Origin of the sequence: Brachybacterium sp. sponge (genome assembly GCF_001613775.1) — a bacterium.
Classification (GTDB): domain Bacteria; phylum Actinomycetota; class Actinomycetes; order Actinomycetales; family Dermabacteraceae; genus Brachybacterium; species Brachybacterium conglomeratum.
The window spans coordinates 1186188-1411829 of record NZ_LRMP01000001.1 but is presented as its reverse complement, the minus strand read 5'-3'; the positions used below and the strand labels follow the sequence as shown (position 1 = coordinate 1411829).

General features: G+C 73.3%; 195 protein-coding genes, 3 tRNA genes and 1 riboswitch (2 of these 199 running past the window's edge). Of the genes, 93 read left to right on the top strand and 105 right to left on the bottom strand.

Going from position 1 to position 225642, the window contains the following annotated elements; all coding sequences use genetic code 11:
• From A4A78_RS06150 to A4A78_RS06095, 12 genes are all read right to left on the bottom strand, one after another.
• Positions 1-79, bottom strand: partial view of a CrcB family protein gene (locus A4A78_RS06150; protein ID WP_231880858.1) — the 5' portion only. The gene continues 485 nt to the left of window position 1, outside the view; only the first 79 of its 564 coding nucleotides appear in the window; its start codon is at positions 77-79; its stop codon lies off the left edge, out of view.
• A gap of 34 nt (positions 80-113) precedes the next feature.
• On the bottom strand, positions 114-1607 hold the full coding sequence (locus A4A78_RS06145; protein ID WP_062947457.1) for a dihydrolipoamide acetyltransferase family protein: 1494 nt from the start codon (positions 1605-1607) through the stop codon (positions 114-116).
• A gap of 33 nt (positions 1608-1640) precedes the next feature.
• A complete protein-coding gene (locus tag A4A78_RS06140) occupies positions 1641-2642 on the bottom strand; it encodes an alpha-ketoacid dehydrogenase subunit beta (RefSeq protein ID WP_062947456.1) in 1002 nt (333 codons plus the stop codon).
• The gene (locus A4A78_RS06135) at positions 2639-3745 is read right to left on the bottom strand and encodes a thiamine pyrophosphate-dependent dehydrogenase E1 component subunit alpha (RefSeq protein WP_062948113.1); all 1107 of its coding nucleotides are present in this window, start codon (positions 3743-3745) and stop codon (positions 2639-2641) included. Before A4A78_RS06135 ends, A4A78_RS06140 begins: the two co-directional genes overlap by 4 nt.
• Before the next feature lie 106 nt (positions 3746-3851).
• Positions 3852-4712, bottom strand: a complete 861-nt coding sequence (locus tag A4A78_RS06130; protein WP_062947455.1) for a MurR/RpiR family transcriptional regulator — start codon at positions 4710-4712, stop codon at positions 3852-3854.
• Positions 4709-5899: an anhydro-N-acetylmuramic acid kinase gene (locus A4A78_RS06125; RefSeq protein WP_231880857.1), complete on the bottom strand. Its 1191-nt coding sequence runs from the start codon at positions 5897-5899 to the stop codon at positions 4709-4711. The genes A4A78_RS06130 and A4A78_RS06125 overlap by 4 nt, the downstream gene beginning before the upstream one ends.
• An 11-nt stretch (positions 5900-5910) precedes the next feature.
• Positions 5911-7500 (bottom strand): glycoside hydrolase family 3 N-terminal domain-containing protein, encoded by a 1590-nt coding sequence (locus tag A4A78_RS06120; protein ID WP_062947453.1) that lies wholly within the window; start codon positions 7498-7500, stop codon positions 5911-5913.
• 3 nt (positions 7501-7503) lie between these two features.
• On the bottom strand, positions 7504-8331 hold the full coding sequence (locus tag A4A78_RS06115; RefSeq protein WP_062947452.1) for a carbohydrate ABC transporter permease: 828 nt from the start codon (positions 8329-8331) through the stop codon (positions 7504-7506).
• Positions 8328-9302: a carbohydrate ABC transporter permease gene (locus A4A78_RS06110; RefSeq protein ID WP_062947451.1), complete on the bottom strand. Its 975-nt coding sequence runs from the start codon at positions 9300-9302 to the stop codon at positions 8328-8330. The genes A4A78_RS06115 and A4A78_RS06110 overlap by 4 nt, the downstream gene beginning before the upstream one ends.
• Complete coding sequence (locus A4A78_RS06105) at positions 9299-10591, bottom strand: sugar ABC transporter substrate-binding protein (protein WP_062947450.1); 1293 nt, start codon at positions 10589-10591, stop codon at positions 9299-9301. The genes A4A78_RS06110 and A4A78_RS06105 overlap by 4 nt, the downstream gene beginning before the upstream one ends.
• A 373-nt stretch (positions 10592-10964) precedes the next feature.
• Positions 10965-12260 (bottom strand): Gfo/Idh/MocA family protein, encoded by a 1296-nt coding sequence (locus A4A78_RS06100; RefSeq protein WP_062947449.1) that lies wholly within the window; start codon positions 12258-12260, stop codon positions 10965-10967.
• 149 nt (positions 12261-12409) lie between these two features.
• Positions 12410-13744, bottom strand: coding sequence for a nitrate/nitrite transporter (locus A4A78_RS06095; protein WP_062947448.1), 1335 nt, complete (start codon positions 13742-13744; stop codon positions 12410-12412).
• 371 nt (positions 13745-14115) lie between these two features.
• On the opposite strand from A4A78_RS06095, the gene trpB reads away from it, so the two are divergent.
• Both trpB and A4A78_RS06085 read left to right on the top strand, forming a co-directional pair.
• Positions 14116-15420: a tryptophan synthase subunit beta gene (gene trpB / locus A4A78_RS06090; RefSeq protein ID WP_062947447.1), complete on the top strand. Its 1305-nt coding sequence runs from the start codon at positions 14116-14118 to the stop codon at positions 15418-15420.
• A 136-nt stretch (positions 15421-15556) separates the two neighbouring features.
• The gene (locus tag A4A78_RS06085) at positions 15557-16003 is read left to right on the top strand and encodes an RDD family protein (RefSeq protein ID WP_062947446.1); all 447 of its coding nucleotides are present in this window, start codon (positions 15557-15559) and stop codon (positions 16001-16003) included.
• A gap of 64 nt (positions 16004-16067) precedes the next feature.
• Here the strand turns inward: A4A78_RS06085 and A4A78_RS06080 are convergent, their stop codons facing one another.
• Positions 16068-17177, bottom strand: a complete 1110-nt coding sequence (locus A4A78_RS06080) for a histidinol-phosphate transaminase (protein ID WP_062947445.1) — start codon at positions 17175-17177, stop codon at positions 16068-16070.
• A 147-nt stretch (positions 17178-17324) separates the two neighbouring features.
• Here A4A78_RS06080 and A4A78_RS06075 point away from each other — a divergent pair, with 147 nt between their 5' ends.
• Genes A4A78_RS06075 through A4A78_RS06065 form a run of 3 tightly spaced genes read left to right on the top strand, consistent with a single transcriptional unit; the run spans position 17325 to position 19483 of the window.
• Positions 17325-18695 (top strand): C2 family cysteine protease, encoded by a 1371-nt coding sequence (locus A4A78_RS06075; RefSeq protein ID WP_062947444.1) that lies wholly within the window; start codon positions 17325-17327, stop codon positions 18693-18695.
• A complete protein-coding gene (locus tag A4A78_RS06070) occupies positions 18688-18996 on the top strand; it encodes a hypothetical protein (protein WP_062947443.1) in 309 nt (102 codons plus the stop codon). The genes A4A78_RS06075 and A4A78_RS06070 overlap by 8 nt, the downstream gene beginning before the upstream one ends.
• On the top strand, positions 18989-19483 hold the full coding sequence (locus A4A78_RS06065) for a hypothetical protein (protein ID WP_156488564.1): 495 nt from the start codon (positions 18989-18991) through the stop codon (positions 19481-19483). Before A4A78_RS06070 ends, A4A78_RS06065 begins: the two co-directional genes overlap by 8 nt.
• Positions 19484-19507: 24 nt before the next feature.
• Here the strand turns inward: A4A78_RS06065 and A4A78_RS06060 are convergent, their stop codons facing one another.
• Positions 19508-20347: an alpha/beta fold hydrolase gene (locus A4A78_RS06060; RefSeq protein WP_197466632.1), complete on the bottom strand. Its 840-nt coding sequence runs from the start codon at positions 20345-20347 to the stop codon at positions 19508-19510.
• Positions 20348-20431: 84 nt separating this feature from the next.
• Between A4A78_RS06060 and A4A78_RS06055 the strand changes: the two genes are divergently transcribed.
• Both A4A78_RS06055 and purB read left to right on the top strand, forming a co-directional pair.
• Complete coding sequence (locus A4A78_RS06055) at positions 20432-20830, top strand: phage holin family protein (protein ID WP_062947440.1); 399 nt, start codon at positions 20432-20434, stop codon at positions 20828-20830.
• Between the two features lie 131 nt (positions 20831-20961).
• Positions 20962-22377 carry an adenylosuccinate lyase gene (purB, locus tag A4A78_RS06050; protein WP_156488563.1) on the top strand — a complete coding sequence of 472 codons (1416 nt, stop codon included), beginning with the start codon at positions 20962-20964 and terminating at the stop codon, positions 22375-22377.
• Positions 22378-22483: 106 nt separating this feature from the next.
• Here purB and A4A78_RS06045 read toward each other — a convergent pair whose 3' ends face one another.
• A complete protein-coding gene (locus tag A4A78_RS06045) occupies positions 22484-23209 on the bottom strand; it encodes an SDR family oxidoreductase (RefSeq protein WP_062947438.1) in 726 nt (241 codons plus the stop codon).
• Between the two features lie 36 nt (positions 23210-23245).
• Here A4A78_RS06045 and A4A78_RS06040 point away from each other — a divergent pair, with 36 nt between their 5' ends.
• A complete protein-coding gene (locus A4A78_RS06040) occupies positions 23246-24013 on the top strand; it encodes a CPBP family intramembrane glutamic endopeptidase (protein WP_062947437.1) in 768 nt (255 codons plus the stop codon).
• Positions 24014-24023: 10 nt separating this feature from the next.
• On the opposite strand, the gene A4A78_RS06035 is transcribed toward A4A78_RS06040, so the two are convergent.
• From A4A78_RS06035 to mshD, 10 genes are all read right to left on the bottom strand, one after another.
• Positions 24024-24350, bottom strand: a complete 327-nt coding sequence (locus A4A78_RS06035; protein ID WP_010549566.1) for a rhodanese-like domain-containing protein — start codon at positions 24348-24350, stop codon at positions 24024-24026.
• A gap of 65 nt (positions 24351-24415) precedes the next feature.
• Entirely contained in the window at positions 24416-25777 is a 1362-nt protein-coding gene (locus A4A78_RS06030; protein ID WP_062947436.1) for an FtsX-like permease family protein, read from the bottom strand.
• Positions 25774-26550, bottom strand: a complete 777-nt coding sequence (locus A4A78_RS06025; RefSeq protein ID WP_062947435.1) for an ABC transporter ATP-binding protein — start codon at positions 26548-26550, stop codon at positions 25774-25776. Before A4A78_RS06025 ends, A4A78_RS06030 begins: the two co-directional genes overlap by 4 nt.
• A 232-nt stretch (positions 26551-26782) precedes the next feature.
• Positions 26783-27568 carry a phosphate ABC transporter ATP-binding protein PstB gene (pstB, locus tag A4A78_RS06020; RefSeq protein WP_010549563.1) on the bottom strand — a complete coding sequence of 262 codons (786 nt, stop codon included), beginning with the start codon at positions 27566-27568 and terminating at the stop codon, positions 26783-26785.
• A gap of 29 nt (positions 27569-27597) precedes the next feature.
• Entirely contained in the window at positions 27598-28764 is a 1167-nt protein-coding gene (pstA, locus tag A4A78_RS06015) for a phosphate ABC transporter permease PstA (protein ID WP_062947434.1), read from the bottom strand.
• Between the two features lie 10 nt (positions 28765-28774).
• Positions 28775-29737, bottom strand: coding sequence for a phosphate ABC transporter permease subunit PstC (gene pstC / locus A4A78_RS06010; protein WP_062947433.1), 963 nt, complete (start codon positions 29735-29737; stop codon positions 28775-28777).
• 118 nt (positions 29738-29855) lie between these two features.
• Positions 29856-30995 carry a phosphate ABC transporter substrate-binding protein PstS gene (gene pstS, locus A4A78_RS06005; protein ID WP_062947432.1) on the bottom strand — a complete coding sequence of 380 codons (1140 nt, stop codon included), beginning with the start codon at positions 30993-30995 and terminating at the stop codon, positions 29856-29858.
• Positions 30996-31215: 220 nt separating this feature from the next.
• Entirely contained in the window at positions 31216-31815 is a 600-nt protein-coding gene (locus A4A78_RS06000) for a DUF4190 domain-containing protein (RefSeq protein ID WP_062947431.1), read from the bottom strand.
• Positions 31816-31837: 22 nt separating this feature from the next.
• Positions 31838-32788: an NUDIX hydrolase gene (locus tag A4A78_RS05995; protein WP_062947430.1), complete on the bottom strand. Its 951-nt coding sequence runs from the start codon at positions 32786-32788 to the stop codon at positions 31838-31840.
• Positions 32785-33672: a mycothiol synthase gene (gene mshD / locus A4A78_RS05990; RefSeq protein WP_062947429.1), complete on the bottom strand. Its 888-nt coding sequence runs from the start codon at positions 33670-33672 to the stop codon at positions 32785-32787. Before mshD ends, A4A78_RS05995 begins: the two co-directional genes overlap by 4 nt.
• A 148-nt stretch (positions 33673-33820) precedes the next feature.
• On the opposite strand from mshD, the gene A4A78_RS05985 reads away from it, so the two are divergent.
• The 6 genes from A4A78_RS05985 to A4A78_RS05960 all read left to right on the top strand — a co-directional run bounded on the left by A4A78_RS05985 (position 33821) and on the right by A4A78_RS05960 (position 38731).
• Positions 33821-34570, top strand: a complete 750-nt coding sequence (locus A4A78_RS05985) for a hypothetical protein (protein ID WP_062947428.1) — start codon at positions 33821-33823, stop codon at positions 34568-34570.
• A gap of 137 nt (positions 34571-34707) precedes the next feature.
• On the top strand, positions 34708-35349 hold the full coding sequence (locus A4A78_RS05980; RefSeq protein WP_062947427.1) for a heme-binding beta-barrel domain-containing protein: 642 nt from the start codon (positions 34708-34710) through the stop codon (positions 35347-35349).
• On the top strand, positions 35342-36475 hold the full coding sequence (locus tag A4A78_RS05975; protein WP_062947426.1) for a folate-binding protein YgfZ: 1134 nt from the start codon (positions 35342-35344) through the stop codon (positions 36473-36475). The genes A4A78_RS05980 and A4A78_RS05975 overlap by 8 nt, the downstream gene beginning before the upstream one ends.
• Positions 36476-36566: 91 nt before the next feature.
• A complete protein-coding gene (locus tag A4A78_RS05970) occupies positions 36567-37001 on the top strand; it encodes a hypothetical protein (RefSeq protein WP_062947425.1) in 435 nt (144 codons plus the stop codon).
• Complete coding sequence (locus A4A78_RS05965; protein WP_062947424.1) at positions 36998-38296, top strand: aromatic acid exporter family protein; 1299 nt, start codon at positions 36998-37000, stop codon at positions 38294-38296. Before A4A78_RS05970 ends, A4A78_RS05965 begins: the two co-directional genes overlap by 4 nt.
• Positions 38297-38413: 117 nt before the next feature.
• A complete protein-coding gene (locus tag A4A78_RS05960; RefSeq protein ID WP_062947423.1) occupies positions 38414-38731 on the top strand; it encodes a DUF2516 family protein in 318 nt (105 codons plus the stop codon).
• A 316-nt stretch (positions 38732-39047) separates the two neighbouring features.
• On the opposite strand, the gene fbaA is transcribed toward A4A78_RS05960, so the two are convergent.
• The 3 genes from fbaA to A4A78_RS05945 all read right to left on the bottom strand — a co-directional run bounded on the left by fbaA (position 39048) and on the right by A4A78_RS05945 (position 41587).
• A complete protein-coding gene (gene fbaA, locus A4A78_RS05955; protein ID WP_010549550.1) occupies positions 39048-40076 on the bottom strand; it encodes a class II fructose-bisphosphate aldolase in 1029 nt (342 codons plus the stop codon).
• A gap of 126 nt (positions 40077-40202) precedes the next feature.
• Entirely contained in the window at positions 40203-40871 is a 669-nt protein-coding gene (locus A4A78_RS05950; RefSeq protein ID WP_062947422.1) for a TrmH family RNA methyltransferase, read from the bottom strand.
• Complete coding sequence (locus A4A78_RS05945; RefSeq protein ID WP_062947421.1) at positions 40868-41587, bottom strand: DedA family protein; 720 nt, start codon at positions 41585-41587, stop codon at positions 40868-40870. The genes A4A78_RS05950 and A4A78_RS05945 overlap by 4 nt, the downstream gene beginning before the upstream one ends.
• Positions 41588-41754: 167 nt before the next feature.
• On the opposite strand from A4A78_RS05945, the gene A4A78_RS05940 reads away from it, so the two are divergent.
• Positions 41755-42684 (top strand): neutral zinc metallopeptidase, encoded by a 930-nt coding sequence (locus A4A78_RS05940; RefSeq protein WP_082835204.1) that lies wholly within the window; start codon positions 41755-41757, stop codon positions 42682-42684.
• A 42-nt stretch (positions 42685-42726) separates the two neighbouring features.
• Here the strand turns inward: A4A78_RS05940 and A4A78_RS05935 are convergent, their stop codons facing one another.
• Complete coding sequence (locus A4A78_RS05935) at positions 42727-43326, bottom strand: orotate phosphoribosyltransferase (RefSeq protein ID WP_062947420.1); 600 nt, start codon at positions 43324-43326, stop codon at positions 42727-42729.
• 28 nt (positions 43327-43354) lie between these two features.
• The gene (locus A4A78_RS05930; RefSeq protein ID WP_062947419.1) at positions 43355-44206 is read right to left on the bottom strand and encodes an SDR family oxidoreductase; all 852 of its coding nucleotides are present in this window, start codon (positions 44204-44206) and stop codon (positions 43355-43357) included.
• 80 nt (positions 44207-44286) lie between these two features.
• On the opposite strand from A4A78_RS05930, the gene A4A78_RS05925 reads away from it, so the two are divergent.
• The 7 genes from A4A78_RS05925 (at position 44287) to A4A78_RS05895 (ending at position 49934) form a co-directional block, all read left to right on the top strand.
• Positions 44287-45087: an exodeoxyribonuclease III gene (locus A4A78_RS05925; RefSeq protein WP_062947418.1), complete on the top strand. Its 801-nt coding sequence runs from the start codon at positions 44287-44289 to the stop codon at positions 45085-45087.
• A gap of 342 nt (positions 45088-45429) precedes the next feature.
• Positions 45430-46596: a hypothetical protein gene (locus tag A4A78_RS05920; protein ID WP_062947417.1), complete on the top strand. Its 1167-nt coding sequence runs from the start codon at positions 45430-45432 to the stop codon at positions 46594-46596.
• Positions 46593-47798: a TadA family conjugal transfer-associated ATPase gene (locus A4A78_RS05915; RefSeq protein ID WP_062947416.1), complete on the top strand. Its 1206-nt coding sequence runs from the start codon at positions 46593-46595 to the stop codon at positions 47796-47798. Before A4A78_RS05920 ends, A4A78_RS05915 begins: the two co-directional genes overlap by 4 nt.
• Positions 47795-48886 (top strand): type II secretion system F family protein, encoded by a 1092-nt coding sequence (locus A4A78_RS05910; protein ID WP_062947415.1) that lies wholly within the window; start codon positions 47795-47797, stop codon positions 48884-48886. The genes A4A78_RS05915 and A4A78_RS05910 overlap by 4 nt, the downstream gene beginning before the upstream one ends.
• A 117-nt stretch (positions 48887-49003) precedes the next feature.
• Entirely contained in the window at positions 49004-49204 is a 201-nt protein-coding gene (locus A4A78_RS05905; RefSeq protein ID WP_010549540.1) for a DUF4244 domain-containing protein, read from the top strand.
• Positions 49204-49599, top strand: a complete 396-nt coding sequence (locus A4A78_RS05900) for a TadE family type IV pilus minor pilin (protein ID WP_062948108.1) — start codon at positions 49204-49206, stop codon at positions 49597-49599. Before A4A78_RS05905 ends, A4A78_RS05900 begins: the two co-directional genes overlap by 1 nt.
• Positions 49596-49934, top strand: coding sequence for an Rv3654c family TadE-like protein (locus tag A4A78_RS05895; RefSeq protein ID WP_062947414.1), 339 nt, complete (start codon positions 49596-49598; stop codon positions 49932-49934). Before A4A78_RS05900 ends, A4A78_RS05895 begins: the two co-directional genes overlap by 4 nt.
• Before the next feature lie 61 nt (positions 49935-49995).
• Here the strand turns inward: A4A78_RS05895 and A4A78_RS05890 are convergent, their stop codons facing one another.
• Complete coding sequence (locus A4A78_RS05890; RefSeq protein ID WP_062947413.1) at positions 49996-51339, bottom strand: heparan-alpha-glucosaminide N-acetyltransferase domain-containing protein; 1344 nt, start codon at positions 51337-51339, stop codon at positions 49996-49998.
• A gap of 171 nt (positions 51340-51510) precedes the next feature.
• Complete coding sequence (locus A4A78_RS05885; protein WP_062947412.1) at positions 51511-53955, bottom strand: DEAD/DEAH box helicase; 2445 nt, start codon at positions 53953-53955, stop codon at positions 51511-51513.
• 93 nt (positions 53956-54048) lie between these two features.
• Between A4A78_RS05885 and A4A78_RS05880 the strand changes: the two genes are divergently transcribed.
• The 3 genes from A4A78_RS05880 (at position 54049) to topA (ending at position 59470) form a co-directional block, all read left to right on the top strand.
• On the top strand, positions 54049-55689 hold the full coding sequence (locus A4A78_RS05880; protein WP_062947411.1) for a methyltransferase: 1641 nt from the start codon (positions 54049-54051) through the stop codon (positions 55687-55689).
• The gene (locus tag A4A78_RS05875; RefSeq protein WP_062947410.1) at positions 55686-56666 is read left to right on the top strand and encodes a phosphatase PAP2 family protein; all 981 of its coding nucleotides are present in this window, start codon (positions 55686-55688) and stop codon (positions 56664-56666) included. Before A4A78_RS05880 ends, A4A78_RS05875 begins: the two co-directional genes overlap by 4 nt.
• Before the next feature lie 101 nt (positions 56667-56767).
• Entirely contained in the window at positions 56768-59470 is a 2703-nt protein-coding gene (topA, locus tag A4A78_RS05870) for a type I DNA topoisomerase (protein ID WP_062947409.1), read from the top strand.
• A 90-nt stretch (positions 59471-59560) separates the two neighbouring features.
• Here topA and A4A78_RS05865 read toward each other — a convergent pair whose 3' ends face one another.
• From A4A78_RS05865 to A4A78_RS05855, 3 genes are read right to left on the bottom strand one after another with little or no spacing between them, the layout of a single operon-like run.
• Complete coding sequence (locus A4A78_RS05865; protein WP_010549532.1) at positions 59561-60469, bottom strand: carbohydrate ABC transporter permease; 909 nt, start codon at positions 60467-60469, stop codon at positions 59561-59563.
• Positions 60466-61398, bottom strand: a complete 933-nt coding sequence (locus A4A78_RS05860; RefSeq protein ID WP_082835202.1) for a carbohydrate ABC transporter permease — start codon at positions 61396-61398, stop codon at positions 60466-60468. Before A4A78_RS05860 ends, A4A78_RS05865 begins: the two co-directional genes overlap by 4 nt.
• 47 nt (positions 61399-61445) lie before the next feature.
• Positions 61446-62771, bottom strand: coding sequence for an ABC transporter substrate-binding protein (locus tag A4A78_RS05855; protein ID WP_062947407.1), 1326 nt, complete (start codon positions 62769-62771; stop codon positions 61446-61448).
• A 220-nt stretch (positions 62772-62991) separates the two neighbouring features.
• On the opposite strand from A4A78_RS05855, the gene A4A78_RS05850 reads away from it, so the two are divergent.
• Genes A4A78_RS05850 through A4A78_RS05840 form a run of 3 tightly spaced genes read left to right on the top strand, consistent with a single transcriptional unit; the run spans position 62992 to position 66028 of the window.
• Entirely contained in the window at positions 62992-64065 is a 1074-nt protein-coding gene (locus A4A78_RS05850) for a Gfo/Idh/MocA family protein (protein WP_062947406.1), read from the top strand.
• The gene (gene tmk, locus A4A78_RS05845) at positions 64062-64853 is read left to right on the top strand and encodes a dTMP kinase (protein ID WP_082835201.1); all 792 of its coding nucleotides are present in this window, start codon (positions 64062-64064) and stop codon (positions 64851-64853) included. The genes A4A78_RS05850 and tmk overlap by 4 nt, the downstream gene beginning before the upstream one ends.
• Entirely contained in the window at positions 64850-66028 is a 1179-nt protein-coding gene (locus tag A4A78_RS05840) for a DNA polymerase III subunit delta' (RefSeq protein ID WP_062947405.1), read from the top strand. Before tmk ends, A4A78_RS05840 begins: the two co-directional genes overlap by 4 nt.
• A gap of 242 nt (positions 66029-66270) precedes the next feature.
• On the opposite strand, the gene A4A78_RS05835 is transcribed toward A4A78_RS05840, so the two are convergent.
• From A4A78_RS05835 to nth, 4 genes are all read right to left on the bottom strand, one after another.
• A complete protein-coding gene (locus tag A4A78_RS05835; protein WP_062947404.1) occupies positions 66271-67545 on the bottom strand; it encodes a DUF3027 domain-containing protein in 1275 nt (424 codons plus the stop codon).
• Position 67546: 1 nt separating this feature from the next.
• A complete protein-coding gene (locus A4A78_RS05830; RefSeq protein ID WP_053916106.1) occupies positions 67547-67933 on the bottom strand; it encodes a cold-shock protein in 387 nt (128 codons plus the stop codon).
• A 293-nt stretch (positions 67934-68226) separates the two neighbouring features.
• Positions 68227-68925, bottom strand: a complete 699-nt coding sequence (locus tag A4A78_RS05825) for a CoA pyrophosphatase (protein ID WP_062947403.1) — start codon at positions 68923-68925, stop codon at positions 68227-68229.
• Positions 68922-69617: an endonuclease III gene (gene nth, locus A4A78_RS05820; RefSeq protein ID WP_062947402.1), complete on the bottom strand. Its 696-nt coding sequence runs from the start codon at positions 69615-69617 to the stop codon at positions 68922-68924. The genes A4A78_RS05825 and nth overlap by 4 nt, the downstream gene beginning before the upstream one ends.
• A 156-nt stretch (positions 69618-69773) precedes the next feature.
• Here nth and A4A78_RS05815 point away from each other — a divergent pair, with 156 nt between their 5' ends.
• Complete coding sequence (locus tag A4A78_RS05815) at positions 69774-70451, top strand: Crp/Fnr family transcriptional regulator (RefSeq protein WP_010549522.1); 678 nt, start codon at positions 69774-69776, stop codon at positions 70449-70451.
• 211 nt (positions 70452-70662) lie between these two features.
• Here A4A78_RS05815 and A4A78_RS05810 read toward each other — a convergent pair whose 3' ends face one another.
• Genes A4A78_RS05810 through A4A78_RS05800 form a run of 4 tightly spaced genes read right to left on the bottom strand, consistent with a single transcriptional unit; the run spans position 70663 to position 72517 of the window.
• On the bottom strand, positions 70663-71484 hold the full coding sequence (locus A4A78_RS05810; protein ID WP_062947401.1) for an MBL fold metallo-hydrolase: 822 nt from the start codon (positions 71482-71484) through the stop codon (positions 70663-70665).
• An 11-nt stretch (positions 71485-71495) separates the two neighbouring features.
• Positions 71496-72002: a RidA family protein gene (locus A4A78_RS05805; protein ID WP_062947400.1), complete on the bottom strand. Its 507-nt coding sequence runs from the start codon at positions 72000-72002 to the stop codon at positions 71496-71498.
• Between the two features lie 4 nt (positions 72003-72006).
• Positions 72007-72177 (bottom strand): DUF4177 domain-containing protein, encoded by a 171-nt coding sequence (locus A4A78_RS17760; RefSeq protein ID WP_126987298.1) that lies wholly within the window; start codon positions 72175-72177, stop codon positions 72007-72009.
• A 37-nt stretch (positions 72178-72214) separates the two neighbouring features.
• Positions 72215-72517 (bottom strand): WhiB family transcriptional regulator, encoded by a 303-nt coding sequence (locus A4A78_RS05800; RefSeq protein WP_010549518.1) that lies wholly within the window; start codon positions 72515-72517, stop codon positions 72215-72217.
• A gap of 238 nt (positions 72518-72755) precedes the next feature.
• On the opposite strand from A4A78_RS05800, the gene A4A78_RS05795 reads away from it, so the two are divergent.
• From A4A78_RS05795 to A4A78_RS05770, 6 genes are all read left to right on the top strand, one after another.
• A complete protein-coding gene (locus A4A78_RS05795) occupies positions 72756-75155 on the top strand; it encodes a penicillin-binding protein (RefSeq protein ID WP_062947399.1) in 2400 nt (799 codons plus the stop codon).
• A gap of 1 nt (position 75156) precedes the next feature.
• Positions 75157-76086 (top strand): metallophosphoesterase, encoded by a 930-nt coding sequence (locus tag A4A78_RS05790; protein WP_062947398.1) that lies wholly within the window; start codon positions 75157-75159, stop codon positions 76084-76086.
• A 55-nt stretch (positions 76087-76141) separates the two neighbouring features.
• A tRNA-Pro gene (locus A4A78_RS05785) sits at positions 76142-76215 on the top strand.
• Between the two features lie 678 nt (positions 76216-76893).
• Entirely contained in the window at positions 76894-77949 is a 1056-nt protein-coding gene (locus A4A78_RS05780) for a peptidoglycan-binding protein (protein WP_231880855.1), read from the top strand.
• Positions 77950-78151: 202 nt separating this feature from the next.
• Positions 78152-79564, top strand: a complete 1413-nt coding sequence (locus A4A78_RS05775; protein WP_062947396.1) for a beta-N-acetylhexosaminidase — start codon at positions 78152-78154, stop codon at positions 79562-79564.
• A gap of 8 nt (positions 79565-79572) precedes the next feature.
• On the top strand, positions 79573-80190 hold the full coding sequence (locus tag A4A78_RS05770) for a LytR C-terminal domain-containing protein (protein ID WP_062947395.1): 618 nt from the start codon (positions 79573-79575) through the stop codon (positions 80188-80190).
• A gap of 33 nt (positions 80191-80223) precedes the next feature.
• Here A4A78_RS05770 and A4A78_RS05765 read toward each other — a convergent pair whose 3' ends face one another.
• Positions 80224-82185: an Ig-like domain-containing protein gene (locus tag A4A78_RS05765; RefSeq protein ID WP_062947394.1), complete on the bottom strand. Its 1962-nt coding sequence runs from the start codon at positions 82183-82185 to the stop codon at positions 80224-80226.
• Between the two features lie 88 nt (positions 82186-82273).
• Here A4A78_RS05765 and A4A78_RS05760 point away from each other — a divergent pair, with 88 nt between their 5' ends.
• Positions 82274-83872 (top strand): phosphotransferase, encoded by a 1599-nt coding sequence (locus tag A4A78_RS05760; protein WP_062947393.1) that lies wholly within the window; start codon positions 82274-82276, stop codon positions 83870-83872.
• On the opposite strand, the gene A4A78_RS05755 is transcribed toward A4A78_RS05760, so the two are convergent.
• The 3 genes from A4A78_RS05755 to A4A78_RS05745 all read right to left on the bottom strand — a co-directional run bounded on the left by A4A78_RS05755 (position 83835) and on the right by A4A78_RS05745 (position 89548).
• A complete protein-coding gene (locus A4A78_RS05755; RefSeq protein WP_062947392.1) occupies positions 83835-84344 on the bottom strand; it encodes a hypothetical protein in 510 nt (169 codons plus the stop codon). The two genes, A4A78_RS05760 and A4A78_RS05755, sit on opposite strands and share 38 nt — an antisense overlap.
• Before the next feature lie 139 nt (positions 84345-84483).
• Entirely contained in the window at positions 84484-87897 is a 3414-nt protein-coding gene (locus A4A78_RS05750; protein WP_231880854.1) for an ATP-binding protein, read from the bottom strand.
• Between the two features lie 4 nt (positions 87898-87901).
• The gene (locus tag A4A78_RS05745; protein ID WP_156488562.1) at positions 87902-89548 is read right to left on the bottom strand and encodes a stealth conserved region 3 domain-containing protein; all 1647 of its coding nucleotides are present in this window, start codon (positions 89546-89548) and stop codon (positions 87902-87904) included.
• A gap of 221 nt (positions 89549-89769) precedes the next feature.
• Between A4A78_RS05745 and A4A78_RS05740 the strand changes: the two genes are divergently transcribed.
• Genes A4A78_RS05740 through A4A78_RS17445 form a run of 6 tightly spaced genes read left to right on the top strand, consistent with a single transcriptional unit; the run spans position 89770 to position 95825 of the window.
• Complete coding sequence (locus A4A78_RS05740; RefSeq protein WP_062947389.1) at positions 89770-91545, top strand: glycosyltransferase; 1776 nt, start codon at positions 89770-89772, stop codon at positions 91543-91545.
• Entirely contained in the window at positions 91521-92792 is a 1272-nt protein-coding gene (locus A4A78_RS05735; RefSeq protein ID WP_156488561.1) for a CDP-glycerol glycerophosphotransferase family protein, read from the top strand. Before A4A78_RS05740 ends, A4A78_RS05735 begins: the two co-directional genes overlap by 25 nt.
• Positions 92789-93625, top strand: coding sequence for an ABC transporter permease (locus tag A4A78_RS05730; RefSeq protein ID WP_062947388.1), 837 nt, complete (start codon positions 92789-92791; stop codon positions 93623-93625). The genes A4A78_RS05735 and A4A78_RS05730 overlap by 4 nt, the downstream gene beginning before the upstream one ends.
• Entirely contained in the window at positions 93625-94392 is a 768-nt protein-coding gene (locus A4A78_RS05725; protein ID WP_062947387.1) for an ABC transporter ATP-binding protein, read from the top strand. Before A4A78_RS05730 ends, A4A78_RS05725 begins: the two co-directional genes overlap by 1 nt.
• A 4-nt stretch (positions 94393-94396) precedes the next feature.
• Positions 94397-95086, top strand: a complete 690-nt coding sequence (locus tag A4A78_RS05720; RefSeq protein ID WP_062947386.1) for a 2-C-methyl-D-erythritol 4-phosphate cytidylyltransferase — start codon at positions 94397-94399, stop codon at positions 95084-95086.
• Positions 95079-95825 (top strand): SDR family NAD(P)-dependent oxidoreductase, encoded by a 747-nt coding sequence (locus tag A4A78_RS17445; RefSeq protein WP_082835198.1) that lies wholly within the window; start codon positions 95079-95081, stop codon positions 95823-95825. Before A4A78_RS05720 ends, A4A78_RS17445 begins: the two co-directional genes overlap by 8 nt.
• 15 nt (positions 95826-95840) lie before the next feature.
• Here A4A78_RS17445 and A4A78_RS05710 read toward each other — a convergent pair whose 3' ends face one another.
• The 6 genes from A4A78_RS05710 to A4A78_RS05685 all read right to left on the bottom strand — a co-directional run bounded on the left by A4A78_RS05710 (position 95841) and on the right by A4A78_RS05685 (position 102859).
• Positions 95841-96875, bottom strand: coding sequence for an alcohol dehydrogenase catalytic domain-containing protein (locus A4A78_RS05710; protein ID WP_062947385.1), 1035 nt, complete (start codon positions 96873-96875; stop codon positions 95841-95843).
• Positions 96876-96916: 41 nt separating this feature from the next.
• Positions 96917-98878, bottom strand: coding sequence for an SIP domain-containing protein (locus A4A78_RS05705; protein WP_062947384.1), 1962 nt, complete (start codon positions 98876-98878; stop codon positions 96917-96919).
• A 4-nt stretch (positions 98879-98882) separates the two neighbouring features.
• On the bottom strand, positions 98883-99899 hold the full coding sequence (locus A4A78_RS05700; RefSeq protein ID WP_062947383.1) for an iron chelate uptake ABC transporter family permease subunit: 1017 nt from the start codon (positions 99897-99899) through the stop codon (positions 98883-98885).
• Positions 99896-100894: an iron ABC transporter permease gene (locus A4A78_RS05695; RefSeq protein ID WP_062947382.1), complete on the bottom strand. Its 999-nt coding sequence runs from the start codon at positions 100892-100894 to the stop codon at positions 99896-99898. The genes A4A78_RS05700 and A4A78_RS05695 overlap by 4 nt, the downstream gene beginning before the upstream one ends.
• A gap of 3 nt (positions 100895-100897) precedes the next feature.
• The gene (locus A4A78_RS05690) at positions 100898-101959 is read right to left on the bottom strand and encodes an ABC transporter substrate-binding protein (protein ID WP_062947381.1); all 1062 of its coding nucleotides are present in this window, start codon (positions 101957-101959) and stop codon (positions 100898-100900) included.
• Positions 101960-102163: 204 nt separating this feature from the next.
• The gene (locus A4A78_RS05685) at positions 102164-102859 is read right to left on the bottom strand and encodes a DUF4194 domain-containing protein (protein WP_062947380.1); all 696 of its coding nucleotides are present in this window, start codon (positions 102857-102859) and stop codon (positions 102164-102166) included.
• A 172-nt stretch (positions 102860-103031) separates the two neighbouring features.
• Between A4A78_RS05685 and A4A78_RS05680 the strand changes: the two genes are divergently transcribed.
• The 4 genes from A4A78_RS05680 (at position 103032) to A4A78_RS05665 (ending at position 106750) form a co-directional block, all read left to right on the top strand.
• Positions 103032-103304: a hypothetical protein gene (locus A4A78_RS05680; RefSeq protein WP_062947379.1), complete on the top strand. Its 273-nt coding sequence runs from the start codon at positions 103032-103034 to the stop codon at positions 103302-103304.
• A gap of 416 nt (positions 103305-103720) precedes the next feature.
• Positions 103721-105520 (top strand): hypothetical protein, encoded by a 1800-nt coding sequence (locus tag A4A78_RS05675; RefSeq protein WP_062947378.1) that lies wholly within the window; start codon positions 103721-103723, stop codon positions 105518-105520.
• 118 nt (positions 105521-105638) lie between these two features.
• Entirely contained in the window at positions 105639-106007 is a 369-nt protein-coding gene (locus A4A78_RS05670) for an MGMT family protein (RefSeq protein WP_082835197.1), read from the top strand.
• Positions 106004-106750, top strand: coding sequence for a hypothetical protein (locus A4A78_RS05665; RefSeq protein WP_062947377.1), 747 nt, complete (start codon positions 106004-106006; stop codon positions 106748-106750). The genes A4A78_RS05670 and A4A78_RS05665 overlap by 4 nt, the downstream gene beginning before the upstream one ends.
• A 27-nt stretch (positions 106751-106777) precedes the next feature.
• Here the strand turns inward: A4A78_RS05665 and A4A78_RS05660 are convergent, their stop codons facing one another.
• Positions 106778-108340 carry a DUF3375 domain-containing protein gene (locus A4A78_RS05660; protein WP_062948098.1) on the bottom strand — a complete coding sequence of 521 codons (1563 nt, stop codon included), beginning with the start codon at positions 108338-108340 and terminating at the stop codon, positions 106778-106780.
• A gap of 399 nt (positions 108341-108739) precedes the next feature.
• On the opposite strand from A4A78_RS05660, the gene A4A78_RS05655 reads away from it, so the two are divergent.
• From A4A78_RS05655 to A4A78_RS05645, 3 genes are all read left to right on the top strand, one after another.
• Positions 108740-111790, top strand: coding sequence for a glycoside hydrolase family 2 TIM barrel-domain containing protein (locus A4A78_RS05655; protein WP_062947376.1), 3051 nt, complete (start codon positions 108740-108742; stop codon positions 111788-111790).
• A 133-nt stretch (positions 111791-111923) separates the two neighbouring features.
• The gene (locus tag A4A78_RS05650) at positions 111924-112667 is read left to right on the top strand and encodes a hypothetical protein (protein ID WP_231880853.1); all 744 of its coding nucleotides are present in this window, start codon (positions 111924-111926) and stop codon (positions 112665-112667) included.
• A gap of 155 nt (positions 112668-112822) precedes the next feature.
• A complete protein-coding gene (locus A4A78_RS05645; RefSeq protein WP_062947374.1) occupies positions 112823-113650 on the top strand; it encodes a hypothetical protein in 828 nt (275 codons plus the stop codon).
• A 91-nt stretch (positions 113651-113741) separates the two neighbouring features.
• On the opposite strand, the gene A4A78_RS05640 is transcribed toward A4A78_RS05645, so the two are convergent.
• Positions 113742-115490, bottom strand: a complete 1749-nt coding sequence (locus A4A78_RS05640; protein ID WP_231880852.1) for a hypothetical protein — start codon at positions 115488-115490, stop codon at positions 113742-113744.
• Entirely contained in the window at positions 115487-116791 is a 1305-nt protein-coding gene (gene tgt / locus A4A78_RS05635; protein WP_062947373.1) for a tRNA guanosine(34) transglycosylase Tgt, read from the bottom strand. Before tgt ends, A4A78_RS05640 begins: the two co-directional genes overlap by 4 nt.
• Positions 116792-116957: 166 nt before the next feature.
• Between tgt and A4A78_RS05630 the strand changes: the two genes are divergently transcribed.
• The 5 genes from A4A78_RS05630 (at position 116958) to A4A78_RS05610 (ending at position 127225) form a co-directional block, all read left to right on the top strand.
• A complete protein-coding gene (locus A4A78_RS05630; RefSeq protein WP_231880851.1) occupies positions 116958-119453 on the top strand; it encodes an acyltransferase family protein in 2496 nt (831 codons plus the stop codon).
• Positions 119454-119538: 85 nt separating this feature from the next.
• Positions 119539-121635: a DUF6541 family protein gene (locus A4A78_RS05625; RefSeq protein WP_062947371.1), complete on the top strand. Its 2097-nt coding sequence runs from the start codon at positions 119539-119541 to the stop codon at positions 121633-121635.
• Positions 121632-122951: a M18 family aminopeptidase gene (locus A4A78_RS05620; protein WP_062947370.1), complete on the top strand. Its 1320-nt coding sequence runs from the start codon at positions 121632-121634 to the stop codon at positions 122949-122951. Before A4A78_RS05625 ends, A4A78_RS05620 begins: the two co-directional genes overlap by 4 nt.
• Before the next feature lie 75 nt (positions 122952-123026).
• Positions 123027-125156, top strand: coding sequence for an acyltransferase family protein (locus A4A78_RS05615; RefSeq protein WP_062947369.1), 2130 nt, complete (start codon positions 123027-123029; stop codon positions 125154-125156).
• Entirely contained in the window at positions 125153-127225 is a 2073-nt protein-coding gene (locus A4A78_RS05610; RefSeq protein WP_231880850.1) for an acyltransferase family protein, read from the top strand. Before A4A78_RS05615 ends, A4A78_RS05610 begins: the two co-directional genes overlap by 4 nt.
• A gap of 24 nt (positions 127226-127249) precedes the next feature.
• Here the strand turns inward: A4A78_RS05610 and A4A78_RS05605 are convergent, their stop codons facing one another.
• Positions 127250-127516, bottom strand: a complete 267-nt coding sequence (locus A4A78_RS05605) for a hypothetical protein (RefSeq protein WP_062947367.1) — start codon at positions 127514-127516, stop codon at positions 127250-127252.
• A 91-nt stretch (positions 127517-127607) separates the two neighbouring features.
• Between A4A78_RS05605 and A4A78_RS05600 the strand changes: the two genes are divergently transcribed.
• The gene (locus tag A4A78_RS05600) at positions 127608-128012 is read left to right on the top strand and encodes a hypothetical protein (RefSeq protein WP_062947366.1); all 405 of its coding nucleotides are present in this window, start codon (positions 127608-127610) and stop codon (positions 128010-128012) included.
• Positions 128013-128055: 43 nt separating this feature from the next.
• On the opposite strand, the gene A4A78_RS05595 is transcribed toward A4A78_RS05600, so the two are convergent.
• Positions 128056-129531, bottom strand: coding sequence for a glutamyl-tRNA reductase (locus tag A4A78_RS05595; protein WP_062947365.1), 1476 nt, complete (start codon positions 129529-129531; stop codon positions 128056-128058).
• Positions 129532-129831: 300 nt separating this feature from the next.
• On the opposite strand from A4A78_RS05595, the gene hemE reads away from it, so the two are divergent.
• The 14 genes from hemE (at position 129832) to A4A78_RS05525 (ending at position 145123) form a co-directional block, all read left to right on the top strand.
• Positions 129832-130890, top strand: coding sequence for a uroporphyrinogen decarboxylase (gene hemE, locus A4A78_RS05590; RefSeq protein ID WP_062947364.1), 1059 nt, complete (start codon positions 129832-129834; stop codon positions 130888-130890).
• Entirely contained in the window at positions 130887-132377 is a 1491-nt protein-coding gene (gene hemG, locus A4A78_RS05585; RefSeq protein WP_062947363.1) for a protoporphyrinogen oxidase, read from the top strand. The genes hemE and hemG overlap by 4 nt, the downstream gene beginning before the upstream one ends.
• A complete protein-coding gene (hemQ, locus tag A4A78_RS05580; protein WP_062947362.1) occupies positions 132374-133099 on the top strand; it encodes a hydrogen peroxide-dependent heme synthase in 726 nt (241 codons plus the stop codon). The genes hemG and hemQ overlap by 4 nt, the downstream gene beginning before the upstream one ends.
• A 46-nt stretch (positions 133100-133145) precedes the next feature.
• The gene (locus tag A4A78_RS05575) at positions 133146-134399 is read left to right on the top strand and encodes a ferrochelatase (RefSeq protein ID WP_062947361.1); all 1254 of its coding nucleotides are present in this window, start codon (positions 133146-133148) and stop codon (positions 134397-134399) included.
• Positions 134396-135391: a hydroxymethylbilane synthase gene (gene hemC / locus A4A78_RS05570; RefSeq protein WP_062947360.1), complete on the top strand. Its 996-nt coding sequence runs from the start codon at positions 134396-134398 to the stop codon at positions 135389-135391. Before A4A78_RS05575 ends, hemC begins: the two co-directional genes overlap by 4 nt.
• The gene (locus A4A78_RS05565; protein WP_062947359.1) at positions 135391-136185 is read left to right on the top strand and encodes a uroporphyrinogen-III synthase; all 795 of its coding nucleotides are present in this window, start codon (positions 135391-135393) and stop codon (positions 136183-136185) included. The genes hemC and A4A78_RS05565 overlap by 1 nt, the downstream gene beginning before the upstream one ends.
• Positions 136182-137204 carry a porphobilinogen synthase gene (gene hemB / locus A4A78_RS05560; RefSeq protein WP_062947358.1) on the top strand — a complete coding sequence of 341 codons (1023 nt, stop codon included), beginning with the start codon at positions 136182-136184 and terminating at the stop codon, positions 137202-137204. The genes A4A78_RS05565 and hemB overlap by 4 nt, the downstream gene beginning before the upstream one ends.
• 99 nt (positions 137205-137303) lie before the next feature.
• Complete coding sequence (gene hemL, locus A4A78_RS05555; protein ID WP_062947357.1) at positions 137304-138632, top strand: glutamate-1-semialdehyde 2,1-aminomutase; 1329 nt, start codon at positions 137304-137306, stop codon at positions 138630-138632.
• Positions 138633-138801: 169 nt separating this feature from the next.
• On the top strand, positions 138802-139689 hold the full coding sequence (locus A4A78_RS05550; protein WP_197466631.1) for a WXG100 family type VII secretion target: 888 nt from the start codon (positions 138802-138804) through the stop codon (positions 139687-139689).
• 58 nt (positions 139690-139747) lie between these two features.
• A complete protein-coding gene (locus A4A78_RS05545) occupies positions 139748-140923 on the top strand; it encodes a WD40 repeat domain-containing protein (RefSeq protein ID WP_062947355.1) in 1176 nt (391 codons plus the stop codon).
• 76 nt (positions 140924-140999) lie between these two features.
• The gene (locus A4A78_RS05540) at positions 141000-141545 is read left to right on the top strand and encodes a DUF4919 domain-containing protein (protein ID WP_062947354.1); all 546 of its coding nucleotides are present in this window, start codon (positions 141000-141002) and stop codon (positions 141543-141545) included.
• Between the two features lie 86 nt (positions 141546-141631).
• Positions 141632-142621, top strand: a complete 990-nt coding sequence (locus A4A78_RS05535) for a WXG100 family type VII secretion target (protein WP_062947353.1) — start codon at positions 141632-141634, stop codon at positions 142619-142621.
• 51 nt (positions 142622-142672) lie between these two features.
• On the top strand, positions 142673-143809 hold the full coding sequence (locus tag A4A78_RS05530; RefSeq protein WP_062947352.1) for a WD40 repeat domain-containing protein: 1137 nt from the start codon (positions 142673-142675) through the stop codon (positions 143807-143809).
• 168 nt (positions 143810-143977) lie between these two features.
• A complete protein-coding gene (locus A4A78_RS05525; protein ID WP_062947351.1) occupies positions 143978-145123 on the top strand; it encodes a WD40 repeat domain-containing protein in 1146 nt (381 codons plus the stop codon).
• Between the two features lie 16 nt (positions 145124-145139).
• On the opposite strand, the gene A4A78_RS05520 is transcribed toward A4A78_RS05525, so the two are convergent.
• A complete protein-coding gene (locus A4A78_RS05520) occupies positions 145140-146696 on the bottom strand; it encodes an HNH endonuclease signature motif containing protein (protein WP_062947350.1) in 1557 nt (518 codons plus the stop codon).
• A 429-nt stretch (positions 146697-147125) separates the two neighbouring features.
• Between A4A78_RS05520 and A4A78_RS05515 the strand changes: the two genes are divergently transcribed.
• Positions 147126-147199, top strand: a tRNA-Met gene (locus A4A78_RS05515).
• A gap of 54 nt (positions 147200-147253) precedes the next feature.
• On the top strand, positions 147254-147916 hold the full coding sequence (locus tag A4A78_RS05510) for a pentapeptide repeat-containing protein (protein ID WP_062947349.1): 663 nt from the start codon (positions 147254-147256) through the stop codon (positions 147914-147916).
• Between the two features lie 77 nt (positions 147917-147993).
• On the opposite strand, the gene A4A78_RS05505 is transcribed toward A4A78_RS05510, so the two are convergent.
• From A4A78_RS05505 to A4A78_RS05455, 11 genes are all read right to left on the bottom strand, one after another.
• Positions 147994-148506, bottom strand: a complete 513-nt coding sequence (locus A4A78_RS05505) for a CoA-binding protein (RefSeq protein ID WP_062947348.1) — start codon at positions 148504-148506, stop codon at positions 147994-147996.
• Positions 148503-149903 carry an O-acetylhomoserine aminocarboxypropyltransferase/cysteine synthase family protein gene (locus tag A4A78_RS05500; RefSeq protein WP_255360960.1) on the bottom strand — a complete coding sequence of 467 codons (1401 nt, stop codon included), beginning with the start codon at positions 149901-149903 and terminating at the stop codon, positions 148503-148505. The genes A4A78_RS05505 and A4A78_RS05500 overlap by 4 nt, the downstream gene beginning before the upstream one ends.
• On the bottom strand, positions 149900-151138 hold the full coding sequence (gene sfnG / locus A4A78_RS05495) for a dimethylsulfone monooxygenase SfnG (RefSeq protein WP_062947347.1): 1239 nt from the start codon (positions 151136-151138) through the stop codon (positions 149900-149902). The genes A4A78_RS05500 and sfnG overlap by 4 nt, the downstream gene beginning before the upstream one ends.
• 53 nt (positions 151139-151191) lie before the next feature.
• Positions 151192-153264, bottom strand: a complete 2073-nt coding sequence (gene acs / locus A4A78_RS05490) for an acetate--CoA ligase (protein ID WP_062947346.1) — start codon at positions 153262-153264, stop codon at positions 151192-151194.
• A complete protein-coding gene (locus A4A78_RS05485; RefSeq protein WP_156488559.1) occupies positions 153261-154112 on the bottom strand; it encodes an ABC transporter permease in 852 nt (283 codons plus the stop codon). Before A4A78_RS05485 ends, acs begins: the two co-directional genes overlap by 4 nt.
• On the bottom strand, positions 154109-155170 hold the full coding sequence (locus tag A4A78_RS05480; RefSeq protein ID WP_062947345.1) for an aliphatic sulfonate ABC transporter substrate-binding protein: 1062 nt from the start codon (positions 155168-155170) through the stop codon (positions 154109-154111). Before A4A78_RS05480 ends, A4A78_RS05485 begins: the two co-directional genes overlap by 4 nt.
• On the bottom strand, positions 155170-156066 hold the full coding sequence (locus tag A4A78_RS05475) for an ABC transporter ATP-binding protein (RefSeq protein WP_197466630.1): 897 nt from the start codon (positions 156064-156066) through the stop codon (positions 155170-155172). The genes A4A78_RS05480 and A4A78_RS05475 overlap by 1 nt, the downstream gene beginning before the upstream one ends.
• Positions 156067-156204: 138 nt before the next feature.
• Positions 156205-157179: a GNAT family N-acetyltransferase gene (locus A4A78_RS05470; protein WP_062947344.1), complete on the bottom strand. Its 975-nt coding sequence runs from the start codon at positions 157177-157179 to the stop codon at positions 156205-156207.
• 51 nt (positions 157180-157230) lie between these two features.
• Complete coding sequence (locus A4A78_RS05465) at positions 157231-157893, bottom strand: GNAT family N-acetyltransferase (RefSeq protein ID WP_062947343.1); 663 nt, start codon at positions 157891-157893, stop codon at positions 157231-157233.
• On the bottom strand, positions 157886-159016 hold the full coding sequence (locus tag A4A78_RS05460; RefSeq protein ID WP_062947342.1) for a glycosyltransferase family 1 protein: 1131 nt from the start codon (positions 159014-159016) through the stop codon (positions 157886-157888). The genes A4A78_RS05465 and A4A78_RS05460 overlap by 8 nt, the downstream gene beginning before the upstream one ends.
• Positions 159017-159026: 10 nt before the next feature.
• Complete coding sequence (locus A4A78_RS05455) at positions 159027-160175, bottom strand: NAD-dependent epimerase/dehydratase family protein (protein WP_062947341.1); 1149 nt, start codon at positions 160173-160175, stop codon at positions 159027-159029.
• A gap of 147 nt (positions 160176-160322) precedes the next feature.
• Here A4A78_RS05455 and folP point away from each other — a divergent pair, with 147 nt between their 5' ends.
• Positions 160323-161270: a dihydropteroate synthase gene (gene folP, locus A4A78_RS05450; RefSeq protein ID WP_062947340.1), complete on the top strand. Its 948-nt coding sequence runs from the start codon at positions 160323-160325 to the stop codon at positions 161268-161270.
• A gap of 21 nt (positions 161271-161291) precedes the next feature.
• Here the strand turns inward: folP and A4A78_RS05445 are convergent, their stop codons facing one another.
• The 4 genes from A4A78_RS05445 to A4A78_RS05430 form a co-directional block, all read right to left on the bottom strand.
• Complete coding sequence (locus A4A78_RS05445) at positions 161292-161672, bottom strand: DUF3817 domain-containing protein (RefSeq protein WP_156488558.1); 381 nt, start codon at positions 161670-161672, stop codon at positions 161292-161294.
• Positions 161673-161808: 136 nt separating this feature from the next.
• On the bottom strand, positions 161809-164940 hold the full coding sequence (locus A4A78_RS05440; RefSeq protein WP_062947339.1) for an alpha-mannosidase: 3132 nt from the start codon (positions 164938-164940) through the stop codon (positions 161809-161811).
• An 84-nt stretch (positions 164941-165024) separates the two neighbouring features.
• Positions 165025-165831, bottom strand: coding sequence for a serine hydrolase (locus A4A78_RS05435; protein WP_062947338.1), 807 nt, complete (start codon positions 165829-165831; stop codon positions 165025-165027).
• Positions 165828-166661, bottom strand: coding sequence for a serine hydrolase (locus A4A78_RS05430; protein ID WP_062948084.1), 834 nt, complete (start codon positions 166659-166661; stop codon positions 165828-165830). The genes A4A78_RS05435 and A4A78_RS05430 overlap by 4 nt, the downstream gene beginning before the upstream one ends.
• Before the next feature lie 317 nt (positions 166662-166978).
• On the opposite strand from A4A78_RS05430, the gene A4A78_RS05425 reads away from it, so the two are divergent.
• From A4A78_RS05425 to A4A78_RS05385, 9 genes are all read left to right on the top strand, one after another.
• Complete coding sequence (locus A4A78_RS05425; protein WP_062947337.1) at positions 166979-167740, top strand: L,D-transpeptidase family protein; 762 nt, start codon at positions 166979-166981, stop codon at positions 167738-167740.
• Between the two features lie 232 nt (positions 167741-167972).
• Positions 167973-168686 carry a DUF3662 and FHA domain-containing protein gene (locus A4A78_RS05420; RefSeq protein WP_062947336.1) on the top strand — a complete coding sequence of 238 codons (714 nt, stop codon included), beginning with the start codon at positions 167973-167975 and terminating at the stop codon, positions 168684-168686.
• 7 nt (positions 168687-168693) lie between these two features.
• Positions 168694-169221 carry an FHA domain-containing protein gene (locus tag A4A78_RS05415; RefSeq protein ID WP_062947335.1) on the top strand — a complete coding sequence of 176 codons (528 nt, stop codon included), beginning with the start codon at positions 168694-168696 and terminating at the stop codon, positions 169219-169221.
• On the top strand, positions 169218-170567 hold the full coding sequence (locus A4A78_RS05410) for a PP2C family serine/threonine-protein phosphatase (protein WP_062947334.1): 1350 nt from the start codon (positions 169218-169220) through the stop codon (positions 170565-170567). The genes A4A78_RS05415 and A4A78_RS05410 overlap by 4 nt, the downstream gene beginning before the upstream one ends.
• Positions 170567-171958 (top strand): FtsW/RodA/SpoVE family cell cycle protein, encoded by a 1392-nt coding sequence (locus tag A4A78_RS05405; protein WP_062947333.1) that lies wholly within the window; start codon positions 170567-170569, stop codon positions 171956-171958. Before A4A78_RS05410 ends, A4A78_RS05405 begins: the two co-directional genes overlap by 1 nt.
• Entirely contained in the window at positions 171955-173400 is a 1446-nt protein-coding gene (locus A4A78_RS05400) for a penicillin-binding protein 2 (RefSeq protein WP_062947332.1), read from the top strand. Before A4A78_RS05405 ends, A4A78_RS05400 begins: the two co-directional genes overlap by 4 nt.
• Positions 173397-174911: a serine/threonine-protein kinase gene (locus tag A4A78_RS05395; RefSeq protein ID WP_062947331.1), complete on the top strand. Its 1515-nt coding sequence runs from the start codon at positions 173397-173399 to the stop codon at positions 174909-174911. The genes A4A78_RS05400 and A4A78_RS05395 overlap by 4 nt, the downstream gene beginning before the upstream one ends.
• Positions 174908-177124: a Stk1 family PASTA domain-containing Ser/Thr kinase gene (gene pknB / locus A4A78_RS05390; protein ID WP_082835196.1), complete on the top strand. Its 2217-nt coding sequence runs from the start codon at positions 174908-174910 to the stop codon at positions 177122-177124. The genes A4A78_RS05395 and pknB overlap by 4 nt, the downstream gene beginning before the upstream one ends.
• A complete protein-coding gene (locus A4A78_RS05385) occupies positions 177117-177773 on the top strand; it encodes an aminodeoxychorismate/anthranilate synthase component II (protein WP_062947330.1) in 657 nt (218 codons plus the stop codon). The genes pknB and A4A78_RS05385 overlap by 8 nt, the downstream gene beginning before the upstream one ends.
• 22 nt (positions 177774-177795) lie before the next feature.
• On the opposite strand, the gene A4A78_RS17920 is transcribed toward A4A78_RS05385, so the two are convergent.
• The 3 genes from A4A78_RS17920 to A4A78_RS05375 all read right to left on the bottom strand — a co-directional run bounded on the left by A4A78_RS17920 (position 177796) and on the right by A4A78_RS05375 (position 179473).
• Positions 177796-177969: a hypothetical protein gene (locus tag A4A78_RS17920; RefSeq protein WP_197466629.1), complete on the bottom strand. Its 174-nt coding sequence runs from the start codon at positions 177967-177969 to the stop codon at positions 177796-177798.
• On the bottom strand, positions 177969-178667 hold the full coding sequence (locus A4A78_RS05380) for a class E sortase (RefSeq protein ID WP_062947329.1): 699 nt from the start codon (positions 178665-178667) through the stop codon (positions 177969-177971). The genes A4A78_RS17920 and A4A78_RS05380 overlap by 1 nt, the downstream gene beginning before the upstream one ends.
• Positions 178668-178735: 68 nt before the next feature.
• A complete protein-coding gene (locus tag A4A78_RS05375) occupies positions 178736-179473 on the bottom strand; it encodes a DUF881 domain-containing protein (RefSeq protein WP_062947328.1) in 738 nt (245 codons plus the stop codon).
• Positions 179474-179587: 114 nt separating this feature from the next.
• Between A4A78_RS05375 and A4A78_RS05365 the strand changes: the two genes are divergently transcribed.
• From A4A78_RS05365 to A4A78_RS05355, 3 genes are all read left to right on the top strand, one after another.
• Positions 179588-180217, top strand: a complete 630-nt coding sequence (locus A4A78_RS05365) for a cell division protein CrgA (protein ID WP_197466628.1) — start codon at positions 179588-179590, stop codon at positions 180215-180217.
• A 161-nt stretch (positions 180218-180378) separates the two neighbouring features.
• Positions 180379-181380 carry a hypothetical protein gene (locus tag A4A78_RS05360; protein WP_062947325.1) on the top strand — a complete coding sequence of 334 codons (1002 nt, stop codon included), beginning with the start codon at positions 180379-180381 and terminating at the stop codon, positions 181378-181380.
• Positions 181381-181484: 104 nt separating this feature from the next.
• Positions 181485-181557 (top strand) — tRNA-Arg (locus A4A78_RS05355).
• A gap of 115 nt (positions 181558-181672) precedes the next feature.
• Here the strand turns inward: A4A78_RS05355 and A4A78_RS05350 are convergent.
• The 7 genes from A4A78_RS05350 to A4A78_RS05320 all read right to left on the bottom strand — a co-directional run bounded on the left by A4A78_RS05350 (position 181673) and on the right by A4A78_RS05320 (position 188295).
• Positions 181673-182884 carry a Gfo/Idh/MocA family protein gene (locus A4A78_RS05350; RefSeq protein ID WP_062947324.1) on the bottom strand — a complete coding sequence of 404 codons (1212 nt, stop codon included), beginning with the start codon at positions 182882-182884 and terminating at the stop codon, positions 181673-181675.
• Complete coding sequence (locus tag A4A78_RS05345; protein ID WP_062947323.1) at positions 182874-183647, bottom strand: ThuA domain-containing protein; 774 nt, start codon at positions 183645-183647, stop codon at positions 182874-182876. The genes A4A78_RS05350 and A4A78_RS05345 overlap by 11 nt, the downstream gene beginning before the upstream one ends.
• A 249-nt stretch (positions 183648-183896) precedes the next feature.
• Complete coding sequence (locus A4A78_RS05340) at positions 183897-184292, bottom strand: hypothetical protein (protein ID WP_062947322.1); 396 nt, start codon at positions 184290-184292, stop codon at positions 183897-183899.
• Positions 184286-184894 carry a histidine phosphatase family protein gene (locus tag A4A78_RS05335; protein ID WP_062947321.1) on the bottom strand — a complete coding sequence of 203 codons (609 nt, stop codon included), beginning with the start codon at positions 184892-184894 and terminating at the stop codon, positions 184286-184288. Before A4A78_RS05335 ends, A4A78_RS05340 begins: the two co-directional genes overlap by 7 nt.
• A 14-nt stretch (positions 184895-184908) precedes the next feature.
• Positions 184909-186615 (bottom strand): FAD-binding oxidoreductase, encoded by a 1707-nt coding sequence (locus A4A78_RS05330; RefSeq protein ID WP_062947320.1) that lies wholly within the window; start codon positions 186613-186615, stop codon positions 184909-184911.
• Positions 186612-187514, bottom strand: coding sequence for a lysophospholipid acyltransferase family protein (locus A4A78_RS05325; protein WP_062947319.1), 903 nt, complete (start codon positions 187512-187514; stop codon positions 186612-186614). The genes A4A78_RS05330 and A4A78_RS05325 overlap by 4 nt, the downstream gene beginning before the upstream one ends.
• Before the next feature lie 4 nt (positions 187515-187518).
• Positions 187519-188295 carry an SDR family oxidoreductase gene (locus A4A78_RS05320; protein WP_062947318.1) on the bottom strand — a complete coding sequence of 259 codons (777 nt, stop codon included), beginning with the start codon at positions 188293-188295 and terminating at the stop codon, positions 187519-187521.
• A gap of 149 nt (positions 188296-188444) precedes the next feature.
• On the opposite strand from A4A78_RS05320, the gene A4A78_RS05315 reads away from it, so the two are divergent.
• Entirely contained in the window at positions 188445-190736 is a 2292-nt protein-coding gene (locus A4A78_RS05315) for an HAD-IB family hydrolase (RefSeq protein ID WP_062947317.1), read from the top strand.
• A gap of 290 nt (positions 190737-191026) precedes the next feature.
• Complete coding sequence (locus tag A4A78_RS05310) at positions 191027-191968, top strand: type IV toxin-antitoxin system AbiEi family antitoxin domain-containing protein (RefSeq protein WP_062947316.1); 942 nt, start codon at positions 191027-191029, stop codon at positions 191966-191968.
• A gap of 252 nt (positions 191969-192220) precedes the next feature.
• On the opposite strand, the gene A4A78_RS05305 is transcribed toward A4A78_RS05310, so the two are convergent.
• From A4A78_RS05305 to A4A78_RS05245, 13 genes are all read right to left on the bottom strand, one after another.
• Entirely contained in the window at positions 192221-193009 is a 789-nt protein-coding gene (locus A4A78_RS05305; protein WP_062947315.1) for an amino acid ABC transporter ATP-binding protein, read from the bottom strand.
• On the bottom strand, positions 193009-194007 hold the full coding sequence (locus A4A78_RS05300; protein ID WP_369816730.1) for an amino acid ABC transporter permease: 999 nt from the start codon (positions 194005-194007) through the stop codon (positions 193009-193011). The genes A4A78_RS05305 and A4A78_RS05300 overlap by 1 nt, the downstream gene beginning before the upstream one ends.
• Positions 193953-194885 carry an ABC transporter substrate-binding protein gene (locus tag A4A78_RS05295; protein WP_062947313.1) on the bottom strand — a complete coding sequence of 311 codons (933 nt, stop codon included), beginning with the start codon at positions 194883-194885 and terminating at the stop codon, positions 193953-193955. The genes A4A78_RS05300 and A4A78_RS05295 overlap by 55 nt, the downstream gene beginning before the upstream one ends.
• Positions 194886-194950: 65 nt before the next feature.
• Positions 194951-196984: an ABC transporter ATP-binding protein gene (locus A4A78_RS05290; RefSeq protein WP_062947312.1), complete on the bottom strand. Its 2034-nt coding sequence runs from the start codon at positions 196982-196984 to the stop codon at positions 194951-194953.
• Entirely contained in the window at positions 196984-198720 is a 1737-nt protein-coding gene (locus A4A78_RS05285; protein WP_062947311.1) for an ABC transporter ATP-binding protein, read from the bottom strand. Before A4A78_RS05285 ends, A4A78_RS05290 begins: the two co-directional genes overlap by 1 nt.
• A 133-nt stretch (positions 198721-198853) precedes the next feature.
• A complete protein-coding gene (locus A4A78_RS05280) occupies positions 198854-199516 on the bottom strand; it encodes a DUF6318 family protein (protein WP_062947310.1) in 663 nt (220 codons plus the stop codon).
• A gap of 36 nt (positions 199517-199552) precedes the next feature.
• Positions 199553-200428: a class I SAM-dependent methyltransferase gene (locus A4A78_RS05275; protein ID WP_062947309.1), complete on the bottom strand. Its 876-nt coding sequence runs from the start codon at positions 200426-200428 to the stop codon at positions 199553-199555.
• Between the two features lie 162 nt (positions 200429-200590).
• Positions 200591-202474, bottom strand: coding sequence for an ABC transporter ATP-binding protein (locus A4A78_RS05270; RefSeq protein WP_062947308.1), 1884 nt, complete (start codon positions 202472-202474; stop codon positions 200591-200593).
• Positions 202471-204501: an ABC transporter ATP-binding protein gene (locus A4A78_RS05265; protein ID WP_062947307.1), complete on the bottom strand. Its 2031-nt coding sequence runs from the start codon at positions 204499-204501 to the stop codon at positions 202471-202473. Before A4A78_RS05265 ends, A4A78_RS05270 begins: the two co-directional genes overlap by 4 nt.
• Positions 204498-205010 carry a DUF456 domain-containing protein gene (locus A4A78_RS05260; RefSeq protein ID WP_062947306.1) on the bottom strand — a complete coding sequence of 171 codons (513 nt, stop codon included), beginning with the start codon at positions 205008-205010 and terminating at the stop codon, positions 204498-204500. The genes A4A78_RS05265 and A4A78_RS05260 overlap by 4 nt, the downstream gene beginning before the upstream one ends.
• A gap of 56 nt (positions 205011-205066) precedes the next feature.
• Positions 205067-206047, bottom strand: coding sequence for a beta-ketoacyl-ACP synthase III (locus tag A4A78_RS05255; protein WP_062947305.1), 981 nt, complete (start codon positions 206045-206047; stop codon positions 205067-205069).
• 45 nt (positions 206048-206092) lie between these two features.
• Positions 206093-206419 carry a branched-chain amino acid transporter permease gene (locus A4A78_RS05250; RefSeq protein ID WP_062947304.1) on the bottom strand — a complete coding sequence of 109 codons (327 nt, stop codon included), beginning with the start codon at positions 206417-206419 and terminating at the stop codon, positions 206093-206095.
• Complete coding sequence (locus tag A4A78_RS05245; RefSeq protein WP_304438551.1) at positions 206412-207164, bottom strand: AzlC family ABC transporter permease; 753 nt, start codon at positions 207162-207164, stop codon at positions 206412-206414. Before A4A78_RS05245 ends, A4A78_RS05250 begins: the two co-directional genes overlap by 8 nt.
• Before the next feature lie 74 nt (positions 207165-207238).
• Between A4A78_RS05245 and A4A78_RS05240 the strand changes: the two genes are divergently transcribed.
• Positions 207239-207709: an Lrp/AsnC family transcriptional regulator gene (locus A4A78_RS05240; RefSeq protein ID WP_062947303.1), complete on the top strand. Its 471-nt coding sequence runs from the start codon at positions 207239-207241 to the stop codon at positions 207707-207709.
• Here the strand turns inward: A4A78_RS05240 and A4A78_RS05235 are convergent.
• From A4A78_RS05235 to A4A78_RS05215, 4 genes are all read right to left on the bottom strand, one after another.
• Positions 207699-210773, bottom strand: a complete 3075-nt coding sequence (locus A4A78_RS05235; protein WP_062947302.1) for an AAA family ATPase — start codon at positions 210771-210773, stop codon at positions 207699-207701. The two genes, A4A78_RS05240 and A4A78_RS05235, sit on opposite strands and share 11 nt — an antisense overlap.
• The gene (locus A4A78_RS05230; RefSeq protein WP_062947301.1) at positions 210770-211948 is read right to left on the bottom strand and encodes an exonuclease SbcCD subunit D; all 1179 of its coding nucleotides are present in this window, start codon (positions 211946-211948) and stop codon (positions 210770-210772) included. The genes A4A78_RS05235 and A4A78_RS05230 overlap by 4 nt, the downstream gene beginning before the upstream one ends.
• A gap of 51 nt (positions 211949-211999) precedes the next feature.
• Positions 212000-212272, bottom strand: coding sequence for a hypothetical protein (locus A4A78_RS18085; RefSeq protein WP_062947300.1), 273 nt, complete (start codon positions 212270-212272; stop codon positions 212000-212002).
• A gap of 300 nt (positions 212273-212572) precedes the next feature.
• On the bottom strand, positions 212573-213733 hold the full coding sequence (locus tag A4A78_RS05215; protein ID WP_062947298.1) for a hypothetical protein: 1161 nt from the start codon (positions 213731-213733) through the stop codon (positions 212573-212575).
• Positions 213734-214042: 309 nt separating this feature from the next.
• A riboswitch (TPP riboswitch) is annotated at positions 214043-214135 on the top strand.
• Between A4A78_RS05215 and A4A78_RS05210 the strand changes: the two genes are divergently transcribed.
• From A4A78_RS05210 to A4A78_RS05185, 6 genes are all read left to right on the top strand, one after another.
• Positions 214126-215841, top strand: coding sequence for a bifunctional hydroxymethylpyrimidine kinase/phosphomethylpyrimidine kinase (locus A4A78_RS05210; RefSeq protein ID WP_231880848.1), 1716 nt, complete (start codon positions 214126-214128; stop codon positions 215839-215841). Its footprint overlaps the riboswitch before it by 10 nt.
• The gene (locus A4A78_RS05205) at positions 215838-217181 is read left to right on the top strand and encodes an MFS transporter (RefSeq protein ID WP_082835194.1); all 1344 of its coding nucleotides are present in this window, start codon (positions 215838-215840) and stop codon (positions 217179-217181) included. Before A4A78_RS05210 ends, A4A78_RS05205 begins: the two co-directional genes overlap by 4 nt.
• Complete coding sequence (gene thiM, locus A4A78_RS05200; RefSeq protein WP_062947296.1) at positions 217178-217963, top strand: hydroxyethylthiazole kinase; 786 nt, start codon at positions 217178-217180, stop codon at positions 217961-217963. Before A4A78_RS05205 ends, thiM begins: the two co-directional genes overlap by 4 nt.
• Positions 217960-218628, top strand: a complete 669-nt coding sequence (locus A4A78_RS05195; RefSeq protein WP_062947295.1) for a thiamine phosphate synthase — start codon at positions 217960-217962, stop codon at positions 218626-218628. The genes thiM and A4A78_RS05195 overlap by 4 nt, the downstream gene beginning before the upstream one ends.
• Positions 218629-218670: 42 nt before the next feature.
• Positions 218671-220122 (top strand): NAD(P)/FAD-dependent oxidoreductase, encoded by a 1452-nt coding sequence (locus A4A78_RS05190; RefSeq protein ID WP_062947294.1) that lies wholly within the window; start codon positions 218671-218673, stop codon positions 220120-220122.
• A 132-nt stretch (positions 220123-220254) separates the two neighbouring features.
• Positions 220255-220950, top strand: coding sequence for a hypothetical protein (locus tag A4A78_RS05185; RefSeq protein ID WP_062947293.1), 696 nt, complete (start codon positions 220255-220257; stop codon positions 220948-220950).
• A gap of 77 nt (positions 220951-221027) precedes the next feature.
• Here A4A78_RS05185 and A4A78_RS05180 read toward each other — a convergent pair whose 3' ends face one another.
• The 4 genes from A4A78_RS05180 to A4A78_RS05165 all read right to left on the bottom strand — a co-directional run.
• On the bottom strand, positions 221028-221687 hold the full coding sequence (locus tag A4A78_RS05180) for an SRPBCC domain-containing protein (RefSeq protein WP_062947292.1): 660 nt from the start codon (positions 221685-221687) through the stop codon (positions 221028-221030).
• Position 221688: 1 nt separating this feature from the next.
• Positions 221689-222150 carry a helix-turn-helix transcriptional regulator gene (locus A4A78_RS05175; protein WP_062947291.1) on the bottom strand — a complete coding sequence of 154 codons (462 nt, stop codon included), beginning with the start codon at positions 222148-222150 and terminating at the stop codon, positions 221689-221691.
• A gap of 139 nt (positions 222151-222289) precedes the next feature.
• Complete coding sequence (locus A4A78_RS05170) at positions 222290-223675, bottom strand: APC family permease (RefSeq protein WP_062947290.1); 1386 nt, start codon at positions 223673-223675, stop codon at positions 222290-222292.
• Positions 223672-225642, bottom strand: partial view of an ExeM/NucH family extracellular endonuclease gene (locus A4A78_RS05165; RefSeq protein ID WP_062947289.1) — the end only. Its footprint extends 3027 nt past the window's final position; 1971 of the gene's 4998 nt are visible here — the last part of the coding sequence; its start codon lies off the right edge, out of view — the gene reads right to left on this strand; its stop codon occupies positions 223672-223674. The genes A4A78_RS05170 and A4A78_RS05165 overlap by 4 nt, the downstream gene beginning before the upstream one ends.

Below are 225642 nucleotides of genomic sequence, written 5' to 3'. Positions count from 1 at the left end.
GCAGGGCCGCCATCTCGACGGTGTGCATGCGGGGGTCGTCGCGCCGCGGCGGCGGGGAAGAGGGCGGGCTCGAGGTCACCGCACAAGGGTACTAAGGAGCGACGGTTCGCCTCTCAGCCCCAGACCAGGCCCAGGGAGGGGTCCTCGAGCACGGCGGAGACGTCGCGCAGCAGCTCTGCGCCGAGCGCCCCGTCGATCAGGCGGTGGTCGAAGCTCAGCGAGAGGGTCGCGACCCGGCGCGGCTCGATCCGCCCGTCCACCACCCACGGCTTCTCCTTGATCGCGCCGACGCCGAGGATCGCGGACTCCCCCGGGTTCAGGATCGGGGTGCCGGAGTCGATGTCGAAGACGCCGTAGTTGGTGATGGTGATGGTGCCGTCGCGGGTGTCGCGCAGGGAGGTGCGCCCGGCCCTCGCGGTGCGGGCGAGCTCTCCGATCCCCTCGGCGAGCTCCCGCAGCGTCATCAGGTGGGCGTCCTTGAGGTTCGGGACGATGAGGCCGCGCGGGGTCGCCGCGGCGATGCCGAGGTTGACGTAGTGCTTGTAGACGATCTCCTGGGCGTCCTCGTCCCAGGAGGCGTTGACCTCGGGATTGCGGCGGATCGCGACCAGCAGCGCCTTCGCGATCACGGCCAGGGGGCTGACCTTCACGTCGGCCCATTCGCGCGAGGCGCGCAGCTGGGAGACGATCCGCGTCACGCCGGTCATGTCGATCTCGTTGAACACCGTGACGTGCGGGGCGGTGAAGGCGGAGGCCACCATCGCCTCGGCGGTGCGCTTGCGGACCGAGCGGATCGGGACGCGGGTGGTGCGCTCGTCGCTCGTGACGCCGGAGAAGGGCTGGTCACGAGTGGTCTTCATGACGTCGCCGAGGTGCTCGGGCGCCTGCGGCGACTCCTCGGGGAAGTACGCACCAGCGCCGTCGTGAGCGGCGGCCTCCGCGCCGTAGGAGCGCTGCTGGGCGTTGAGCACGTCCTGCCGGGTGACGGTGCCCTCGGGGCCGGTGGCGAGCACGTCGTGCAGCGCGATCCCGAGGTCGCGGGCGAGCTTGCGCACCGGCGGCTTGGCGAGGATCCGGTCGATGGGGACCTGCTGCTCCGCGGCGGGCTGCGCGGGCTGGGCCCGGCGCCGGCGGCGGCGGGTTCCCGTGGCCCGCTCCCCGTAGCCGACGAGGTTCTTCGGCTCCTGCGCGGCCGGCGCGCCCTCGCCCTCGCTCGCGGAGTCGGCGGGCTGCTCCGCCTGCCCCTCGGCCTGCTCGGCGGCCTGCTCCGTCGCCTGGGCGGAGAGCTCGGCGGCCGACGGGTCCGCCTCCGCCGCCGCGGCGGAGGGAGCGGGTGCCGGGGACGGGACGGCGCCGCCGGTGGTGTCCACGCGCATCAGCGGGGCGCCGACGGGCACCTCCTCGCCGACGGCGACGAGGATCTCGACGACAGTGCCGGCGACGTGGCTGGGCAGCTCGACGGCGCTCTTGGCGGTCTCGACCTCGACGACGGGGTCGTTGATCTCCAGGCGGTCGCCGACGGCGACCTTGATCTCGAGGATCTCGGCCTCGGTGAGGCCCTCGCCGGGATCGGTGAGGGCGATCGTGACGATCGAGGAGGCGTTCATGGTCGTGATCCTTTCACGCGGCGGGCGCGCGGTTCAGTGCTCGAGCAGACGGTCCACGCCGTCCAGCACCCGGTCGAGGTCGGGGAGATAGGCGTGCTCCATGCGGGAGGGCGGATAGGGCAGGTGGTAGCCGCCCACGCGCAGCACCGGCGCCTCGAGGTGGTAGAAGCACTGCTCGGAGATGCGGGCGGCGATCTCGCCGCCGAGCCCGCCGAGCACGGGGGCCTCGTGGACGATCAGCAGGCGCCCGGTGCGCCGCACCGAGTCCGCGATCGTGGGGTAGTCGACGGGGGCGAGGGAGCGGGCGTCGATCACCTCGAGGTCGAGGCCGTCGGCCGCAGCGGCCTCGGCGCTCTCGAGGACCACGGGCATGCTCGGCCCCCAGGCGAGCACCGTCGCGTCGGTGCCGGGGCGCACCACCTGCGCCTGCCAGGGCGAGAGCTCGGGGCGGTGGTCGGGGTCGACGTCGCCCTTGACCCAGTAGCGGCGCTTGGGCTCGAGCATGATCACGGGATCCTCGGACTCGATCGCCTGGCGGGTCATCCAGTACGCGTCCTGCGCGGTGGAGGGGGCGAGGATCCGCAGGCCCGCGGTGTGGGCGAAGAGCGCCTCGGGGCTCTCGGAGTGGTGCTCGACCGCGCCGATGCCGCCGCCGTGCGGGATCCGGATCACCATCGGCATGTTCACCCGGCCCGAGGTGCGGTTGTGCATCTTCGCGACCTGGGTGGTGATCTGGTTGAAGGCGGGGAAGACGAATCCGTCGAACTGGATCTCGACCACGGGCCGGTAGCCGCGCAGGGCCAGGCCCACGGCGGTGCCGACGATCCCGGCCTCCGCGAGCGGGGTGTCGACCACGCGCTGGGAGCCGAACTCGGCGTGGAGCCCGTCGGTGACGCGGAAGACGCCGCCGAGCACGCCGATGTCCTCGCCCATCAGCAGGACCTTGTCGTCGGCGGTCATCGCGTCACGCAGCCCCGCGGTGATGGCCTTCGCGATCGGGAGGGTCGTGGTGGACGGGGTGGAGGGGGCGTTCATGCGTCCCCCTCCTCGTGCTCGAACTGGGCGACGTACGCGAGGTACTCCTCGCGCTCGGCGGCGACGATCGGGTGGGGCTCGGCGTAGGGGTGGTCGAACATGCGCACCGGGTCGGGGTCCTCCATGCCGTGGATGTGGTGGTGGAGCTGCATCGCGAGGTCGTGCGCCTCCTCGTCGCAGCGGGCGACGAAGGCCTCGTCGATCTCGCCGAGCTGCTCGAGGTGGCGGCGCAGGCGCAGGATCGGGTCCTTCTCCGCCCATTCCTGCTCCTCCGCGGCGGGACGGTAGCGGGAGGCGTCGTCGCTGGTGGTGTGCGCGGCCATGCGGTAGGTGAGGGCCTCGACGAAGACCGGCCCCTCCCCCGCGCGGGCCGAGTCCAGGGCGGTGCGCACGGCGCCGAGCACGCCCAGGACGTCGTTGCCGTCCACGCGCACCGAGGGGATGCCCCAGCCGCGGGAGCGCTGGGCGAGGGGGACGCGGGTCTGGACGGAGGTGGGCACGGAGATCGCCCATTGGTTGTTCTGCGTGTAGAAGACCACCGGGGCCTGGAAGGAGGCGGCGAAGGTGAAGGACTCCGAGACCTCCCCCTCGCTCGAGGCGCCATCGCCGAAGAGGGCGAGGACCGCGGTGTCGGTGGCGCTGTCTCCGGTGCCGACGACGCCGTCGCGCTGCAGGCCCATCGCATAGCCGACCGCGTGCGGGGCCTGGGAGCCGAGCACGATCATGTAGGGGTGGGTGCGCAGCTCGTTGGGGTCCCAGCCGCCGTGGCTGATGCCGCGGAACATCTCCAGCAGGCGCCACGGCTCGATCCCGCGGGCCCAGGCGACGCCGTGCTCGCGATAGGTGGGCACGAGATAGTCCTGCTCGCGGGAGGCGTGGCCGGCCCCGATCTGCGCGGCCTCCTGCCCGAGCGCGCTCGCCCACAGGCCGAGCTGGCCCTGGCGCTGCAGGCTCGTCGCCTCGAGGTCCGCGGCGCGGATCATCACCATGTCGCTGTAGTAGCCGCGCAGCCGCTCGGGGGTGGCGAGCCCCGCCTCCTCGAGCACGGCGTCGAGCTGCTCGTGCGGGGTGCGGGTGCCGTCGGGCCCCAGGAGCTGGACCATCGGCTCCTCGGCCGCGACGTCGGGGATCGTGGATCGGAAGACGCTCACGGGGGCGAGCGTAACCTACGGTGCCGTAAGTTCCAAGGAGGGGACGGCCCGCCCCGCCTCAGCGCCGCCGTGTGCCGAGGGCTGCGCGGGAGCGGCGCAGCGCCCCCTCCCCCGCGTCCGGCAGGGCCGCCGCGAGCGCGATGAGCAGGCAGTCCGCGATCGCGAGCTGGGCGATGCGGGAGGAGGTCGCGCCGGCGCGGAAGGACGGCTCGCGCGAGGCCGTGAGAAGCACCTCGTCCGCGCCGCGCGCGAGCGGGCTCGCCGGGGCGCCGGTGACGGCGAGGGTGGCGGCGCCGGCGGCGACGGCGAGCTCGAGCGCGTCGAGCACGTCGATGGTGCGCCCGGAGTCCGAGATCGCCACCAGCAGGTCCTCCTCGCCGAGCCCGACGACGGCGGGCAGGGCGTCGTGCGCGCTGGTCAGGGCGTGGGCCGAGAGGCCGAGGCGGGTGAGCTTGTACTGCAGGTCCAGCGCCGCGAGCCCGGAGGCGCCCACCCCGATCAGCAGGATCCGCCGCGCCGCGGCGAGGCGGGCGGCGATCCGTGCGAGCTGCTCCAGGTCGAGCAGCCGCACGGTGTCCCGCACGGCGCGGGCATCCGCCGCGGCGATCCGCTCGACCGAGACGGACAGCGGGTCGCCCGGGTCGATCTCCAGGGGGAAGGCCAGCTCGCCCTGGTCCCCGACCGCGCGGGCCGTCTCGGCGACGAGCGCGGCGCGCAGCTCCCGGTAGCCGGTCAGCCCGAGCTCGCGGGCGAGGTTCACCACGGAGGACTGCGCGCAGCCGGCCGCGCCCGCGAGCTGGTCGATGGTCATCGTCCCCGCGGCGAGGGGGTCGGCGAGGATCACCTCCGCGATGCGGCGCTGGACGGGGCGGAGGTCGTCGAGCCGGCCGCGGAGGTCCTGCAGCAGCGCGGCGCTCACCGCACCTCCCCCGGGACGAGGCGGAGACGGCGGACGGGCAGGCCATCGGCGGGCGCGGCGTGGGCGGTCGGGCTGCGGTGCGGCGGGGTGAGGGAGCCGAGCACGACGGGGGCGCGGGCGCCGGTGTGCGCGGTGCCGTCCGGGAGGGCGAGCGTGCCGGGCAGTCCGTGGGCGCCGTGATGGCCGAGCAGCGCGATCAGCAGGGCCTCCTTGCCGTCGGCGGGGATGCCGAGCTGGTCGGCGTCGAGCAGCGGGAGGGGGTCCAGGTGGTCCGCGAGCCGTGCGCGCAGCAGCGGATTGCGGATCCCGCCGCCGGAGGCGACGACGCGGCGGGCGCCGAGCGGGTCGATCGCGCGGGCGATCGTCACGGCGGTGAGCTCGACGAGGGTTGCCAGCAGGTCCGGCAGCGGCAGCGCGGCGAGCGCCTCGTCGCCCAGCACGCGTCGCACGTAGTCGGCGTCGAAGTGCTCCCGTCCGGTCGAGCGCGGGAGGGGGCGGGAGTAGAAGGGCTCGGCGTCCAGCAGCCGTGCGAGGGCTGCGGGGTCGACCGCGCCCTGGCCGGCGAGAGCGGCGTCGTGGTCGGCGGGGGCGCCGGTCGCGGCGTGGACGGCGGCGTCGAGCAGGGCGTTGCCGGGTCCGGTGTCGCCGGCGACGACCTCCTCGCCGCCGACCAGGGTGAGGTTCGCGATCCCGCCGATGTTCAGCGCCGCCGTCGGCTCCTCGTGGCCCAGCAGCAGCTGGTCCAGCAGCGGGGCGAGCGGTGCGCCCTGGCCGCCGGCGGCGACGTCGGCGGCGCGCAGGTCGTGCAGGACGGGCAGGCCCGTGGCGGCGGCGAGGCGGGAGGCGTCGCCGATCTGGAGGGTCGCATGGGCGCTGCCGTCCTCGCGCACGTCGTGGTGGAGGGTCTGGCCGTGGGTCGCGACCAGTTCGGCGCCGCCGTGGGCGGCGAGGACCCGTGCGGCGGCCGCGGCGAAGGCCTCGCCGACCGCGGCGTGCAGGCGGTTCCAGGTCGCGACGCCGGCGGGTGCCGGGGGCAGCGCGGCGCGCAGGGCGTCCCCCGTCCCCTCGGGCCAGGGCTCCTCGCCGAGGTGGACGAGCCGCGCCTCCAGCACGGAGGGATCCTCGCCGTCGCGGGAGAAGTCCACGAGCGCCACGTCGATCGCGTCCAGGCTGGTGCCGGACATCATCCCGAGCACCCTCATCGCGCTCCCCCGTCGGCGGCGTCGCCCTGCAGGAGCAGGTCGACGACGGCGCGCATCATCGTGCGTCCGCCACCGTGGGCGAGGACGAGGAGGCGGTGGTCGGGGGCGGCGGCCGGCACGCCGGTGTGCACCACGATCGTGTCGGGGCGCTGCGCGAGGAGCGCGGCGAGTCGTCGGCCCTCCTCGGCATCGCTGCGGGGCAGACGGGTCACCGCGAGCACCTGCGCGGCCCGGTCGCCCTGGGAGGACCGCGGCGGGAGATCCGATCCTCCGTGGGGCGAGGGCGGCTCGGGATACCGGTACTGCTCGGGCCCGACCTGCTCCGCGGGGTCGGACGCGTCGATCCCGCGCTCGCGCAGCGCCGCGACCAGCTGCTGGGTCCGGGCGCCGGAGGCGTGCTGGGCCCCGTGGCGCAGGTCGAGCACCACCACGGGCCGCCCCTCGAGGTGGGCGTGGCCGTGCCGGGAGCGGACGGCGCGCGCGGCCGCCTCCGCGCCGAGGCTCTCCCCGCGCGCGAGGGCGTCCTCGAGCTCGGGGGCCGGGACGAAGCGGCGCCGGGTGCGCAGGCTGCGCAGCCGCTCCCGGGTGCGCTCGGCGCGCTCGTGCAGCGCTCTGCGCGGGATTTGTCCCGACTCGACCGCGGCGAGGATCGCGTCGTGGGCCTCCCGGAGCATCTGCTCGTCGTCCCGGCGCAGCGAGGTCCCCAGGCACAGCAGGTCCGCGCCCGCCTCGAGGGCCCGGACCGCCGCCTCCCCGTACCCGGGATCCTCGGCGACGGCGGCCATGTCGAGCGCGTCGGTGATGACCAGTCCGTGGAAGGTGCCGCCGACGGCGCGGTCCAGGAGCGGCCGGGACCAGGGCGCGACCGAGGCGGGCCCCTCCCCGAGCGCGGGGACCAGCACGTGCGCGGTCATCACGGCGTCGAGCCAGGGCGCGATCCGCCAGGGTGCGAGGTGCTCGGTCTCGAACTGCGCCGTGCCGAGGTCGATCCGCGGCAGGGCGGTGTGGGAGTCGGTGGCGGTCGCGCCGTGACCGGGGAAGTGCTTCGCGCAGGTGCCGATCCCGGCGTCGATCAGCCCGGTCGCGAAGGCGCGGGCGTGCAGGGCGACCCGGTCGGGCTCGTCGCCGTAGGCGCGGGTGCCGATCACGGGGTTCGCGGGATCGGTGGAGACGTCGAGCACCGGGGCGAGGTCCAGGTCGATGTCGCAGGCGGCGAGGAGGTCGCCGAGGGCGCGCCCGGCGTCCCGGGTGAGCTCGGGGTCGTCGGCCTCGCCGAGCGCCCAGGCCGTGGGCAGGGACGAGCCCGTTCGCGCCTGGAGCCGGGTGACGTCCCCGCCCTCCTCGTCGATCGCGACGACGCAGTCCTCGGACCGGGCGTGGACGGCGCGGGAGAGCTCCCGCGCCGTCGCGGGATCGGGGGTGTTGTGCCCGAAGAGGATCACGGAGGCGAGCCCCGCCTCGAGTGCCCCGTCGAGCCAGGCGGGCACCTCGGTGCCGGTGAAGGGGGCCATCAGCACGCCGAGCACGTCGGCGTCGTGGCGGGTCCGGGGATCTGCGGCGCCCGGCCCGGAGGGGATGCTGGTCATGCCTCAGCCCTTCACGGCGCCGGCGGTGATGCCCTTGGCGAGGTTGCGCTGGACGAGCACGAAGAAGAGCACCACCGGCAGGGCGATGATCGTCGAGGCGGCCATCACCGAGCCCCAGTCGGCGGTGTTCTGGGTGAAGAAGGTCCGCAGCCCCACGCCCACGGTGTACTTCGAGCTGTCCTGCATGAAGGTGAGCGCGAAGATGAACTCGTTCCAGGCGGTGATGAAGGAGAACACCGAGGTCGCCACCAGGCCCGGGGCGACCAGCGGCAGCAGGATCGAGCGGAACATCCGCCACCAGCTCGCCCCGTCCACGTAGGCCGCCTCCTCGAGCTCGCGCGGCACCGCGGCGACGAAGCCGCGCAGGTTCCAGATCGCGAAGGCGAGGGAGAAGCCGAGGTAGACGATGGTCAGGCCCAGCAGCGAGTTGAGCATGCCGAGGGTCCGCGCCTGCAGGAACAGCGGGATCACGAGCGCCTCGAGCGGCACCATCTGCACCATCAGGACCATCACCAGCACCTGGGTGCGCAGCCGGAAGCGGAAGCGGGCGACCGCGACGGCGGCCAGCAGCGCCACCGCGCCCGAGAGCACGACGGTGCCCAGGGCGACGACCAGGGAGACCCGCACGTAGCGCAGGAACCCGGCGTCGACCAGCACGTGCTCGAAGTGCTCGAGGGTGAGGCCGCTGGGCAGCAGGCTCGCCCCGCGGGAGAGCGGGCTGGTGTCCACGGCGGTGGAGAGCATCCAGTAGAAGGGGAAGAGGGTCAGCGCCAGCAGCACGACGACGCCGATCGCCCGGGCCGCGGTGGTGGCGGGGGTCCGACGGTTCACAGCTCCTCCTCCTTCATCAGGGTGCGGATGTAGACCACGGAGATCACCATCAGCAGCGCGGTCAGCAGCACCGCGATGGTGGAGCCCATCCCGTACTCGCCCTGAGCGAAGGACTGGGTGTACGACCAGACGCCGAGGTTCATGACCTCGCGGGTGGAGCCGTCGCCGCCGGGCATCAGGAAGATCTGGACGAACACCTTGAAGTCCCAGATCGTCGAGAGGATGACGCACACCGCGATGATCGGGCGCAGGGTGGGCACCGTGACCTGCCAGAAGCGGGTCCAGGCGCTCGCCCCGTCCAGCGCCGCCGCCTCGTACAGCTCGTCCGGCACGGTGGTCAGCCCCGCGAGCATCGTCACGGCGATGAACGGGAAGCCGTGGTAGACGACGTTCAGCGTCGCGATCGCGTAGAAGCTCCACCGGTTCGTGAACCAGTTGACGCTGCCGGCCTCCATCAGCCCCAGCCCGTCGAGGGCCGAGATCACGAGCCCGGACTGGGGGTCGAAGAGCCAGACGAAGATGTAGGTGCCGGTCAGCGCCGGCACCGCCCAGGCGACCATGATCGCGGTGGTGCAGATCGACCGCCAGACGGTGCCCAGCGTGTTCAGGAACAGCGCCACCACGGTGCCGACGGCCATGGTCAGCACGACGCACACGATCGCGAAACCGACCGTGTTGGGCAGCACGATCTGCCACAGGAACGGGTCGGTGAGGACCTGGACGTAGTTGTCCAGCCCCACGTAGTTGCTGTCCCCGCGCAGGAGGTTCTTCAGCTCGTAGTCCTGCAGGGACAGGTTCAGCACGCGCACCATCGGCCACAGCAGCAGCACGCCGAGCACGATCAGGGCGGGGGCGAGCAGGAGCCAGGGGGCGAGGCCGCGGCGCAGGCGGCGGCCCGGCGGGACGGCGCGGCGCTCGAGCGGCGCTGCTCCGTCCTGCCGGTCGCGGAGGTCGGGGGCGGCGGTGCTCATTCGGAGAAGAAGCCGTCCATCTCCTCGGCGGCGGTGTCGGCCGCGTCCTGGGCCGAGGTGCCGTCCAGGACGGAGGAGATCATCGTGCCGAGCGTCTTGGCGCCCTCGATCTTGCCCCAGGCCGGGGTGACGGGCACGGATTTGCCGCCCTCGGTCATCTGGGTGGCGAAGACCTTGGTGAGCTCGTCGCCGCCGGCGACCACCTCGTCCAGCGCCGCGGTGGTGCCGGGGAAGTAGTTGGTCTCCTCGGCCCAGCGGGTGGCGAAGTCGCCGGTGGTGACGAGCTTGATGAGCTCGAAGGCGAGCTCGGGCTCCGCGGTCTCGGTGAAGCGGCACATCAGCGAGCCGCCGAGGAAGGACGGCGCGACCGCGGAGTCCTTCGCCGGGATCGTGAAGGCGACGAGCTTCTCGGCGAGCTCGGGGTTCTCGGCCTCGATGGTGGCGGGCACCCAGGAGCCGGTGATGAACATCGGCACCGTCTCCTGGAGGAAGGCGGCCAGCGAGTCGGTCTCCAGCCAGGTGGTGGCCGCGGAGGTCGAGGCGTCGTGCTTCAGCGCGAGATCGGTGTACCAGGTCAGGCCCTCGACGGCCTCGGGGCTGTTGATCGCCGCGGTCCAGGTCTCGCCCTCCTGCGTGGCGATCTCGCCGCCGGCTCCCCAGACGAAGGGCATGGCGGAGAAGATGCTGCCGCCGGCGACCGGGAAGGGGATCCAGTCCGGGTCGTGCTCCTTGAGCGCGGTGATCATGGTGAGCAGGTCGTCCCAGCTCTGGGGCTGCTCGGCGACCCCGGCCGCCTCGAGCATCTCGCGGTTGGCGAGGATCGAGCGGACGCCCGCGTACCAGGGCATGCCGTAGGTACCGCCGTCGAGGCTGCCCGCCTCGACGAGCCCCTCGACGAGGCCGTCGGCGAGGCCGGCGGCCTCGATGTCCTCGGAGAGGTCGTCGATGCCGCCCGCGTCGGCGAACTCGGGCACCCAGGTGGTGCCGACCTCGGCGACGTCGGGGCCGGTGCCGCCCGCCATGGCGGTGACGAACTTGTCGTGCGCGCCGTCCCAGGGCTGGACCTGGACGTCGAGGGTGGCGCCCGTGGCCTCGGTGAACGCGGTCTTGAGCTCCTCGATGTAGGCATCGGCGGAGGCATTGGTGCCCTCCATCAGCCAGAAGGTGAGGGTCTTGCCCTCCCCGTCGACCTCTCCGCCGGATCCTCCGGAGTCCCCGCCGCAGGCGGCGAGGGCGAGGGCTGCCGAGCCTGCGGCACCGGCGGCCAGGACGTGTCGTCGAGCGATCATGAGGGACTCCTTCGTCGGCTCCCACCCACCGGTGAGAAAACTTCACTGCGGGGCCATGTCTGAGTGAAGTTACCACGTCAGGAGTGAGGTGGAACACCCCGTCGCGGCGCGGCGCCGCCCGGCCCTCCGACAGGGGCACAGACGGCCGAACACGACGCCGCCCCGGTTGTTCGACATCCGGTACCACTTTTCTGGTACCTCCCGTCGAACAACCGGGGCGAGGGGAGCAGATCCGGGCCGGCCCCGCCGTCAGACGCCCGCAGCCGGCGACGCCGAGCAGGACCGGCCGCCCGGCGCCGTCGGGCGGGCGACGCCGGGCAGGACCGGGCGGTCAGGCGCCGTCGGGCGGGCGACGCCGGGCAGGACCGCGCGGTCAGGCGCCGGCGGCGACCGCGGATGCCTCCTCGATCGCGGCGGCGAGCGCCTGCGGATCCAGCGGCTCCTGTTCGGCGTCGAGGTCGACCACGGGCAGCGGGCAGTCGCCGAGGTCGTGGATCTCGAGCCGCTCGCCGCCGCGGTTCATCGACTGGTGGGCGATGACGCCGGGCAGCGTGTAGCGGGCGGCCTGCCAGGCGTTGACCACGGGCTGGTGCCCGCCGACGACGGCGCGGGCGAAGTCGTCGACGAGGAAGTGGTGGGCACCCTCGTGCCCGTTGGGCATGCCCTGGAACTCCGCGGGCAGGCGCTCCTGGTGGTGGGCGCGGGAGGCGCCGGCGACGAAGGCGTCGCGCAGGGTGGGCGAGACGTCCGCGAGCCGCGGGTCGTCCAGGCTCATGGTGCGGTCGGTGCGGATCAGGTCCGTCACCTCGAGCACGTCCTTCTTGTCGTGCCAGTAGGTGACGTCGATGGTCTCCTCGAAGGAGGAGGCCTCGCCGAAGAAGCGGAAGCGGCTCTCGCGCTTGTGGGAGGGGTAGCCCACGCGGCGCAGCTCGTTGGTGCGGAAGGCGCCGCCGTTGTCCATCCCGAACAGGGCGAAGGCGTTGGAGACGTCGTTGCCGAACATCGAGACGTCCTTGTCGAAGACCCCGTCGCCGCGGGTGTCGGGGCGCCCCAGCGCCGAGACGGAGACGGCGTGCCGCTCCCCCAGCACGCCGAGGATCCCGCCGATGGAGTGGGTGGGGTAGAGCAGCGGCGGGTAGGAGGCGGTGGACTTCCACTGCTCGCCGCCGGAGTACCTGTAGGCGTCGTAGAAGCCGAGGTCCATGTCGTGGACGTAGTCACCCTCGGCGTAGAACACCTCGCCGAACGCGCCGGAGCGGTGGATGCGGCGGGCGAGGACGACGGCGGCGTTGTACTGGCTGGTCTCGCCCATCATGTAGACGAGCCCGGTGCGCTGCACCTCCTCGGTGATCTGGCGGATCTCGTCCTCCTCGATGGCCATCGGCACCGCGGAGTAGACGTGCTTGCCGGCACGGAGGGCGGCCAGGGCGTGCTGTCCGTGGGTCCAGCGCTGGGTGAAGATCGCGACGGCGTCGACGTCGGAGGCGAGCAGCTCCTCGAGGGTCTCGAACCGGCCGGCGAAGGCGACCCCGCGCGCCTCGACGGCGTCGATCCGCTCGGGGACGGAGTCGACGGCGTAGAGCGCGTCGATGTCGGGATGGGCGGCGAAGAGCTCCGCGAAGTGGGATCCGAACTGACCGATCCCGACGATGCCCAGCGTGAACGACATATTTCCTCCTTGAAAGTAAGTGTTGGGAGGAACGCTACGGCACGGCGGGGGCGGCGGCAAGCCCGGCCCGGCCGACGACGGCCCCGATGGCGGCCGCGGAGCGGACCGTGCCCGACCGACGGGCTCCGGGACCGGCGGACAGGGGCTCCTCAGAGCTGGCGCCAGCGCCCCGAGCGCCACACCTCGCGCCACGGCGGGACCTCGCGGCCCTGCACGGCCATCCGTCGGCGCAGGTTCCGACGGGTCACCAGCATCCCGACCACCCCGATCGCGAGCAGCGGGAGCTGCACGGCGAAGGCGAGGCGGAAGGAGGCCAGGTCGTAGTCCCCGTCCGGGCGCAGCAGGTCCAGCACCACGCCGATCAGGAGGATCGCGACGAGGGCGCCGATGAAGCCGCCCATGATCACGGCGCCGGTCGCGGTGCCGAGGCGGTGCTTGGCCAGGTCCGTGCGCGGGAAGTCGAAGCCGACGGAGCTGGCGGGGCCGCCGATGGAGTACCCGGAGACCAGCACGATCAGCAGCCACATCGGGGCGTTGCCCGGCCACAGCACGAGCGCGAGCAGCGGCACCACGATCGTCGCGACGATCAGCAGCACCAGGGTGGAGCGGCGCAGCGGGTGGCGCTGGGTGAGCGCGCCGATCAGCGGGCCGCCGACGATCGCGACGACCACCAGCACGGTCATCACCGCGGAGGCAGCGGGGCGGCTGAGCCCCTCCCCCGCGGTGAGATACGGGTAGCCCCACATCATCGAGAACGCGATGCCGGGGAACCCGGCCGTGAAGTGGGTGAAGAAGCCCAGCTGCGTCGAGGGGTGGCGCACGATCCGCCCCAGCACCACGGGGATCCGTCGGAGGTCCTGCTTCACCGTCGGCCGCGGCATCCCCGGCGGCGTCGCGCGGACGACGAGCAGCACCAGCACGGCGGCGATCGCGCTGAGCGCCGCGGCGGAGGAGAAGGCGGGCGTCCAGCCGGCCACGCTCAGCACGGCCACGAAGGGGACGGCGGAGAGGATCTGCCCGACCTGGCCGAGGATGCCGGTGAGCTGGGTCAGCAGCGGCACGCGTCCGGGCGGGAACCAGGCCGGGACCAGCCGGATCGCGCTCGCGAAGGTCAGCGCATCGCCCGCGCCGAGCACGATGCGGGCGATCATCGCCACGCCCACGGTCTCGGTCTGGGACATGAGCACCTGGCCGAGCGCCATCAGCACGGCGCCGGCGGTGAGGGTGACGCGGGAGCCGTAGCGGTCCAGCAGCACGCCGGCGGGGATCTGGGCGAGTGCGTAGACGCCGAGCTGGAGCACCACGAAGGTCGACACGATGGTCGCCGAGGCCCCGAAGCGGTCCGCGGCCTCGAGCCCGGCGACGCCCATCGTGGTGCGCTGCAGCACGGCGATCGAATAGGCGGTGACCGCCGCGATCCAGACCGCGTAGGCGCGGGGGCCGCCGAGGGCGGCAGCGGGGACAGGGGCGGCGGGGGCGGCCATGGGGTCCTTCGTGCGAGGAGGTGCGGGGCGACGTGCAGTCGGACCGGACGCCTCGGGCGCCCGTCCCGCAGCGGCAGGGGCCCGACCGCTCTCAAGACTATCGGCGGCGACCGCGGGGCCGGTAGTGATGTCCACCCCTCCCTCGCATCACCGGGGGCGTCCGTCGGCCGGTCCCGGGTCGCCGGCCGGACGTGCCGTGCAGCACGGCCGGGGCTGGGCTATGGTGCCGCCATGCGCGCCGCGACGATCAGCTGGTGGGCCGCCTGAGGGCGGTCCCCTGTCGCATGCGCTGACACCGAAGCCGCCCGTCACCCGGGCGGCTTCTCGTGTCTGCGAGCCTCCCGGTCCGGGCCCGATCACGGGAGGTTCCCATGACCAGCACCACCGCACCCGCCGTCCCCGCCGTCGACGGCGCTCCCGCCCCGCGCACCCTCGCCGAGGCCGCGGCGCTCACCCGCTCCCCCGCCTTCGCCGGGAACACCGGCGGTCGCTTCGGCGACCACGGCGGCGCGATCCTGCCGCCGCCGCTCGTGGAGCCGATGGCGGAGGTCGCCGCCGCCTACGAGGAGGCCCGGCACGACGAGGAGTTCTTCGCGGAGTACTCGCGCCTGCTGCGCGAGGTCGTCGGCCGCCCCTCCCCGATCACGAGCGCCGACCGGCTCTCCGACCAGCTCGGCGGGGCCCGGATCCTGCTCAAGCGCGAGGACCTCAACCACACCGGCGCCCACAAGATCAACCACACGATCGGCGAGGCGCTGCTGGCGAAGCGGATGGGCAAGCGCACCCTGATCGCCGAGACCGGTGCCGGCCAGCACGGGGTCGCGCTCGCGACCGCCGCGGCGCTCGTCGGCCTGGAGTGCGAGATCCACATGGGCGCGGTCGACGTCGCCAAGCAGCGCCCGAACGTGGTGCGCATGCGCCTGCTGGGCGCGAAGGTTGTCGCGGTGGAGACGGGCCAGGCCACCCTGAAGGAGGCGGTCGACTCCGCCTTCGACGTCTACGCCGCGGATCCCGAGCGGTACCTCTTCGCGATCGGGTCTGTGGTGGGCCCGGCGCCCTTCCCGGACATGGTGCGCGACTTCCAGTCCGTCGTGGGCCGCGAGTCCCGTGCCCAGCACCTCGCCGCGCACGGCCGTCTGCCGGGCGCGGTCATCGCCTGCGTGGGCGGCGGCTCGAACGCGATCGGCGCTTTCGCCGCCTATCTCGAGGACGAGGAGGTGCGGCTGATCGGCGTCGAGCCCGGCGGGCGGGGCGACGAGCCGGGCCGCCACGCCGCGACGATGACCTTCGGCCGCCCCGGCATGCTGCACGGGATGGAGACCCTCGTCCTGCAGGATGAGGACGGCGAGCCCGGCGAGGTCCACTCGATCGCCTCGGGCCTGGACTACCCCGGCGTCGGACCGCAGCACGTGCATCTGCGGGAGCTGGGCCGGGTCGAGTACGTGCGCGAGGGAGACGAGGCGGTGCTCGATGCCTTCCGCCTGCTCAGCCGCACCGAGGGGATCATCCCCGCGCTCGAGTCCGCCCATGCCCTCGCTCATGCGATCCGGATCGCGCCGACGTTGGGCCGTGACGCGCACCTGCTGGTGAACCTCTCCGGGCGCGGCGACAAGGACATCGACTACGTCGCCGAGCAGATCGGGATGACCGGGGAGGCCGACGCCTTCGTGCGGTGACGCGCTGGTCACCTCGGATGTCCCCTTGCCGCCGGGCCGCGGCGGTGCTTGGCTCGTGGCCATGCACCCCCTCGCGAGATGCCGCTGCCTGGCCCATCTCTCCGACTGCGCCGGCTATCTCGGGATCGCCGTGTAGATGGTCCCGCTCGGCGCGGTGATCGTCCGGACCACGGACCTGGCGTCCAGGCCGTGGTTCGGGCAGGTGATCAGCGTGGTCCCGCCCGTGATCGCGACCGTGGTCGCCGCCCGGGCGGAGTCCGGGCCGTCGCGGGCGACCTGGGGCAAGCGCCGCCGGGGGCTCGAGGTCGTCGGCCGGGACGGCGGGGCGCCGACGCCGCGCGAGGCGCTGGTGCGCAACGCGGCGAAGATCCTGGTGCCCTGGCAGCTCGGTCACACCGCGACGATCAGCGCGGCCTGGGGCGGCTTCGAGAAGCGCAACCCGGTCACCTACGCCTCCAACATCGCGGTGTACGGGCTGATCGGCTGGTTCGCACGGACCGGGCTGCGCGGGGACGGGCGGGGTCCGCACGACCGGCTCGCGGGCACGCACGTCGTCCCGGCCGCGGAGCCCGTCGGCGTCTGAGGCGCCGCCCGCCCGGCAGACCTGCCGGGCGCCGTGCGGCCGGTCCCGCGCGCCCGGCGGAGGCTCAGCCCGCGATCCACTCCCCCGCGACGGCGAGCAGGCGGTCGTTCGCCTCCTCCTCCGCGATAGTGGCGCGCACCCCGTCGGTGCCGTAGGCACGCAGCACGAGGCCGCGGGCGTCGGCGAACTCGGCGAACTCCCCCGAGCGCTCCCCGAGCGGGAAGTAGACGAAGTTGCCCTGGCTCGCGGGCAGCTCCCAGCCCTGCTCGCGCAGTCCGGCCATCACCCGCGACCGCTCGGAGCGGATCTGCTCCGCGCGGTGCCCCAGCTCCTCGGCCGCCTCGGGCGCGAGCGAGGCGAGCGCCGCGGCCTGCGCGGGGGCTCCGGCGCCGAAGGGCACGGTCACCTGGCCGAGCGCCCGGGCGAGCCGCGGATGGGCGACGGCATAGCCGATGCGCAGACCGGCCAGGCCCTGGAGCTTCGAGAAGGTGCGCAGCAGCACCACGTTGCCGTGACGGCGGAAGATCCCGGCGGTGCCGAGCACGGTCGCGGGGTCGTGGAACTCGCGGTAGGCCTCGTCGATCGCGACGACGACGTCCTCGGGGACACGGGCGAGGAAGTCCTCGACCTGCTCGGTGGACAGCGAGGGGCCGGTGGGATTGTTCGGGGTGCACAGCAGCACCAGGCGGGTGCGCTGGGTGATCGCCGCGGCCATCGCCTCGAGGTCGTGCTCGCCCGCCGCGGTCAGCGGCACGGGCACGGGGGTGCCGCCGTGGGAGCCGACGAGGATCGGGTACGCCTCGAAGGAGCGCCAGGCGTGGACGACCTCGTCCCCCTCGCCGACCACCGCGCGCACGAGGTCGCCGGCGACCGCGACGGCGCCGGTGGACAGGGCGATCTGCGCCGGGTCCACGCCGTGCTTCTGCCCGAGCGCGGCGCGCAGCTGCTGCGCGGAGGCGTCGGGGTAGCGGTTCGAGGACTCCATCGCGGCGACCGCGGCATCGCGCACCGAGGGGATCGGCGGCAGGTGCGACTCGTTCGAGGAGACCTTGTAGCGGTGGACCCCGTCATCGGCCGCGGGCTTGCCCGCGACATAGGCGGGCAGGTTCTCGAGCGCGGGGCGAAGACGGATCGTCTCTGCGGGCTGGTCAGGTCGAGCGGCGGGGTCGGACATGCCCTCCAGGGTAGGCCGCAGGTCATCGTGGCCGGGGCGGCGTCCGGGGGCAGCGAGCTGGATGGGCACTTCTCCCCATGTGGCCCAGCTCGGTGATCGGTGCAGGATGGGCGCGGCACAGCGAGTGCCGCAGAGGGAGGACGGACGATGTTCTGGGGAGCAGACACCGCTCGGCTTGCGCAGCAGGCGGCGGCGACACAGCTCGATGCAACACGGCTGGAGACACTGCTGGGAGCGCTCGAGCGGGCGGCTCTCTCCGTGGCCTGGACAGGACCTGACGCCGAGGCGTTCAAGGTGCAGGTTCGGGCGGAGATCGCACTCGCCCTCAAGACGTCGCAGCGCATGCACGGCCTGGGCGCCGAGCTGACCGGACATGCCGATGAGCAGGACGATGCCTCCCAGGGCGACCAGGGGCAGGGTCATCTTCCCGTCGGCGCCCGGCTGGACCCTGCCGTGAAGGACGACCTGGACTCTCTGCTGGCCGAGGCGCTGCAGGACGGCAGGTTCGAGGACTGGCGAGGCAATTCTCGGGACCTCGATGCCTTGACCGAACGCCTCGCGGAGCTGTCTCCTGAGGAACGCGCCGAGTGGATCGCGGGCCTCGATGACGAGGAGCTCGAGGCGCTGCGGGATGCCATGACCGCCGACGGCGACGGGGTGCTCGGCATCGGGGGCAACTCGGACGGGTCCCGACGCGCCCTGCTCGACCAGCTCCTCCGCGACGCAGACCCCTCGGACGTCGAGCGGATCTCCGACCTCTTCCCCGAGCTCCATCCCGACGGGCGCGGCGGCGGCGACGCCGCGCAGGGAACCTTCGATGTGAACCCGGACGGGACTGTCACTCCTCCCGGCGAGGTGGTGCCGGAGGACGCCTCGTGGCGCGACGTGAGCCAGGGGGCTTATGGGGACTGCGTCTCCATGGCGACGATGGCGATGATGATGGAGCAGGACCCGGGCTGGGCGGCGGATCACGTGCAGGACAACGGGAACGGCACCGTCACCGTGACCCTCTACGACGAGAACGGGGACCCTGAGCCGATCACGATGCCGAAGGAGCTCCCGGCCGAGGACGGCCAGGTCGTCGGCGCGGGCAGAGGTCCTCTCGCCGCCGACCCGTCGGCGGCGACCTGGCCGAGCTACGTGGAACGCGCACTCGCGATCCAGATGGGAGGCGAGTACTCCGGCATCGAGGGGCACGGCAGTCCGGAGGTGGGCCCCCGCCTGACAGGGCTCCAGGTCGAGACCATTCCGCCGACGGATCCCGATGCCGCCTTCGATGCGGCCCGAGCGGGCGAGCCGATGATCGTCGGCACGTCGGTGGAGCTCGCGGAGGGTGACACCGGGCCGGGCGACTGGCGCAGTCAGCACGGGTACTGGGTTGACGGGGTGAGCACCAACGACTCTGGAGAAGAGGTGATCGTGCTGCGCAATCCGCACGGCCCAGACACCCCCACTGTCGAGCTGACCCGTGAAGAGTACGAGAAGTACACCTCGAGCGCGGAGGTCCACCATGACTGACTCCCCGAACGGCACGGTCCATCGAGTGCGTCACTCGATTCCCGGCGCATTCCCCCCACTCCCGGAGAGAGGCGGCGAGCACCTCGACATCTCCCTCGGCTACGTCGCCCCGGGCGGCTCCGGACTCCGCGCTCGCATCTACACCGGTACCGCGGGGGTCGAGAACTCCGTGACCGTCACACACGAGGATCTGTGCGCCGGAGACCTGTTCACCTGTCGTGCCTGGCGCTTCGAGGTCCTGCGCCTGAGCCTCGAGGACGGCGCCGAACTGCGCCTGCTGCCCGAGAGCCGCCATGACTGAACGCTCGATGGTCCGAGAAACGACGGAGAAGGAACCGAGGAACGGCAGTGCACGGCGCGGCGCGCTGCTGCTCCTCACCCTGGGGCTGCTCGCAGGCTGCGGCCCGCTCGGCCCGAACGCTCCCGCGGAGCCGTCCGACGAGGGGCCGGCTGCTCCGGCGACCCCGACGGGAATCGGTGGTCAGGGAGAGGACGACGAGGCCTACGGCGCCGCCTGCACCGGTGAGGGCGCCTATTCGGTCGACTCCTCTGTCGAGCAGGTTCTCGACGACATCCCCACGCCGGACGGCGCAAAGCTCGCCGTCTCCCTCGGCTACACCGCCGAGGACGGCCCCCGCGCGCGACTCTCCTTCTCGACCTTCGGGGAACCGGGAGCTCACGGGAACTTCGACGGCGAGGTCGGCACCAGCAGCAACTACGACGCCTGGACGATCACCATCCGGTCCATCTGCGACGGCGAGGTCGGGTTCGACGTCGACGAAGTGTGATCCGGGCCGGATCAGATCCGCCCTTCACGCCTCGAGCAGGCGAGCGATCTCACCGACGATCAGCTCCGGCTCGGTCGCGGCGATGACGTGTCCCGACTGCTCCGCGGCCACGAACCGCCCGCCCTCGACCTCGGCGCGGGCGCGGTGGGCGTCGGTGAGCTCGTCGCGCATCCGTCGGCCGAGTCCTTCGGACAGCCGTCCCGAGACCACGCTCACGGCGGTGCCGAGCGGGGCCGGCGGGTCCAGGCGCAGCCCGAGCAGCCCGGCGGTGACATGCCGCGACTCCGCGCGCACCGCCTGCGCAGCGGCGGGGGTCGAGACGGAGGCGGCGGCGACGCCCCGCCACGGGGCGGACAGCGACCTCGCGGCGGACCGCTGCAGTGGGCCGAGCAGCCCCAGCCGGGAGAGCAGCGGCATCACCGCGCCCTGCGCATCGATCATGATCCGGGCGATCCGCGTGAAGTAGAGATCCGCGAGCTCCTCGCCCGGATCCACGAGCACGACCCCGGCCGCGGGCCGGCCCACGTCCCGCAGCCGCGCGGTGGCGCCGCGCACGATCGGTCCGCCCCAGCTGTGCCCGACGAGGATCAGACGCTCGTGCTCGACCGCGTCGACCACGGCGAGCAGGTCCGTGACCAGGGCGCCCAGGTCGCGAGCACCGGGCGCCGGAGTGCTCTCGCCGTATCCCGCCCGGTCGTAGGCGAGGCCGTGCACCCCCTCGGGCAGGGCATCGAGCACAGGGCCCCAGCTCGCCCCTCCCGCGCCGAGCCCCGCCTCGAAGATCACCAGCGTGCCGCCCGTCCCGCGGGAGTGGGTACGGAGGGCGCGGCCCTCGGGCGTGCGCACGTCGGAGTCCTGTCGCATGCGGACAGCGTGGCAGTGCTTTTCGGGGAGGACCAGGGGGTTCTCCCCCATGCGCCGCCGAGGCGGGGCGAGGACAATGGCCCCATGCGATTCCTCGGACACCTCATCGTCACCGGCCTCGCGCTGTGGGTCACGGCCCTGATCCTGCCCGGCATGCATCTGGGCGACGACTCGGCGACACTGCTCGGCCAGGTCCTCACGATCGGCGCGATCGCGCTCATCCTCGCGCTGATCAACACCATCGTGAAGCCCCTGCTGTCGTTCCTGGCCTTCCCCATCACCTGTCTGACGCTGGGGCTGTTCCAGCTGGTGATCAACACGCTGATGCTGCTGCTGGCCGGCTGGGTGTCGGGACTGGTGGGCCTGACCCTCGAGTTCGACACCTTCTGGTGGGCGCTGCTGGCCGGCGTGATCATCGGGATCCTCTCGGGGATCGTCGAGGCCGTCACCGGGCTCGGCGAGGGAGACCGCGAGCGGGCATGACCCCGGAACGCACCCGACGCGCCGACGGCCGCCCGGTGCGCCCGCCGTCCGTCGGCCCCGAGCCGGGTGCCCCGCGCCCGCCCGTCGGCCCCGGCGGCGCGGGCGCGCGCGATTCTGGGAGAATGACCGCCATGGCTCACTCCTTCGCGGACATCACTCCCCCGATCGCCCTCACCCCGCTCGACGGCCGCTACCGCGGCCAGGTCGCGCCGCTGGTCGACCACCTCTCCGAGGCGGCGCTGAACCGCTCCCGCCTGGTGGTGGAGACCGAGTGGATGATCCACCTGCTGGACGGCGAGGTGATCCCCGGTCTGCGCACCCTGACCGACGAGGAGCGCGAGCTGCTGCGCGCGATCCCGGAGGACTTCGGCGCCGACGGCATCGCCGAGCACGCCGAGATCGAGCGGGAGACCGTCCACGACGTCAAGGCGATCGAGTACTACATCAAGCGCCGCCTGGCCGGCACCTCCCTCGAGCCGCTCGCCGAGGTCGTGCACATCTACTGCACCAGTGAGGACGTCAACAACCTCGCCTACGCGCTGATGATCCGCGGGGCCGTGCACGAGGTGTGGCTGCCCGCCTTCGAGGCGCTGATCGGCGACCTCGAGGCCCTCGCCCGGGAGACCGCCGCGGTGCCGATGCTCTCGCGCACCCACGGCCAGGCCGCGACGCCCACCACCCTCGGCAAGGAGATCGCGGTCTTCGCGCACCGCCTGGGACGGCAGGCCCGCCGCATCCCCGCGAACCAGACGCTCGGCAAGATCAACGGCGCGACCGGCACCTACGCCGCGCATGCCGTGTCCGTGCCGGGCGCTGACTGGGAGCGCGTCGCCCGCACCTTCGTGGAGCACCTGGGCCTGACCTGGAACCCCCTGACCACGCAGATCGAGTCCCACGACTGGCAGGCCGAGATCTACGCCGACATCGCCCGCGCCGGCCGGATCCTGCACAACCTCGCCACCGACGTGTGGACCTACATCTCGCTGGGCTACTTCCGCCAGCGTCTGTCCGCGCAGGGCGGCACCGGCTCCTCGACCATGCCCCACAAGGTCAACCCCATCCGCTTCGAGAACGCGGAGGCGAACCTCGAGGTCTCCGGCGCGCTGCTGGACGTGCTCTCCCAGACCCTGGTCACCTCGCGCCTGCAGCGCGACCTCACCGACTCGACCACGCAGCGCAACGTCGGCCCGGCGCTGGGCCACTCGCTGCTCGCGATCGCGAACATCCGCAAGGGCCTGGCGGGCCTGGACGTCGACGCCGACGCGATGGCCGCGGACCTCGAGGGCAACTGGGAGGTGCTCGGCGAGGCGGTGCAGTCCGTGATGCGCACCCTGGGCGTGCAGGGCCACGAGGGACTGGACAACCCCTACGAGCGGCTGAAGGACCTCACCCGCGGCCACCGCGTCGACGGGGAGGGGATGCGCGAGTTCATCTCCTCGCTCGGCCTTCCCGAGGCGGAGCAGGAGCGGCTGCTGGCCCTGACCCCGCAGACCTACGTGGGCCTCGCCGCCGAGCTCGTCGGCCACCTGGACGACCAGCGCGGCTGACGCGCCCCGCACGGCCGACGACCCCTCCTGCTCGGGCGAGCAGGAGGGGTCGTCCTGACTCCGGCGGACGGGGCCCGGGTCGGGCCGGCCCGTCGGCCGCGCCGGGTCAGCCGATCGCGCGGGGGCGCAGGTCCAGGCTCGTCACCACTGCGTCCTCCGGGGCGCGCAGCACGAAGCCGATCGCCGCGGCGACCGTGGCCGGACGAAGGTACTGCTCGGCCTCGTAGGCGCCCTGCTCGGCGGCGCGCAGCTCGTGCTGCATCTCGGTGTCGACCCGGCCGGGGTGGACCGAGCTGACCCGCACGCCCGCGGCGAGCTCCTCCTGGCGCAGCGCGTCGGCCCAGGCGCGCAGCGCGAACTTCGAGGCGGAGTAGGCGCCGCGGTCCCCCTTCGCGGCGTAGCCGGAGCCCGAGTTCACGGCGACGACGGTGCCGCGAGCCGCGCGCAGCGCGGGCAGCAGGCGCCGGGTCAGCTCCGAGACGGCAGTGACGTTGACCGCGAAGTTCCGCTCCCAGTCCGCGGGCGTCAGCTCCCCGACGGAGCCGTTGACCAGGATCCCGGCGGAGTGGACGAGGCCTGCGAGTCCTTCCTCGAGGGCGAGGCCGGTCAGCGCCCGGTCGAGATCGGCGGGGTCGGTGAGCTCGGCGACGAAGGGCTCGGCCGACGGGAGCTCGGCGGCGAGCGCGGCGAGCGCCTGCTCGTCCCGCCCGCCCAGCAGCAGGTGGTGGTCGGCGGCCAGCTCGTGCGCGACGGCGCGGCCGATCCCCCGGTTCGCGCCCGTGACCAGGACGACGGGGCGGGAGGTGCTTGCAGCGGGAAGCGAGGCAGTCATGGGATCGAGTCTGGCACGGAGCCGGGGTGAGAGCATGTGCGCGTGGAGACGTGGAGACCGAGCCCGGCCTGGCTGCGCGCCGAGGTGCTGATCGTGCTGGCGCTCTCGCTGGGGCGCAGCGCCGTGTACTCGCTGATCGCGCTGGCCCAGGCCCTCGCCGCCGGCCCCCTCTCCGGCCAGTCGACCTCGCTGAACTCCTCGCTGCGGGAGGATGCGTGGCTGGACCTGCTGTACCAGCTGCTCTCGATCGCCTTCGCCCTGGTGCCGGTCGTGCTGGTGGTGCTGCTGCTGGCCGCGACCGCGGGCTCGCTGCGCCAGGCGCTCGGCGACCTCGGGCTGGACCTCGCCAGGCCGCTGCGGGACCTGGGCCACGGGCTGCTGCTCACCGCCGCGATCGGGGTGCCGGGGCTGGCCGTCTACTACCTGGGCCGGGCTCTGGGCGCGACCGTGGAGGTGATCCCGGCGGCGCTCGCGACCCACTGGTGGACCACTCCGGTGCTGATCCTCCACGCGCTGAAGAACGCGCTGCTCGAGGAGGTGATCGTGGTCGGCTACCTCTACCAGCGCCTCGAACGGCTCGGCTGGTCGCCGGGTCGTATCCTGCTCGCCTCGGCCCTGCTGCGCGGCGCATACCACACCTATCAGGGGGTGGGTCCGGGGCTCGCGAACCTGGTGATGGGGCTGGTGTTCGGCGAGTGGTACCGACGCACCCGTCGGACGATGCCGCTGGTCGTGGCGCACACCCTCCTCGACGTGGCCGCGTTCGTGGGCTACGCGCTGCTGAAGGACGTGCTGCCGCTCTGAGGGAGGCGCCTCAGAGGATGAAGGCCTCGCCCTCGCCGTCGGACTCGATCGGCAGCCCGGACTCGAACCACTGGTCCATGCCGCCGCCGACGTTGATCGCGTCGAACCCGTTGGCGTTCAGCCACTGCGCGACCTGGAAGGAGCGTCCGCCGCTGCGGCAGACGATGTACAGGTCCTCGTCCGTCTCCGGGAGCTGCTCGAGGTTCTGCAGGAGCGTGCTCGCCGGGAGGTGCTGGGCGGTGGGGGCGTGCCCGGCATCCCATTCGGCCTGCTCGCGCACGTCGATGAGATGCGCACCCTCGGGCACGTCCTGCGGGGCGACGGTCTGCATGTCCATCGCCCCAGCCTAACGGCCGTGCCCCGCCCCGCGGGAAGGCGGGGCGGGGCACGCGGAGGTGCCGCTCATGCGGTGCGCATCGCGTACCGGCGCACGAGCGGGGAGGCGACGAGCACGGCGAGGATCACCAGGGCGTAGGCCCCGGCGACGCTGACCAGGTAGCGCACCGCCGCGCTCGGATCGGCGGCGCCGGACCCCAGCACCGACAGCACGACGAGCAGGGCGGTGAAGGTCGCCAGCACCGAGCTCAGCAGCACCGGCAGCGTGATCTCCGCGATGCGGGCCCGGTGCAGCTGGCCCACCTCGGCGCCGGCGATGTGCTGGGCGCGCAGCACCGGGGCCTGGTCGATCACCCGCGCGGTCTGCGTGACGCCGGTGCTGACCGCGGCGAGGACTGCCGCGATGCCGAGGGTGAGCAGCCCGCCGGTGGACATGGCGGTGGCCATCATCCGGTCCTCGACCGCACGGGCGCCGCCGTCCGGGGTGAGCGTCGCGATGGTGGTGAGGAAGCCCGCGATGACCAGGGCGAAGGTGATCCCGGAGACGGCCCTCCAGCCGGCCTTCGGGTCCGCGGCGAGGCGCCTCGCGCCGACCATCATCGCGGGGGTCGGGGCCATGCGCGCCGCGAGCAGCGCGGCGCCCCAGACGAGGAACGGGCCGACCACGTTCACGCCGGCGACGACCGCGCCGATGAACACGATCATGATCCCGAGGAACAGCATGCCGTCGGCGACCCCGCCGAAGATCATGCCGCCCACCTGCATGAACACGAGGAAGCCGAGGATCAGCACCGCCCAGATCACCAGACGGACCACGGACATCCGCACGGTGCGGGAGTCGCGGGCGACGCCGAGGGGGCTGAGCACCACCCCGGTGAGGGAGACGGCGGCGGAGCCCGCGGCGAGCAGGACCATGCCGATCACCAGCAGCGGATACGCCCACCACGGCATCAGCAGGTCCGCGGTGGTGAACGGGGCGATCCCGAAGTCGAGCGCGGTCAGAGGCGGGGTCACGACCAGGTGCAGCACCACGCCGAGCAGCCCGCCGAGCAGCGCCTGCGCGGCGACGTCGAGGACCGCCACGGCGCCGACCTGGCCGGCGGTGCCGCCGACGAGCCGGATCGAGGCGAGGTCCTGCTCGCGCCGGGCGAGCGAGAGCCGCGCCGCGGAGCCGCCGAGCCCCACGGCGCTCGGGATCAGCAGCACCGAGGCGACCATCGCGCAGGAGACCAGGAAGGGGATCAGCGAGGCCTCCCCCTCGAAGGCGACCTCGCCGTCGGCGGGGAGGCGGCCGACGAAGGCCGCGGCGCCGCCGAGCACGGTCCCGGTGATCGCGGTCGCCGCGGCGAAGGCGATCACGGGCAGGACGTCGGCGAGGGCGCCGCGACGGCGCAGCAGGAGCGGGGCGGAGGCGAGCAGGGCGTTCATCGGGCGTCCCCCGTGCCCTGCGTGCCCTCGGGGCGCACGTACTCGCGGGCGATCCGGCCGTCGCGCATCGCGACGGTGCGGCGGCAGGCCGCGGCGACCTTCGCGTCGTGGGTGACCATGACCAGGCTCGCGCCGGTCTCGGCGCATGCGTCGACGAGGGTCGCCAGGACCGACTGCCCGGTCTCCTGGTCCAGGGCGCCGGTGGGCTCGTCGGCGAAGACGACCGACGGGCGGCCGGCGAGGGCGCGGGCGACCGCGACGCGCTGGGCCTGGCCGCCGGAGAGCTGGGTCGGACGGCGGTGGTGCATCCCCGCGAGGCCGAGCCGGTCCAGCCAGGCGGTGGCCTCGGCGGTCGCGGCACGGCGCGAGGTGCCGCCGAGCATGCGCGGGAGGATCACGTTCTCGACCGCGGTCAGCTCGGGCAGCAGCTGGCCGTCCTGGAAGACGAAGCCGAACTCGCTGCGGCGCAGCAGGGTGCGCCGGCGGTCCCCGAGCTCGGCGAGGGCCTCGCCGTCCAGGCGCACCGTCCCGGAGGTCGGGGCGAGGATCCCGGCGAGCACGTGCAGCAGGGTGGTCTTGCCGCAGCCGGAGGGACCCATCACGGCGAGGGAGTCGGCGCGCGCGATGTCGAGGTCCACGCCGTCCAGGGCCCGGGTGGCGGTCTGGTCGCTGCCGTAGGTGCGTACGAGCCCTCGGGCGGAGAGGATCGGCGTGGGATGGGCGGGCGCCGACGGGGCGGCGGAGGGGTGGGAGGCAGGGGGTGCGAAGTTCATGTCCCCTACGATCCGTCGCGGGCCCCTGCCGGCGCGTCCCCCCGGGGAGCGGTTTCGCGGCGGCGGCGTCAGACCGTGGGATGACGTCCGGGTGCGACCGACGGTCCCGGGACGACGGAGCGCCGGGACCCGGGCACTCGGCCCAGGGTCCCGGCGCTCCTCGCCAGTACGTCGATCAGCCTCCGTCCACCTGGCTGATCTCCTACCGGCTCGTCCCTCGCCAGTACGTCGATCAGCCGAAGCGGCCGGAGATGTAGTCCTCGGTCTGCTTGTTGCTGGGGTTCGTGAAGATCGTGTCGGTGTCGTCGATCTCGATGAGGTGCCCGGGCTTGCCGGTGCCGGCGATGTTGAAGAAGCCGGTGCGGTCGGAGACACGGGACGCCTGCTGCATGTTGTGCGTGACGATGACGATCGTGTACTCCTCCTTCAGCTCGTGGATGAGGTCCTCGATCGCGAGGGTCGAGATCGGGTCGAGCGCCGAGCAGGGCTCGTCCATGAGGACGACCTCGGGCTTGACCGCGATGGTGCGGGCGATGCACAGACGCTGCTGCTGACCGCCGGACAGGCCCATGCCGGGCTTGTCGAGGCGGTCCTTGACCTCGTTCCAGAGGTTCGCGCCCTTCAGCGCGCGCTCGACCAGCTCGTCGGCCGCGGACTTCGAGATCCGACGGTTGTTGAGCTTCACGCCCGCGAGCACGTTGTCGCGGATCGACATGGTCGGGAAGGGGTTGGCCTTCTGGAACACCATGCCGACGCGGCGACGCACGTTGACCGGGTCGACCTTGGCGTCGTAGATGTCCTCGCCGTTGATCTCGACCTTGCCCTTCGCGTACGCGCCGGGGATGACCTCGTGCATGCGGTTCAGCGTGCGCAGGAAGGTCGACTTGCCGCAGCCGGAGGGGCCGATGAGGGCCGTGACCGAACGGGGCCGGATCTGCACGTCGACACCCTCGACGGCGAGGAAGTCGCCGTAGTAGATGTTCAGGTCCTCGACGTTGATGGGCTGGGGGGCTGCCATCAGATGTCCTTTCGCGTGGGTGGCCCGGCTCAGCGGCTGAGCTTCGGGGAGAAGTAGTGGCTGATCATGCGCGCGATGATGTTCAGGATCATCACGATCACGATCAGGGTGAAGGCGGCCGCCCAGGCGCGGTCGATGTTGGTGCTGACCGCACAGGCGTACACCTCCTGGTTGATCGGGTTGGTGACCGTGTCCGACATGCAGTTCGCGCTGCCGTTGCGGTACTGCTGGTTGATGAAGGTGGGCAGGGTCGCCATGCGGCCGTCGAACATGTTCCAGTTCACCGAGGTGACCATGCCGACCGTGAGCAGCAGCGGCGCGGTCTCGCCGATGACGCGGGCGATGGCGAGGGTGATGCCGGTGGTCAGGCCCGCGATCGCGGTGCGCAGCACGACCTTGACGATCGTGAGCCACTTCGGCACGCCGAGCGCGTAGGCGGCCTCGCGCAGGTCCATGGGCACCAGGCGGAGCATCTCCTCGCTGTTGCGGACCACGGTGGGGATCATCAGCAGCGAGAGCGCGACCGCGCCCATGATGCCCATGCGCACGGACTGGTCGGGCATGAAGGCGATGAACACCGCCAGGCCGAACAGGCCCGCCACGATCGAGGGGATGCCGGTCATGACGTCGACGAGGAAGGTGACGCCCTTGCCGAGGGTCCGCTTCCAGCCCTGGTTCGCGTACTCGACCAGGAAGATCGCGGTGAACAGGCCGACGGGGATCGAGATGATCGAGGCCCACAGGGTGATCAGCAGCGTGCCGATGATCGCGTGGAAGACGCCGCCGGCGTCCGCGCCGCCGATGATGCCGGACATGTCCTGGGTCCAGAACGCGAAGGTGGTCGGCTTCGCGGCGATCACGCGGGTGAGGCCGCGGGAGATCACGGACCACAGCAGCGACAGCAGCGGGAACATCGAGATCGCGAACGCGCCGATGACCAGCAGGGTCATGAGCCGGTCGGTCGCCCATCGGGGGCCCTCGCGCAGGAGCGAGTAGCCCCAGCCGAAGAGCAGGTGGAGGACGAATCCCAGCAGGATGGCGCTGGTGACCGAGAGGGCGCCGACGATCGCCAGCACGGCGATGGCGACCAGGAGACCGGCGAGGCCGGTGAAGACGAGGTGGTACCAGGGCAGGCGGCGCTCGTCACGGGGGCGGTGGACCGAGGGCTCGGTCCGCACGGTGGTGGGGGTGCTCATAGTGGACCTCTCAGCTCTTGGGGCCGCTGCGGGCGACGATCCACCGGGCGATGGCGTTGATGACGAAGGTCAGCACGAACAGCACCAGGCCGGTGAAGATGAGCAGGGACATGTCGACGCCGGAGGCCTCCGCCTGCTTCGAGGCGATGTTCGCGGCGATCGAGTTGTGGCGGCCGACCTCGAGGACGTGCAGGGAGAAGGTCGCGCCGGGCGCGAGGATCATCAGCACGGCCATGGTCTCGCCCAGCGCACGGCCGAGGCCCAGCATCGACGCGGCGACGACGCCGCCGCGTCCGAAGGGCAGCACGACGGTGCGGATGGTCTCCCAGCGGGTGGCGCCGAGCGCGAGCGCGGCCTCCTCCTGCAGGCGCGGGGTCTGCAGGAAGACCTCGCGGGAGACCGCGGTGATGATCGGCAGGACCATCACGGCCAGGACCACGGAGGCGGAGGCGAGGTTGCGCATCGGCGCCGTCGGCTCGCCGGCGAACAGCGGGATCCAGCCGAAGTAGGTGTTGAGGAAGACGTAGAGCGGCTCGAGCTTGGGGACCAGCCACACGCCGCCCCACAGGCCGTAGACGACCGAGGGGACGGCGGCGAGCAGGTCGATCATGTAGCCGAGCGCCGAGGCCAGGCGGCGCGGCGCGAAGTGCGAGATGAACAGGGCGATGCCGAGGGAGATCGGGATCGCGATCACCAGCGCGATCGCGGAGGCGAGCACGGTGCCGAACACGAGCGGCAGGGAGTACTCGATCAGCGAGAAGTCCGCGGAGCCGGAGAACTCCTGGCTCGCGACGATCGCGGGGAGGGACTCCAGGGTGAGGAAGATGGCCACCGCGGCGAGGGTGACGAAGATGAGGAGCCCGGAGCCGACGCTCAGGGCGTTGAAGAGCGCGTCGCCGAAACGGCGGCCACCGGACTTCATGGAGGTGGGCGGGGCCGATGCCGCGTCCGGTTCGATGTCAGCTGTGCTCATGGGGACCTTCCTCCGAGCTCACGGTTCGCGCGAGGCGCTGGCCGGGGTGATGACGGCGGGGACAGCGATGTCGCCGGGCCGGTGCGGCCCGGCGACACGCTGTCGTGAGGTGGCGGGATCAGCCGACGGTGATGCCGTCGATCGCGGCCTGGGCGTCGGTGCGCAGCTCCTCGGAGATCGGGGCGGAGCCGGCGGCCTCGGCAGCGGTGGCCTGGCCCTCCTCGGAGACCATGTAGGAGGCGTAGGCCTTGACGGCCTCGCCCTGCGCGGAGTCGGCGTAGGAGCCGCACAGCGCGAGGTAGGAGACGAGCACGATCGGGTAGACGCCGGCCTCCTCGGTGGTGCGGTCGAGCTCCACGACGATGTCGTTCTCCTCGCGGCCCTCCTCGCGCGGGGAGACGTCGACGGCCTTGGCGGCGGCGTCGGCGCTGTACTCGACGAACTCGTCGCCGACCTGGATCGCGGCGGTGCCGAGGCCGGAGGCCTGGGAGGCGTCGATGTAGCCGATGGTGCCGTCGCCGCCCTCGACCGTGGACTTCATGCCGGAGGTGCCGTCGCCGGACTGGCCGCCGTCGATGGGCCAGGTCTCGATCGGGCCGTGGGTCCAGGCGTCGGGCGCGTTCTCGGAGAGGTATTCGGTGAAGTTCTCGGTGGTGCCCGAGTCGTCGGAGCGGTGGACCGGCACGATGTCCTTGTCGGGCAGCTCGGCGTCGGGGTTCGACTCGGCGATCGCCGGGTCGTTCCACGTGGTGATGTCACCCGCGAAGATCCCGGCGATGGTCTCGGGGGTCAGGTTCAGGGAGTCGACGCCCTCGAGCTTGAAGACCACGGCGATCGGGGAGATGTAGACCGGCAGGTCGAAGGCCTGCGAGTCGTTGCACACCTCGGCGGACTTGGTGAGCTCCTCCTCGTCCAGGGCGGCGTCGGTGCCGGCGAACTGCACCTGGCCGGAGAGGAACTGCTCACGGCCGGTGCCGGAGCCGGTGGGGTCGTAGGTGACCGTGAGGTCGCCGCCCTCGGCCTGGGTGAGACCCATGAAGGACTCGGTCCACGCGGTCTGGGCGTTCTGCATCGAGGACGCGCCCGAGCCGGCGAGGTTGCCGGTCAGCTCCGCGTAGCCGCCGGCCGCGGCGCCGCCGCCGTCGGAGGCGCCGTCCGAGCCGCCGTTCTCCGAGCCGCCGCCGCACGCGGACAGCGCGAGGCCGCCGACGAGTCCGAGCGCTGCGAGCGAGACGAGCTTGTTCTTGCGAACGTTCACTGCGAGTCCTTTCGGGGCCTACGGCCCGGGTTCACACCTGCTGACGTCTGTCAGCGGCGAACCTAGGGAGGGCAGATGACGCGGGGCCCGTCGTTGTGTGAACACCAGGTGAACAGCCCTCCCGTCCCCATGAACTCGCAGGTCAGTGAAGGATTACGAACGCATCACACTGACGATCCGACGGTTCTGGAGTGCACTGGGACACGTCCTGGACGGCCTCTCAGGAACTCCCGCCGAGGGCCGTGCTGACGATCACCAGGGCGATGAAGAGCAGCAGGCTGACCGTGCCGATGATCGAGAGGACCAGCCCGGCGATCGTGAGCCCGCGGCCTCCCTTCGGCGAGGCCGCGGCGGGGGACGTCTCCCGCATGCCCAGGATCGACAGCACGAGACCGATGGGCGAGACGAGCATTCCGCACAGGGTGAGCCCGAGCAGGCCGACCACGAAGCCGGCGACGCCGAGCCCGGAGCTCGGCGGCGCCGGCGGCACCGCGAGGGTGTAGCCCGGGGCGGCGTAGGAGCCGCGGGACAGACCGCCGTGCAGGGAGGCGTAGGGATCATGCACCCCGGCGCCGGGCTGCGGCGCCCCGTACGGATCGGCCGTACGGTACTGGCCCGCGGTCCCGTCCGGATCCGCCGTGCCGTACGGATCCGTCGCGCCGTACGCATCGGCCGTGCCGTACGGATCCTCGGCGGCGTACGGATCCGCCGCGCCGTGGTGGTCCGCGGTGCCGTACGGATCCGCCGACGCCGACGACCCGTACGGGTCGTACCGCTCCGACGAGGCCCCGTACGGATCCTGCCCCCACTGCGTGCTCATCCGTGCTCTCTCCGGTCCGTCGTCAGCCGATGTTCGGCAGGTGTCGTTCGATCGCCACCACGACGCCCTCGGGCGTGACGTGCAGCAGCAGGGCCTCGCCGGCGGCGAGATAGGGGTCCTCGCGCGGCAGCTCGAGGGCCGCGCCGGGCCGGGAGACGCGGCGCACCGCCTCGATGACCGTGGGGAGCACGGGACGGTGCGTGCACACGACCGTCGGCCGCGCCTCGCTGAGGACTCGGTCGATGACCGCCTCGGTGCGGGAGGGGTGCTCCGCGTGGCCGGCCTCGGAGAGCTCGCCCTTGGTGCGCACCGTGAGGCCCTCGTTCTTCGCCAGCGGCTCGACGGTGCTCAGGCACCGCTCCCACGGGCTGCTCACCACGCTCCCCGGGTCGAAGGCGTCCAGCAGCGGCGGGAGGGCCTTGGCCTGCTTCTTCCCCTTCGAGTTCAGGGGGCGGGCCCCCTCCCCGCGGCGCCACTTCGACCGGGAGACCGCCGCTCCGTGGCGCTGGATCACGACGGGCGCCGTGCGCAGCTCCCCCGCCTCCGCGAAGCGTCGCAGCGACTGCAGCAGCACCTGGTCGCCCTGGCGCGCGACCATCCCCTCGGCCTCCGCCAGCGGGACCCAGCGGACCTTGTCGATCTCGGCGGCGTTCTCCGGACCGGGAGCGACCTTCGCCCGGACCGTGCCGAGCCAGTACTGGACGATCTTGGTGCGCCCGTCGGGCAGCAGGTACACGGAGGCCGGAAGCGGCCGGTGCAGGCGCACCCGGTAGCCGGTCTCCTCGGCGACCTCCCGCACCGCGGCCGCAGGGAAGGTCTCGCCCTTGTCGAGCTTGCCCTTGGGGACCGACCAGTCGTCGTAGCGGGGCCGGTGCACGAGCAGCACCTGGAGCTTCCCGCCCTTCTCGCGCCAGGCGAGGGCGCCGGCGGCGAGGACGGGAGGCGGTTTGCCCGGGCCGACGCTCACGCTCATGCCGAGGCCGCTGCGGGACGGCGCATCTGCACGTCGCGGCCCGAGACCTCGAAGCCCCAGCGCTCGTACAGGCGCAGCGCGGCGGTGTTGTCCGCCTCGACGTACAGCTCGACGCCGGGGACCCCGCCCTCGGCCAGGCGACGCAGCGCGGTCGCCAGCAGCACCGCCGCGATGCGGTGCCCCTGCACCGCCGGGTCGGTCGCCACGACGTAGATCTCGGCGTCGGCGTCCGTCGCGCCGGGCCGCTCCCGCTTGACCCAGACGAATCCGATCAGCTCCCCGTCGCGACGGGCGACGACCATGTCCTCGGCGTCGAACCAGGGCTGGGCGAGGCGCTGGTCCAGGTCCGCTCGGGTGAGCGCCCCCTGCTCGGGATGGGAGGCGAAGGCACGGGAGTTGACCCCGACCCAGGCGTCCGCGTCGCGCACCGGATCGAAGACGCCCAGGGTCAGCCCGGACAGGGAGGACTCGGGCACGGGCTCGAGCGCGGCGTCGGCCCCGAGCGCGCGGTGCAGGGTGAGCAGGCGGCGCGTCTCGACGAGCCCGGCCGCGGAGAGGAAGGCGAGGGAGCCCTCGAGCGCGCCGTGCGCCCAGACCCCGGCGTCGGGCCGTTCGGAGAGCGCGGCCTCGAGCAGGGCGGTGCCGTGGCCGCGGCGGCGCACCTCCGGGCGCACCATCCCCTGGACGGTGCCGTCGGCGAGCACGCTGGCGTAGGCGACCGCGCGGTCCCCCTCGAGGCGGAGCAGGTGCCGGCCGCCGTCGCCCTCGAGCGCGAGGCTCGCCGCCTCGTCGAGCGGGGAGACGCCGTCGTGCGCGGTCACCGCGCCGAGCAGATCGAGGATCTGGTCACGGTGCTCCTGTGACAGCTCGGCCGTGGAGATCATGGGGTCCTTCCGGGACGACGGACGGCGGTGGTGAGCGGCACGAGTATGCCTCCACCTGCGGGCACTCGTAGACTGCCACTGTAGCGCCGCGGACCTCGAGCCGTCGGCGACCCATCGAGCGACCGGCAGAGACAGCGAGGGAGGCCCCGTGACCGCTCCCGAGCGCGCACCCCTCGGCGCCGCCCTCGCGCTGCTCCTGGCGCTCGTCTCGCTCACCGGCCCCCTCTCCCCCGTGCTGATGGCGACCTCCGTCGGCCTGCTCGGGCTGCTGATCGGGATCTCCTGGCCCGGGCTGCTCGAGCTGCCCTCCGCGATCGGGACCCGCGTGGTCGTCGCCGGCACCGGGATCGGCGGCGCGCTGGTCGCGGTCCTCGTCCCCGAGCGCCTCACCCCCGTCTCCGCGATCGTGATGCTGTGCGCGGTGGGGATCTTCGCCTCCTTCGTCCACCAGATGCTCCGGCGCGACCGCCGCGACCTCACCTCCTCGCTCACGGGCACGGTCGCCGGGGTCTTCCTCGCCGGGCTCGCCGCGACCTGGGTGATCGCCCAGGTCGACGCCCAGGCCTCCGGGAGCACGGCCGTGGTCACCGCCGTCGCGACGGGCCTCGCCGCGACGCTGCTGCTGGACTGGACGCCGCTGCCCGCGCTGCCCCGCTTCGTGCTCTCGGTGGCGGTGGGGGCGGGTCTGACCTGCCTGCTCGCGGTGTCGCTGGCCTCGCTCGCCCTGCCGATCGCGGTGATGCTGGGCGTGGCGACGGCGATCGGGGCGAGCAGCGCGCATCTGCTGGTGGGCTCCTCGCTCGTCGCGCACGAGCCGGTCCCCTCGCTGGCGGTGGCGGCGGTGCCGGTCGCGACCGTGGGCGTCCTCGCGCATCTGGCGATCACGCTGTTCGGCTGACGGCGGTAGACTCGCCGCCATGTCTGCGCTGTCGCTGTTCTTCCTCGCCCTCGTCGTCCTGGTGGGCATCCTCGTCCTCGGCTTCTCCGTGCTGGTGATCAGCCGCCTGTTCAACCGCTGAGCGCCCCGCGGCACCGATGCCCATCACGCTCGACCCCTCCCTCCCACGCTCCCTGTACCCGCTCGCCTGGCTGATCGGCGAGTGGGAGGGCAGCGGTGCCCTCGCCGCCCCGTCCCCGGGCACCCCTGACGTGCGCGTCGAGCAGCGTCTCGTGTGCACCGCCCAGGAGGACGGCACCCTCGCCTGGCGCTCGACGATCCACCGGGTCGACGCGCCCGCTCCCCTGCCGCCCACGAGCGCCTTCGCCCGCGCGGAGGCCGGGGACGACGACGCCCCCGCCGCGCCGTCGACCGGCGAGCGGAGCCTGCTGCACCGCGAGGACGGCGTGTGGACCGTCGGCGATCTCCTGCCCGGGCAGGACCGCGCCGCCGCCGAGGCCGCACGCCCCGGCAGCCCCGAGGGGCAGCTGTCCCATCATCTGGAGGCGCGCTTCGAGCGCCGCGGCGAGGCCGCGGAGACCTGGCGCGGCGAGGTCCGCGGGCCGCGCCTGCAGCTCGCCCTCCCCGGCGCCGACGGCGAGGTCGCCGCGACGCGCATGGTCGGCTACATCTCCGGACGCCTCATGTGGCTCTGGGAGCAGCGCGGCCCCGCCCCCGAGGGAGCGCCCGGCGAGACGGCGCTCCTCCCCCACCTCTCCCTGGAGCTGCATCGTGTCTGATCCCGTGTCCGGTCCCGTGCGCGAGATCCGCCCCCTGTCCCTGCGCGACGCGGTCCTCGGCGAGGGCCCGGACGCGTCCGTGCCCGCCCACTACGGCGCCCCGCTGCGCGAGCAGCGCCGCCTGCTGGAGCGGGAGGCCGTCGTCGACCTCGGCCAGCTCGAGCTGCTCGAGGTCAGCGGCGCCGACGCCCGCAGCTGGATGACCACGGTCTCCACCCAGGTCCTCACCGGCACGCCCGTCGGCACCTCGTCCTCCCTCGCGGTGCTCTCCCCGCAGGGCCGCGTCGAGCATCTCGCCGCGGCCATCGTGATCGGCGACGAGTCGCTGCTGCTGGTCCTCGACGCCGGGGCGCGCGCGGGCCTGCGCCGCTACCTGGAGATGATGCGCTTCGCCGCCCGGGTCGAGATCCTCGATCGCGACGATCTGCGGGTGCTGGGCGCTCTCGCCCCGGCGGCAGAGGTGCTCGCGGACCTCGATCTGCCCGAGCCCGTCGCCGTGTGGTCCGAGCCCTGGCCCGAGGTCGCCCCCGGCGGCGTCGCCTACGGTCCTGCGCCCGAGGACCCGGCCGGCCAGGTCCTCTCGATCTTCCCCGCCGCGGCGCTCGAGGCGCTGCCCTGGCAGCAGCGGCAGCTGGCCGGGATGAGCTCCTGGGAGGCGGTGCGGATCGCGGACCATCGCGCCCGCCAGGCGCGCGAGGTCGACGAGCGCACCATCCCGCACGAGCTCGACCTGCTGCGCACCAGCGTGCACACCGCCAAGGGCTGCTATCGCGGCCAGGAGACCGTCGCGAAGGTGCTGAACCTAGGCCAGCCGCCGCGGCGCCTGGTGATGCTCCATCTCGACGGCTCCCAGGACGTCCCCGTCGCCCCCGGCGGCGAGGTGCGCCTGGGCGGGGCCGACGGGAAGGTCGTCGGCGCCGTCACCTCCGCCGCCCTCCATGCGGACCTCGGCCCGATCGCCCTCGCCGTCGTGCGTCGGGCGGTCCCGCTGGATGCGGCGCTGTCCGTGCAGGTGCTCCTCGGCGAGGCCGACGACGAGACCGGCGCGCTCTGGATCGACGCCTCCCAGGAGCCGGTCGTGGTGCCCCGCGACCACGGCGAACGTCCCGCGACCGCGAAGCTCTGAGCCGCGCCTCCACGCTCTTCGCACATCCCCTGCACCGCACCTCCTGCCCGGCTCCGCTGTGCTCGGCGCCGCGGCCTGGAAGAATGGCGTCATGGACAGCCAGGCCGAGCAGCAGGAGTGGTCCCGCCACCGACGCGAGGTGGTCGAGGCCAAGGAGCAGGCACTCCGCGCCGCCCGTGAGGACGAGCACGCACGGGCCACCGCGCTGATCCGGGAGGCGGTGGCCGGCTATCTCGCCGACGGCATCGCCCCGGTGCCGCTGCGGGCGCGGCCCTATCGCGGCAGCGGCACCGTGCGCACCGGCCTGAGCGGCTGGTACCTCAAGCGCGACCGCTCCCTCGCGGTGGACGCGGAGGGCCGCTACTACGTCCTGCGGGTCGAGGGGGGCCTCCTCGCCCGGCTGCGCGGCGAGGCGCCCGAGCCCTCGCCCGCACCGCTCGTCGTCGGCCGCGGCGCCCGCGACGGCGACACCTTCGAGCTCGAGGAGCTGCTGCGCCGTCGGCGCCAGGATCCGGTGCCCGCATGAAGCACTTCTCGCTCACGCCCACCGGGCCGCTGCCCGTCATCGAGCGCGTCCGCGGCGCCCTGTCGGGCCGGCTGCGCGGCGGCGTCTCCCGCGGCCGCGCCGACGCGCTCACGGTCGCCCGCGCGGCGCTCGCCGCCTCGCTCGCCTATCTGATCAGCCAGTTCGTGTGGGGGCACGAGTTCCCGTTCTTCTCCTCGATCGTCGCCTTCATCATCATCGGCTTCGGTATCGAGAAGAAGATGCGCAAAGTGGTCGAGCTGGGCTGCGGCGTGATGCTCGGCGTGCTCCTGGGAGAGCTGGCCCGCCAGGTGATCGGCTCCGGCGCGTGGCAGATCCTGGTGGTCGTGTTCGGCGCGGGGATGCTCGCGCGCTTCCTCGAGTCCAGCAACCTCTTCGGCTTTCAGGTCACCATCCAGTCGCTGCTGGTGATGATCATGCCGGCCACCCCCACCATGACCCCGGGAGGGCGGGTGCTGGACGCGCTCACCGGCGTGAGCGTGGCGCTCGTCATCCACCTGCTGCTCTCCGGCAATCCGCGCAGACTCCAGTCCCGTGCCGCGGACTCCTTCTACCGTGAGCTCGAGGACGCGCTGGTCAGCCTTGCCGTCTCCGCCCGCACCGGGGACCGCGGGGTGGCGCGGGCGACGCTGCGGAATCTGCGCGACGTCTCCCAGAAGTACACCGACGAGTGGAGCCTGGCCAATGACGTCGCCAACGAGATGGCGACCTTCTCCCCCACCGGGCTGCGCCATGCCGAGGAGGTCGAGCGCATCCAGCACCTGCTGGTCGGCTCCGACCGGGCGATGCGGAACCTGCGCGTGATCGCGCGCCGCCAGGCGGAGTTCCTGGAGGCCGTGCGCGGGGACGCCCATTCGACCCTGGCCGACGCGCTGCTCGCCGCCCGCGACGCCGTGCAGGAGCTGCGGGTCGCCGTCACCCATGAGGAGGTCGACTTCACCACGGCGCGTCGCCGGCTGCGGCTGTTCGGCTCCTATCTCACCCCCGAGATGCTGCTGCGCAACGACGAGGGGCTGCGGCCGGGGCGAGCCGGCCACTTCGAGGGCGTGACCCTCACGATCCAGCTGCGCTCGCTCGCGATCGACCTGCTGCAGGCCACGGGGCTCACCGCCTCGGAGGCGAAGAAGTTCCTGCCGAGCCTGGTCATCGCCGCCGACGGCGACGCGATCGGCCCGCGCCCGATGACGATGGAGATGAAGGCGGTGGAGCCGCCGGCGACGACCGAGGCGCTCGAGCTGCTGATCACGGACCGTTCGGACCCCGACCGCCGCCGCTGAGCGGGCGGCGCGGCCCGGGACGCGGGCGCCGCGGCGACCCGGGCGCGAGCAGCGCGGTCTAGGGGGCGAGGGGCGCGTCTGCGGGGAGCGTCCAGGGCGCGCCCCTATCCTGGGGCGATGATCGCCCTCATCCAGATGTGGATCTTCCTGATCCTCGCCGTGGCCCTGCTCGCCCTCGAGATCTGGGCGTTCGTCAATGCGCTGCGCTTCCGCCCCGACGCCTACACGGCCGCGGGCAAGCGCTCGAAGGTGTTCTGGTGCGTGCTGACCGGCGTCGCGATGCTGCTGGGCTTCCTCTCCCTGCCGTACCCGGTCGGCCGCGGCAGCAGCATGCTGTTCATGCTGGCCGGCGTGATCATCGCCGGGATCTTCCTGGCCGACGTGCTGCCCGCGCTGAAGCGGGTCATGGGCCGCGCCGCCGGGAACCGCTGGTGAGCGCCGGCCACCCCCGCGGCCGCACCGTCGGCCGCCCTCGGTCCGCCACCTTTTGTGAGTCCCAGGACCCATGCGCCGTCGCGCATGAGTCCTGGGACTCACAGATTCTCGCCGCCCCGCCGCGCGCGGGACAGGAGCAGCGCGGACGGGATGAGAGCAGCGCGGGAAGGGCGGGAGCGGCACGGGCGGTACAGGAGCAGCGCGGAGCGCCGCGGCGACCGGATCGCCTCCGGACAGGGAAGGACCCCGGAGCCATGGGCTCCGGGGTCCTTCTCGTGCAGGCGCCGGGTCGGCGCTCAGCGCATCAGGTCGTCGCTCAGGCCTGGTGGGTGCCGGCCGAGCGGAGGTTCTCGCAGGCCTCGACGATGCGAGCGGCCATGCCGGCCTCGGCCTTCTTGCCCCAGGCGCGGGGGTCGTAGGCCTTCTTGTTGCCGACCTCGCCGTCGACCTTCAGCACGCCCGAGTAGTTCTCGAACATGTGCGAGACGACGGGGCGGGTGAAGGCGTACTGGGTGTCGGTGTCGATGTTCATCTTGATGACGCCGTTGTCGACGGCCTCCTGGATCTCCTCCAGGGTGGAGCCGGAGCCGCCGTGCATCACCAGGTCGAAGGGCATGTCCTGGCCGTACTCGGCGCCGACCGCCTTCTGGATGTCCAGCAGGACGGAGGGGCGCAGCTTCACGTTGCCCGGCTTGTACACGCCGTGCACGTTGCCGAAGGTCAGCGCGGTGAGGTACCGGCCGCGCTCGCCCAGGCCGAGCTTCTTGGCAGTCTTCAGGCCGTCCTCGGGGGTGGAGAAGAGCTTGTCGTTGGAGACGTTCGCCTCCACGCCGTCCTCCTCGCCGCCGACGACGCCGACCTCGATCTCGAGGATCTTCTTGGCGGCGACGGACTTCTCCAGCAGCTTCTCGGCGATCTCGAGGTTCTCGTCGACCGGCACGGCGGAGCCGTCCCACATGTGCGACTGGAACAGCGGGTCCAGGCCCTTGCTCACGCGGTTCTCGAGGTCCCACTCGATGAGGGGCTCGACCCAGGTGGGGAGGACCTCCTTGGCGCAGTGGTCGGTGTGCAGCGCGACGTTGATCGGGTAGTTCTTCGCGACGGCATGGACGTACTCGGCCAGCGCGATAGAGCCCGCGACGCGGTCCTTGATGGTGGAGCCGGAGAGGTACTCGGCGCCGCCGAAGGACACCTGGATGATGCCGTCGGAGTTCGCCTCGGCGAAGCCCTGGAGGGCGGCGGTGGCGGTCTGCGAGCTGGAGACGTTCACGGCCGGGTAGGCGAACTTGCCCGCCTTGGCGCGATCGATCATCTCTGCGTACTGATCCGGGGAAACGACTGCCATGGGGGCACTCTCCTTCGTCGGTGGGGTCGATGACGACCGGCGGTGCTCCGCACGGGGTCGTCCGATCGTCCTCATTGTTCCACAGTGGGCCCGGCATCCTCCGGCCGGGGGTCCCGCGTGGACGGCTCAGCGCAGCGGGCCCTCGGGGATCTCGGCGTGCTGGAGGACCCAGGCGTGCATCGCGATCGCGGCGGCCGCGGCGACGTTGAGCGAGCGGGTCGAGCCGAACTGGGTGATGCCGAGAACGAGGTCCGCCGCCTCCAGCAGCTCGGGGCTCACCCCCGGCCCCTCCTGCCCCACCACGAGCACCGCGTTCCGGGGCAGGGCGGTGCGCTCGAGCGGGACCGCCCCGGGCACGAGGTCGATCGCGACCAGCGGCCTGCCCTGCTCGCGCGCCCAGGCGATCAGGTGGGCGGCGTCGGGGTGGTGGATCTCGTGCTGGTAGCGGTCTGTGACCATGGCGCCGCGGCGGTTCCAGCGGCGCCTGCCGACGATGTGGAAGGCACCGACGGCGAAGGCGTTCGCGGTGCGGACCACGGAGCCGATGTTCGCGTCGTGCTCGAGGTTCTCGATCGCCACGTGGAGGTCGTGGCGGCGGGTGTCCAGCTCGGCGATGATCGCCTCGCGCCGCCAGTAGCGGAAGCGGTCCTCGACGTTGCGACGGTCGCCGCCGGCGAGCAGCTCGGGGTCCAGGCGGGGATCCTCGGGCCAGGGTTCGGGATGGGGGCCGACGCCGACCTCGCGGGACGGTCCCGTCGCCTCGGGTGCGTCGGGCTCGTGGGACGCCCGGCTCATCGCTCCTCGGCGCGCTGCCGCGCCTCGCCCTCGGCGGGGCTCTCGTCGGACGACCTCGCCTGGTCGAGGGCCGCGTTCTCCTCCGCGTCGGGATCGGGCAGTCCCAGCGCGCGGCGCTTGCGCTCGCGCAGCACGAGCTTGACCCCGAACCACAGCACGATCAGGAGGATCACGGCGTAGGCGACGTTGGAGAAGATGTCGGTGTAGGGCTCGATGACGGTCCAGTTCGAGCCCATGAAGTAGCCGATGGTGATGAACAGGGTGTTCCAGATGCCGCTGCCGACCGCGGTGAGCAGGGTGAACATCCCCAGCGGCATCGCGTAGAGGCCGGCCGGGATCGAGATCAGCGAGCGGATGCCGGGCACGAAGCGGCCGAAGAAGATCGCCTTGTAGCCGTGGCGGTCCATGAACGCGACGGTCTTGTCGTAGTCCTCCACGTGCACCAGCGGCAGGCGGATGAAGAGGACCCGCAGCCGCTCGGGGCCCAACAGGCGCCCGATCCCGTACAGCAGCCACGCCCCGACGACGGAGCCCGCGATCGAGGCCAGCAGCATCAGCCAGAAGGACTGGTTCGGCCCGGCGGAGGTCACGCCCGCCAGCGGCAGGATCACCTCGGAGGGGATCGGCGGGAAGATGTTCTCGAGGAAGATCAGCAGGAACACGCCGAGCGGCCCGAGGGCGTCCATGGTCGAGACGGCCCAGTCGACGATGTTCATGCAGGTGGCTCCCGGAGGTCGTGGTGGAGGAGTCGGACCTCGTCGGCCCGCCTCCGAGTCTAGGTGCCCGCCCCGGGGGCGCGCCCCGGCCCGCCCGCCTCCTGCCCAGGACCTCCACCATCGCTGTTCCAGCTGTTCACAGCGGATGCCCGGTCTACTCTGTGCGCATGACCTTCAACCCGAACGCGGAGATCCGCTCCGACAACGTCTCCGCCGCTGGTCGCGGCGGGGGCGGCTTCTCGCCGCGCGGCGGCGGGCGGGGCGGCGGCGGGCTCAAGCTGGGCGGCGGCGCCGGCTGCCTGCTGCTGGTGGTGGTCCTGATCTACACGCTGGTCGGCGGCAACCCGCTGGACCTGCTCGGCGGCGGCAGCAGCACGCAGCAGGGGCCGGCGGCCGAGGGCGGCTCGCTGGACCACTGCCTCACCGGTGCCGACGCCAACGAGAGCGACGACTGCCTGGTCCAGGCGACCGTGGAGTCCGCGGACTCCACGTGGGGGCAGCTCGCCCCCGCCGAGGGCATCGACTTCGTCGAGGCACAGGGCCGCATCTTCGAGGACCAGGTGCAGACCGGCTGCGGTGCGGCGACCGCCGACGTCGGCCCCTTCTACTGCCCGGCCGACATGACCCTCTACGTCGACGTGTCCTTCTTCGACGCGCTGGCCACCCAGTACGGGGCCGACGGCGGGCAGCTCGCGAAGATGTACGTGGTCGCCCACGAGTACGGCCACCACATCCAGTACCTGACCGGGGTGATGGAGACCGCGGACCGCTCCCAGACCGGCCCGCAGTCCGACGGGGTGCGGCTCGAGCTGCAGGCCGACTGCTACGCCGGGGTGTGGGCGCACCACGCCGCGAACTCCGTGGACGACGAGGGCAATGCGATGCTGCAGCCGCTGACCGCGGAGGACATCGAGTCCGCGCTCTCTGCCGCCAGCGCCGTGGGCGACGACCACATCCAGGGCGACGTCGCCGGCGGGCAGGTGCGGCCCGAGACCTGGACCCACGGCTCCTCGGAGCAGCGTCGGGCCTGGTTCACCACCGGCTACGAGCAGGGCACGATCGCCTCCTGCGACACCTTCGCCTTCGACCAGGTCTGATCCCGGCGGGCCGGGTCCCGTCGGGGGCCGGGAGCCCCGCCCTCAGATCTCCAGCTCGGAGATGTCGTAGGCGGAGAGGTAGCGGTGTCCGGCCTGCTCGACCGCGTCGCGGGAGGCGTCGGCACGGTGCACGATCACGGCGACCGCGGCGATGTCCGCGCCGGCCTCGGCGAGGGCCTCGCAGGCCGTGAGCACGCTGCCTCCGGTGGTGGAGGTGTCCTCGACCGCGACGACGCGACGGCCCGTGACGTCCGGGCCCTCGATGCGGCGCTGCAGGCCGTGGGCCTTGTTCGCCTTGCGGACCACGAAGGCGTCCAGCGCATCGAGCGACGGATCGGCGGCGGAGGCGTGCAGGATCGAGGTCGCCACGGGATCCGCGCCCAGGGTCAAGCCGCCGACGGCCTCGACGCCGGGCACGAGGCCCTCACGACGCAGCAGGTCGAGCATGACGCGGCCGACGAGCGGCGCGGCCTCGTGGTGCAGGGTGATGCGGCGCAGATCCACGTAGTGGTCCGCCTCCGCTCCCGAGGAGAGGGTGACGCGCCCGCGCACCACGGCGAGGTCGCGGATGAGGACGCGCAGACGCTCGCGGGCCTCGTCGATCGGGAGCTGGTGGACGGGATCCGTGCTGGTGGAGGACATGCGGCCAGGGTAGTGGATGCCCACCTCGTCAGAGCGCGTCGTCCTCGCGCTGCCAGGGGGCGCGGAGATTGCGGCGCGAGGCCCGACGGCGGGAGCGCTCCACCGACCGCGCCTGCAGGCGGCGGTACCAGTTCGGGGAGGTCATGGCGCGCACGAGCGGTCGCGGCGCGATCCGGGACACCTCCCCCGCGGTGCGGTACTTCACCGACGGGATCGACAGGACCGAGCCCTTGGCCGCGTCCTTCAGCGCCTGCTCGACGACGTACGGCGCCTTCAGCCAGGTGATGCGGGGCAGCCCGTCCATCGACATCGCGGCCCGCTCGTGGAACTCGGTCTGGACGAAGCCGGGCAGCAGGGCGGTGGCGGTGACGCCGGTGCCCTTGAGCTCCATGGCGAGGGACTCGGTGAACACGGTGACCCAGCTCTTGGAGGCCGCGTAGGGGCCGGCGGTGGTGTACCCGGCGAGGGAGCTGACGTTGAGGATCGCTCCGCGGCGACGCTGGACCATGGACCGGGCCGCGGCGTGGGAGAGCACGAGCACGGCCCGCATCAGGGTGTCGAACTGCTTCTCGTGGTCCTCGATCCCCACCTCGAGGAAGCCGCCGCGCAGCCCGTAGCCGGCGTTGTTCACGAGCAGGTCGACGGGGTCGACGGGGTCGGTCAGGCGGACCTCGACCCGCTCGAGCTCGCGGCGGTCGGAGAGGTCGACCGACATCACCTCGACCGTGACGTCGTGGACATCCCGGATCTGCTCGGCGACGGCGCGCAGCCGGTCCTCGTCACGCGAGACGAGGACCAGGTCGTGCCCGGTGCCGGCCAGCTGCCAGCCGAACTCGAGTCCCAGCCCTGAAGTGGATCCCGTGACGAGTGCGCGCGCCATGGAGAGAGTCTAAGCAGGTCCGGGCGGTGCCGTTGACGGTTCCCGACAGCCGTGCGCCGAGGCCCCGTAGGATCGGGACCATGCGCATCGCGACCTGGAACATCAACTCGCTGCGGGCCCGGATGGACCGCGTGCTCGCCTTCCTCGAACGGCACGAGGTGGACGTCCTCGCCCTGCAGGAGATCAAGGCGAAGCCCGCCCAGCTCGACCTGACCGCGCTCGAGGCGGCCGGCTACGAGGTCGCGGCGCACGGGCTGAACCAGTGGAACGGGGTCGCGCTGATCTCGCGCGTGGGCCTGTCCGACGTGCACACGCAGCTCCCGGCCGTTCCCACCTGGCCCGAGGACGAGACCGGGGTGGTCGAGGCCCGGGCGCTCGGCGGGATTGTCGGGAACGGGCTGCGGATCTGGTCGCTGTACGTGCCCAACGGCCGCGAGCTGGACCACCCGCACTACCCCTACAAGCTGCGCTGGCTCGAGGCGCTGCGCGCCGAGGGCGCGCGCGAGCTCGCCGCGGACGCGGCGGCGAAGGTCGCGCTCGTCGGCGACTTCAACGTGGCCCCGCAGGACGACGACGTGTGGGACATGGACTTCTTCGAGGGCAAGACCCACGTCACCGAGCCGGAGCGGGCGGCCTTCCGCGCGGTCGTGGACGAGGGCTTCGCCGACGTGGTGCGGCCCGAGCACCCCGGGCCCGGGGTGTACACCTACTGGGACTACCAGGCGCTGCGCTTCCCGAAGAAGGAGGGCATGCGCATCGACTTCGTGCTCGGCTCCCCTGCCGTGCAGAAGGCGGTCACCGGCTCGTTCATCGACCGCGAGGAGCGCAAGGGCAAGGGCGCCTCGGACCACGCTCCGGTCGTGGTGGACCTGGAGCTCTGAGGACGCTCCGGCCCGGTCGGCTCTCGCGCCGGGTCCGGACATGGTGGAGCGGCGGTGCGATCGAGTCGCACCGCCGCTCCTGACGGGCCGTCTGCATCGGGATCAGGCGTACACGTGAAGCAGCTGCGGTGACGCTGTCGACGTCTCACAGCCGGTCCGTTGCGGGGACCAGTCGTACGTGGGTTCCGATGCCGGTATCCGTCGTGGTGCATCTCACATTACGCGCCCGGAGAGGAGGACGCAAGGACCCTCGTCCCGGCGACCTCTCCTCCACAGACCCCGTCCGTCCACCATCGCGTCGACGGCCTGTCGTCCTCCGCCCCCGCCCGCCACGATGGCGGCATGACCAGCACGATCACCTCCGCCGCCGACCGTTCGCCGAGCTCCGCAGGTTCCGAGCGGGCTCCGGCTCCCAACGCCCTCGCCCCCGCCCCGGCCCGCGCGCCGCGACGGCCCCGCTCCCGCTTCCCCGGTGCCGGGCAGGACCGCGCCGAGAGCCCCGGCAGGCCCCGACGGGGTGTCCGATGGGTGGGACCGGAGGGTCCCCTGAGGGAGCTCGTCGCGGACCATGCCACGGCGGCCGGCTCCTGGCTCCTCGAGGATCCCCACGAGACGGCGGGCTGCACCGTCATCCCCGCCGACGCCCTCCGCGACGGCGCGCCCCGCTCCCCCGGCGCCGCCCCGGGCCGTGCCCCGCTGGTCGTCGTCCTCGCCGCCGAGGAGGTGCCCGCGGAGCTGTGGCCCCTCGCGCTCGAGGCCGGTGCCCTCGCGGTCCTGCCGCTGCCCTCGGCCTCCGAGGAGCTGCTCTCGCGACTTGCCGAGCTCACCCGCACCCGCTCGGGCGCCCGGCTGATCGGCGTGACCGGAGGGTGCGGCGGGGCCGGCGCCTCGAGCTTCGCCGCCCGGCTCGCCGGGGCCGCGCGCCGCCACGGCCCCGTGGCGCTGCTGGACGCGGATCCGCTGGGCGGAGGGCTCGATCTGCTGGTCGAGGCGAGCGGCGCCCCGGGTCTGGACTGGTCGCAGACCGCCTCGCTCGGCGTCGACGACGGCGAGGCCCTGCGCTCGGGCCTGCCGCGCATCGACGAGGTGCACCTGCTCGTGGCCGGGGAGGGGCCCGGACCGGACCAGGAGGACCTGCCGCGCGTGCTCGCGGCGCTCGGCCCTCTCGACGGCACGGTCGTGGTGGACCTCGCCGCTGCGCTCGTGCCCTGCGCGGCCCAGCACCTGGACGAGCTCCTGCTGGTGCTGCCCGCGAGCGACCACGCGGTGCGCTCCGCCGCGCGGCGGCTGCGGGAGTGGTCGCCGCCGGCCGGGCTCACGAGAGCGGTGGTGCGCCGCGGCGGCGGGCTCTCCCCCGCCGACGTCGCCGAGGACCTCGCCCTCCCCCTCGCCGCCTCCTTCCGCGACAGCCCCCGCGGCGCCGTCCCGCTGCTGGACGTACGACGCCGCGGTGCGGATCGCGCCGCTCGTGAGCTGCTCGCCGAGCTCCTGATGCAGGAGCCGGCATGAGCGGCCGGAGCACGGACGAAGACGCCCTCGACGACCTCCTCGCCGGAGTGAGGGAGGACCTGGTGCGCTCGCCCGGCGCGGTGGACGTGCCGCGGATCGCCCGGGTGCTGCGTGCCCAGGGACGGGTGCTGGGCGCCGCGGCGACCCTCGAGCTGACCGCGCGGGTGCGGGACCATGTCGACGGCCTCGGCCCCCTGCAGGGGCTCGTCGCCCCCGGGGTGACGGACCTGCTGGTCAACGACGACGGGACGGTCTGGGTCGACGACTCGTGCGGGCTCCGTCCCGCAGGGCTCCGCCTGACCGCCGGCGAGGCGAGGGATCTCGCGGTGCGCCTGGCGACCTCCGGCGGTCGTCGCCTCGACGATGCGGTGCCCTGGGCCGATGCGCACCTCCCCTCCGGTATCCGCTTCCATGCCGTGCTCCCTCCGCTCTCCCCGGGCGGGGCGATCCTCTCGCTGCGCCTGCCCTCGCGGGACCGCCTGGACCTCGACGATCTCGAGCGTCTGGGGGCGCTGACCCCCGCTGTGCGGGAGGTGCTTCGCGCGCTGATCCGCTCCCGGGTGCCCTTCCTTGTCACGGGCGGCACTGGGACCGGGAAGTCGACGCTGCTGGCCGCGATGCTCCACGAGGCTCTGCCGCAGGAGCGCATCGTCGTGGTCGAGGACGTGCTCGAGCTCGCCGTGGACCACCCCCATGTCGTGCACCTGCAGTCGCGGCACGCGAACAGCGAGGGCGCGGGCGCCGTCGACCTCACCGCGCTGGTGCGGCAGAGCCTGCGCATGCGGCCGGACCGGATCGTGCTCGGGGAGTGCCGCGGCGAGGAGATCCGCGAGCTCCTGCAGGCGCTGAACACGGGGCACGACGGCGGCTGCGGCACGGTCCACGCGAACACTGCGGCGGACGTCCCTGCCCGGCTCGAGGCGCTCGGCGCCCTCGGCGGGCTGGACCGCGGCGCGCTCGCCGCGCAGGTGGCGAGCGCCCTCGAGGTCGTCGTGCACCTGGGCCGACGCGACGGGCTGCGCGTGCTGGAGGAGATCGCCGTGCTCTCGCGCGGAGGGGACGGGATGCTCACCGCCCGGACCGCGCTGCGCTCGCACGGCGGGACGCTGCGGGAGGGGCCGGCCGCGGAGCATCTCGCCTCCCGCCTGCATCACCGAGCGGACGAGGGGCCCGTCCGGGCAGCGGGACGGAGGGCGGCATGATCCCCGTCCTCGCCGTCGGCGCCCTCGCGCTCGTGCTGCTGTGGGTGCTCGTCCCGCCGGCGCTCCCCGCCGGAGCGCCGGCGAGGGCCTCCCGGTCCCGCCGCGCACCGTCGGGTCCGCTGGACCTGGCCCGCACGGTCGAGCAGCTCGCGAGCGTGATCAGCTCCGGGGCGAGCATCCGGCAGGGCTGGGGCGCGCTCGCGCGCACCCTTCCCGAGGGGGACCTGCGGGATCTGGCCCGCGCCTCCGCCGCCGGAGCGGATCCGCGCCGCGCGGCGGGCGGACGGCTGCGCGGTGCGCCGACGGTTGCCTCGCTCGGCGCCGCGCTCGCGGTGTGCGAGCGGACGGGCGCCCCGGCCGCCGTAATGCTCCAGCACCTCGCCGACGCCCTGCGCGACCTCCACGACGCCGCGCAGGCGCGGCGTAGCGCCTTCGCGGGCCCGCGCTCGACCGCCCGGATCCTGCTCGTGCTGCCGCTGGCCGGACTGGGCCTCGGCATGCTCCTGGGCGGCGACCCGCTGCGGCTCCTGGTCGCCTCGACCTCGGGACGGCTGCTGGGCGGGGCGGGGATCGCCCTGACGGTGCTGGGCTGGTGGTGGATGCGCCGCCTGCTGCGCAGCGCCGACCCTCCCCTGCGCACGGAGGTGGACCCGTCGGTGGCGCTCGAGCTGATCGCCGGGGCGCTCGAGTCGGGGCTGCCGCTGTCCCGCGCCCTCGCCGCGGTCGCCGCGGCCCTGCCGGGAGGGTCGGACGCCGAGGCGATGCGGGCCGTCGCCTCCGCCCTCGCCGCCGGGGTCCCTGCACGGCTCGCGGTCGACGCGCTCCCCGCGGAGCTCGACGCCCTGGGACGCTCCGCCGTGCTCGCGGAGGAGACCGGCGCGGACCTCGCGAGAGTGCTGCGCTCGGCGGCGCGGGACGCCCGTCGCGGCCGCGCCCGGGACGCCGAGGTGCGCGCCGCCGAGCTCGCCGTCCGCCTCGTGCTGCCCACCGGAGCGGCGCTGCTGCCGGCCTTCGTCGCCCTCGGCATCGTGCCGACCGTGATCTCCCTGCTGGGCGGCACCCTCTCCCTCACCTCCGGCGGAGCGTGAGGCCACGGACCACCGGGAAGGTCCCGGTCCGTCGTCCCCGCCCGGGGACGGCGACGGCGGCGGGAGCCGCCACCGCGGGACGGCGAGCGCCGCCCCGCAGAACGAAGGAGGAGCACCATGCACTGCACGAGGAACCGACTGCGCCGCACCCTCGCCCGCCGCTGGCGGGACGAGACCGGCGCCTCCACCGCCGAGTACGCGATCACCGTGCTCGCGGCCTGCGGCTTCGCCGCCGTCCTGGTCGCCCTGCTGGCGTCCGGGGAGGTGCGGACCCTGTTGATGGGGATCATCACCTCCGCCCTGTCGATGGGGTCGTGATGATGCGGTCCGCCCGGTCGTCCCGCCTGCGGGACGACCGGGGGTCCGCCACGGCGGAGACGGCGATCGTGCTGCCCGTCGTGGTGGTGATGGTGGTGGTCGTGCTGCTGACCGGTGCGGGCCTGGCCTCCCAGCTGAGACTCGAGAGCGCGGCGCGCGGCGCGGTGCGGGAGCTCGCCCGGGGAGAGGAGACCGCGGTGGCGGTCGAGGTCGCGGAGCGGATCGGCGGGGAGGGCACGGCCGTGTCCGTCTCGGGCTCCGGCCAGTGGGTGCGGGTCGAGGTGACGCGCACGTTGCACGCCCCCGCGGGGCCGATGTCCGGCGCGTCCTGGTCCCTCAGCGCCGACGCCGAGGCACGGCTCGAGCCGCAGCTGCTCGAGGGAGGGACGCCATGAGCACGTCAGGCGCGTCGGTGCTGGCCTGGACGGGGACGACAACCACGGTGGTGGCCGCCCTCGCGCTGCTGGGCGGCGGGGTGCTCGCCCGGGCCGAGGCGGGCACCGCCGCGGATCTCGCCTCCCTCGCGGGCGCCGATGCGCTCGCGGTCGCCCATCCGCACCCCTGCCGGGTCGCGGCGGAGACGGCCGAGCGCAACGGCGCGATGCTCACCGGCTGCGAGCAGCGGGAATGGGACGTGCTCGTCCGGGTCGAGGTCGACGCCGGAGCGCTCCCCTCCGCGGTCGCGGAAGCGAGGGCGGGCCCCGGGCCGTCGGAGGTCCCGGAGACGTGAGCGAGGACGGGCTCCGCACGAGACGAAGGCCCCGACGCCGCGACGACCTGCCGCCAGCGACCTACCGGACGGCGGACCTCGGGGCGGGGCCGGGTGCCGCGGCGGGGACCGCCTGCCCGGCGCGCCGCGCGGCCCAGGCGGTGACCCGCTCCAGCGGTCCGCGCCCCTTGAGCGCGGACCAGGCGGTGCAGGCCACGAGCAGCACCACGGCGGAGGCGACCCAGACGCGGTTGTCCGCGATCCATCCGCCGGGCCCGGCGAGCACGACCAGGGAGACCAGGTGCACCGAGTAGGCGGTCAGCGGCATCGATCCCATCGCCGACAGCGGCAGCAGCGCCCAGCGCAGGGGTCGCGCGATCAGCAGCAGCCCTCCGATTACGGCCAGCGCGATCCCGCCCGAGCGGAAGATCTCCAGCGTCGAGCCGGAGTGCGGCGTCAGCGAGATCACGGACTCGCCGAGCTCCCACGCCGGGTCCATCGCCGCGAGGGACTCCCCGTAGCCGTCCCAGCCGAGGCCGGGCTCGTCCTCCTCCTCGGCGCCCTCCTCGACGACCGCGCTCGATGCCGCGGACTCCGCCTCGGGCCCGTACACCTCGGGGGCGAGCGTGCCGAGCAGCGCGGCGAGCGCCATCCCGGCAGCGGTCGCGAGCACCGCGGCCCCGGCGCCGATCGCGGCGATCCTCGCGGCCACCCCGGGCCGGTCCAGCGGCATCCGGCCCAGCGCCATCCCCAGCAGGATCAGCGGCGCCCAGGCGGTGAAGCGGTAGCTGCCGGTCAGCACGAGATCGACGCCAGGCCCGTAGGAGCCGAGCGAGAGCATCTCGGAGAGAGTGACCAGCACCGGCCCGAGCAGCGCGATCGGCAGCGCGAGCAGCAGCAGGCGGGAGGGGCGCAGCCGGATCACGGGCAGCGCCGCGATGTACACGACCCCGTAGAAGGTGAGGATCACCGCGACCCCGGTACCCATCATCTCGAGCACCAGGCCGATGAGGAAGATCGCGATGCCCCGGCCCAGCAGGGAGGCGCGCAGCCGCGGCAGCTCGGCCGGCTCCGGGATCCGCCGCCGCCCGGTCACCAGGGCGATCGAGATCCCCGCGAGCACGGCGAAGAGCATCGAGGAGTTGCCGTGCACGATCGAGAGGTAGCTGGCCGGCCAGGTCGGGTCGAAGGGCGGGATGTCCCCGGCGTGCGCCCCGATCATCCCGAGGATCGCGAGGGCGCGGGCGATGTCCAGGGCGTTGACGCGCGGCGGGGAGACCAGGGCGGCCAGCCTCTCGCGCGGACCGCGGCGCGCAGGAGCACCGGACCGGGAGGCCCGACCCCGGTCCGTCCCCGCACTGCCCGTCCCCGCGCTGACGGTCCCCGCGCTGTCGGTCGCTGCACTGCCGGTCACTGCGCTGTTCATCGGCGGCTCCTCAGCCCGATGCGGCCATGCCGCTCCACCCGCACCGCCGGGAGCTGCTCGAGAGCGGGCCCCGACGGCCCCGCCCGTCGCGGGCGTCGCAACCCAGTATGGTCCCGAATCGGACATTTCGTCCATCATGGGTGGTGCGGCGCGTCCGACGGCGCGGCGCTCTCACTCCTCGAGCAGCCCCAGGAGCCGCACGGCCTGCGCCTTCGACAGCGGCTCGTTGCCGTTGCCGCACTTCGGCGAGACCACGCAGGCCGGGCAGCCCGCCTCGCAGCCGCACTCGGCGATCATGTCGGCCGTCGCCCGCACCCAGGCGGCGGCGTCGTCGGCCCCGCGCTCGGCGAAGCCCGCGCCGCCGGGCGCCCCGTCGTACACGAAGATCGTCGGCTCCCCGGTGTCCTCGTGCTGAGCGGCGGAGAGCCCGCCGATGTCCCAGCGGTCGCAGGTGGCCAGCAGCGGGAGCATCGAGATCGCGGCGTGCTCGGCCGCGTGCAGCGCCCCCGGCAGCTCCTCGGCGGGGATCTCGGCGGCGTCGGTGCGCTCGCGCGGGACCACCCACCACACGGCCTTGGTGGTCAGGGTGCGCGGCGGCAGGTCCAGCGGGTGCTGGGCGAGGACGGCCTGCGTGAACACGTCCCGCACCTGGTAGCCGGTGACCTGGTCGGTGACGTCCACGGTGCCGAAGCAGAGCCGCACCCCACCCTTCCAGGGCACCTCGCGGTCCACCTGGCGGATCCGGAGCGTCGAGGCGGACTGCGGATGGGTGGAGTGCAGCGGGTCCTCCCGCCGCACGAAGGCGACGGCCTGGTCAACGTCCAGCCGGTTCACCACGTAGCTGCGCCCCTGGTGGAGGTACACCGCACCGTCGTGGACCTGGGTGTGGGCGCTCGCGGCATCGACGGTGCCCAGCAGCTCCCCGCCCGCCTCCTCGACGATCCGCACCGGCTCCCCGCCGCTGCCGCGCAGGTCAGTGAGCTCGTGCGCGGACTCGCTCAGCGTCCAGTACCAGCCGGTGGCGCGGGAGCGGAGCACGCCGCGGGCGGCGAGGGTCGTGAGCAGCTCCCGCGCCGTCGGCCCGAAGATCTCCTCCTCGCCGTCGCGGATCGCGAGCTCGGAGGCGGCGGCGCACAGGTGCGGGGTCATCACGTAGGGGTTCGCGGGGTCGAACACGGCCGCCTCGACCTCGGCGCCGAACACCGTCTCGGGGTGGTGGACCACGTAGGTGTCCAGCGGGTCCTCGCGGGCGACGAACAGGGCCAGGGAGCCGCCGTCCGAGTCCTGCCGGCGGCCGGCGCGGCCGAACTGCTGCCACAGCGAGGCGCGGGTGCCGGGCCAGCCGGCGACGACCACGGCGTCCAGCCCCGAGATGTCGATCCCGAGCTCGAGGGCGTTGGTGGAGGCCAGGGCCCGCAGCTCGCCGCTGCGCAGGGAGTCCTCGAGCCCGCGTCGCTCGCGGGCGAGATAGCCGCCGCGATAGGCGGCGATCCGCTGCGCGGCATCGGCCAGGCGCGCATCGGCGCCCTCCTCCGCCTTCTGCCCCAGCAGGCGCCGCGCCCCGGTGGAGACGAGCTCCGCCCCGCGCCGCGAGCGGGCGAAGACGAGGGTCTGCACGTCCCGCTCGACGAGATCGGCGAGCAGCGCGGCGGCCTCGCTGGTGGCCGAGCGGCGCAGCGGCTCCTCGCGACGGCCCTGCCCGTCCCCGTCGCGGCCCTCGTCCTCCTCGCCGTCGTTCGCGTCGCGGCCCGGCTCCTCCCATCGCGCCGGGTCGCCGCGGCCGTCCACGCGGGCGCGCGTGCCCGGCTCCCACAGCCCGATCGTGAGCCCGGCCCGGGGCGAGCCGTCCTCGGTGACCGCCTCGACATCCCGTCCGATCAGCCGTGAGGCGGACAGCTCCGGGTTCGCGGTGGTGGCGGAGGCGAGCACGAAGGTGGGATCGGCCCCGTACCGCGCGGCGATCCGGCGCAGGCGCCGCAGCACCATCGACACATGGCTGCCGAACACCCCCCGGTAGCTGTGGCACTCGTCGATCACCACGTAGCGCAGCGCCCGGAAGAAGTGGGCCCACTGCTCGTGTCCGGGCAGGATCCCGAAGTGGAGCATGTCGGGGTTGGTGAGCACCACGGTGCCGTGGCGGCGCACCCAGCGGCGCTGCTCGGCCGGGGTGTCCCCGTCGTACACGGCGATGCGGGCGTCGCGGATCCCGGCCCCGTCGGCGAGGGCGGTGATGTTCGTGAGCTGGTCCGCGGCGAGCGCCTTGGTGGGCGAGAGGTAGAGCGCTGTCGCGCGGGGCGCCTCGGGGTCGATCTCCCGCGCCCCGACCGCGGTGAGGGTCGGCAGCAGGTAGGCGAGGGACTTGCCGGAGGCGGTGGCGGTGGCGAGCACCACGTCCTGGCCGTCGTGCGCCAGGCGCGCGGCCTGATCCTGGTGGATCCAGGGGGCGGTGATGCCGCGCTCGGCGAGGTGGAGGACCAGGCGCGGGTCGGTCCACTCCGGGAAGCTGCCGCGTCGGCCCTCGCGGGCGGGCCGCCGCTCGACGTGGGTGAGGCAGCCGTGGCGGATCAGCGGGGCGCTGAGGTCGGCGAGCAGCTCCGAGGCCCTGCCTGCCCGCATCCCTCACCGTCCTCCCGCGTCCCCACAGGGTCTGCGCATTCTCCGCACGTCCTCCCCGGAATCCTCCGGGCGCGCTGGGGCACAATCGTAGCCATGCCCGCCACCGCCCCGGAGCACGCACCGGCCGCCGCCCCGACCGTCCTGACCGCGGAGATCGAGGCCCTCGGCACGGACCTGCGCGAGTCCCGCTACGTCACCGAGCACCTCGAGGAGGTCCTCGGCGCCGTCGCCTCCGCCGCGCTGCGTCGCGAGGACCCGGCGCCGGCCCGTCGCCGGGTCGCCGGGAGCACCGATCCGGCCGCGACGCTCCTTTCTCTGTTCGTGCTCGGCGAGACGCTGCCCGCGGCCCGGGTCGCCGCGGCGCTGCCCACCCTCGGTCTCGAGGGCGCGCAGCGGCTCGGCCTGCTCGCCCCCGCCGACTGCCCCGCCGGCGACCGGCCCACGGCCGACGGGCATGACGTGCACACGGCCGACGTGCACACGGCCGACGGGTCCGCGGCCGACGCTCCCTCCGTCCGCGCCCTCGTGGACCTGGCCCCCTACGCCGCCGAGGACGATGCCGGCCCCCTCCACTGGTGGGTCGCCTCGGACCTCTCCGAGCTCGCGACCGGCGCCCCTCTCTCCCCCGAGCACGTCCTCGGCGTGGGCGGCGCCTCCCTCACCCTGGCCCGGATCACGCCCCGCACGCCCGTCGGCCGGGTGCTCGACCTCGGCTGCGGCGGCGGGATCCAGGCGATGCACGCCTCCCGCCACGCCGAGCACGTCGTGGCCACCGACCTCTCCGAGCGCGCCCTCGCCTTCGCCGCCTTCAACGCGGCGCTGAACGGGATCGAGCTCGACCTGCGCCGCGGCTCCCTCCTCGAGCCCGTCGCCGGCGAGGTCTTCGACCTCGTCGTCTCCAACCCGCCCTTCGTGATCACGCCCCGCGCGGGCGACGACGAGCACGACCCCTGGACCTACCGCGACGGCGGCCGCGCCGGCGACACCCTGCTCGCCGAGCTGCTCGCCCAGCTCCCCGCGCACCTCGCCCCGGGTGCGAGCGCCGTCATGCTCGGCAACTGGGAGATCACCGACGAGGAGGACGGCTTCGCGCATCCGCGGGCATGGCTCGAGCCCGCGCTCGCCGACGGGGTCGACGCCTGGGTGCTGCAGCGCGACCGGGAGGACCCCGCCGAGTACGCAGGGACCTGGGCCCGCGACGGCGGGATCACGCCGCGCGATCACCGCTGGGACGCGCTGATCGACGCCTGGCTCGAGGACTTCGCCTCCCGCGCGGTCGAGGGCATCGGCTTCGGCTACCTGCTGCTGCGCCGTCCCGACGCCGGCCGACGGGGCCTGCTGCGCACCGAGCTCGCGACCGGCACCGGCAGCGGCACCCTCTCGGAGCACCTGGCCGCCTCCCTCGCCGCGCTCGACCGTCTCTCCGCGCTGGACGACGAGGCGCTCGCCGCGACCCGCCCTGTCCGCGCCGAGGACGTCGTGGAGCGCCGTCACCTCACCCCCGGCCAGTGGGACCCGCTCCTCATCGAGCTGGTGCAGGGGGCGGGCCTCGCCCGCACCGTCCCCGCGGACCAGGCGCTCGCCGCGACCGTCGGCGCGCTCGACGGGACGCTCACCCTCGGCCAGGTGATCGCCGCGGTCTGCGCCCTCACCGACGCCGACGTCGAGGAGACCCGCGCCCGGATCCTGCCCGCCGTGCGCGAGCTCGCGCTGACGGGGATGGTGGCCCTGTGACGGCGCCCGAGGCCCTCCCCGCGGCGGAGCCCGCACCGCCCTCCCCCGTCGGCCTCGCCCGGCCGCTGCTGTCGCTGCTGGTCGCCGCGGTGTGCGGCGCGGCGGTGGTGCTGATGGCCCGCGGCGCGGTCGGCACCGCGAGCGGTCAGCGGCTGGACCAGCTGACCCTCTCCGGCTCCCGGAACCACGACGGCCTTCTCTCGCGGATCGCGGAGCTCGCGGTGGAGACGGTGAGCATGCCGGTGATCATCGCCCTGCTCGCGCTCGCCGCCGTGATCGCGCTGCTGCGGCGCCGTCCCGCGCTGCTGCTGCCGCTGGCCTCGCTCGTGCTCGGCGCGAACCTCACCACCCAGGTGATCAAGCACCTGCTGGTCAGCCGCGAGGTGCTGGGCCCCGGCATCGAGCCGACCACGAACTCCTTCCCCTCCGGCCACTCCACCCTCGCGGCGACGACGATGATCGCTCTCGTGCTCGTCGCCGGACGGGCCCGGCCGCTGGTCGCCCCGCTCGGCCTGCTGTGGAGCGGCGCCGCCGGCATCGGCACCCTCGTCACCGGATGGCACCGGCCCAGCGACGTGATCGGCGCGATCGCGGTCAGCGCCGCCTGGACCTTCCTCGTGCTCGGGGTGGACGGGCTGCACACGAGGCGGCGGCTGCACCGCGCGGCCGCGCACGCCGGCCGGGGGCGGCGCCGTCGCGGGCACGACCTCCGCCAGGACGTGCCGCGCCTGCCGCGGGCCGAGCTGGCCTGCGCCCTCGTGCTCGGCGCGATCGGCGCCGTCGGCCTGGTCGCAGGGGCCGCAGGCATCGCCGGCCTCCCCCTCCCGCTGGACCTCGCCGACCGGGCCTCGCAGCTCGCGGCCTTCCGCGCCACCGGCGCCGTGATCGCCGGCGCGACCGCCTCCTGGGTGGCACTGGTCCTGGTGCTGCGCACGCCGAGCGTCCTGCGGACACCTCCGGCGGAGCGTGTACCGTGAGCAATCGCCGCGCACCGAGTCAGCGCGCGGCGGAGATGCGACCCCGCGACGGGGCGTGACGTACGGCCGCGAGCGACGCGGCGAGGAAGGACGCAGGCGACGTGACAGGCGGACGGCATCTGGTGATCGTCGAGTCCCCGGCGAAGGCGCGGACCATCGCCCGGTATCTGGGCGATGAGTACGACGTCAAGGCGTCGGTGGGCCACATCCGCGACATCCCCGTGCCCCGAGACCTGCCCGCCGAGATGAAGAAGGGGCCGTACGGGAAGTTCGGCGTCGACGTCGAGGGCGGCTTCGACCCGTACTACATCGTCAGCCCCGACAAGAAGAAGACCGTCGCCGAGCTGAAGAAGTCCCTCAAGGACGCCGACACCCTCTACCTCGCCACCGATGAGGACCGCGAGGGCGAGGCGATCGCCTGGCACCTGCTGGAGACCCTCAAGCCCAAGAAGTCCACGCCCGTCAAGCGCATGGTGTTCCACGAGATCACCAAGGACGCGATCCAGGGGGCGCTGGAGAACACCCGCGACCTCGACGTGCACCTCGTCGACGCGCAGGAGACCCGCCGCATCCTGGACCGCCTGGTCGGCTTCGAGCTCTCCCCCGTGCTGTGGCGCAAGATCAAGCCGTCGCTGTCGGCCGGACGCGTGCAGTCCGTCGCGACCCGCCTCGTGGTCGAGCGGGAGCGGGAGCGGATGGCCTTCGTCGCCTCCGACTACTGGGACGTGACCGGCACCTTCGGTCCCGACGCCGAGCAGTTCACCGCGAAGATCCAGACCGTCGACGGCGCCCGCGTCGCCACCGGCAGCGACTTCGCCGACGACGGCACCCTCAAGCCCCGCTCGAAGAGCGCGACGATCCTCACCGAGGCCTCCGCCCGCGAGCTCGTGCAGGTGCTCGGCTCCACCCCGGCGACCGTCACGTCGCTGGAGTCCAAGCCGTACACGCGCCGGCCCGCCGCCCCCTTCACCACCTCCTCGCTGCAGCAGGAGGCCAGCCGCAAGCTGCGCCTCGGCGCACGCCAGGCCATGCGGGTGGCGCAGTCGCTGTACGAGAACGGCTACATCACCTACATGCGCACCGACTCGGTGACGCTCTCGGGCGAGGCGATCCGCGCCTCCCGCGCCCAGGCCGCCGAGCTGTACGGCTCCCAGTTCGTGCCGGACAAGCCCCGCGTCTACACGAACAAGTCGCAGTCCGCGCAGGAGGCGCACGAGGCGATCCGCCCCGCCGGCGACCACTTCCGCACCCCGGCGGACGTCGCCGGACAGCTCTCCGGCGACGAGTTCCGCCTCTACGAGCTGATCTGGAAGCGCACCGTCGCCTCGCAGATGGCCGACGCGAAGGGCACCACCTCCACCGTCGAGCTGAAGGTCGAGAACGAGGGCCGCAGCGCGACCTTCCGCGCCGCCGGCACCGTGATCACCTTCCGCGGCTTCCTCGCCGCCTACGAGGAGGGGCGCGACGCCTCCCGCTACGGCGACGACGACAAGGGCGACGACAAGCGCCTGCCGCAGATGGAGGAGGGCCAGACCCTCCCCACCCGTGAGCTGGTCCCCGACGGCCACACCACCACCCCGCCCCCTCGGTACACCGAGGCCTCGCTGGTCCGGGCGCTCGAGGACCGCGGCATCGGCCGTCCCTCGACCTATGCCTCCACCGTCGCCACGATCCAGGACCGCGGCTACGTGCTGCGCCGCGGCACCGCGCTGGTGCCGAGCTGGACCGCCTTCGCGGTGGTGCGCCTCCTGGAGGAGCACTTCGGGCCGTTCATCGACTACGACTTCACCGCCCAGATGGAGGCGCAGCTGGACCGCATGGCCCGCGGCGAGCTGGGCCGCGCGGACTACCTGCGCGACTTCTACCTCTCCGACGGCACGGGCGATGCCCCCATCGGGCTGAAGCCCATGGTCGACGACCTCGGCGAGATCGACGCCCGCGCCATCAACTCCATCGACATCGGCGAGGGGATCACCCTGCGCGTGGGCCGCTACGGCGCCTATGTCGAGCAGTACCCGACCGACGAGGACGGGAACGTCGTCGAGGGCGCGGACCCGCGCCGCGCGAACGTCTCCGACGAGGTCGCGCCCGACGAGCTCACCGTCGAGAAGGCGAAGGAGATGCTCGAGCGGGCCAAGGACGACGGGCGCGTGCTCGGCACCGACCCCGAGACCGGCCACGAGATCATCGCCAAGGACGGCCGCTACGGCCCCTATGTCACCGAGGTGCTGCCGGAGCCCGAGAGCGCCGATGGCAAGAAGGTCCCCAAGTCGAAGCAGCCCAAGCCCCGCACCGGCTCGCTGCTGAAGTCGATGGACCTCTCGACCGTCACGCTCGAGGACGCGCTGAAGCTGCTGAGCCTGCCGCGCGTGGTCGGCACCGCCGCGGACGGCACCGAGATCACCGCCCAGAACGGCCGCTACGGCCCGTACATGAAGAAGGGCACCGACTCCCGCTCGCTGGAGACGGAGGATCAGATCTTCTCGATCACCCTCGAGGAGGCCGAGAAGATCTACGCCCAGCCCAAGACCCGCGGCCGCGCCGCGGCGAAGCCCCCGCTGAAGGAGCTCGGCACCGACCCGACCTCGGAGAAGCCGATCGTCATCAAGGACGGCCGTTTCGGCCCGTACATCACCGACGGCACCACCAACGTGTCGCTGCGCGCGAGCGAGAAGGTCGAGGAGATCACGGAGCAGGTCGCGATCGAGAAGCTCGCCGAGAAGCGGGCCAAGGGACCGGCGAAGAAGCCCGCCGCCCGCCGCACCACGACCACGCGGAAGAAGAGCACCTCCGCGAAGAAGTGACCGACGCCGGCGGCCCCGCTCCCCGGAGCGGGGCCGCCGCGCTGTCCGGGCGCCGAGGGCCGGCGCGAGCGCCCGTCGGTCCTCAGCCCGTCACTTCACCGACCCGGCGGCGAGGCCGCCGATGATGCGGCGCTGGAAGACCAGCACCATGATGATCAACGGCACCGTCACGATCACCCCGGCGGCCATCTTCGTGCCGTAGGGGGTGTCGAACTGCGAACTGCCGGTGAACTTCGAGATCGCGACGTTCGCGGTCTGCATCAGCGGGCTGTTCACCATGGTCAGCGCGATGAGGAATTCGTTCCACGCCGCGATGAAGGTGATGATCGCAGTGGTGAACACGCCCGGCGCCGCGAGCGGGAGGATCACCCGCGCGAAGGCGCCGAAGCGCGTGGTCCCGTCGACCATCGCCGCCTGCTCGAGCTCGACCGGCAGCTGCCGGAAGAACGCGTTGAGGTTCCACACCGCGAGCGGCAGCGCGAAGGAGATCGTCGGCAGGATCATCGCCTGATAGGTGTTGATCCAGTTCACCGGGAACCAGTCGTAGCCGCCGCTGAACAGCTTCAGCAGCGGCACCACGAGCGTGACGACCGGGAACATCGAGGTCGCCACGATCAGGAACATCACCGCCACCTTGCCGCGGAAGTCCAGCCGGGCCAGGGCGTAGGCGCCGAACACGCCCAGCACGAGCACCAGCAGCGTGGTGCCGCCGGCGACGATCAGGGAGTTCAGCAGCGCCCGGGCGAAGTGGTTGGACGGATCGAAGACCGCGGCGAAGTTCTCGACGCTGATCGGGTTCGGGATCAGCTCCGTGGAGCGGCCCTCGGAGGGCCGGCGCAGCGCGGAGACGATCATCCAGTAGAACGGGGCCAGGCAGTACACCAGGATGAAGGCGATCCCGAGGCCGACGATCACGGTGCCGACGGTGCGGCCCCGGGGTTTCTTCGGCCGCAGCACCTCGCCGGTGCGGGTGCGGACCTCGCCGGTCGCGGCGCTCATGGCAGGCTCCCTTCGCTGGTGGGGCGGAGCCGGCGGGCGGTGCGGCGGCTCCGGGCGGGGCGGTCCCTGTCCCCGATCACGTCGGCGCCCAGCAGCTTCACGAAGAGAAAGGCGACCAGGCAGATGTAGGCGAACAGGACCATCGAGTAGGCCGAGGCCATGCCGAAGTCGGTCTTGGAGGCCGCATCGGTGGCGAGCATGGACAGGGTCTGGCCGGAGCGCAGGCGCCCCAGCAGCACGTAGGGCAGGTCGAACATGCGCATCGCGTCCAGCAGCCGGAACAGCACCGCGACCACGAGCACGGGACGCACCAGCGGCAGCGTGATCCTCCAGAAGGTCTGCCAGCGGTTCGCGCCGTCAACGGTCGCCGCCTCGTAGACCTGCCGGTCGATGGTCTGCAGCCCGGCGAGGGTGAGCAGCCCGATGTAGGGCGCGGTCTTCCAGATGTCGGCGATCAGCACGGCGGCCTTGGCCTGCCAGCCCTCGGTGGTCCACAGCACCTGGTAGCCGATGAGGCGGTTGGCGATGCCGTTCGCGTCGAAGATCAGCTGCCACATCAGCGCCGAGACGACGGTGGGGATCGCCCAGGGCACCAGGATCGAGGCGCGCACGAGCCCGGTGGCGCGCAGCCCCTTGGCCATGATCAGCGCCATCGCGACGCCGAGGACGGTCTCGATGCTCACCCCGACCACGGTGAACAGCGTCGTGTTCCAGAACGCGTTCCAGAACCCGGCTCCGGCGCCCGCGCCGGTGAACGCCTGGGCGTAGTTCTCCAGCCCCACGAAGGTGTCGCCCTGCTGGATCAGCCCGGTGGTGGGGTCGATGCCCTTCCCGGTCTGCATCAGCGACTGCCAGGCGGAGAGCACCAACGGGAAGCCGACGACGAGGGCGAGCAGCACCAGGGTGGGCAGGAGGAGGAGATAGGCCATCCTCCCCTCGCCCCCGCCGACCCTGCGCCGAGGGGCGGCCACGGCGGTCATCCCTCCGCGAGCTCGCCCAGCTGCGTCTGCAGCTGCGTCATCGCCGCCTCCGCCTCGGTCTCCCCGGAGAGGCAGCCGTAGGCCGCTTCCTGGATCGCCTGGGTGACGTCGCCGTAGTTCACCACGGCCGGCCGGCTGCTGCCCTGGTCGATCGCCTCCTTGAGCTGGGGCAGGAACGGGAAGGCATCGAGCATCTCCTGGTCCTCGTAGACCCCGGCGTTGGCGGGGGCCTGCGAGGTCGCCAGGCCCCAGTTCTTCTGCTGGGCCGCGTCGACCATGAAGGCGATGAAGTCCACCGCGGTGCCCTTGTTCTTCGCGAAGGCGCTGATGGCGAGGTTCAGGCCGCCCAGGGTGGTGCTCCCCGGGCCGTCGAATCCGGGCACGAGGCTCGCGACCATCTTCCCGTTGACCTTCGAGGAGCCGTCCTCGGCCTGGCCGAGCGCCCAGACGTAGGGCCAGTTCTGCAGGAAGGCGAGCCGGCCGTCCTGGTAGGCCTGCCGGGACTCCTCCTCCTTGTAGGTCAGCGCCTCCTGGGGGATGTATCCCTTGTCGAAGCCGTCGCGGACCGTCTGCAGGCCCATGATCGCCTCGGACGAGTCGGCGTGCGGCTCGCCCTGGTCGTCGAAGAGCTCCCCGCCGGCGGAGGCGACCAGGCTCGAGGTCTGCACCGTCAGCCCCTCGTACTTCGAGTACTGGGAGCCGAAGCCGAGCAGCTCCGGGTCGTCCTCCTGCAGCGTCTCGATCGCGGCGTACATCTCCTCGAAGGTCTCCGGCGGCCCGTCCAGCCCGGCCTTCTCCAGCAGGTCGGTGCGGGAGAACAGCAGCTGGGCGTTGGTGGTGAAGGGGACGCCGTAGAGCTTGTCGAAGTAGGTGCCGGTGACGACGGTGGAGGGGATCAGCTCGTCCAGGGGGAAGCCGTCCTCGGGCAGCTCGACGACCCACTGATTGGCGGCGAACTCGGCGGTCCACACCACGTCCAGGCCCAGCACGGTGTAGGCGTCGGACTTCGCCTGGGCGTTGTTGAGCATCTGCTGGCGCTGCTCGTCGGCGGACTCGGGCAGCTCGATGAGTGTGACCTCCTCGTCGGGATGCTCGCTGTTCCAGGACTCGAGGAACTCGGCGAGCTTTCCGGTGGTGTCCTTGCCCTTGGCCAGGGTGATCGGGCCGCGCTCCTCGAAGTCGGCGGCGGAGGCGCCGGTGCCGCCGTCACCGCCCCCGGAATCGGAGGAGCAGGCCGCGAGGGCGGCGGCCGCCGTCGCCGCACCGCCGACGGCGAGGACGGAGCGACGGCGGGGAAGCGGGCGCGCAGGGGTGGTGTTCATGTCGAGACTCCTTTGTTCGCACGGTGACACCTGGTGTCGTGGTCAGAGTACTCCCAGGGGTGCGATGATCCTGCTCACACCGCACGTCCGGGCACTGGTCAGCCGGATCGGCGCCGCGGAGCACCTCCACCGCTCCCGTCCCGCACCGGCACCGACGGCACGGGCGTCCGCGTCCACAGCCCGACCCCGGCCTGTCGGCCGGACCGATAGATTGGACCCCATGAGCCAGACCGACGAGACCAGCGGCGTCGACGAGCCCGCCCTGGTCCTGCCCGAGTCCGCCGTCCCCGATCCGGCCTCGGCGCCGGGTCTGCGCTGGGGCGTGGTCTCCCCCGGCCACATCGCCGGCCAGTTCACCGACACCGCCCATCGGGCGACGGCCTCGCGCATCGTCGCGGTCGTCTCCCGCTCCGCCGAGCGGGCCGCGGCCTTCGCGGCCGAGCACGGCGCTGAGCGCTCCTTCGACAGCGTCGAGGGCATGCTCGCCGCGGGCGGCGTCGACGCGGTCTACATCGCCTCTCCGCACGCCCAGCACCACGAGCTGGCCCGTCCGGTGCTCGAGGCCGGGCTGCCGGTGCTGGTGGAGAAGGCGTTCACCCTGAACACCGCGCAGGCCCGCGATCTGCTCGATCTCGCCCGGGAGCGGGGCGTGTTCGCCATGGAGGCGATGTGGGCGCGCTTCCTGCCGCAGTACGACCTGCTGCGCGGCGTGATCGAGGCCGGCCTGCTCGGCGAGATCGTCGAGGTCGCGGCCGATCACGGCCAGGCCATGCCCACCGATCCCTCCCACCGCATGAACGCCCCCGAGCTCGGCGGCGGGGCGCTGCTGGACCTCGGCGTCTACCCGGTCTCCTTCGCGCAGATGGTGCTCGGCGACCTCGAGGACCCCGTCGTGCGCGGGGAGCTGACCCCCACCGGCGTCGACGCGACCCTCGGCCTGCTCGCCCGGGGCGCGCGCGGCGGGTTCGCACGGCTCGGCACCACGCTGCGCACCCGCACCCCGGCCGAGGCCGTCGTCGCAGGCACTGCGGGCACGGCCCGTCTGACCGGTCCGTTCTACGCCCCGGGCACGCTCACCGTCGAGCTGCTCGACGGCCGCTCCGCCTCCTTCGCGCATCCTGGCGCGCCCGGTGACGGGATGGCCTACGAGATCGCGGAGGCCGCCCGGCGGATCACCGCCGGCGAACTCGAGTCCCCGCTGATGAGCTGGGCGGACACCCTGTCGGTGATGGGGACGATGGACACCGTCCGCGCCGCGCTCGGCGTCGTCTACCCCGGGGAGGAGGGCGCATGAGCCACACCGAGCCCGCTCCCGCACCGCACGAGGACGCCCTGCAGGCCGCGGCACGGCACGCACCGGCGCTGCACAGCACCTCCCTGCGCATCCCCGCGACGCACCCGCCCCGCCGCGGCGTGTTCATCTCCTTCGAGGGAGGGGACGGCGCCGGGAAGTCCACCCAGATGCGGATGCTGCGGGACCACCTGGTCGCCGAGCGCTCCGTCGCCGAGGACCTCATCCTCACCACCCGGGAGCCGGGCGGCACGCCGCTCGGCGAGAGCATCCGCGAGCTGCTGCTGCACGGGGAGCACGTCGAGCCCCGCGCGGAGGCGCTGCTGTACGCGGCGGATCGCGCCCACCACATCGCGACCGTCGTCCGCCCCCACCTGGCCCGCGGCGGGCTCGTGCTCGGGGACCGGTATCTCGACTCCTCCGTCGCCTACCAGGGCGCCGGGCGCGAGCTCTCGCCGGAGGAGATCGCGGGGCTGTCGCTGTGGGCGGTCGACGGGCTGCTCCCCCATCGCACGATCCTGCTCGACGTGCCGACCAGCGCCCTGGACGAGCGCCGCGGACCCGACGGCAAGGACCGCCTGGAGAGCGCGGGCCTGGAGTTCCACGAGGCGGTGCGCGAGGAGTTCCTCGAGCTCGCCCGCGCGGATCCCGAGCGCTACGCGGTGATCGACGGGACCCGCCCGCGCGAGGAGGTCCACGCCGAGGTGCTCGCCTCCGTCGCCGAGGTGCTGAGCCTGTTCGACCCGACCTTCGAGCCGGTGCCCCCGCCCCGGCACAGGGACGAGCAGTGACCGCGGCCGCGCAGGCAGCCGGGGCCTCGCTCGCGCCCGGGGTGTGGGCCGACGTCGTGGGCCAGGACGCGGCGGTCGCGCAGTTCCGCCGCGCCGCCTCCCCGGAGGGGTCCCTCGCCCAGGCCTGGCTGATCACGGGCCCGCCCGGCTCGGGCCGCTCGACCGCGGCCCGGGCCTTCGCCGCGACCCTGCAGTGCGAGCAGGGCACCGGCTGCGGGCAGTGCCCGGCCTGCCGCACCACCCTCGCGGGGACGCATCCCGATGTCACCGTCGTCGCCACCGACAAGCTCTCCATCGCGAAGGAGGAGGTGCGCTCGCTGGTGATGACCGCGCAGCGCGCCCCCGCCACGGGCCGGCACCGGGTGCTGATCGTCGAGGACGCGGACCGCATGACCGCGGGCACCTTCAACGTGCTGCTGAAGTCCATCGAGGAGCCGCCGCCGTCGACGGTGTGGATGCTGTGCGCCCCCTCGGCCGAGGACCTCGCCCCCACGATCCGCTCCCGCTGCCGCCTGGTGACGCTCACGGTCCCTGACTCCGACGTGGTCGCGGAGCTGCTGCGCCGCCGCGACGGGATCGAGGACCAGCTGGCCCTGCGTGCGGCGCGCGCCGCGCAGGGGCACATCGGTCTCGCGCTGCGCTATGCGACGCAGGAGGGGGCGCTCGGCGCGCGGGTGGAGTCGGCGCGCACGCTGCTGGCCCTGCGCACCGCCGGCGGCGCCGTGCTCGCCGCCCAGGCCCTCGTCGAGCGGGCGACGGCCGAGGCGAAGGAGCACGCGGACCAGGTCGCGCTCGAGGAGAAGGAGCGCTTCCTGCGCTCGGCCGGGATCGACGACGGGAAGGTGCCGCCCTCGCTCCGCTCCCAGATGCGCCAGCTCGAGGAGGATGCGAAGCGGCGCCAGACCCGTCTGGTCCGTGACGTGCTGGACCGGTACCTGCTGGACGCCCACTCGGTGCTGCGCGACGTGCTGAGCCGTCAGCTGGCCACCGGGTCGGAGCTGGTGAACGTCGACGTGGCCGACGAGATCGAGCAGGCCGCCTCGCACGGCACGGGCCGCTCCACGCTCGCGCTGCTCGAGGCCGTGCAGGAGGCCCGTCAGCGGATCGCGGGGAACGTGCCGCCGCTGCTCGCGGTCGAGGCGCTGCTCTCCCGGATCGCCGTCTCCCAGCGCTGACCCCGCCGCGCCCGGCACCGGGTCGGATCCACCTCGCGCCCCCGGGAAACGTCCCACGCCCGGCCCGGTCCCGACCTCCCCGCCTCAGCCCGACGCCCCTGCCCCGCGCGGCACCGCCCTGGTCCGTCGCACCTGCTCCGGTTCAGGGGGTTACCGCGAAGTCATGAGCGCCCCTGTTCCGGTTCTGGAACAGGGGCGCACATGACATGCAGGGCGTCGGTCCGCGGGGCCGACGCGGAGGATCAGTCCTCGGGAGAATCCGCCTCGGGGATGTCGAAGGAAAAGGCCGGGTGCTCCGTCGGGGCCTGCTCCGGCTCGGCCGGCGCGGGCTCGGCGTCGGCCGCCGGCTCCGTCCCGACGCTGTCCTGCGCGGTCGTCGCCTGCTCCGTCGGAGCCTGCTCGGTCGCAGGCGTCGGTGCAGCGACGACCTCGCCCTCAGCCGGCGCGGGATCGGCTGCCGGCCGGACGAGCGCGACGTCCGCGGGCACGGCAACGGCGGGAGCCGAGTCGGCGGACGCGGGGCCCGCGGCCTCGGTGCCGGCAGCGGCGGTCCCGGCGTCCGAGGTCACGGCAGGGGCGACCTCGGCCGACGCGTCGTCGCTCGCTGCGACTGCGCCCTCGGCCTCGGTCGGAGAGGCGTTCTCGTCCCCCGCGCCCTCGGCCTGAGACCCCTCGGCCACGGCGCCGTCGGCCGGTGCGGTCGCGTCCGCCGCGGCCTTGTCCTCCTCGACGACCTCGACGTCGAGCTCGTCGACGATCACGCCCGCGCCGCGGGGGATCTCGGGCTCGCCGTCGTCCTGCCCGGTCTCGGAGTGGGCGCCGCAGCCGTAGCCGAGGTGGACCACGCGGCCGTCGGCCGGGGACCACTCGTTGGTGCACACGCCGAACTCGAAGCGCAGGGAGCCGGAGAGCTTCATCAGGAAGCCGCAGCTGGTGCAGCTCGCGGGGACGGTGCCCTTGCGCCCGCGGGAGGAGGTCTGGCGGGGGCCGAACTCGCCGGCCTGCCAGCGCTCGGCGGCCTCGCCGCGGCCCTCCTGGGAGAGCACGCGGGGGCGGCCGAGTCCCAGCTCCCAGAGGGCGATGCGGTCCTCGTCCTCGTCGCCGGTGGCCTCGTAGCCCTGCTCGAGCCGCTCGTCCTGCTCCCGGTAGGGCAGCAGGTCGTCGGCGCCGACGTCCTCGGGCTTCAGCCGCTCGGACCACGGCTCCCAGGCGGGGGCGAGGATCGCGTCCTCGCCGGGCAGCAGCGCGGTCTCGGCGACGGTCGCGGCCTTCGCGCGGGAGGCGCGGGCCAGCACGACCACCCAGGACCAGCCGCGGTAGCCGGGCATGGTGCACTCGAAGACGTGCGTGACCAGCCGCTCCCCCGTCGCCTCGACGCGGAGGTGCTCACCGACCTGTCCGGGCTCGGTGACGTCCTCGAGGGCCTCGCGGGCGAGCTCGACGGCGGCCGCGGCGACCGCGTCGAGCTTCGGACGTGCGGTGCGGGGACGGCGGGGGGCGGTGGTCGGGGACGTCATCTCAGGCCTCGAAGTTGTCGGCGACGGCTCGCAGCACGGTGGCGATCTTCTGGGAATGGCCGCGATCGGGGTAGCGGCCGTGGCGCAGCCCGGTGCCGGCGTCGTCGAGGAGCCGGATCAGGTCCTCGACCATGACGGCGAGATCCTCGGGCTTCTGGCGGCGGGCGCGGGCGACCGACGGCGCGGGCTCGAGCAGCTGCAGGGAGAGCACCTGCGGGCCGCGGCGGCCGTCGACCATGTCGAACTCGACGCGGGCGCCGGGGCGGAGGGTCGTGACCCCCTCGGGCAGGGTGGTGGCGTGCACGTACACGCTCTGACCGTCCTCGTCGTCGAGGATGAAGCCGAAGCCCTTCTCGGCGTCGTAGAACTTCACCTTGCCTCGTGGCACCTGGATCCCATTCCTCATCTGGTGGTCGTCGTGGGGCGATTCTCGGATCCCGGGCGCGTGCGGACCGGCGTGCCGGCCGCCTCCACCCGGGAGGCTGCCGGAGCGGGTCCGGCAACACTCCATGCTATCGCGAGCGGAGCGCAGGCGGCGAGCCGGTTCCCGCGAGGTGACGACGGCCACCGCCGGGGCCGGCAGGACGGCGCGGGCCGGACCCGACAGGCCGACGGCGCGGCGCAGCACCCTGCTCGACGGGACGGCACCGCCCCCGCCCTAAGGGACGGCACCGCCCCCGCTCAGCGTCGGCGCTCGGGCGGGATCTCGCGGGTCGGGGCGTCGGCCGGGACGGGGTCGAGGCCGAGTCCGGCGAGGACCTGCTCGAGGATCATCGCCGTGAAGCCCCAGACGAAGGCGTCCTCGGGCAGCTCGAAGACGGGGCCGACGTCGTTCCCGTTCAGCCGGCCGCGTCGGCGCAGCGCGGCGTCGTCGAGGGAGCCGCTCCCGGTCAACGGCGCCCACACCAGGCGCTCGACCTCGATCGGGTCCTGCACTCCGAGCGGCGGGGCCTCGGCGGACCAGCTCAGCACCGGGATCACGAGCTGACCCCGCCAGGGCATCGGGATCGGGGCGAAGGCGCCGAGCACGTGCGCGTCGGCGGGGTCCAGCCCCGTCTCCTCCTGCGCCTCCCGCAGCGCGGTGTGCACGTCGTCGCGGTCGCCGGGGTCGCGCTTCCCGCCGGGCAGGGAGAACTGGCCGGGCTGGGAGCGCAGGCGGTGGCCGCGCTCCTCGAGGACGAGCCGGGCGTCGGCCAGATCCGTGCCGGCGACGTGGATGAGCACGGCGCTGCGTCGTCCGCCGTCGGTCGGCATCGGAGGGGAGCCGCGTCCGTCCCGACGGTCCACGAGCACGTCCCCGCGCCGGGCCCGCTCGGCGAGCGGGGCGAGGAAGCCGGCCCCGTCGGGGAGCCCCTCGGCCGACGGGGCGGCCGCGCTCATGCCGCCTCCCCCGCGCTCGGGCAGAGGTCGGCCAGCACGCATTCCCCGCAGCGGGGCGCGCGCGCCGTGCAGATGCGGCGGCCGTGGAGGATCAGGCGCAGGCCGAGCATCGTGAGGTCCTCGGCGTCGGCGCCCGTGCCGTCGGCCTCCACCCGCGCCACGACGTCCTCCTCGACCGTTCGCGGGTCGGTGGCCGTCGTCCAGCCGAGCCGGCGCGAGAGCCGTCCCACGTGCGTGTCCACGGCGAGCAGGGAGTGGCCGAACCAGGCCCCGCGGACCACGTGCGCGGTCTTCCGGCCGACACCCGGCAGCCGCTCGAGCGCGGCCTGGTCGTCGGGCACCTCCCCGCCGTGGTCCACGAGCAGGGCGCGGGAGAGTCCGATGATCCGACGCGCCCGGGTCGCACCCATCCCGAGCGGGCGCACCTGCTCGGTGACCGCGCCCTCGTCGGCCTCGGCGAGAGCGTCCGGACCGGGCCAGCGGGAGAACAGTCCGGGGGTGACCTGGTTGACGCGCACGTCGGTCGTCTGCGCGGAGAGCACCGTCGCGACCAGCAGTCCGAAGGCGTCGCGGTGGTCGAGCTCGGTGCGCGCACCGGCGTGGAGGCGCTCGAGTCGGGCCGCGACGAGACCCGCGTCGGCGCAGCCCCCGGGGGCGGCCGCGGCGGAGCGGCGGGACGACCTGCTCGACATGCCGGAGACGTCTCCCTTCCTCGGTGATGGGCCATGACGCCGCGAGCGCGATAGTGTTTGACCATCATGTGACAGCCGCCACCGCAGATCGTGGCGTCCGCCACAGGTTGCACAGCACGGTCCCGGAAGATCGGGGCCCCACATCCAGGAGGTTCCGTGGACGAGAACATCGTACGGTCGTCGCCGCTGTTCGCCGCGCTCGACGAGGACGGCAAGCAGGCGGTCCTGGCGTCGATGAAGCAGGAGGACTACCACCGCAGCGCCATCATCTTCCGTGAGGGCGATCCGGGCGACCGGCTCTTCATCATCGGCTCCGGCAAGGTGAAGGTCGGCCATGCCTCGGGCGACGGCCGCGAGAACCTGCTCGCGGTGCTCGGCCCGGGCGAGACCCTCGGCGAGCTCTCCCTCTTCGACCCCGCGCCGCGCAACGCGACGGCGACGGTCGTGGCCGAGTCGACCCTGTACTCCCTCTCGCAGCAGGACCTGTACCGCGTCCTCGCGCAGCGTCCGGAGGTGGGTCGCCACCTGCTCGCCTCGCTCGCGCGTCGACTGCGCAAGACCAACGAGTCCCTCGCGGACCTGGTCTTCGCCGATGTGCCCGGTCGCGTGGCGAAGAACGTGCTCGACCTCGCCCAGCGCTTCGGCCGTCAGACCGACGACGGCGTGATGGTCGCCCACGGCCTGACCCAGGAGGAGCTGGCCCAGCTGGTCGGCGCCTCCCGCGAGACGGTGAACAAGGCCCTGGCCGACTTCGCCTCCCGCGGCTGGATCCGGCTCGAGGCCCGCGCCGTCCTCATCGCCGACGTGGAGCGCCTGCGCCGCCGCGCCCGCTGAGGCGGGCCCGGGCATCTCGCGCAGACGCCCGACGCCCCGCCCGCGCACGAACGGCCCTCCTCCCCGCGCGGGGAGGAGGGCCGTTCCGCGCCCGGGCTCGTCTCGACCCCGCGGCCGCCCCACGGCGCGACAAACGCACCGGGACGACGGGAGACCGGCCCGGACCCACGAGATCCGTGGTCTCGCCAGGCTCGTGCGGCGTGGCGAGGGCTCAGCGCTCCTGGGCGAGGTGGTCGAGCGTGGCGCGGAGGTTCCAGCGGGCCGCGTCCTGCAGCTGCTCGGGCAGGTCCGGGCCGTAGACCACGCGCAGCAGGCGGTCGAGGGTGAGCACCCCGGCGGTGCGGGCGCGCCGCACCTGATCGATCCGCTCCTCGCGGTGCGCGATCGTCTCCTCGAGGACGGCGAGCACCTCCAGCGGGGAGTCGACGGAGGGGCCGTGGCCGGGGAAGAACGCGCTGATCCGGCCGTCCTCGGCGAGGGCGTGGAGGATCGCGAGGGACTGCAGGTACTCGGTGAGCGAGCCGCCGTGCTCGGGCACGATCACCGTCGAGGAGCCGCCCAGGAGCGTGTCGCCGGTCAGCATCCGCCCGCCCTCCACGAGCACGCCGACGGAGTCGGAGGTGTGCCCCGGCAGGTGGATGACATGGCCGACGGTCCCGTTGTCGCCGATCAGCGTCGCGGGCAGCGGGCGCGAGCCGGGCACGGCGGACTGATCGGCCGCCCACAGCGGCACCTCCCGGCCGCTGCGGGCGGTGAGCTGCCGGGCGAGGGTCGCGGCGCCCGCGGCGTGGTCCGCGTGCCGGTGGGTGACCAGGACGCCCTCCGGTCGGGCGTCGTCGCCGCAGGTCAGCAGCAGCTCGGCGAGGTGCTCGGGGTCCTTCGGGCCGGGGTCGATCACCCACACCTGGTCCTCGTCGCGCAGCACGTGGCTGTTGGTGCCGCTGAGCGTCATGGGTCCGGGATTGTCGGCCCGCACCACGATCAGCTCGACCGCCGGGGCATCGGGAGCCCGCTGCCCGAGATGCTCGTCCATCGCGGCCCCGCTCAGGCGGTGGGGGCGAGAGACGCGGAGAGCTCGACGACGAGCTCGAGCTCGACCGGGGCGTCCAGGGGCAGCACGGCCACGCCCACGGCGGAGCGGGCATGGCTCCCGGCCTCGCCGAAGACCTCGCCGAGCAGGGTGCTCGCGCCGTTGATCACGGCGGGCTGGCCCGTGAACGAGGGGTCGGAGGCGACGAAGCCGGTCACCTTCACGATCCTGACCACCTGGTCGAGGTCGCCCACGAGCGCCTCCACGGCGGCGAGGGCGTTGAGGCAGCAGGTCGCGGCGAGCTCGGCGGCCTGCTCGGCCGTCACCTCGGCGCCGACCTTGCCGGTGCGCGGCAGCGCCCCGTCCACGAAGGGCAGCTGCCCGGAGGTGTGGACGTGGGAGCCGGTCCGGACGGCCGGCACATAGGCGGCCACCGGGGCCGCGACCTCGGGCAGGGCGTGCCCGAGCTCGGCGAGGCGGGCGCGGGTGCGCGGGCTGCGCGCCGGGACGGCGTCGGTCATCGGCTCAGCCCTCGACCCGCGGGCGCTTGAGATAGGCGACCAGGTTCTCCGGGTTCGGCCCCGGCACGACCTGGACCAGCTCCCAGCCCTCGTCGCCGTAGTTGTCCAGGATCTGCTTGGTCGCGTGGATCAGCAGCGGGACGGTCAGGTACTCCCAGCGGGTGAGTGTGCTCATGGGGTCGAGCCTACCCGGGGAGCCCGGTCCGAGGAGGTCAGCCGCCGACGGCCTGCTGCTCGGCGCGCCGCAGCAGCGCGGACCAGTCGCTGACGTGCGGGTGGCGGCGCAGCAGACGTCGCCGCTCTCGCTCGGTCATCCCGCCCCACACGCCGAAGTCGACGCGGTTGTCGAGCGCGTCGGCCAGGCACTCGGTGCGCACCGGGCACGCGCCGCAGGCCGCCTTGACGGCGTGCTGCTCCGCGCCCTGCACGAAGAATCCGTCGGGATCCATCGTCACGCAGGCGCCGCGGGCGGCCCAGCTGCTGTCGCCGGTGAAGGCGCTTCCCCCGATGGTCATTCTCCATCCCCTTCCGTCTCCCGGATCGACCTTGATCCGTTCCTCGCCCCACTGTATGGAGACGGTCGCCACATGGCAAAACGCGCGGTGCTCCGCGACGCCGGTCGCGGCCCGTGCTATCGCGCGCCTGAGCCCGTCGCGCCGGGGCAGGTCACGGCGCGGCATCGGCTTCGTGAAGATTCCGCGCGCGCGGCCTGCCTGATGGCCGCCCCGGGGAGGGTCGCCGTACTGTAGTTCCATGGCCCGCACCTCGCCCGCGTCCAGCTCGGGACGCTCCCTGCCCGTCGCCCTGGCGCAGACCGTCTACCTGCTGCTGGGGCTCCTCGCCGTCTCGGCCCTCGCCGGCGTCCTGCTCGCGGCGTTCTTCCTTCCCGCGGTCTCGGCGACCTCCGCCGTCGCCGAGGACGGGGTGGACCTCTTCGAGTCCTACCCCAGCGAGCTCGAGGTCGAACCGCTGAACGAGGCCAGCCGCATCGAGGCGGCCGACGGGTCGCTGCTGGCGACCTTCTACACCGAGAACCGCATCATGGTGCCGATCGAGGAGATCTCGCCCCACATGCAGAACGCGGTGATCGCGGTCGAGGACCGCCGCTTCTACGAGCACGGCGGCGTGGACCCCAAGGGCCTGGTCCGCGCCTTCGCCTCGAACGCCGCGGGCGGCGCGACGCAGGGCGGCTCGACACTCACCCAGCAGTACGTGAAGAACGCGCTGCTCATGGACGCCGTGCAGCGCGGCGACCAGGAGGACCAGCTCGCCGCGACCGAGCAGAGCTACGGCCGCAAGCTGCGCGAGGCGAAGCTCGCGATCTCGCTCGAGAAGCAGTGGAGCAAGGACGAGATCCTCAACGCCTACCTGAACGTGGCGCAGTTCGGCCCCTCCCAGTACGGCGTCGAGACGGGCTCGCGCCACTACTTCTCCAAGAGCGCTAAGGACCTCAACCCCGGCGAGGCCGCGCTCCTGGCCGGCATCACCAACGGCCCGAACCAGTACGACCCGGTCGCCCATCCCGAGGCGGGCCAGAAGCGCCGCAACGAGGTGCTCGCGGACATGAAGCGCGAGGGCTTCGTGACCGAGGAGGAGTACGAGCAGTACACCGCCCAGCCCGTCGAGGAGATGCTGCAGATCCAGAACGTGCGGGCCGGCTGCGCCGACGCCGGCACAAGCGGGTTCTTCTGCGACTACGTCACGCGCTCCCTGCTGAACGACCCGAACTTCGCCCCCACCTACGAGGAGCGGCGCAAGCTGCTCTACGGCGGCGGGCTCACGATCAGGACCACGCTGGACCCGAACACGCAGGCCGCGGCGGTGGACATCCTCCAGCGCAAGGTCCCCGGCGACTCCCAGCACGGCTTCGGCCACTCGATCGTCACCGTCGAGCCGGGCACCGGCAAGATCCTCACGATGGCGGAGAACCGCACCTTCAACCCGCACGAGGACTCCCAGCCCGGCGAGACCGCGATCAACTACAACGTGCCGCAGGCCCTCGGAGGCGGCAGCGGCTTCCCCGTCGGCTCGACCTTCAAGCCCTTCGTGCTGCAGAACTGGCTCGAGAGCGGACGGAGCATCGACGACCGGGTGAGCACCACGCGCGAGTCGATGTCGAGCTTCCCGGCGGAGTGCCTGCCGCGCGGCGCCTGGCGCGAGAACCCCGGCTACAACCCGGACAACGCGGTCTCCGTGCCGATCGCGCCGATGGAGACGGTGCTGAACTCGACGAAGTTCTCGATCAACACCTCGTACGCGAACATGGCCCGCCAGCTGGACCTGTGCAGCATCGCGGAGACCGCGCGCGACATCGGCGTGGTCCCCGCGACCTACAACCCCTACGACCCCACCACCTGGGACATGCCGATCGAGGACCTGTACGGCACCGAGCTGGCCCCCTCCGTGGTGGTCCTCGGCGAGCTGCGGATCTCGGCGCTGGACATGGCCTCGGCCTACGCGACCTACGCCTCGGGCGGCACCTTCTGCTCGCCCCAGGCGATCACCGAGGTCGTCGACCGCAACGGCGACCCGATGGAGATCTCGGGCGCCCAGTGCCACCAGGCGGTCGAGAAGGAGGTCGCCGACACGATGGCGTGGGTGCTCCAGCAGGACCTCGAGGACCCGCGCGCGACCGGCAAGGGCAAGACGATCCCCGGCCACGCCGCGGGTGGCAAGACCGGCACCTCCGGCTCGCAGTTCCACACCTGGTACGTCGGCTTCACCCGCCAGATGTCCACCGCCGTGTGGTTCGGCCACCCGCAGTCGAACATCCGCCCCGGCGGCTTCGACGTCGACGGCGAGATGCTCCGCAGCGGCAGCGTCTGGGGCAACACGGTCTCCCTGCCCACCTGGCAGGAGTACATGACCCGGGTGCACGAGGGACTGCCCGGCGAGCCCTTCCCCGCCGCCCCGGCCCCGACGGACAACGCCGCGGGCGACGCGGTCGAGAAGGGGAAGGTGCCGGACGTCGGCGGCATGCCGATCGAGCAGGCCCGCGCCGCGCTCGAGGCGGCCGGCTACTCCGTGCAGATCGAGCAGGCGCCGCACGGCGAGATCGGCGCCGGCCATGCGATCGACACCGACCCGCCGGCGGGCACCGAGCTGCCCGAGGGCCGTCCCGTCGTGATCCGCGAGTCCTCCGGTGAGGAGTGAGGTGAGGCCCGCGCTCGCGGCCGCCGGCGGGCTCGGCCTCGGTCTCGCCGGGGCAGCCCACGTCTGGGCGCGCCATGTCGAGATCCACCGGTACACGCTGCGCGAGGCCGAGCTGCGGATCCTGCCGCCGGGCGCGCGCACGCGACGGGTGCTGCACATCAGCGACATCCACCTGCTGCCGGACCAGCATCGCAAGCTCGCCTTCCTCGAGCACCTCGAGAGCCTGCGCCCGCACCTGGTGATCGACACGGGCGACAACATCGCCTCCGCGGCAGCGGTCCCGGCCCTCGCCGCGGCGATCGAGCCGCTGCTGCGCCGGCCCGGCGCCTTCGTGATGGGCTCGAACGACATGTTCGCGCCGATGCCGAAGAACCCCGCCCGGTACCTGCTGCCGGATCCGCGGCCCGCCGGGCTCACCGAGCCCCGGGAGCCCACGCTGCCCACCGCGGAGCTCGCCGCACGGCTCTCGAAGCACGGCTGGAAGGACCTGACCAACACCCGTGCCACGATCGAGCTCGGCGGCCTGGAGGTGCGCCTGGCCGGGGTCGACGACCCCCACCTCGACCGCGACAGGATGCCCGCCCCGCTCTCGACCGCACCGCGCACGCCCGAGCACGGTAACGTGCTCCGGGTGGGCGTCGCGCACGCCCCCTACCGTCGCGTGCTCGACGCCTTCGTCGCCGACGGCGCGGAGCTGATCCTCGCCGGACACACCCATGGCGGCCAGCTCCGCCTGCCCGGCATCGGTGCGCTGGTCACGAACTGCGACCTGCCCCGGCAGCAGGCCCGCGGTCTCTCCGACTGGCAGGGCGTGCCGATGAACGTGAGCGCGGGGATGGGCGCGAGCCCGTACTCGAACTACCGCCTGCTGACCCCGCCCGAGGCGACCTTGCTCACGTTGCGGGCCCGGAGGACCTCGGACGTCGGCTGACCGGCCGGAAGCCTGCTAGAGTTTCTCCTCGGTGACCCGCTCGAGCGGGTTCCACCGGGGTGTGGCGCAGCTTGGTAGCGCGTGCCGTTCGGGACGGCAAGGTCGCAGGTTCAAATCCTGTCACCCCGACCCTCTGGGGAGTCGCGAGATCCATCGATCTCACGACTCCCCTTCTGCGTCGGCCGGCATTCCGCCCACCGGCCGCCCGCGGGATCGACGACGACGATGATCCCGCTCCGCACACCACCCTCGAGGCGTTACTTTATCGCCAAATGACCATTCTCGGTCGGGTCGATCGCGCTTTCTTTCGACGACCGTCTGGACACTACCGGACCCCTCGTGGCCCATATCGGACTGTTCGGACATTTCGCCACGCAGTCCGGTGACCGATGGGTCGACCTGCGACATCACACTATTCAGACATATCGGGCATTCTGCGGACATGAATGACAATGGCGTAGTTATCACGATGGAATTCATTTCCCGGGTGGAACACGCGGCATTTCGGGCGCGATTCGCAAAATCTTCGCAAAGAAGTGCACGGCCGACAGCAAATGCACCTGTGGTCATACATGCCCTCACCCCTACAGTGACCTGCGGTGCCGCCTTTCCGAGGCGGCTTCCACCGGGCTGCCGCCTCCCCGTCACCGGTCCGGTTCCTTCCTCCGCTTCCCTGGGTGACGGGCGCAGGCTCCGCGGACTCCCCCACAGGTCCGCGGTGCATCGACTGCGAGGCGACGGAGAAAGTGATCGCCACCGATGTTCCGCACCGCTCCACGCGCCACGCACCGGGCTCCCGGTCGTGCCGTGATCGACTACCGAGGGCTCGCCGCCCCGGTCGGCAAGGGCGTGGGAGGGGCCGCCGTGATCGGCGCCGTCTCCGCGACCGCCGCCCTCGCCGGCGGCGCCTCCGCCACTGCACAGGCGCCCGCGGCCCCCGCCGCCTCCGCCACGCCGTCCGCCGGGACCGCCGCCGCGATCCCCGCGGCCGCGTCCGCCGTGGCGCCCGCCAGCACGCAGTACACCTCGGTGAAGCTGCGGCTCGGCTCCCGCGGCAGCGCCGTGTCCTACCTCCAGCAGCGTCTGAACGCCCACGGCGCGAACCTGAGGGTCGACGGCGTGTTCGGCTCCGCGACCCTGCGGGCCGTCAAGAACCGTCAGTCCGCGGCCGGCATCGGCGTGGACGGCGTGGTCGGTCCGAAGACCTGGAACGCCCTGACCGGCGGCTCGTCCTCCGCTCCCGCGGCCGGCTCGTCCTCCTCGCAGCCGAAGCTGCGTCACGGCAGCCGCGGCAGCGCCGTGTCGACCCTGCAGAGCGGGCTCAACGCCCGCGGGGCGAACCTCAGGGTCGACGGCGTGTTCGGCGCCGCCACCGGCTCGGCCGTCCGCTCCCTGCAGTCCGCGGCCGGCATCGGCGTGGACGGCGTGGTCGGCCCGAAGACCTGGAACGCCCTGTACAGCGGCGTGTCGATCCCCTCGGGCGGCACCGGCGCGAGCTCGGGCACCACGGTCAACGGCAGCGCCATCGTCTCCGCGGCCCGCGCCCAGCTCGGGGTCCGCTACAAGTGGGGCGGCTCCACGCCCTCCTCCGGCCTGGACTGCTCCGGCCTCGTGTACCACGCGTACAACCAGGCCGGCATGAACATGCCGCGCAAGACCGCCAAGGGCTACACCTTCGGCGGGCGGATCATCCCCAAGTCGCAGGCCAAGCCCGGCGACCTCGTGGCCTTCACCGGCAACGACTACGGCCACATGGGGATCTACACCGGCGGCAACGGCATCATCGACGCCTCCGGCTCGCGCCAACAGGTCGTCGAGCGCACCATCTGGAACGCCCCGCACGTGTTCGTCACCTACCGCTGAGTCGGCAGGAGTCGCGCATAGGACCATGACGGCCTGCTCGACGCGAGAGCGTCACCGGGAAGGAGCAGGGCGACACGGTGGAGGAGCCCGGTCGGCATCGCCGACCGGGCTCCTCCGCGTCCGGGCCGGTTCGTGCCGCGGGATGTGATCCACGTGGCAGACTGGTCGGGTCACGAACTCCCACGTCCCTCAGGAGATCCGGATGCCCGACCCCATCGCCCTCGTCCCGCTGCCCCGATCCGTCGTGTGGTCGGAGGGCACGTGGGAGACGACCGACCCGTGGGAGGGTCTCTCCGTCGGCCTCAGCGAGGACCTGCCGGCGACCGAGTACGCCCTCTCCATCTCCCCTCAGGGCGCGGCGCTGAGCGCCGGCAGCGAGGCGGCCCTGGCCGACGGGCGCAACACCTTCGCCCAGATCGTCACCGGGGCCGACGGGTCGATCCCGTGCGTGACCATCGCGGACAGCCCGAAGCACGCCTGGCGCGGCATGCATCTGGACGTCTCGCGCCACTTCCTCCCGGTCGAGGAGATCGAGACCCTCCTGGATGGGATGGCGCTGCACCGCCTGAACGTCCTGCACCTCCACCTCACCGACGACCAGGGATGGCGCATGGAGATCAAGGGCTACCCGCGCCTGACCGAGGTCGGCGCGTGGCGGGAGCAGACCCTCGTCGGCCACATGAGCGGGGACGAGGAGTCCTGGACCTTCGACGGCGTGCGCCACGGCGGCTCCTACAGCCAGGAGGAGCTCAAGGGCCTCGTCGAGTACGCGCGGCGCCGCGGGATCATGATCGTCCCCGAGATCGACCTGCCCGGGCACATGCAGGCCGCCGTCGCCGCCTATCCGGAGCTGGGGAACTTCCCCGAGCAGCAGGTGGGCGTGCGCGAGGTGTGGGGGATCTCCGACCACGTGCTCGGCGTCTCGGACCAGGTGTTCGACTTCCTGCGCGACGTGCTCACGCAGGTCGCCGGCATCTTCCCCGCCCCCTACGTGCACATCGGGGGGGACGAGTGCCCCACCGGCGAGTGGGAGCGCTCCTCCCAGGCCCGTGCCCGCATGAACGAGTGGGGCCTGACCCGTGTCTCGGAGATCCAGGGACGCTTCACGACCTTCGCCTCCGAGGTGCTCGCCGAGCAGGGCAAGCGCGCGATCGCCTGGGACGAGGTCCTGGAGACCCATCTGCCCGACGACACCGTGATCATGAACTGGCGCGGGCCCGCGGGCGTCGGGGAGGCCACCTCGCGCGGCTTCCAGACGATCGTGGCGACCTCCGACCTGCTCTACTTCGACCACTACCAGGCGGACCCGGCCGACGAGCCGCTCGCCATAGGCGGGAGGACCACGCTCGAGGACGTGTATACCGGTCGCCTGCTGCCCAAGAAGATGAGCGCGGAGCAGGAGCGTCTGGTGATGGGCCTGCAGGCACAGCTGTGGACCGAGTACCTGCCCGACGCCGGCGCCGTCCAGTACATGGCCTTCCCGCGCCTGTGCGCCTTCGCCGAGCGGGCGTGGGGCTCTCCCGAGCAGAGCTGGGACGAGTTCCAGGAGCGCCTGCGCGCCCACCTGCCGCGCCTGGACGCCTTCGGGATCCGGTACCGCCCGCTCGACGACTGACACCTGCGATGCCCACCTCCCACCGCGACGCGCACCCCTACGGCCGCTCGGCCGACGACGTGCGCCGTCGCGACACGCGGCTGCGTCGCACGCGCCGGCTCCGTGCGACGCAGCTGGCGTTCTTCTCGGTGCTCGCCGTGGCGCTGATCGCCGTGGGCGTGTACGCGGTGGGCGAGCTGCGCGAGCCGGTCGAGGAACCCGGGATGATCGCGCCGAAGGAGATCGGTCCGGACCCGGTCGCCGTGGAGTGCCCCGACGAGGGCGCCGTGCCGCTCCCGCCCGCGGAGGTGACGGTCACCGTGCTGAACGGGACCACCCGCAGCGGGCTCGCCGGCGAGGTCACGCACGAGCTCGGAGGGCGCGGCTACGAGACCGGCGAGCCGGGCAACACCCGCAGCGCGAGCGGTCCCGCCACGATCGTCCACGGGCCGGCCGGCTATCTCGCGGCCCAGTCCGTGCGCGCCCAGCTCGCCACGGCCGACTCCGAGCCCGTGCTGAAGCTCGACGAGGCGAAGGAGGGCACCGGCGTGGATCTGCTGCTCGGCGACGGCTTCACGGTCCTCGCGCCGGCGCCCGCGGCCGCCGATGCGCTGAAGGCGCCGGTCCCGGCGCCCGAAGGCTGCTGAGCCGGAGCCCCCGCGCGGCAGCGGTAGCCCGGGTCAGTCCTCCCAGTCCCGGCGATCGACCTCGCTCCGCGTCCCGGTCCACAGCGAGATCGCGCCGCCGAAGAGCAGCAGCATCACGATCGTGCCGAAGACCAGCGCGGTGCTGGGCGAGGAGGGCATCAGCCCGGCCAGCACGCTGTTGATGCCGGAGACCTCGGGGCCCGACTCGCCGGCGGCGGCCAGGCCCGGGTCGACGTCGACCGCGAGGCTCGCCCTCGCGGGGATGCCGGTGCTGTCGACCACGTGGTAGGTGATCGTGGAGGTGCGCCCCGAGAAGCCCTCCTCCGGGGTGAAGGTCACCGCGCCGTTGCCGCTGACGGTGAACTCCCCCTCCCCCGGGATCACGAGGCGCTTGCCGCGCCCGTCGCGGAGGTCGGCGAGGTTGGTCGCCTCCAGGGCGCTGATCTCCACCGTGGCCGGCTCGAGGGGCTGCGAGCCGCTGCCGGCGGTGTCGTTGCCGAGCACGTCCACGGAGACCGGGCTGCCCGGGGCGGTGCGCGCCTCGTCGTCGCGCAGGGTCGCGACGATCGGCGAGTAGATCGCCGTGAGCGAGGCGCTGACGGGGTTGTCGGCGTAGACGCCGCGGGCGGTGATCGCCACCGGATCGGCCGTGCCCTCGAAGCCCTCCTTCGGGGTCAGGGTGACGGTGCGGGACTCGAGGTCGATCCGCCAGGTGCCCTGGTCGGGGACGGTCAGCGTCGTCCCGTCGGCCGAGACCTCGGCCCCCTCGGGGGCCTCGGCGGCGTCGAAGCGCAGCGAGTCCGAACGCACGTCGCGGATGCCGGTGCTGAGGTCGAAGACGATCTCCGTGCCGGGCAGGGCCGCCTGCTGCCGGGAGAAGAGCACGGGATAGGCGGTGCTCAGCAGCGCGGTCGCGGCGGTCGCGCCCTCGCCGTCCCCGCCGGTGATGCCCATCGGCGCGACCACGCGCACCTCGTCGCTCTCCGGGGCGAAGCGGACCGTGGCCGTGGCGCGGTCCAGCGTCCACACGCCCACGTCCCGCTCGGTCACGCGGGTGCCGTCGGCGGAGGCCTCGTAGGCCCCCTGGTCGCCGAGGGGCTCCAGGCGCAGCGTGGTGGGGTCCACGTTCTGCTGCCCCTCCCCCACCACGAACACGATGTCCTCGCCGAAGGGCGCGGAGCGGTCGAGGTCGGAGATGATCGGGATGGTGAGCGTGACCTGCCCCGCCCGCTCGACGGCGCCCTCCTCGTCCTCGACCACGTAGAGGACCGGGTTGAGCTGACGGCCGAGGTCGGGGCCCGCGGGGGCGTGGGTGAGGCTGCGGCGATCGCTCGAGAGCTGCCAGGTGCCCTGGTCGGGGATGGTCGCACGGCTGCCGTCGAGGCCGACGGTCGAGCCGGCCGGGAGCTGCGCGAGCTCGAGCCGCACGGCCCCGTCCTCGGGCATGTCGCCGGGCAGCTGCACGGTCGTGGCCTCCCCGGCGGAGCCGTGCGCGTCGAGCTGCTCGAGCTCGAGCAGCTCGGGCGTCAGCACCACGGGCAGGGAGCGGCTGTCGTGGAGGCTCCCGACGGTCAGGGCGATCGGGGTGCTGGGCCCCTGCACCCCGAGCAGCGGCGTGAACACCAGCTCCTGGCCCAGCAGCGTCCAGGTCCCCTCCCCGGCGACCGCGATGCTGAGCGAGTCCTCCCCCAGCTCCATCGTCGAACGGACCGCCTCGTCCAGCTCCTCCGGCACGGCGAGGCGCGCGGAGTCCAGGTCGACCTGGTCCTCGACGTCGTCGGCGACCAGCGCGCGCAGCGGGATCCGCGTGACGGTCCCGGGGATCATCGAGAGGGTCCGGGTCTGGGCGGGGAACTCGAAGGGACCGTCCTCCCCGAGCGCCGACGCGGCGGGCGCGAGCGAGACCGCGAGCGCGGCGGAGGCCAGCAGCGCCGCCGCGCGGGTCAGCGGGCGCGCCCCACGCGCGCGCGGAGGACGGGGCGGGGGCTCGAGCACCGGCCCAGCCTAGCAACGGCCGCGGCGCAGGCCCTGGGGAAGCGTCCGCGCCCCTCCCTCCCGGCCCCCTCGACCGTAGAGTGACCCTATGGCCGATGCGCGCTCCACCGCCCTGCTCGACATGACCCTCCTGCCGCCGCTCGAGGAGGTGCTCGACCTCGCCGCCGCGCAGCTCGCCGCCTGGATGCCGCAGCAGCGCTGGTACGCGCACAAGGGCACCGGGGCGCCGCGGGTGGAGGTCGCCGGGTGGGCGCCGCTGCGGATCGCCCCGGATCATGCGACGGTCCTGCTCGTGGCCGCGGTGCACCTCGGGGACGGGGACCGACCCGCGGCCGACGGCACGGTCGTCGGCGCGTCCGACAGCACCGCCGACGGCACGGCCGACAGCGCGCTCGGCGGCACGCCCGTCGTCTCGGTCGACGGCGGGCCCGGTGCCCCGGGCGACGCACCCGGGGCCGGCGCCGCCCCCGCGTCGTCCGGGTCCCGGGCGCCGGACGCCCTCTACCAGGTCCCGCTCGTGCTGCGCCTCCCCGAGGGCGCCCCCGCCCCCGAGGAGGGCGCCGAGATCGGGGTGCTCGCGGTCGCCGGCGGGCCGCTGCGAGTGGACGACGCGACGCGGGACGCCGACGGCCGGGCAGCCCTGGTCGCGACCCTCGTCTCCGGCGACGGCGCCGCCGGTCCCGGGCTGTCCCTGGCCTCCCACCGCACCCGCCCCGACTCCCCGCTGCCGCTGGGACGGGCGATGCGCAGCCGGGTGCTGGCGGGCGAGCAGTCCAACACCTCCCTGATCATCGAGACGGAGGGCGCCTCCCCGCTGATCATGAAGCTGTTCCGGGTGCTGCAGGACGGGGAGAACCCCGATGCGGTGCTGCAGGGCGCGCTGACCGCGCAGGGCTCCGCCCACGTGCCCGCCGTCGTCGGCGCCGCGACCGTGCGCACCGGCGCGATGCGCACCCATGCCCTCGTCGCCCAGGAGTTCCTGCCGCAGGTCGAGGACGCCTGGCGGGTCGCGCTGCGGCTCGCGCGCTCGGGCGAGGACTTCACCGCCCCCGCCCGGGCGCTCGGCACGACCCTCGCCGAGGTGCACCGCGATCTCGCCGCCGCGCTCGGCACGGTCGCGGCCGACGAGGGCGCGGTCCGGACCGTGATCGCGCAGATGCACGGTCGTCTCGCACAGGTCGCCGCGGAGGTGGAGCAGGTCGCCGCGCACCGGGAGCAGCTCGCCGCGCTGCTGGACGCCGCCGCCGGGCAGACGTGGCCCGCGATGCAGCGCATCCACGGGGACCTGCACCTCGGGCAGGTGCTCGCCTCGCCCGAGCGCGGCTGGGTGCTGCTGGACTTCGAGGGCGAGCCGCTGCGGCCCCTCGCCGAGCGCGCCCTGCCCGACTCCCCGCTGCGGGACGTCGCCGGGATGCTGCGCAGCCTCGACTACGTCGCCGGCGCCGTCGCCCTCGAGCACGGGGTCGACCCGGACGCCTGGGCCGCCGACGCCCGCACCGCCTTCCTCGAGGGCTGGGCGGCGGAGGCCGGGACGCCCGCCCCGACGGTGCTCGCCGCCTTCGAGGCCGACAAGGCGGTGTACGAGGCGCTGTACGAGTCCCGCCAGCGCCCCGACTGGCTGCCGATCCCGCTCGGTGCGCTCGAGCGGATCAGCGCACGAGGCGCGGGGGCGGGGTCGGCGGGCTGAGCGCCGAGACCGGGCTGGTGGTGGTGATCGGTGTGAGGGAGCCCGGCAGGAACGGGGCGCTGATGGCCCGCACCGCGACGCGCACGCCGACGACCACCTCGAGCAGATCCCCGTCGGCCCCGCCCCAGGTCGCATCGAGGATCCCGTGCGCCTCCTCGGCGGAGCGGCGGGTGAGGCCGTGGGCCGCGGCGCGGCGCTCGACCGCCTCGAGCAGCCTCGCGCTCGCCGCCTGATCGGGATCGGGCGTCCCGTCGGCCGCGAGGAGGGCGCTGACGTGGCAGAGCGTCTGCAGCCCGTGCCAGGAGCCGCCCGAGGAGCGGTCGCGCTCGGGGCGGTGGTCGCGGAAGGCGATCAGCCCGGGCTGCTGCTCGAGGAGCACGGCCGTCACGTCCTCCAGCAGGGAGCGGATCCGCGCATGGGTGGCGTCCTGGCCCGGGATCTCGTCCTCGGCCCCTCGGGGGAGCGCTGACATCCTCGACCGCCTCTCCCGTCGCGCCGCCCGCGGCGACGTCCTGCTCCGTCACCCGTCCGCGCGGGTGGCGACCAGGGTATCGGCCCCTCGGGGAGCCGTGCGATGGGGAGAACTCCCCATCGGCCGGCGAGCGCCGGGCTCAGCCCTCCTCGACCGGCACGAATTCGACCGGGGAGACCGAGGAGTAGCGGTCCTGTCGGATCGAGACCACGCCGACGCCGCCGATGAACGGGGCGAGAGCCTGCGGGTTCTTGCCGGGGTTGGCGAGGATGACCTGGAAGCCGAAGTGGCGGAAGGACTCCATCGCGGCGGTGATGAACTTGCCCGCGCCCTTGGAGAACGCCTCGTCGATGATGATCGGCGCGTAGCGGGGCACCTCCTGCCCGGTGCCGGCGAGCTGGTAGCGCAGCGCCGCGGCGAGGCAGAAGGTGGCCAGGCGCTCGTTCTGGCCGCCGGAGAGGGGGCCGCCGGACTCGTGGGCGTGGACCACGGTGCCCTCGGCGTCGACCTCCTCGGCGTGGAAGTGCACGTGCCGGCGCACGTCGAGGATGACGCGGGAGACCTGGTCGTCGCGGGTGCGGGCGGCGCCGATGAGGTCCATCAGGTGGCGCAGGGACAGGAAGCGCTCCTCGGCCAGCTCCCGGTCGCGGGAGATGTCGTTCAGCGCCGTGTCCGCCACTGCCTCCTCGAGCGCCTTCCTGAACTCGTCCAGGGCCGCGAGGTGCACGGGCCGCATGGACAGCTGCAGGAAGCGGCCGGAGTGGAACTCGACCTGGGCCAGCAGCGCGTTGATGCGCTGGAGGCGCTTGCGGATCTCGGCGGGCTCGCGCGCGATCGCGGTGGCCAGCGCCTGCACGTCCCCGAGGGTGTTGCCGGTGAAGAACTCGAAGAAGCGGTCCTCGACCTCGGGCAGCTTCTCCTCCTCGATCCGCTGGAGGATCGCGAGATAGTCCTCGATCCCCTCGAGCGTGGGGGCGGTGTCCCCGGCCTGCGCGGGCCAGCGGCGGGAGAACTCGCGCATGGCGGTGCGCATGTCCTCCTCGGCGCGGGAGGTGCGCTTGGTGAGGTCCATCAGCTCCGCGTCCAGGGTGGCGGAGGCGTCCTTGGTGACGCGGTCGATGGTGGACAGCACGAGCGTCGGGGCGATCGCGGCGAAGCGCGCGGCGAGCTCCTCCTCGACCTCGGGGTCCAGGCTCGTCTCGGCGATGCGCTCCTTCGCCTGGGCGAGGCGCTCCTCGGCCCGCTCGGCCTGCTCGGAGGTTTTGCCGGCCGCGCGCACCACCTCGAGCAGCTCTTCGTCGCTCGCGGCGATCGAGGTCTCGACGTCGTCGATCTGTCGGGCGAGCTCGGTGAGGGCGGCGGAGCCGTCCTCCGCGGCGCGGACCATGTCGCGCAGGTTCGCCACACGCCGCGCGACCGAGGCGGCATCGATGTCGTCCCAGGTGACCGCGCTGATCGCCTGGAGGGCGTAGAGCCGCTCACGGCGCCGCTCCCGCTCGACCTCGACGTCCTTGCGGCGGGCCTGCGCCTCGAACAGCGCCTGCTCGGCGCGGGTGCGCTCCTGCTCGAACACGGCGCGCTTGGCACGGTTGTCGAAGCCGAGCACCCACTGGGAGCGGTCGTTGATGGAGCGGTCGGCGTTCTTCTCGTGCCGGGTGGCGGAGTGCTTGATCTGGCCGGAGCGGAGCACGGCCCGGTTCAGCCGGGTGAACTCCTCGAGGCTCTCGGCGCAGGTGTAGTCCATGCGGGCGGCGATCTCGTGGGAGAGCCAGACGTGGAACTCGCCGTCCTTGACGTCGAGCTTCGCCGCGAGCGAGCGGGCGTCGATGTTCTTCGCGGGGCGGCGCAGATCGGTGTTCACGCGGTTGTAGGAGATCCGACGGCGCAGCTTCGTGCGGTCGATGACCTGCGCGACCTGGCGGTACACCCGGTCCGGGACGAGGATCGAGCGGGCCAGTCCCCGCAGCGCCTGCTCCGCGGCGGCGGTCCACTCCTCCTCGCCGTCGCGCACCTGCAGCAGCTCGGCGGCGAAGGGCAGCTCGGTCGGGGCGATGCCCACCTCGGCGGCGATGTGGTCGCGCAGCGCCACGTCCTCGGAGTGGAGGTTCGAGGCGCGGGAGGTGAGGGAGGCGAGCTCCTCGCGGGTGCGCTGGAGGGTCGCGCCGAGCTCGCGCACGGTCGCCTCCGCCTCCCAGCGGGCTGCGTCGGCGCCCCGCTCCTCCTCCTCGAGGGACTCGCGCAGCTGCGCGACCTCGCGCTGCAGGCCGAGGAACATGTCCTCCCCCGCCGGGGTGCGCAGCTCCACCGTCGCCAGCTGCGAGGCGAACTCGGCGGCCCGCTCGCGGCGCCGCTCCCGCTCCACCTCGAGCCCGGCGATCTGCTGCTTCCAGTCGTCGATCTCCCCGCCGCCGGCGCGGCGGCGCTGCTCCTTGAGCTGGGCGAGGTCGGAGCGGGCCTCGGCCACGTCCTGGGTGAGGCGGCGCTGCTGGGCGGTGAGGGAGTCCCGCTCCAGCTGGAGCCGCCCGGTCTCCTCCCCCAGCAGCCGCACCAGGTGCTGGGCGGCGAAGACGTCGATGTCGGCGCGGCGGTCCACCAGCTCGCCGCCGCGCTCGCGCATCGCGGACCAGTCCTCGTGGGTGGTGCGCAGGGTGCGCAGCAGGTCCCGCTGCTCGCGCGCGGTCACCAGCGCCTCGTACACCTCGGAGAGGTTGTGGAAGTTCGCCAGCGCCTGGTCGGCGAGCTCGAAGGTGCGCGGCTCGTCGAGCATGTAGTCGCGCAGCAGCGCGTTGACATCGCCGAGTTCCTTGGCGGACTGGATCTTGTGCAGCAGCCCGAGCGCTTTCTCGTCGGGGATGCCCAGCAGCTGGCAGAACGCGGCCCGGTACTCGCGGAACTGGCGGAAGGTCTGGGTGCCGGGATGGGCGGCCTCGAGCGCCTTGCCCTCGATCTGGGTGGAGACGAACTGGCGCAGGTCGGTGACGTCCAGGGGCTTCCGGGCGATGACGTAGAGGGACTTCACGTCGGAGTCCGCGGAGTGGCCGGCGTGCAGGAGCAGCAGACGGGAGAGCTGGACCGTGCCGCCGCGGCCGTCGCCGTAGCGCAGGGTGAGCACCGACAGGGTCGTCTTCTCGCGCAGCACCTCCTGGCTGAACTCGCCGGTGGCCTGGTCGTAGTGCATCGCCCAGGCGCCGCGGACGTAGCTGGCGACGGTGCGACGGTACTTCGAGCGCTGGGGGCCGGCATCGGAGGCGGCGGCGTTGAACTGGAGCGTGCGCGGCGGGGTGAGCAGGGCGCTGATCGCGTCCAGCAGCGTGGACTTGCCGGTGCCGGGGCCGCCGGTGAGGAAGAAGCCCTTGGAGGAGATCGCCAGGTCGTGGGTGCCGTGGAAGGTGCCCCAGTTGGAGATCTGCACATGGGTGAGCCGCCACTGCCCGGGGTGCGGGTGGTCGGGGTCGGTCACCGCCGGCTCGGCGGGGGCGTCCGGCCCGGCCATGCCGGGGAGGTCCAGGACGTCCCCTCCCCGGGTGTTCGCGGCGTCAGTCGTGGTAGGCACCCCGTCAGGGTACCGAGTCCGAGGGCCCGTCCGGGCGCTCCGGGAGCTCCCAGGGGGCGGGATGGGGGAAGTAGCGGTGGAGGAAGCGGGCGAGCTCCCGGCGCATGGCGGCATCCGGGGACTCCTCCTCCTGGTTCAGGCAGAAGCTGTCGTAGCGGCGCAGGGACTCGAGGGCGTCGAGGGTCTGTGCGGCGCCCGGGGCGGCGAGATCCACGTAGAGGTAGTCCGGCTCGGCGGGCACCGCCCGGCCGAGCGCGTGGGCGTACCAGTGGTGCAGGGAGGCGGCGAGGGAGAGGTCGGTCCGGGAGCGGAAGGCGGCCTCGCGGGTGCGGGCGACCTGCTCGGGGTGCTCCTGCTCGATGCGCTCGGCGATGCTGCGCAGCTGGGGGTGGACGGTGTGCCGCATCCGGGTGCGCACCTCGAGGCCGAAGCGCTCGCGGATCAGGTCGCGCCCGTTCTTCGCCGCGGCCATGATCGGCCGGTCCTGCGCCGTGGCGGGGCCGGGGTCGATCGGCAGGTCGGAGGGGAAGAAGCGGGAGATGCCGGGGGCGGCGAAGAAGTCGCCCGGGTGCGCGATGTCCCCCAGCAGCACGTCGTCGTTGAGGTAGAGGTAGTGCTCGGCGAGGCCGGGGATCCGGTGCAGGGAGGCCTCCAGCGCGTGAGAGTTGAAGCGGCTGGCACCGATCAGCTCGCGGTGGGAGACGAGCTGGATCCGGGGATGGTCGACGTCGAGCCACGGCGGGACCTGGTCGTCGGTGACGAGGTGGATGCGCCGCACCCAGTTCGCGTAGCGGTGGATCGAGCGCAGGGAGTGGCGCAGCTCGTCGGCCTCGACGAAGCGGCTCTCGTCGCGCGCGGAGGGATGGGGCGCGGCGGCCGACGACTCGGACGTCGGGGCGCCGTCCGGCCTGGCCGACGGGGCGCCGTCCGGCCCGGCCGACGGGGCGAGCGCGCGCAGCGCCGCGTCGCGACGGGCCCGCCACGCCGGGTCCGCGCCGTCGACCCAGGTGAGGACCACGTCGATCTCCACGTCGGGGGCGGGCGGGGCGGGGCGGCGCCGCCGGGGCTGCAGGCTCTCCTGCGAGACCTCCTCCCAGGCGGCGGCCTCGATGCGGTCCGGGGCGCCGAGGGAGCGGCCCACGTGCACCGTGTCCTGCGCCCCGCGGCGCTCGACCCCCATCACGTCGATCTCGACGCCGAGCTCCGGATGGGGCGGAAGGAGCCGCGAGTTCACGGCGAGCAGCGGCCGGACGGCGAGGCGCCGCGAGCGGGCCGGGGACCCGGTGACCTCCATCCAGGCGGGCAGGCGTCCGAGCGCCGCCCCGAGGCGCTCACGATCGGTCTCGCGGACGGCGAGCCGTGCCGGACGGCCCGCGACGGCGGGGGCGAGGACGGGGGCGAGGTCCGCGAGGGCGTCGAGCACGTGCTCGCGGGCGGCCGCGGCCTCGGCGTGCAGGTCCGGGGCGAGGACCTCGCGGGCCGTGCGTCCGCCGCCGGGTCGCAGCGCGAGCTCGCCGTCGGCGGCCGGCAGCAGACGCCGGCCCTGCCGGACGGCCGCGCGCAGCGGGTCGCCCCGCTTCACCGCCGCGCCCCGTCGCCTCCAGCCGCCCATGCCCGTCCCCCTCTGCTCCGGCTCGCCGCCTCCGCTCACGCGGCGCGAGTCTAGCGACCCGCGCCACTCGGACGGCACCTCCCGTACACCTGGCGTTCATCTTGCTAAGCTCCCTGGGCATCCCCCGCGGTGCCTCCCCCGGCCGTCGCCGCACACCTCTCCGCTCCCCTGCACGACGACCAGGCCCTCCGTCCCTCCTCCCCGTCCACCGCCCGCTTAGGAGTCGCCATGACGCGCATCCCGGGCAGGACCTCGGCCCCGTGCGCCGTCGCGGCGACCCCGCCCGCACCGACTCCTCCCGCGGGGACGCGATGAGCGCGCACGACCGCCCCGACGCGGAGGAGCCCGGCGCCGAGCCGCTGCTGCTCCAGCGCTATGACGCCGAGGAGGGACGCTCCCTCTGGGACCAGGCGCTGCCGCTGCGGCACTGGCGGCGGGTGCTGGGCCGCCTCCCGCTGACCGCCGTGATCGACGACCCCTCCGCGGTGCTCATGGCCTCCGTCGCCGGCGAGCGCCGCGTCCTCGAGACCGGAGGGAGCGGTGTGCGCCGGGTCCCCGCCTCCCTCGAGGCCGACTGGCTGTGGTTCGAGGGGGACGTCCGCACCGTGCGCTGGACCGTGCCCCGTATCCCCCGCGCCGCCGCCGCGCTCCCCCGCGTGAGCGTGGTGATGCCGACCCTCCGCCGCGAGTCCGCCGCGCTCGCGCAGGCCCGCGCCTTCCTCGCCATGCCGCAGGTGCGCGAGGTGATCGTCGTCGACCAGGGAGGGAACCTCGCCGACCATCCCGACATGACCCGACTGCGGGCAGAGCACGCGGGGCTGCGCCTGATCACCCAGCAGAACCTCGGCGGCTCGGGCGGCTACGCCCGCGGGATGCTCGAGGCCGCCGCGCACCCCGAGGACGCCGTGCTGCTCTCCGACGACGACGCGGCGATCTCCGAGGAGTCCCTGCGCCGCATGCTGCTGCTGCAGACCCTCTCCCCGCAGCGCACCATCGTCGGCACCCCGCTGTTCGACGCCGAGCGTCCCGGCCGGCTGCTCGCCCACGCCGAGGCGGTCAGCCCCCAGCACTTCCAGTGGCGCGCGAGCGACGGGGTGCACGAGCACGTCGACCTGCGCGGCACCGACCCTGCGGAGTGGACCTTCCTGGTCGAGACCACGCCGCCGAACTACACCGGCTGGTGGGGGACGCTGCTGCCCCCGGGCACGACCGAGGAGCTCGGGCTGCCCGCCCCGTTCTTCCTGAAGTGGGACGACGCCGAGTACGGGCTGCGCGCCACCCGCCGCGGCTACCGCCATGCGGTGCTGCCGGGCACCTCCGTGCGCCATCCCTCGTGGAACGCGCACCGCACCCAGATGGCGTGGCCGGCCAGGATCCTGCACCGCAACCGCCTGACCACCGCGGCCGTCCACGGCGCCGGTCGGCGCGTCGTCCTCTCCTCGCTGCTGCACCAGCTCAAGCACGTCCTGGCCGGCCACCACCTCACCGCGACGCTGTGGGAGTCGGGCATCGACTCCTTCCTCGCCGGTCCCGAGTCCTGGCTCGGCAGCGACATCGCCCGCGCCCGCGCCGACTCCCAGCAGGTCGTCCTCGCCTGGCGGGCCGACCATCCGCTCCCCGTCGTCCTGCCCCCGGCGACCGAGTCCCTCCCCCGCCTCCTGCCCTGCCTGCTGCGAGCGCTCGTCCTGCTCCTGCGGCGCGAGGCGCCGGAGCGTCGCCGGGTGCGCCGGGTGAGCGCCGAGGCGCTGCGCTGGCGCAGCACGCTGGGCGCCGACGCCGTCGTGGTCACCGATGCGCAGGGACGGGGCGTGGACGAGCTCGCGCCGCTGCCCGCCGAAGGCAGGGCGCTGCTGCGCCGCACCCTCGCCAGCCATGCCCGCCTGGCCCTGGCCTGGCCGCGGCTGGCCCGCCGCTACCGGGGCGCGATGCCCCGCCGCACCCGGGCCGAGGCCTGGATCCCGTTGTTCGAGGGGGCCTGCGCCTCCCCGGCCGCAGACAGAAGGAGAGGTCCGTGGACCCCCGAGCCAACACCCTGAACCGCCGCCTGCGCAGCATGGGCGGGAGGATCATGCGCCGCTACCACCTGCTGCCCGGCGGAATGCCCGACGGTCTCGGGGACGACGCCGACCTGCAGGACGAGGCGCTGTACGGCGACGTCATCGTCTACTTCGCCGACACCATGGACAGCCTCTACCAGATGCGCGGCTGGTACGGCCCGCTGAAGGCGCTGCACGAGGCGGTCGGGGTGACCGTCGTGTGCATGGACTCGCGCGTCGCCGCGACGCTGCGCGACGAGATGGACATGCCGGTGGTCACAGTCGCGCTGGACGCGACCCTGGACGGGCTGATCGCCCGCAGCGCCACCAAGCTGATCCTCTACGTGAACTACAACCCCATGAACACCGCGCCGCTGCGCTCCCGCTCGGTGGTGCACGTCTCCCTGCTCCACGGCGACTCGGACAAGGGCGTCTCGGTCTCCAACCAGGTCAAGGCCTACGACTTCTCCTTCGTCGCCGGACAGGCGGCGATCGACCGCTTCACCGCGTACACGGGCCTGTTCGACGCGGACTCGCGCTGCATCCCGGTGGGCCGTCCCGCCCTGGACACGGACCGGATCGAGGACGCCGCGGCGCTCGAGGCCGACCGGGCCGCCGCGGACGGACGGCACACCGTGCTGTACGCCCCGACCTGGGAGGGCGGACAGGCCTCGGTCGCCTACAGCTCCCTGGTCACCCACGCCCCGGTGCTGGTGCGCTCGCTGCAGGCGGCGGGGCTGCGGGTGATCTACCGTCCCCACCCCCTGACCGGGGTGCGCCTGCCCGAGTACGGCGCGGCCGACGCCGAGGTGCGCGAGCTCCTCGCCCACGGCGGGCACCTCGTCTCCTCCGGCCGCTCCCTGCAGCGCGACTTCGCCGCCGCGGACCTGCTGATCTGCGACGTCTCGGCCGTCGCGAACGACTGGCTGGCCGGGGGCCGGCCGATGGTGATCACCTCGGTCGCCCATCCCGGGGCGCAGGACGCCGGCACCGAGCTGCTGCGCCGCGTGCCGCGCCTGCGCAGCCAGGACTCCACGACGGCGGGCTCGCTCGCGCTGCGCGAGATCGAGCAGGACCCCACGCGCGAGGACCGCGATCGCCTGCGCGAGTACTACCTCGGGGACACGACCCCAGGCGCCTCCCTCGAGCGCTTCCTCACGGCGTGCCGCGACCTCATGGCGCTGCGCGACCGGCAGTGGGAGCGGATACGCCGCGCCGAGCAGCCCGGCGGGGCGGAGGCCCGATGAACAGCACCCGCACCGCCGTCGGCGGGGACCGCCGCACCACCGGCCGCGCACTTGCCGAGCTGATCCACACCCGGAAGATCCTCGCCGTGCTGATCCGGCGCGACCTCAAGCTGCGCTACGCCGACTCGATGCTCGGCTACGTGTGGACCGTGCTCGAGCCGCTGATGATGGGCTCGATCTACTGGTTCGTGTTCACGATCATCTTCCAGCGCAGCGTCGGGGCCGAGCCCTACATCATCTTCCTGCTCGCGGGACTGCTGCCGTGGATGTGGTTCACCAGCGGGCTCAACGAGGGGATCCGCTCCCTGGGCTCGCAGCGGCGCCTGATCGCCTCGACCTCCCTGCCGCGCCAGATCTGGGTGCTGCGCAGCACCGGGGCGAAGGGCGTGGAGTTCCTGCTCTCGCTGCCGGTGCTGGCCGCCTTCTGCCTGTTCTACCGCCCGCAGTTCGACGTTCAGCTGGTGCTCTTCCCGCTCGGGATCCTGATCCAGCTCATGCTGCTGCTGGGCCTCGCCCTGCTGCTCTCCCCGATCACGATGCTGGTGCGGGACGTGGAGCCGCTGGTGCGGGTGGGCACCCGCGCGCTGTTCTACGCCTCCCCCATCATCTACAGCCTGAACGACGTGCTGGTCACCTCGCTGCCGTCCTTCGTGATCGGGCTGTACACCCTCAACCCGCTCACCGGGATCCTGGAGTGCTACCGGGCCGGGTTCTTCCCCGGCCCCGTGCACTGGGGAGCGATCCTCGCCGCCGCGCTCATCGCCGTGCTCGCCCTCGTGCTGGGCTGGACGGTGTTCTCGCGCATGGAGCGCCAGGTGCTCAAGGAGATCTGATGACCCACGACCCCGCCCCCTCCTCTCCCGTCGCGGATCCCGCCGCGCCGGTCATCTCGCTGCAGGACGTCGGCGTGCGCTTCTCCCGCAAGCGGCGCGACCTCAGCCTCCGCGCGGCCCTGTTCCGCCGTGACACCGGGCCCAGCACCGACGCCTTCTGGGGGCTGCGGAACATCAGCTTCGAGGTCCGTCCCGGCGAGGCCGTCGGCGTCGTCGGCCGCAACGGACAGGGGAAGTCCACCCTGCTGAAGATCGTCGCCGGGGTGCTGCTGCCCGACGAGGGCCGCGTCTCGGTCACCGGCGGGGTCGCCCCGCTGATCGAGATCACCGGCGGCTTCGCCCCGGACCTCACGGGCCGGGAGAACATCCACCTCGCCGCCGGGCTGCACGGGATGTCGCGGGAGACGATCGAGGAGAAGTTCGATCAGATCGTCGAGTTCGCGGAGATGGAGAAGTTCCTCGACACCCCCTTCCGCCACTTCTCCTCCGGCATGAAGGTGCGCCTGGCCTTCTCCGTCATCTCGCAGCTGGAAGAGCCGACGATCCTGGTCGACGAGGTCCTCGCCGTGGGCGACAAGGCCTTCCGCGAGAAGTGCTACGCCCGGATCGACGAGCTGCTCGCCGAGGGGCGCACCCTGTTCCTCGTCTCCCACAAGGACAAGGACCTCACCCGCTTCTGCGAGCGGGGCCTGTACCTGCGCGGCGGCGAGCTCGTCGAGGACGGGCCGATCGAATCCGTGCTCGCCGCCTACGCCGAGGAGGGCTGAGGCCATGACGTCGTACTCGCTGGTGCTGCTGAACGGCGGGATGGGGGTGAGGGTCGGGGGCCGTCGCCCCAAGCAGCTGCTCAAGCTGCGCGGCATCCCGATCCTCGTGTACTCGCTGGTGGTCGCCGACCGCATCCCCGAGATCCGCCAGATCGTGCTGAACCATCCGCCGCAGTGGCGGACGGAGGTCGAGCAGGTGCTGGAGGCCTATGCCTTCGGCACCGAGATCGAGCTGGTCGAGGGGGCGCCGACCCGTCACGCCTCGGTGCGCGAGATGCTGCCGCTGTGCCGCTACGAGGACGTGATCCTCCACGAGACCGCGCGGCCGCTCGCGGACGACGCCGACTTCCGACGGCTGATCGACGCGACCGAGCGCAATGCGGCGCTGATGTCGCCGATCCCCTTCACCGTCGCCCCGGTCGATCCCGTCGCGGGCCTGGTCACCGGCTCGCTGGAGCGGGACCGGCTGCGCAATGTGCAGCTGCCGCAGAAGTTCGCGCGCGCGGACCTCGCCGACGCCCACGCCGGGGCGCTCGCGCGCGGCGAGGAGTGGACGGAGGACGCGACCCTCGTCGCCCACGCCGGCCATCCGGTGCACGTCCTGCCCGGCACCGATCGGAACCTCAAGGTCACCACCCCCACCGACGTGCGCCTGGCGGAGTTCCTGCTGCGGGAGGAGGAGCGCGATGTCTGAGCACCAGGACCAGGCCCCGACCGTCGGCCGTCGGTCCCGCACCGCCCTGATCACCGGCGCCTCCCGCGGCATCGGGCTGGAGACGGCGCGGCGCCTGCTGCGCGAGGACACGGGCGTGGGCACGGTGGTGCTGGTCTCCCGCTCCGCCGAGGATCTCCAGGAGGCGATCGCCGCGCTCGAGCCCGCCGCCCCCACCGGGACCCGGCTGCTGCCCCGGGTCCTCGACGTCGGGGACCTCGACGTGCTCGCCCGCACCGCGCGGGAGCTGAAGGAGGAGGTGGGGCGGATCGACCTGCTGGTGAACAACGCCGGGTACACGAACCCGGTGCCGCTGCAGCAGATCCGCCAGGCCGACTTCGAGCGGACCATGGACGTGAACCTCTACGCCCCCTTCACCCTCGTGCAGTCCCTGCTGAACGCCGGGAACGTCTTCGAGCTGATCGTGAACATCGCCTCGACCGCCGGGATCCGCGGCCGCTCCGGCTGGCTGACCTACTCGGCCTCGAAGGCGGCGCTGATCTCGATGAGCGAGGTGATGCGGGAGGAGCTCGCGATCTACGGCACCCGGGTGGCGTGCGTGTCCCCCGGCCGCACCGCGACCGCGCTGCGCCGGGTGCTCGCGCCCGGGGAGGACCCCACCACGATCATGCAGCCCGAGGACGTGGCGGAGGTCGTCGCGGCCCTCGCCTCCCCCGTCGGCCGCTTCATCGACTCCGAGAACATCGTGGTGCGCGGCTGACCGAGGTCGCCCCGCTCACGGCCGGATGATCCCCACCCCGGCGAGGGTGCGCTCCCCGAGCTCGACGAGCGCCTCGCAGGCCTGCTCGAGGTCGAGGGTGCGGGTGACGAGGTCCTGCGGGCGCAGCGAGCCCTCGCGCACCAGGGCGAGCAGCCCTGGGTAGTCGGCGGCGGCCATGCCGTGGCTGCCCAGCACGGCGAGCTCCTGGGAGATCACGCGAGGGATCGCGAGTCGCGGCGGTTCCGCGTACAGCCCGATCTGCACGTGACGTCCGAGCGGGGCGAGGGCGAGCAGCGCCGCGTCCGTCGTCGCCTCCCGGCCCAGCGCCTCGACGCTCGCCGTCGGCCGCTCCCCCGCCGCGTCGACGATCGCCGCGGCCGTCGCCGCCGGGTCCAGGCCGCGCGAGTCCACGGTCACGGCGGCGCCGTGCTCGCGGGCGAGCGCGAGGGCGCCGGGATCGATGTCGACGGCGATCGGCCGGGCGCCGAGCGAGACGGCGATCATGATCGCCGAGAGACCCACCCCGCCGCAGCCGATCACGGCGACGGTCTCCCCGGCGCGGAGCCCGGCCCGGGCGGTCAGCGCCCGGTAGGCGGTCGCGAAGCGGCAGCCGAGGGTCACGACGGCCTCGGCGGGCAGCTCCTCACCGACGGGGACGAGGTTGTGGTCGGCGGCGCGGATCACGACCTGCTCAGCCCAGGAGCCGTCGTGGGTGAAGCCGGGCTGGGTCTGGTCCGGGCAGATCTGGGCGGCGCCCTCCCGGCACCAGCGGCAGCGCCCGCAGCCCTCGACGAAGGGGGTGGTCACCCGGTCCCCGACCCGCACCGACGTGACGCCCTCCCCGAGCGCCGCGACGCGGCCGACCATCTCGTGCCCGGGCACGCGCGGGAGCGTCACCGAGTCGTCATGACCGGCGAAGGCGTGATGGTCCGAGCGGCACAGGCCCGTCGCCTCCACGTCCAGCACCACGCCGCCGGGCGGGGCCGACGGGGCGGGGAGGTCGCGGACCTCCGGACGGAGACCGAACTTCTCGATGACGACGGCGCGCATGGGAGAAGTCTGTCAGCCCCGCGGGTGGGTCGCCTTCGTGCTCATCCTTCGGCACGCCCCTTGCGCCAGTAGCCCATGAAGCTCACCTGCTTGCGGTCCACGCCGAGCTCCTTGACCAGGTGGCGGCGCAGGGTGGTGATCACCCCGGCCTCCCCGGCGAGCCAGGCGTAGAAGGGTCCGTGCCCCTCGGTGGTCTCCCAGAGGATCGAGGAGTCGATGTCGACCTCCTCGAACTCGCCCGGCTCGGCGGGCACGCCGACGGAGCAGTCCTGGCACAGCTCCGGACGCTCGTCCAGGAGGCGCCGCACCGCGGGGTCCAGCAGCGTGCCGTGCGGGGCGTCGCCGCGGGCGAGCCAGGTCAGCTCCACGTCGGAGCGGGAGAGGACGCGCTGTTCGTCCCGGGCGTCGGGCACCTCGATGAAGGCGTGGCCGGTGAAGCCGGCCGGCAGCGTCTCGAGGATCGCGCAGATCGCGGGTAGGGCCGTCTCGTCCCCGGCCAGCAGCAGGCGCCGGGCGGTGCCGGGACGGAACTCGATCCCGCCGTAGTCGGGGCCGACGAGGCGGCGGTTCGGGCCGAGCATCGTGATCGTGTCGCCGACCTCGGCGGCGGCCGCCCAGCGCGCCGCGACCCCGGAGCCGGGGACGACGGGCTCCTCGAGGTGCAGGACCATGTCGATGTCCAGCTCGGGGTCCTCCCCCAGGTTCCCGGGATGGCCCGCGCCGCGCATCTCGCGGATCGAGTAGGTGCGCATCCAGCCGCGCTCGGCGGTGTCGACCTGCAGCCAGTCGCGGTACCAGCCCGCGAAGGCATCGGGATCGGAGACGGCGTCGGGGCGCAGCGCGGCGAAGTGGTCCACGCTCGCCTCGGGGCCCGGGATGATCAGCTTGATGCGCACGTCCAGCAGCGGCCCGCCCACGCCGAGATGGCGCAGTTCGGGGCTGGTCAGGGTCAGGCGCACGAGGTTCTCGCCCACCATGGTGCGGGCGCCGACGGTGAGGGTGAAGGCGAGCTGCGGGCTCCCCTCGAGCGCGGGGACCAGCACGGGCTCCTCCGAGGCGCGGGCGGCGGTGCGGTGCTGGTCGGTGGCGACGGGCATGGGGTCCTCCTCGGACTCGTCGGCCGTGCCGGGGGCGGTTCCGGCGTCGGCCTGGCGTGCGGATTCGGGGTCGGTGCCGTCGGCGCCCCGGGAGGCGACGGCGTCGGGGGCGATCTCGGGGGCGGCCTCCCGGCCGAGCGGCAGCACCATCGGGGTGCCGGTGACCGGGTCGGGGGCGATCAGGGCGTTGAGGGCGAAGACCTCCTTGACCATGGCCGAGGTGATCACCTCGGACGGGGCGCCTTGGCAGTGGACGGCGCCGCGGTGCACGGCGACGAGATGGTCGGCGTAGCGGGCGGCGAGCTGGAGGTCGTGCAGCACGATCGCGACGGTGGTGCCGCGGGTGCGGTTCAGCTCGCTGACCACGTCGAGCACCTCGAGCTGGTGGGTGACGTCGAGATAGGTGGTCGGCTCGTCCAGCAGCAGCACCTCGGTGCGCTGGGCGAGGGCCATGGCGATCCACACCCGCTGGCGCTGCCCTCCGGAGAGCTCGTCGAGCAGACGGTCCGCGAGCTCGTCGGTGCGGGTGAGGGCCAGCGCCTCGGCGACCGCCTGCTCGTCCTCGTCGCTCCACTGCGGGAACAGGCCCTGGTGCGGGTAGCGGCCGCGGGTGACCAGCTCGCGCACGGTCACGCCGTCGGGCGCGAGTGGGGACTGCGGCAGCAGGCCGAGCCGGCGGGCGAGCTCCTTGCCGCGCAGGGAGTGGATGTCGGCGCCGTCCAGCAGCACCGACCCCTGACGGGGCGGCAGCAGGCGCGACAGGCCCCGCAGCAGGGTCGACTTCCCCGAGCCGTTCGCGCCGACGATCATCGTCACCTTCCCCTCGGGGAGGGTCAGGTCGAGGTCCTCGACGACGACGCGTCGCTCGTAGGCGAGCTGCAGTTTCCGGGCGGTCAGCTGGGCCACGGGATCACCTTCCACTTCCGGAGGTCTTCGAGCGCACGAGCATCCACAGCAGGAACGGCGCCCCGAGCGCTCCGGTGATGACGCCGGCCGGCATCTCGTGCCGGCCGAAGAGGTTCTGGCCCGCGACGTCGGCCGCGAGCACGAGCACGGCGCCGAGCAGCGCCGCGAGCAGGAAGCTGGGCCGGCCCGCGATCATCCGTGCGAGGGGTCCCGCGAGGAAGGCGACGAAGGCGAGCGGTCCGGCGACCGCGACGGTGAAGGAGCTCAGCAGCACCCCCACGATCACCAGCGCGATGCGGGTGGCGGGCACGGGCAGGCCGAGGCTGGTGGCGGTCTCGTCCCCCAGCTGCAGGATCCGCAGCCGGCCCACCAGCGCGGCGAGCAGCGGCACGAGCACCACCAGCGAGGCGGCGAGCACGGCGGCGCGCGGCCAGGTGGAGCCGGCGACGGAGCCGACCAGCCAGTGCATCGCATCGCCCGCCTGCTGGGACTCCATCCGGCTGAGCAGGTACTGGATCAGCGCGGTGAAGCCGGCGGCGACCCCGAGGCCCACCAGCACGAAGCGGTCGTCGACCGCGCCGGCGCCGCCGGCCCCCGGACCTCCGGGGCGGTGCGCCCGCGCCACCCACAGCACCAGCAGCGCGGTGCCGAGGCCGCCCAGCAGCGTCCACCAGAACAGGGCCAGGCCCTGTGCGTCCAGCACGGCCATCGCCAGCACCGCAGCGGCGGAGGAGCCGAGAGTCACGCCGATCACGTCGGGGCTGGCCAGGGGGTTGCGCAGCAGGGTCTGGAAGACGGTGCCGGACAGGCCCAGCGCCGCCCCGGCGAGCGCGCCGACGACCGCGGCGGGCAGGCGGTCGTCCATCACGATGAAGGAGACGCCGGGGATCTGCTCGCCGAGCACGGCCCGCGCGGCGAGGTCGGCGTAGACGAAGGGGGTGCCCAGCAGCACCCGGGCGGTGAGGAGGCCCGCCACGGCCAGGACCAGCAGCAGCGGGAGGAGGAGGCGGCGCGCGGTCACAGGGCCACCCGCTTCCGGGTCCGGATCAGCACGAGGAAGACGGGCACGCCCAGCAGCGCGGTCATCACGCCGACCTGCACCTCGGCGGGCGGGGCGATGACGCGGCCGACCACATCGGCCAGCAGCAGCACCACGGGGCCGAGCAGCAGCGAGAGCGGCAGCAGGCGGCGGTGGTCCGAGCCGACCAGCAGGCGCACCGCGTGCGGGACCACGAGGCCGAGGAAGCCGACCGGTCCGGCGAGGGAGACCGCCGCCCCCACCAGCAGCACGATGCCGACTCCGAGCACGACCCGGGTGCGGCCCACGTGGACGCCGAGCCCGGCGGCGGCGTCGTCGCCGAGGGCGAGGGCGTTCAGGGACCGGGCCGCGCCGAGCACGATCAGGGCCCCGGTCAGGAGGGCGGGCGCGACGGCCGCGAGGTCCCCGAGATCGCGGGCGCCGAGGGTGCCCACCTGCCACAGCCGCATCCGGTCCAGCGCCCCCTGGTCGAGGATCACCAGGGCGTGGACGAGGGAGCCGAGCCCCGCGGTGACGGCGGCGCCGGCGATCGCGAGGGTGATCGGGGTGGCGCCGGTGCGGCTCGCGGCGGCCAGGGCGTAGACGAGCACGGCGGCGAGGGCCGCGCCCACGAATCCCGCCGCCATGAACTGGGTGACGCTCGAGAAGGAGAAGAGGTAGACGCCGGTGGCCACGGCCGCGGCCGCGCCGGAGTTCAGTCCGAGGATCCCGGGATCGGCCAGCGGGTTGCGGGTCATGCCCTGCAGCCCCGCGCCGGCGAGCGCCAGGGACACGCCGACGGCGAGCCCGGCGAGGGTGCGCTGCAGACGGCTGGCGAGGACCACGTGGTCGGCGCTGCCCGGGTCGAAGGCGAGCGCGGCCTGCCAGGCCGCGTCGAGGGGGACGGTGCGGGCGCCCACCAGGAGGGAGAGCACGCACGCGACCGCCAGGGCCACGAGGGCCCCGGCGGTCGCGAGCAGGGTGGGCCGGGCGGGCACCGTTCAGGCCTGGGCCGTCTGCGCGGCCTCGATCACGGAGGGGACCACGTTCTCGAGCGCCCAGGGCAGGCTCAGCACGCTCGCCGCGGAGATCGAGAGGGTCTGGTGGTCGTCGGGGGTGAGGACGAGGGCGCCGCTGGCGACCGCGGGGATCTGCGCGAACAGCGGATCGTCCTGGAAGGTCTCGACGGTGTCGCCGGCGGCGGCCCAGGTGTAGAGCACGTCGGAGACGAGCTCGTCGCCGCGCTCGGCGGACCAGTCGAAGTAGAAGGTGTTCTCGTCGGCGGTGTTCTCGGTGACGACCTCGGCCTGGGTCATGCCGAGCGCGGTGAAGAAGCGCGGGCGGGTGTCGTCGCCGGAGTAGATCGAGATGGTGTGGTCCGTGGTGGACAGGCTCGCGGCGATGAAGGTCGACTCGGCCACGGCCGGGTTCTCCTCGCCGACGGCGGCGAGGTCGGCGGTGAGCTGCTCGGCGAGTGCGGTCGCGGCGTCGCTGCGGCCGGTGGCGGTGCCGACGGCGGTCAGCACCTCCTCCCAGGAGGCGGTGTAGTTCGCGGCGAGCGGGCCGATGGTGGGCGCGATCTTGGAGAGGGTCGTGTACTCCTCCTCGGTGAGGCCGGAGTAGGCGGCGATGATGAGGTCCGGGGTCAGTGCGGCGATCTCGTCGGTGTTGACGCCGTCGGCCTCGGAGTAGGTGGTCGGGGCGTTCTCGCTGCCCCAGGAGGCGCCGAGCTCCTCGAGCTTCGCGTCGATCCAGTCGGTGGACTGGTTGTCGTTGCCGCCCCACTCGACCAGCGGCAGGCCGACGGGGACGATGTCCAGCGCGAGGACGGTGTCGGCGTTGACCCAGGAGACGGTCGCGATGCGGGTGGGCTCCGCGGCCATCTCGGTGGTGCCGTAGAGGTGCTCGACGGTGGCCGGGAAGGCGTCGGCCGCGGCGCCGGAGCTGCCGCCCGCGTCGGAGGCGCCGGAGCCGGCGACATCGGCGCCGCCGCTGCAGGCGGCGAGCGCGGGCAGGGCGAGGGCGGTGAGCACGACGGAGCGGCGCGTGAACGAGCTCGACATGGGGCGATCCTTCTCTCGGCACCCCCGGTCCAGGGGTGAGGTGAGCCTGACCTTATTACGCAACTCTCGCGTCACTCAATTGCTGGGAGGGTCGTCGCGGCTTCCCGCACGGACCTTCCGGACAAGCGTGCCGGTCACAGCCCCGCACTCCGACGGGAATGCGTCTCAGATCACGCCGTGGATCAGCTCAGATCACGCCGTTCATCAGTCGGTCGACGCCACCTCGCCCTCGCCGCCCGCGCCCTCCGGATCCTCGGCGTCTCGAGGGTCCTCGAGCCCGTCGACCCCGGCCTGCCGGTACAGGGAGATGAACTCGCGCGCCGTATCGGGACCGATCATCAGCCGCAGCACCGGGGAGACCTCGTAGTCGTCGCCCTGCTCGTCCAGCAGTCCGGCGCGCTGGACCTTCGCGATCGAGGCGCGGACCTCCTTGGCGAAGCCGGCCTCGTCGGTGGAGGTGGTGCGGCGATAGGCGGCCAGCGCCTGCTGGATCTCCGCCTCGGAGACGACGGTGCGCTGGCCGCGGGAGGACTGGGTGAGCAGCATCTGGCGCAGCACGAGCAGGAGCACGGAGTCGAGCCGGTTCATGCCGGTCAGACGACGCAGGAGCTTCGGGGCGTCGGGGTCGTCCTCGCTCTGGCGCACGAAGGCGACCTGCGCGTCGTCGTCGACGATCAGCTCGAGGAAGAGGTCGGCGAGCCGGGCCTCGATCGCGACCCGATCCCGCAGCAGCTGCGCGTAGCGGCCGCCGTCGCGGCGCCCATCGAGGAAGGGACCCTGCAGCAGGTGCACGAGCACGCGGCGCGAGTCGTCCACGAGCGCGCCGCCGGGCACGGAGGGGCTCGCCTCCTCGGTCGGCGCGGAGTCGTCGGGGGCGGTGCGGTGCGCAGGACTGGTCACGGCCAGACAGCCTACCGGCGCACCGCCCGCCGGGAGGGGATCTCGCCCCGACGGCCTCGCCCTGACCACCTGATGAGAAATCCACCCAAAACGGACATTCTTCTGATGGAATCAGGTCAGGCCCGGACCAGAGCCGCCGTCCGGTGCCCGTCGACGACCACGAGGAGCCGTCATGTCCGATCTGCCCGTGCCCGCCGTCCTGACGATCCTGGTGCTCGTCCTGCTGGTGCTCGTCGTGCTCGTCGTCCTCGGGGTGCGCGGACGACGGGGCACCGCAGCCCCGGCGGGCACCGAGCCGGAGCAGGAGGGAGAGGAGACCGAGCGTCAGAGCAGCGCGCCGGCCGCCGAGGCTGCGGAGCCGGCCGACGCCCCGAGGATCCGGCCGACCCTCCTGAGCATCAAGCCGACGCCGAGTCGATCGACACGGAGCCGGCTGACGCAGTAGCCGCCGACGAGGCCCCCGACCTCGAGAATCCCGTCGACGAGGACCCCCGGCCCTGGCGGGAGCGCCACGGGCGCCGCGCCTCGCGCCCGCTGCTGAGCGAGCGCTCCGCGGCTCGGACCGCCGAGGAGGAGCTCGCTCCGGCGCAGAGCTGGGAGAGCGCCCGGGAGGCGGCGGGCGAGCCCCGGCGCTGAGCCGCACCGACGGTCACCAGCACGGACCGACGGCCGCTCCCCCGCGCCGCTCGCGGCGTGCCCGATGGCGGCTCGGCACGACGCGCCGCCCCGATCGGCTGGTCGAAAATCCCTCCGGATCCGTCTCGGTCTGGTGGAATCGGGGCATCGCCCTGTGCCGGGACCCCCGTCCGGGGCGCGCTCCGCCGCCTGGCGGTGGAGCAGTCGAGCGGTGAGGAGCCGACCATGACCGACCTGTCCACCCCCGTGATCGTCGGGATCATCCTGCTGGTCCTGATCGTCGTCATCGTCCTGATCGTCGTGGGCGCGAACGCCTCGAAGCGTCGCAAGCAGCGACAGCAGGAGGAGGATCGACGCCGCGCCGCGGAGATCCGCGATCAGGCCGCTCAGAAGGAGCAGGCCGTCCAGGAGCGCGATCTGAAGGCCCGCGAGTCCGAGATCGAGGCCGACAAGGCCCGTCTCGAGGCCGAGCGGAAGGCGAACGCGGCCGAGCAGGAGCAGCTCGCCGCCGAGCGTCGACGGAGCGAGGCCGAGAGGCAGCGCCAGGAGGTCGACCAGGAGCGCAGCGCCCTCGAGGAGCAGCGCGCCGAGGCGGACCGCCTGGACCCCGATTCCCCCACGCCCCGCGACGGGGACCGCACCGCGCCGGCCGCAGGCGCTGCCGGCCACGACCGCACGGCTGACGAGCGCATGTCCGACGACCGTGCGGCCGACGGCCGACGCGTCGATGACCGCGCCGCCGACGATCGCGCCGCTCGCGACGACCAGCGCACCGTTCGGGGCGATGAGCGTCCCGTGCAGCGCGAGGACGAGCCCCGCAGCGGGGCCGGGACCGCAGCCGCGGCCGGTGTCGCAGGCACGGCCGGCGTCGCCGCCGGGGCGGCCGCCGCGCATGGCGGCTCGCCGGAGGATCGCGCTTCAAAGGATCGCTCCGCAGTGGCCGACGACGCGTCGTCGCACGAGCGTCCTCACGGCCGTCGCGCCGCTCGCACCGAGCAGGAGCCGCGCGACGACCGGAACCCCGAGGGCGACGTCCGCGAGGGAGGTGCCCGAGAGGACCGGACTCCTGAGGATCGCGCCCCTGTCGACCCGGCCCGCGATGACCGCGCCCACGAGGGCCTGGATCGGGACGGTGCCGTTCGCGACGGCGGGGCCGCCGGGGTCCGTGAGGCCGACCGTCCCGTCGGGGCCGGCGAGGCCCGCGCGACCGACCATCCTGTCGGGACCGGCTATGAGGGCGAGGCCCACCGGGCCGAGCAGCGCCCGGCTCGCGACGAGTCGATCGACCGTCACGACATCGATCAGCAGGACGTGGCCCGGCACGATGCGGACCGCCGGAATGACCTGAACGATCACTCCGCGGGTCGGCAGCAGGCCGACCCGCAGCGCATCGATCAGTCGGCGGTGGACCGCAGCGACGTCGACCGGTCCGCCGTCGATCGCGGCGACGCGGCCCGGTCCCAGGCGGACCGCCACGACCCGGTCCGCTCCACGGGCGAGACCGGCGACCTCGGCCGGGCCGGGACGGAGCGCGACGAGCGCGGCATCCGCGACGACCGCGTGGGCGATCAGCCGGCGCGCGCCGAGGACCGCTCGGGCATGGAGCCTCCCGTCGCGCAGGACTGGTCCGGCGGCTCCGCGGACCGGCGCGGCACGGAGCAGGACCGGCTCAGCGCCGATCAGGACCGGCTCGGCGCCGATCGACAGGCCTCGCAGCCCCAGGACGGTCCGGAGTTCCGTCCGGCCGGGGCAGATCCGGCGGTTCCGCAGGACGGTGCTCGCCACCAGGACGAGTTCCGCCCCCTGGACAGCCGCGACGGTCGCCAGGACGGCTTCCAGACCCAGGAGTCGCGACAGGGTGAGTTCGAGGACGATCCCTTCTTCCGCCAGGAGCAGCAGCTGCAGGAGCAGAACGGCGATCTCCCGCCGAAGGCTCCGGAGTTCGGTGCCCCTGAGGACGGCTCCGTGCAGAACCGTCTCCCGGAAGACGGCATCGGCGGCGAGGGCGGGGACGCACGTCGCTGACCCCTCCTGACCGCGGACGCGACCCCGGCGCCCCTCGGCGCCGGGGTCGCTCCCTGTTCGGGCCCGCATTCGGCCCGGGGCGGCGGATCGTCCGGAGCCGCGTGCCAGACTGTCGGCCATGCCCGAGCGCACGCCCCGCACCCGCATGGACGACCTCACGGTCGAGCGGGTGCTGCGCGTGGTCGAGGCGATCCCGCCGGGACGCGTCGCCGCCTACGGGGAGGTGGGCGCGATCGTCGGCGTCGGCCCGCGTCTGGTGGGACGGATCATGGGCGCCTGGGGCTCGTCGACGCCGTGGTGGCGCGTCACGAACGCCTCCGGCGACCATCCGCTGCTCGCCCGCGCCCTGCCCCACTGGAAGGAAGAGGGGATCGTGGTGAAGCCGAACGGGCTCGGCTGCCGGATGAAGGACTTCGGCGCGGACCTCGAGCAGCTGCGGTCCGACGCCGCACCAGCCCTCGCAGAGCTGGAGGAGACGGACACATGAGCCCCTCGCTGGGCGGCGCCGAGCACCTGGTCGGCGCACCCCGGGCACGATTCGCGATGCACTTCCCCCTCCTGCTCTGGGCCACGCTGTGGCTGGTCCCGCTCCTGCTCGCCGCACTCGTCGTGGCCACCGGAAGCCCCGGCGCCGCGGTCATAGGGCTGGTGCTGGTATGGCTCCTGGCCTCGCTCCCGCTGACCTGGTTCCTGCGCCGCCACCGGATGATCCTCACCGACCGGGCGATCGTCATGGGCCCCTTCGTCCCGGGCGTCGCGCCCGATGTGCTGTTCTACGCCGACATCGACACCTCGACGATCCGCACCTGGTCCAACCTGCGCGCCTATCTCCGCGCCTCCGGGACGAGCGCGTTCACCAGCGGAGAGATGATCACTCCCCTGTCACGCCTCGGAGTCACGTTCCGGGCGCGCCGCAGCGGTCGTCTGCAGGACGGTCGCCTGGTCGAGGACGACCTGGTCTCCTCCCTCGGCGGGACCATCGAGATGTTCGCGCTCACCGGCTCCGCGGAGCGATTCATCGGCGCTCTCACCCCGCTGCTAATCGCGGCCCAGGTCCCGGGCGCCGAGGCCGTGCCGCACACCGCTCTGCCCCCGGGCCGTCTGTCCGGGGAGAAGGGCTCCCACCGCACCGAGATCCCCGGCTGGCCCGCGCCGCGCCAGGGCGAGCGCTTCGAGGACCTTCCGCCCGAGGTGCAGGAGGACATACGCCGGCGCATGTCGAAGGGCTGAGGGCCCCGCCCCTCGCCCCGTCGGGGCTCACTCCACGGGGACGTCGTCCAGGAAGTAGAACGAGGGGACGCGGGCGGCGTAGTCGTTGCCGTCCAGCTCCCGCCAGGTGACGATCTCGGTGGATCCCTCGCGCGCCTGCGCATGGCTGGTCGCGAGGAACATCAGCCCGATCACGCTGGCGAGCCCCTGCTCGGCCGGCTTCTCCCGCAGGATGTCGCCGATCGAGGCCTGGCCGGAGCGGCCGCGTACGTCGTTGACGTGGGAGGTGAGGCCGACGAGGTCGATGTCGTTGGTGCGCACCAGGTCCTGGAGCACCTCGACGCTGAGCGCGGTCGCATCGTGCACCTCGGCCTCGGCGGGCGCTCCCGGATCGGTGGGGTCCTTCAGCCGGTGCTGGGCGACGGAGCTCAGCTGCACGCGCGAGAGGTCGAGCTCGAGCGGGAAGGAGGTGCGGGTGGGCACCTCGTCCTTCTGCGCCAGCGCCACTCCCTGCGCCTCCTGCAGCGCCTCCAGCAGCACCCGGTGCTGGCGGAAGTCCTGCGAGCGCACGAAGCGGGCGAGCGAGCGGTACAGCTCCGTCTTGACGTCCAGCACCTCCTGCGCCGGCTCGTAGAGGTCGCTGAACACGTTCGCGAGCCGCTCGCGCTCGTCCCGCGAGAGGGAGCGGGAGAAGTCCCGCTCGAGCAGACGGTCCACGAGCTCCTGCGTGGCACGGGTCTGCGCGGGATCGTTGAGCATGCGGAAGAAGGCCGTGAACGTCCGGCCGACGGTCGACTGGCCCAGCAGGTCGTCCCCGGCCAGCAGTTGCTCGAGGATTTCGCCGCGCGACCCCTCCGGGGAGAGGATCTGCTCGCGCAGGTGCAGGTCCACGGCGCGCAGGTCCTCGCGGTACTGGAGGAAGTCGCCGGAGAGCTCCTGGGCGATCTGCAGGATGTCCCGCAGGCGGTCCACCGACGCCTCGGCACTGGGGAGCATCAGCTCGCCCTCGGCGAGCTCGCGGATCTCCTGCTCGATCCGCTCGCGGCGGCGCTGGAGGTCGGCGAGCCGCACGTCGCGGTCCGTCTCCGTCTCCTGGGCGAGGCGATCGAACTGCTGGATGACCAGCTGCAGGCGCGACTGGGTGGTCGTCGGCCGGTGCTCCTCGAGCGAGGCGATGAACTGGATCGCGTCGATCGTGGCGGGGCTCGGCTCGAAGGTCGTCTCGGTGCGCTGGGGGTCGTCGCGACGGGTCAGGTAGCCCTCGCGCACCCAGCCGTCGACGTACTCGGCGGCGCTGCGACCGCCGCGCGCCTCGTCCTCGGCGCCGTCGGCCGGGGCGGCGCCGTCCGCCGTGGAGGTCCCGTCGGCCGGGCCCTCGTCGTCGTGCAGCAACGAGAGGTGCGCGCCCACGCGGGCGATGAGCTCGCTGCGCGGCAGCCGGCGGTCGCCGGCCGGGAAGGTGGCCTGCAGGATCGCGAGCACCGCCGGGGCCTTCGTCGCGGCGAGCAGGCGCCAGGTGCTGGCCCGGCGCAGCTGCTCGTAGGCCTCCTTGCGCGCGGACACGGCGTCGCTGCGGCGGTCCGCCCACCGGTTCGGCTCGGTCGTGGTCACGGTCAGCGAGTCTAGCGGTCCGCTCCCCGCCTCGATGCAGGGCCTCGACTCCGGCCGACGCCGGGCCTTCCCCTGCGCCGTCGCCCGGCGCTGCATCAGGACCATCACCAAGCCGGCCGCCTCGGTGACGGTCCTGATGCAGCTCCCGGAGCGTGGGACGGGCCGCGCGCCTGCCCCGCCCCAGTCCTCCGCCCGGCCCGGACCGCCCCCGGCCATCGGCCCTCACCGAGTGGCGTGTTTCGACCGGTATCCGGCACGAATACCGGTCGAACCACGCCACTCGGCGTCGTGCGGACCCAAGGCTCCGCACACAGGCCGACGAAGGCGTGGGTACACTCGTTCGTGAACGTTCACGACACTGTCTCGTGACCGCCCCGCCGACTCAGGAGAGACTCACCGATGAGCACCCCCGCCACCCCGGACGCCCGCGCCGGGCACACCGCACCGCAGGACGCCGCCCTGCCGCCCGTCGACCGCAGCGACCGTTGGTGGGAGGACCTCGCCGGGGGCCGGAACCGCCTGCGCGGCCGCGCGCACCTGCACTCCGACGCCCCCGCGCTGAGCCTCGACGAGACCTGGGAGTTCCGGTACGGCACCCGCGCCGACGGCACCGACCTGGGCGAGCCCGGCGAGATCGCCGTGCCGGGGCTGTGGCAGCTGCAGGGCCACGGCGCCCCGCAGTACACCAACGTCGTCTACCCGATCCCGATGGACGTCCCCCACGTCCCGGACGAGAACCCGACCGGCCACTACTCCCGCACCGTGACCGTCCCCGTCGACTGGACCGGCTCCCTCGAGACCGGCGCGAAGGTGCTGCTGCGCTTCCAGGGCGTGGACTCCGCGGCGAAGGTCTGGATCGACGGCACCGAGATCGGCGTGACCTCCGGCTCGCGCCTGACCCAGGAGTTCGACGTCACCGACGCCCTCTCGGCCCCGGGCGAGCACCGCCTGGACGTGCGGGTCGTGCAGTGGTCGGCGAACACCTACGTCGAGGACCAGGACATGTGGTGGGCCTCGGGCATCTTCCGCTCGGTGGACCTGCTGCTGCGCCCCGCCGGCGGGATCCACGACCTCGCGACCCACGCGGACTTCGACCCCGAGACCGGTCGCGGCACCCTCACCGCGACCGCCTACGGCGCGGACGGCGAGATCGTCCCCGCGACCGTGCGGATCCCCGAGCTCGGGATCGAGGCCGCGGCCGACGGGACCGAGATCGCCGCCGGCGAGGTCTCCCCCTGGAGCGCGGAGTCGCCGCGGCTGTACGAGGCGAGCGTCTCCACCGACGCCGGCACCGAGACCGTCACGCTGAAGCTCGGCTTCCGCCGGGTCGAGGTGGACGGGGAGATCTTCCGCGTCAACGGCGAGCGGATCGTGTTCCGCGGCGTGAACCGTCACGAGGCGGATCCGGTCGTCGGCCGCACCCAGCACCTGGAGAACCAGGACCTGGACGTGGCGCTGATGAAGCAGCACAACCTCAACGCCGTGCGCACCTCCCATTACCCGCCCCACCAGCGCTTCCTCGAGGTGTGCGACGAGATGGGGCTGTACGTGATCTGCGAGGGCGACTTCGAGACGCACGGCTTCCACGTCGACTCCACCTGGGGCGAGGACGGCACCGGCGCGGCCGAGCGCCCGGCGGCGGACGACCGCTTCCGCCCGATGCTGTGCGAGCGGTCCGAGCGGTTCGTGCTGCGGGACCGCAACCACGCCTCGATCGTCATGTGGTCGATCGGGAACGAGTCCTCCACCGGCCCGGTCACCGAGGCGATGATCGAGACGGTCCGCGCCACGGACCCGACCCGCCCCGTCATCTACGAGCAGGACTACCGCGCCGAGACCGTGGACGTCTTCTCGCTGATGTACCCCACCCATGACGAGACCGAGCAGATCGGCCGTCGGGCGCTGACCGACGAGTACCGCGAGAAGCTGATCGGGATGCTGCACCACCTGGGCGTGGACCCGGGCGAGGCGGGCTTCGGCTCCGACGAGTCGCCGATGCCGGCGCTGTCCAAGCCGTTCCTGTGGATCGAGTACGCGCATGCGATGGGCAACGGCGCTGGCGCGCTGAAGGAGTACATGGACCTCGTCCACCGCTACCCGGCGCTGCACGGCGGCTTCATCTGGGAGTGGATCGACCACGGCATCGTCACCACCGACGCCGAGGGCAACGAGATCTACGGCTACGGCGGCGACTTCGGCGAGCGCCTGCACGACGGGAACTTCGTCGCCGACGGGCTGCTGCTGCCCGATCGCACCCCGTCCCCGGCGCTGCTGGACGCGAAGCACCACTACTCCCCCGTCGGCCTCGAGGTCGGCGAGCGAGCGGCGAGCATCGTGAACCGCTACGCCTTCTCGGACCTCTCCCACCTGCGCGCCGAGGTCTCCACCGACCTGCAGGCGAGCTGGCAGGAGCTCGAGCTGCCCCTCCTCGCCCCGGGCGAGAGCGCCGAGCTGGCGCTGCCGGAGGGCGAGCACACCGCGGTGACGGTGCGACTCACCACCCGGGAGGCCGACGGGCCGGTCCCGGCGGGGCACGAGATCGTCGCGGCCTCGCACGTGGACGCCGAGCGCCTGGCCGCCTCGGTCACCCCGGCCCCCGCCGCGGCCGTCGCGCCGCAGCAGGCGGCCGACGGCACCTGGCAGGTGGGGCCCGCGCGCCTGGACGACCTGGGCCGGCTCGTCGGCCTCGGCGAGCTCGCCCTCGAGCAGGCGGGGGCGGACCTGTACCGCGCCCCGGTGGACAACGAGCGGGCCCGCACCCGCTACCCGCTCGAGGCGCGGTGGAAGCGGATCGGGCTGGACGTCGCCCGTCGCCGCCTGGTCGGGATCGAGGCGGGCGAGGAGCAGCTCGTGGTCCGCTCCCGGATAGGGCTGGACGGCAATGCTCTGCACGCCGACGTCACCGAGACCTGGCGCGCCGACGCGGACGGGGTCGAGCTCGCGGTGACGGTGACCCCGTCGGCGCTGTGGCCCGAGGACCTGCCGCTGCCGCGGATCGGCTGGAGCTTCGCGCTGCCCGCGGCGCCCGGCGAGATCGAGTACGAGGGCTTCGGCCCGCACGAGACGTACCCGGACACCGGCGGCGGCACCACCTTCGCGCGCCGCACCGCGAGCGTCGAGGAGCTGCAGGTCCCGTACGTGTTCCCGCAGGAGAACGGCAACCGTGCGGGCGTGGTACGTGCCGTGCTGAGCGGCGGGGAGGCGGGCTCCGGCCTCGAGCTCACCGCACCGGAGGGTCTGGGCCTCGCAGTGCGGCCCTGGTCCACCGCGGAGCTCGACGCCCGTGCGCACGACGGGGCGCTGCGCCCCGACGGCCGCACCTGGGTCACCCTCTCGGCCGCGCTGCACGGCGTGGGCTCGGCGGCCTGCGGCCCGGAGCCGCTGCCCCAGCACGTGCTGACCGCCCGGGAGGAGAGCTTCCGGATCCGCTTCGCGCCTGCCGGGCGCTGAGCCTCGCTCGGGCCGGCGGCCTCCTCGCGCACCGCGGGGAGGCCGCCGGCCCGTGACGCCCGATACCCTGGCCGGGGCGTCAGAGCGGCGCCCGACGACCTGCCCCGTGCCGAGCGGGGCTCGAGGGGGACGCATGACTCAGGGGTACGGACCGCAGGGCGGCCAGCAGGGGCAGTGGGGCGGCCAGCCGCCGCAGCCCGGTCAGCCGCAGCAAGGCCAGTGGGACGGGCAGGGAGCATCGCCGCAGCAGTGGAGCCAGGGCTCGCCGGCCCCGGCCTCCCCGGGCTGGGGGCAGGGCTCCCCCGGTCCGGGGGCGGGCGGCTACCCCGGCGCAGTCGGTGCCGTGCCCTCGGTCTCCGCCGACGGCGTGAACTGGCCTCGTGTGAAGACGCTCGGCATGGTGCTGCTCATCGGCGCCGTGCTGCTGCTGGCGATCCGGGTGGGCATCGACCTCGCCGCGATCGTCGGTGCCGACGGGGTCGCGGCATCGAGCGCCGGCGGCGAGATCACCGGCGGCGTCGCGATCGGCTCGAGCCTCGTCCTGCTGCTGCTGTTCATCGCGAACCTGCTGGTCAGCCTCGTGATGATGGTCCTCGGCATCGTCGCGGCGGTCATGGGGCGGGGCCGGGCCCGTCTCGGCGGCATCCTCGTCGCCGTCGGCATCCCCGTCGCCACGATCCTGTACTGGATCCTCTCGATCGTGATGGGCATCGTGCTCGCCGCCTCCGGCGCGGTGGACGCGAGCGGCGAGCTCACCGCCTCCCACTTCCGCCTGGTCTACGGCGTGGACATCGTCCGCGCGGTGCTGATGGGCGCGGCGATCCTCCTGGGCGCCTTCTTCGTGCACTCCACCGCCAAGAAGAAGCTCTCCGCCTGACCTCCCCGGTCCGGACGGCGGACGCCCGGATCGAGACCGCACCGTCACCCGCGCACGAATCGGGCCGCGGCGGCGCCCGATACGCTGGACCGGGCGCCGCCGCGGCGCCGTACGACGACGTCCCCGCCGGTGCGGCGGGGCCATGAGGGAGACGCATGACGCAGGGGTACGGACCGCAGGGCGGCCAGCAGGGCCAGTGGGGGCCGCAGGGCCAGGAGCCGCAGCAGCCGCAGTGGGGCCAGCCCTCCCCGCCGCCGGCCGCGCCGCAGTGGGGGCAGCAGCCCTCGGCGCCGGCTCCGCAGCAGGGTGAGCAGCAGTGGGGCGGCCAGCCGTCCGCGCAGCCCCAGTCCGCCGCCTCGCCGGCGCAGCCGCAGTGGGGCGAGCCGTCCGCGCCGGCGGCCTCCCCGGCGCAGCAGTGGAGCCAGGCCTCCCCGCCGCCCGCGCCGGGCGGGTACCCCGGCGCCGCCGGCTCCCAGGGCTTCGCGAGCGCCGGCGCCCCGGGCGCCGCCGGCGGCGGGTCGAACGTCGCGAAGCTCATCACCTGGATGTTCTACGCGGTGCTCGCCGTGGTCGCCGTGCGGCTGATCGCCAACGTCATCGTCTTCGCCGTGCAGTTCGCGGGCGGCGCCACCGGCTCCGCGACCACGGTCGGGGTCGGCGGTGTCCTCGGGATCCTGGGCCTGCTGGCCAACGGGCTCGTCACCCTCGCCCTGATCGTCCTGGCCGTGATGGTCGCGATCCAGTCGTCCGGCCGCGGCCGGACCGGCGCGATCATCGTCCTGGCGACGCTGGTCCTCGCGGTCATCGCGTACTGGATCCTCTACGGGATCCTCATCCTGATCGCCGCGAACGCCGACTACAGCACGGTCGGGCTCTTCTCGATCATCTACCTGATCGCGGAGATCATCCGTGCGCTGATCGTGTTCGCGGCGCTGATCGTCGGCGCGCTCATGTCCCGCCGCTGGGCGAAGGCGAACGCGTGACGGCTCGCCTGCTCCGCGGCGCCCCGGTCCTGCTCGCAGGGCCGGGGCGCCGTGCATCCGGGGCCCGTCGCCGTCCGCAGCGGTGGCCCGATCAGCCCCCGAGCAGCACGGTCCCCTCGTCGGTGCTGATCAGGGCGCGGCCGCCGCTGAGGGGGTGCCAGGCGGTGATCTCCTCGTCCAGGACGAGCTCCTCGCTCACCTCGCCGTCCTCGGCGGTGATCACGCGCAGCCGCTGCGCGCCACGGGGGTCCAGGGGCTCCTCCCGCTCGGTCTCGTCGAGCACGATGGCGGTGCCTGAGGCGAGGCCGCCGCGCACCTCGGCCTCGGGGTCGTCGAGCGGGAGGGTCCAGCTGTTCGTCCCGGTCGCGGTGTCGTAGGCGAGGAGCTGCCCGGCCTCGTTGGTCAGCACCATCCGGGTCCCGTCGATGCCGATCCGGGCGGTGAACGCCTCGGCCTGCGCCACGCCGTCCCCGCCCGGCGCGGTCCAGTCCGCGCCGTGCTCGGAGGCGAGGATCTCGCCCTCGGTCGTGGTCCCGGCCTCGGTGCCGGAGGCGAGGACGCGGCCCGCCTCGAGCCGCACCGTCCAGTCCCCGGCCGGGGAGGGCGCGGACTCCCACAGCGGGGCGCCGTCGCGGAAGGCGGCGGCGGTGAGCGCACCGTCCTCCCCCGCGCACACGGTGAGCACGAGCGGTCCCTGCTCCTGCACGGACTGCGGGTCGGGCGGGGCGGGGGTCGCCGCGATGCGGCAGTCGGCGTCGGCGGGGGCGAGGACCCGGCCGACGGGGAACCCGGTGGCGGCATCGATCTGCAGCCAGCCCTGGGCGGGGTCGAAGCGCAGCGGCACCGACGGCAGCACCCCGGTCGCGGCGACGGCGTCGAGCAGGCCGGGCGGGGCCTCGGCCCGGGCGGGGAGCGGGAGGCCGGCCGGGTCGGGTCCGCGGGTCTCCTCGGCGTCCATGACGGTCCACAGCGGCTCGTCGGGGGCGGCCAGGTCGATGCCCCGCACCCGGCAGACGTCCTCCTCGCAGTCGCGGACCACGAGCAGGTCGCCGTCGAGGGCGAGCGGGGTCCCGGCCACCTCGACGGGTGCGGAGCGGCCGCCGGCCTCGCCGGCGCCGCTCACCTCGGCATCGCTCCCGCCGCCGAGCTGGTGCACCCGCGTGACCTCCCCGCTGACCTGGACGAGCCGGGTCCCGTCGGCGGAGAGGGCGAGCACGTCGCCGGGCGCGGACTCGACCTCCTGCGCCCCGGTCCCGGGCTCGACGAGCTGCGCGGTGCCGTCGGCGCGGCGCACCAGCACGGGCCCCTGCCCGCTGGGGGCGGAGGCGACCGTGTCCCCCTCGCCGAGCGGTGCGATCTCCGCGACGGCGGCGCTCTCCAGCGAGCCCACGCGCGAGGCGAGCACGGCGGGGACGGTGAGGGCGAGGGCCACGCCGAGCGCGAGGCCCGCGGCGAGGAGCGTCCGCGTCCGTCGGCGGAGGCGACCGCCGAGCAGTGCGATCAGCAGCACGCCGAGGCCGGCCCCGGCGAGCACCCCGGCTGCGAGACGCAGCACACCGAGCAGGAAGTGGCCGCCGAGAAGGGCGCAGATCCCGGTGAGCGCGAGCAGCACCACCGCCAGGCCCAGCGCCGTCGCCGCGTCCGGCGCGGTCTCCAGCTCCCTGTCCGTCACGGCCTCGCCCGTCGGCGCGGACCCGGCACCCCGCTCGCCGCGGGCGGCCCGCGCGCGCGGCGCGCGCCCGTCGGCCCGCTCCTCCCCGGTCGGCTCCTCCCCCGCGGGCTCCTCCGGCTGCGGCTCCGCGGACTCCGGCCGCGGCGCCCAGGGCGACTGCTCGCTCAACGCGGCTCGCCGTAGTAGGCGCCGGTGGTCTCCTCCCGCAGGGCGTCGAAGGTGCCGTCCTGGAGGGAGGCGCGGATCCGGTCCACCAGCCGCACCACGAAGCGCTCGTTGTGGATCGTGCACAGGGTCGAGGAGAGCATCTCCTTGGCCCGGAAGAGGTGGTGCACGTAGGCGGCGGTGTAGTGAATGCAGGTGTAGCAGTCGCAGGTCTCGTCGATCGGCGCGAACTGGCGGCGGTAGCGGGAGCCGGTGAGGTTCACGCGGCCGGTGCGCGTGTAGACCGCGCTGTTGCGCGCGACGCGCGAGGGCGAGACGCAGTCGAAGGTATCGGCCCCGGCGGCGATCGCGACGAAGAGGTCGTCGACCTCGCTGATGCCCAGCAGGTGGCGGGGCTTGTCCTCGGGCAGCTCGTCGGTCACCCAGCCGACGATGGTGCCGAGGTTCTCCTTCTCCAGCGCCCCGCCGATCCCGAATCCGTCGAAGGACCATCCCTCGACCTCCATGCCGCCGAGGTCATGGGCGGCCTGTCGTCGCAGGTCCTCGTACTGCGCGCCCTGGATGACGCCCCACAGCTGCTGGTAGGGGCGGTGGGTGCGCTCGTGGGTGAGCCGGGCGTGCTCGGCCAGGCAGCGCAGCGCCCACAGCCTCGTGCGCTCGAGCGCCTGCTCCTGGTAGCCGCGGGAGTTCATGAGCGTGGTGAGCTCGTCGAAGGCGAACATGATGTCCGCGCCGAGGCCGTGCTGGATCTGCATGGAGATCTCGGGGGTGAAGCGGTGCTCGTCGCCGTTGATGAAGGAGCGGAAGGTGACGCCGTCGTCGTCGACGTGGGCGAGGCGCTCCTTCCCTTCGCGGACGGCGTCGTCCTCGCCGTTGGCGGTGCGGGCCTTCTCGCCGCCGGAGAACTCGGAGGAGAGCACCTTCTGGAAGCCGGCCCCGAGGCTCATCACCTGGAAGCCGCCGGAGTCGGTGTAGGTGGGGCCGGGCCAGTTCATGAAGGTGCCGAGCCCGCCCGCCTCGTCGACGAGGTCGTGGCCGGGCTGGAGGTAGAGGTGGTAGGCGTTCGCCAGCAGCGCCTGCGCGCCCAGCTCCGCCATCGACTCCGGCAGCACGCTCTTCACCGTCGCCTTGGTGCCCACCGGCACGAAGGCCGGGGTCGCGATGTCGCCGTGCGGGGTGGTGATCACCCCGGCGCGGGCCTTCTCGCCGTGACGGGCGGTGATCTCGAAGCCGACGTCGGCGGGGGACGGGGCGGCGGCAGGCGTCTCGGCCGCGGAGGGCGCAGGGGGCGGGGGCGTGGTCACCGTCCCATGGTCCCACGGCCTACCGCGCCGTAAGATCGCGGAGGCCGCACGACCCGCACCGCAGGAGGGACCATGTCGACACCCCCGACCGACGCCTCGGCGTCGTCGCTGCCGTCGACGATCCCCGTGGTCCGCGCGGTCGGCCGGGCCTCGTCGGGAGGGGTGCGTGATCAGCTCCCCCAGTGACCCGTCCGCTCCGCGCAGCGGGGGCCGACGGGCACGGCCGCAGGAGGACGGGGAGCACACCGAGGGCGACGCCCCGCGCCTGGCCGACGACCTCTCCGACTGGACGCAGGAGGCCGAGGACGCACCAGCGCCCGGCCCGACGCCCGAGCCCGAGCCCGCGCCCATGACCACCACGTCCCGGCCGCGCTCCTCCCTCGCCGCGTGGACCGCGGACGCCCTGCCCTCCTCGACCTCGTCGCTGGACGACTGGCTGCAGGGCCCCGTCGAGGCGCATGCCGAGCGGGAGGCGGAGGACGCCTGGTCCACCAGCGGCTCCGTCTCCGGCACCTGGCGGCCCGAGGGCGAGGAGAGCCGATCGCGCGCTGCGGCGGCCGCCTCGTCCGTCGGCGTCGCCGGCGGCCCCGCACCGGCCGGCGCCCCCACGCCGCCGCGGCCCGCCTTCCGCCGCGAGCTGCACGGCCTGCGCGCCGTCGCGCTCGGGCTCGTCGCCGTCTACCACATCTGGCTCGGCCGGGTCTCCGGCGGCGTGGACGTGTTCCTGTTCCTCTCCGCCTTCTTCCTCACCGGCACCTTCGTGCGCCGCCTCGAGAGCGGCCGCCCCCTCGGCGTGCCCCGCTACTGGCTGCACACCTTCAAGCGCCTGCTCCCGCCCGCGGCGGTGACGATCCTGCTCACGCTGTTGGCGACCGCGCTGCTGCTGCCCTCCTCGATCTGGCCGACGATCATGCAGCAGGCCGTCGCCTCCGCCGTCTACCTGCAGAACGCGCTGCTGGTGGCGATGCAGGTCGACTACCACGCCCGGGATGCCGGGGCCGCGTCCCCGCTGCAGCACTTCTGGTCGCTGTCGGTGCAGGGACAGGCGTTCATCGTGTGGCCGCTGCTGTTCCTGCTGGTGGTGCGACGGGCGCGGGCCGGGAAGTCGGTGCGCCGCCCGCTGATCGCGATCATCGCGGTGATCGGCGCGGCCTCGCTGACCTGGTCGATCCTCTCCACCCAGTCCCAGCAGCAGATCGCCTACTTCGACACCGCTGCGCGGATGTGGGAGTTCGCCGCGGGCTCCCTCCTCGCCCTCTCCCTGCCCGTGCTGGACCGGATCACCGGCGCCCGCCGTCCCGAGGACGGGGTCCCGCCGCGGATGCGCACCCTGCGCGCCCTGACCGGCTGGGCCGGCATCGCCGCGCTCCTGGCCTGCGGGATCGTGCTGGACGTCTCCTCGATGTTCCCGGGCTGGATCGCAATCTGGCCGCTCGCCGCGGCCGCGGCCGTGGTCGTCGCCGGGCACTCGGGGCGGCGCTGGGGCGTGGACGCGCTGCTGTCCACGCGTCCGGCCGCGTTCATCGGCGACATCTCCTACGTCCTCTATCTCGTGCACTGGCCGCTGCTGGTGCTCTGGCTGCACCGCAGCGGGCAGGAGCGCGCGGGGCTGCTGGACGGGTTCGCGGTGCTCGCCGCCGCAGTGCTGCTGGCCTGGCTGCTCACCCGCGCCGTCGACGCGCCGGTGCGCCGCTCCCGCTGGCTCGAGGCCCGTCCCTGGCGGGCCCTCGTCGCGGTCGCGGCGAGCGTCGCCCTCGTGGCCGGGGCGGCAGGCGGCTGGTGGGGCGTGCTGCAGCGCACCCCGGCCTCCCCGCCCCCGGTCGCGAGCGAGGCCGCGATCCCCACCGACGAGGTCGCGACCGAGGCCCCCGCGCAGCTGCGCCCGGAGGGCTGGGACCTCGGCAGCCAGTGGCCGAACCTTCCCGAGGACTGCGCCGGGGTCTGGAAGCCGGCGACCAGCTTCCGCAACACGGACTGTCAGCAGCGGCTGCCCGGCGATGCCGAGCCCAGCATGACGATCGTGGTGGTGGGCAGCTCCCACTCCCGCCAGTACGTCCCCGCCCTGCTGCCCACCGCCGAGGCCCGCGACGCCCAGATCGTGAACCTCACCATGAGCGGCTGCGGCTTCCTCGCCGGCACCGAGCGGTGGCCCTACTGCGCGGGCTACGACGAGTGGGTCCTGGAGTACCTCGACGCGGTCCAGCCCGATCTGGTGATGACCACGGTGACCGAGACCGTCCCCGACTCCGCCGCGGAGACGATGCCCGAGGGGACCGAGGGCGCGATCCAGACCCTCCTGGACCGAGGGATCGACGTGCTCGCGATGAGGGACACCCCGCGCTGGGAGCAGGATCAGTACGTCTGTGCCGAGGCCGTGATCGAGGACGGCGGAACGCCCGTCGACGCCGACGCCGCCTGCGGCGCGGACGTCTCCGAGAAGCTCGCGCCGGAGAACCCCGCGGCCCCGCTCACAGCGCTCACCGGTCCCGGCTCCTCCGTGACCGTGCTGGACCTCACGCCGGAGGTCTGCCCCGAGGGACGCTGCTCCCCGATCCTCGGCGACACCTACGTGCACATGGACGACAACCACCTGACCCGCGTGTTCGTCGAGGAGACCCTCGCCCCAGCGATGACACGCGAGCTCGCGGCGGCCGCCGGATGAGCAGGTCGCAGGGCCGACGGACGATTAGCATGATCCGGACTCACGGGGCGCCCACGCCCCGCCGATGGACTGCAGGAGGCCGTGCGTGGACGTTCTGAGAGTGCTCGCCGTGCTGGTCGCGGCACTCTTCGTGCTCGGCGCGCCCGGACTGCCGACGGTCCTGGCGCTGCGGCTGCGGCCGCTGACGGCCCTCGCCGTGGTGACCCCGGTCTCGGCCGTGCTGATCGCCGCGTCCGCGGAGCTCGGCCACCTCCTCTCGATCCCGTGGACGGTGCTCTCCCCGCTCGTGCTCGGCCTGGTCCTGGGCGGTCTGCTGTGGTCGGCCGGCATCGGCCGACGCCGCTCGCGGCACACCCACCGTGCCGGCGCCCCGGAGCCCGTCGCGCAGGACGCCGATGCGGCGCACGACGCCGCGGGCGCCACTTCCCCCTCGCCCACGGCCACCGCGACGACCACCGTCACAGGCGTGCCCGGGACCGTCCTCGGCCGCGCCCTCGCGACCCGCCGCGGCCGCGCCGCCACGATCCTGCTCGGCCTCGCGATCGGCGGCGGCTACATCCTGCTGCGAGCGCTGGACATGATGGGGGGTCTGTTCCGGGTCAACCAGACCTACGACAACGTCTTCCATCTCAATGCCGTGCGGCACATCCTCCGCCACGGCGACAGTTCCGCCTGGACCGTGGGCGGGATGACCGCGCTGCCAGGCAATGAGTCGTACTATCCCGCGCTCTGGCATCAGACCGTGAGCCTCGTGGTCCAACTCTCCGGGCAGGAGATCATCCTCGCCTCGAACGTCGTGATGCTGCTGCTGGGCGCCCTCGTGTGGCCGCTCACGCTGATGGCGCTGGTGCGCACCGGCACCTCCGCAGGACCGGCCGGATGGATGGCCGCAGGTGCCCTGGCGGGCGTGACCGCGGCCTTCCCTATGTCGATGATGTCCTGGGGAATCCTCCTGCCCTATCTGTTCTCGCTGACGATGATGCCTCTGGTGCTGATGCTGATCGTGCACCTGGTCGGCCTCGCTCCCGCTGGGGAACAGCGTCTGGGGGGCCGCCAGCTCGTGATGCTGCTGCCCGCCGTGTGCGGAGCTGTGGCACTCGCCCACCCCCAGGGCGTGTTCGTCGCGCTGGTGATCTGCGTCCCGGTACTTGGCTGGGCGACGTTCGCCGCGGCCGGCGACCTCTTGCGCCGACGCCACCGGGATGGGCGGCGCCTGGTGGCTCTCGGTGCGTTGACCACCGTGGCCGTGGTGGTCGCACTGGATGGCTGGCACCGCTTCCGGCCTCCCCTGAGCTCAGCGGTGTGGGAGCCGAACGCGACGCTGCTGCAGGCCCTCGGACAGACAGTCTCCCTCGCGCCGAACGCGACTCCCCCCTGGCTGCCTCTCGGGGTCGTGGTCGTCGTCCTCACGATCGCGGTGCTGATCGGATCGCGCTCGCGCTGGCTCGTCATCGTGTTCGTCGCCGCCGGGGCCATGTCGGTCGCCACCCGCGCGACCCCCGTCGGTGACCTGCGCTACCTGCTCACCGGCAACTGGTACAGCGACAACAACCGCATCACGGTGATGCTCGCGACCGCCGCCGTCCCGCTGCTCGCCGTCGGCCTGGACGTGCTGCTGCGATGGGCCGCGCGGTTGCTGCCCGTCCTGCGCGGCAGCGCCGGCGCCGTCCTCGCCGTCGCGCTCTGCCTCGCGATCATCGCGGTGGGCTACTTCTCCACCAGCACCGAGGTGTCCAGGACCTACCTCGAGCGCGAGTGGCGAAGCGACGACCTGCTCAGCGACGACGAGCGCGCGCTGCTGCTGATGTTGCCGGAGGTGGTCCCCGAGGACGCCGTCATCGCGACCAACGCCTGGAACGGCAGCTCTCTGGCCTACGCGATATCGGACCGCCAGGTGCTGAACATCTACATGGGGTTCCAGGCGGAGCCCGAGGTGCACCTGCTCAACGCCGAACTCGACGACGCGGCGACGAACCCCGAGGTGTGCGACGCCGCCGACGAGCTCCACGTCGATTACGCGCTCGACTTCGGTCCGAAGGAGCTGCACGGGAGGTCCGCGACCTACACCGGGCTCAACGAGATCTCCGAGACCGGCGCCGCCGAGGTGGTGCTGCAGGTGGGCGACGCGAAGCTGCTGCGCATGCTCCCCTGCCGCGGCACCGATGGTTCAATGAACGGGTGACCCCCTTCTCCGCCGCGTCCCCCTCCCCCCGCGCCCGCGCCGCCGCGCTCGACCTCGGCGCCTTCGTCACCGCCTCCCCCTCGAGCTTCCACGCCGCCCGCGAGGCGGCCCGACGCCTGGCCGCGGCGGGCTTCACCGAGCTGGTGGAGACCGCGCCCTGGACCGCAGGCGACGTCGCCGGCGACCGCTTCGTGCTCCGCGACGGCTCGCTCATCGCCTGGTCCGCCCCCGAGGGCGCGGACGCGGCCACCCCCTTCCGGATCGTTGGCTCCCACACCGACTCCCCCGCCCTGAAGGTCAAGCCCGATCCCCGCTTCGGCGCCGAGGGGCTCAGCCAGGTGGGCGTCGAGATCTACGGCGGACCGCTGCTGAACTCCTGGCTGGACCGCGAGCTGCGCCTGGCCGGCCGGCTCGCCCTGGCCGACGGGTCGACGGTCCTCGTGGACACCCCGGGGCTGCTGCGCATCCCGCAGCTCGCCGTGCACCTGGACCGGGGCTTGAACAAGGACGGCCTGACCCTGGACCCGCAGCGGCACATGCAGCCGGTCCTCGGCTTCGCGGGCCTGGACGTGCTGGAGATCCTCGCCCATCACGCCGGGGTGTCCCGCGCCGAGATCGTCGGTCTCGACGTCGTCACCGTCGATGCGCAGGCCCCGGCGCTCTTCGGCGCCGACGAGGAGTTCCTCGCCTCGGGCCGGCTCGACAACCTCTCCTCCGTGCACGCCGAGGTGGAGGCGCTCACGACCGTTGCCGGCGCCGCCCGCACGGGGACCGCGGAGGGCCCCGCCCCGATCGCGATGATGGTCGCCAACGACCACGAGGAGGTCGGCTCGGCCACCCGCTCCGGCGCCGCCGGCCCCTTCCTCGAGGACGTGCTGGTGCGCGTCCACGCCGCGCTCGGCGGCGACGAAGCGAGCCGCCGCCAGGTCCTCGCCTCCTCCCTCGTGCTCTCCGCGGACGCCGGCCACGCCGCGCACCCGAACTACCCCGAGCGACACGACCCCGTGACCAGGCCGCGCCTCGGCGAGGGCCCGATGCTCAAGATCAACGCCCAGCAGCGCTATGCGACCGACGCCGTCGGCATCGCCGCCTTCGTCGCCGCCTGCGAGCGGGCCGGGGTGCCGCACCAGCACTTCGTCTCCCACAACGCCATGCCCTGCGGCTCCACGATCGGGCCGATCACCGCAACCCGCCTGGGCATGACCACGATCGACGTGGGCATCACCCTGCTGTCCATGCACTCCGCCCGCGAGATGTGCGCGACCGCGGACCCGCTGCTGCTGCAGCAGGCCTGCGCCTCCTTCCTGCGGGGCTGACGCCCCGCACGACGGCGCCCCGCGCATCCCCTCTCCCTCTCCCGTCCCTCCCCGAGATCCTCCGAGTCCCCCTCCATGCCTTCGCAGCCCTCCTCCACCGCCCGCGCCGGGACCGCCGCAGCCGGCGCCCCTTCCGCCGGCGGGACCACGCCCGCCGGTCGCTTCCGACCCGAGCTGCACGGCCTGCGCGGCCTGGCGACCGGCCTGGTCGTGCTCTACCACGTCTGGTTCGACCGGGTCTCCGGCGGCGTGGACGTGTTCCTGTTCATCTCCGCGTTCCTGCTGGTGGGGACGTTCCTGCGCAAAGCCGATGCGGGCCGGGCGATGCGTCCGCCGGCCTACTGGGCCCGCACCTTCAAGCGGCTGCTGCCGCCGACGGCCGTGGTCGCGCTCGCGACCCTCGCCGGGGTGTACCTCGTGCTTCCCGCGGACCGCTGGATGACTGCGCTCACCGATGCGATCGGCTCGGTGCTGCACGTGGAGAACTGGGTGCTGGTCCAGCGGGGCGTGGACTACTACGCGGCGGAGGAGACCGGCGCCTCGGCCTTCCAGCACTTCTGGTCGCTGTCCATCCAGGGGCAGGTGTTCCTGGCGTGGCCGCTGCTGATCGCGGGCGGCGTGCTGCTGGCGCGGTGGCGCGGCTGGTCCGTGCGCGGCGTGCTCGCCGTCGTCTTCGCGCTCGTGCTGGTGGCGTCCTTCGCCTGGTCGGTGCACTCCACCGCGGTCCAGCAGGAGATCGCCTACTTCGACACCTTCGCCCGGCTGTGGGAGTTCGCGGCCGGGTCCCTGCTGGGCCTGGCCCTCCCGGTCTGGGAGGAGCGCCGCGCCCGCACCGGCCGGCGCCGCCGTCCCCGTCCCCGCGCCGCCCTGGTCCCGGTGGTGATGGGCTGGGCGGGCATCGTCGGGCTCGTCTCCTGCGGCCTGCTGGTCGATGTGCAGGGCGCCTTCCCGGGCTGGATCGCGGCCTGGCCGCTCGCGGCCGCGGCGGTGGTGCTGTGCGCCGGCACCACCGGGCATCCCCTCGGCGTGGACCGTCTGCTCTCGACCCCTCCCGGCCGGGTGCTCGGCGACATCTCCTACGGCCTGTACCTGGTGCACTGGCCGCTGCTGACCCTCTACCTCGCATGGGCCGGCAAGGAGCGCGCCGGCCTGCTCGACGGGCTGGTGCTGATCCTGCTCTCGCTGGTCCTCGCCTGGCTGCTCACGAAGGTCGTCGACACCCCGGTCCGGCGCTGGCGCTGGGCGGGCGCGAAGGCGCGACGCGGCGGCCTCGTGGTCCTCACCTGCCTCGTCCTCGCGCTCGCCCCGATGATCGGCGCGCAGCAGCACCTGCTGGGCGAGCAGCGCGAGGCGGAGGCCCGCGCCGTGGCCGACAACCCCGGCGCCCGCGTGCTGGACCCCGACTTCACCGTCCACCCCGACGCGGACCCGTCGGCCGAGCCGCTGCCCACCGCGGCGACGCTCGGGAAGGACTGGGTCGCCGGGGAGCAGCGCTGCACGGGTGATCTCGCCCCCCAGGGCATCGAGACCACCCGTCTGGAAGAGCTGTGCCGTGTCGTGCCGGGGGACGAGGGCGCCCCCGTCCTCGTCAGCGTCGGCAACTCCCGCCTGGAGCAGTTCAGCGCCTCCCTCATCGAAGTGGCGAGGCAGGAGGGGTGGACCCTCGTCACGTTGTGGAAGGGAGGCTGTGCGTACACGCCCGATGCCGAGACCGGGATCGAGGCCTGCGACGGTTTCAGCGCCGAGGCGAAGTCGTACCTCGACCGGGTCTCCCCGGACGCGGTCGCGCTGAACACCTCCTTCATGAATCGCGACGGCACCGAGACGATCACTCCGGGGATGGAGCGGACGGTTCCGCACCTGGTGGACGGCGGAGCACGGGTGATCGCGGTGCGCGACCTGCCCCGCATGCCCTTCGACCCGCCGGTGTGCACCCGGGAGAAGGGGTTCGACGATCCCGACTGCGCCCCGCCGCTCGCCGAGCCGCTGACACTCGAGCGCCCCGACGCCGAGCTGCTCGCGCAGCATCCGGGGGAGGTCACGGCGCTCGAGGTCAACGATCTCATCTGCCCCGAGGAGATCTGCACCCCGCTGATCGGGAACGTCGTGGTGTATCTCGACGACGACCATCTCACCGGCACCTATGCCGAGTCGATGCAGGACGAGGTCGCGGTACGGCTGCGTGACGGAGGTTTCCAGTGGTGAGCGCCGCGGTCGAGCGTCACAATGCCATCCCCCGTTCCACAGCCTACGCATCAGGTCACCGCGCTGAGCTGCACGGCCTGCGCGGCCTCGCCATCGGTCTGGTCGTGCTCTACCACGTCTTCCTCGACCGGGTCTCGGGAGGCGTGGACGTGTTTCTGTTCCTCTCGGCCTACTTCCTCACCGGCAGCTTCGTGCGGAGGATGGAGGACGGGCGCCCTCTCGCGCCCGTGGCCTACTGGGCCCGCACCTTCAAGCGACTCCTGCCGCCTGCGGTAGTCGTGATCCTCGGCACGCTCGCGGCAGTGAAGCTTTTCCTCCCTCCGAGCACCTGGATGCCGTCCCTCCAGGACGCGGTCGCCTCGCTCCTGCAGGTCCAGAACTGGCAGCTGATCGTCCGGGGCACCGACTACGAGGCCGCAGCAACGCTGACCACCTCGCCGATGCAGCAGTTCTGGTCGATGTCGATCCAGGGTCAGGTGTTCCTGCTCTGGCCGCTGCTGTTCGTGCTCTGCGCGGCTCTCGCCCACGTGGCCGGTGTCGCCCCGCGTCGAATGCTCCTCGTGCTGATGAGCACGATCACGCTGGCGAGCTTCGCCTGGTCGATGGTCTCCACCGCGACCCAGCAGCCGATCGCCTATTTCGACACGACTGCTCGCATGTGGGAATTCGCGGCGGGATCGCTGCTCGCCCTCTGGCCCGCCGCGACGTCCCCGGGCCCGGGCCGGGCATCGTTCCCCCGGGTCCTGCTGGGTTGGACGGGGCTGGCGGTGCTGATCGGGACCGGCATCCTGCTGGACGCCCGCTCGCTGTTCCCAGGATGGGTCGCGCTGATCCCGCTGCTCGGGGCGACCGGCGTGTTCCTGTCTGGTTCAACGGGCTCCCGCTGGGGTGCGGATCGCCTGCTCACATCCAGGCCCTTCACCCTGCTGGGAGACATCAGCTATTCGCTCTACCTGATCCACTGGCCGATCCTCACCGTGACGCTGCTGGCGACAGGCCGCGAGAGCGCGGGGCCTCTGCTCGGCGCTCTGATCATCGCGTCGTCGCTCGTGCTCGCACGACTTCTCACGCGATGGATCGACGCCCCCGTGCGCCACTGGCGCTGGGCGAACGCCGCGCCGATGCGTTCCTGGGCAGTCGTCGCGCTTGCCCTCATGATGGGGCTCGGCCCTTCCCTCGGAGCCCAGGTCGTGCTCGAACGGGCGGAGCAGGAGGCGCAGCGCCGCGCCGTCGCGGACAATCCCGGGGCGCGTGTGCTCGACAGCGACTTCGTGCCCCACCCCGATGCGGATCCGAATGCGGCTCCCCTGCCGACCGAGGAGTCGCTGCGCGGGGACTGGGGCATGCTCGATGGCCCTTGCGAGGGGAACCTCGAGCCCCAGGTCGACTCGGTCGCTGAGGGCTGCCAGAGCACCGACGCCCCGGAGAACGCGAAGGTGATCGTGGCAGTAGGGAACTCACGCATGCGACAGTCGGCGATGTCGCTGATCGAACCGGCCGAGCGGAAAGGGTGGCGGCTCGTACTGATCCATCGCAACAGCTGTCAGTTCATGCCCGGGGTCATGACGTACAAGGGCCAGGAGTGCTTCGACCACAACCTCGCGGTCATGGACTATCTCCGCGAGCTGCAGCCCGATGCGGTCGCGATGAATACGACCGTGTACCGAGGGGTCGGCCCCGAGACCCCGAGCCCCGTGCTCGACGAGACGGTACCGGAGCTCGTCGACGCAGGCATTCCCGTGATCGCCCTGCGCACGCCCCCTCGCGCGGCGGAGGACCCGGTCTCGTGCCTCGAGGCGGGAGGGAACGAGATGGACTGTACGACGCCTCTGGACCCCGAGCACATGCCCCAGGTGCGACCCGACGCAGAGCGGCTCGCCGCGCTCGCCGCACAGGGCCCGGTGCACCAGGTCGACCTGCTGCCGGTTCTGTGCCCAGAGCACGAGTGCCGTCCCAGGATCGGGAACGTCACCGTGTTCATGGACAAGGACCACAACACGGCGACCTACCTGCGGTCGACTGGCGGTGAGGTCGCGCGGCAGCTCGGGGGTTCCGGCTTCCGCTGGTGACGGGCGCCGACGACGGGCGAGGCCTCAGCCCCGGCGGACGATCTCCTCGACCGCGTCCCTCGCGGCGCGCGCCCGGACGGTCGCCTCGTGCTCCTCGCCGTGCTCGCGCCGCGCGTCCTTGAGCAGCTCGTCGGCCTGGTAGTAGGCGTCCTCGAGCTGGCCCGTCTCGGCGGTGGCCTCGGCGAGCTCGGCACGCAGCGTGATCGCCTCGGGCGTCGTGGACTCGCCCTCCTCGAGCAGCGTGAGAAGGCGTCGGGTGGTGTCGCGGACGCGCTCGGCCGGGGTGCTCATTCGGGTCTCCTCGTGCTGGTGATCGACACCTGATCCTACGGTCCCCCGCCCGGCGCGGCGGCCCACGTCCCGGCAGTAGGCTGGGCGCGAGATGGAGATCAACCCCTACGACTCGCGTCTGCGCATGCTGCAGCAGATCGACACCGTCGCGATGCAGCGCGAGGCGGCTCCCGACGAGGAGACCGCCGGGTGTCCGGGGTGCCCGTTCTTCTGGACCTGCCCGGTGCCGCACCGCGGCGAGGAGGTCCGCGTCCCGCAGGAGCCGGCGGCGGCCGAGGTCGAGGAGCTGCTGCCGGGCCGTCGCCCCTTCGTGCCCCGGGACGAGTCCGACGTCGGCTGGACCGACGTGTGGGTCGACGAGGACGGCCTGCGGATCGACCCCGAGGAGCTCGAGCAGCCGGAGCCGGTGCAGGAGCCGTCCGTGGAGCCCGCGCCGCCGCAGGAGGAGCCCGCGCCCGAGCGCCGTCGCCGCTGGTGGAGGCGCTCCCGGCGCTGACCGGCGGATCGCGGCTCCGGCTGCGGTCCAGACCCCGGGAGGCTCAGTCCTCGGCGTCGTGCCCGGCCGGGCAGCCCCTGCCGCGCAGGGTCCGCCGGGCGAGCTCCGCGCCGGTGGGCCGGCCGTCGACGGCGAGGGCGGCCGCTCCCGCCAGGCCCGCGAGGTCGGCGGGGCCGGGCGGGACCGTGCGGTCCACGCGCATCCAGCCGGCCGGCACGGGCTCGGCGGCGCCGGGCGCCGCCGGCACCGTCGGGTCCTCGGCGCCCTGTGCGGCGGAGATGTCGATCCCGAAGATCGTGTGGAAGGCGGAGACGTACTCGTCGGCGAAGCCGGTCTCGGCCAGGTGCCGGGCCCGCTCGGCGGGCTGGTGCATGACCCTGGCGAGGATGCGGCGCACCGAGCGCTCGAGCTGGTCGGCGGTCTCCCCGGAGACGTCGCGGCGCAGGCGGTCGATCTCCCCGTCGGCCGCGTCGAACACCTCGCGGCGCAGGGCGGCCATCGCCGGGTCGATGCGGCGCACCTCCTGCTGCTGGCGGAAGGCCTCGACGTTCTCGGCGATGATGCCGCGGGCGGTCACCAGCGCCGGGTCCTCGCCGTCCGGGTCCTCCCGGCGCAGGTCCTCCAGCCCCAGCACGGTGATGCCCTTGAGGTGGCGCACGAGGGGGTGGAGGTCGGAGTGCAGCGCGAGGTCGAGCACGACGGTGCGGCCCGCGTTCAGGAACAGCTCGGGGAACAGCGAGGTGCCGCGGCCGGAGGCGGCCAGCACCAGGTCGGCCTCGCGCAGCGCCCGCTCGAGACCCTCGGCCTCGACGGCCTCCGCGCCGTGGCGCTCGGCGAAGCCCGCCGCCCGCCCGGACGGCGAGAAGACCTGCATCCGGGAGACGCCGCGGCGGGCCAGCTCCGACAGCCCCAGCCGGGCGTAGGCGCCGGTGCCGACGATCAGCACGCTGCGGCCCTCGAAGCCGCCGAGCTGCATCCCGGCGCGGTCCAGCGCGACGGAGGCGCCGGAGCGACCCGCGGCGCCGACGGGGGCCTGGGTGGCGACGCTCTTGGCGCAGCGGAAGCCGTGCTGGAAGAGGTCGTGGAGCATCGAGGTGGTGCGACCGGCGCGGCGCGCGGCCTCGTAGGCCTGCTTCACCTGGTGGGAGATCTCGGCCTCGCCCATCACGATCGACCGCAGCCCCGAGGTGACCTCGAACAGGTGCTGCGGGACGGGGGCGTCCATCGCGGCGTCGAAGCAGAGGGAGACCACCTCGCGGTCCAGGCCGCTGGTGCGGGAGACCGCGTCGATCACGAGCTCGACGCCCTCGTGGAAGCGCTCGGTGTCGAGGTAGACCTCGAGCCGGTTGCAGGTGCTGAGCACCACCGCTCCGGAGACGACGGGCGGGGCACCGACGGCCTCGGCGCGCTCGGCCTGCAGCTTCTCGAGCGCCTCGGGAAGGGACTCCGCACCCCGGGTCAGGGCGTCGAGCATCTCGAGGTCGAGATGCTCGTGGGAGGCACGGAGAGCAGCGAGCATGATCCTCAGTCTAGGCACGTCCGCCCGTCGCTCCACCCCCCGGAGGACCTGTCTGGCGACGCCGCGCGCGAACGTGTGCACAATGGGGGCGTCATGAACCAGAACCCCATGTCAGAGCCCCTTTTTGCCGACGGTGCGTCAGATCGATCGCGACACCTGTCAGCATCTGGGAACGCCGCAGGCCCCGGGCTCGCCACCACTGCCGCACCCCGTGCCGAGACCTCTTCCGCGCACCCCCTCACGGGCCCCGGATCGCTCCCCGAGGAGCATCCCGCGCGCCGCTGCGCCGTCGACGGCGGCGTGGCCGACGCCTCACTGCTGCAGGAGCTGCGCGGCGTGAGGAGTGACACACCGAGCGTGTGGTTCATGCGTCAGGCCGGGCGCTCGCTGCCCGAGTACCGGGCGCTGCGGGAGGGGACCACGATGCTCGACTCCTGCGTCCGCCCCGACATGGCCGCGGAGATCACGCTCCAGCCCGTGCGCCGCCACGGCGTGGACGCCGGGATCTTCTTCTCGGACATCGTCGTCCCCGCACGCCTCGCCGGCCTCGGCGTCGAGATCCGCTCGGGCGTCGGCCCGGTCTTCGACCATCCCGTGCGCACCGAGGCCGACATCGAGGCGCTGCCCCCGCTCGGCGACGACTACGAGGAGGCGCTCGCCCCGATCCGCGAGGCGGTGCGCCTGACCGTGGCGGAGCTCGGCACCACGCCCCTGATCGGCTTCGCCGGCGCCCCCTTCACCGTCGCGAGCTACATGGTCGAGGGCGGCCCCAGCCGTGACCACCTGCGCACCCGCGCGCTGATGCGCTCGCGCCCGGACCTGTGGGAGCGCCTGGCGACCTGGGTCGCGGAGCTGTCGGGCCGCTTCCTGCGGGCCCAGGTCCTCGCGGGCGCCTCCGCGGTGCAGCTGTTCGACTCCTGGGTGGGCGCGCTCGGGCAGGAGCAGTACCTCGAGCACGTCCAGGCCCATTCCGCGGCCGCGCTCGCCCACGTCGCGGACCTGCCGGTGCCGCGGATCCACTTCGGAGTCGGGGCCGCGCACCTGCTGCTGCCGATGCTCGGCGCCGGCGCGACCGCGATGGGCGTGGACCACCGCCTGCGCCTGGACCGAGCGCTGGAGGTCCTCCCCGCCGGCACCCCGGTGCAGGGGAACATCGACCCCGCGGTCCTGTTCACCTCGGAGCAGGCTCGCTTCGCGGAGGCGCGCGGCGTGCTCGAGGCGGGCGCCGCGGCGGCCGGGCACGTGGTGAACCTCGGCCACGGGGTCCCGCCGGACACGGACCCGCAGGTCCTCACCGACCTGGTCGCCTTCCTCCACTCCCAGCGCGTCGCGCGCACCGCGGAGGCGCCCGAGGCATGAGCGCCCGGATCCTCGTCGTCGGCGGCGGCCTCGCGGGGCTGCTCGCCGCCCGACGCCACCAGCGCGCGGGGCACCGCGTGGTGCTGCTCGAGGCCGAGGACCGCCTCGGCGGCGCGGTCGCGGAGCTCGCCCTCCCGGGCGCCGGCGACCTCGCCCTGAACGCCGGTGCCGAGGCGTACTCGACCGCCTCCGGAGCGGTCGACGCGCTGGTCGCGCAGCTCGGGCTCGCAGATCGGGTCGTCTCCCCGCGCGAGGGGCTCGGCAGCCGGATCGTCTCCGCCGCCGGGGTGCACCGCGCCCCGGCCGGCGCCCTGCTCGGGGTGCCCGGCCGACCGCTCGCCGCCGACGTCCGCGCGGTGCTCGGCTGGCCGGGGGCGCTGCGCGCGGCGCTCGAGCCCCTGCTGCCCGCCCGCGTCGGCGCACGGCCCGGGGCGACCGTCGCCGAGACGGTCGGACGCCGGATGGGCCGACGGGTGCTCGAGCGGCTCGTCGCCCCGATCGTCGGCGGGGTGCATTCCGCCGATCCGGCCGAGCTCGAGCTCGCCGCCGCCTCCCCGCAGCTCGCGACGGGCCTGGCCGAGCACGGCTCGCTGGTGCGGACCGTGCGCCGCCTGCGCGGCGGGGGACGACGGGGCGACGCCGGCCGCACGGCCGGCGCGAGCGCCGGGACCCGTGTGCACGCCCTCGCCCCGACCATGGCGGCCCTTCCCGCGGCGCTGCGCGAGGAGCTGCTCGCCGCGGGCGGGATCGTGCGCACCGGCGTGGAGGTCACGGGCCTGGACCGCGAGGGCGAGCCGTGGCGGGTCGACACCGCCCGCGGTGAGCAGCTCGAGGCCGACCGCCTCGTGCTCGCCTGCCCTCCTGACACCGCCCGCTCCCTGCTCGCCGGGGCCGCGCCGGAGATCGCCGAGGCGATCCCGGAGACGCCGTCGGCCGCGGTGCGGCTGGTCGCCCTGGTGCTGGACGCCCCCGCCCTGGACTCACATCCCTCGGGGACCGGTGCACTGGTCGCGCCGGGCACCCCGGGGATCCGCGCGAAGGCCCTCACCCATGCGAGCGCCAAGTGGGAGCACGTCGAGCGCGCGCTGCGCGAGGCCCTCCCGTCGGCCGCCTCCCCGCACCTGGTGCGCCTCTCCTACGGCCGTCCCGGCGAACAGCTGCCGGAGCGGGAGGAGATCGTCGACCTCGCCCTCGCCGACGCCTCCGCGATCCTCCGCACCCCACTCACCCGCTCCCAGCTCGCGGACTGGGCCGTGATCGACTGGGACCGGGCGATGCGCCGGCCCCGGCCCGGCCACCGCGCCGCCCTCGACGCGCTCGCGAGGCTGCTCGAGGCGCGGGACGACCTCGAGCTCGTCGGCTCCTGGCGGGCCGGCACCGGCCTCGACGCGATCGTCCGCGCCGACGACGCCCGCGCCGCCGCCGCGCAGGCCCCGCAGACCACCCCGATCTCTCCCACCGCTCCCACGGAAGGAACCCCACGATGAACGACGCCGCCGCCTCGACCCCCGAGGAGATCGCGCAGACCACCCGGTACACGAGCTACACCGTGTTCCGCCGCCTCTCCGGCCTGACCGAGGACGGCGAGCTCACCACCGCCCAGGTCGCCGAGGCGCTCACCCAGACGGTCCCGCTGATCGAGTCTGCCAGCAATGGAGGAGTCGAGATCCTCGGCTTCTACGACGTCTCCGGCTTCCGCGCCGAGGACGACCTGATGCTGTGGCTCGCCGCCGAGGACCCCGAGGCGCTGCAGCGCGGCCTGCGCGAGTTCGAGCGCTCCCTGGCCGGCACCTGGCTGCACCGCGAGTGGGCGTCGGTGGGCGTGCACCGCATGGCCGAGTTCGCCAAGGGCCACGTCCCCTCGTTCATGGTCCCGGGCTTCGAGCGGAAGCAGTGGATCACCGTGTACCCCTTCGTGCGCAGCTACGAGTGGTACCTGCTGCCCGACGAGGAGCGCAACCGCATGCTGCGCGAGCACGGCCTGCTGGGCCGCGACTACCCCCAGGTCAACGCCAACACCGTCGCCGCCTTCGCGCTCGGCGACTACGAGTGGCTGCTCTCCTTCGAGGCCGACGATCTGCACGACCTCGTCGACATGATGCGCCACCTGCGCTACTCCGATGCGCGCCTGCACGTGCGCGACGAACTCCCCTTCCACACCGGCCGCCGCCTCGAGGACCTCGAGGACGTCGCCGCGCTCCTGGCCTGATCCCGGACGCCTCCCTACCCGCACGACCTTCACCGAGGACCACACCATGACCGACACCACCACGCAGATGCCCACGCCCCGCAGCGCGGCCCCCGACTCCCCCACTCATGTGCGACGCGGCGAGGCCCGCCCCTTCGACGCGATCCTGTTCTCCTCCTTCGGCGGCCCCGACGGGCAGGAGGACGTCATCCCCTTCCTGCGCAACGTCACTCGCGGGCGCGGGATCCCCGACGAGCGGCTGGAGGAGGTCGCGGGCCACTACCGCGCTCTCGGCGGACGCAGCCCGATCACCGCGCAGAACGAGGCGATGATCGCCGCGCTCGAGGAGGAGCTCGCACGCCGCGACGTGGACCTGCCGATCTACTTCGGAAACCGCAACTGGGAGCCCTACAACGCCGAGGCCGTCCGCGCTCTGCACGCCGACGGCCACCGCCACGCCCTCGGTCTCGTCACCAGCGCGTACTCCTCGTACTCCTCCTGCCGGCAGTACCGGGAGGACTTCGGCATGGTGCTCGAGGAGACGGGTCTGGCCGGCGAGGTCACCATCGACAAGGTCCGCGTCTACTTCAACCACCCCGGGTTCCTCGCGCCGGTGGTCGACGGCGTCGAGGCCGCCCTGGCGAGCCTCGCCTCCGAGGGCCACGACAGCGAGCGCATCGCGGTGCTCTTCTCCACCCACTCGGTGCCCACGGCGATGGCCGAGGCCTCCGGGCCGGAGGAGACGCGGGTCGAGGGCTCGGGCGGCTGGTACGTCGAGCAGCATCTCGCCGCCTGCCGATGGGTGATGGACCAGCTGCACGATGACGCTCCCGAGCTTCCGGACTGGCAGCTCGTCTACCAGTCCCGCTCCGGGGCGCCGCACATCCCGTGGCTCGAGCCCGACGTGAACGACGTCATCACCCGGCTCGCCGAGGAGGACTCCGCCGATGCGGTCGTCGTCGTCCCCATCGGCTTCGTCACCGATCATGTGGAGGTCGTGTGGGACCTGGACACCGAGGCGAAGGAGACCGCCGAGGAGAAGGGTCTCGCCTTCCGCCGCGTCGCGACCTCCGGGGAGGATCCCCGCTTCATCGCCGCCCTCGCGGATCTTGTCCAGGAACGGCTGGACGAGTCCTTCCCGCGACGGGTGGTCACGGATTTCGGGGGCACCCCGGACGTGTGCGGGGTGAACTGCTGCGCAGGACGCATCTGCCGTCCCACCACCAGCGCGGTGGACTCCGCGTCGGACGTCGAGCGGGCCCGGGCCGAGCATCGCGCCACGGCCGGCGACGGCCAGGCGGGCACAGGATCCCTCTCGTGACCGCGTCCCCGCTGCGGATCGGCACCCGTGCCTCCGATCTCGCGCTCACGCAGTCCGGGCACGTCGGCGCCGCGGTCGTGGAGGGCACCGGGCACGAGGTCGAGCTGGTGCACGTGAGCACCCATGGCGACCGCGACCGCACAAGCCCCCTCGCCCAGATCGGCGGCACCGGCGTGTTCGTCACCGCCGTGCGACAGGCCCTGATGGACGGCGAGGTCGACGTGGTGGTCCATTCCTGGAAGGACCTGCCCACCGCGCCGCTGGACGAGATCACGCTGGTCTGCACGCCGGAGAGGGAGGACCCGCGCGATGCCCTGTGCGCTCGTGACGGGATGACCCTCGCTCAACTCCCGGCCGGGGCGCGGGTGGGCACCGGCTCCCCGCGACGCGGCGCGCAGCTGCTGCGGGCGCGGCCCGATCTCGAGGTCGTGGGGATCCGCGGCAACGTCGAGACCCGCCTGAACCGGGCGCTCGGGACGGACGCGGACCTCCATGCCGTGGTGCTCGCCGCCTCGGGGCTGCGCCGCGTGGGCAGAGAGGCCGTGATCAGCGAGCTCCTGCCCGTCGAGGTCATGCTCCCGGCCCCCGCCCAGGGCGCGCTCGCGGTCGAGGCGACCACCGCCGCGATGGCGCAGGCGCCCTGGTTCGCCGAGCGTCTCGCGGCGGTCGACGACGCGACCACCCGCGCCGCGGTCACCGCGGAGCGGTCCCTGCTGCGGGCGCTCGAGGCGGGCTGCTCCGCCCCGGTCGCCGCGTACGCGGAGCTGGAGCCGGGCGCGGTTCCCGCCGCCGCGCAGGTCCTGCGCCTGCGCGCCCTCGCGATCCGTCCCGACGGGACGCATGTCGTCGAGGGCGAGGCCCGGGTGGACCTGGACCTCGCTGCCGATGCGCTCTCCGGGCCGGGCTCGGTCCCGGTCGAGCTCGGCCAGGAGCTCGCCGCGGACCTGCTCTCCCGCGGCGCCGGCGAGATCCTCGCGGAGGTCCGCGCCTGATGCCCTCCGCAGAGATGGCCTCCGCCCCGCCCCGCGCCGCCGGGCCCGTGCTGGTCACGCGCCCGGCGGGGCGGGGGGAGCGTCTCGCGAGCCTGCTCGAGGCGGAGGGCCTCACGGCCGAGCACGCCCCGCTGACCCGCCTCGTCCCGAGCAGCGGCGAGGAGCTCGAGGCCGCCCTCGCGCAGCTCGCCGCGGGCGCGTTCACGCATCTCGTGGTCACCTCCCGCACCGCCGCCGAGGTCCTCGCCGGGGCGGAGGCCCCCTTCGAGACGGCGATCATCGCCGTCGGTGGGGGCACCGCCCAGACCCTGCGGGCGGCGGGCCTCTCGCCCACCGCCGTGGCCGACGGCTCCGGCGCGGCGCTCGTCGCCGCTATGCCGCCCGCCGCCCCGGGCGATCGAGTGCTGCTGCCCGCCTCAGCCGCCGCCTCCCGCACCGTCCCCGAGGGGCTGCGCGCGGCCGGCTACGAGGTGATGGAGGTCGAGGCCTATCGTCCCGAGCCCGTCGACCCGCCCCCGGCGGTCGCGGAGTCCCTGGCCGCCGGGCGGTACGCGGCGATCGTGCTGACCAGCCCGATGATCGCCCGACGTGCGGCTGAGCTCGGCGTGCACCCCGCCACCGCGGTGATCGCCATCGGCGACCCGACCGCCGAGGCCGTCCGCGCCGCCGGCCTCGGCCCCCTCCACCAGGCCGCCGCCCCGACCGACGAGGCGCTCGTCGCGGCCGTCCTCGAGGCGCTCGACGCGGCGGACCCATCCCACCCCATGCACCCCCGATCGAAGGAGACCCGATGACCCAGCCGACCCTCCCCGGACCGATCGACCGCCCCCGCCGCCTGCGCAGCAGCGCCGCGATGCGCTCCCTGGTGCGGGAGCACGCCCTCCGCCCCGCCGACCTCGTGCTGCCGATGTTCGTGCGCGAGGGCGCGAGCGAGAACAAGCCAGTGACCTCGATGCCCGGCGTCGAGCAGCACACCATGGACTCCCTGGTCCGCGCCGCGACCGAGGCGACCGAGCGCGGCGTCGGCGGCGTGATGCTCTTCGGCGTGCCCGAGCACAAGGACGCCGTCGGCTCCGGCGCCACCGACCCGGACGGGATCCTCAACCGGGCGCTGGCCCGCCTGCGCGCCGAGCTCGGCGATCAGACCGTGATCATGGCCGACCTGTGCCTGGACGAGTTCACCGACCACGGCCACTGCGGCGTGCTGGACGCCGACGGCCGGGTCGACAACGACGCGACGCTCGTGCGCTACCGCGAGATGGCCCTCGCGCAGGCCGAGGCCGGCGCGCACCTGCTGGGCCCGTCGGGGATGATGGACGGCCAGATCGCCGCGATCCGCGACGCGCTCGATGCCGAGGGCCATCTCGAGACCGCGCTCTACGCCTACACCGCGAAGTACGCCTCCGCCTTCTACGGCCCGTTCCGTGAGGCCGTGGACTCGTCCCTGCAAGGCGATCGCCGCACCTACCAGCAGGATCCTGCCAACGGCCGCGAGGCGCTGCGCGAGCTGGAGCTCGACGTCGCCGAGGGTGCCGACCTCGTCATGGTCAAGCCCGGCCTGCCCTATCTCGACGTGCTGAAGGACGTCGCCGCCGCCTCCCCCGTCCCCGTCGGCGCCTACCAGGTCTCCGGCGAGTACGCGATGATCGAGGCGGCCGCGGCGAACGGCTGGATCGACCGCGACCGCACGATCCTCGAGTCGCTGCTGGCCTTCCGCCGCGCCGGCGCCTCGAGCGTCCTGACCTACTACGCGAGCGAGGTCGCGGGCTGGTTCCAGCAGGGCCTGCCCCCGCACCTGCGCGAGTTCGCCTGAGCCGCAGTCCGGCCTGCGCCCGTCGGCGCGCCCGCCGTGCCGCGGCCCGGCACCGCACCATCGCCCGTCGTCCCCCGCCCACCCGCAGAGGAGCCCCGCATGACCCCCACGACCACCCTCTCCGCCGACCTCTTCGACCGCGCCCGCCGCGTCATCCCCTCCGGCGTGAACTCGCCCGTGCGCGCCTTCGGCTCCGTCGGCGGCACGCCCCCGTTCCTCACCAGCGCGAAGGGCGCCCTGCTCACCGACGCGGACGGCAACGAGTACGTCGACCTGGTCGGCTCCTGGGGTCCGATGATCCTCGGCCACGCGCATGACGGCGTGGTCGAGGCGGTGCGGGAGGCGGCCGGTCGCGGCCTCTCCTTCGGCGCTCCGCAGGCCGGGGAGGTCACCCTGGCCGAGGAGGTCGTGCGCAGGATCGGCCCCGTCGAGCAGCTGCGCCTGGTCAACTCCGGCACCGAGGCGACGATGAGCGCGCTGCGCGTGGCCCGCGCCGCGACCGGCCGCGACGTGGTCGTGAAGTTCGCCGGCTGCTATCACGGGCACGTCGACGCGCTGTTGGCCGAGGCGGGCAGCGGGGTCGCGACCTTCGCCATGCCGGGCTCGGCCGGCGTCACCGCCGCGACCGCGAAGGACACCGTCGTGCTGCCCTACGGCGACCGCGAGGCCGTCGCGGCCCTGTTCGCCGAGCGCGGCGGCGAGATCGCCGCGATCATCACCGAGGCCGCGCCCGCGAACATGGGCGTCGTCCCGCCGCTCGCCGAGGACGGCGTCGGCTTCAACCGCTTCCTCGCCGACACCGCCCACGCGGCGGGCGCGCTGCTGATCAGCGACGAGGTTCTCACCGGCTTCCGCGCGAGCGCCGAGGGCCACTACGGGGTCGACGGGCCGCGCGGCACCGGCGAGGACTGGGCGCCGGACCTGATGACCTTCGGCAAGGTGATCGGCGGCGGCCTGCCCGTCGGCGCCTTCGGCGGACGTGAGGACCTGATGGGCCTGCTCGCCCCGGCCGGCCCCGTCTACCAGGCCGGCACCCTGTCCGGGAACCCGCTCGCGACCGCGGCGGGGCTCGCGACCTTCGCCGGGCTCGACGACGCGGCCTACGAGACGCTCGGCCGCGCCTCGACCGCGCTGCAGCAGCTGGTCGCCGACGCGCTGACCGCCGAGGGCGTCCCGCACGTGATCCAGACCGCCGGCACCCTGTTCTCGGTGTTCTTCCGCGGCGAGCCCATCACGACCTACGACGACGCGAAGGCGCAGGACACCGAGGCGTTCACCCGCTTCTTCCACGCGATGCTCGAGGGTGGGGTGTACCTGCCACCCTCCGCCTTCGAGGCCTGGTTCGTCTCCACCGCCCACACCGACGAGGTCCTGGACCGGATCGCGGCGGTGCTGCCGGCGGCGGCGAAGGCGGCCGCGCAGGGCTGAGAGCGCGAGACGTCACGCGGTGCATGGCCCGGGAGTTCTCCCCATCGCTCTCGTGCAGGGCTCGCTCTACCATCGGACCGACGACGCGTGACGCGACAGATCGCACCGTGCCGAGGGGGCACGGAACCGCACGCGGGACGAGACGGGGGACCCCATGGCCTTCATCGGCATGAGCACCGACCAGGCCTCGGCGCAGGCAGAGCGCATCGACACCGGCGCTCAGCGGCTGGAGCAGCTGGCCGAGGAGCTGGGCTCGGCCGTCGCGCGCAGCTCGGAGTTCTGGCTCGGTGCCGATGCAGAGGCATTCCGCGCCTCGTGGGGCTCGACGGCGCAGGCGCTCCGCACCGCCACAGGTGATCTGGCCGCTCGCAGCGGCGAGCTGTCGCTGCACCGTGACGAGCAGGAGAGCGCCTCCGAGAGCGACGGGGCGGCTGCCTCCTCCGGCGCGGGCGACGAGGCCAGGTCGGCGACGGGCCCCTCGGCACAGGACGGTCCCAACGCACCGGGCGAGGAGCCGTACTACGGCAAGGTCGATCCGGAGGTCGCCGAGCGCTGGGAGTCGATGAGCAAGGAGGACCGTGAGGCGGTCGCCCGGGCGATCATCGAGGAGGAGCTGGAGCAGTACGGGATCGGGGACGTGCCCATCGATTTCGACCTGACCGACGGGAACGGCCTGTGGTCGTTCGGCGAGGACGGACACGCGATCTCGATCAACGGCAGCGTGCTGGACACCCCGCGTCTGCTGCACACCCTCGCTCACGAGGCCCGTCACGCCGCACAGTGGGAGGCAGTGCAGGACACTGAGCCCGGGTTCTGGGACTGGCTGCCCGGCGTGGATTCCACCGCGGACGACTACGAGCGCCTCGAGGAGGAGCACGGCTTCACCAGGGAGGAGATCGACTCCTGGCGTGAGCACTGGGAGGCCTCCGAGGAGGAGAAGGATCCCTACTTCGACAGGTCCGTCGAGGTCGATGCCCGGAACGCCGGGGCAGAGTTCTCCGAGGAGCTGACGATGGAGGACCTCGACCGATACGAGGAGCGGGCAGGGGTCCGATGAGGAACACTCTGATGAGCAGTGCCGAGTGTCCTGACACCGACCATCACGAGGAGCGACGATGACCCCCTCCCCCAGCCGCCGGAGACTGCTCGGTGCCAGCCTGCTGCCCGCGGCGCTCTCCCTCGTCGGCTGCGGATCCTTCCGCGGCGGCGACGAGCCCTCGCAGGACCCGGTCACCGCCGACGGATCGGGGGAGACGCAGACGGTCGCGTCGCCGGATCGCTGCCTGTCGGACGAGGACGCGTCACGCCGGGAGCGCCCCGAGCCGCCCGCGCGCGCGGACGCCGGCCCGGAGAACGAGGCGATCCCGGACCGGCCTCTGTCGGAGTACGGACTGGCCCTGTTCGCGGGCGGGGAACGGCTCGCCGCCCAGCAGACCTCGGACGCGCTGATGCTCGGCGAGTCGGACACCTTCGGGACCGTCGTGTGGAGCACCGCCGACGGCACGATCCTCGAACGGCACGACAACGGCCTGGTCGGTGCGATCGCCGCGGACTCCCGCGGACGGCTCGCGATCGGCGGCGTCACGACCGTCGAGCTCCGCGAGGCGGACGGCGAGGTGCTGAAGGTGCTGACTGGTGGCGAGGAGCCCTTCGGCCCCCGGATCGGGAATCGGGTCGGCGATCTCGCCCTCACCGCCGACGGCACCCGCCTCGTGGTGCTCGGCGCCGACGGACGCGTCACGATCTGGCACCTCGAGGACGAGACCTGCGAGGTCGATCACGAGATCGCCGCGGAGCTCGGGACGGTGATCGCGCTCAGCCTCTCCCCCGCCGACGACACGCTCGCCCTCTGCGCCGAGGACGGCACGGTGGAGCTCTGGGACCCGCACGCCGGGACTCGCACCGGCACCGGGCCGGACCTCCCCGGGACGGTCGCCGGGCTGGCGCACGCCGAGGACGGCACGCTGATCCTCGCCGCCGACGGGGAGCGCGCCCTCCACGCCCTGGCCCCGTCCGGCGAGGTGGCCACCGGACCGGCTCTCTCCGCGGAGGGCCCGTACTGGGTGGCCGCGGGGGTGGGCGGTCGTGTCGCTGCCGTCGGCCGCGGCGACAACCGCGTGCTGCTCTGGGAGCGCGAGACCGACGAGACCGTCGAGCTCCCCGTCGTGCGCGGATCCGCCGGCCGGCTGGTGTTCTCCCCCGACGGCAGGACGTTGTACAGCGCCTCCCCGTCCCAGGGCGTCGTCGCCTGGTCCGGCGGCGAGTCCTGGAACAGCTTCGAGACGCCTTGACGCCCCGGACGCGTCGACCATCATGGAGCTTCTCCGCCCCCACGGCTTTCCCACCTGACCAGCGAAAGGACACACGATGTCCCTGAACGACCTCGTCGAGGCCTACGCCCTGGACCCGACGCCCGAGGGTCTTCACGACCTGCAAGCCGGGATCATGGCGGCTCCCCGCTACGACCCCCTCCTCTCCGTCTCCCGGGCGGTGGTCCCGCTGCTGCGCGACGGGAAGCACCAGGAGATCGTCGACCTGATCCGCTCGTGGATGCCCGGCGCGCTCCTGAGCCCGTCCGCGCACGGCTACCTCGCGAAGGCGCTCACCGAGCTGGGCGATGCCGAGGCCGGCCGCATCGAGGCGAAGTTCTCCCGGCTCGCGCTCGACAGCATCGCGGCCTCGGGCAGCGGCTCCGAGGAGGAGCCGTGCTCAGTGCTCCGCATCGAGGACGAGTACGACATCCTGCGCGCCTCCTCGCAGCGCCCGACCGCCCAGCGGCAGGTCTCCGACGGGCGCGGACAGTTCGACGTCCACACCCTCGAGGACGACGGCGAGGTGTGGTTCCGTCTACTCTGGCTCGCCCCGCCTGCCGCCGCGCACGAGGACGAGGCCGGAGACGCCCCGGAGGACTGAGCTCCGTCCACAGGGGAGGACTCCCCATGTCCACGATTCCCGCTTTCCCCTAGGGTCGTTCCCAGGACGGGACGAAGGGGGAGGCCATGGGGCTCATCGGCATGGACACCGCGCAGGGCGAGGCCCACGCCGAGCGTCTGCGGGCTGCCGGCGAGCGTCTCGAGGAGCGGCACGGCGTGCTCGATGCGCTCGTGCGGGCGAGCGAGGCGATCTGGCGGGGGCCGGACGCGGAGCGCTTCCGCGCGGACTGGATCAGCGGCGCGTCCCAGCTGCTGCGCGAGCAGTGCACCGCGCTCGAGGCCGCCGGGACATTGCTCGATGAGGAGGCGGAGCAGCAGGAGACCGCTTCGCAGGGCGAGCGCGGCGACGGTGCGAGCGGCGGGAGCAGGGCCGGCTCCTCAGGCACCGCATCGGGACGTGGCCGCCGCGCCGGCGGCGGCGGGGACGGGAAGGTGAGCCAGGAGGTCGCCGACGCCTGGGCCGCGATGGACCCGCCTGAGCAGAAGCGGGTCCTCCGGGAGATCGCCGCCCAGGAGCTCGAGCGTCAGGGTGTCGACGACGTGCCCGTCTTCTTCGACGATCTGTCGGAGGACGGAGCCCTCGGCTTCTGGTACGAGTTCGACATCAGGCATCCCCTGCGCGGGGAGCACATCCAGATCGACGAGAACCATGTCTCCGACCCCGACTCGCTCAACACCGTCGCGCACGAGGCTCGCCACGCGGCTCAGGACAACTGGGTCGAGGAGACCGATGGTCCGCCGGCATGGCAGTTCTGGCGGGAGGACGACAGCGCAGAGGACTACGAGCGCATCGAGGAGGAGCACGGCGTCACGCAGGAGGAGATCGAGGCCTGGCGCGAGAACGATCGCGATTACGAGGACGGGCCCACCGATCCGCAGCCTCCCGAGGACGCCCCGCAGTCGGAGAAGGACGCCTGGAACGAGGAGTACGAGGCGTACCGGGAGCAGCCGCTCGAGGACGATGCCTTCGACGAGGGCGACGAGTTCGCCGAGGACATCACTCTCGAGGAGCTCCAGCAGTACCAGCTCGATGCCGGCGTCCCGGTCATCTCGTGAGCGTCCCTGTGCTGAGACCGCTCCCCGTCTCCCCTCCGAGGCCGTGATGCCATGATCCTCTCCCGTGACAGGCTCGCGCTGCCGCGGCGCCGCTGGTTGCTCGGCGCCGCGGCCCTGCCGGCGGCGCTGCTGCTTCCCGGCTGCGGGGGCAGCCCGGAGGTGGGCAGCTGCCTCGAGCCGGACGAGCAGGTGCCGGAGCCGGAGCCGCCCCGCCGGCCGCGGGGCGCCCGAGCCCGGATCGTGCCACCGTCGGAGGAGCACTACTTCGAGATCCAGACCCCGGTCGTCTCCCCCGACGGCACGCTCATCGCGGCCTGCGAGGCCCCGGACCGGTCCCAGCTCGACCTCGCCGACACCCACGGCGTGCTGCTGTGGGACACGAGCACCGGGGAGATCGTGCGCCGGCTGAACCCTCACGCCATCGGGCCGCTGGCCTGGCACCCGAACGGATCGCGCCTCGCGGTCGGCGACGCCCTCCACGTCGCGGAGGTGGACGTCGGGGGCACTCTGCTGCGGAACCTCGTGGGCAATGCGGATCCCCGCGGGACTTCCCCGCGGATCCTCGACGTCGCCTACAGCCCGGACGGGTCGCTGCTGGCGGCCTCGGCGAGCGACGGCGCCGTCCGGCTGTACTCGACCTCCACGGACAGCTGCACAGGCACCCGGGTCCTCGCCCCGGGAGCTCGCCGGCAGAGGACCGTGGCGTTCTCGCCCGACGGCGCCCGCCTCGCCGTCGGCGGCGTCGCGCTGACGGACGCCGACGAGGGCGGGAGGCCGACCGGGCTGTGGGATCCGCACAGCGGCCGGCGGGAGGAGGTCCTCGACGGTGTCGAGGGGACGGTGCTCGGGCTCGGGTACAGCGGGGACGGCACACTGGTCCAAGTGCTCGACGACCCATCCTCGCTCGCCGTGCACGCGCCGGACGGATCGACGAGCACGGGCCCGCCGGTGGACGCGGCACGGTTCAGGGATCTGGCCGTCGGCACGGGATCCCGGGTCGCAGTGCTCAGCGCATCGGGCACCCTCCGGCTGTGGGACCGTGACAGCGACGAGCAGGAGACGCTCGAGATGTCGCTTCTGGAGAGGATCTGCTGGTCGCCGGACGAGGCGACGCTGTACACGCTGAGCGAGTCGGAGGGGATCTCGGCGTGGGACGGGACGCAGTGGCGGCAGTTCGAGCTGCCGTGAGTCCCGATGGGCCGGGGCGCCGCGCCGGCGAGGCCGGGCATGGGGAGCGCTCCCCATCGCCGTCGCCGCGCAGCGCTCCTAGCATCGAGGCACGATGACCAGCCCGGTCACGCGCTCGGACGACGGCGCACGTGGGCTGGTGCTCATGGGGACGGAGAGGGATCGACGATGACGGACTGCTCGCGCCGACGCCTGCTGCTGGGCGCGACCGCGCTCCCCGGTGCCCTGGCGCTCGCAGGATGCTCGGGCGGTCTCCCGCCGCTGCCCGGGTCGCGGAGTCCCGGCATCTGCATAGACCCCTCCGAGGAGATCCCCGAGGAGGCGTACGAGACGGTGCCGGAGGGCGTCATCGTGGATCCCGCCCCGCTCGACGAGTCCCTGCTGTTCATGTCCTCGACCCTCACGCTCTCCCCCGACGGCTCGACGCTCGCGGCCTGCGAGATGGGCTTCCCGCAGGATCCTGAGCGCTACGGGACCAGGGGCGTCGTCCTCTGGGATGCGGGGACCGGAGCGGTGATCCATCGCTTCCGCCCTCCGATGCTGGGCAGGCTCGCCTGGCACCCGGACGGGGACCGCCTGGCGATCGGCGACGGCCGCCTGGTCTCGATCGTCGATCTCGAGGGAACGCTCGAGCGCACCCTGTTCGGGCACGAGCTGCCGCGCGGCGACACCGCGGCGATCCTCGATCTCGCGTTCAGCCCGGACGGCACGCAGCTGGCGTCCTCCGGGTCGGACAGGACCGTGCGCCTGTGGGACATGGACCCAGAGTCCTGCGGCAGCGGGCACGTCCTGCGGACCGGACCGCGGCACAACCGGGATCTCAGCTACTCGCCCGACGGCTCCTCCCTGGCCGTCGGCGCCACCTCGACCTCCAGCGAAGGCGATGAGGACAATCCTCCGACGCTCTGGGACCCGACGACGGGCCGGCGGACGGAGGTCCTCGAGGATGTGCCGGGGATCGTCTTCGCGCTCGACCATGCGGCGGACGGCGCCCTGATCGTGGTCGCCGACGAGCCGCGGGCGCTGATGGCGGTCGGGACGGACGGCTCCGTGGCCGAGGGGCCCGTGACCACCTCGACCTGGTTCGCGGATCTCGCGGTGGGGCCGGGGCACCGCGTCGCGCTGCATGCCGACGAGGAGCTGCTGCTGTGGGACCGGGAGAGCGGTGAGGAGTCCCGGCACGAGATCGAGGTCGAGTCCGGGGTGGACAGCATGGTCTGGTCCGCTGCGGAGGACGTGCTGTTCTGCCTGAGCTCGAGAGAAGGGGTCCTCGCCTTCGACGGCACGCGCTGGACGGCCTTCGACCTGCCCTGACTGTCCGTCGGCCAGCTCAGGGCGAGTTGCCCGGTGGCTGCCCGGACTCGTCCGGCGCACTCGGCGGGGGCGCGCTGGACGGGGGCTCGCTCGGTGACGGTGGCGGCTGGGGCTCCTCCCCTCCCGCGCTGAGCCGTGCCGCGCGGGTCAGTCGGCGGGTGCCGAGCCCGGTCGTCCACTCCACCACGTGCCCGTCGGCCGCCGGGTCCCCGACCCGCTCCACGCTCGCCAGCTGCTGCTCCTTGTCGTTGCAGAAGGCGCAGGCTCCCTGCCCGTTGTCCAGGCAGGTCGGGCCGCCGGCGCAGTGGGGCCGGATGTGGTCGATGTGGCGGATCGGGGCGCTGCAGTGAGGGCCTCGGCAGGTCCGGTCGCGCAGGCGGATAAAGCGGGCGAGCGCGGGCGGGAAGGCCCGCGCCCGGGATTCGACGGCGACCAGCTCCTCGGTCCTCGGGTGCTCGTACAGCTTTCGCAGCACGGCGCGCAGCGCCGGACCTTCGGGGCCGAGCGGGTCCTCGTCCGTGCCTGCGATCGCGTCGAGCGGATCGCGCAGACTCTCCCGCACCGCCTCAGCGGGAACCGTGCCGTAGCCCTCGATCTGGGCGAGGTCGCCCGTGCCGGGGTCCAGGAGCACGTGGTCGGTGATGATCACGCCGATGTCCAGGGTCACCGGCGCCATGCTCTCGCTGCGGCCGATCAGGGTGTCCACGAAGGTGTCGGCCTGGATGGCCTGGTGCCCGCGGCGATCGCCGGCGGCGCGCAGGCGCTCGGCCTCGAGGGAGAGACGCTTGCGGATCAGGGCCGCGTCCAGCGCGGTGACGTGCGCCGTCACCGTGGCCATGCCGTGCTCGCCGCGGCGCACCGTCACGTGCCGGTCGCGCTTCGCGTGCTGGTGGCGGCGGGCCTCGCCGTCCGGGTCGGCGAGGGAGATCGCGGCGGCGCAGGCGTCGGACCATTCCTCGGAGCCGGCGCCGTCGAGGTAGGGCAGGCGCTCCCCGAGCAGCCGGTCCGCCTCGCGGCGCTGGGCGGGGGTGAGCGGCGCGAAGGAGCGGGCGGTGCGGTAGGCGTCCTCGGTCGTGACCTGGGAGTCCGCGAGGGCGGAGAGCATCACCGGCATGTCCGCGACGAGCCGGCGACGGGCAGCGAGCGAGCGGGAGGCGGACGCCGGGGAGCGGCGGGTGAGCATCGAGACCTCGCGGGCGGCTTCACGGGACGCCGCGCGCAGCAGCTGTGCGGGCGGGGTCTCCTCCCCCGACTCCTGCGCGGCGTGCGCACGCGCCTCGGCCTGCCTGCGCAGGGTGAGGGAGTCGGCGAGCGCGACGACGGCGCGGGTCTCGAGCGCGTCGATCGCGCTGCGCAGGGAGTGCAGGCTGCCGATCACGTCGCGGAACGCCTCGGCCGACGGATCCGCGGGGGTGAACAGCTCCTGCGGGAACCCGGTGAGGGCGCTCAGCACATGAGCGCGGTCTCCGAGCTCCTCGGCGAGCGCTCCGGGACCTCCCGCACGCACGGCGTCGATCAGCTGCTGGTGGGGATCACCAGCAGCCGCGCCGAGGTCCTGCACTGCGAGAGTCATGGCCCTATTCTTCCGGCCCCCTCTGACATTTGAAAGGCCCCTAGAAGAATGTGGACAACGTCGACCGGGGAGGGGCGGTCGCACGCACACTCACCCATCGCGTTACACATCTGCGCAGGCACGGGGCGAACATGACGCGCTTCGATGCTTCATCTGAAAACGCTCCGCCGTGTTTCCCCAGAATGACACCACGTCCACCCCAGGAATGTGGATAACCACCCTCTGTGGAGGAATGGTCGAGACCGCGACGGGTCGAATGAGTCGGTGGATGACAGCGCGCTCGACACCGCTTCTCGCGTCCCTCAGGCTGGTCCTGTCACACCCCGTCGGCGAGTTCGGAGGGCCCGCCCGCAGTCCCGCAGGTTCGCCGGTCCCTCCGGCTCGTCGGCCCGCTGGCACCCGCCGTCCCGTCGGCACCCGCCGCACCACCGCTTCGTAGCTCAGCCCGGTAGAGCAGCTCCCTCATGAGGAGTGGGTCGCAGGTTCGAATCCTGCCGGAGCGTCTCCCCCTCCCCGTACCCTCGAGGACGACCGTCTGCCGCCGATCCGAGGACCCCATGCGCCGTCGCACCATTACCCGCCCGCCCGTCCTCGAGCGCCTGGTCCTGCCCGACCTCGAGGAGGCGGACGCCGCGCAGCTGAACGCCCAGGACCGGCACGACGGCCTGCGCCTCGTCGGCTCCGATCTCACCGGGGCGGACCTCACCGGCGCGACCTTCACCGAGTGCGAGCTGGTCGACGTCACCGCGCACACCACCGTGCTCCAGCACGCCCGACTGCTCGAGACCCGGATCGAGCGCCTCAACGCCCCGGTGCTGGACGCGACCCGCTCCACCTGGCGCGACGTCGAGCTGGTCGGCTCCCGGATCGGGGCGCTGGACGTCTACGACGCCGAGATCCGCTCCACCCGCATCACCGGCACGAAGTTCGACTGGATCAACCTGCGCTCCTCGACGCTGGAGGACGTGCTCTTCGAGGACTGCACGATCGACGAGCTCGACCTCGGCGCCGTCACCGCCTCCCGCGTCGCCTTCGTGAACTGCCGTGCCGGCTCCGTCGCCCTGCCCCACGCCCGGCTCGAGGACGTGGACCTGCGCGGGCTGGAGATGGGGTCGATCGCGAACCTCGAGGGCCTGGCGGGCGCGACGCTCGACGCCGCGCAGGTCACCGCGCTCGCTCCGCTCCTCGCCGCGCATCTGGGACTCCGCATCGAGGGGTGAGCGGTGCCGGAGCGCCCCGGCCAGCAGAACGCGGGCCGAGGTGATCCCCGACCCGCGCCTGATCTCCGAGCGTACGCTCAGCGCCGCGCGCTGAGCCGCTGCTTGCGGGAGGTGATCTCGCCGGTGTTGAACCCGGCCAGGTGCAGCCCGCCGTGGAAGCGGGCGTGCTCGATCTTCACGCAGCGGTCCATCACCACGTCCAGGCCGCCGGCCTCGGCGATCGCGGCGGCCTCCTCGTTCCAGGAGCCGAGCTGCAGCCACAGCGCCTTCGCGCCGACCTCCACGGCCTCGCGGGCGACGCCCGGCAGGTCGGCGTCCCGGCGGAACACGTCGACGATGTCGGGCACGACGGGCAGGTCCGCGAGGGAGGCGAAGGCCGGCTGCCCGAGGATCGTCGTCGCGCGGGGGTTGACGAAGTAGACCTCGTAGGGCGCGCTCGAGAGCAGGTAGGTGCTCACGAAGTAGCTGGCCCGGGCGGGGTTCGTCGAGGCGCCGACGATCGCGATCGAGCGCGCCCGGCGCAGGATCGCGAGCCGCTCCGGGGCCGAGGGGCCCTGCCACGTCCGTGCGGTGAGCGTCTGCTCGCTCATGCCTGCTCCTCCCTGCTGCGGCCGGTCGCCGCGGTGATCGCCTGGTCGAGGTCCCAGAGGATGTCCTCCACGTCCTCGAGGCCCACCGAGATGCGGATGAGGTCGGGCCGGACGCCGCCGGCGACGAGCTGCTCCGCGGTGAGCTGGCGGTGCGTGGTCGAGGCCGGGTGCAGCACGAGGGTGCGCGCATCCCCGATGTTCGCCAGGTGCGAGGCGAGCTGAAGGTTCTCGATCACCCGCTCGCCGGCAGCGCGGGCCGCGGCCGCCTCATCCTCGGCGCTCGCGTGCTCCCCCGTCGGCCGGACACCGAAGGCGAAGACGGAGCCGGGGCCGAGCGGCAGGTACTTCGCAGCGCGCTCGTGATGCGGATGGGACTCGAGCCCCGCCCAGGTCACGAACGAGACCCGCGGATCCGCGTCGAGCCACTCGGCGACCGCGCGCGCTCCAGCCAGGTGCGCGTCGATCCGCTGCGGGAGCGTCTCCACGCCCTGCAGCAGCTGGAACGCCGCCTGCGCGGAGAGGGAGGGGCCGATGTCGCGCAGCTGCTCGGAGCGCAGCTTGGTGAGGAAGCCGTACTCGCCGAAGTTGTCCCACCAGCGCAGCCCGCCGTAGGACTCGACAGGCTCGGTCATCGTCGGGAACTTCCCGTTGCCCCAGTCGAAGCGGCCCGACTCGACGACCACGCCGCCGAGGGTGGTGCCGTGCCCGCCGAGGAACTTCGTGGCCGAGTGGATGACGATGTCCGCGCCGTGCTCGAGCGGCCGCACCAGGTACGGGGTGGCGAGGGTCGCGTCGACCACCAGCGGGACGCCGTGCTCGTGGGCGAGCTCGGCCAGGCCCTCGAGGTCGGCGATCTCGCCGGAGGGGTTGCCGATCACCTCGACGTACAGCACCTTCGTCTCCGGCCGGAACGCGGCGCGGTAGTCCTCCGGGTCGGAGGAGGCGACGAAGGTGGTCTCCACGCCGAAGCGGCGGAGGGTGACGTCGAGCTGGGTGACGGTGCCGCCGTAGAGCTGCGCGGAGGAGACCACGTGATCGCCCGCGCCGACGAGCGCCGCGAAGGTGATGAACTCGGCGCTCATCCCCGAGGCGGTCGCGACCGCCCCGATCCCGCCCTCGAGCGAGGCGATGCGCTCCTCGAAGGCGGCGACGGTGGGGTTGCCGATGCGGGAGTAGATGTTGCCGTACTTCTGCAGCGCGAACAGGGTCCCGGCGTCGTCCGCGTCGTCGAAGACGAACGAGGTCGTCTGGTAGATCGGGACGGCGCGCGCGCCGTGCTGGGCGTCGGGGGTGCCGCCGGCGTGCAGCGCACGGGTGCGGAACCCGAAACCTCCCTCCGGGGCCGACGGGGGCTCCGGGGCCGACGGGACCTGGTTCTCGAAGGTCTCCTGGCTCACGCGGCGACACCGGCCTTCGCCGGATGGTCGGCCGGGAGGGTCTCGGCGGTCGCGGCCGCGGCCTCATCGGCGGAGACGCCGGGGGCGACCGGGAGCAGGTCGGTGTTCAGCTCGGTGCCGTGGGCACGGGCGAGGTCCTTCTCCTTCTCGCGCACGATCGGCATCACATCCCGGCCGAAGGCGGCGACCTCCTCCTGGAAGTGGAGGTAGCAGGTCAGCAGGAGGTTCACGCCGATCTTCTTGTACTCGATGATGCGGTCGGCGATCTCCTCGGGCGTGCCGATGAGACGGGTCTTGAAGCCGTCGTTGTACTGGACGAGGTCCTCGAAGGAGGAGTCGGCCCACATGCCCTTGCCGTCCTTGGTGGAGGCGCCGGCCTCCTGCACGGACTGCTTGAAGCCCTCGACGGCGGGGCGGTGCGCCTTGGCGACGATCTCGCGCAGCGTGTCCTCGGCCTCCCGGCGGGACTCGCGGGCGATGACGAAGCCGTTCAGCCCGAACCTCGGGGAGCGGCCGGCCTCGGCAGCGGAGGCGAGGACGCCGGCGACGTTCTCCTGATAGCCCTCGAGGGTGCGGCCGTTGGAGAAGTACCAGTCGGCGACGCGGCCGGCGGTGGCCTGCGCGGCGGTGGAGTTGCCGCCGAAGAAGATCTCGGGGTGGGGGCGGCCGGGGACGTCGACGGGCTTCGGGTTCAGGGTGAAGCCGTCGATCGAGTAGTACTTCCCGTCCTGGGTGTACCCGTCCTCGGTGAGCAGGCCGCGCAGCGCGCGGATGAACTCCTCGGTGCGGACGTAGCGCTCGTCGTGCTCGAGCCACTCCAGGCCGAAGTTCAAGAACTCGTCCTTCAGCCAGCCGGAGACGATGTTGACCGCGGCGCGGCCGCCGGAGAGGTGGTCGGCGGTGATCAGCCACTTGGCGAGCACGCCCGGGTGCCACATGCCGGGGTGGAAGGCGGCGATGACGCGCAGGCGCTCGGTCGCGCCCAGCAGGGCGAGGGAGAAGGCGGAGGCCTCGTGCTGCTTGTCCGCGCCGTAGCTGGCGGCGTAGCGGGTCTGGGTCAGCGCGTACTCGAAGCCGGAGTCCTCGGCGATCTTCGCCAGGCGCGAGTTGTAGGGCAGCTGCCAGTCGGTGCGCTGCTCGATCGTGGAGACGACGAGGCCGCCGGACACGTTCGGCACCCAGTACGCGAACTTCAGCGGCGTCTCGAGGCTCGAGGCGGGGACGGTGGTGGTCATGGGTCCTCCTTGGTCGGCGGGGCCGACGGTCGGTGCGGGCGGTGGGAAGCGTGTCAGTCCTGCGGGGAGACGGTCGGGTCGTCCGCGGGCAGGGACGCGAGCGCGTCCGCGACCGCGGCGACGGCCTCCGGGTTCTGCAGGGAGGTGACGTCCCCGAGCGGTCCGGGGGTGCGGCCGGCGCGGCGGGCCCGCTCGGCGTGGACGAGCTGGGCGAGCAGGCGGCGCATGATCTTCCCCGAGCGGGTGCGGGGCAGGTCCGGCACCTCGATCACGTGGCGGGGCTTCGCGATCGGGCCGATCTCGCGGGCGACCCGGTCGCGCAGGGCCGCGGCGTCGGACCGGCGGTCCCCGCGGGGGATGACGAACACGGCGACGGCCTGGCCGGTCAGCGCGTCGTCGATGCCGGCGGCGCCGGCCTCCTGCACGCTGCCCTCGGCGACCAGAGCCGACTCGATCTCGATCGTGGACAGGCGGTGCCCGGAGACGTTCACGACGTCGTCGAGTCGGCCGAGGATCCAGAAGCAGCCGTCGGCGTCGACCGTGGCGGAGTCCCCGGCGACGTAGTAGCCGCCGTGCTCGCCGCAGCCGGCGTAGTCGCGCCAGTAGGAGTCGCGATAGCGCTCCGGATCGCCCCAGACGGTGCGGGCCATCCCGGGCCAGGGCCGACGGGCCACCAGCGTGCCGGCGACCCCGGCGGGGACCTCCCGTCCGGCCTCGTCGACCACGGCCATGTCGATGCCGGGCAGCGGGCCGGTCGCGGACCCGGGCTTCAGCGTGGTCACCCCGGGCAGGGGCACGAGCATCGACGCGCCCGTCTCGGACTGCCACCAGGTGTCGATGATCGGCAGCTCGCCGCGGCCGAAGGTGCGGTGGAACCAGATCCATGCCTCGGGGTTGATCGCCTCGCCGACGGTGCCGAGCAGGCGCAGCGTGGACAGGTCGTGGCCGGCCGGGAGCTCCTCGCCGAACCAGGACATGAGGGTGCGGATCAGGGTCGGGGCCGTGTAGTAGACGGTCACGCCGTAGCGCTCGATGATCTCGAGGTGCCGCTCGCGGTGCGGCTCGCCGGGGGTGCCCTCGTAGATGACCTGGGTGAGGCCGTTGCTGAGCGGGCCGTAGATCTCGTAGGTGTGCGCGGTGACCCAGGCGAGGTCCGCGGTGCACCAGTGGACGTCGGAATCCTTCGCGTCGAAGTGCGCCCAGTGCGACCAGGAGGCGTGGGCGAGATAGCCGCCCGAGGTGTGGACCAGGCCCTTCGGCCTCCCGGTCGTGCCGGAGGTGTAGATGATGAACAGCGGGTGCTCGGCGTCGAAGGGCTCGGGCACATGCTCCTCGCTCGCGCGGTCCACGCTCTCGTGCCACCACACATCACGACCCTCGGTCCAGGCCACGTCCTGGCCGGTGCGGCGCACGACGAGGACGTGCTCCAGGTCGGGCAGGTCGCGGGCGGCCTCGTCGGCGGCGGACTTCACCTCGACGGCCTTCCCGCGGCGGAACTGCCCGTCGGAGGTGACCAGCAGCTTCGCCCGGGTGTCCTGGAGGCGGAAGCGGACCGCCTCGGCGCTGAAGCCGCCGAAGACGAGGGAGTGCACGGCGCCGATCCGGGCGCAGGCGAGCGCGATGACGACGGTCTCGACGAGCACCGGCAGGTAGACGACGACCCGGTCGCCGGGGCCGATGCCGAGGTCCGTCAGGGCGTTCGCGGCGCGGGAGACGCGGACCTGGAGGTCCGCGTAGGTGACCGCCTCGCGGTCCCCCGGCTCGCCTTCGAAGAACAGCGCGACCTTCTCGCCGCGGCCGGCGGCGACATGGCGGTCCACGCAGTTCTCGGCGACGTTCAGCCTCCCGCCGACGAACCAGCGCGCGGCGGGGACGGTGAGCTCTCCGGTCGCGGGGTCGGTCGTCGGCGGCTCCCACTCGAGCGCCGTGCGCCAGGGCTCGGCCCAGTCGAGGCGCCGGGCGGCGTCCTCCCAGAAGGCGATCGGGTCCGCCTCGGCCTGCGCGTGGATGCCGGGGCCGACGTTCCAGGTGCCGGCGAGCGCCGGGTCCGGGGCGAAGGTGCGGGTCTCGACCAGGCGGGACTCGGCGGCGGTCGGAGCGGCGGCGTTCGTGTCGGTGGCGGTCATGCCCACCTCCTCAGGAGCTTCTTCTCGACGAGGCCCAGCAGGGCGTTGGTGAGGCTGCCCAGCAGGGCGAGCAGCACGATGGTCAGCAGGATCCGGTCCACGCGGCCGTTCTGCTGGGAGTCGTTGAGCAGGAAGCCGAGGCCCATCGAGGAGGCGATCAGCTCCGCGGCGACGAGGAAGAGCCACGCCTGGGCGAGGGCGAGGCGCAGGCCGGAGACGACCGAGGGCACCACGGCCGGCAGCTGCACGGTGCGGAACAGGGACCATCCGCGCAGGCCGAAGCAGCGCCCGGCCTCGACGAGGTGCGGGTCGATGTGCCGCAGCGCGGAGGCGACGGTGGTGAAGACGGGGAAGAAGGCGCCGATCGCGATCAGGGTCACCTTGGACTCCTCGCCGATCTGCAGCCACAGGATCAGCAGCGGCACCCAGGCGAGCGAGGGCACGGCCCGCAGCGCGGCGAGGGTGGGGCTCAGCAGCGCCTCGCCGGCGCGGGAGAGGCCGACGACCGCGGCGACGGCGAGGCCGATCACGGATCCGATCGCGAAGCCGAGCAGCACGCGCTGCACGGAGATCGCGATGTGCAGTCCGAGCTCGCCGCGGGAGACGAGGTCGCCGCCCGCCTGCAGGACCGTCAGCGGCGCGGGCAGGCGGTAGACGGGCACGAGCCCGGTCGCCGTGACGAGCTGCCAGATCGCGAGGACGATCAGCGGCAGCGCCGCACCGGCGGCGAGGCGCACCCCGGGGCGGTCCCAGAGGGAGCGCGCCTCGGAGGAGGGGGCCGACGGGGCGGGCTCCGTCGTCGCGGGTCCGGTCGAGGAGGCCAGCGGGATCTCGGTCGGGATGCTCACTGCGCCTCCACCGCGGCGGTCGCGAAGTCCGCGTGCACGATCGAGGCGAGCGCATCCTTCACCGCGTCGGCGCCGCCGGCGACGTCGCCCGAGTCGGCGAGGACCGGGGAGATCGCCTCGAGCACCGCGAGCTGGTCCTCGCCCGGCACGCCGGAGACGTCGAGGTTGGAGCGCTCGGTGATCACGGTGGACGCGACCTCGGGGCCGATGCCGGCGACCTCGGCGAGCAGCGCCGCGGTCTCCTCGAGGTGCTCGAGCGCCCAGGTGCGCGCCTCCTCGTAGGCGTCGACGACCACCTGGGCGACATCGGCGTGCTGGTCGATGAACTCCTCGGTGGCGTTGAGGAAGCCGTAGGTGTTGAAGTCGACGTTGCGGTAGACGAGCTGCGCGCCGGACTCGACCTCGGCCGCGGCCATGATCGGGTCCAGCCCCGACCAGGCCTCGACGCTGCCGCCCTCGAGGGCGGAGCGGCCGTCGGCGTGCTGGAGGGGCTGGAGGTCGACGTCGCCGATCGCGAGTCCCGCCTCGGCGAGCGCCTGGACGAGGAAGAAGTACGGGTCGGTGCCGGGGGTCGCGGCGACGGGGCGGCCGGCGAGGTCGGCGAGGTCGGCGGGACCGGCGATGTCGCTGCCCTCGGCGACCACGAGCGCGGACCACTCGGGCTGGGAGTAGATGTCGATGACCTTGATCGGGGAGCCGTTGGCGCGGGCCAGCAGCGCGGCGGAGCCCGCGGTCGAGGCGACGTCCGCGGAGCCCGAGCGCAGCAGCTCGTTGGCCTTGTTGGAGCCGGCCGACTGCACCCACTCGACGGTGACGGACTCGCCGAGTGCCTTCTCGATCAGCTGCTGGTCGCGGACGACGAGGCTGAGCGGGTTGTAGGTCGCGAAGTCGATGGTGAGGGAGTCGGTGCTCCACTCCCCCGCCCCGCCGGAGCCGCCGGCGGCGTCGGTCGAGCCCTCGCCGGCGACGCAGCCGGCGGCGCCGAGCGCGGCGGCCGCGGTCAGGCCGAGGGCGGCGACGGAGCGGCGGGTCAGGGTGCGGGCGGTGCGGTGGCTCATCAGCGGTCCTCGGAGGAAGTCGTGGTGGACGGGGTGGTGTGCGCGTGGACGCCGAGTCCTTCGAGGAGCTCCATGCGGAGCCCGGCGAGGGCGGCGTCGGCGCGGTCGCGGGGGCGGGCGCCGGGCACCTCGACGGTGCGGGCGAGGGAGGGCAGGCCCGGCTCGATCTGGTCGGCGGTGCGCAGGGAGCGCAGCAGCAGCACCCGGTCGGAGAGGTACAGCGCCTCCTCGACGTCGTGGGTGACGACGAGGACGGTGGTGGGCTCGGCGGCGTGGATCTCCAGCAGCAGGTCCTGCATGCGCAGGCGGGTCAGGGCGTCGAGCGCGCCGAAGGGCTCGTCGAGCAGCAGCACCTGGGGGCTGCGGGCGAGCGCCCGGGCGAGGGAGGCGCGCTGGGCCATGCCGCCGGAGACCTCGCGGGGGCGGAGGTCCGCGGCGTGCTCGAGGCCGACCAGCTGCAGCAGGTGGCGCACCCGCTCGCGGCCCGCCTTCGCGGGGGTGGTGCGGGGCAGGCCGAGGGCGACGTTCTTCTCGAGGGTGCGCCAGGGCAGCAGGCGCGGCTCCTGGAAGGCGACCGCGGTGCGCTCGTCGGTGCCGACGAGGGCCGTGCCGCCGAGGCTCAGCGCGCCGGCGCTCGGTCGGTCCAGGCCCGCGATGAGCCGCAGCAGGGTCGACTTCCCGCAGCCGGAGGGGCCGACGACGGCGAGGATCTCGCCGGAGCGGAGCTCGAGGTCGAGACCTCGCAGCACGTCGTGGCGGCCCTGCGGGGTGTCGAAGGAGCGGGCCACGCCGTCCAGCCGCACGCCGTCGGGCGCGCTGCGCCGGGCGGCGGGTGCCGCGGGCTCCGGGACGGTGCTGCCCGTGCGCGTGCCGGGCTCGGTGGCGGTGCTGGTCATGACTGCGACTATGACGGCGCGGGTCGGGAGCGCGCCAGAATCGCGTCATAAGCCGTCATAGTCGGGGTGCGAAGGAGGCCGACGGGGCATCGTGGTGCGACGTGCGCCACAGGCCCCGATGGCGGTGCCTGCCGGGGCTCACACCGCCGGCAGCTCCCCCTCGAGGATGCTCAGCACGTCCGCCTCGCGGAAGCCGAGCGCCCGGTTCAGGGCGAGCATCGGGGCGTTGTCGAGTGCGGTGTAGGTCTGGATCCAGCGGGCCTCGGCGACCTCGGGCACCTGCCGCAGGTTCTCGAGGTTCGCGAGCTTGAGCGCCCGGCCGATGCCGTGGCCGCGGTGGGCGCGGTCCACGAGGGTGTCGTCCTGGGTGAGGATCTCGGGGTCGTGGCGGTTCACGAGGATCTCGGTGTAGCCGACCGCGGCCCCCTCGTGGAGGGCGAGGCCGCGCACGAGGGTCCAGCCCTGGTCGTCCATGCGCTGCTCGCTGCGGCGCAGCTCCTCGATCTCGCCGCGGGAGGCGGGTCGGGTGAGGTCGCCCATGGGCACGTCGGCGTCCATCTGCGTGGTCAGTCGTGCCCAGTCCTCCACGAGCTCTGCGGGGCAGGCGCCGTGCCAGGTGCGGATCTCGGTGCCGGGCGCCGGGGCGGCGCCCGACAGGGCCGCGGTGTCCAGCGGCATCGCGCGCAGCAGGCGGTGCTCCTGGTTCCCGAGCCGCATCCCCTGGTCCAGGGCGAAGGCGATCCCGGCCTCGGAGTAGGTCTCGGCCTGGACGACCTGGGCGTGCCCGGCGAGCGCCTCGCGGACGGCGGCGGCGAGCGCGCGGCCCACGCCGCGGCGGCGGTGCGACGGGAGCACGGAGATCTCGACCTCGGCGGGATCGCCGGGATCGGCCTCGGCACCGGCCGCGCCGACGGGGGCGCCGTCGAGGTGCGCGATCAGCAGCACGCTGGTGCGGCCGGGCTTCGGGTCCTGGTGCTGGGCGAGGACGGACTCGCCGTCGACCCACCAGGCGGCCTCGCGCTCGGCGTTGAAGCCGTCGCGCAGCAGGGCGTTCCAGGCCAGCAGCGCCTCGCGGTCAGAGGGGTCGACGGGGGCGATCTGCACGGCGGCCATGCCAGCTATCCGATCACGGCCCACCGGTGCTGTCACGAGGTTTTCCGGGACTCAGCCCGCGCGCCGGCGCGCGATCCGCCCCTCCAGCATCGCCCGGATCCCCGGCCACTCCGGGGCGAGGATCGAGTACACGACGGTGTGGCGCACCGAGCCGTCGGGCAGGATGCGGTGGGCGCGCAGGATCCCGTCCTGCTGCGCGCCGAGGGCCTCGACGGCGCGGCGCGAGGCGAGGTTCAGGTGGTGCACGCGGAACTCGACGCGCAGCATCTCGAGCTCGTCGAAGGCGTGGGAGAGCAGCAGGTGCTTCATGGCCGTGTTCACCCCGGTGCGGTGCACGGAGCCGGCGAGATAGGTGTTGCCGATCTCGAGGCCGCGGTCGGCGAGGGCGAGGTTCATGAAGGTGGTCAGCCCCACCACCTGCTCGTCCGCCGCGCGCACGACGGCCCAGGCGAGACGGGTGCCGGCCTCGACGTCGGCCAGGAGCCCCCGCACGGACTCCCGGACCGTCTCCGGCGCGGGCACGTGCGGAGCGAAGGGCAGGCGGTGGATCTCCCCGTCGGCGACCACGCCCTGCAGCCCCGGGACGTGCGCCGCGCTGACGGGCTCGAGGAGGATCCCGTGCCCGGCGAGGGTCACCGGCTCCAGGCGCGGCAGCGGCGCGGTGGGGACGGCGCGGGTGCGCTCCTCGCGCGCGCCGGCCGCCCCCTCAGTCATGGCTCCGGCCGTGCTTCTCGATCGCCATCTCGTAGTAGCGCAGCAGGTCGTCGGAGGCGTTCTCCCAGGAGAACCTCTCCGCCTCGGCGCGGGCGGCCCTCCGGATCCTCCCGCGCAGCTGCGCGTCGCCGAGCCGGGTGAGCGCCTCGTCCAGGCTCGCCTGGTCGCCGGAGTCGTAGAGCAGGCCGTCGACCCCGTCGGTGACCTGCTCCATCGTCGGCCCCGAGCGGGCGGCGACCACGGGCAGCCCGGAGGCCATGCCCTCGAGGATCACCAGTCCCAGGGTCTCGGTGACCGAGGGGAAGACGAAGGCGTCGGAGCTCGCGAAGGCGCTCGCGAGCTCCTCCCCCTCCATGAAGCCGGGGAACGTGGTCCGCGTGCCGGCGAAGAGCTCCTCGAGCTCGCCCCGGTAGGGGCCGTCACCCACGATCGCGAGGGCCACGTCGTCGCGGCGCTCCATCATGGGGCGCAGCGTGTGGATCTCCTTCTCCGCGGCGAGCCGGCCCACGAACACCAGGAGCTTCTTCTCCGGGTGCCCGCCGGTGAGCCGCGAGCGCATCTCCTCGTCCGCGAAGCGGGGGTGGAACGTCTCGGTGTCCACGCCGCGGCGCACCACGTGGAGGTCCTCGATCCCGTGCTGCGCGAGCTCCTGCTTCATGGTCTCGGAGGTGGCGATGTTGATGTCGGCCATCGCGTGGTTGCGCCTGATCTGCCACCACACCGCGGGCTTGCCCCAGGTCCAGGCCCGGTAGAGGTCCAGATAGCGGGGGATGTGGGTGTGATAGCTGGCGACCAGCGGGATCCTCTGCCGGCGTGCGGCGAAGGCTCCCGAGGAGGCGAGCAGCAGGGGCTGCGCGGCGTGGACGACGTCCGGGTGGAAGCCGCGGATGATGCCGTCGACGTTGGGGCTGGGGAGGGTGAAGCGCCGATGCTTGTAGAACGGCAGCGTCACCGGGCGGATGCCCACCACCCGTGCCCCGTGGTGCTCGGTGACCCCGAGGTCGGGGGCGATCACCATGACCTCGTGGCCGAGGTCGGTGAACCGTTCGACGGCGTGGCGCAGGCGGGTCACCACGCCGTCGACGGAGGGCAGGAAGGTCTCCGTGACGATCGCGATCTTCACGGAACGGGGCTCACTTCCAGGTGACGGTGGGCATGACCAGCTCGCGCTTGACCCGGTCGGTGTTGTTCATCGCGACCTTCAGCACCTCGGTGAGGTGCTCGTCGGTGAGCAGGTGCGGCTGCAGCCCGAGGTCCAGGAGGTTGGTGTTGACCGCGTTGTAGTAGTGGTCGTACTTCTCCACGCGCGGGTTCTCCGTGGGGGCGATCTTCACGTCCAGGCCCAGGTCGCCGGCGACCTTCTGCACCTTCTCGGCGAGCTCCTTGACGGAGAACTGCTCGGTGAACTGGTTGTAGACGCGGAACTCGCCGCGGTCGGCGGGGTTCTCGCAGGCGATCTCGATGCAGCGCACGGTGTCCTGGATGTCCAGGTAGCCGCGGGTCTGGGAGCCGTTGCCGTAGACGGTGAGGTCGTGGCCGATCGCAGCCTGGATGATGAAGCGGTTCAGGGCCGTGCCGAACACCGCGTCGTAGTCGAAGCGGTTCACCAGGCGCGGGTCCAGGCGGGTCTCGTCGGTCTCGAGGCCGTAGACGACGCCCTGGTTGAGGTCGGTGGCGCGGATGCCCCAGATGCGGCAGGCGAACATGATGTTGTCGCTGTCGTGCACCTTGGTGAGGTGGTAGAAGGAGCCGGGGGCCTTCGGGAACGGCAGGCGGTCCTTGCGGCCCTTGTGCTCGATCTCGATCCAGCCCTCCTCGATGTCGATGTTCGGCTGGCCGTACTCGCCCATGGTGCCGAGCTTGACGAGGTGGCAGTCGGGGGCGAAGTCCTTGATCGCCCACAGCACGTTCAGGGTGCCCTCGACGTTGTTGCGGTGGTTCTCGATCGCGTGCTCGCGGTCGATCATCGAGTACGGGGCGGAGCGGTGCTCGGCGAAGTGCACGAACGACTCCGGCTGGATCTCCTGGAAGACCGACGCGACGGCGTCGTAGTCGGTGAGGTCCGCGATGCGCACCTCGATGTCCTTGCCGGAGACCTCCTTCCACGCCGCGACCCGCTCCTCGAGCGGCAGGATGGGGGTGACGGAGTTCGAGCCGAGCTCCACGTCGATCTCGCGTCGCACCAGGTTGTCCACGATCGTCACGTCGTGGCCCTTCTGCGAGAGGTACAGGGCGGTGGGCCAGCCGCAGAACCCATCTCCACCGGCGACGACGATCTTCATGGGGCAAGTCCTCCAATAGTCCAGGTCCCCGGATCCCGTGGGGCACGGGCGCCGGGTGGTGCAATACCGTGTGCAGTCTTAACGTAGTGCAGGTCAGGCGACGCTCAAAGATGTGGGACGGCCGCCCGAACAGCAGAGGAACGGACCATGAACACCGTGCATGACGAGGGTCCGACGGACCGTCCTCCGAGCCGTCTCGCCACTGTATCCCCCGAGTCCGGGACCGGGCTGGGCGCTCCGACGCCGCGCCCCCTGCCCGACACCTCCCGGCGCGTGCTGGTGATGGGGATCGTCAACCGCACCCAGGACTCCTTCTTCGACGAGGGACGCACCTGGGAGCTCGAGCAGGCGGTCGGCGCGGGGCTCCGCGCCGCGGAGGAGGGCGCCGACATCGTCGACGTGGGCGGGGTGAAGTTCGCGCCCGGCGACCCGCTGGACCCCGCGGAGGAGGCCGCACGGGTGGTCCCCGTGATCGAGCAGCTGCGCCGCGAGCTGCCGGGCGAGGTGCTGCTCTCGGTGGACACCTTCCACGCCTCGGTCGCCCGCGCCGCGCTCGAGGTCGGGGCGGATCTGATCAACGACACCACGGGCCTGTCCGATCCGCGGATGGCGGAGGAGGTCGCCCGCGCCGGCGCCTCGCTCGTGCTCACGCACTCGGTCGCGGAGCCGCGCCGCCCCTTCCCCCGCCCCCGCTACGAGGACGTGGTCGAGGAGGTGCGGGACTTCCTCGCCGCACGCCTGGAGCAGGCGCTCGAGGCGGGCATCGCGCGGGAGCGGATCGTGCTGGACCCCGGCCCGGACCTCAACAAGAACACGCAGCAGACCCTCGAGGTGCTGCGGGACTGGGGCGAGTACGCCGCGCTCGGCCTGCCGCTGCTCGCGGCGCTCTCGCGGAAGGACTTCGTCGGCGAGTCGCTGGGCCTGCCGAAGGAGGAGCGGCTCGCCGGCTCCCTCGCCGCGGCGGCCTGGACGATCCGCCTGGGCGCCCGGATCCTGCGGGTCCATGACGTGCGGGAGACGGTGCGGATGGTCCGGATGCTCGAGGTGCTCGCCGGCTGGCGCGAGCCGGCGGGGCCGCTGGTCCACAACGTCTGAGGGACCGGGGCCCAGGGGCGCTCAGCCCCGCGGGCGTCGCGCGAGCCGGCCGGTGCGGCGCAGCCAGATCTCCAGCGGCAGGGTGACCAGCGGCGGGACCGAGGCGAGCAGGGCCAGCAGCGCCACCCACCACCTCCAGCGCAGCGACACGGCGGCGACCAGGGTCATCACGACGTAGACCATGAACATCCCGCCGTGCAGGCGGCCGAACAGCCACACGCCGGCCTCGGTGGTGCCGGTGACGTACTTCAGCAACATGCCGACCAGCAGCCCCGCCCAGGTGAGGGCCTCCAGCAGCGCGATCACGGCGAAGACCCGGCCGACGGGCGAGATCCCGGCGGCGCCGGCGCCCTCCTCTTGCACGGGGGTCGGGGCGGAGGCGTCGGCGGGGGCGGGGATCATCGGGCGGCTCCTGGCACGGTGTCGGCGGGACGTGACCGGCGCGAGGACGCCGGTGAGGTGAGCCTTACCGTATCCCTCGGGCCGGGAGGGCGCCGCCGCGCTGTGAGCGGCGCCTCCCCCGTCGGCCTGTCGCCCCTCAGCCGCGGGCGATGCGCAGCGTCTTGATCTCGAAGGGACGGAAGGAGAGCTCGACGGTGCCGTCCTCGTCGCGCGCGAGGGCGGAGCGGAACGCCGGGGTGCCCTCCCCGAAGGGTCGCTCGAGCAGGTCCGTGGCCGTCACCTCGCCGCCCGCGAGGACCGGGTCGAGGGAGAGGGTCGCCGCGGCGCGGGCGCCGGAGGACTCGTACAGCCGCAGCACCAGGTCCCCGGAGCGGTCCTCGGCGAGCTTCACGGTCTCGACGACCACGCTCGAGGCACCCTCCCCGTCGGCCGGCGCGACCGTGACCGGCGGCGCGGCGAGCAGGGAGGCGGCCGCGGCGGGCGCGGTGCGCTCGGGCAGGTTCAGCCGGTAGCCCTCCTCAATCGCCTCGGCGATCCCCGCGCCCGGTCGCACGGCGATGCGCAGGGCGTACCGGCCGTGGTCGGCGGCGGGGTCGGGGTACTCCGGGGAGCGCACCAGGGTCAGGCGGGTCGTGGTGGTCGTGCCGCCGTCGTCCTCGCGCACGGTGCGCAGCACGTCGTGGCCGTAGGTCGAGTCGTTCGCGATCGCCACCCCGTGCTCACCCTCGGCCGCGTGGACCCAGCGGTGCGCGCAGGTCTCGAAGCGGGCGAAGTCCCAGGAGGTGTTCACCGGGACCGGCCGGTCCACGTGCCCGAACTGGATCTCGCTGGAGAGGTGGGAGGCGCGCAGGTCCAGCGGGAAGGCGAGCTTGAGCGCCTTCTTGCGCTCGCGCCAGTCGAGGTCCACCTCGATCCCGAGGGAGGTGTCGTCGGGGCGCAGCACGAAGGTCTTCACGATCGTGGAGCCCGCGCCGGTGACGCCGGAGGTCTCCTCGCCGTCGGCGAGCGCGGTCGTGTAGGTGAAGGAGACGCGGACCCCGCCGTCCTCCTCCTCGACCTCGGCGGCGGTCGGGGTCTCGAGGTCGCGGACCACGCGGCGGTAGAACTCGTCGATGTCCCAGGCGTCCCAGGCGTTGGGGGTGTCGCGGTGCAGCTGCAGCAGCGCGCCGCGGGCACCGGGGGCGATGGTCTCGCGTCCGTCGGCCCGGCCGACGAGGGAGACCAGCGCGCCGGAGGCGTCGAGCACCGCGCGCACGGCCTGGTTCTCGAGGCGGACCTCGCCGCCCGCGCGGGTCACGACCACGGCCTCCTGGACCGGCTCTGGGCGGCCCGCGCCGTAGGCGGGCACGCCGCGGCGCGGCACCGGGGCGGTGTTCAGCAGCACCGTCTCCCGTCCGTCCGTCCCTGCGGCGTCGTCGCCTGCCGCGGCGAGCGCGGCAAGGGAGCTGCCGATGATCCGCTCGGCCCGTTCGGCGAGCGCGGCGTGCTGGGCCTCGGCCTCGCGGTGCACCCAGGCGATCGAGGAGCCGGGGAGGATGTCGTGGAACTGGTTCAGCAGCGTGTCCTCCCACAGCGCGGCGAGCTCGTCGTGGGGGTAGGGGTGCTCGGCGCGGAGCGCGGCGAGGGTCGCGAGCAGCTCGGCCTCGTGCAGGAGGTGCTCGCTGCGGCGGTTGCCCTGCTTGGTGCCGAGCTGCGCGGAGTAGGTGCCGCGGTGCAGCTCGAGGTAGAGCTCCCCGTTCCACACGGGCGCGTCGGGGTACTCGGCGCGGGCCCGCTCGAAGAAGTCCTCGGCGGTGCCGAACTCGACCTTCGGGGAGCCCTCGAGGTCGGCGGCGCGGCGCCCGGCGGCCATCATCTCGCGGGTGGGTCCGCCGCCGCCGTCGCCCCAGCCGAACAGGTCCAGGCCGATCGAGGAGCGGCCCTTCTCCTTGAAGTTCCGCTCGAAGTAGGCGAGCTCGGCGCCGGTGAGGGAGCCGTTGTAGGTGTCGGCGGGCGGGAAGTGGGTGAACACGCTGGTGCCGTCGAGGCCCTCCCAGCGGAAGGTGTGGTGAGGGAAGGTGTTGATCTGGTTCCAGGAGACCTTCTGGGTCAGGAAGAACTCCTGGCCGGCGAGCGCGGCGATCTGCGGCAGCGCGGCGGAGTAGCCGAAGGAGTCCGGCAGCCAGGTCTCGCGCGTCTCGACCCCGAGCTCCTCGAGGAAGAACCGCTTGCCGGCGACGAACTGCCGCGCCATCGCCTCGGAGCCGGGCATGTTGGTGTCGGACTCGACCCACATCCCGCCCACGGGCACGAAGCGGCCGCCGGCGACGTGCTCGCGGATCCTCTCGAACAGCTCCGGGTAGCGGTCCCGGATCCAGCGGTACTGCTGGGCGGAGGAGGCGGAGAAGGTGATGTCGGGGTCGTCCTCGATCAGGGTGCAGGCGTTGGAGAAGGTGCGGGCAACCTTGCGCACCGTCTCCCGCACGGGCCACAGCCAGGCCGAGTCGATGTGGGCGTGGCCGGTGGCGAGCACGGTGAGAGCGGAGGAGCCGGCCGTCGCGGCCAGCGCCGGGGCGAGCGCCTCGCGGGCGGCCCGGGCGGTGCCGGCCATGTCGTCGGGGTCGGCGACGTCGCAGGCGGTCTCGAGCGCGCGGAGGATCTCGTGGCGGCGCGCGCTGGTCCCGGGCAGCTCGTGCATCAGCCCGGACAGGGCCCGGACGTCCTCGTGCAGCTCCCAGATCCGCACGTCACGGCGGGCGAGGTGGAGCTCCTCGATCGAGTAGAGCTCCTCCTCGGGCACGGTCGCGAGGTCGCCGAGCGGGGTCGGCGCGAAGGTCCAGCCGCCGGCGACCATCGGGTTCGCGGCGCACTCGAGGTAGTAGTCGAGCTCCTCGCCGGGCCGGACGGGGAGGTGCCGGTTGCAGGGGTTGATCGCCTTGACGGGCACGCCGTCGGGCGTGAACACGAGCGCCTCGGCCTGGAAGCCGGGCTGGCCAGTGAAGGCGAGGTCGACGATCAGCTCGGGGACGGAGTGCTCGTCGGCGGCCCAGTCGGAGGGGACGGTGCCGGTCACGTGCAGCCAGGTGGTGGACCAGGCACGCCCCAGCGGCGCCCCGACCTCGACGGGGCCGTACTCCCGGGCGATCGCCTCGCGCGGCGGGATCGGCTCGCCCTCGAGCCGGTGCGCGGTGATCGTGACCTCGGCCCGCTCCTGGTGGATCCGCGGGACCAGGTGGTCCTGCGTGAACCGGCGGATGCGGGACTCGGTGAGCTCCCGGTCGTCGAACATGTGGCGGCTCCTTCGGCGCGCGGGGCGGGGCGCGGGGGCTCGTCGGCCCTCCGGCGTCCCGGGGTCTTCCTGGACGTTATCGCGTCAGCGGTGCGCGGCGAGCACGGCGTCGCCGAGGCGCGGCATGATCTCGCGGTGCGCGTCGCAGAAGTCGTGCGAGGTGCCGACGACGAGGGCGAGGTCCGCCTCCGGGTCGATCCAGAAGGCGGTGCCGCGCATGCCGAAGTGGCCGTAGGTCCGCTCGCTGCCGGTGGTCGCGGTCCAGTGCGGGGACTTGGTGCCGCGCACCTCGATGCCGAGCCCGAAGGGGTTGGGGTCCTGCTTGCCGAATCCCGGCATGATGCCCACCAGCTCCGGGAAGTGGACGCCGACGAGCTGGGCGTGGACCTCCTGGTCCAGGAGCGTGGGGTGCTGCAGCTCGGCGGCGAGCAGGGCGAGGTCGACGAGGGCACCTGAGGCGCCGACGGAGGCGGAGCCCTCCCACTCCAGGCCCGTCATCCCCAGCCGGTCCGCGATCCGCTCCTGGACCCAGTCGCCGAAGTCCCGGCCGACGGCGCGCTCGACGTGGCGGGCGGCCTCGTCGATACCGTAGTTCGAGTAGTGGCGGCGCAGGCCCGGCGCCTGGAGGGTCGCGTCGGACTCGTAGAAGCAGCCGGAGGCGTGGGCGAGGAGGTGGCGGAGCGTGGCGCCGGGCGGGCCGGCCTCGTCGTCGAGGGACACGCGCCCCTCCTGGAGGGCGAGCGCGGCGCCGAGGCCGGTGAGGGTCTTGGTGACCGAGCGCCAGGGGCGGATCCGCTCGACGTCGCCGCGCCGCTCCCGCTCCCCCTCGGGACCGAGCACGATCGCGGCGGCCTCGAAGCCGAACTCGTCCAGCAGTGCGAGGGCGCTCATCGGCCCGTCCCGCCCCCGGCGAAGCGCTCGAGGACCGCATCGGTGATCCCGGGCCAGATCCGCACGTGGTCGGGCCCGAAGCGCTGCTCGCCGAGGAAGGCGGCGGCGAGGCCCGCCTCGGGGTCGACCCAGAGGAAGGAGCCGGACTGGCCGAAGTGGCCGAAGGTGCGCGGGGAGGAGTGCGCGCCGGTCCAGTGCGGGTCCTTGTGCGCGCGGATCTCCATGCCGAGGCCCCAGTCGTTGGGCTTCTGGCGGCCGTAGCCCGGGAGGATCCCGGCAAGCCCCGGGAACTGCACCGTGCGCATCTCCTCGTGGAGGGCGTCGGAGATCAGGGTGGGCGCGAGCAGCTCGCGGCCGACGACGAGCAGGTCGGCCACGGTGCCGCGGTATCCGGCGGCCGGGGAGCCGTCGACCTCGAGGTCCACGAGGTCCAGGCCCTGCATCACGGTCTGCTCCATCCACTCGGGGAAGTCGTAGCCGGTGGACTCCTCGACGTGGGCGGCGAGCACCTCGAAGCCGGTGTTGGAGTAGATGCGGCGGGCGCCGACCGCGCCGACCGTCTCCTCCCCCTCGAAGGGGTAGCCGGCGGTATGCGCGATCAGGTGGCGCACGGTCGCGCCCTCGGGCCCGGCGGGCTCGTCGAGGTCGACCAGGCCCCGCTCGACGGCGACGAGCACGCCGAGGGCGGCCAGGGGCTTGGAGACGCTCGCGAGGTCGAAGACCCGCTCGGTCTCGCCCTGGAGGTGGACGGTGCCGCCCGGATCCGTGACGCCGAGGGCGTGGGCGGCGTCGAGGTCGACGGGGATCACGGGCGCGGTGGAGGGCTGCACGCGCTCCACTATGGCACGGGCCCTCCGCCCGCCGAGGGCCGTCCCGGACCCTGCCGGCGAGCCCGCCCCGGAGCCCGCCCGGGGGTCTGCAGGGCCGCTCCGACCGTGCCGTGACCGAAACGTGATATGTCCGTTTCGCCCGTTCACCTGCGGCATCGCAGAACCTTCACACACCTCGGGGTGACCAGGCCTCTTTTCCGCTTGTTTACTCTTTCTTGACCCGTGCAGGATGTGACCCCCGGCACCCACACCGGCGCCGGGCCATCCGCCCGCTCCACAGAGCACCGGGCGACCGCACGCACACGAGGGGAAGACCGATGGACCTGACGATCACACCGAGACCCGACCGTTCGACGAGCGCCGGGGGCGCCGAAGAAGGAGCGGCACCGCTGCCGGCCCCGAGTCGGCGACTCCTGCTGCTGGGCGTGGGCACGCTCGGCGCCGGGCTCGCGCTCGGCACCGGGGCCGCCGACGCCGCCGGCCCGAAGCTCCGCAAGGGGGATCGCGGCAGCGCGGTGACCACCCTGCAGAAGCGGCTGAACGCTCTGCGCTACTGGTGCGGCACGCCCGACGGCAGCTTCGGGCACCTCACCCAGCAGGCCGTCTTCGCCGTGCAGAAGGCCGCCGGCCTCGGCCGGGACGGCGTGGTCGGGGCGAGGACCTGGGGCGCGATCGATGCGGGGAAGCAGCCGAGCCGCCGGATCACCAGCGGCAGCGGCTTCGAGGTCGACCTCTCCCGGCAGCTGCTGATCCTCACCGGGGGCGGCCGGATCGCCTGCATCCTGAACACCTCCACCGGCAGCGGGGAGCGCTACTACTCCGGCGGCCGCTGGAAGACGGCGACCACGCCGAAGGGCGACTTCCGGATGTACCGCCTGTACTCCGGGGGCTGGCAGAACGGGCCGCTGGGGAACCTGTACCGGCCCGGCTACTACGACCGCGGCTGGGCGATCCACGGCTCCACCTCGATCCCCACCTATCCCGCCTCCCACGGATGCAGCCGCATCTCCGTGGGTGCGTCGGACTACCTGTGGGCGCGCGGCTGGTTCCGCACCGGCCAGCGGGTGCTGATCCACTGAGGCGCGGGCCGAGGCACGGATCGTCCGACCCGCCCGCTGCGCCCCGGCGTCCTGCCGGGGCGCAGCGACGTCCCGGGAGCGCCGCCTTCACCTCTCCTGCACGATTCCCTCGCCGCCTCCGCGCCCTGCGCGCCCGGTCGGAGGCCTCCCACGCGCTACGATCGGGGGGCGCGCAGCCCCGTCGACGGATCGCTGCCCGCACCTGGCAGCCCAGCGAGAGCGAAGGACCACCGTGGGGATCTTGGATCGGATCGAGCGCAGCCTCGACCGCGGCGTGACGAGCGTGTTCTCGCCCGGTCGCGGGCAGCTGAAGCCCCTCGACCTGGCGCAGGGCCTCAAGCGCGAGTGCGACGACCAGATCCAGGTGGTCGACCGCACCCGGACCCTGGCCCCGAACGTGTACACCGTCTACCTGCACCCGCAGGACTCCGAGCGCTTCTCCTCCTGGCAGGACACCCTCCTCGACGAGCTCCAGCGCGTGCTCATGGAGCATGCGGACAAGCAGCGCTACATGTTCGTCGGCGCCGTCTCCGTCGCCCTCGAGCAGGACGAGGAGGTCCGTCAGGGCCGCTTCGAGACCGAGTCCCGCACCGAGCGCGGCAGCGTCGCCCCGGCGACCGGCGCCGCCCAGGACAGCCCCGGCGGCAGCCCCATCGTCGAGATCGACGGGCAGCAGTACCTGCTCACCGGCCCCGTCACGGTGATCGGCCGCGGCGGCGACGCGGACATCATCCTCGAGGACACGGGCGTCTCCCGGCACCACCTCGAGCTGCGCGCCGAGCCGGACTCGTCCCTGGTCGCCACCGACCTCGGCTCGACCAACGGCACCTTCGTCGACGGCGAGCGCATCCGCACGCCCGTCCCGCTGCACGACCGCTCCCTGATCAAGATCGGGCGGACGCGCCTGACCGTCCTGCTGCCGGGCTCGACCCCGGCGGCCTGGTGAGCGCCCCATGAGCGAACTGACCCTCGTCGCCCTGCGTCTGGGCCTCGTCCTGGCGCTGTGGATCTTCGTGGTGGTCGTGGTGCTCGTGCTGCGCAACGACCTCTTCGGCACCACCGTCGTCACCCGCTCCAGCCGCGACCCGCGCCGCGAGCAGCGACCGGCCTCCGGCCCGATCGGCGGCGCCGCCTCCGAGGCGGGCGCCGACCCGGCCTCGCTGCGCACCGATCCGGAGATCACCCAGGCCGCGATGGTCGTCACCGCCGGGCCGCTGCGCGGCACCTCGCTGACCCTCGGCTCGACCCCGATCCTCATCGGCCGGGCCCCCGAGTGCACGCTCGTGCTCGACGACGACTACGCCTCCAACCGACACGCCCGCGTCTTCCAGCGCGAGGACGAGTGGATGGTGGAGGATCTCGGCTCGACCAACGGCACCCTGGTCTCCGGGCGGCGCATCGAGGGCGCGGTGCCCTTCCGGCCCGGGGCGCAGGTGCGGATCGGCCGCACCGAGATCGAGCTGAGACGAGGTCCGCGATGAGCATCGCCCTGCGCTACGCCGCCCGCTCCGACGTGGGCCTGGTCCGCTCGAACAACCAGGACTCCGCCTATGCGGGCAGCCACCTGCTGGTGGTCGCCGACGGCATGGGCGGCCATGCCGGCGGCGACGTCGCCTCCTCGGTCGCGATCGGGCGCCTGGCCGCCCTGGACTCCGAGACCCCGGCCTCCGACATCGTCGCGACCCTCGAGGAGAGCGTGCTCGAGGCGAACCAGGAGATCCTGCGCCGCGCACGCGACGAGCCGCAGCTGCGGGGCCTGGGCACCACGATCACCGCGCTGCTGCGCGCCGAGGGCAAGTTCGCCCTCGCCCACATCGGCGACTCCCGCGCCTATCTCCTGCGCGACGAGGAGACCGTCCAGATCACGAAGGACCACACCTTCGTCCAGCGCCTGCTGGACGAGGGCCGCCTCACGGAGGACGAGGCCGAGCGGCATCCGCAGCGCTCGGTGCTCATGCGCGTGCTCGGCGACGTCGACGCGGATCCCGAGCTGGACCTGTCGCTGCGCGCGGCCCATGCGGGCGACCGCTGGCTGCTGTGCTCCGACGGCCTCTCCGGGCTGGTCTCCCTCGACACGATCGACGCGACCCTGAAGGACATCGAGGACCCCGGCGAGTGCGCCGACGCGCTCGTGCAGCTCGCCCTGAAGGGCGGCGGCCCCGACAACATCACCTGCATCGTCGCCGACGTCGTGGACCTCGACGCCCTCCCCCGCGGGACCGAGGCGCCGTCCACGACCCCGCAGATCGTCGGCTCGGCGGCGCGGAACCGGCACCGGCCCACCACCGCCTCCGGCCCCGCCGCGAAGGCCGCCGCGCTCACCCGCGAGGAGCCGGAGATCCCCTACGAGGACGAGGACTTCTCCGAGGAGGAGCCGCCGCGGCGCAGCCCCTGGCCCGCCGTCGTCGTGCTGGCGCTGCTGGTCGCGCTGCTCGGCGGGCTGCTGTGGGGCGGCTACGCCTGGTCCCAGCGGCAGTACTACGTCGGCACCGACGGCACCCGGGTGGTGCTCTACCAGGGCCTCGCCCAGGACCTCGGCCCCGTCTCCCTGTCCCAGCCGCTCGAGGTCACCGACATCGAGATCGAGGACCTCCCCGAGATCACGCGCCAGCAGGTCGAGAGCACGATCAGCGCCTCGGACCGCGAGGGCGCCGACCAGATCATCGACCGCCTCGAGCAGGCCGCGGCCGCGAACCGGCCGCCCACGGCCGTCTCCCCCTCCGACGGGGGCGGCGCCTCCGACGTCGGCGGCGCCGAGGAGGGGGCCGCGGACGGCATGGCGCCCCTGCCGACGGCCGACTCCCCCGACGAGGGCGAGGCGACGTAGTGGCCACCATCGTCTCCTACACCGCACGGCCGCGCCGCCTGATCCAGGCCCTGCTGCTGCTCCTCGCGGTGGCGGTGGGCGTGGGGGCCTACGCCCTGGTGGGGCTGGGCCGCTTCGACGAGCTGCCCGCGAACCTGCTCCAGATCGCCATCGGCGCGCTGGTGCTGGTCGCCGTGCTCCAGATCGCCGTGATGTGGCGCGCCCCCTACGCCGATCCCGTGATCCTGCCGATCGTGGTGCTGCTGAACCTCCTGGGCGTCACCATGATCGAGTCCGTCCATGCCGCCAACGAGATCTACGGGCTGCGCAGCTCCGCGAGCGCGGACCGCCAGATGCTGTGGGCCGTGATCGGGGTGGTGCTGTGCGTGGCGCTGCTGGTGCTGCTGCGCGACCACCGCTGGCTGCGCCGCTACACCTGGATCAGCGCCGTGGCGGGCGGCGTGCTGCTGCTCCTCCCGCTGGTGCCCGTGATCGGCTCGGCCCGCAACGGCTCGAAGATCTGGATCTCCGTCGCAGGCTTCAGCTTCCAGCCCGCGGAGCTCGCGAAGATCGCCTTCGCGGTCTTCTTCGCCGGCTATCTCGTCGCCCGGCGAGACACCCTGGCACTGGCGGGCCCGAAGGTGCTGGGCATCCATCTGCCGCGCTGGTCGGACTTCGGCCCGATCCTGGTGGCCTGGGGCTTCGCGATGGCGGTGCTCGTCTTCGAGACGGACCTGGGGACCTCGCTGATGTTCTTCGGCCTGTTCGTGGTGATGCTCTACGTCGCCACCGACCGGCTGAGCTGGCTCGTGATCGGGGCGGTGATGTTCCTGCCGCCGGCGGTCTTCGCCGCGACCCAGATGGGCCACGTCCGCACCCGCATCACCTGCTGGCTGGACCCGCTCTCGGGCGCGAACTACTCCTCCTGCGAGCAGATCAGCCAGGGCCTGTTCGGGCTCGCCAACGGCGGTCTGGTCGGCACCGGCCTCGGGGAGGGACGGCCCGACATGGTGCCGCACGCCGAGTCGGACTTCATCTTCTCCTCCTTCGCGGAGGAGATGGGCATGGTCGGCGCCTTCGCGCTGCTGCTGCTGTACCTGCTGCTGGTCCAGCGCGCGATCCGCGCGGCCGTCGGCATCTCCGACGGCTTCGGCACCCTGCTCGCCGGGGGCCTCGGCTTCGTGATGGCGCTGCAGGTGTTCGTCGTCGTCGGCGGCGTGACCCGGGTGATCCCGCTGACAGGCCTGACCCTCCCCTTTCTCGCCGCGGGCGGCAGCTCGCTGGTGTGCAACTGGATCATCGCGGGGATCCTGGTGCGGCTGTCCGACGCGGCCCGGCGCCCCGCCGCCCGCCAGGTCGAGGGGGCCCTGCCCGACGCCCCCGCCCGCTCCGGCCAGGAGGCGATCGCATGAACAAGCCCCTTCGCCATGTGTGGCTGGTGGTCGGCGTGCTCTTCGTGCTGCTGTTCACCTCCACCACCTACTTCCAGGTCGTCGCCCAGGGCCGGCTCTCCGCCCACGGGCAGAACCAGCGGACCCTCCAGAGCGAGTACGGCCGCCATCGCGGGCCGATCGTGGTGGACGGGCACGCGATCGCGACCTCGCAGGAGTCCGGGGACACCTACGGCTACCTGCGCACCTACGACCCCGGTGCGATGTACGCCCCGATCACCGGCTACTACTCGGTGGTCTACGGCTTCACCGGCATCGAGCGCTCGCTGAACGACACCCTCTCGGGCGAGGCGGACTCGCTGTTCTACCACCGCCTGGCCGATGTCGTCTCGGGCCGCGAGAACCAGGGCGCGAGCGTCGAGCTCACCCTCGACTCCGCCGCCCAGCAGGCGGCCTGGGACGCGTTGGACGGCCGGCGCGGCGCCGTGGTGGCGCTGGACCCGGAGACCGGCGCGATCCTCGCGATGGTCTCCGCGCCGAGCTTCGACCCCAACCAGCTCGCCTCCCACGACACCGGCGAGGTCTCGCAGGCCTGGTCCGACCTCAACGAGGACCCCGAGCGGCCGCTGACCAACCGTGCGATCGGCGGGGACCTCTACCCGCCCGGCTCGGCCTTCAAGCTCGTCACGGCCTCCGCGGCGCTCGAGACCGGCGACTACACCGCCGAGTCGGTGATCCCCGGCCCCGGCAAGTACGAGCTGCCGAACTCCTCGTCGACGATGAACAACTTCTCCGAGGGGCGCCAGGAGCCGTGCGGCCCGGACGACGAGTCCACGCTCGCCGAGGCGCTGCGCCAGTCGTGCAACACGTCCTTCGGCATGCTCGGCGTCGAGATCGGGCAGGACCAGCTGCGCAGCACCGCCGAGGAGTTCGGCTTCGGCCAGGACCTCTCGATCCCGATGGGCGTGACGCCCTCCCGGATCGGCGAGGACCTCGACGACGCGCAGCTCGCGACCACCTCGATCGGGCAGTACGAGACCCGGGTGACGCCGCTGCAGATGGCGATGGTCGGCGGGGCGTTCGCGAACGACGGCGTGGTCATGCAGCCGCAGCTCGTCCAGGCCGTGCGCACGGGAGACCTCTCCACCGTCTCCGAGCTGACCCCGAAGGAGGTCGGCCAGCCGCTGTCCGCCGCGAACGCCGCGCAGATGCGGCAGATGATGGTGGGCGTCGTCGAGGACGGCACCGGCTCGGCGGCGGCGATAGACGGCGTCGAGGTGGGCGGCAAGACCGGCACCGCCGAGTGGGGCGAGGACCGCTCCCCCCACTCCTGGTACGTCGGGTACGGACAGACGGACGAGCAGAAGATCGCGGTCGCGGTCGTGGTCGAGGAGGGCGGATACGGGTCGCGCACCGCGGCGCCGATCGCCCGTGACGTGATGGAGGCGGTGATCCAGCGATGAGGACCGAACCGGGACTCGTGCTCGAAGGACGGTACGAGCTCACCTCGCTCATCGCCACGGGCGGGATGGGTCAGGTCTGGAAGGGCCGCGACCAGGAGCTCGAGCGCGATGTCGCGATCAAGGTGCTGCGCGAGGAGTACGCCGGCGACGAGGGCTTCCTCAAGCGCTTCCGGGCCGAGGCGAGGCACACGGCCGCCCTCTCCCACGAGGGCATCGCCGCGCTGTACGACTACGGCGAGCTCGACGGCCGCGCCTACATCGTGATGGAGCTGTGCCCCGGCCGTCCTCTCTCGGACATCATCGAGGAGAACCCGGGCGGGCTTCCCGAGAAGCGCGTGGTCCAGCTGATGATCGAGCTCGCCCGGGCGCTGGACGCCGCCCATTCCAAGGGCGTCGTGCACCGCGACGTGAAGCCCGAGAACGTGCTGGTCGACGAGAAGGACGGGTGGTCCATGAAGATCACCGACTTCGGGATCGCGCGCAGCAAGGACCAGGCGCGGCTGACGAAGACGGGCCTGGTCATGGGCACCGCCCAGTACCTCTCCCCCGAGCAGGCGATGGGCAAGCAGGCCACCTCCCTCTCGGACATCTACGCCCTGGGCATCGTCGCCTACGAGATGCTCGTGGGCAGCCGTCCCTTCACCGGCTCCAGCCAGGTGGAGATCGCGATGGCGCAGGTCAAGCAGCAGCCGCCGGAGCTCCCCGAGGCGATCGGCGCGGACCTGCGGCGACTGGTGATGATGATGCTGGCCAAGGCGCCCGCGAACCGTCCCCGCTCCGCGGCGGCGGTCGCGCGGATCCTCGAGGCGATCCAGCGCGGGGTCGAGCCGCGCTTCACGACCGGGGCGATCCCGGTGACGCGGGTCGAGGACCACGACTGGACGGGCGAGAACCGGGTGCGGCCCGCCGGCTCCGGGACCGGGGAGCAGGCTCAGCGCCCCGGCGCCTCCCCCACGGGAACGCGCACCGCGGCGATGCCGCTGCCGCTGTCCGGCCGCAGCCGCGGCATCCGCCATCGCTCGGGGGCCTCGGGCCCTTCGGCGCTGTCGGCGGCCTCGGCCGGCTCCGCCCCGCGACGCGGCTCGGCCCGTTCGGCCCCGTCGGCGAGCTCGGCCCGCTCCGCGGCCTCGCCCGCCCCGGCCCCGCGCGGCGACCGCTCTCCCTCCCCGCTGCATGCGGCCTCGGCGGCGTCCGCCGCCGACGGCGCCGATCGCGCCTTCTCGGGCGGCGCCTTCGGCGACGTGGACACCGAGGCGTCCTCGCGCACGGTGCGCGGGACCAGCACGGGGCGGCGGGTCGGCGGGATGTCGGTGCCGGGCCTGGTGCTGCTGATCCTCGTGGTCGTCGCGATCGCGGTCGCCGTCGCGGGCGGCCTGGGGCTGCTGCCCCTCGGCGCGATCGACGCCTCGGCGCCGACGGGCCTGGGCACGACGTCGGGCGAGGCGGCGTCAGCTACTACGATGGTCGGATCGATCGGTGTCGGCCACGGCACGAGGACGGGTGTGGAGTGAGCGGAGAGACGGTGATCCTGGGTGGTCGGTACCACCTGGGAAGGATCCTCGGGACCGGGGGCATGGCGGAGGTGTTCCTCGCGGAGGACACGCGCCTGCACCGCACGGTCGCGGTGAAGGTGCTGCGCTCCGACCTGGCCCGGGACGCGAACTTCCAGGAGCGCTTCCGGCGTGAGGCGCACAGCGCCGCGTCCCTGAACCACCCCTCGATCGTCGCCGTGTACGACACCGGCGAGGAGCAGCAGACCACGATCACCGGCTCCGAGGTGACGATCCCGTACATCGTGATGGAGTACGTCGAGGGACGCACCCTGCGCGAGTACATCGACCCCGAGCACCCGATGGACGTCATCCAGGCCGGGGAGATCATGGCCGCGCTGCTCAGCGCGCTGGAGTACTCCCACCGCGCCGGGATCGTGCACCGCGACATCAAGCCCGGCAACATCATGATCAACTCCGCGGGCGCCGTGAAGGTGATGGACTTCGGGATCGCCCGCGCGGTCGCCGACGCGACCAGCGCCATGACCGCGACCCAGGCCGTGATGGGCACCGCCCAGTACCTCTCCCCCGAGCAGGCGCGCGGCCAGCTGGTCGATGCGCGCTCGGACATCTACTCCGCCGCCTGCGTCATGTTCGAGATGCTGACCGGGCGCCCGCCGTTCACCGGCGACACCCCGGTCTCGATCGCCTACCAGCACGTGCGCGAGGACCCGCAGCCGCCCTCGGCCTACAACCCGGCCGTGACCCCTGCGCTGGACGCGGTGATCCTCACGGGCCTGGCCAAGGACCGCGAGCAGCGCTACCCCAGCGCCGTCGCCTTCTCCCGGGACATCGCCGCCGTCGTCGCCGGGCGCGCCCCGGCGCTGGTCGCCGGCGCCCTGCCGGGGGCCGACGACCCCGAGGCCACGACCGTGCTCAGCCCGCTCGACGACGCGACCGAGGCGCTGCCGGCGACGGCCGGCGCCCTGGGCGCGGGCGCGGCGGGCGCCGCCGCGATGCGACCCCAGGACTGGCGCACCGGCTCCGCGCCCTCCCCCGCGACCGGGCCCCTCGCCCTGCGCTCGGGGGACGAGGTGGAGCCGGAGGAGAAGCGCAAGCGGCCGTGGTGGCTGATCGTCCTGGTGACCCTCGTGGCCCTGGGCCTGATCGCCGCGGCGCTGGCCGTCCTCCAGCCGTGGAAGGAGCGGGGTCCCGCGATGGTCCCCGTGCCCGACGTGGTGGGGCAGACGGAGGAGGATGCACGCGCCTCCCTCGACGAGGTCGGGCTCACGCCCACCTTCGAGCAGGTCGAGTCCTCCGACGTCGAGCAGGGTCTCGTGATCGAGACCGATCCGCCCGCGAACCAGGAGGTCACGGAGGGCTCCACGGTGACCGTCACGGTCTCGGCCGGACCGGAGGCCGTCGAGGTCCCGGACATCGTCGGGAAGTCCCGTGAGGACGCCGAGCAGCTGATCACCGAGGCGGGACTGGTGCCCGTGCACGTCGAGAGCGAGGACCGCAAGAAGACCGAGCGCGGAATCGTCACCCGGTCCACCCCGGCCGCGGGCAGCACGGCCCAGCAGGGCGACGAGGTGCAGATCTGGGACGCGACCGGCACCTTCCCGGTGCCGGACGTGACCGGGACGCAGCTCGAGAGCGCGACGACGACCCTCGAGGACATCGGCTTCACGGTCGAGAGCACGACGCGCGAGGACTCCGAGGCCGAGCCCGGCACGGTGCTCGAGCAGACCCCGCCGCAGGGCGGCAACGAGGAAATCGGCTCCACGATCCGCCTCGTCGTCGCCGCCGCGCCGGGCCCGGTCGCGGTCCCGAACGTCACCGGGCAGCCGCTCGCCGACGCCCAGACCGCGCTGGCCGAGGCCGGGTTCGGGCACCAGACCTCGCGGGAGTACTCCGCGGACGTCGAGGAGGGGCGCGTGATCCGCACCGAGCCCGCGGCGCAGGAGCAGGTCGACCGCGGCTCGACGATCACGATCGTCGTCTCGCGCGGCCCCGAGCCGACGCCCTCGCCGACCCCGACGCCGACCCCGACCCCGACCCCGACCGAGGAGCCGTCGCCGAGCGAGAGCCCCACGCCCAGCCCCTCGCCGACCACCGACCCGCCGGAGGACGAGGCCGACGACTCCGCCCAAGGCGGCGGGAACAACGGACGCGGCGCGGGCGCCGGGAACGGGAACGGGAACGGGAACGGGAACGGGAACGGCGATGGCTGAGCAGTCCGCGGCACGGATCCTCGTGATCGACAACTACGACAGCTTCGTCTACACGATCGTCGGCTACCTCCAGCAGATGGGCGCGGAGACGACGGTGGTCCGCAACGACGAGGTGCCCGCCGACGAGACGGGCGCCGTCGACCTCACCGGGTTCGACGGGGTGCTGGTCTCCCCCGGCCCCGGCAACCCGTCCACCGCCGGTCGCTCCCTGGACGTGATCGGCCGCTGCGCCGAGCAGCGGGTGCCGATGCTCGGGGTGTGCCTCGGGCACCAGGCGCTGGGCCAGCACTTCGGGGCGCGCGTGGACCACGCCCCGCAGCTGATGCACGGCCGCACCAGCGAGCTCACGCACGAGGGCAGGAGCGTCTTCGCCGGCGCCCCCTCCCCCATGACCGCGACCCGCTACCACTCCCTCGCCGTGGTGCCGGAGACGATCCCGGCGGAGCTCGAGGTCACCGCCCGCACCGCCGACGGGATGGTGATGGGCCTGGTCCATCGGGAGCTGCCCCTGCACGGAGTGCAGTTCCATCCCGAGTCGGTGCTCACCGAGAACGGGCACCTGATGCTCGCGCGCTTCCTCGAGCTGTGCGACGGCCGCGACGCCCTGGAGCGCTCGGCGGGGCTGAAGCCCCTGATGACCGCGGGCTGAGCCCGTCGGCCAGCGCCTCCGGTCAGCCCGTGGCGTCCGTCGCGCCCACGACTCCGTCGTTGAAGGGCATGTGCGGCGCGATCGCGGGGAACACCCAGCCGAACAGGGCCGCGATGATCGCGGCGAGCACCAGCACGGTCAGCAGGATCCGCGCCCAGAGCGGTCCGGGCAGGTGACGGAACAGCCAGGCGTACATCAGCCCTCCTCGGCGGGGTCGGGGGCGGTCGCGAGCGCCTCGGGGATCCCGTCGGCCCGGTCCGTCCAGTACGAGAACTCGGCGTGGACGATGTAGCGCTCCCGCGCGGAGTACATCGGATGGCAGGCGGTCAGGGTGAGCATCCGCTCGGTGGGCTCCACCCCGCTCTCGCCGGGCGTCGGGGCGATCACCCAGGCGTCGTCCGGCATCACCACGAGCGACTCGGTGACCTCGTAGACGTAGAACGCCTCGTCGGTCTCCACCACGATCGGATCACCCTCCTCGAGGCCGGCGATGTCCTCGAGGACGCGGCCGTAGGTGTTGCGGTGCCCGGCGACGGAGAAGTTCCCGACCTGGCCGGGCAGCGCGGTCTGCGCGTAGTGGCCGGCACCCTTGACGTTCAGGACCTGCTCGAGGTCCACGCCCTCGGCGAGCGGGAAGCGGTCGCGGTCGAAGGCGGGCACGTGCATCGTGCCGAAGACCATGGTGTCCTCGGGCTTCGCGGGGACGGGCGGCGGTCCGTCCTGGCGCGGGGCGATCCGCTCCTCGTCCACCGCGCCCCATTCCTGCTCGAGCCCGTCGAGGATCCCGGCCTGCTCGCGGTCGGCCATCACGTCGGTCCACCACAGCTGCCACACCAGGAACAGGCCCAGCAGCACCCCGGCGGTCAGCAGCAGCTCGCCGAGGACACCGAGCACCCCCGGCCCGCGGGGGCGGCCGCGGTGGGATCGTGCGACTCCTCGCCCCGGGTCGGTGCGGCCCGTGCTCACCGGCTCACCGCGGCGTCGACGGAGAGGTGGCCGACATAGGCGGGCAGGGTGGTGTCCTGGAGCGTCTCGACCTTCTCTCCGAGGCCGACATGGTCGACCCATTCACGGTAGAGCTGCACGTTCTGGGAGGAGTCGAGTGCCTCGGTCATCTCCTCGACGGGGCCGATCACGGTGATGACGAAGGGCGGGGAGTAGACGCGGCCCTCGAGCAGCAGGGTGTTGCCGGCGCAGCGGAAGGCGCTGCCGCTGACCACGCGCTGGTCCTGCAGCATCATCGCCTCCGCGCCGCCGGCCCACAGGGCGTTGATGAAGGACTCGAGGTCCTGCTGGTGGACGACGAGGTCGTCGGGCTCGGTGCCCGGGATCGCGCCGAGCGCGCTCGAGGGCGCATCGGTCAGGGTGATGCGCAGCCCGGGGCCGGAGACCTCGCTGAGGCCGACGGCGTCCTCGACCACGGCGGTGCGCTCGGCGGTCGCCGCGCCCGCTCCCTGGCCGCGCAGCTCCTCGATCTCGGCGCGCTTGTCGGCGTTGTCCTCGGTGAGCTCCTCGATGGTGCGGCCGCGGTCGGCGAGGACGCCGGCGACGTCGCTGCTCTCGTCGCGGATCGAGCCGCCTGCGGCGAGGCGGGAGGTGGTCGCGAAGAGCACGCCGCACAGCACCATCACCAGGGCCACGCCGACGCGCCCCCGGGCGCGGCCGCGACGGCGCCCGGACGGGGTGTCCTGTGCTTCCATCGTCACTCCTCGCTTCGCGCGCGTCCCGGACGCCCATTACCCTAGGCCACGGTCCGCACCCGCGGATCCGCGCGGCACGGTCGCGCGACGGCCGCGTCGAGGGAGCATCGTTCCATGGCCAGGAGCAGGAAGAAGTCGTCCGCCCGGGCGACGTCGAGCGCGAAGGCCGCGAGCACGGACCCGAAGGACGTGGCGCCGGACGCCGAGGATCCGACCGCGGAGGCCGAGGACGCCGCGACGGACCTCGAGGACACGACGGTCGACCTCGAGGACGACGCCGCGGACGGCGAGGACGCGAAGGGCTCCAAGGCCTCGAAGGCCTCCAAGGGCTCGAAGGGCTCCGCCAAGGACCCAGTGCGCCGGAAGTCCGCTGCCGGCAAGGACCCCGTCGGCCGCGATGCGACGAAGGGCAGGGCCGGTAAGAAGAACGACAAGGGCGACTCCCGCAGGCCCGCCGGCGGCGAGGTGCCCGAGAAGGCGAAGGACTCCACGCGCGCCACCTCGGTGCGCCGGGCCGCCGCGGCCGAGACCTCCCGCACCACCGGACGCCGCGTCGCGGCCGCAGGGCAGAACCCGGAGTGGCTCGCCCCCGCCGCCGTGGTCTTCCTGATCCTGGGCCTCGCCTATCTGGTGACCTACTACATCACCGCCGGGCAGCTGCCCCTGCCGATCGGCGACTGGAACCTCGCCGTCGGCTTCGGCGTGCTGATGGTCGGCGGCGGCATGCTGATGTTCTGGAAGTAGCCGGTCGCCCCGGCTCCGAGCGCTCGGAGCCGTGCGAAAGGACCGCGCGCGATGGGGAGTTCTCCCCACCGCGCGCCCCCGCCTGCGCAGGTACCCTGAACGGGAAGCGCGTCACACCCGGTGGCGCCACGCACCTCGGTGCGCGACCCGACGGGGGACCCATGACCAGCATCTCCAGACGGCGCAGACTCCTCGCGCTCCTCCTCGTTCCCTTCATGATGGTCCTCGCGGGCTGCGGCAAGTTCGACGCGACCTTCGACATCAAGGACGCCGAGACCATCGACGTGACGATGGACATCGGCCTGGACACCTCCCTCATCGGGTCCGAGTACTCCTCCGCCGAGGAGATGTGCGCCGAGATGGAGGGCGAGGAGTCGGGCGTGGCCGGCGAGATCGCCCCGACCATCGAGCCGTACGAGGCCGACGGCATGTACGGCTGCAAGATCACCGGTGTGGTCGACAACGCGGAGTTCGGCAACGGGCTGGACCTCGTCGAGGAGAACGGCGAGTACCACTTCACCCTCGACCCGGCGCAGGCCGGGCTGGGCGACCTCACCGACCCGACCCTGGCGGACTACGGCTTCGAGTTCTCGATGACCTTCATCTTCCCCGGCGAGATCATCGAGTCCTCCGGCGGCCAGATCGACGGCAGCACCGTCGTCTTCACGGATGCGGCCGAGATCGCGAACGGGATCGACATCCGCGCCGAGGCGAACAGCTTCCCCTGGGTCATCGTGATCATCGCCGTCGTCGTGATCGGCTTCCTCCTCCTGCTCGCGGCCGCCGTGGCGGTCTTCCTCGTGGTCCGCTCGCGGAAGAACAAGGCCGGCGCCTCCTCGGGCGTGCCCGGCGGCTACGGCGCCGGCGCGTCCGTCGGCGCCGCGTCCGGGGCGTCCCCGGCCGCTCCGCCGAGCGCGCAGTGGGGCCAGAGCTCGCCGCCGCCGGCACCTCAGGGCGGCCAGGGCGGTCAGCAGTGGGGCCAGGCCTCTCCCCCGCCCGCGGCCCCGCAGAGCGATCAGCAGTGGGGCGCCCCGCAGCAGGGCGGCCAGGGCTCTCCGCAGGGCCAGCAGCAGCCTCCGTGGGCTCATCCCGACAGCGGCCAGAACCCCGGCGGGCCGCAGGGGCCCGGCTCCCCGCAGCCCCCTCAGCAGTCGGGCTGGTGACCACCGCGGGCCATGGCCCCGCTCCTGTGAGCAGGGTCATGGCCCGTCGATTGGCGCCGGCCGCGAGGGCCCGCTAGAGTAGTCCAGGTCAGCGCAGCTGGCGAGCGCCCGTAGCTTAACGGATAGAGCATCTGACTACGGATCAGAAGGTTGGGGGTTCGAATCCCTCCGGGCGCGCAGAAGGAAAGGCCCCTCATCAGCGAGAACATCGCGATGAGGGGCCTTTCGCATGTCCGCCCGCGCCCACCTCGCCACCGCGCCCCGGTGATCCCTCGGGGCGCGGCGGCCCGGCTCAGGAGCCGGCGACGAGCGCCTCGCGCACGCTGCTCCAGGAGCGCATGATCTCGCGGGCCTGCTCGTCGGCCTCCGCGGCGATCGCCTCGGTCCGGGCCTGCTCAAGCAGCTCGTCGATCTCTACCCGCTCCCCGCGCTCGACGGCGGCGACGGCCGCCTCGACCATGGCGAAGCTGAGCACGTTCTCGTGGATCTCGCACATCGGGGTGCGGCCCTCGCGCAGCGCGGAGACGCACTCGACCAGCGAGGCGGCGATCTGGTCGGGCTCGGGCGCGGTCTCGGCGTCGATCGCGGCCTGCAGGCGCGCGGTCTCCTCCTCGTCCTCGGTGCCGACGACCGGGGTGCCGGTGCCGTCCCAGGTGGCGGAGCCGTGCTGGGCACCGATCCGCCATTCGCTGTTCCACCAGGTCGGCAGGCCGCGGGCGTTCCAGGTGCCGTGGTAGGCGAACAGGGACCCGTCGGACATCTCGAAGGTCGCGCTGACGGTCGCATCGTGGTGGTAGACGCTCCACTCGGGGCGCGTCCCGCGAGCGGTGACCGCGACCGGGTCCGCGTCCAGGATGTAGCGCGCGGTGTCGAAGGCGTGGATGCCCATGTCGCGCAGCAGCGGGTGGTGCTGGGTGCGGCGGAACCCCTCCATCTCCGTGAACAGGGAGAAGAAGGCGCTGGTCATCACCGTCGGCCCGTGGGCGGCGACGAAGCTGCGCAGCTGGCGCACCTGGCGGAAGAAGCGTCGGGACTGCGAGACCATGAACGGCACGCCGGTGAGCTCGGCGTGCGCGAGCAGGCTGATCGCCTCGGGCAGCGTCTCGGTGACGGGCTTCTCGCCGAGCACCGGGATCCCCGCGTGCAGCGCCTTCACGGTGACGGGATGATGGGCGACCGGCACGGTCGGGTTCACGATCAGGTCCGCGCCGAGCTCGAGGGCGAGCTCGACCCCGTCGGCGCCGACGGCGACCGCCGCCGGGTCGGCCGCACCGGACTGGTCGATCACGCGCTGCGGCGCGCCCTCGACCAGGTCGGCGACGCCGACGAGCTCCGCGACCTCGCTGGCGACGATCTCGCGGGCCCACCAGCTGCCCATCGATCCGGCGCCGACGACGACCACGCGCGCGGGACGCTCCGCGGACAGGCGGGGGAAGCCGGTCAGGGAGGCCGACGGCGTCGGGGCGGCGGAGGTGTCGGTGAGCGTCCTGGTCTCAGATGACACGCGCGGCTCCGTCCGCGTCGTCCCCGCGGAACCAGTCGCGCGGGGCGTTGGCGATCTTCACCGGCGCGGCCTCGCGCTCCTCGGGCCGGGCCCAGACCACGGCGTTGGCGAGGACGCGCTGGATCTCCGCCTGGCGGTAGACGGGGTACTCCTGGTCGCCGGGGCTGAAGTAGAAGACCTTGCCCTTGCCGCGGCGGAACACGGCGCCGGAGCGGAACACCTCGCCGCCGGCGAAGGAGGAGACGAAGACGAGCTCGTCGGGGGCGGGGATGTCGAACATCTCCCCGTACATCTCCTGCTCGGGGACGACGATCGGATGCGGGACGCCGCGGGCGATCGGGTGGGAGCCGTTGACGGTCCAGACCCGCTCCTCCTCGCCCTCGTTGCGCCACAGCAGGTTGCAGGTGGTGCCCATGAGCTTCTTGAAGGGCTTGGAGTAGTGGGCGGAGTGCAGCGGGATCAGACCCATGCCCTCGTGGACGCGACGCACCACGCGCTCGGCGATCTCCTCGGGAACGTCCTCGTGCGCCATGTGGCCCCACCAGGTGAGCACGTCGGTCTCGGCGAGCGCCGCCTCGGAGAGGGACTCCTCGATGTCGTCGAGCAGGGCGATGCGCACCTCGGCCTCGACGCCGTCGGCCGCGAGGAGGGTCCGCAGGGCCTCCGCGATCACGGCGTGCATGCCCTCGGGATAGATCTCCTGGACCTTCGGATCGACCTTCTCGTGCCGGTTCTCGCCGAAGACGGCGATGCGCAGTGTCATGACTTCCCTCGTCCTGTCGTTGATGGTTCGCGGGCCGCCCCTCCTCGGGCGACCCGGTCCATCGTAGGGGCGTACGGCCCCCGTCACCTCGGCGGACCCGTCGCGGGGCTGTTTCCCGGATCGGGACGGCCCCCTGACGCAACCGTGACCCGCCTGTGACCCATTCCTCACGAGTAACTGCCTATGGTCGACGTCAGGCTCCTTCAACGGCGAGGGAGCCTGCTCGCTCCGCAGCGGCGGAGGCCGGCCTCAGCGGTCGGGCGCGGCCTCGAGCAGGATGCCCCGCTCGCGCAGCTGCGCGGTGAGCAGCTCCGCCGTCTCGGCGTGGCGCCGGCCCGCCCGCGCCCAGCCGACCGCCCCACCCAGCGCACGGCCGACGGTCGCGCCCCAGAGATATCGCACCCGTGTCCCGCCCGGGACCTCGGCCAGCTCGAGCCGGGCCCGGAGGTGGAAGCGGCTCCCGGCGAGGGCGCCGAGCAGCACCGTGCGGCGCAGGCTCCCGGTCTCCACGTCCAGGCGCGCGGGCGCGGTCTCGTGGACGCGCCAGCCCTGGGCGGTGAAGAACTCGGCGAGCAGCGCCCGAGTCTCGTCGAGGTCCTCGCGCACGATCAGGCGCACCCCGCCGCCGCGGTCCGCGCTCAGCACGGCGCTCCCGCCGCGGCGGTGCGGTGCGGGCCGAGCGCGCGCAGCTCGGCGTTGCCCAGGTGCGGCACCTCGCGGTGGTCGTGCGGGTCGCGGCCCCCGGCGAGCGCGAGCGCGATCTGCAGCACGTCCCCGTGGGCGACCAGCACCACGGGCGCGTCGGCGGCGAGCGCGTCGGCCGCCCGGAGCGCCGCGAGCACGCGCGAGGCGACCTCGGCGACGGGCTCGACCCCGTCGTCGTGCGCCTGACGAGCGCGGTCCCGTGCCCAGATGCTCTCGTAGGCGGTCGCGGGGCCCTCGTCGTGCGCGCCGAAGCAGCGTTCGCGCAGGCGCTCGTCGATGCGCGGCGCCCCGGCGCCGAGACCTGCGGCGAACTCCTCGGCGGTCTGGCGGGCGCGGGCGAAGTCGCTCGTGACCACGACCGTGCCCGGCCCGAGGCCCTGCGCGGCCGCGGCCGTCGCCGCGGCGCGCGCCTGCTCCCGGCCGCGTCCGGTCAGCCCCACCGTCTCGAGCGCCCGCAGGCCGGGGACGGAGACGATCCGACCCTCGACGTTCGCGGCCGACTCCCCGTGCCGCAGCACGAGGACCGGATGCGCGGCCTGCATCGTCGCTCCCCCGCTCAGGAGGGGACGACCTTGCCGGGGTTGAGGTTCCGGCCCGGGTCGGTGTCGGCGAAGAGCCCCTGCACCATGCGGGTGCCGACCTCGCCGATGTCCTCGGTGATCCAGGGCTGGTGCTCGGTGCCCACCGCGTGATGGTGGGAGACCGTCGAGCCGAGGTCCACGAAGGTCTGCTGCACGGCGCTCTTGGCGGCGTAGTACTGCTCGAGCGCCTGCTCGTCGGTCGAGTAGGGGAAGGCGAAGGTGAAGTAGAGGCACGCCCCGGCGTGGTAGCTGTGCGACATGTGGCAGAACATGAAGCCGGGCAGGCCCTGCTCCTCCTGCACCGCGTAGAAGGCCTCGAACGCCCTGGCATGGACCTCGTTGATCTTCGACCAGGTCGCACCGGTGTCGCAGACGTCGCCGAAGACCTGGTAGTTCATCAGGAAGTCGCGCAGGTAGGGGGTGTCGAACTTCTTCTGGTCGTAGATCGCGCCGGGGCCCGCGCCGAGCGTGATGCCGCCGGCGTTCTTCACGATCTTCTTCACGATCGACTTCTGCTGCTCGACGGACTCCTTCGAGCCCTCGAAGCAGACGTAGGAGATCGACATCTCGTTCGTCGTGTCCCAGCCCTTGGAGCGCAGGTACGAGAACAGCCCGTCCTGCACCTTCGCGGCGACCTTCCCCTTGGTGGAGGTGGGCGCCTTGACCATGGCGAGGCTGAACTCGGTCTCCGGCCCGTCGGAGAGGCGGGTGAAGGTCGGGGAGACGTCGGTGGAGCGGGCGATCGCGTGCATGCCGCGGATGCCGTGCTCCCAGTCGGGGTACATGTAGGCGATGACCTGACGGACCGGGGCGATGCGGTGCACCTGCACGGTGACCTCGGTGATCACGCCGAGGCGTCCCTCGCTGCCCAGGATCATCTCGTGCACGCTCGGACCGGAGTCGCGGCCCGGGATCGGCTTGGTGACGGCCGTGCCGGCGGGATGGACCATACGCAGGCCTCGGACGATGTCCTCGATGTCGCCGTACTTGTCCGACTGCATGCCGGAGGAGCGCGTCGCGGCCCAGCCGCCGACGGTCGAGTAGGTGAAGGAGTCGGGGAAGTGGCCGACGGTCCAGCCCAGCGCGTTCAGCTGCTCCTCGAGGTCCGGGCCGTACGCGCCCGCCTCCACGCGGGCGAGACCCGCGGTGTCGTCGATCTCGAGGACCTCGCGCATGCGGCCGAGGTTCATGGTGAGGATCGGGCGCTGCTCGTCCACGTCGGGGGTGACGGAGCCGGAGATGGAGGAGCCGCCGCCGTAGGGGATCAGCACCATGTCGTGCTCGAGCACGAGGCGCAGGACCGCGGCGACCTCGTCCTCGGAGGCGGGGTACACGATCGCGTCGACCAGGCGCTCGAAGCGGCCGCCCCGGACGCGGAACAGGTCCGGCAGGGAGCGGCCGAAGGAGTGGACGACCCGGTACTCGTCGTCGTCCAGCACGTTGTCGGCGCCGACGACGGCGACCAGCGCCTCGCGCGCCGGGGCGGGCAGCCGGCTCCCCGGCACCTCGAATTCCGACAGCTGCGGCTCGACCGGCTGCTTCGAGTCGAGGTCGACGCCGACCTTGTTCCGCGCGAGCGGGGCGAAGGCGGGCTTGTTGTCGTAGCGGAAGGTGATGTCGTCCAGGCCCCAGCCCCACCACTTGTGCCGCTTGACCTCGCGTGCGCTCGGCCGATCGCTCATGCGTCCTCCTCCTCGCCCCGGACAGCGCTGCCCAGGACCTCGTCGTGGTGCTCGTCGTACAGGTCCTTCACGCTGTCACGGATGCGCGTGATGAAGTCGCTCGCGGACTCGTCCACCCCGCCCAGCAGCGGCTCGCCGAAGACGACCCGCACGGGCGGGCGCCCCGGCACGGGCCAGCTGCGCCCCTTGGGCATCGCCTCGTAGCCGCCGATGATCGCGGCGGGCACGACGGGGACGCCGACGCCGAGGGCGAGCGCGGCCGCGCCGGCCTTGAACTCCGCCATGGTCCCGGTCTGCTGGCGGCCGCCCTCGGGGAACACGAGGATCGGCACGCCGCTGCGCAGCAGCCGCTTCGAGGTGCCGGCGTGCTTGCGGGAGCCGCCGCGGTCGATCGGGAAGGCGTTCATCATCAGGCGCACGAAGAGGCGGCGGTGCCAGTGGTCGAACCAGTAGTCGGCGGCCACGCCCGTGGAGAGGAACCGACCCTGAGTCCAGGGCAGGCTCATCGCCAGCAGCGGGCCGTCGACGTGGCTGGTGTGGTTGGCGACCAGCACGAACGGGCCGCGGATGCTCTTCACGCGGCGGTGCACCTGCACCTGCGGCGTCACGGCGGAGTTCACCACGGCCCGGAACAGCACCCGCTGCAGCACGAAGCGCATCCCGGCGCGCCAGGTGGAGCGGTACTTGGCCAGCTCGCCCGTCGGCTTCTCCCAGCCCTCCCCGCGCGAGCGCGCGGAGAGCGAGTCCAGCAGTCGACGGGAGCGGTGGCGGAGGTCGTCGGCGGCCTTCGCGGTGGCGTCCGCGGCGCGGCTCGAGGCCTCGGAGAACCGTGCCGCCGCCTCGGCCCGTCGCGAGCTCTCCTGCTCCTCGGGCTCCTTCTCGCTGTCCTCGTCCCTCACGCGATCACTTCTCCCGGTTGCGGCGATGGCTGAGCAGCGCGCTGAGCCGCGCGACGAGTCCGCGCGGGGTGGTGCGCAGGACGGCGGAGATCAGCTTCCAGCGCTTCGAGGGGACCGAGACGGGCCGGCCGCGGGCGACGTCGCGCAGGCAGTCCTCGACCAGACGGTCCGCGTCCAGCCACAGCACGCCCGGGATCGAGGAGCCCTTGATCCCGGCGCGGGAGTGGAACTCGGTGCGGACCCAGCCCGGCATCAGGGCGGTGACCTGCACGCCGGTGCCCGCGAGCTGCACGCCGAGGGACTCGGAGTAGTTGCCCACCCACGCCTTGATCGCGGAGTAGTTGTTCTGGGTGACCAGCGCGGAGACGGAGCCGACGTTGATGATCCAGCCGCGACCGCGACGGCTCATCCCCCGGCCCGCCGCGCCGCCGAGCTTGAGGACGGCGCGGATCATGACCTCGAAGCCGAGGTCGTGGGGGGTGAGGTCCTCGTCGAGCAGGCCTGCGCGCACGGAGAAGCCGGCGTTGTTCACGAGCACGTCGACGGGGTCGGTGTCGGACTCGAGGCGATCGGCGACCCGCTGCTGAGCGTCGCGGTCGGCGAGATCCGCGACGATCGTCTCGACGTCGACGCCGTGCTCGCGGCGGAGCTGCGCGGCCGACTCCTCGAGGCGATCGGGGTCCCGCGCGACCAGCACGAGGGCGCTCCCCCGGCCGGCGAACGCTCTGGCGAAGGCCGCCCCGATGCCTGCGGTGCCGCCGGTGATCAGGGCCCTATGCATGGCGGCTACGATACACTAGCGCCGCCCTGACCAGCGCGGAGAAGCCGCCGGGCAGAGACATCGCGGGCGCGTCGCGCGCGCAGGCCCGGACCCTGCCGCTGACCTCCCCGGTCGGTCCGCCACCTCCGCTCCCGTCCCCAGAGGATCCCATGTCGCACACCTCCCCCGCCGCCGCCCCGTCCACCCCCGGGGGGACCGGGGGCCGACGGATCCTGCTCACCGGCGTCACCGGATTCCTCGGCCAGGCCGTCCTGCGCTCGCTGCTGGAGACCACCGAGGACGTGCACGTCACCGCCGTCGTGCGCCCCAAGGGCTCCGTGACGGGCCGCAGGCGCCTCGAGCAGCTGCTGCGCAAGCCCGTCTTCGCCTCCTGGGGCGAGCAGCTGGAGAAGGACGGCGCGCTCGGCGGCGCGGCCGACGGGAAGGCGCGCCTGAAGGAGATCTTCGACGCGCGCGTCGGCGTGCTCGAAGGCGACCTCACCGACATGCCCGCGATCACCGAGCCCGTCGACACGGTGATCCACTCGGCCTCCTCCGTCTCCTTCGACCCGCCGATCGACGACGCCTTCCGCACCAACGTCGGCGGCGCCCGCAACCTCTACGAGGCGCTGCTGGCCTCGGGCCAGGACCCGCACGTCATCCACGTCTCCACCGCCTACGTCGGCGGCATCTCCAAGGGGCTGCGCCAGGAGGGCTCGCTGCGCTCCGACGTCGACTGGCGCGCCGAGTTCGACGCCGCACTCGCCGCCCGCGAGCGCGTCGAGGCGGAGTCCCGCAAGCCCGAGACCCTCCGCTCCCAGATCCGCACCGCGAAGCTGCAGGTGGGCCGCATGGGCCCGAAGTCCGTCGCGAACGTCTCCGAGGAGGCGCGGCGCGACTGGGTCGAGCAGCGCCTGGTCGACTTCGGCCGCACCCGCGCCCAGTCCGTCGGCTGGACCGACATCTACACCTTCACCAAGGCGATGGCCGAGCAGGTCGCCGAGGAGCTGTGGGCCGGCAACGGCCACCGCGTCTCCTTCGTACGCCCCTCCATCATCGAGTCCGCCATGAAGAAGCCCTACCCGGGCTGGATCGACGGCTACAAGGTCGCCGACCCGCTGATCATGGCCTACGGCCGCGGCATGCTGCCGGAGTTCCCGGGCCTCGCGGACTCCATCCTCGACGTGATCCCCGTCGACCACGTCGTGAACGTCATCGTGGCGCTCGCGACCCAGGACGTCTCCCGCCGCGGCGACGACGCCTACTACCAGGTCGTCTCCGGCGCCTCGAACCCGCTGCCCTTCCACGAGATGGTCACCGCGGTGCGCGAGTACTTCACGGAGCACCCGCTCGAGGACGAGAAGGGCCGCCCGATCGAGGTGCCCGAGTGGTCCTTCCCGGCGGTGGAGATGGTCGAGCAGCGCTTCCGCGCCAAGGAGCTCACCGCGAAGATCGGCTCGACCGCGGTCGCCTATCTCCCGGCCACCAAGCGCACCCGCGAGTGGACCTCGAACCTGCACAAGGCCACCTCGGGGCTGACGATGCTGCGCAAGTACATCGAGCTGTACCGCCACTACACGAAGACCGAGATGGTCTTCGACGACGCGAACACGCGGGCGCTGCGGGCCGAGCTGCCGGAGGAGTTCCTCGCCACCCACGACTTCGACGTCACCGGGATCGTGTGGAAGGACTACTTCCAGCAGCAGCACCTGCCGGCCGTCACGGACCTCACCAAGGCCTACTCCCGCGCGAAGTCCGCCCAGAAGCGCCGCGCCTCCCGCCCGACGCCCGAGCTGAAGCAGTCCACGGACTCGCTCGCGGTCTTCGACCTCGACGGCACCGTGCTGGCGACGAACATCGTCCAGCAGTACTTCGCGGTGGTCCGCGCGACTCGCCCCCGCCGCACCTGGCCGGCCGAGATCGGCGGCCTGCTCGCCGCGGTGCCGGGCTACCTGCGCGCCGACCAGCGCGACCGCTCCGAGCTGATCCGCCTGGTCAACCGCCGCTACAAGGGATACCGCGCCGAGGAGCTGCGCACCCTCATGAAGGGCGAGGCCGGGCGCCGCATCCGCGCCTCGATCCGACCGGAGGCGCTGGAGACCATCGAGCGCCACCGCGCCGCCGGGCACCGCACCGTGCTCGTCTCCGGCGCGCTGGACGTGCTGGTCGAGCCGCTCGCGGACCTCTTCGACGAGGTCGTCGCCACCCACATGGACGAGGACAGCAGCGGGGTCATGACCGGCTATCTCGCCACTCCTCCGCTGGTGGACGAGGCGCGCGCGAACTGGCTGCGCAAGTACGCGGACCTGCACGGCGCGGACCTGTCGACCTCCTACGGCTACGGCGACTCCCATGCGGACGCCGCCTGGCTCGCGCTCGTCGGCACCCCCGCCGCGGTCGCGCCGGACCTGGGGCTCTTCTCCGTGGCGAAGAAGAAGCGCTGGCAGATCCTGGAGTGGTGACCCGGGGGCCAAGCCCGGCCTGACGTCCCGGCCCGGCGCCTGGCGTCCCAGCCCAGCGCGGCCCGCACACTTCTGCGTCCTGTGCGTGACCTCAGCCGCCTATGGCACGTGAGGTCACGCGCAGGACGCATTTGTGTGCGCCCCCGCCCCGCATCGCAGCTTTCCCGGCCCTGCCACTCCTCGCCAGCCCGGCAGCCTTCCCGGGCCCGCCTCTCCTCCCCATGCAGGAGCTGTCCACCGCTGGGCCCAGGCCGCAGCAGTCGACCGCCGGGCACGGCACGCTCGGGGCCATGCACCACGCCAGCGATCTCGTGCTCCCCGCGTCGGCCTGGCCCTGGCCCCGCCCCGTCGGCCCGCCGCAGGGCACCCGGCACCTCACCGAGGAGGAGCTCGGCCTCGCCTCGCGCCGGGAGCTGCTGGCGATGGGATACACCGACTCCCGGCTGATCCGATCCGTGCGCTCTGGACGGCTCCGACGCGTGGCACGCGGCTGGTACGGGAACGCGGTCGCAGTCCCGCGGGCCCGACGCGCCCTGCGCCACGGATACCGCCTCACGTGCATCGATGCCGCTGAGCTGCACGGCGTGTGGACCCCGTACCGCGGCGAGGAGGAGCGACGGACGCTGCACGTCTACCGCCCGAACGGCTCCGCGGGTGTGCCGGAGGACATGCTGGCCCACCCCTCCGGCTGCCGGTCGTGGCCGGAGCCGGATGCCGTCGCCTCCCTCCCGCTCGCCCTCGAGCACGCGATGCGATGCCAGAGCGGAGAGCGTGCGGCGATCCTGCTCGAGTCAGCGATGAATCGTCGGCTGATGGCACCGGCGGAGGTGCAGCGGCTGCTGGACGTCGCCCCTGCATCGGTGCGCTCACGGATCGGCGCGCTGTCGACGGCGAGCGACTCGGGGTCCGAGACGCGGGTGGTCCGCTGGCTCCGCAGGCGGGGCTTCCGTGTGGAGCAGCAGGTGTTCGTCGACGGTGCGGGTTATGTGGACCTGTACGTCGGCGGGATCCTGATGGAGATCGACGGCCGCGACGGTCATTCCGGACCCGATGCCTTCGCGCTGGATCGACGCAGGGACCTGCGCACGGGCCGACATGGGCTGCAGACCCTGCGGCTGAGTTATGAGCAGGTCTGGCGGAACTGGGCCGACACCCAGGATGCGGTGCTCGAGACGATCGCCGAGGTCGGAGCGTTCGGCCGGCGGAAGGTGGAGCAGCTGCTGGCGAGCTGATCCCCAGCGCCGCTGCGCGGCCTGACGTGCTGCCCCAGGAGTGCGCCGCCTCGGAGTGTTGGCCGTCGCCGCCGCTCCCCTGCCGCACACAAATGCGCTCCATGCGTGACCTCAGGCGCTATATGGCCTTGAGGTCACGCACAGGACGCAGATTCATGCGCGCGGCCGGCCCAGCGGGGCGGGGACGTCACGGCCGGGGCCCGGGCAGGGGCGCCGGGGGCGGGCGGACAGGTCGGGGCGGGGCAGATCCGCTCACAGCACCGAGGCGAGGAAGCCCTTTAGGCGCTCGGACTCGGGGTGGTCGATGACCTGCTCGGCCGTGCCGGTCTCGAGGATCCGGCCCTCGTCCATGAACACGACCTGGTCGGCGACCTCGCGGGCGAAGCCCATCTCGTGGGTCACCACGACCATGGTCATCCCCTCGGCCGCGAGGTCCTTGAGCACGGTGAGCACCTCGGAGACCAGTTCGGGGTCCAGGGCGCTGGTCGGCTCGTCGAAGAGCATCAGCTCGGGGTCCATGGCCAGCGCCCGGGCGATCGCGACGCGCTGCTGCTGCCCGCCGGAGAGCTCGGAGGGGTAGTGGTCGGCGCGGTCGCCGAGCCCCACCCGCTCCAGCAGCTCGCGGGCCTTCTTCTCCGCGGCGGCCTTCGGCAGGCCGCGCACCTGCACGGGCGCCTCCATCACGTTGGCGAGCGCGGTGAGATGCGGGAAGAGGTGGAAGCGCTGGAAGACCATGCCGATGCGGGAGCGCTGCGCGGCGATCTCGGCGGCGCCGAGCTTCTGCCAGCGCCCGTCGGGCAGGGGCTCGGCGCGGTAGCCCTGCACGACCCCGTCGATCAGGACGCGGCCCGCGGTGGGCTCCTCGAGCTGGTTGATGCAGCGCAGCAGCGTGGACTTGCCGGAGCCGGAGGGGCCCACCAGCACGGCCACCTCGCCGGAGCGGACGGTGAGGTCGCAGCCCTTGAGGACGTGGAGGTCGCCGAAGGCCTTGTGGACGCCCTCGACCTGGATCACGACAGGGGTCTCGTCGTTCTGGGTCATCACAGCTCCACCTCCGGGAGCGGGTCGTGCGGGGTGGTGCCGGCGCTGTTCACGGCGGCCTGGCGGGAGCGTCCGCCGCGGCCGGGCCGGGCGGGGGTGCGGGTGTCGAAGCCGCGGCCGAAGTACCGCTCGAGGTAGTGCTGGCCCACCATCAGCACCGAGGTGATCGCGAGGTACCACAGCGCCGCGACGATCAGCAGCGGGATCGGGGTGAACAGCTTGTTGGCGATGCCGTTGGTGGCGAAGGTGAGGTCGAGGGTGAAGGGCACCGCGAGCACCAGCGAGGTGGTCTTCAGCATGCCGATGGTCTCATTCCCGAGCGGCGGCACGATCACGCGCATGGCCTGCGGCACGATGATGCGGCGCAGGATGGTCCCATTGCCCATGCCGAGCGCCTTGGACGCCTCGGTCTGGCCCTTGTCCACGGAGTTCAGGCCGGAGCGGATGATCTCGGCGAGATAGGCGCCCTCGTTGAGGCCCAGCCCGATCACGGCCGCCCAGAAGGCGGTGAGCAGGTCGCGGGTGGAGAAGCTCCACAGCTCGGGCCCGAAGGGCACCCCGACAACGATCTTGGGGACGATCACGGTGAACAGGCCCCAGAACACGAGCTGCGTGTACACCGGGATGCCGCGGAAGACGAAGATGTACGCCCAGCTCACGCCGCGCAGCACGGGATTCTCGGAGCGGCGCATGATCGCGGCGGTGAGCGCGACGACGGTGCCGAGGATCATCGACAGCAGGGTCAGCAGCAGCGTCCAGCCGACGCCCTGGACCACCTTCACGTCGAGGAGATAGGTCGCGACGGTGCCCCATTCGAGCACGGGGTTGGTCACGAGGAAGCCGACGAGGCCCGCGGCCAGCAGGGCCACGATCACGGCGGAGATCCAGGTGCCGGGGCGCGGCGCGGCCTTCGCGCGGATAGGGTCAGGGATCTGGGTGGTGGTCACGGCTGGGGGTTCACTTCCGCGGTCGGGATCATTCCTGCCTCGTTGCCCCATGCAGCGAGGATGCGCTCCATGTGGCCGTCGTCGATGAGGTGCTGCACGGCGGCGCGGATCGCCTCGGCCAGCTCGGGCTGGTCCTTGGCCACGACGATGCCGTTCAGCGCCGACTCCTCGATCTCGCCGATCGGCTCGAGAGTCCCGCGGGAGCGGGCCACGGCGTAGGCGGTGACCGGGGAGTCGGCCATGAGGATGTCGCCCTTGCCGCCGGCGACGTTGGTCGCGGCGTCGGAGTTCGAGGCGTAGGCGAGCATGTCGTAGCCGCCGAGGCCCTGGTCGCGGCACTCCTGGGAGCGCTCGATGGAGAGCTCCTCCTGGTAGGTGCCGACCTGGAGGGCGACGCGCTTGCCGCACAGGTCGTCGGGATGGATGTCGTAGGGGTTCCCGGCCTTCACCGCGTAGGAGATGCCGGCCTGGAAGTAGGACACCATGTCCACGGCGGCGAGGCGCTCCTCGTTGACGGTGAAGCTCGACATGCCGACGTCGTAGGTGGAGCCGACGGCGGGGATGATCTGCGCGAACACCGCCGCTTCGGTGCGGGTGGCGAGGCCGAGGACGGCACCGATCCCGGCGAGGATGTCGATGTCGTAGCCGATTGCCCTCCCGCTCGAGCCGACGAACTCGCCGGGGGCGTAGTTCAGGGCGGCGCCGTTGACCAGCTCGCCGCGCGCGCGGATGTCCGCGGGGACGAGGGCGGAGATCTCGGGGACCTCCTCGATGCCGGAGAGGTCCACCTCGGGCACGGCGTTCGACTCGGCGTCCAGGCGCTCGGAGGCGCGGGTGCAGGAGGCCAGCACCGGGGTGAGCGCGCCCGTGGCGAGGGCCAGGGGCGCGGCGCGCAGCAGGGTGCGGCGACGGGGTCGGGCGGAAGTCACCGATGAATAGTATTCATAACCCTGCATGAACACAACTCGGTGTCGGGTGACTCACCGTTGCCTGGTCACCCCATCGCGATCGGCCCGGTGGTCGTCGGCGCCTCCTCGCCCCCGGCATCCTGCGCGGCCAGCTCCTCCTCCGCGTCGAGGTCGACCGCCGCGCCCTCGAACTGGGAGCGGTACAGCCGTGCGTAGGCGCCGCCGGCCGCGAGCAGCTCCTCGTGGGAGCCCTGCTCGACGATGTCCCCCGCCTCCATCACGAGGATCAGGTCCGCGTCGCGGATGGTGGAGAGGCGGTGGGCGATGACGAAGCTGGTGCGGCCCTCGCGCAGGCGGTTCATCGCGTTCTGCACGAGCACCTCGGTGCGGGTGTCCACGCTGGAGGTCGCCTCGTCCAGGATCAGCAAGCTGGGCCGGGCGAGGAAGGCGCGGGCGATGGTGACCAGCTGCTTCTCTCCGGAGGAGAGGGTGGATCCGTCGTCGTCCACGATCGTGTCGTAGCCGTCGGGCAGCTGGCGGGCGAAGTCGTCGACGTGGGTGGCGACGGCGGCCTCGATCACCTCGTCGTCGGTCGCGTCCAGCCGCCCGTAGCGGATGTTCTCGCGCAGGGTGCCCTTGAACAGCCAGGTGTCCTGGAGGACCATCCCGGTGCGCTCGCGCAGCTGGGCGCGGGTGAGGTCGCGGATGTCGATCCCGTCGATCGTGATCCGTCCGCCGTCGATCTCGTAGAACCGCATCACGAGGTTCACCAGCGTCGTCTTCCCGGCCCCCGTCGGCCCGACGATCGCGACGGTATGGCCGGGGTCGGCGACCAGCGACAGGTCCCGGATCAGCTCGCGGTCGGGGCTGTAGGAGAAGCGGACGTGCTCGAATTCGACGCGCCCCTCGCGGATCCCGGCCGCGGCGGTGGCCTCGGTGGTCTCGGGCTCCTGCTCCTCGGCGTCCAGCAGCTCGAAGACCCGCTCGGCGCTGGCCACGCCGGACTGCAGCATCGTCGCCATCGAGGCGACCTGCGAGAGCGGCTGCGTGAACTGGCGGGAGTACTGGATGAAGGCCTGCACGTCGCCGAGGGTGAGCTGACCGGAGATGATCCGCAGCCCGCCCACGATCGCGATGACGACATAGCTGAGGTTCCCCACGAACATCATCAGCGGCATGATCAGCGAGGAGACGAACTGGGCGCCGAAGGTGGCGCGGAACAGGCGGTCGTTGCGCTCCTCGAAGCGGGCGGCGACCTCCTCGCGGCGGCCGAAGACGGTCACCAGGGCGTGCCCGGTGTAGGCCTCCTCGACCTCGGAGTTCACCACGCCCGTCGCGTCCCACTGCTGGGCGAACAGCTTCTGCGCCCGGGCGCCGACGACGCCCGTGAGCACGAGCGCCACGGGGATCACCGCGAGCGCGATCAGCGAGAGCTGCCAGGAGATCATCAGCATCATCACCAGCACGCCGAGCACGGTGAGGATCGAGTTCACCAGCCCCGTGACGGTGTTCATCAGGGTGTTCTGGATGTTGTCGATGTCGTTGGTGACGCGGGAGAGGATCTCGCCGCGCTTCATCCGGTCGAAGTACTTCAGCGGCAGGCGGTGCAGCTTCTCCTCGACGTCGCGGCGCAGGCGGGAGACCATCCGCACCAGGATCCGGTTCAGGGCCACGCCCTGCAGCCACATCAGCAGCGCGGAGACGGCGAAGAGGCCGACGGCCAGGCCGAGGGTCTGGTGCAGCGCGCCGAAGTCGATGCCCTCGCCGGGGGTGAGGGTCATCCCGGAGAGCATGTCCGCGAACTGCTCCTGGCCCTGGGCGCGCAGGCCCTCGATGACCTGGTCGGGGTCGGCGCCGGCGGGCAGGCCCTTCGAGATCAGGCCCGTGAAGATGATGTCGGTGGCGTGGCCGAGGATCCTCGGTCCCACCACGGAGAAGCCGACGGACACGACGCCGACGAGGATCGCGGCGATCAGGTACGCCCGCTCGGGGCCCATCTCGCGCAGCAGGCGCTTGGTCGAGGGCCAGAAGTTCTTCGCGCTCTGGCCAGGACGCAGTCCGCGCTCGGCGTCCTTCTCCGCGGCGATCTCGTCGGCGGGGGTGCTCTCCTCGGTGCTCATCACGCGACCTCCTCCTCGACGCCCTGGCTGCGGACGATCTCGCGGTACGTCTCCGAGCTCTCCAGCAGCTCGGCATGGGTGCCCTGCCCGACGATCCGGCCGTTGTCCAGCACGAGGATCAGGTCGGCGCCGGTGATGGTGGAGACGCGCTGGGCGACCACGAGCTGGAGCGCGTCGCGGGTCTCGGGCACGAGCGCGGCGCGCAGGCGCGCATCGGTGGTGAGGTCCAGCGCGCTGAAGGAGTCGTCGAAGAGGTACAGCGACGGCTTCGCGGCGAGCGCCCGCGCGATGCAGAGCCGCTGCCGCTGCCCGCCGGAGACGTTCGTGCCGCCCTGCGCGATCGGGGAGTCGAGCTGCTCGGGCATCGCGGCGACGAAGTCCCGGCCCTGGGCGACGGTGAGGGCGTGCCAGAGCTCCTGCTCGTCGGCGGTCGGGTTTCCGAAGCGGAGGTTCGTCGCGACGGTGCCGGAGAACAGGTAGGGGCGCTGCGGCACGAGGCCGACCCGGTCCCAGAGCACGCGGGCGTCGAGGTCGCGCACGTCGTGCCCGTTCAGCAGCACGCGCCCCTCGGTCGCGTCCATGAGGCGCGGGACGAGGTTGATCAGGGTGGTCTTGCCGGCGCCGGTGCCGCCGATGATCGCGACGGTCTGCCCGGCGCGGGCGGTGAAGGAGATGTCCTGGAGCACGGGTCGCTCGGCGCCGGGATAGGTGAAGGAGACGTCCTCGAAGGTCAGCTCGATCGGGCCCTCGATCTCGCGGATCCCGTCGGTGCGCTGGTGGACGCTGGTCTCGGTCTCGAGCACCTCGGTGATGCGCTCGGCGGAGACCATGGCGCGCGGGATCATCATCGTCATGAAGGTCGCCATCATGACCGCGATGAGGATCTGCATGAGATAGGCGATGAAGGCGGTGATCGAGCCGATCTCCATCTGGCCGGAGTCGATGCGCGGCGCGGCGACCAGCAGCACGAGGACGCTCGACATGTTCAGGATGAACATGATGATCGGGTTGATGAGGATCATCAGCAGGCCGATGCGGCGGTTCAGCTCGGTCAGCTCGCCGTTGACCACGGCGTAGCGCTCCCGCTCGCGGTCCTCGCGCACGAAGGCGCGCAGCACGCGGATGCCGGTGATCTGCTCGCGCAGCACCCCGTTGATGTCGTCGATCTTGCCCTGCATCTGCTTGAACAGGGGCGCCGCCCGCGCGATGAGGAGGCCGACGGCGACGAGCATGACCGGCACCATCACCGCGATCAGCCAGGCCATCCCCGGCTCGACCCGCAGCGCGAGGATCACCCCGCCGATCCCCGTGACGGGGGCCTGGACCAGCATGTTCAGGGAGAAGAAGATCAGCATCTGCACCTGCTGCACGTCGTTCGTGGAGCGGGTGATGAGGGAGGGGGTGCCGAACTCGGCGAGCTCGCGCGGGGAGAAGGAGTTCACGCGGCCGAAGACCCTCGAGCGCAGGTCCTTGCCGACCCGCATCGCGGAGCGGGCGGCGAAGAAGTTCGCCGCGACGAGCGCGATGATGTTCCCCAGCGAGATGACCAGCATGATCCGGCCGAGCTCCCAGATCACGGGGACGTCGGCCTTCGCGACGCCGTCGTCGATGATGTCGGCGTTGAGGGTGGGGAGGTAGAGGGCGGCCAGCACGCCGGCGATCTGGAAGAGCACCACCAGGAGCACCCAGATCACGTACGGCTTCAGGCCCCCGAGCACGAGGCGCAGCAGGGTCACGAGAATCCTTCCGAAGGGCCGTCCGGGCCGGGCAGGATCCGGTCGGCCCCGGAAGCATAGGCACAGGCGCCTGACAGGGGCATCCGACTATCGACGGTTCCGCGCAGGGCGGAGCCGGTGGGCGTCGGGCGGGTCAGCCCGCGGCGCCGCCCGCATCGGAGGCCGCGCCCTCGGGCGGGGCGATGGACATGTCGGTCACGCGCCAGCGCTCCCCGTCCCAGGCGACCGTGGCGATCAGCTGCCCGGTGACCTCGTCGAGGGCGTTGGCCTGCAGGCTCGGGTCGTCGACGAGGATCGAGGCCTCCTGCGTGAACTGCGCGGTGACGGTGCCGGTCGCGGGCGGCTCCCCGGTGCCGGCGAAGCTGGTGGAGTGCACCTCGAAGGCGCCGCCGGTGAGATAGCCGTCCTGCGCGGCGAGCTGCTCGGCGTTCTGCAGGAAGGTCACGCACACCTGGCAGTTCGGGTCGACCTTGTCCTCCCAGACGGAGATGTCGCCGCTGCTCATCATGTAGTCGTAGGAGCCGAGCAGGTAGGTCAGGGTCGCCTCGGCCCCGGCCTCGCTCTGCTCCGTGAGCTCCGCCGGCTCCTCCGGGCGCGGCAGGTCCGGGCGGGGCGGCTGCTCGGCGGGGTCGGCCGTCGGCCGGTTCTCCGGGTTCCCGGGATCGCCGGCGCTCTCGCTCGCCTGCTCCTCCTGACCGCCGGGGTTCAGCAGTTGGGAGATCCCCAGCGCGCCGACGGGAACGAGGAGCACGAGGGCGAGGGCGACGACGATGAGGCGGTGGACGGGGCGGTTCACGGGCTTCACGGTAGTGGACGCGGCGGGGAGGCCCCCTCAGCGGGCGCGGTACAGGAACAGGTCGGTGCGGTAGGGCACGCCGACCCTCGCCCCGCGGGCGTGGCCGAGGTGGTCGTGGAGGTACCAGTCGAGGTTCGCGAGCACCTTCTGCCGCCGCTCCTCGGGGGCGGTGATGACGTAGCTGCGGGTGCGGGCGAGGTCGATGACGTCCTGGGTGGGCATCGGGTCCTCCCAGGTGAAGGCGCGACGATCGATGAGCTCGAGCCCGTCGCCGACGGTCGGTGCGAAGTCCTCGCGATGGATGTCCCCGGCGTGCATGATCCGCGACAGCCGGTGCACCCACGGGATCGTCACGTCGAGCATGTTCCACACCAGGGCGAGCACTCCCCCGGGCGCGAGCAGCCGCAGCACCTCGGCCGACGCCGCCTCCGCGTCGAACCAGTGCCACGCCTGCGCGACGGTGACCAGCTCGGCCGACGCCGCGGGCAGCCCGGTCGCCTCAGCGGGAGCGACGCGGGTGGCGAGCGCGCCACGGGCTCCGCGGCGACGGGCGGTCTCCAGCATCTCCGCGCTGGTGTCCACCGCGGTCACCTCGACCCCTCGCTCCACGAGCGCCCACGACAGCTTCCCCGTCCCCGCCCCGAGATCCACGGCGCGGGGCGACGAGGCGGAATCGGCGGACGGCGCACCGCCGGAGATCGACGCGGTGCCGGCGGGCGGCGCGGGGGCATCGGCCAGCGCCTCCAGCATCGCCTCCAGCGCCGCGGGCGGGTACCCCGGCCGTAGCCGGTCGTAGTCCTCCCCCTGCCCCGCGAACGCCCCGGCGAGCTCCGTCTTCCGCTCCTCGCTCCCGAAGCGGGGTTCGTCGCGTGCGGAGATCGGCGGGATCGGCGGATGCAGGGGATCGCTCACGCGGACGAGCCTAGAGCGCGCGCCGATCGGCTGCGATCACTGGCGCTCCAGCCGGATGCCCGTCGTATCCGGCCCACCTTCCCCGTATACCGCCAGTGAACGCAGAGAGAGGAGCGCGGAAGGGAGCAGAGGCGGGTCGGGAGCGGGCACGGCCCCCGCCCCTCACCGCTCCGCCCGGTGCGCGACCCAGGACCGGTGCAGCCCGGCGTAGATCCCGCCCTCGAGGTCGACGAGCTCGGCGTGGGTGCCGTGCTCGACGAGGTCGCCGTGGTCGAGCACCATGATCCGGTCGGCGCGCTCGGCGGTGGAGAGCCGGTGGGCGATGGTGATCGTGGTGCGGCCGCGGGCGAGGCCGTCGATCGCCTGCTGCAGGCGCACGTCGGCGGCGGGGTCGACGGCGCTGGTCGCCTCGTCCAGGACGATGATGTCGGGGTCGGCGAGATAGGCGCGGGCGAGGGCGACGAGCTGCCGCTCCCCCGCGCTGAGGGACTCGCCGCGCTGGCCGACGGGGGTCTCCAGCCCCTCCGGCAGCTCCTCGGCCCAGGTGCCGAGCCCCAGCTCGTCCAGCGCCTGCCGCATCTGCGCCTCGCTCGCGTCGGGCCGCCCGTAGAGCAGGTTCCCGCCGACGGTGGTGTCGAAGAGGAAGCCCTCCTGCGGCACCATGATCACGCGCGAGCGCAGCGAGTCGTAGGGCACCAGGTGCAGCGGCACCCCGCCCACCTCGATGGTGCCGGAGGCGGGGTCCATCATGCGGGTGAGCAGCTTGGCGAAGGTGGTCTTGCCGCTGCCGGTCTCCCCCACGATCGCGATGCGGGAGCGGGCGGGGATGGTGACGTCCAGGCCGTGGATGACCTCGGGGCCGGTCGGGTAGCGGTAGCGCAGCTCGCGGATCTCGATGTCGAGCAGCCCGTCGGGCAGCGGCCTCGCGCCGGGCACGGGCTCGCCGCGCCGGCCGGTGCGGGGGTCGATGGCGCCGCCGGGGTCGGCGACGTCGGCCGGGGTGTCGAGGACGCCGAGCACGCGCCGCCAGCCGGCCACGGCGTTCTGCGCCTCCGAGAGCATCTCGATGCCCATGCGGACGGGCTGGCTGAACAGGGAGACGAGGAATACGAAGGCGACCACGCCGCCGGCGGTGAGGTCGGCGCCGGGCAGGTCGATCCCGAGCGCGCCGGTGCCGAGCACCACCCCGACCACGACCACGACGGCGGTGGCGAGCCCGTCGGCCGTCTCCGAGAGGAAGAAGGACGCGGACTGGGGGCGCAGCACCGAGAACTGGGCGTCGCGCACCGCACCGATCCGGCCGACCTGAGCCTGGCGGGTGCGCTCCTCGGTGCCGTAGGCGCGCACGGTCGCGGAGCCGACGAGGGACTCCGAGACGGTGCCGAGCATCTCGCCGACCTTCGTGCGCACCACCTGGTAGCGGGCGCGGATCCGCTTCTGCAGGGAGCCCATGATCACGAGGATCGGGAGGTAGCACAGCCACACCACGAGCGCGAGCGGCCAGGAGTAGAAGGCCATCACGGCGGTGGCGAGGACGAGCTGGAAGCTCATCACCACCAGCATGATCCCGCCGAAGCTCATGAACTGGCTGACGGTGTCGACGTCGCTGGTCACGCGGGAGACGAGGGCACCGCGTTGCTCGGTGCCCTGGGTGAGCAGGGACAGGTCGTGGATGTGGCGGAAGGCGCGCTTGCGCAGGGTCGCCAGCGACGTCTCGGCCAGGCGGAACAGGCGCCGGTTCATCAGCACGTTGCAGGTCGCGGTCGCGAGCAGGACGAGGGCGGCGAGTCCCGCGGCGCCGGCGACGAAGGCGACGTCGGGGGTCTCGGGCGCGATGATGCCGCGGTCGAGGATGGCCTGGACGGCGATGGGCACGACCACCTTGCCGGCGGTCGCGATCACGGCCAGCAGCAGGGTGATCCACAGCCCGCGCAGCAGCTCGGGCGTGAGGGCGAGGCCGCGGCGGATGGTCGCGATCGCGCCCTCGTCGGCGGAGGCCTCCCCGCCGAGCTCTGACGAGGTGCGGGCTGCGGGTGCGGCGGTCATCGTCCGGCCTCCTGATCGGTGCGGACCGCGGGGATCCCGCCGGTGCGGGTGGGCGGCTCGCACTCGCCCTCGTCGGCGCCCGACTCCTCGTGGCGGTGGCGTCCCGCGCTGTGGATCTCGATCGCGCCGGTGACGGGGTCGGGCTCCTCCTCGGGGGCGTCGCTCGGCGGGGGCTTGCTGGCCTCGAGCAGGCTGTGGGAGATCGCGGCCTCGTCGTAGGCGTCCACCAGCGCGCGATAGCCGGCGCTGCGTCCGCGCAGCTCCTCGTGGGGGCCGACGTCGGCGACGCGGCCGTGGTCGAGGAACACGACCTGGTCGGCGAGCGAGATCGTGGACTTGCGGTAGGCGATCAGCAGCAGCGTCGACTCGGTCATCTCGCGGCGGATCCCGTCGAGGATGGCGAGCTCGACGCTGGGGTCGCAGGCGCTGGTCGCGTCGTCGAGGATCAGCAGGCGGGGCCGACGGGCCAGTGCCCGGGCGAGCGCGATGCGCTGGCGCTGCCCGCCGGAGAGGGAGCCGCCGCGCTCCCCGAGCTCGGTGTCGAGCCCGTCCGGCAGCGCGTCGACGAAGGCCTCGGCCTGGGCGACGCGCAGCGCCCAGCGCACGGTCTCCTCGTCGATGTCCTCGCCGAGGGTGACGTTCTGGCGCACGGTCGCGTCCATGACGAAGGCCTGCTGCAGCACGAGGGCGACGTCGGCGGTGAGGGCCTCGGCAGTGAGGCTCTCGAGGCGGGCGCCGTCGAGGCTGATCGTGCCGCTGCTCGGCGGGACCAGGCCCGCGGCGAGCAGCGCGAGGGTGGACTTCCCGGAGCCGGTCGCGCCGACGACGGCCAGCACCCGGGTCCCGGCCGTCGGGTCGGCGCGGAGGGACACGTCGGTCAGGGCGTGCCCCTCGCGCACGGCGAGCTGCTCCTCGCGGACGCCGCGGCCGAGGATCACGGCGGCGGGGTCGTCGCGGTAGACGAAGGAGACCTGGTCGACGGCGAGCACGCCGGGTCCGCTCGGCAGCGGGTCGGGGCCGTAGGTGCGCTCCTCCTCGACGTCGAGGATCTGCTGCACGCGGCCGCCGCCGACGACCGTGCGGGAGAGGTCCCCGAGCACCCAGCCGAAGGACCGGATCGGCAGGGACATCAGCGTGAACAGGTAGGCGACCTCGACGAGCTGTCCGGTGCTGAGGTGCCCCTCGCCGATCCTCCAGGCGCCGAGCACGGCGACGGCGAGGATGCCGAGGTTCGGGAGGGCGTCGATGGCGGGGTCGAACCAGCCGCGGATGTAGCCGAAGCGGATCCCTGTCTCGCGCAGGTCGTCGGCGGCGCGGGTGAAGCGCCGCTCCTCGACGTCCTCGCGGCCCAGGGACTTCACGACGTTCGCGCCGTCGAAGGACTCGTGGGCGATCTCGGCGACCTCGGCGCGCAGCTGCTGGGAGCGCATCGCGATCGGGGTCGCGAAGCGCTGCAGGAGCACGTTGAGGACGATCAGCAGCACGATCAACGCGAGCATGACCAGCAGGATCACCGGGTCGATGCGGGCGACGACCACGGTCGCGTAGGCCAGCATCACCAGGGTCGACAGTGCGAAGGGGAAGGGCGCCATCGCGAAGAATGTCGCCTCGACGTCGGAGTAGACGGAGCTGAGCAGGGTGCCGGTGGCCTGGCGGCGGTGCCACAGCAGCGGCACCTTCGCGTAGACCTGGACGATCCGCTCGCGGTAGAGGCGGAAGAGGTCGAACTGGGCGGCGGCGGCGAAGACGCGCCGGGCCATGACGGTCACGGCGCGGGCGACGGCGATGCCGAGGATCGCCGCTCCCCCGCCGAGGACGAGCGCGGGGGCGACCTCGCCGCTGGCGAAGGAGGGGACGACGACGTCCTCGGTGACCCAGCCGATGATCGAGGAGGTCGCGATCTGGAGCAGCGCGAAGGCGGTCGCGCCGAGCACGGCGAGCACGAACCAGCGCTTCTGCTCCCACGAGCCCTTCAGCAGGCGCTTCAGCCCGGGGACGAGGACGGCGGGGTGCTGCGAGGTGGTCATGCGGTCACGAAGTGCACGATGACCGCGATCGCGAAGGTGAACGTGGACAGCACCGCCAGGGAGAACTCGATGAGGATCCCGGTGCCGAGGGCCTTCAGCGCGATCCACGTGTTGTCCAGGCCCTTCCTCCAGTCCTTCAGCCGCAGCGACTCGGCGACGTACAGGCCGGCGAGGAACCCGATCGGGAGCCCGAGGAAGGGGATGACGAAGAAGCCGACGACCGCCGCGGCGATCGCGACGTAGACCGGCCACATCGGCACCTCGGCCGCGTGGAGGCGGCGCCCGGTGAGGACGTAGCTGGCGGTCATGCCGGCCGCGCCGAGCAGGAGCACGATCCCGAAGGCGACCCAGGTGGGCCAGCCGCCGATCAGGATCGCCCAGACCAGGGTCGCGATGACGATCGTGATGGTGCCGGGCAGCACGGGCACGACGATGCCGGTGAGCCCCACAACGTAGGCGAGGCCGGCGAGGACCGTGACGATGATCTGGACGGTCAGGGAATCGACCACGAGGTCCTCCGGGGCGCTGGTGCGGATGGGGCCTCGTCGATCCTATCGGCAGCCCGTCAGGGCAGGCGCACCACCTGGCCGGCCCAGGAGAAGCCGCCGCCGAAGCCGACCAGCAGCGCGGTCGCGCCGGCGGGGATCCGCCCGGCCTCGCGCATCCGCGAGATCGCGAGCGGGATGGTCGCGGCGGAGGTGTTGCCGGAGGTGATGATGTCGTCGGCGACGATCGCGTCCTCGCGCAGGCCGAGCGCGGCGGCGAGCGGCTCGATCATGCGCAGGTTCGCCTGGTGGGGGACGAACACATCGATGTCCTCCATGGTCAGCCCCGCGGCCTCGACGATCTGCTTCGAGATCTTCGGCGCCTCGCGCAGCGCCCAGCCGAGCACCTGCCGTCCCTGCTGGGCGAAGGCGGGGCCCTCACCGTTGATGGTGACGGCGTCGGCGAGCTCGGGGACGGTGCCCCACACGACCGGCGCGATGCCGGGCTCCTCGCTCGCGGTCAGCACCATCGCGCCCGCCCCGTCGGCCGTGAGGATGCAGGTGGTGCGGTCGGTGTAGTCGGTGACGGCGGAGAGCTTCTCCGCCCCGATCACGAGGGTGGTGGTCGAGGCGCCGGTGCGGATCGACATGTCGGCGACCGCCAGCGCGTGCTCGAAGCCGGAGCAGGCCGCACCCACGTCGAAGGCGGCGGGCGCGGGGATGCCGAGCTGCTGGGCGACGCGGCCCGCGGCGCTCGGGGAGCGCTCGTGGTTGGAGCAGGTCGCGACGATGACCTGCGTGATCTCGGACGGGTCGACCCCCGCGTCGGCGAGCGCGTTGCGTCCCGCGATCGCGGCGAGGTCGCCGACGTCGACCCCGTCGGCCGCGATGCGGCGCTCCTCGATGCCGGTGCGCTGGCGGATCCACTCGTCGCTGGTCTCGACGAGCTGCTCGAGGTCGGCGTTGGTCATCACGCGGTCGGGCCGGTGATGGCCGGTGCCGAGGATCCTCGATCCGGCCGCGGGGGCCTGGGCGGCGAAGGGGCGGGGGCTCGTGGTCATGGTGCTCTCCTGGTCCGACGGATGCACCGATGGTAGGCGCAGTCCTCAGCCCAGGTTCACCAGCAGCACGAAGGCGGCAGTGCCCGCGCCGACGCTGAGCAGGGTGCGGCGCCCGCCGACGAGGTGCACCACCACGGTCACGGCGGCGGCGAGCGCCGCGGCCGGCAGGCGGGAGCCGTCGGCCCCGAGGGAGGAGCGCAGCGTGGTGATCGTGAGGATCGCGAGGATCCCGACCGGCATCCACAGCGCGAGGTCGGCGACCAGGCGAGACTCCCGCAGGGGCTTCAGCACCGCGAAGGGCACGGCGCGCAGCGCGAAGGTGATCGCGAGGCCGATGGCCATGACGGCGAGGATGTAGCCGGTCTCAGGCATCGCCGGCCTCCTTCCGGCGTCGGCGCTCGAGCAGGTGGCGGCCGATCAGCAGCATGACGAAGCCGAGCATCGCGGCGAACAGTGCGTTGTCCGGGACCAGCACGAGCGAGAGCCCGAGGGACAGGCCGGCGAGCACCAGCGAGGGCACCTGCTTCCGGGAGCGGCAGGCGTCCAGGGTGAGGGTGATGAACAGGGCGCAGAGCGCGAACTCGAGGCCCTCGATCGTGCCCGGGAGGAACGAGGCGATCGCGACGCCGACGAGTCCGCCGCCCACCCAGTAGCTCTGGAAGGCGAGCTGCAGCGCGATCAGTCGCCAGCGGTTCCACGTTCCGGGGCTCGCGGCGGTGACGGCGTAGGCCTCGTCGATCAGGGCGTAGACGGAGTAGAAGCGCGCCAGGGGGTTCTTCACGACGTGCAGGGGGAAGGAGAACGCGTAGAAGACGTGGCGGAAGTTCACCAGCAGGACCGTCAGCGCGATGGTCGCCAGCGGCGTCGCGGCCGCCATCAGCCCCACCAGGAGCAGCTCGACGGAGCCGGCGAACACGGCGATCGACAGGCCGGGCGCGGTCCACCAGGGCAGTCCCGTCTGCATGACGAGCACGCCGAAGGCGATGCCGATGGGGAACATCCCGAGCCCCGCCGCGAAGGAGAGCCGGATGCCGGTCGCGATCTCGCCGCGCGCGGTCGCGCCGGGCGGCAGCTCGCCGCCGCTCGGCGCCGGGGTGCGTTCTCTCAGCTCTGTCACGCCTGCAATCATCTCAGCACTCAGGTGCGCTGCGATTGCGCAGTCCGGCGACCGGAGCGACTACTGTGCAACACATGCATCTTGATGCCACTGATCGCGCAATCATCGAGCACCTGCGCCGGGACGGGCGCCTGTCGAACGTGGCGCTGGCGGAGGCGGTGCACCTCACGCCGGGGCCGTGCCTGCGCCGAGTGCAGCGGCTGGAGGCGGAGGGCGTGATCCAGGGCTATGCCGCGCAGATCGACCCGGGCGCGCTCGGGCGGGGCTTCGAGGTGATCCTCGATGTGGAGCTCTCCGCCTACGACCGCGGCACGGTCGACGGCTTCGAGACTCGGATGGCGGCCTTCGACGAGGTGGTCGAGCTGTACCGCCTGTTCGGCTCGCCGGACTACTACGTGCGGGTCGCGGTCGCGGACCTCGAGGCCTACGAGCGCTTCCTCACCGAGCAGGTGATGACGAACCCGGGCGTCTCGAAGGTCTCCTCCCGCTTCGCGATGAAGGTGCTGAAGAGCCCTCGCCCCACCCGGGGTCCTCTCAGGCGGTGACGGTCAGGGTCGAGCGGGCGTCGGCGCCGCGGCGCACGTGGATCTGCTCGGCGATCTGGGACTTCATGTCGCCGACGTGGCTGACGATCCCGACGGTGCGGCCGCTCTCGGCGAGCCGCCCGATCTCCCGCACCACGGTCTCGAGCGTCTCGGGGTCCAGGGAGCCGAAGCCCTCGTCGATGAAGAGGGTCTCCATCTGCACCCCGCCGGCCTCCCCCATGACGATGTCCGCGAGGCCGAGCGCGAGCGCGAGGGAGACGAAGAAGGTCTCGCCGCCGGAGAGGGTCTCGGGCACACGCACCTGGTCGGTGCGGCGGTCGAGGACCAGCAGGTCCAGTCCGGTCTTCCGCGCGCCGCGGGCGCCGCGGTCGCGCTGCAGCTCGAGCTCGGAGCCGGAGAACAGGGCGAGGCGGGCATTGGCCGCGTCGATCACGGCGTCCAGCCGCCACATGAGCACGTAGGTCGACAGCTGCACCCGCTCGCCGTCGGCGGAGCGGCCGGTGGCGAGGTCGGCGACGCGCACCACGACCCCGGCGTCCTCGCCGACCGCGCGGACCTGCTCGGAGGCGGCACGGAGCGCCTCGCGGGCGGAGCCGGCCCGCTGGGCCACGCCGGCGCCGCGGGCGGCGAGCCCTGCGGCCTCCCGCGCGGCGGCCTGCGCGGCGGCGAGGGTCTCCGCCGCGTCCTTGACCGCGGCGTCGGCCTGCTCGCGGGCCTCGTCGGTGGCGACGGTGTCCGCGATGCCGTCCTCGGCGAGTCCGTCGGCGAGGCGGGTTTCGTCGACGGCGCGGGTCTGGACCTGCTTCTGCAGCCGGGTGCGCTCCTGGGCGGGCAGCACCGCGGCGCGGGCGGTCTCGGCGGTGGCGAGTCCGCTGGCGGCGAGGGCGCGGTCGGCCTCGGCGGCGAGCTCGGCGGCGGCCTGCTCGGCCTGGATGCGGCTGCGCAGCGCCTCGCGGAGCGCGGTCGCGGCGCGGGCGCGGGCGGTGTGGCCGCGGCGTCGCTCGGCGATGGAGCCGTCCTCGCCGCGGGCCTCGTCGATCCGGGTGCGGTCCGCGGTGAGCGTGCGGCCGGTCTCGTCGATGCCGGTGCGCTCACGGGCGACGTCGAGGGCGAGCGCCTCCTTGGTGCGGGTGGCCTTCTCGGTCTCGGCGTCGAAGGCGTTGAGCTGCTTCTCGAGCTCGTCGGCGCGGGCGGCGGCGGTCGTCGCGGCGGTGACGGCGGCGGTGCGGGTCCCGACCTCGGCCCGGGCTGTGTCGGGGGTGTGCTCCCCGGCGTCCTCGCGCAGCGCGGCGAGCTCCCGCTCGGCGAGGGCGAGGGCCTGTGCGTCGGCGGCCTGCGCCTGCTCGGCGGCGCGGCGGGCGGTCTCGGCGGCCTCGACCTGCTCGGGGCTGACGGCGTCCTCGGAGGGGTCGGCGGGGTGGGGGTGCTCGTGGGAGCCGCAGACGGGGCAGGCGGCCTCGTCCTCGAGGTCGGCGGCGAGCTCGGCGGCGATCCCGGCGAAGCGGCGCCGACGCAGCGTGGCCTCCTCCTCGGCGCGGGTGCGGGCGGTGCGCAGGGAGCGCTCGGCCGTCTCCTTGGCCTTCGCGACGGCCTTGACCTGGGCGTCCGCGGCGGTCGCGGCCTTCAGCACATCCTGCGCGGCGGCGAGGGCGAGCCGCGCCTCGGCGAGGCCGGAAGCGGCGGTGCGGGCCTCCTCGCGCGCGGTGACGAGGGCAGTGCGGGCGGCAGGCCGTTCCTCGAGCCGGACGGTCGCAGCCTTCAGCGTCTCCTCCCGGGCGGTGAGCGCCTCGCGGCGGGCGTCGAGCTGCTTCTCCCGCTCGGGCAGCGCGGTCTCGAGGTCGACGAGGTCCGTGAGGGCGCCGGCGGCGCCGGTCGCCTCGTCGGCCGCGGCGGCGAGTGCGGCGGCGGGGTCCTCGGCCTGCTCCGCGAGGAGGTCGACGAGGTCGGGGTGCGCGGGGCGCGTCTGTTCGGCGCGCGCGGCGAGGGCCTCGATCGCGGCGGAGGCGGCCTGGGCGGCGGTGTCGCGTCGCCGCAGCACCTCGACGACGGGGCGGGCGGTCTCGTCCCGCTCGAGCGCAGCCGATGCCTTCGTGACCTCGGGCTTCTCCGCCTCGAGGCGGGTCGCGAGCTGGTCGAGTGCGCGGCGGCGGTCGATGCGGCTGCGGGCGGTGCGGGCGGCCTCGGCGGCGGTCCGCGCGGTCTGCTCCACCTCCTGCGCGGCGGCGGAGCCGGCGGCGGTCTCGGTCGCGCGGGCGGCGACCTGCGCGAGCTGGGCGTCGGCCGCCGCGGCGAGGGGCTCGAGGCGCAGTGCGGCGGCGTGCTCGGTGAGAGCTGCGCCCTCCTCGTCCTCGAGGGCGACGGCCTCGGTGAAGCGGGCCAGCGCCGTGCCGAGGGTCTGCTGAGCGGCGTCGACCTGACGCTTCGCCTGTTTGCGCATCTCCTCGAGCTGCTTCTCGACGGCGGCGTAGGTCTCGGTGCCGAAGACGCGCTGCAGCACCTGCTGGCGCTCCCCGGTGCCGGCGCGGAGGAAGCGGGCGAACTCGTTCTGGGGCAGCAGGACGGTCTGGGTGAACTGCTCGCGGGTGAGTCCGACGGCGCGCTGCACCTCGCGGCCCACCTCGTCGATGCGGCTGGCGATCACCTCGCTGCCGTCGCCGGCGCCGGCGGTGTCGGCGATCGCGGCGGGCAGGGCCTGCGGGGACCCGATCCGCCACATCAGGGCCTTGGCCTGCTCCTTCGTGGTGCCGGTGCCGCGCAGCTTGGGGCGCTGGAACTCCGGGGAGCGCCGCACGCGGTGCAGTCCGGAGGGGGTCTCGAAGACGAGGTCGACGATGCTCGGCTCCGTCGGCGCGGCGAACTGGGAGCGGATCCTGTCGGCGCTGGTGGCGGAGCCGGCGACCTGCCCGTAGAGGGCGTAGACGATCGCGTCGAGGATCGTGGACTTGCCGGAGCCCGTCGGCCCCTCGAGCAGGAAGGTGCCGGAGGCGCCGAGGGCGGCGAAGTCGATCTCGACGGTGCCGGCGAAGGGGCCGATCCCGGTCATGCGGAGGTGGTGGAGCTTCACGAGGCCTCCTGCTGGCGGCGGACGGCGGAGTAGGCGCGCTCGAGCACGTCGTGCTCCGCCTCGGTGGGGTCGCCGCCGGTGACGTGGGCGAGGAACTCGTCCATCACCTCCAGCGGGTTCTGCTCCCGGCGCACGACGGGGGTGCCGGCGCTCGCGGCGCGGCCCTCGGGGGCGTACTCGGTCAGCAGCAGGTGGGGGTAGGCCTCGCGGAGCTGCTCCTGCAGGTGGGCGGGGCGGGCGGGGTCGGTGACGACGGCCTTCAGCCAGTCCCCGGCGTGCTCGTCACGGCGGGCGAGGATCTCCTCGAGGGTGCCGCGCAGCTCGGTGAGGCGGCGCGGGACGGGGGTCTCGATGCGGCGCACGGCGACCTCGGCCCGCTCCCCGTCGGGCCCGGGGGCGCCGAGCTCGACGAGGAGCACGGACTTGCGGTGGCTGCGCTCGGAGAAGGAGAAGGCGAGTGGGGAGCCGGAGTACCAGGCGGGGGCGCCGACGCTGCGGGTGAGGTCCTGGCAGCCGTGGAGGTGGCCGAGGGCGAGGTAGTCGATGCCGCCGAGCACCCCGGCGGGGACGGAGTCGACGCCGCCGACGGAGAGGTCGCGCTCGGAATCGCTGGCCTCGCCGCCGGTGACGAAGGTGTGGGCGAGGACGACGGTGCGTGCGTCGGGCCGGGCCGCGGCGCGCTCGCGCACCCGGTCGAGGGCCGCGAGGGTGACGGCCTCGTGGCTGCGGGGCAGCGGCTCCTCGCCCTCGCCGGCGAGCTCGGTGCGGGCGCGGTCCGGCTCGAGATAGGGCAGGCCGAAGAACAGCACCTCGCCGTGCTCGTCCTCGACGGAGACGGGGTGCTCGATCCCGGGCAGGTCGGTGAGCAGGTGGATGCCGGCGCGCATCAGGGAGCGGCCGAAGCCGAGCCGCTCCGGGGAGTCGTGGTTCCCGCTGGTCAGCACCACGGTCGCGCCGGTGTCGGCGAGGCGGGCGAGGGCCCGGTCCAGGAGGGTCACGCTGCTCACCGCGGGCACGGCGCGGTCGTAGACGTCGCCGGGGATCACCACGACGTCCACCCCCTCGGCCTCGACGAGGTCGACGAGCCAGTCGAGGAAGGCAGCCTGGTGCTCGTGCAGGTCGACCTTGTGCAGGGTGCGGCCCAGGTGCCAGTCCGAGGTGTGCAGGATCTTCATGTCATCGAGCCTAGGGGCGGGGTGCGACGGACGAGGGACGGGCGCGCGGCATCAGAAGGGCGGCGGACCGTAGTCGCCCCATCCCTCGGGCGGGGGCTCCGGGAGCTGGGCACGGGGCGGCGGAGTCTCGCCGCGCGAGGACGTCGCCGTCGGCGGGGGTCCGGGCGGCACCTGCGTCTGCAGGGTCGGCTCCTCGGCCACCGGCGTGGTGAGCACACGCCGGTCAGCGGGATGCCCCGGCGGACTGTTCGGGCTGGTCGCGGGGCTGCCGGCGTGGGTGCCGCGCAGGAATCCGGTCCAGGCGGCGGTGAGCAGCTCGACCATCTCGAGGCTGGCGTGGTCGAGGTCGTTGAGGACGGTGACGGCGTCGCCGTGGCGGCCGACGGTCCAGCGGGTGCGACCGGGCCTGCCTGCCTGCGCGGGGAGCCGGGTGGGGTCCAGCAGGCCGTTCGTCTTGTCGAGGTGGTGCCGCCAGCACAGGAGGTGCAGGTTCTCGACCTCGGTGGCGCCGCCCTCGCCCGGGGTGCCGCGCAGGCACTCCTCGATGTGGTCGCACTCGGAGGCCCAGGAGGTGGGGCGCGTGCAGCCGGGGACGGCGCACTGCCCGTTGCGGAGCCGGAGGTGCTAGAGCATCGCGGGGGTGGGGGTGACGCGGTCGGCCGGGAGCGGGAGGAAGGCGCCGCTGCTCGCGCTGGTGAGGACGCGGTGCCAGACGGTGCAGCTGCCGGCAAGGGAGCGCGCCATCGAGGGCGGCAGCGGGGTGACGCCGTCGAGCATGCCGGGCTGGTCGGAGGCGCCGAGCAGGGTCAGCACGGGCACGGTGACGTTGAGGCGGAACCGCTCGGCGGGGACGGCGACCCCGTCGACGTCGAGTTCGGCGGCGTCGATCAGGGCGTAGCGCAGCCGGGTCAGCGGGAGGGCCCGGCCGGTCTCGCGGACGACGCCGTCGGGGTCGTGCGGGACGGGCGTACCGTCGCGGAGCGCCGCCCGCTGCGCCGCCTGGACGGCGCGGGCGGACTCGTCGATCGACTTCCACCGAGCGAGGATCTCGGGGATCGGACCCGTGATCCTCAGGGTCCCGGTGCCGGCCTCGGCGCCGGGCAGCAGCTCGACGGTGCGCTCGAGCGCGGCGACCGGATCGGGACGGCTCTCGCGCTCGGCGAGATGCTCGACGAGGGCGCGCAGGAGCGTGAAGAAACGTTCCGGGCTGATATCCGTGGACCATGTCGAGATCACGGCATCGAGATCCCTCCTGGAGGATTCGGAGAGCTTCTGCGAGGTCTTCAGCATCTTCTGGAACCAGGCCGACGGCATGCTTCCGGATTCGAGGTTCTCGAGGGTGCGCGGGAAATGATGCACGGCCTGGTACGCGTCACGCAGTCTCCAGCTCGCGGCGCTGCGAGTGACCCGGAGGCCGAGCGCGGCGCGGAGAGTCTCGACCTCGTCGAGCTCGCAGGCATCCTCGTACTCGCCCTCGACCTCGTGCAGGGCTGCGAGGGCGCGGTACTGCGCAGCGAGCGCGAGGGCGGTGGCGCGCTCCGCGTCCCAGACGCGCTGCGCGGCCTCGCTCAGAGCGGGGTCGTCGGCGCAGCCGCCGAGTTCAGGCAGCGCATCGCGAGTGCGCGCCTGACGCGCGGTGACGCGGTGGAGACGAGCAGGCAGCGACGCGATCAGGGCATCGACGGCATGGTCGGAGGTGGCAGCCGCGGCCTCGGGACGCCCAGCATCGCGTGCGTCGTCGGCGATCTCATCGCCCGACGAATGCTCCGGCTGCGTGATGCTCATCGGCCCCTCCTCCCCGTCCGCGTCGGCGATGCGTCGATGCACCGCCCCTTTCGATCCGACCCCTTCACACTAGGGGCCGGAACCGACAGAAGGAAGGTTCGAGAAGAATATGTGGATAACTTTCTGATCGAGTGGCGCATTTCGACCGCTATGCAGCTCTCGATCCACACCTTTCCTCCACAGTCCCACTTTTTCCACAATGTCATCCACCGGTTTTCGGAGGATTCGCTTCGTCTGTCGGACCCTTGCTGCAGGAGGCATCGACTCCAGACGCCCAGGCCCCTCCCCCGTCGCTTGGCCTACACTCGGCCGCTGGACACGGGGTGCGCCCGAGGCGCTGAGATCACACCCGTGGAACCTGATCTAGTTCGTACTAGCGAAGGGATGTCCGCATGAGCTCGGATCCTTGCACCCTCTTTCCCGCTGCCCTCCCCCGCGCCGCCGCGCCCGATCGGCCCGCTACCCGCCGGCCCGCACCCGACCGCCCCGCGCCGTCGGCCCCGCGCGTGCTCTCGATCGCGGGCACCGACCCGACGGGAGGTGCCGGCACCGCGGCGGACCTCAAATCGATCACCGCCGCGGGCGGCTTCGGCATGGCGGCGGTGACCGCGGTCGTCGCGCAGAACACCCACGGAGTGAGCGACATCCACGTCCCTCCCGCGCAGTTCCTCGCCGCGCAGCTCCGCGCGGTCTCCGACGACGTCGAGCTCGAGGCGGTCAAGACCGGCATGCTCGGCACCGCAGAGATCATCGAGGCCGCCCGGACCTGGCTCTCCGCGCACCCGCCGCGGGTGCTCGTGGTCGACCCGGTGATGGTCGCGACCAGCGGCGACAGGCTGCTGGAGCCCGAGGCGGAGCAGGCGATGATCCGCTTCTGCTCCCTCGCCACCGTGGTCACCCCGAACATCGACGAGCTCGCCGTCCTCACCGGCGAGCCCCGCGCGCACGACGAGGACGAGGCCCTCGCCCAGGCCGCCCGCTGGTCGGAGGCGACCGGCGTCGCGGTCGTCGTGAAGACCGGGCACCTCGACAGCCGCGAGGTCACCAACGCCTGGATCGCGGCCGACGGGACCCGTCACAGGGTGCACTCCACGCGGGTGGACACGACGAGCACGCACGGCACCGGCTGCTCCCTCGCGGCGGCGCTCGCGACCCGGCTCGGCGCCGGTGAGGACCCGGCCACGGCCCTCGCCTGGGTCACCGACTGGCTCCACGAGGCGATTCTGCACGGCGCAGAGCTGCAGGTCGGGAGCGGGAACGGTCCCGTCGACCACGCCCACCGGGCACGGCGGCTCGCGGCGGCGGGATCGGCCGCGCCGTGGGTCGCCGGCGGCGCGGTGCCGGACCGGTGGGAGCAGCCGGCCCAGCTCGCCGCCCGAGCGACGGCCGACGGCCCGACGGGTCCTGCCGCCTCGGTCCCGCCCGTCGGCCCGTGGACCGAGGCGCTGTGGGCGGCCGGGGCGCCGCTCGCCGGCGCGATCGAGGGCTCCGGCTTCGTGGCGGCGCTCGTGGACGGGAGCCTGCCCGAGGGGCAGTTCTCCTTCTATCTCGCGCAGGACGCTCACTACCTGCAGCGCTACTCCCGCGCCCTCGCGACCCTCGCCGCGACATCGGAGGACCCTGCCGCGCGGGAGTTCTGGTCGGACTCCTCCCGGCACTGCGTGGATACTGAGCTCGAGCTCCACCGCGGCTGGCTCGCGACCCGTCCTGACGCGGCGGAGGTGGCCGTCAGCCCGGTGACCAGTTCATACACCGACTTCCTGCTCGCCCGGGCGCTCGGGGACCCGACGGCCGTCGGAGCGGCCGCGGCGCTGCCCTGCTTCTGGCTGTACGCGCAGGTCGGGGCGAGCCTGCCCGAGGTACCGGACGAGCACCCCTACGCGGGGTGGCTCCTGACCTACCGCGACCCCACCTTCGTGGAGGGGGTGCGCGGGGCGCTCGGCGTCGTCGAGCGCGAGCTCGAGGCCGCTGATCCCGCCGTGCGGGCGGAGGCGGCGCGCGCCTTCCTCCTCGCCTGCCGCCACGAGCTGGAGTTCTTCGAGCAGGCACGGCGCGTGGCCCCCGCCGCCGTCGCCCCGAGCCCGGCCCTCGCGGGGGTGACCCGATGACCGCCGCCTCGATCGCCGCGACCGGCACCCGCGCCCTGCCGCCGGAGGGTCGGGCCGCGCTGCGCGCCGGCGTGGTCGGGAACTTCATCGACAACATCCATGTGTTCCTGCCGGTCACGGCGCTGGCCCCGGCGATGCTCGTGATCGCGGGCCCGTCGGCGACCGCGTCGGCGGCGGCGCTGATCATCGTCGCGATGCTGCTGGGCCGGCCGGTCGGCGGGGTGGTGTTCGGGCGGATCGCGGACCGCATGGGACGCACTCGCACCACTCGTCTCGCGATCGCGGGCACCGCGGCGTGCGCGCTCGCGATCGCGCTCGTCCCCACCCATCAGGTGCTCGGCCCGGGCACGGTCGCGCTGATCCTGGCGCTGCGCTTCCTCGGCGGCATCTTCGTGGCCGGTGAGTACTCGGCCGCGATCCCGCTGGCGATGGAGTGGTCGACACCGCGCCGACGCGGGCTGATGAGCGGGCTGATCCTCTCGATGGCGCCGTGGGCGCAGGCCACGATCGCCTTCGCCGTCGCGGCGCTGCTGGCGGCTCTCGGGCCGGAGCAGTACGCGGTCTGGGGCTGGCGGGCGCTGTTCGTCGCGGGCGCGGCGCTGTCGATCGGGATGATGCTCTACTACGGGCGGCACGTGGTCGATGCGCCGCAGGCCCGGCGAGCACCGGCGTCGGCCGCCCCGTCGGCCCCGCGCCCGGGCCTGCGCAGCCTGCTCACCGGACGGTGGGCGTCCGCGTTCTGGGCGGCGTTCGTGCTGATGACGGGGCTGTGGCTGCTCACCGACTCGACCGTGCTGCTGCTGACGGCGCGGCTGTCCACCGACTCGCCGATCGCCCCGGAGGCGGTGCCGCTGGTGATGGGCGCGGCCTCGATCGCGCAGGCGCTCGTGATGGCGCTCGCGGGGCACCTCTCGAGCCTCGTCGGGAGGCGGCGCCTGCTGGTGGTGTGGGGCGCCGTCGCGGGGCTCGTTGGCCCGGTGCTGTGGTGGGCTGCGGTCACCGCGCCGACCCTCGCCGTCGCGTCGCTGCTGGCCGCGCTGCTGCAGGTCGCGACGGTCTCCGCCTACGGTCCGATCGCCGCCTATCTCTCCGAGCGGTTCCCCACCGCGATCCGCTCGACCGGCTACGGCTCCGCCTACAGCCTCTCCCTCGTGCTGCCGGCGCTGTACCCGTTCTACGTGCCGGCGCTCGAGCCGCTGCTCGGGCGGCACGTGACGGTGATGGGGATGGTCGCGCTCGGCGGGCTGCTCGTGGTGGTCGGGGCGCTGCTCGGCCCGCGGCTCTCCCCGCGGGAGATCGACGCGGACCTCGACGCGGTCGCCGGGCGGAGCGCGCGATGAGCCCCGCCGACGACCCCGATCTCGCCCGCGCCCTGCCCGTCGTCGCGGCGGTGCGGGAGGCGGCGCCGCTGGTCCACTGCCTCACCGCGACCGTGTCGATGCAGCTGGTGGCCGACGGGCTGCTCGCCGCCGGGGCGCGGCCGATGATGACCGAGACCGTCGTCGAGGCTCCCGTCGTCACGAGCGTGGCGGACGCGCTGCTGATCAACCTCGGCACCCTCTCGACCGACGCGATGGACGGCATCCCCGCCACCGTCGCGGTCGCGCGGGAGGACGGCCGGCCGTGGGTGCTGGACCCGACGGCGATCGGGATCGCCCCGGTCCGCACCCCGCTCGCGCGGCGGCTGATCGCGCAGCGGCCGACGGCGGTGCGCGGCAACGCCTCGGAGATCCTGGCCCTGGTGGGCGAGGCGGGAGGCGGGCGGGGCGCGGACTCGACCGCCGCCGCGGAGTCCGCCGCCGGCGCCGCGGCCGAGGTCGCCCGCCGCACCGGCGGGGCCGTCGCCGTCTCCGGCGCGGTGGACCTGGTGCTGGATGCGAGCCGCGAGGCCCGGCTCGACCGCGGCTCCGCGCTGCTGCCGCGTGTGACCGGGACGGGCTGCCTGCTGGGGGCGCTGACCGCCGCCTGCACCGCCGTCTGGGAGGATCCCTTCGAGGCCGCGCTCGCCGCGACCGCCTGGATGGCCCTGGCCGGGGAGCGCGCCGCGTCGCGCGCGACCGGGCCCGGCAGCTTCCGCATGCACCTGCTCGACGCCCTCGACGAGATCGGACGACGCCCATGACCGCCCCCTCCTCTCCGCTGGACCTGCGCTGCTATCTCGTCACCTCCGGCACCGGGCCGCGCACCGTCGAGGTCGCCGCCGAGGCCGCGGCGGCCGGGGCCGGGGTCGTGCAGGTGCGGGCCAAGGAGGCGAGCACGCGGGAGCTGCTCGAGCTCGTCCTCGCCGTCGCCGAGTCTGTCCATGCCGCGAACCCCGCCACGCGGGTGCTGGTCGACGACCGGGCCGACGTCGCCGCGGCGGCCAGGTCCCGCGGCGCGCACGTGCACGGCGTCCACCTCGGCCAGGACGACCTGCCCGTCCCCGACGCCCGCGCCCTGCTCGGCCACGACGCGGTCATCGGACTGACCACCGGCACGCTCGATCTGGTCCGCGACTCGGCCGGCGTCGCCTTCGACCTCGACTATCTCGGTGCCGGGCCGTTCCGCCGCACCCCCACGAAGGACTCCGGCCGGGAGCCGCTGGGCGTGGACGGCTATCCGGCGCTGGTGCGGGCGACGATGCTGCCGATCGTCGCGATCGGGGACGTCACCCCGGCCGACGCCCCGGCGCTGTCCCGCACGGGCGTCGCCGGGCTCGCGCTGGTGCGCGCGGTGATGGACTCCCCCGACCCCGCCGCGGCGGTGCGCGAGGTGCTCGAGGGGATGGGCGCCCGCCCCCGCCCCTGACGAGGCCGTGACAACGCCCGGGCTCCGGCGTAGCGTCGGACCATGACTGCTGATGCTCCCGCCCCCGATGCTGCGACCTCCTTCGACGTGATCGTTCTCGGCGGCGGGGCGGTCGGCGAGAACGTCGCCCAGTACGCGACCGAGGGCACCGACCTCACCGCAGCGATCGTCGAGGGCGCGCTGCTGGGCGGCGAGTGCTCCTACTACGCCTGCATGCCCTCGAAGGCGCTGCTGCGCCCCCTCGCCGTCGCCGACGCCGCCGCGCACCTGCCCGGGATCACCACCCCCGAGGTCGACGCCGAGGCGCTGCTGGCCCGGCGCGATACCTGGGTCTCCCACTACTCCGACGCCGGCCAGGTCGACTGGGCAGAAGGCGCGGGACTGCACGTGGTGCGCGGGCACGGACGACTCGTCGGCGAGCGCAAGATCGAGGTCGACGCGGCCGACGGGCGCGCCCCGCAGCGACTCCACGCCGAGCGCGCCGTCGTCCTCGCCACCGGGTCCGTGCCGGTGATCCCCGAGGCCCTGCGGGAGCTTGCGCCGTGGACCTCGCGCGATGCGACGGGCGTGGTGGAGGTGCCGGACGAGCTGGTGATCGTCGGCGGCGGCGTGGTTGCGGTCGAGGCCGCGACCTGGATGTCCGCGCTCGGCTCCCGGGTCACGATGCTGGTGCGCGGGGACGGGCTGCTGCGCGGGCTGGAGCCCTTCGCGGGCCGCCACGTGCTCAAGGCGCTGCGCGGCCTCGGCGTCGACGTGCGCCTGGGCACCTCGGTCCGCTCCGGGCAGCGCGAGGACGCCCGGGAGACCGGGCTGGGACGGCTCCACGGCGGGCGGGTGCGGCTCGAGCTCGAGTCCGACGGCCGTCGCGACACCCTCGAGGCCGACGAGGTGCTCGTCGCGACCGGGCGCCGTCCGCGCCTGGCCGACGTGGGCCTCGAGACCGTCGGCCTCTCCCCCGAGGACGTCAGCGGCGGCGGGGCGCTGCCCGAGTGGCTGCACGTGGTGGGCGATGCGAGCGGGGAGGCGCCGCTGACGCACTGGGGGAAGTACCGCGCCCGCGTGATCGGGCAGCGGATCCTCGCCGCCGCGACCGGGGAGGCGGCGGAGCCGGTGCCCGACCAGGTGCCGGTGCCGCAGGTCGTGTTCACGGATCCGCAGGTCGCGGCCGTCGGCCTCACCGAGGCGGCCGCCCGCGAGGCCGGGCACCGGGTGGTGACCGCGCAGGTGCCCTTCGGCGGGGCGGCCGGCTCGGCGCTGCTGCGCGACGACGTCACCGGCACCGCGCAGATCGTCGTCGACCTCGGGACCCGCACCCTCGTGGGTGCGACGTTCGTCGGCCCCGAGGCCTCCGAGCTGCTGCACGCCGCGACGATCGCGATCGTCGGCGCCGTGCCGGTGCACGTGCTGCGCCATGCGGTGCCGAGCTACCCGGCCGCCTCCGAGCTGTGGCTGCGGCTGCTGGAGGAGCTGCCGCGGGAGATGCGCGCCGGCTGATCCGGGCCCGGCGCCGCGGGGCTCCTCCCTTCGGAGGAGATGACAGATCGCACTGGCGCAGCGGGAGGCCCGTCGGGTGGGATGGAGGGACTCGACCATCCGCGGCCCCGCGCCGCCTGCCACGGGAGGACCATGTTCCAGCGACTGCGCCGACAGCGGCAGCTCGGGCGCGCAAAGCCCGGCGACGGCAGCGCGTTGAAGGACCTGCGCTGGTGGCAGACGCTCACCCGCACCCAGTTCGCCCTGGACCCCGACCACGGCGCAGGTCGCGAGGCGTCGTACATCGTGGACGTGCGCTATCTGGCCACCGAGCTCGAGGGCGGGAGGATCGCCGAGGGCGCGCGGCACGCGCCGATCTCCTTCTACCGCGACGGCCGACAGCTCCACATCGCGAACTCGCCGGTCGCCTTCGAGGTGCCAGGCGGGACGGTCGAGGTCGCGATCGGCAGCTACGGCCTCTCCCGGATGCACCTCGTCCCCTCCGACGACGGCCCGGCCACGACCCTGCGCCCGCACCCTCGCTCCCTCGAGGGCCTGCGCGCCCGCTTCGGCCGACGCCACCCCGGGGCGAGCCGGCTGCTCGGCGCGCTCGCGATCGTGGTGCTGCTGATCGGGGTGGTGCTGATGCTGCCGCAGGCCGCGGAGCTGATCACGAGCATCCCGCCGGTGGCCGAGCGGGTCGGGACCTTCACCTCGCCGATCCAGCTGCCCGCCTGGCTGAACATCTCGGTCACGGTCGCCGGCGTCCTCGCGGCCCTCGAGCGCGCCCTCACCCTGCGCAACCACTGGCTGATCGACGCCGAGACCACCTGGACCTCGTTCGTGTAAGGGTCGGCGACGCGCCGGACCGCCCGGGCAGGGAGTTCGTGGTCATCGCCCGGGCGGTCTGAGCAGGGCTGCGGGGATCAGGCCTCGGTGCCGGTGTAGAAGCCGTAGGTCGCGTCGGCCCGCTGCTGCGCGACGGCGGGATCCTCGCCGGAGGCGGCGTGCGCGACGGCCCAGCCGTCGGCGGCGCCGCGGTAGAAGGAGCGGCCCTCGTCGGTGCCTGCCCAGGCCTCCGCCTCGGCCGGGGAGAGCGAGCCCTCCACGCCGCCGAGGTGCAGGGACAGGCCCAGCAGGCCGCCGTCCCAGCCCACCCCGGTCGCGCCCGGGCCGAAGGTCTCCCACATCTCGGCGGGGACGTCGGCGACGCGGCTGGCGTGCTCGAGCTCGAAGCTGGTGCGATCGGCGTCGACCTCGGCCAGGCGCACGGTCAGCCACGACACGGACCCCATGGCCTCCCAGGTCGCGGAGAACTCGGCGGCGCCGGCCGACGGCGGCTCGCAGGCGGTGATCTCGCCGCCCGCGTTGCCCTCGAACTGGTAGCGGCCGCCGAGGCGGAGGTCGCCGCTGACCGGCAGGAACCAGCGCTCGATGCGCTCGGCCGAGGTGACGGCCTCCCACACGTCGGCGAGGGCGGCGGGGTAGGTCTGCTCGAGGGACTGGACGTGCATCTCCTCGCCGTCGCGCTCCTCGGTGCGATAGGCGCGGGTGACGGACTGCAGCTGGGCGGGGACGTCGACCATGTCAGGTCTCCTTCTCGGTGGTGGGGGTCGTCGCGGCGGGCGGAGTGCCCGTCGCAGGGTCTGTGTGCGGCGCGTTCACCGCGGGGTCGGTGGGGCCGGCGGCGGGGCCGGAGCTCTCTGCACGCTCGGCGGCGAGGCGACGGGTGCGCTTTCCGCGAGCGAGCTCGGTGCCGAGCGCGTCGAGCTTCGGCAGCCAGAACCGCTCGAAGGGCGTCAGCCACTCCCTCGCCTCGCGCGGGCCGCGGGGGTCGAGGGCGTAGAGGCGCCGACGGCCCTCCGGGCGGACGGTGGCGAAGCCGTGCTCGCGCAGGACGCGCAGGTGCTGGGAGACGGCCGGCTGGCTTATCCCGAACTCCTGCTGCACGATCTCGCCGATCTCGCCCGCGCCGAGCTCCCCGTCGTCGGCGAGGAGCTCGAGGATCCGTCGCCGCACCGGGTCGCCGAGGACGTCGAGCGCGTGCATGCGCCCATGCTCCACCCGCACAGTCATATAAGTCAACTCTTATACAACGAGGGAGTCGGCGGCGCCCCGACCCGGCCAGTTGATCGACCTCAGGTACCAGGAAAGTGGTACGGGACGTCGAAGAACTCGGCGGCGCCGGTCACCGCCGCGCCGCGAGCACGAGGCCGCGGTAGGCGAGGCCGAGGGCGACGAGCACCAGGCCCGCCACGATCGTGCGACCGGGCAGCGCGGCGACGAGCAGCACGCAGCCGGCGAGGCCGAGCCACTGCATCGCCTTCGGGAACAGCCGCCACTGCCCGGTCTGGGTGAGCGCGGCGAGGTTCGCGACCGCGTAGTAGAGCAGCACGCCGAAGGACGAGGCGGCGATCGCGACCAGCACGTCGGAGGCGAGCAGCACGAGCAGCACCACCGCGATCCCAGCCGCGGCCTCCGCCCGCTGCGGGACCGAGAAGCGGGGGCTGACGTGTGCGAGCACGGGCGGCAGGTCCCGCTCCCTCGACATGGCGAGCACGGTGCGGGAGATGCCCGCGACCAGGGCGAGCAGCGCACCGGAGGCCGCCGCGACCGCGCCGACGGTCACCACCACGGCCCATACCCCGCCCGCGCCGACCGCGTCCAGCGCCGCACGGAAGGGCGCCGGGCCCCAGCCCTGCTCCCCCGGTGCCGGACCCACCAGCACGAGGACCACCGACAGCACCAGGTAGAGCGCACCGACCGCGGCGAGCGCGAGCAGGATCGCGCGGGGGATGGTGCGTCGCGGCTCGACGACCTCCTCGCCGAGGGTCGCCACCCGGGCGTAGCCGGCGAAGGCGAAGAACATCAGCGCTGCGGCCTGCGCGAGGGCGAGGACGATGCCGAGCGCACCGCCCTCCCCCGCGCCGGCGACGGCCGCGAACCCACCGTCCCACAGCCCGGCGGCCTGCCCCGCGAGGGGGCCGGGCACCTCCCACGTCCCGGCACCGGCCCCGCCACCGGCCCCGTCGCCCGCGCCTCCCGTCGGCCCGCCCGCCACGATCCCGGCGAGCAGCCGCACCCCGGTCAGCACGAGCGCGGCGAGCGCGACCGCGACCAGCACCCGGGCGAGCGCCGCGGTGCGGGTGATGCCGACCAGGTTCACAGCCGTCAGCACCACCACCAGGAGCGCCGCGACGGTCCGCTGGAACGGCTCGGGCACGAGATACGCCGCGACGACCAGCGCCATCGCCGCGCAGGAGGCGGTCTTCCCGATGACGAAGCACCAGCCGGCGAGGAACCCCCACCACGGCCCGAGGCGCTCCCGGCCGTAGTGGTAGGTGCCGCCCGCGGCGGGGTGCTGGGCGGCGAGCTGCGCGGTCGAGGTCGCATTGCACAGCGCGACGACGGCGGCGACCAGCACCGCCGCCGGGGCGAGTGATCCGGCGAGGTCCTGGGCGGCGCCGAGGGAGACGAAGGCGCCGGCCCCGATCATCGAGGCGAGGCCGATCACCACCGCGTCGCGCAGGCCGAGGCGGCGGGAGAGGACGGCAGGAGAGGTGCCCGGACTCACAGCCGATCGAAGCGGTACAGCCAGGCGGCGGTCTCGGCGCGGTCGACGCGGGCGTTCGGGCGGAGGTCGTCCCCGTCCACGATGCCCTCGTCGAGGCCCTCGGCCTGCAGCCACGCGATCGCGTCGGCCTGCGCGTCACCGCTGGGCGAGCCCACCTCGGGCGAGCCGGCCGCGGCGAACAGCGCCTCGGCGACCATGCCCCGGCTCAGCGCCGCGCTCGGGCGGAACGCACCGCCCTTGTTCGCGGTGAGCACGCCCTCGGACCCGGCCCACAGGATCGCCTCGTAGTGCGGGTGATCGGCCTTCACGTCCTTGAACGGCGAGCTCGCGGGGACCTCCACCTCGGGACGGCCCGCCATCTCGTACAGGGCCGCGGCGAGGGTGACGCGGTCCGCGGCGCGGGTGGGACGGAAGGTGCCGTCCTCCCCGCCGGGGACGATGCCGTGGGCGGCCGCCCACATGATCTCGTCGTAGTGCTCGTGGGTGGAGCGCACGTCGGTGAAGTCCGGGATCGTCGGCGCCTCCTCGTACCCGGCGTCCAGGCCCACGATCATCGGGTCGTGGTCGGAGGAGGCGAAGGGGCCCTCCTCGTAGAGGTTCACCGCGTTGTTGTTGTACCGGCCGTACTGGGCCATCACCGACTCGGGGCCGTTGATCTGCCAATCGGTCGCGCCGGTGACGCGCTCGGCGGCCGACGGGGAGGCGATGACGTGGTCGAGCGAGCCGACCATGCCGCCGAAGCTGTAGGACCAGCCCTCCGGGTCATGGGTCTCGCCGAGGTTGACGAAGCCCTGCTCGTAGAACATCTGCAGCGGCTCCTCCTGGGTGTAGGCGTTGAAGTCGCCGCCGTGCAGGACGTCCGCGACGCCGAGCTCCGCCGCGGTCTGCTCGCCCCAGGTCAGCAGCGCCTCGGCCTGCTGGAGGCGGGAGGTGCGGGCGTTGCCCTGGACCGGGTCGGCCGGGAGGCCCGAGTCCTCGGCGTCGGCCGAGCCCTTGGACTTGAAGTGGTTGATGGTGAAGAAGAACGGCTCGCCCTCGACCTGCTGGGCACCCTCGCCGTCGATCGGCACGAACACCTGGCCGAGCGGCTCGCGGGCGTTGTCGAAGGCGGGGTCGTCGGCGAGGATCTGCATCTGCCCCTCGGGGCGCACCTCGGCGGGCTTGAAGATGATCGCGTTGGTGATCACGTCCTGGCCGCCGTCCAGACCCTGCGCGGCATAGGCCTCGCCTGTGGGGACGTAGGCCCAGGTGCCCTCGCCGTCCTTCTCGTTCAGCGCGGCGACCAGGGTGGCGGTGGCCTCGTCGGCCTCCTCCCCCAGGCGGGCCGAGTTCTCGATCTCGGTCAGCCCCACCACGTCGGCGCCGGTGCCGGAGATCGCGTCGACGATCTTGGACTGCTGGCGCTCGAGGTCGTCGGCGCCCCACGCACCGCGCAGGTCGCAGCCGCCGCGCACGGTGGTGCCGTTCCCGTCGATGTCGGTGTAGGGCTCGCAGCCGGGGGTGTCCTCGCCGAGGGTGGTGAAGTAGTTCAGCACGTTGAAGGTGCTGACCTGCAGGTCACCGCCGACGGGGTCGGGCGCGTCCTGGCGGGTGTTCTCGAAGTCGACGCCGTCGGTCGAGGCCGACTCCCACGGGGTGGTGGTGTTCAGGCGCCACTGGTCGAAGGAGTAGGCGACCACGACGGGCTCGGTGAAGGTGGGGGTGGCCCCGACCCGGACGGGCTCCTCGGTGGTCAGCCAGCTCATCGGCTGGGTGGGGTTGTTCTGGAAGTTCGTGGTGCGGCCGTCGTCCAGCAGCACCTTCAGCGCGTCGCGGCTCTCGTAGTAGGCGGTGGCCTCCGCGCCGGGGCGCATGATGTCACCGGCCTGCTGCAGCGGCTGGTCGCCGATCGCGAGGGCCACCTCGCCGAAGCGGTTGGTGCTGTACACGTCGGTGACGGTGAACTCCTCCGCGCCGGGCAGGTAGAG

What these genes read in the sequence shown, in the direction of transcription:
- A4A78_RS06145 (WP_062947457.1), bottom strand. Translation starts at nt 1,607, where the DNA reads ATGAACGCCTCCTCGATCGTCACGATCGCCCTCACCGATCCCGGCGAG.
- A4A78_RS06140 (WP_062947456.1), bottom strand. Translation starts at nt 2,642, where the DNA reads ATGAACGCCCCCTCCACCCCGTCCACCACGACCCTCCCGATCGCGAAG.
- A4A78_RS06135 (WP_062948113.1), bottom strand. Translation starts at nt 3,745, where the DNA reads ATGGTCCAGCTCCTGGGGCCCGACGGCACCCGCACCCCGCACGAGCAG.
- A4A78_RS06125 (WP_231880857.1), bottom strand. Translation starts at nt 5,899, where the DNA reads ATGATGTCCGGCACCAGCCTGGACGCGATCGACGTGGCGCTCGTGGAC.
- A4A78_RS06120 (WP_062947453.1), bottom strand. Translation starts at nt 7,500, where the DNA reads ATGACCAGCATCCCCTCCGGGCCGGGCGCCGCAGATCCCCGGACCCGC.
- A4A78_RS06110 (WP_062947451.1), bottom strand. Translation starts at nt 9,302, where the DNA reads ATGAGCACCGCCGCCCCCGACCTCCGCGACCGGCAGGACGGAGCAGCG.
- A4A78_RS06105 (WP_062947450.1), bottom strand. Translation starts at nt 10,591, where the DNA reads ATGATCGCTCGACGACACGTCCTGGCCGCCGGTGCCGCAGGCTCGGCA.
- A4A78_RS06100 (WP_062947449.1), bottom strand. Translation starts at nt 12,260, where the DNA reads ATGTCGTTCACGCTGGGCATCGTCGGGATCGGTCAGTTCGGATCCCAC.
- A4A78_RS06095 (WP_062947448.1), bottom strand. Translation starts at nt 13,744, where the DNA reads ATGGCCGCCCCCGCCGCCCCTGTCCCCGCTGCCGCCCTCGGCGGCCCC.
- trpB (WP_062947447.1), top strand. Translation starts at nt 14,116, where the DNA reads ATGACCAGCACCACCGCACCCGCCGTCCCCGCCGTCGACGGCGCTCCC.
- A4A78_RS06085 (WP_062947446.1), top strand. Translation starts at nt 15,557, where the DNA reads ATGGTCCCGCTCGGCGCGGTGATCGTCCGGACCACGGACCTGGCGTCC.
- A4A78_RS06080 (WP_062947445.1), bottom strand. Translation starts at nt 17,177, where the DNA reads ATGTCCGACCCCGCCGCTCGACCTGACCAGCCCGCAGAGACGATCCGT.
- A4A78_RS06075 (WP_062947444.1), top strand. Translation starts at nt 17,325, where the DNA reads ATGTTCTGGGGAGCAGACACCGCTCGGCTTGCGCAGCAGGCGGCGGCG.
- A4A78_RS06070 (WP_062947443.1), top strand. Translation starts at nt 18,688, where the DNA reads ATGACTGACTCCCCGAACGGCACGGTCCATCGAGTGCGTCACTCGATT.
- A4A78_RS06065 (WP_156488564.1), top strand. Translation starts at nt 18,989, where the DNA reads ATGACTGAACGCTCGATGGTCCGAGAAACGACGGAGAAGGAACCGAGG.
- A4A78_RS06060 (WP_197466632.1), bottom strand. Translation starts at nt 20,347, where the DNA reads ATGCGACAGGACTCCGACGTGCGCACGCCCGAGGGCCGCGCCCTCCGT.
- A4A78_RS06055 (WP_062947440.1), top strand. Translation starts at nt 20,432, where the DNA reads ATGCGATTCCTCGGACACCTCATCGTCACCGGCCTCGCGCTGTGGGTC.
- purB (WP_156488563.1), top strand. Translation starts at nt 20,962, where the DNA reads ATGGCTCACTCCTTCGCGGACATCACTCCCCCGATCGCCCTCACCCCG.
- A4A78_RS06045 (WP_062947438.1), bottom strand. Translation starts at nt 23,209, where the DNA reads ATGACTGCCTCGCTTCCCGCTGCAAGCACCTCCCGCCCCGTCGTCCTG.
- A4A78_RS06035 (WP_010549566.1), bottom strand. Translation starts at nt 24,350, where the DNA reads ATGGACATGCAGACCGTCGCCCCGCAGGACGTGCCCGAGGGTGCGCAT.
- A4A78_RS06030 (WP_062947436.1), bottom strand. Translation starts at nt 25,777, where the DNA reads ATGAACGCCCTGCTCGCCTCCGCCCCGCTCCTGCTGCGCCGTCGCGGC.
- A4A78_RS06025 (WP_062947435.1), bottom strand. Translation starts at nt 26,550, where the DNA reads ATGAACTTCGCACCCCCTGCCTCCCACCCCTCCGCCGCCCCGTCGGCG.
- pstB (WP_010549563.1), bottom strand. Translation starts at nt 27,568, where the DNA reads ATGGCAGCCCCCCAGCCCATCAACGTCGAGGACCTGAACATCTACTAC.
- pstA (WP_062947434.1), bottom strand. Translation starts at nt 28,764, where the DNA reads ATGAGCACCCCCACCACCGTGCGGACCGAGCCCTCGGTCCACCGCCCC.
- pstC (WP_062947433.1), bottom strand. Translation starts at nt 29,737, where the DNA reads ATGAGCACAGCTGACATCGAACCGGACGCGGCATCGGCCCCGCCCACC.
- A4A78_RS06000 (WP_062947431.1), bottom strand. Translation starts at nt 31,815, where the DNA reads ATGAGCACGCAGTGGGGGCAGGATCCGTACGGGGCCTCGTCGGAGCGG.
- A4A78_RS05995 (WP_062947430.1), bottom strand. Translation starts at nt 32,788, where the DNA reads ATGAGCGTGAGCGTCGGCCCGGGCAAACCGCCTCCCGTCCTCGCCGCC.
- mshD (WP_062947429.1), bottom strand. Translation starts at nt 33,672, where the DNA reads ATGATCTCCACGGCCGAGCTGTCACAGGAGCACCGTGACCAGATCCTC.
- A4A78_RS05980 (WP_062947427.1), top strand. Translation starts at nt 34,708, where the DNA reads ATGCCCATCACGCTCGACCCCTCCCTCCCACGCTCCCTGTACCCGCTC.
- A4A78_RS05970 (WP_062947425.1), top strand. Translation starts at nt 36,567, where the DNA reads ATGGACAGCCAGGCCGAGCAGCAGGAGTGGTCCCGCCACCGACGCGAG.
- A4A78_RS05965 (WP_062947424.1), top strand. Translation starts at nt 36,998, where the DNA reads ATGAAGCACTTCTCGCTCACGCCCACCGGGCCGCTGCCCGTCATCGAG.
- A4A78_RS05960 (WP_062947423.1), top strand. Translation starts at nt 38,414, where the DNA reads ATGATCGCCCTCATCCAGATGTGGATCTTCCTGATCCTCGCCGTGGCC.
- fbaA (WP_010549550.1), bottom strand. Translation starts at nt 40,076, where the DNA reads ATGGCAGTCGTTTCCCCGGATCAGTACGCAGAGATGATCGATCGCGCC.
- A4A78_RS05950 (WP_062947422.1), bottom strand. Translation starts at nt 40,871, where the DNA reads ATGAGCCGGGCGTCCCACGAGCCCGACGCACCCGAGGCGACGGGACCG.
- A4A78_RS05945 (WP_062947421.1), bottom strand. Translation starts at nt 41,587, where the DNA reads ATGAACATCGTCGACTGGGCCGTCTCGACCATGGACGCCCTCGGGCCG.
- A4A78_RS05940 (WP_082835204.1), top strand. Translation starts at nt 41,755, where the DNA reads ATGACCTTCAACCCGAACGCGGAGATCCGCTCCGACAACGTCTCCGCC.
- A4A78_RS05935 (WP_062947420.1), bottom strand. Translation starts at nt 43,326, where the DNA reads ATGTCCTCCACCAGCACGGATCCCGTCCACCAGCTCCCGATCGACGAG.
- A4A78_RS05930 (WP_062947419.1), bottom strand. Translation starts at nt 44,206, where the DNA reads ATGGCGCGCGCACTCGTCACGGGATCCACTTCAGGGCTGGGACTCGAG.
- A4A78_RS05925 (WP_062947418.1), top strand. Translation starts at nt 44,287, where the DNA reads ATGCGCATCGCGACCTGGAACATCAACTCGCTGCGGGCCCGGATGGAC.
- A4A78_RS05920 (WP_062947417.1), top strand. Translation starts at nt 45,430, where the DNA reads ATGACCAGCACGATCACCTCCGCCGCCGACCGTTCGCCGAGCTCCGCA.
- A4A78_RS05915 (WP_062947416.1), top strand. Translation starts at nt 46,593, where the DNA reads ATGAGCGGCCGGAGCACGGACGAAGACGCCCTCGACGACCTCCTCGCC.
- A4A78_RS05910 (WP_062947415.1), top strand. Translation starts at nt 47,795, where the DNA reads ATGATCCCCGTCCTCGCCGTCGGCGCCCTCGCGCTCGTGCTGCTGTGG.
- A4A78_RS05905 (WP_010549540.1), top strand. Translation starts at nt 49,004, where the DNA reads ATGCACTGCACGAGGAACCGACTGCGCCGCACCCTCGCCCGCCGCTGG.
- A4A78_RS05900 (WP_062948108.1), top strand. Translation starts at nt 49,204, where the DNA reads ATGATGCGGTCCGCCCGGTCGTCCCGCCTGCGGGACGACCGGGGGTCC.
- A4A78_RS05895 (WP_062947414.1), top strand. Translation starts at nt 49,596, where the DNA reads ATGAGCACGTCAGGCGCGTCGGTGCTGGCCTGGACGGGGACGACAACC.
- A4A78_RS05890 (WP_062947413.1), bottom strand. Translation starts at nt 51,339, where the DNA reads ATGAACAGCGCAGTGACCGGCAGTGCAGCGACCGACAGCGCGGGGACC.
- A4A78_RS05885 (WP_062947412.1), bottom strand. Translation starts at nt 53,955, where the DNA reads ATGCGGGCAGGCAGGGCCTCGGAGCTGCTCGCCGACCTCAGCGCCCCG.
- A4A78_RS05880 (WP_062947411.1), top strand. Translation starts at nt 54,049, where the DNA reads ATGCCCGCCACCGCCCCGGAGCACGCACCGGCCGCCGCCCCGACCGTC.
- A4A78_RS05865 (WP_010549532.1), bottom strand. Translation starts at nt 60,469, where the DNA reads ATGAGCGCCGCGACCGGCGAGGTCCGCACCCGCACCGGCGAGGTGCTG.
- A4A78_RS05860 (WP_082835202.1), bottom strand. Translation starts at nt 61,398, where the DNA reads ATGGCCTATCTCCTCCTCCTGCCCACCCTGGTGCTGCTCGCCCTCGTC.
- A4A78_RS05855 (WP_062947407.1), bottom strand. Translation starts at nt 62,771, where the DNA reads ATGAACACCACCCCTGCGCGCCCGCTTCCCCGCCGTCGCTCCGTCCTC.
- A4A78_RS05850 (WP_062947406.1), top strand. Translation starts at nt 62,992, where the DNA reads ATGAGCCAGACCGACGAGACCAGCGGCGTCGACGAGCCCGCCCTGGTC.
- tmk (WP_082835201.1), top strand. Translation starts at nt 64,062, where the DNA reads ATGAGCCACACCGAGCCCGCTCCCGCACCGCACGAGGACGCCCTGCAG.
- A4A78_RS05835 (WP_062947404.1), bottom strand. Translation starts at nt 67,545, where the DNA reads ATGACGTCCCCGACCACCGCCCCCCGCCGTCCCCGCACCGCACGTCCG.
- A4A78_RS05825 (WP_062947403.1), bottom strand. Translation starts at nt 68,925, where the DNA reads ATGAGCGCGGCCGCCCCGTCGGCCGAGGGGCTCCCCGACGGGGCCGGC.
- nth (WP_062947402.1), bottom strand. Translation starts at nt 69,617, where the DNA reads ATGTCGAGCAGGTCGTCCCGCCGCTCCGCCGCGGCCGCCCCCGGGGGC.
- A4A78_RS05810 (WP_062947401.1), bottom strand. Translation starts at nt 71,484, where the DNA reads ATGGACGAGCATCTCGGGCAGCGGGCTCCCGATGCCCCGGCGGTCGAG.
- A4A78_RS05805 (WP_062947400.1), bottom strand. Translation starts at nt 72,002, where the DNA reads ATGACCGACGCCGTCCCGGCGCGCAGCCCGCGCACCCGCGCCCGCCTC.
- A4A78_RS17760 (WP_126987298.1), bottom strand. Translation starts at nt 72,177, where the DNA reads ATGAGCACACTCACCCGCTGGGAGTACCTGACCGTCCCGCTGCTGATC.
- A4A78_RS05800 (WP_010549518.1), bottom strand. Translation starts at nt 72,517, where the DNA reads ATGACCATCGGGGGAAGCGCCTTCACCGGCGACAGCAGCTGGGCCGCC.
- A4A78_RS05795 (WP_062947399.1), top strand. Translation starts at nt 72,756, where the DNA reads ATGGCCCGCACCTCGCCCGCGTCCAGCTCGGGACGCTCCCTGCCCGTC.
- A4A78_RS05775 (WP_062947396.1), top strand. Translation starts at nt 78,152, where the DNA reads ATGCCCGACCCCATCGCCCTCGTCCCGCTGCCCCGATCCGTCGTGTGG.
- A4A78_RS05770 (WP_062947395.1), top strand. Translation starts at nt 79,573, where the DNA reads ATGCCCACCTCCCACCGCGACGCGCACCCCTACGGCCGCTCGGCCGAC.
- A4A78_RS05760 (WP_062947393.1), top strand. Translation starts at nt 82,274, where the DNA reads ATGGCCGATGCGCGCTCCACCGCCCTGCTCGACATGACCCTCCTGCCG.
- A4A78_RS05755 (WP_062947392.1), bottom strand. Translation starts at nt 84,344, where the DNA reads ATGTCAGCGCTCCCCCGAGGGGCCGAGGACGAGATCCCGGGCCAGGAC.
- A4A78_RS05730 (WP_062947388.1), top strand. Translation starts at nt 92,789, where the DNA reads ATGAACAGCACCCGCACCGCCGTCGGCGGGGACCGCCGCACCACCGGC.
- A4A78_RS05725 (WP_062947387.1), top strand. Translation starts at nt 93,625, where the DNA reads ATGACCCACGACCCCGCCCCCTCCTCTCCCGTCGCGGATCCCGCCGCG.
- A4A78_RS05720 (WP_062947386.1), top strand. Translation starts at nt 94,397, where the DNA reads ATGACGTCGTACTCGCTGGTGCTGCTGAACGGCGGGATGGGGGTGAGG.
- A4A78_RS17445 (WP_082835198.1), top strand. Translation starts at nt 95,079, where the DNA reads ATGTCTGAGCACCAGGACCAGGCCCCGACCGTCGGCCGTCGGTCCCGC.
- A4A78_RS05710 (WP_062947385.1), bottom strand. Translation starts at nt 96,875, where the DNA reads ATGCGCGCCGTCGTCATCGAGAAGTTCGGTCTCCGTCCGGAGGTCCGC.
- A4A78_RS05690 (WP_062947381.1), bottom strand. Translation starts at nt 101,959, where the DNA reads ATGTCGAGCTCGTTCACGCGCCGCTCCGTCGTGCTCACCGCCCTCGCC.
- A4A78_RS05680 (WP_062947379.1), top strand. Translation starts at nt 103,032, where the DNA reads ATGTCCGATCTGCCCGTGCCCGCCGTCCTGACGATCCTGGTGCTCGTC.
- A4A78_RS05675 (WP_062947378.1), top strand. Translation starts at nt 103,721, where the DNA reads ATGACCGACCTGTCCACCCCCGTGATCGTCGGGATCATCCTGCTGGTC.
- A4A78_RS05670 (WP_082835197.1), top strand. Translation starts at nt 105,639, where the DNA reads ATGCCCGAGCGCACGCCCCGCACCCGCATGGACGACCTCACGGTCGAG.
- A4A78_RS05665 (WP_062947377.1), top strand. Translation starts at nt 106,004, where the DNA reads ATGAGCCCCTCGCTGGGCGGCGCCGAGCACCTGGTCGGCGCACCCCGG.
- A4A78_RS05655 (WP_062947376.1), top strand. Translation starts at nt 108,740, where the DNA reads ATGAGCACCCCCGCCACCCCGGACGCCCGCGCCGGGCACACCGCACCG.
- A4A78_RS05650 (WP_231880853.1), top strand. Translation starts at nt 111,924, where the DNA reads ATGACTCAGGGGTACGGACCGCAGGGCGGCCAGCAGGGGCAGTGGGGC.
- A4A78_RS05645 (WP_062947374.1), top strand. Translation starts at nt 112,823, where the DNA reads ATGACGCAGGGGTACGGACCGCAGGGCGGCCAGCAGGGCCAGTGGGGG.
- A4A78_RS05615 (WP_062947369.1), top strand. Translation starts at nt 123,027, where the DNA reads ATGCCTTCGCAGCCCTCCTCCACCGCCCGCGCCGGGACCGCCGCAGCC.
- A4A78_RS05605 (WP_062947367.1), bottom strand. Translation starts at nt 127,516, where the DNA reads ATGAGCACCCCGGCCGAGCGCGTCCGCGACACCACCCGACGCCTTCTC.
- A4A78_RS05600 (WP_062947366.1), top strand. Translation starts at nt 127,608, where the DNA reads ATGGAGATCAACCCCTACGACTCGCGTCTGCGCATGCTGCAGCAGATC.
- A4A78_RS05595 (WP_062947365.1), bottom strand. Translation starts at nt 129,531, where the DNA reads ATGCTCGCTGCTCTCCGTGCCTCCCACGAGCATCTCGACCTCGAGATG.
- hemG (WP_062947363.1), top strand. Translation starts at nt 130,887, where the DNA reads ATGAGCGCCCGGATCCTCGTCGTCGGCGGCGGCCTCGCGGGGCTGCTC.
- hemQ (WP_062947362.1), top strand. Translation starts at nt 132,374, where the DNA reads ATGAACGACGCCGCCGCCTCGACCCCCGAGGAGATCGCGCAGACCACC.
- A4A78_RS05575 (WP_062947361.1), top strand. Translation starts at nt 133,146, where the DNA reads ATGACCGACACCACCACGCAGATGCCCACGCCCCGCAGCGCGGCCCCC.
- A4A78_RS05565 (WP_062947359.1), top strand. Translation starts at nt 135,391, where the DNA reads ATGCCCTCCGCAGAGATGGCCTCCGCCCCGCCCCGCGCCGCCGGGCCC.
- hemB (WP_062947358.1), top strand. Translation starts at nt 136,182, where the DNA reads ATGACCCAGCCGACCCTCCCCGGACCGATCGACCGCCCCCGCCGCCTG.
- hemL (WP_062947357.1), top strand. Translation starts at nt 137,304, where the DNA reads ATGACCCCCACGACCACCCTCTCCGCCGACCTCTTCGACCGCGCCCGC.
- A4A78_RS05550 (WP_197466631.1), top strand. Translation starts at nt 138,802, where the DNA reads ATGAGCACCGACCAGGCCTCGGCGCAGGCAGAGCGCATCGACACCGGC.
- A4A78_RS05545 (WP_062947355.1), top strand. Translation starts at nt 139,748, where the DNA reads ATGACCCCCTCCCCCAGCCGCCGGAGACTGCTCGGTGCCAGCCTGCTG.
- A4A78_RS05540 (WP_062947354.1), top strand. Translation starts at nt 141,000, where the DNA reads ATGTCCCTGAACGACCTCGTCGAGGCCTACGCCCTGGACCCGACGCCC.
- A4A78_RS05535 (WP_062947353.1), top strand. Translation starts at nt 141,632, where the DNA reads ATGGGGCTCATCGGCATGGACACCGCGCAGGGCGAGGCCCACGCCGAG.
- A4A78_RS05530 (WP_062947352.1), top strand. Translation starts at nt 142,673, where the DNA reads ATGATCCTCTCCCGTGACAGGCTCGCGCTGCCGCGGCGCCGCTGGTTG.
- A4A78_RS05525 (WP_062947351.1), top strand. Translation starts at nt 143,978, where the DNA reads ATGACGGACTGCTCGCGCCGACGCCTGCTGCTGGGCGCGACCGCGCTC.
- A4A78_RS05520 (WP_062947350.1), bottom strand. Translation starts at nt 146,696, where the DNA reads ATGACTCTCGCAGTGCAGGACCTCGGCGCGGCTGCTGGTGATCCCCAC.
- A4A78_RS05510 (WP_062947349.1), top strand. Translation starts at nt 147,254, where the DNA reads ATGCGCCGTCGCACCATTACCCGCCCGCCCGTCCTCGAGCGCCTGGTC.
- A4A78_RS05505 (WP_062947348.1), bottom strand. Translation starts at nt 148,506, where the DNA reads ATGAGCGAGCAGACGCTCACCGCACGGACGTGGCAGGGCCCCTCGGCC.
- sfnG (WP_062947347.1), bottom strand. Translation starts at nt 151,138, where the DNA reads ATGACCACCACCGTCCCCGCCTCGAGCCTCGAGACGCCGCTGAAGTTC.
- acs (WP_062947346.1), bottom strand. Translation starts at nt 153,264, where the DNA reads ATGACCGCCACCGACACGAACGCCGCCGCTCCGACCGCCGCCGAGTCC.
- A4A78_RS05480 (WP_062947345.1), bottom strand. Translation starts at nt 155,170, where the DNA reads ATGAGCCACCGCACCGCCCGCACCCTGACCCGCCGCTCCGTCGCCGCC.
- A4A78_RS05475 (WP_197466630.1), bottom strand. Translation starts at nt 156,066, where the DNA reads ATGACCAGCACCGCCACCGAGCCCGGCACGCGCACGGGCAGCACCGTC.
- A4A78_RS05470 (WP_062947344.1), bottom strand. Translation starts at nt 157,179, where the DNA reads ATGGCCGCCGTGCAGATCGCCCCCGTCGACCCCTCTGACCGCGAGGCG.
- A4A78_RS05465 (WP_062947343.1), bottom strand. Translation starts at nt 157,893, where the DNA reads ATGACTGAGGGGGCGGCCGGCGCGCGCGAGGAGCGCACCCGCGCCGTC.
- A4A78_RS05455 (WP_062947341.1), bottom strand. Translation starts at nt 160,175, where the DNA reads ATGAAGATCGTCGTCGCCGGTGGAGATGGGTTCTGCGGCTGGCCCACC.
- folP (WP_062947340.1), top strand. Translation starts at nt 160,323, where the DNA reads ATGAACACCGTGCATGACGAGGGTCCGACGGACCGTCCTCCGAGCCGT.
- A4A78_RS05445 (WP_156488558.1), bottom strand. Translation starts at nt 161,672, where the DNA reads ATGATCCCCGCCCCCGCCGACGCCTCCGCCCCGACCCCCGTGCAAGAG.
- A4A78_RS05440 (WP_062947339.1), bottom strand. Translation starts at nt 164,940, where the DNA reads ATGTTCGACGACCGGGAGCTCACCGAGTCCCGCATCCGCCGGTTCACG.
- A4A78_RS05435 (WP_062947338.1), bottom strand. Translation starts at nt 165,831, where the DNA reads ATGAGCGCCCTCGCACTGCTGGACGAGTTCGGCTTCGAGGCCGCCGCG.
- A4A78_RS05425 (WP_062947337.1), top strand. Translation starts at nt 166,979, where the DNA reads ATGGACCTGACGATCACACCGAGACCCGACCGTTCGACGAGCGCCGGG.
- A4A78_RS05415 (WP_062947335.1), top strand. Translation starts at nt 168,694, where the DNA reads ATGAGCGAACTGACCCTCGTCGCCCTGCGTCTGGGCCTCGTCCTGGCG.
- A4A78_RS05410 (WP_062947334.1), top strand. Translation starts at nt 169,218, where the DNA reads ATGAGCATCGCCCTGCGCTACGCCGCCCGCTCCGACGTGGGCCTGGTC.
- A4A78_RS05400 (WP_062947332.1), top strand. Translation starts at nt 171,955, where the DNA reads ATGAACAAGCCCCTTCGCCATGTGTGGCTGGTGGTCGGCGTGCTCTTC.
- A4A78_RS05395 (WP_062947331.1), top strand. Translation starts at nt 173,397, where the DNA reads ATGAGGACCGAACCGGGACTCGTGCTCGAAGGACGGTACGAGCTCACC.
- A4A78_RS05385 (WP_062947330.1), top strand. Translation starts at nt 177,117, where the DNA reads ATGGCTGAGCAGTCCGCGGCACGGATCCTCGTGATCGACAACTACGAC.
- A4A78_RS17920 (WP_197466629.1), bottom strand. Translation starts at nt 177,969, where the DNA reads ATGTACGCCTGGCTGTTCCGTCACCTGCCCGGACCGCTCTGGGCGCGG.
- A4A78_RS05375 (WP_062947328.1), bottom strand. Translation starts at nt 179,473, where the DNA reads ATGGAAGCACAGGACACCCCGTCCGGGCGCCGTCGCGGCCGCGCCCGG.
- A4A78_RS05365 (WP_197466628.1), top strand. Translation starts at nt 179,588, where the DNA reads ATGGCCAGGAGCAGGAAGAAGTCGTCCGCCCGGGCGACGTCGAGCGCG.
- A4A78_RS05360 (WP_062947325.1), top strand. Translation starts at nt 180,379, where the DNA reads ATGACCAGCATCTCCAGACGGCGCAGACTCCTCGCGCTCCTCCTCGTT.
- A4A78_RS05345 (WP_062947323.1), bottom strand. Translation starts at nt 183,647, where the DNA reads ATGACACTGCGCATCGCCGTCTTCGGCGAGAACCGGCACGAGAAGGTC.
- A4A78_RS05335 (WP_062947321.1), bottom strand. Translation starts at nt 184,894, where the DNA reads ATGCAGGCCGCGCATCCGGTCCTCGTGCTGCGGCACGGGGAGTCGGCC.
- A4A78_RS05330 (WP_062947320.1), bottom strand. Translation starts at nt 186,615, where the DNA reads ATGAGCGATCGGCCGAGCGCACGCGAGGTCAAGCGGCACAAGTGGTGG.
- A4A78_RS05320 (WP_062947318.1), bottom strand. Translation starts at nt 188,295, where the DNA reads ATGCATAGGGCCCTGATCACCGGCGGCACCGCAGGCATCGGGGCGGCC.
- A4A78_RS05315 (WP_062947317.1), top strand. Translation starts at nt 188,445, where the DNA reads ATGTCGCACACCTCCCCCGCCGCCGCCCCGTCCACCCCCGGGGGGACC.
- A4A78_RS05310 (WP_062947316.1), top strand. Translation starts at nt 191,027, where the DNA reads ATGCACCACGCCAGCGATCTCGTGCTCCCCGCGTCGGCCTGGCCCTGG.
- A4A78_RS05305 (WP_062947315.1), bottom strand. Translation starts at nt 193,009, where the DNA reads ATGACCCAGAACGACGAGACCCCTGTCGTGATCCAGGTCGAGGGCGTC.
- A4A78_RS05300 (WP_369816730.1), bottom strand. Translation starts at nt 194,007, where the DNA reads ATGGGGCAACGAGGCAGGAATGATCCCGACCGCGGAAGTGAACCCCCA.
- A4A78_RS05290 (WP_062947312.1), bottom strand. Translation starts at nt 196,984, where the DNA reads ATGAGCACCGAGGAGAGCACCCCCGCCGACGAGATCGCCGCGGAGAAG.
- A4A78_RS05270 (WP_062947308.1), bottom strand. Translation starts at nt 202,474, where the DNA reads ATGACCGCCGCACCCGCAGCCCGCACCTCGTCAGAGCTCGGCGGGGAG.
- A4A78_RS05265 (WP_062947307.1), bottom strand. Translation starts at nt 204,501, where the DNA reads ATGACCACCTCGCAGCACCCCGCCGTCCTCGTCCCCGGGCTGAAGCGC.
- A4A78_RS05255 (WP_062947305.1), bottom strand. Translation starts at nt 206,047, where the DNA reads ATGACCACGAGCCCCCGCCCCTTCGCCGCCCAGGCCCCCGCGGCCGGA.
- A4A78_RS05250 (WP_062947304.1), bottom strand. Translation starts at nt 206,419, where the DNA reads ATGCCTGAGACCGGCTACATCCTCGCCGTCATGGCCATCGGCCTCGCG.
- A4A78_RS05240 (WP_062947303.1), top strand. Translation starts at nt 207,239, where the DNA reads ATGCATCTTGATGCCACTGATCGCGCAATCATCGAGCACCTGCGCCGG.
- A4A78_RS05230 (WP_062947301.1), bottom strand. Translation starts at nt 211,948, where the DNA reads ATGAAGATCCTGCACACCTCGGACTGGCACCTGGGCCGCACCCTGCAC.
- A4A78_RS18085 (WP_062947300.1), bottom strand. Translation starts at nt 212,272, where the DNA reads ATGGTCGAGCTGCTCACCGCCGCCTGGACCGGATTCCTGCGCGGCACC.
- A4A78_RS05215 (WP_062947298.1), bottom strand. Translation starts at nt 213,733, where the DNA reads ATGAGCATCACGCAGCCGGAGCATTCGTCGGGCGATGAGATCGCCGAC.
- A4A78_RS05210 (WP_231880848.1), top strand. Translation starts at nt 214,126, where the DNA reads ATGAGCTCGGATCCTTGCACCCTCTTTCCCGCTGCCCTCCCCCGCGCC.
- A4A78_RS05205 (WP_082835194.1), top strand. Translation starts at nt 215,838, where the DNA reads ATGACCGCCGCCTCGATCGCCGCGACCGGCACCCGCGCCCTGCCGCCG.
- thiM (WP_062947296.1), top strand. Translation starts at nt 217,178, where the DNA reads ATGAGCCCCGCCGACGACCCCGATCTCGCCCGCGCCCTGCCCGTCGTC.
- A4A78_RS05195 (WP_062947295.1), top strand. Translation starts at nt 217,960, where the DNA reads ATGACCGCCCCCTCCTCTCCGCTGGACCTGCGCTGCTATCTCGTCACC.
- A4A78_RS05190 (WP_062947294.1), top strand. Translation starts at nt 218,671, where the DNA reads ATGACTGCTGATGCTCCCGCCCCCGATGCTGCGACCTCCTTCGACGTG.
- A4A78_RS05185 (WP_062947293.1), top strand. Translation starts at nt 220,255, where the DNA reads ATGTTCCAGCGACTGCGCCGACAGCGGCAGCTCGGGCGCGCAAAGCCC.
- A4A78_RS05180 (WP_062947292.1), bottom strand. Translation starts at nt 221,687, where the DNA reads ATGGTCGACGTCCCCGCCCAGCTGCAGTCCGTCACCCGCGCCTATCGC.
- A4A78_RS05175 (WP_062947291.1), bottom strand. Translation starts at nt 222,150, where the DNA reads ATGCACGCGCTCGACGTCCTCGGCGACCCGGTGCGGCGACGGATCCTC.